A 230,686-nucleotide genomic window follows, 5' to 3' on the forward strand; every position below is an offset into this window, starting at 1 on the left:
CTCGTTGGCATAGCCCACCGCGCCGCACTGGCTCATGCCCACGCCGTGGCCATAGCCGTAGTAGTACATCACCGGGGTGCCGTTGGCATCGGTGCCGAAATCGAAGCAGTAGCGGGAGCTGACGAACTGGCCGAGATACCGGTAGCTGCTGCCATCGACCGTCAGGGTGTTGTACTGCACATAGCCGCCCAAATCCTTGTGGGTGGTGTCAGCGCTCTGGTAAGCCTGCCCCGTCTTGCTGTTGGTGTATTCGGTGTAGCGGTAATCCCGGCCGATGATGCGGCGCATCAGGTTATGATACTGCTCCTCATAGGGACTTTCCACGCTCTGCAAATAAGGAACATCGCTGCCCCAGGCATCCTGGCCGGAACAGGTGCCGTAGGTACCGGTCTGGGTGTTATAGCCTGCGCTGGCCGACCACACCGCGTCAATGACCGAACCATTGTAGGTCACGACCTCGTCTTTGACCGGCTCGATGGCCTTGCGCAGAGCCTCCCGCGTGGAGGACGGGATCTCATCCACCGGGGTGTAGATCAGGGCGTTGGCCGAAGAGCCGTACTGTTTATGGTACAGCAGATAGGAGTGGATGGCCACAGCCTGCGCCTTCCAGGCCTGCTGCGCCGCCGACGCGCTGACGAAGCTGCCAATGGAACCAAGTTCGGTGTAGGTGATGCCCACCAGGCAGTCCACCAGATCAAGCGTCACGTTCCGGCGCAGGCCCTTGCCCTTGATGTTCAGGTAAGGTAACGTGATCTTATTCCGCGAGCCGAACAGCCAGCTCAGGCAGTTTTCTTCCTCCGCCGGGATCAGAGTCGTGTCCGCGCCGCCCATGGTGGTGGGGTGGGCCGTCTCGCCCTCGGCAGATGCGGCGGGGGCCGCCGTGCACAGCAGCACCACGGCCAGTACCAGCGCCGCAATGCGGCTTGCAACCATCGAAATACGCTTCAAAGTCGGTTTCCTCCCAGAATGCACCTCATATGTGCAATTTTTTCTTCCAGTTTAACACACCCAGCGGGCATGAGCAAGGACCGGACTTTGTTTTTCACATTTGCCTTCTTCCCGCCCGGCCCTGAAAAAGTCTCCACAAAACAGAAAATCCAGTACCCGGTTCGGATACTGGATCTCTTGGTGGGCAAGGGTGGATATCGCGAGCCGCGCATCTAAAAAAGCCCCACTGGGCTGTTTTTGCGCTGTCTTCTGCGACAGCGCCGCAGCTGTTCGAATCCGCCCGCATTCGTGAGTTTCATGCACATACAAAACAAAAAGCTCCAACGTAGTAGTTACGTTGAAGCTTTTTTGGTGGGCGCGGGTGGATATCGCGAGCCGCGCTGCTAAAAACAGCCCACCGGGCTGTTTTTGCGCTGTCTTCTGCGACAGCGCCGCAGCTGTTCGAATCCGCCCGCTCAGCCCTGAAAAAGTTTCTACAAAACAGAAAATCCAGCACCCGGTTCGGATGCTGGATCTCTTGGTGGGCGCGGGTGGATTCGAACCACCGAAGCTGAAAAGCAGCAGATTTACAGTCTGTCCCCATTGGCCACTCGGGAACACGCCCAGATTCAATTTTTACAGCCACAGCTGACTGCCTGTATATCTTACCATCTCGCCTCGATTTTGTCAACCGATTTCTGAAAAAGATTTCTATAAAAGTACAACTTTTTCGCAAAACGCTGCGTTTGCATGGTTTTTGTTTTCTTCTCGCAGCCCCATTCCTCTGATCGTATGCCGTTTTTCTCCATGTGTGCGCTTTACCATCATGACCTCTTCAAATCGGTCGCATTTTCCGGGCATTTCACAACGCATACAAAAGCAAAAATCCCACGATACGCTCCGCCATTTCAACGGTATATCGCAGGATTTTTCTTGGAGCTAGTGACAGGAGTTGAACCTGCAACCCACTGATTACAAATCAGTTGCGCTGCCATTGCGCCACACTAGCGAAGACTACCAGAATAGTATACCACCAGCGGGCGGGTTTGGCAAGGCTGATTTTTTGATTTCCGGGTTTGTTTGCGAGCCGGTGTTGCCGCCGCAGGCAGACGGTCTGCTCACTGCGCCGCAAGGGCCTGCTGGATCTTGGCAAAATCCTCCAGCGTCAGAGCTTCGGGGCGGATGCGGGCATCGAACCCGGCCGCTTCAATGGCGGCGATGACCGACTCCTTGGAGCGGCCAAGTCCGCTGGCGATGGCGTTGGCGGCGGTCTTGCGGCGCTGCCCGAAGGCTGCGCGGATAAGGGCAAAGTAGCCGTCCTCATCTTCCACCTGCACTGCGGGGGTGGGGCGGATGTCCATCCGGACCACGGCGCTGGTCACCTTGGGGGCCGGGTAGAAGCTGCCCGGTGCGGCGGTGAACATCATCTTCGACTTTGCATAGTAGCTCACCGCGCAGCTGATGGCGCTGGAAGCGCGGGTACCGGGGGCTGCGGCCAGACGGTCGGCGGCCTCCTTCTGGACCATGACGGTCAGGCTTTCCACAGGCAGGCGGTCGCCCAGCAGCTTCATGACGATGGGGCTGGTGATGTAATAGGGCAGGTTGGCGCAGACAGCCACCGGCATTCCGGGGAACTCCTCCTCGATGAGGGCGCGGAGGTCCACCTTGAGCACATCGTTCATGACCAGCTTGAAGTTGTCCACACCGGCCATCGTCTCCTCCAGCAGGGGCGGCAGGCGCTCGTCCACCTCAATGGAGACGACCTTTGCGGCGCGCCGGGCCAGCTCGCGGGTCAGCACACCGATGCCGGGGCCGATCTCGATGACGCCATAGCGCCGATCCACGCCGCTGGCATCCACGATCTTGAGGGGCAGACCGGGGTTGATGATGAAGTTCTGGCCAAAGCCCTTGGACAGGGCAAAATCATATTTCTCGCACAGGGCGCGGACGTAAGACAGGTCGGTCAGCTCCGGCATAAGTTCCATCCTTTCTTCGGGCAAAAAGGCCTCCGGCAGGAGCGCCGGGGGCCTTTGCGGTATCTGGTTTCGTTTATTCTGCGGTGGAAGAGGCCGTTTCCTCGCTGGAAGCGGCACTTTCGGCAGCGGTCTCACTGGACGCAGCGGCCTCCGAAGAAGCTGCCTCGGCCGCCGCGCTGTCGGCTGCGGTGCTGTCGGAAGCAGCTTCGCTGGAAGCCGCCTCGTTGACACCGCTGACGGTGGTGGTGCCGCTCATCTGCTGCGCCGTGCTGACGGCACGCTGGATCTGCGGGTCGTTCTCAACGGTGTAGTCGTAATACGCGGTCTGCTCATCCGCCGTCAGCGGGCGGTCCACATCCACGCTCAGGCCGGTGCCGTCGAAGCAGCTGCCGTCGCCGCAGATGAGCTTTGCCACGGTGATGACCACGGCACTGCCATCGGAAAGGCGCTGAGGGCTGCTCTGGATGGTGCCCTTACCCATCGTGGTGGTACCCACCAGGCGGGCACCGTTCAGGGTGCGCAGACTGCTGGCGAACAGCTCGGCCGCGCTGGCGGTGTTGCCATTGACCAGGCAGACCATGGGTAGGCTGACATACGAGTCGCCGGTGCTGCTGCCCAGCACGGTGCGGGTGCCGTTCTGATCCTCGGCATAGGCCAGCGTCCCCTCCGGGGCCACGAGGTCGATGCAGCTGAGGGCATCGTCCAGCAGGCCGCCGCCGTTGTCGCGGAGGTCGAAGACCAGGCTCAGAGCATTGTTTGCGCTCAGGCTGCGGATGGCGTAGTCCAGCTCACTGGGAGTAGAGGCATCGAACTGACGGATCTTGATATAACCCACATTGCCCTGCAGCATCTGGAAATCCACCGTTGTGGTCGAGTAGCCGGAATGGGTCAGGTCTACGGTGTGCTCGGTCGCCTCGCTGTCCAGCCAGGTCACATTGACGCTCGTGCCGGACTCGCCGCGCAGGCGGGTCTGAATGACATCCACACTGCTCAGGCTCTTGACATCGGTGCCGTCCACGGCGGTGATGTAGCAGCCCACCGTGATGCCGGCTTCCTTGGCCGGGGATTCGTCGTAGACCTTGGTCACCTTGGCGTAGCCGGACTGGTCTACGGCCAGCTCCACGCCGATGCCCAGCAGGGTGCCGTTCTGGGCGTTCATCAGGTCCGTGTATGCGGAGGCCGTATAATACCGGGCGTATTTGTCGCCGGTGCCCAGCAGATAGCCTGCGGTCAGGCGGTCGTACAGGGTGGTCTCGTCGATCTGGTAATAATCGTTGCTGCGGACGTAGCGGTCCACCTCGGCGATCTTATTGTACATGCTCTCCTTTTCCTTCACGCTGGAAACGGTGCTGTCGAACAGGCGCATCGCCACCAGCATCGTGATGGAAAAGGTCACCGTCATGGCAAGGATCACGATGCTGACCGCCATGCCAACAGAGATTTTGCGATTCATTGTGTGGTTTCCTCCTCGGTCAGACCAGCAGCATCACGACCACGCTGCCCAGCAGAGAAAGGGTGAACACCCCTGCCAGGATCAGGCAGCCCCAGCGCAGGATGCGCTTGCGTTTTTCTTCGTTCATAGGACCGAACGGCCTCCTTTGATACCATCAGGAATTATCTTATAGGAATATAACTTCTAGGATTCACGGCATTGGCCTTGGAACCGCCCTTCCAGACTTCGAGGTGGAGGTGGTTACCGGTGGAGTTGCCGGTGCTGCCCACATAGCCGATGATCTCGCCCTGCTTGACATATTTGCCCGCAGAGGTCGCCACCGAGCGCATGTGGCCGTACAGCGTACTGTACTGGTTGCCATCCGACATCTTGCCGTGGTAGATGATGACATAGTTGCCGTAGCCGCCGCTGGACCAGCCCGCCACCTGCACATAGCCGCTGGCTGCGGCATAGATGGGCGTTCCGGCAGGGGCCGCAAAGTCGGTGCCGGCGTGGAGCTTGTTCACGCCCGTCACCGGGTTCTTGCGCCAGCCGTACTCGCTGGAGATGCGGGTATAGCTCTTGAGCGGGCAGATGAAGCCGGTGAAGCTCAGCTGCGGCTTGGCCGCAGCCGCCTGGGCGATGAGCTTCTGGATCTCCTTCTTGACCGCCTCATAGTTCATCTCATCCGACTCGATGGCCGCCTGTGCATCCTTCTGGGCCTGCTGAGCCTCGGCTGCGCTCATCTTGGCGGCAGCGACGCTGGAGTTCAGCTCCTTCTGCTTTGCGCTCATCTGGTTGTTTTGTGCATCCAGATCTGCCTTTTTGCTCTGCAGGTCTGCCTTCTGCGTCTTCAGCTCGGCTCGCTGCTCTTCGAGCTGGAGCTTGTCGTTTTCCAGCGCTTCCTTCGCGTTGCGCATATTGGTCAGGATCTCGGTATCCTTGACCGAGATGTCCTGCAATGCTTCATTGAAGGTCAACAGCTCATACAGGTTGGTGACCGAGGAGAGCATCGCCACGCTGCCGCCCTCCCGCAGCTCCTGCATGGCGGCCATGTGGCCCTTGAAGGCGCTCCACTGGGCGTCGATCTCGCCCTGCTTGGCGGCGATCTCCTCCTGCTTGGCGGCGATTTCCTGCTCCTTAGCGGCGATCTCCTGCTCCTTGAGGCCGATGCTGTTCTGCACCTGAGCGATCTGCGTTTTGAGCACACTGATCTGCCCCTGGACCACCGTGACCTTTTCCTTCAGTTCGGACTCCAGAGCCTTGGCGGCCTGTTCTTTCTTTTTGGCGTCGGACAGCTCTTTTTTATGCTGCTCGATGGATTGGCTCAGCTTGTTCAGCTTGTTCTGCAGGCTGGACATGCTGGTCGCTGCCGCGGCCGGGTAGACCGAAACGGTCAGCAGCAGGCAGGCCATGGCCAGAAACAGGCTGGCCGCCCGCATCGCGCGGCCGGGGTGGTGGCTGGGTCTTGCGTGGGCGGGGCGGTGATACAGCCGGAACCCGGCCGAATGTTTTGCTTTCATCGCGGTCTCCCCCTTCGCTTACACATTCAGGTGCTTGCGGATGGAGAACATGCTGCCCAGACCGCCGATGAGCGCACCCGCCGCCAGACTGTAGAGCAGGATCGTCTGCCAGACGTTCTCCACCGGAACGAGAGCCGCACCCATGAGCATCTCCCACAGGCCGCCGAATGTGCCGGATACCTGCACGATGTAGTAGTAACCGCCGATACTCGCCGCCGAGGTGATCGCGCCGGAGATAAGACCCATGGTCAAGCCCTCGATGAAGAAGGGCAGCGTGACCATGGCGTTGGTCGCGCCCACATACTTCATGATCTCGACTTCCCGCCGCCGGGCAAAGACGCTCAGGCGGATGGTACTTCCCACCGTGATGATGCTGACCGCCATCAGGACGAGGATGATGATCTGCCCGCCCTTGGTCACGGCCCGCTGGATCTCCACGAAGGTGTGCGTCATCTCCACCGGTGCCGAGACACTGTACACGCCGGGGATGGTCTGGAAGGTCTGGCTGATGGAAGCCATCTGGCTGAGGTCGCTCAGCGAGACCCGGTAGTTGGCTTTGAAGGGGTTGTCGTTTTCAAATTCGTCCAGCAGGGAGGCATAATCCGACAGGAAGCCTTTGTAGGCATTCAGGGTGTCCTGCTTGGACATGAACTGCACCCCGCTGACGCCGGGGGTAGAGGCGATGCGCTCCCCCACAGCGGCGGTGGCGGCATCGTCGGCCTCCGGGTCCACGAAAACGACCATCTCGTTCTGCTGGCCCAGATAGTTGACCATGCTGTCCACATTGACCTCGGCCAGGTTTGCAAAGGTATTCAGCGTCATGCAGACGCTCAGAGAGGCGATGCAGGCAATGGTCATGGCCCAGTGCTTGCCCAGGTTGCGCACACCGCGCCGGGTCAGGAATGCAAAGGTGGAAGGTTTCATACCAGTGCCTCCTTTCCGGTCTCCAGTGTAATCTCGCCGGTCTCCTCCAGGCTGTCCAGCGGCAGCGCCAGATCCGGCTCTGCCTCCCGGTCGGCCGGGATGTCGGAGACGATGCGGCCATCCTTCAGGGTCACGACCCGCCGGTGGAAGCGGTGGACCAGCTCGTGTTCGTGGGTGACGACCAGCACGGTGATGCCCATGCCGCTCACCCGCTCCAGAAGTTCCATCATCTCAAGGCTCAGTTCGGGGTCGATGTTGCCGGTAGGCTCGTCCGCGATGACGAGCTTGGGCGCATGCGCCAGTGCGCGGGCCACGGCCACGCGCTGCTGCTCACCGCCGGAGAGGAACTCCGGGTAGACGTTGGCCTTGTCTTCCAGATGGACCAGCTCCAGCATGTAAGGCACACGCTCCTTGATCTGCCTGCGGCCGATGTTGGTCACGTGCATGGCGAACGCGATGTTCTCATAGACCGTCATGGTGGGGATGAGGCGGAAGTCCTGGAAGATGATGCCCATCTGACGGCGCAGATAGGGGATCTTGTGGCGGCGGACCTTCGCAACATCCTTGCCGTTCACCAGGACACGGCCCTGGCTGGCCTTCTCTTCCCGGAGGATGAGCTTGAGCAGGGTGGATTTGCCTGCACCGGAGTGGCCCAGCAGGAAGACGAACTCGCCGTCGTCCACATGGAAGTTGATGTCCTCCAGCGCGGGCTTCGTGCCCTTTTTATATTGCTTGGAAACATGTTCAAAATCAATCATCAGTTTAGTTGCTCCTGACGTAGTTATTTGGTCAGTACCCAAAAAGAACCGGCCAGCATCGGTTGCGAGCGGCCGGTTCCAGCGCCGGCGGCTTTGTGCCGCACAGCGAACATCAATATTTGGCCGGGTTGTTGGACAGGTACTTCTTGACCATCAATGCTACCTTGAAGACGATAGCGTCGTCGAACTCACGCAGGTCCAGGCCGGTCAGCTTTTTGATCTTTTCCAGACGATACACCAGCGTATTGCGGTGGACGAACAGGCCGCGGCTGGTCTCAGAGACGTTCAGGTTGTTCTCGAAGAAGCGCTGGATGGTGAACAGCGTCTCCTGATCCAGGCTCTCGATGCTGCCCTGCTTGAACACCTCGCGCAGGAACATCTCGCACACGGTGGTGGGCAGCTGGTAGATCAGGCGGGCGATGCCGAGGTTGTCGTAGCGGATGATCTGCTTCTCGGTATCGAAGACCTTGCTCACCTCCATGGCGATCTGGGCTTCCTTAAAGGAGGTGGCCAGATCCTTCACATTGGAGATGGGAGTGCCGATGCCCACGACTGCCTTGATGTAATGCTCGCCGGACAGGGTATCCACGATGCTGGCCGCCAGCTTTTCCATATCGGTGCGGTCGATGCCCTTGCGGATCTCCTTGACCAGAACGGTGTCGGTCTCGCTGATGTTGAAGACGAAGTCCTTCTGCTTATCGGGGAACAGGCTGCTGACGACATCGTAAGCGGAGATATCGCCGCCGCTGGTCACGCGCACGATGAACACGACGCGGGAAACGTCGGTGGCAAAGTGCAGCTCTCTGGCCTTGGCGTAGATATCGCCGGGCAGGATGTTGTCCAGCACCACATTCTTGATGAAGTTGGACTTGTCGAACTTTTCATCGTGATACTGCTTGATGCTCTGCAGGCTGATGGACAGCACCGCCGCAAACTGACCGGCGGTCTCGTCCGCGCCCTCCACGAAGACAGCGTAGTCGTTGTGCTTGGCGCTGGAGAACTGCTGATAGGTGTAGCCATCCCGCACAAAACGGTCGCCCGCTGTCAGGCGCTCCGCCATAAAGCCTTCGCGCACTTCTCCGATCAGGTTCAGCTCCGAGCAGGAGATCACTGCACCGGTCTCATCCACCACGCCGACCACACGGTCGATTGCGTCTTTCATCTGGTAGATCACGCTCTGGAATACTCTATTGGCCATAAATGGATACCCCTTTTCCTCTTTTGTGCAAGCCGCAGGGGCGAGATTGTGATTTTTAACAATTTCGCCGCATTACATTATCTATTTTACACAAAAGAATTTACTTTTGCAACATATTTCACCAAAAAATTTTTATTTTTCTTGTTGAAATTATCTTTCAGGGGTCTGACACGGCCTAAAAAGCGCCTTTTTGCGTGGTTCTTATCTGTATTTTACCGGGAAATTGTGATGTTTTTTTGAAAATGGGGTGAAAAGCCGACCCCTTCAGCCGGTAATTTCTGCCACTTCAGCGTCCGAAAGCTCCCGCCACTGCCCCGGCGCAAGGGCCGCATCCAGCGCAAGGCCGCCGATGGCGTCCCGGTGCAGGGCGTTGACCCCCGCGCCGTAAACGCCGAACATCCGCTTGATCTGGTGGTAGACCCCCTGTTTGAGCAGCACCCGCACCGTCAGGCCGTCGGGCGTCATGGCCTCCACCTCGGCGGGGGAAAGCGCTGTGCCGTCCGCCAGGGTGACACCCGCCGCAAAGCCCGCTTTCATTTCAGCGGTCAGCGGCGTGTCCAGCGTGACGGTGTAGGTCTTGGAGACATGGCGCTTCGGGGCCAGGATGTCGTGGGCAAAGCCGCCGTCATCCGTCAGCAGCACGAAGCCGGTGCTGGTCTTGTCCAGCCGCCCGGCCGGGAACAGTTCCCGCCGGGGGTAGGCGTCGCCCAGCAGGTCCACAACGGTGGTATCCCGCTTATCGATGGAGGCACTGACCACACCTTCGGGCTTGTTCAGCATGATGTAGACGAACTTCTGGTACGCCAGCGGTCTCCCTTCCACGGCCACCACATCCGTCTCCCGGAGCTGGGTGTCCCCTTTTTTGCAGAGCGTGCCGTTCACGGTCACCTTTCCCTTTTGCAGCAGCGTTTTCGCCTCGCTCCGGGTGCACTGGGCCGTCTCGGCCAGATATTTATCCAATCGCATGGGTTCTCCTTGTGATAGCAAAGCTGCGCCCTGCCAAAACAGCAAGGCGCAGCAAATCTTATTCCACGCTTCTTCGCGCAGTCTTCCATTTTGCCGGAAGGCGGCAGAACAGCCCGCCTGCTTTTACACGCTCAACGAAGCATGCTGCTCGATCGCATCGGGGTTGGCGTCAAAGATGGGCTTGAGGATGTGGGCGATGAACTCCTCCACCTGCTGGGGAGCGCGGCCCACAAAGTTTTCGGGCACCAGACCGGCCACGATCTCCTCTTTGGTCAGGCCAAAGGCAGGGTCTGCGGCGATGCGGTCCACCATATCGTTGGGCAGGCCCTCTTCCTTGACCTGCTTGCCCGCGGCAATGGCATGCTGGCGCAGGCGCTCGTGCAGCTCCTGACGGTTTCCGCCCTTTTCCACGGCCTGCATCATGATGTTCTCGCTGGCCATGAAGGACAGCTCCGCCATCAGACGGCTGCGGACGACCTTGGGGTAGACCACGATGCCGTCGGTGACGTTCAGCATGATGTTCAGGATAGCGTCTGCCGCCAGGAAGCCCTCGGCCATGGCAACGCGCTTGTTGGCGCTGTCGTCGAGGGTGCGCTCGAACCACTGGGTGCCGGTAGTGAAGCTGGGGTTCAGCACGTCCACCATCAGATAGCGGCTCAGTGCGCAGATGCGCTCGCAGCGCATGGGGTTGCGCTTGTACGGCATGGCAGAGGAACCGATCTGGTTCTTCTCGAACGGCTCTTCCATCTCCTTGAAGTTGGCCAGCAGGCGCAGGTCGGTGGCGAACTTCATGCAGCTCTGGGCAATGCCGGCCAGCGCGTTGAGGATGAAGGAATCCACCTTGCGGCTGTAAGTCTGGCCGGAGACCGGGATGACGGCTTCGGAGTCGAAGCCCATCTCCTCGGCAATGGAAGCATCCACGGCACGGATCTTATCCGCGTCGCCCTTGAACAGCTCCATAAAGGAAGCCTGGGTGCCGGTGGTGCCCTTGACGCCGCGCAGCTGCAGCACAGCCAGACGATGGTCGATCTCCTGCAGGTCCATCACCAGCTCATTGGCCCACAGGGTCGCGCGCTTGCCCACGGTGGTGGGCTGAGCGGGCTGGCAGTGGGTGTAGGCCATGCAGGGCATGTCCTTGTACTCCTCGGCAAAACGGGCCAGCTTGGCCAGTACACCGATGAGCTTTTTGCGGATGAGCTCCAGACCCTGACGCATCACGATAATGTCGGTGTTGTCGCCGACGTAGCAGCTGGTCGCACCCAGATGGATGATGCCTGCCGCCTTGGGGCACTGCTGGCCGTAGGCGTAGACATGGCTCATGACGTCGTGGCGGACCAGCTTCTCGCGGGCAATGGCGACATCGTAGTTGATATCGTCCACATGGGCTTCCAGCTCCTCCACCATTTCGGGTGTGATGTTGGTCAGGCCCTGCTTCATCTCTGCGCGGGCCAGCGCCACCCACAGACGGCGCCAGGTGCGGAACTTGTTGTCATCCGAGAAGATGTACTGCATCTCATCGGAGGAGTAACGGGTGGAAAACGGGCTGATATAGCGGTCATGCTGAGACATTAAGGTTTCCTCCTGAAAACAACTCCCTCAGTCACGCTTCACGTGCCAGCTCCCTCAACGAGGGAGCCTTTTGGCCCCCTCCCAGAGGGGGCTGTCGCCGCAGGCGGCTGGGGGAGTTTTCTTATATCATACCATCAAATCTTGAAATAGTCTACGCCGCCCTCAAAGATCGGCTGGTACTTATCACCCGTGACGTTCTTGTACAGGTACTCGCCGCTGCGCTCGGAGTGGCCCATCTTGCCGAAGACACGGCCATCCGGGCTGGTGATGCCCTCGATGGCGAGGAGCGAGCCGTTGGGGTTGTAGCGCTGATCCATGGTGGGCTGGCCGTCCAGATCCACATACTGCGTGGCGACCTGGCCGTTCCGGACCAGCTCGTCCAGCACGTTCTGCGGAGCCACAAAGCGGCCCTCGCCGTGGCTGATGGCCACGGTGTGCTCATCGCCCACAGCACAGTTGCTCAGCCAGGGGCTGCCGGTGGAGGCAATGCGGGTGCGGACCAGCATGCTCTGATGGCGGCCGATGGTGTTGAAGGTCAGGGTCGGGTCATAGCTTGTGATGGGGCGGATATCGCCGTAGGGCACCAGACCCAGCTTGATGAGGGCCTGGAAGCCGTTGCAGATGCCCAGCATCAGGCCGTCGCGCTTCTGCAGCAGCTCACGCACTGCCTCGGTGACAGCGGGGTTGCGGAAGAAGGAGGCGATGAACTTGGCACTGCCGTCCGGCTCGTCGCCGCCGGAGAAGCCGCCCGGCAGCATGACGATCTGGCTCTCGCCGATGGCCTTGACCAGTGCTTCACAGCTGGCGGTGACGTCCGCCGGGGTCAGGTTGCGGATGACCAGGATCTCCGGGTCGGCACCGGCGCGCGCAAAGGCATGGGCGGTGTCGTACTCGCAGTTGGTGCCGGGGAAGACCGGGATGATGACCTTCGGCTTGGCCACGCCGATCTTGGGCGCAGCGGCGGGAGCTTCCAGTTGGCCGTTGATCTTGTCCACATTGGCACCGGCCTTGCGGTAGGGGTAGACCGGCTCCAGCTTGGACTCCCAGATCTCCTGCAGCTCGGCCATATCCAGCGTTTCGCCGCAGCACTCGAAGGTGTAGTCCTTGGTGGTCTCGCCCAGCAGCTCACCGGCAGGCGAATCGGACACCATTTCCAGCACGATGGAGCCATACATGGGCGCAAACATCTCCGCCGTGGTCTTGTCGGCCATCATCTTGAAGCCGATGCGGTTGCCCAGACCCATCTTGAACAGAGCCTCAGCCAGACCGCCGTAGCCCACCGAGCAGGCAGCTGCGACCATGCCCTCTTCGATGAGCTGCTCGACCATCTTGTAGTTGGCCTTCAGCGAGAAGAAGTTGGGGCAGCCGGTCTCCGGGTCCAGAATGGGCCGCACCAGCACGACGGTGCTTTCCGGCTTCTTGAACTCGGTCGAGATCACCCGGCCGGCCTTGCCGATGGCCGTCGCGAAGGAGACGAGCGTGGGCGGCACATCCAGCTGCTCAAAAGAGCCGGACATGCTGTCCTTGCCGCCGATGGAGGCGATGCCAAGGCCCATCTGGGCATCCAGTGCGCCCAGCAGAGCGGCCAGCGGCTTGCCCCAGCGCTCCGGCTTGGAGCCCAGGCGCTCGAAGTATTCCTGGAAGGTCAGGTAGGCATCCTCATAGCGGAAGCCGGAGGCGACCAGCTTGGTCACGCTCTCGACCACCGCCATCCGGGCACCCACATACTGGTTGGCGCTCATCAGGTAGGGGTTGTAGCCCCATGCCATACCGGAGCAGGTGGTGGTCTCGCCGTCCACGGGCAGCTTTGCCACCATGGCGTTCTGCGGGGTCAGCTGGTGTGCGCCGCCGAAGGGCATCAGGACGGTGGCGGCACCGATGGTGGAGTCGAACCGCTCGGACAGGCCCTTCTTGCTGCACACGTTCAGGTCGCCCACCATGTTCTTCATCTTCTGGGCGAAGGTGATGCCGGACCACTGGGGCTGCCAAACGGTGCCCTGCTCCACATGGACGTTCTGGTGCTTCTCTGCACCGTTGGAGTTCAGGAACTCGCGGCTGATGTTGACGATGGACACCCCGTTCCACACCATGTTCAGGCGCTTTTCCTCGGTGACTTTGGCCACGGGAGTTGCTTCGAGGTTCTCCTCGGTGGCGATGGCGATAAACTTATCCACATCCTCCGGGGCAAGGGCCACGGCCATGCGCTCCTGGCTCTCGCTGATGGCCAGCTCGGTGCCGTCCAGACCGTCATACTTCTTGGTGACCTTGTTCAGGTCGATGTACAGGCCGTCGGCCAGCTCGCCGATGGCAACGGAAACGCCGCCCGCACCAAAGTCGTTGCAGCGCTTGATCATCTTGCAGGCGTCCTCGCGGCGGAACAGACGCTGGAGCTTGCGCTCGATGGGGGCATTGCCCTTCTGGACCTCGGCACCGCAGTGGTCGAGGCTGCCCAGATTGTGGGCCTTGGAAGAGCCGGTGGCACCGCCGATGCCGTCGCGGCCGGTGCGGCCGCCCAGCAGGACGATGACGTCGCCGGGAGCCGGGCACTCGCGGCGGACGTGGGAAGCGGGGGTCGCGCCCACGACGGCGCCGATCTCCATCCGCTTGGCCACATAGCCGGGGTGGTAGATCTCATCGACCTGGCCGGTGGCAAGGCCGATCTGGTTGCCGTAGGAAGAGTAACCGGCGGCAGCGGTCGTCACCAGCTTGCGCTGGGGCAGCTTGCCGGGCAGCGTCTCGCTGACGGGCTTGAGCGGGTCGCCCGCACCGGTCACGCGCATGGCCTGATAGACGTAGCTGCGGCCGGACAGCGGGTCGCGGATGGCACCGCCGATGCAGGTGGCTGCGCCGCCGAACGGCTCGATCTCAGTGGGGTGGTTGTGGGTCTCGTTCTTGAAGAGGAACAGCCAGTCCTCATCTTTGCCGTTGACGTCGCACTTGATCTTGACGGTGCAGGCGTTGATCTCCTCGGACTCGTCGAGGTTCTTCAGGATGCCCTGCTTCTTCAGCTCCTTGGCACCGATGGTGGCCAGGTCCATCATGCAGCGGGGCTTCTTGGTGCGGCCCAGATCCTCGCGCATGGCCATGTAGCGGTCAAAGGCCTCCTGCACCACAGCATCGTCGATCTGCACATCGTCCAGAATGGTGCCGAAGGTGGTGTGGCGGCAGTGGTCAGACCAGTAGGTGTCGATCATCCGGATCTCGGTGATGGTGGGGTCCCGATGCTCACCACGGAAATAGTCCTGGCAGAACCGGATATCGCCCAGGTCCATGGCCAGACCCTTTTCCTCGATGAACTTCTTCAGGCCCTCTTCGTCCAACTCGTTGAAGCCGTCCAGCACCGCCACGGAGCTGGGGATGGGGTACTCCATCTTCAGGGTATCCTTCTTTTCCAGGCTTGCCTCGCGGGCCTCCACCGGGTTGATGACATACTTCTTGATCTCCTCCACCTGCTCCTCGGTCAGGCTGCCCTGCAGCAGATAGACGCGGGCCGAGCGGACGAGCGGGCGCTCGCCCTGGCTGATGAGCTGGATGCACTCAGCAGCCGAGTCGGCGCGCTGGTCGAACTGGCCGGGCAGATACTCCACAGCAAAGGACACACCCTCAAACTGAGGCAGCGCGTCGTAGGTGTCATCCACCGGCGGCTCGCTGAACACGGTGGATGCACACTGCTGGAACAGTGCCTCGTCGATGCCCTCCACGTCGTAGCGGTTGAGCAGGCGCAGACCGGTCAGGTCGGACACGCCCAGCAGCGACACCAGTTCATTCTTCAGGCCCTCGGCTTCCACGTCGAAGCCGGGTTTCTTTTCCACATAGATACGATATACCATAGGAATTTATCCTCTCTTTCAGTGACTCACCCTCTCCGTCAGCGCTGACGCGCTGCCACCTCTCCCAAAGGGCGAGGCATTGGCAGGACGGTCTTGAAACTGCTGGATGAATCACGCTTTATTTAACCCAAACGTTCGGGCTCCGCGACAGAGGTCAGCAACTGCTGCCAATCGGGACAGGGCCCCGCTGCATGAGAGCCACCGGCGACAACGCGCAGACCTGCCCGATATGCCAATGGCTCTCCCTCCGGGAGAGCTGGCGCGCAAGCGCCTGAGAGGGCTTACCCTTCTGCGATCGCCTTCAGGGCCCGCAGACCGATATCCGTCCGCTTGTGCAGCTTTTCGAAGGAGATCTTCTCGGCTGCCGCATAAGCCTGGGTGACGGCGGCGGTCAGCCGGGGTGCCGTAGCGGTGACGCCCAGCACACGGCCTCCGTTGGTGACGAGGGTGCCATCCTCGGTGATGGCCGTGCCGGAGTGGTAGACGGTGATGTTCTCCTCCCCTGCCAGCTGGCCGTTAGTCAGGCCGGAGATGGGCTTGCCCTTTTCATACTGGACGGGATAGCCGCCGGAAGCCAGGATGACACAGGCGGCGGCACCGTCGGAGAACCGGACCTCGGTGTCGGCCAGTGTACCATTGGTGCAGGCCGTCATGATCTGCAGCAGGTCGCTCTCCAGCAGCGGCAGCACGACCTGCGTTTCCGGATCGCCGAAGCGGCAGTTGTACTCGATGACCTTCGGGCCGTCCGGGGTGAGCATGAGGCCGAAGTAGAGGCAGCCCTTGAAGGGGCAGCCCTCGGCGTTCATGGCCCGGATGGTGGGCAGGAAAATCTTCTCCATGCACTCGGCAGCGATGGCCGGGGTGTAGTAGGGGTTCGGGGCCACGGTGCCCATGCCGCCGGTGTTCAGGCCGGTATCGTGGTCGTTGGCCCGCTTGTGGTCCATGCTGGACACCATGGGCTTGACCACCTTGCCGTCGGTGAAGCTCAGCACACTGACCTCCGGGCCGGTGAGAAACTCTTCGACCACGACATGGTTGCCGGAAGCGCCGAACTTCTTGTCCAGCATGATCTCCTTCACGCCGTCGGCGGCCTGCTGCTCGTTCTCACAAATGAGCACACCCTTGCCCAGAGCCAGACCATCTGCCTTGATGACGACGGGATACTTGCCCTCGGCCCGGATGTAGTCCATGACCTTAGCCGGGTCGTCAAACGTCTCATACCTGGCGGTGGGGATGCCGTATTTCTTCATCAGGTCTTTGGAGAAGACCTTGGAAGCCTCGATGCGGGCCGCTGCCTTGTCCGGGCCAAAGGCCGGGATGCCGACCGCCGCCAGCGCATCGACCATGCCCAAAGCCAGCGGGTCGTCCTGCGCGACGACGACGTAATCGAACTGTTCCTCCGCTGCAAACGCGACCATGGTGTTCACATCGGTGGCCTTGATGTTCTTGCACTTGGCGTCATAGCTGATGCCGCCGTTGCCGGGTGCGCACCAGATCTCGCCGCAGTCCGGGCTCTTCTTCAATGCCTTGATGATGGCGTGCTCACGTCCGCCGCCGCCAACGACTAATATTTTTTTAGCCATATTCTATCTCCTAAACTCTCGTGTTCCATCCACATCCTCCCCTCTCCGTCATCGCTCACGCGATGCCACCTCCCCCAAAGTGTGAGGCACTGGCGAGTCGGTTCTGGCCCTGCTGACTGCCTGGGTTCGACCCGCCATAAAGATGTGGGTCTTGCCGCTCAGGCAAGCTGCTGCTTTTCGAAGCAGCGGAGCCCAATAGCTTCCGGAACATCGGGCCTTATCTGTCCAGCATTCTCTCTATCGTCCTGCCAAAGGCTCCCACTTTGGGGGAGCTGGCGCGAAGCGCCTGAGAGGGTCAGTGATGGAACAGCCGGATGCCGCAGAAGGCCATCGCGATGTCGTACTTGTTGCAGGTGTCGATGACCTGCTGGTCGCGGATGGAGCCGCCGGGCTGGACGATGGCGGTCACGCCGGAACGGCGGGCGCGCTCGATGTTGTCGCCAAACGGGAAGAACGCATCCGAGCCCAGCGAAACGCCGGTGACATGGCGCAGATACTCCTTCTTTTCCTCGGCGGTCAGCGGAGCAGGCTGCTCGGTGAAGGTCTCGGCCCAGACATCGTCGCCGATGACATCTTCGGGCGTATCGCCGATGTAGACATCAATGGCATTGTCGCGGTTGGGCTTGGAGACATCATCACGGAAGGGCAGGTTCAGCACCTTGTCCATGTGGCGCAGCTGCCAGTTGTCGGCCTTCTGGCCCGCCAGACGGGTGCAGTGGATGCGGCTCTGCTGGCCGGCACCCACGCCGATGGTCTGGCCGTTGTAGGTATAGCAGACGCTGTTGGACTGGGTGTATTTCAGGGTGATGAGAGCGATGACGAGGTCGCGCTTCTGCTCCTCCGAGACGGTCTTGTTCTCGGTGACCCAGTTGGTCAACATGGTGTCGGCGTTGATGACAAGCTCGTTGCGGCCCTGCTCGAAGGTGATGCCGTACACCTGCTTGTGCTCCACCGGGGCGGGCTTATACTCCGGGTCGATGGCGACCACGTTGTAGTTGCCCTTCTTCTTGCCGGACAGGATGGCCAGAGCCTCCGGCTCGTAGCCCGGTGCGATGATGCCGTCGGACACTTCGTGCTGGATGAGCTTTGCGGTGGGCACGTCGCAGACATCCGACAGGGCGATCCAGTCACCGAAGGAGGACATCCGGTCCGCACCGCGGGCGCGGGCATAGGCGCAGGCCAGCGGAGACAGCTCAAGATCCGGGGCGATGTGGTACATCTTCCGCTCCACCTCGGTCAGGGGCAGGCCCAGGGCCGCACCGGCCGGGGAAACATGCTTGAAGGATGCCGCTGCGGGCTGGCCGCAGGCCGCTTTCAGCTCCTGGACCAGCTGGATGGAGTTGAGCGCATCCAGAAAATTGATGTAGCCGGGCTTGCCGTTCAGAACGGTCACGGGCAGGTCGGAGCCATCTTCCATATAAATGCGGCTGGGCTTCTGGTTGGGGTTGCAGCCGTACTTCAGTGCCAGTTCGTTCATCCGTACTTCCTCCTTATTCTGCGCTTTCTGCGGCCAGAGCTTCCAGCTCTTCGGGCAGCAGGGCGGGTTCTTCGGGGTCTTCCTCGTCGTCGTACACGGCGTCGTATTTGTTGAAGATCATGTCGCCGGTCTCGCCGGTATCCAGGTCGATGACGCGGGCAAACAGGCTGACCTTATTGTCGGGGTTCAGGTTCTGCCACAGGCCGTGGGCAAAATCGCCGATGGTGCGGGGGCAGGCAAAGCGGAGCGGCTCGCCCTCAAAGCTGGGGATGGGGGCACCGTTGTGCTTGTAGGTGCTGATGAAGTGGCCCTCGCCTGCAACGGGCTGCGGATAATCGAAGAAATAGCGCTGGACGCTCTCGCCGTTGCCGTCGGCAGACTTCAAAATGCTCATCTGATAGCTGCCGTCCTCATACACCACAGCGGAGATGCGGGGGGTGTAGTTGGGGCCGTCCGGCTCAAAGGTGCGGGTGCGCAGGGCATCTGCAAAGCTCTTTCCCCGGCTCATGAGGTCGTAGATGGTATCGGTCTGGTCGCCGTTGGTCACGATCTGGGTCTTGCCCAGGGTCAGCACGGGGTTGTAGATGATGAGGCTGGGGTCTTCCAGCTTATCGGGGTCTGCGGCCACGGTGCAGATGCCGCCCCGCTCCGGGATGGGGTCAAACACGCGGTTGCGGCTGTTCTCGCTGCGGCCCATGATAAAATAGCCGATGAACATCTGGCGGCCATCCGGAGCCATGGCCACTGCGATGCCGCGGCCGGGATACTCGTTGGAGGCCAGATATTCGTTCAGGTCGATCTTTTCCATACTGTTCTCCTTTATTGAGACCCTCTCCGTCTCGCTTCGCTCGCCAGCTCCCCCGATGGGGGAGCTTTTAGCAGTTCTTGCAAACTTCATCTTTCTGCCAAGACCTCGCCCTTCGGGAGAGGTGGCATTGCGCCAGCAAGGACGGAGAGGGTTCTTTTACTGAATCTCTCCGCTGCACACCATGGCCACAGCCCTGGGCAGCAGCTTCCACTCGGCCTGCTCCATCACCCGCTTCTGCAGCACTTCGGGGGTGTCGCCGGGCAGGATGTCCACGGCCTTCTGCAACAGGATGGGCCCGCCGTCGCACTCCTCATTGACGAAGTGGACGGTCGCACCGGTCACCTTGCAGCCGCGGGCCAGCGCCGCCTCGTGGGGGCGCAGGCCATACATGCCGGGCCCGCAGAAGGACGGAATGAGGGCCGGGTGGACGTTCAGGATGCGGCGCGGGTAGGCCGCAATGACGCTGGGCCCCAGCACGGACAGGAATCCGGCCAGCACCACGAGGTCGATGTGGTGGCTTTTCAATGTATCCAGCAGAGCGGCGTCGAACTCTTCGCTGTTCGGGTAATCCTTGCGGCGGACGACGCAGCCCTCCACCCCAGCTTTCGCGGCCCGTTCCAGCGCATAGACGCCGGGCTTGGAGGCCACGACGAGGGTGATTTTGCCGTTGGGGTTCTCTCCACGGGCTTCGCTGTCCAGCAGGGCCTGCAGATTGGTGCCGCCGCCGGACACTAACACGGCGATGTTCAGCACAGTTCGACCCCCTCGCCCTCTGCGATGACGCCCAGCCGATAGGCTTCCGGCTCACCGTTTGCGTGGAGGATGGCCAGCGCCTTGTCAGCCTGCTCCGCGGGGACGGTCAGCACCATGCCGACGCCCATGTTGAAGGTGTTGAACATATCGTGCTCGGAGATGCTGCCCACCTTCTCCATCAGGTGGAAGAGCGCCGGGGTGCGGACGTCCGCCTTGCGGATGCGGGCGCAGCAGCCCTTCTTCAGGCTGCGGGGGATATTCTCATAGAAGCCGCCGCCGGTGATGTGGGAGATGCCCTTGACATCCACCTCTTCCAGCACCTTGAGCACCGGCTTGACGTAGATCTTAGTGGGGGCCAGCAGTGCCTCGCCCAGCGTCTTGCCGCCCAGCTCTGCGGGAGCCGTCTTCAGGACATCGGGGTCGTTGTCGATATCAAAGATCTTGCGCACCAGCGAGAAACCGTTGGAGTGCACACCCGTGGAGGGCAGGGCCAGGATGACATCGCCGGGCTTCATGGTCTCGTTGCTCAGGATCTTCTCCTTGTCCACGACGCCCACGGTGAAACCGGCCAGGTCGTACTCGTCCTCCGGCATCATGCCCGGATGCTCGGCCGTCTCGCCGCCCACCAGAGAGCAGTCGGCCTGGACGCAGCCCTCGGCCACGCCCTTGACGATCTCTGCGATCTTCTCCGGGATGTTGCGGCCGCAGGCGATGTAGTCCAGAAAGACCAGCGGCTTGGCACCGGCGCAGATGACGTCGTTGACGCACATGGCCACGCAGTCGATGCCGATGGTGTCATGCTTGTTCAGGAGCATGGCCAGCTTCAGCTTGGTGCCGACGCCGTCGGTGCCGGAGATGAGGACCGGGTGCTTGTAACCGGTGCAGTCCAGCTCAAACAGGCCGCCGAATCCGCCCAGACCGCCGATGCAGTGCTCGTTCATGGTGCGGGCGACATACTGCTTCATCAGTTCAACGGAACGATAACCGGCGGTGATATCCACACCGGCTGCTGCGTAGCTTTCCGAATAGCTCTTTTCCATGGTCTTACTCTCCTAACTTTTTTGCGTCCTTGGGACGGTCGTTCAGGTGGCGTTCATGAATATCGGTCGAAAGCACCTCGTCGGGCTTGACGGCATATTCTCCGGTGAAGCAGGCGGTGCAGAAGCCGCATGAAGCGTTCTTTGCCAGCCGGACCACATGGTCTGTGGACAGGTAGCCCAGCGTATCCGCGCCGATGACCTCATTGATCTGCTCCACGGTGCGGCCGGTGGCAACCAGCAGCTTCTGGTCCGGAATGTCGGTGCCGAAATAGCAGGGATATTTGAAGGGCGGGGCCGATACGCGGAAGTGGACCTCCGCTGCACCGGCGTCCCGCAGCAGCTTGATGATGCGGGCAGAGGTGGTGCCGCGCACGATGGAGTCATCCACCAGCACGACCCGCTTGCCCTTGACGGTGCTGGACACGACGTTCAGCTTGATGCGCACACTGTTCTCGCGCTGCTTCTGGCTGCCCTGGATAAAGGTGCGGCCAATGTATTTGTTCTTGATGAAGCCGATGCCGTAGGGGATGCCGCTCTCCTCGGAGTAGCCGAGGGCGGCGTCGAGGCCGGAGTCCGGCACACCGATGACCACATCGGCCTCCACGGGGTGCTCCTGCGCCAGGAAGCGGCCTGCCTGCTTGCGGGCCTCGTGGACCGAGCTGCCCTCGATGATGCTGTCCGGGCGGGAGAAGTAGATGTACTCGAAGACGCACATCTGGGTGTCCTTCCGGCCGCAGTGATCCTTGATGCTGCGCAGCTCGCCGGTGCGGGTGTCGGCCACGACGATCTCGCCGGGCTCCACATCCCGCAGAAGCGAAGCACCGGCCGCATCCAGCGCACAGCTCTCGCTGGCGAAGACGTAGCCGCCGCCGGGCAGCGTACCGATGCACAGAGGCCGGTAGCCGCGCGGGTCACGCACCGCGATGAGCTTGGTGGCCGACATTATGACGAGGCTGTAAGCTCCTTCCAGCACATCCATCGTCTTGCTGATGGCCGTCTCGATGCTGCCCATCCGCAGCCGGTTGCGGGTGACGAGGTAGCAGATGACCTCGGTATCGGAGGAGCCGTGGAAGATGGCACCCTCGTTTTCCAGCTGGCGGCGAAGCTCCAGCGCGTTGGTCAGGTTGCCGTTGTGGCACAGGGCCATCGTGCCCCGGCCATGCCGGACGATCATGGGCTGGGCGTTGGCCCGCACCCGGCTCCCGGCGGTGGCATAGCGGACATGGCCGGTGGCCATGTGGGCCGTGGGGCTGGACACCGACGCCAGCACCGCCGGGGTGAACACCTCGTTCACCAGGCCGAGATCCCGGTGGCCGGTGATGACGCCATCGTCGTTGACGGCGATGCCGCAGCTCTCCTGGCCGCGGTGCTGCAAAGCGTACAGAGCCGAGTAGGCTGCGGCTGCCACATCCTCGGTCCCAGCACGGTCATAGATGCCGAACACACCGCACTCTTCATGCAGCGGATATGCAAAATCAGACATTAAAGTTCCTCAATTTCTTTCTGAAGTTTCTGTTCCTTGGCCGCGATCTGCTGCGCCATGGCAGCGCGCTCAGCGTCCAGCTTCCCGGCCAGCGCATCGTCGCTGAGGGCCAGGATCTCCGCCGCCAGCCAGGCGGCGTTCTTGGCACCGTTCAGCGCCACGGTGGCCACCGGGATGCCGCTGGGCATCTGCACCGTGGCCAGCAGTGCGTCCATGCCATCCATTGCGCCGCCCTTCATCGGGATGCCGATGACCGGCAGCGTGGTGTTGGCCGCAAAGGCACCGGCCAGATGGGCCGCCATGCCGGCGGCGCACAGGATGACGCCGAAGCCGTTGGCCTTCGCGTTCCGGGCAAACTCTGCCGCCTCCGCCGGGGTGCGGTGCGCCGACAGGATATGCGCCTCGAACGGGATGTCCAGCGCCTTGAGCTGGGCGCAGGCCCCCTTCACCACCGGCCAATCGCTGTCCGAACCCATGATCACAGCAACTTTACGAATCATATTTCCGAGCCTCTCTTTCTCTCTTTCCAGACTCCGTGCAAACAAAAAAGGCTGTGATGCAGCTACACCACGGCCTTTTGATCCTACGGTCTGTGCAGAACACGCCCGCATGAGGTTACACGGATGCCCTGGTATCCAGTCGCACACAGACGGCGAATGGTTCCAAGCAGCAGTTCCAGCATTCCGTATTCCTCCAAATTCTCTGCGGGGATTCCCTGTTCCATCCTCTGGAACGGTGCGCTCTGCGCCGCACCGTCCTTCTGATACATACAGTTTACGGCAAAAAATCCGCTTTGCAAAGGGTGTTTGGGCAAATTCTCCCTTGTGTTCTCTTGCTCCAAAAAACTTTCAAAAGTTTTGTGCAGTTTCGACACTCATTTTCTTTTTAAGTATGACTTATTTGTGGAATATATTTTAGGGGGGGGACAAACCCTCTCAGTCTCGCTTGCGCTCGACAGCTCTCCCAAAGGGAGAGCCACTGGCGAGCCGGTTTTGGCTCTACTGACCGCGCAGGCTCATCCTGCCGGAAGGCGACGGGCCTCGCTGTTCAGGCTGGCAGCTGCTGCCAATGAGAACAAGGCCCTGCTGCGTGGGAGCCGTAAGGCGACAACGTGCAAACCTGCCCGGTCTGCCAATGGCTCCCCCTATGGGGGAGCTGCCGCCACAGGCGGCTGAGAGGGTTTCTTAAAAAATAATCCGCGCCGTCGTGGCCCGTGCCGCCTTGATGAGGTCGGCCGGTGCGCAGCAGACCTGCGTACCGATGCGGCCGCCGGAGACATAGACCTTCTCCTGCGCGAGAACGCTCTCGTCGAACACGGTGGTGTACTGCTTTTTCATGCCCACCGGGCTGCAGCCGCCGCGCACATAGCCGGTGACTTTGTTGATGTCGGCCACATGGATCATGGCGACGCTCTTTTCGCCCACGCTACGGGCCGCTGCCTTCAGGTCCAGCTCCGCCGCCACCGGGATGACAAAGACGAAATAATTCCGGCTGGCCCCCTGCGTCACCAGTGTCTTGTACACGCAGGCCGGGTCCTCGCCCAGGCTCTGGGCCACATGGATGCCGTCCACGGCCACGCCCTCCTCGTGGGGATACTCATGCGCCGTATAGGCCACCTTGGCCCGCTCCAAAATCCGCATCGCGTTGGTTTTTGCTTCTTTTCCCATACTCTATCGTCCTTTTTGTTTTCTGTACTCTATCATTCAGAGGAACCCCGTTTTTGTACAGCCTCTCCGTCTCGCTTGCGCTCGACAGCTCTCCTGGTAGGAGAGGTGGCAATGCGTAGCATGGACGGAGAGGTTGTACGAAGGATTCCTTCCCGTCTATTCTACCACTTTTCCCAAAAAATATCAAAAAGCCTCTTGACTTCAGGAAACTGAAGTGATATGATAAGCTCACGCTTCAGGAAACTGAAGTTTGATAAAACAAGCCGCGGCAACGGAGCCGGTCTCCTGTGCCGTTCCCAAAACCGTGTGAGAAGGTAAAGGAGATACCACCATGATCATCGTACTGAAACAGAACGCCCCCGACGCACAGGTCCACGAATTCTGCCGCGAGCTGGAGGGCATGGGCCTGCAGATCAACGACTCCAAGGGCAGCGACACCCACATCCTCGGCCTCATCGGCGACACCAAAGCCATTGCCGAGAGCTGGGTGCTGGCCAACCCCGTCGTCGAGACCTGCCGCCGCGTATCCGAGCCCTACAAGAAGGCCAACCGCAAGTTCCACCCGGACGACAGCATCATCGACGTGAACGGCGTGAAGATCGGCGGCGGCAATTTCGCGGTCATCGCAGGCCCGTGCAGCATTGAGAGCGAAGAGCAGATCACCTACTGCGCCCAGCGCGTGAAGGACGCCGGTGCTTCCCTGCTGCGCGGCGGCGCGTTCAAGCCCCGCACCTCTCCGTACTCCTTCCAGGGGATGCGGAGCGAAGGTCTGGACCTGCTCAAGCTGGCCCGCCGCGCCACCGGTGCCCCCATCGTCACCGAGATCATGAACACCGAGCATCTGCCCCTGTTCGAGAACGTGGACCTCATTCAGGTCGGTGCCCGCAACATGCAGAACTTTGAGCTGCTCAAGGCCGTGGGCCGCCAGAAAAAGCCCGTCCTGCTCAAGCGCGGTCTTGCCAACACGCTGGAAGAGTTCGTGATGAGCGCCGAGTACATCATGGCCGAGGGCAACGAGAACGTCATTCTCTGCGAGCGCGGCATCCGCACCTTTGAGACCAGTATGCGCAACACGCTGGATCTGGCCGGTGTGGTCATGCTCCACAAGATGACCCACCTGCCGGTCATCGTAGACCCCAGCCACGCCTGCGGCCACGCCTGGATGGTGCCGGAGCTGGCCAAGGCTGCCGTAGCAGCCGGGGCCGACGGCCTGATGATCGAGGTCCACAACAACCCCGCCAAGGCCAAGTGCGACGGTGCCCAGAGCCTGACCCCCGACCAGTTCGATGAGCTGATGCAGTTCATCAACAAAGAGGTCGAGTTCTTCGGCAAAAAAATGAACTGAACGGTTTGAAAAAGCGCTCTTTTCGCAAGGGCGCTTTTTCTTTGCCCGGAATTGTGGTATACTAAGGTATCTTTTTGAAAGAGGTTTCTATATGAAAGCACATATCGCACGCAACCAGAACGCTGGCATCCCGCTGGCACTGGGCTGGAATCTGTCCGCCGCCGACCGCGGCATCCTGGAGGGCATGGCCCCTGCCTTTGGCATGAAGCTCCTCCTCGTCTCCCCCGCCGATGCAGGCAAGACCGTCGCCCAGCTGCTGGGTGAAGTAGAGACCAAAGCGCCCCGCACTCTGGTGCTGGACCCGAACGCCTACCCGTCGGCCCTTGTCCTCGCCAACTTCAAGGACAAAGACGTGGACACCCTGCTCGATCTCATGAAGCAGGCTCAGGTGAATATCCCGCTCAAAGCCCTCGTGACCCCCTCCAACAAGAACTGGGTCTTCGGCAACCTGCTGGCCCATCTGCAGGAGGAGCACACCGCCTTCACCGCTGCAAAGGAGACCGCCCACGCATGAAACGCATCCTGTCTGTTTTCCTGTCTGCCGCGCTCTGCCTGAGCCTGCTGGCCGGCTGCGGCCGTGCCGCTTCGTCCGGCGCTTCCAGCAGCATCGCCGACGGCCCGCAGCGCTACTCCACCGTGTTCTATGACGCCTTTGACACCGTGACCCAGGTCATCGCCTACTGCGACAGCGAGGAGGAGTTCGCCGCTCAGATGGACGCTCTCCACACCGACCTGCTGGAATATCACAAGCTCTACGACATCTACAACGACTACGACGGCGTCACCAACGTCAAGACCATCAACGACAACGCCGGCCTCGCCCCCGTGACCGTGGACGACAAGATCCTGGGGATGCTGGAGCTGGCCCAGACCATGTACGACACCACCGACGGCAAGCTGAACATCGCCATGGGCAGTGTGCTCAACATCTGGCACAATTACCGTGAAGCTGCCCTCGCCGACACCGACGACAGCAACAACCAGCTGCCCACGCAGGACGAGCTGGATGCTGCCGCCCAGCACTGCGACATCCACGACCTCGTCATCGACGACGCCGCCCGAACGGTCTACCTGACCGACCCGGAGATGTCTCTGGATGTGGGCAGCGTGGGCAAAGGCTACGCCGTGGAGATGGTCGCCCAGGCTGCCGAGGCCCGCGGCCTGACCAGCGCTCTCATCAGCGTAGGCGGCAATCTGCGGGCCATCGGCACCAAGCCCGGCGGCTCCCAGTGGGTCGGCGGTGTGGAAGACCCGTGGAACGCTTCGGACGTCTACACCGGCAGCTCCTCCTCGGTGGCCGCTGTCAAAATGAGTGACCTCTCCCTCGTCACCAGCGGCGACTATCAGCGCTACTATCTTGTCGATGGTGTGCGCTACCACCACCTCATCGACCCCGCCACCCTCTGGCCCGCCGCTTACTTTGACGGCGTGAGTGTGCTGGCCCCCGATTCCGGCGTCGCCGACTGCCTGACCACCGGCCTGTTCTGCATGCCGCTGGAAGAAGGCCAGGCCATCGTCGAGAGCCTCGACGGCGTCGAGGCTCTCTGGTGCACCACCGATGGGCAGATCGTCAAATCCAGCGGATGGGATGAAAAGGCCAACGGATGAGGCTTTGGTCTGCTGAGATTTTCGAAAAATGAACAACACCCCCGGCCTGAGACGTTTGCCGCGTCCCGGACCGGGGGTGTTGTTCTCTCATTCGGTTTTGGTGCTTACCCTGCCGCGCTCTGCGATGCTGCTTCACTGGCGGCAGCGCTGTCAGCATCGGCTGCGTTGCTCTCGGCGGCGGTGCTGTCGGCAGGCTCCGAAGCGGGGGCTGCTTCCCCGGAAGCTGCTTCGCTGGCAGCAGCGGAGTCGCCCGCTGTGGCGAGGATGGCGTCCTGCACCTCGCTGTCCGCCAGCGGCATCGGCTCAGCGGCAGCCGACGACGCGGTGCTTTCGGGCTTGGTCTCGCTGTCGGTCAGGCCGGTCAGATACCAGCTGCCGCTCTGGCGGCTGAACAGATAGTCCATATACTTGGTGGGCGTATCGGAGGCTGCGTTCAGGATGCTGTCATCCGCGCTCTGGGTGGGGATATAGCCCACCGTGACATGGAGCAGGCCGTCCTTCTTGAACAGCCGGGTGACGGTGGCGCGGTAGATGCCCACGCTGCCCGTGACCGGGATCTTGTAGCACTGGGTCGTCTCGTCAAATTCGACGGTCATATCATCCATCTCAAAGCTCTTGTGGGTCATCTTGAAGCTGGGGCCCACGAGCTTGGCCAGATAGGCGTCCACATCCACCGAGGGAAGCAGCAGCTGCTCGGTGTCGGGGTCGGTGTTGTAGTTGTCGAAGCCGCCCTGGGTCTCCTGGATGCTGTACACGCAGCCCCAGACCGCCGCTTCGCGCAGGGTCAGGTCGTCGATGTTCTCGATGCCGTCAAAGGGAACGGGGTCGAACAGGACCAGGCCTTCGATCTTGTCCTCATATTCCTGCCGTTGCTGGGTATCGTCGAACAGGTTTGCCACGGTGCGCACACCGGCGCGCACCACGGTCACAGCACCCACCAGCACCAGCACCGCCACCAGCAGGCCCAGTGCCTGCCGGGCGCGGCGGCGGTGGAGCCGGGCGTGTTCTTCCGGGGTCATATAGGTTTTCATATTCTATTCGTCTCCTAATTGGATATCGTAGGGGCCACACTGTGTTTTAGTATACCACGATTCGCCCCAAAGTGCAAAATCCGGCGCGTGGATTTTTTGTGAAAGCGCGTGTTATTCCCAGCTCTTCCAGACATCGGGCTGATAGCCCACAGTGGCCTGCCGCCCGTTGCGGACGATGGGCGTTTTGAACAGCTGCTGGTTCTCGAACAGCTTGTCCTCCTTCTGCCAGTCCACCAGAGCGTCCAGCAGCGCAAGGGTCTGTTTGTCCTTCGCCGCCGGGTCCACCAGCTTTTCCCAGCCGCCCAGCGCGCGGGCCACGTTCTCAAATTCGCCTCGGCTCATGCCTTTTTCCTTCAGGTCGATCATCTGGAACCGGACGCCCCGCTCCTTGAAATAGCGCTGGGCCTTTTTGGTATCAAAGCACTTGTTCGTGCCGAAGATCTGAATGTTCATCGTTTCATCCTCCCGGAAAGTCTCAGCCTATTGTACCATACTTGCACCGAAAAGCATAGGGATATTTCCACGCCCCGGCGGGAAAACTAGCAGCATCCCAAATTGGAAGGAGGAGCATTCCATGAAAGCATTCGTTGACCCGGACCTCTGCATTGGCTGCACCCAGTGTGCAGGGCTCTGCCCGGAGGTATTCACGATGGAGGGCACCCTGGCCGTGGCCCTTCTGGGTGAGATCCCCGCCGAGGCAGTGCCCCAGGCGGTGGACGCTGCCCAGACCTGCCCGGTGAGCGCGATCCAGATCGAGGCGTGACCCTCTCCGGCATCTTCGGTGCTGCCTCTCCTAATCGGAGAGGCCTTGGCAGGACCGAACGCCTTCCCTCTTCGCCAGAGGCTCCCCTACCAGGGGAGCTGGCGAGCCGCAGGCTCGACTGAGAGGTTGTACGAAGAGGGGCTACATCAAAAATTTTCAAAAAATCCTCCGATATCCTCCGCTTTGTGCTATACTATAAGATGTGAAATTATGTTACGGAGGATCAAAGCCTATGCGTTTACTGGTCATTGACGGCAACAGCATCGCGAACCGTGCCTTTTTCGGCATCAAGCTGCTGACCACCAAGGACGGCCGCTATACCAACGCCATTTATGGTTTTCTGAATATTCTGCTCTCCCTGCTCAAGGAGTGCGACCCGGACGAGGTCGCCGTCGCGTTCGACCTCAAAGCCCCCACCTTCCGCCACAAGATGTACGATGGCTACAAAGCCACCCGCCATGGGATGCCCGAAGAGCTGGCGCAGCAGATGCCGGTGCTGAAGGAGCTGCTGGCCGACCTGGGCTACCGGGAAGTGACGGCCGAGGGCTGGGAGGCCGACGACATCCTGGGCACCCTGGCCGCAGCCTGCGATGCCCGCAAGGACGACTGCTTCCTGGCCACGGGAGACCGCGACAGCCTGCAGCTGGTGAGCGAGAGCACCACGGTCCTGCTGGCCACCACCGCCATGGGCCGCAGCAAGACTGTGGCCATGGATGTGGCCGCCATTGAGGAAAAATACGGCATCCAGCCCCGGCAGCTCATCGAGGTGAAGAGCCTGATGGGCGACACGTCCGACAATATCCCCGGTGTGCGGGGCATCGGCGAAAAGACCGCTCTCGCGCTGGTGCAGAAGTTCGGCACACTGGAAAACGTGTATGCCAATATCGACGACAAGGTCATCAAGCCCAAGCAGCGGGAGCACCTGCTGGAATGCAAGGCCGATGCCGAGCTGAGCCATCTGCTGGGCACCATCCGCACCGATGCGCCCATCGACACCGCCGAGGGCGCTTACAAGGTGGGCGAGGGCAACAAGGCCGCTGCCGTGAAGCTCCTGCAGGAGTTGGAGATCCACTCCCTCATCCCCCGGTTCGGGCTGGATGGCGTCGCCCCGGCGGCCGACCCGGAAACGCTGCCCGCCGTGGAGGGCACCATGGACGTCCTGCCCCTGACGCCGTCCGGGCATTACCTGCTGGCCGCGCGGCCTGCAGTGACCGGCAAGCAGGGCACCAAAAACGTCGTGCTTCAACCGGAAGCCTGGTATGCCGTGCAGGACACCACCGTCTATCCCCTGTCGGACGACGCGCTGGTCCGCCTGCTGGATGACCCCGCCGTGACGCTGGACGTCTTCGACTCCGCCCCGCTCTACGCGCTGGCCATGGCCCACGGCGGCTGGGGCAGCAGCATCGTGTGGGACGGCAAGCTGGCCGCCTACCTGCTGGACGCCTCGGCTTCGAAATATCAGGTCTCCGAGCTGCTGACAAGCTACAAGGCACAGGCCGCATTCACCTGTGAGGCCTGGCCCGATGCCGGTTCGCTGGCCGACCTTTTTGCCCGGATGAAGGCCGAGATCACCGCGCGGGACGAGGATGCGCTGTACAATGACATCGAGTTCCCGCTGGCCCAGGTGCTGGCCGACATGACCCGCACCGGCATCCTGGTGGACCGGGACGGCATTGAGGCGTTCGGCCTGCGGATGCGCAGCGAACTTTCGGAGGTGCTGGCCCGCATCCAGATGGAGACCGACAGCACCAGCTTCAACCCCAACAGCCCCAAGCAGCTGGGCGAGATGCTCTTCGATACCATGGGTCTGCCCCACGGCAAAAAGACCCAGCGCGGCTGGTCTACCGACGCCGAGACGCTGGAGTCCCTGCGGGATTACCCGCTGGTCGAGGACATTTTACAGTACCGTGCCTACCAGAAGCTGAACTCCACCTATGTGGAGGGCCTGCTGAAGGTCATCGCGGAGGATGGCCGCATCCACACCCGCTTCAACCAGACCGAAGCCCGCACCGGCCGTCTCTCCTCCGACAACCCCAACCTGCAGAACATCCCCATCCGCACGGAGCTGGGCAGCCAGCTGCGGGCCTACTTCATCGCCAAGCCCGGCTGTGTGCTGGTGGATGCCGATTACAGCCAGATCGAGCTGCGCATCCTCGCCCACATCACCGGCGACGAACACATGCAGCAGGCCTTCCGCAGCGGAGAGGACATCCACCGCTCCACCGCCGCCAAGATCTACAACCTGCCGTTGGAGGCCGTCACGCCCCGCATCCGCTCTTCGGCCAAGGCCATCAACTTCGGCATCATGTACGGCAAGGGCGCGTACAGCCTCTCGAAGGACATCGGCGTCTCCGTCAAAGAAGCGGACGCCTTCCTCAAAAATTATCTGGCCGCGTTCCCCAAGGTGAGCGGCTACATGGATAAGACCATCGCCGACGCGCGGGCGTGCGGCTACGTCTCCACCCTGTTCGGACGCCGCCGCGCCCTGCCGGAGCTGACCAGTGCCAACCGGAACATCCGGGCCAGCGGCGAGCGGATGGCCCGCAACACCCCCATCCAGGGCACGGCTGCCGACGTCATAAAGCTGGCCATGGTGCGGGTCTGGCGGCGTCTGCGGGACGAGAAAATGGAGAGCCGTCTCATTCTGACCGTCCACGATGAACTCATCGTGGAGGCACCGGAGGCCGAGGCCGAAAAGGCCGCCGCCATCCTGCGGGAAGAGATGGAAGGCTGTGTGCAGTACGCCGTACCCCTGAGCACCGACGTGCACACCGGCAAAAACTGGCTGGAGGCCCATTGATACTATGATCGTTTTAGGAATCGAATCCACCTGCGACGAGACTGCCGCAGCCCTGGTGGAGGATGGCCGACATCTGCTGAGCAACGTCATCTCCACCAGCGTAAAAGAACAGGCGCTGTATGGCGGCGTCGTACCGGAGATTGCCAGCCGCCGCCACTGCGAGTTCATCAGCGCCACCGTGAAAAAGGCCCTGCTGGATGCCGGCAAGACCATCGACGACGTGGACGCCGTGGCCGTCACCTTTGCGCCCGGCCTCATCGGGGCCGTGCTCGTGGGCGTGAACTTCGCCAAAGGGCTGGCCTACTCGGCCAACAAGCCGCTGGTGCCGGTGCATCATCTGCGCGGCCACATCGCGGCGCTCTACCTCACCCATCCAGAGCTCAAGCCGCCCTTCCTCTGCCTGGTGGCCTCCGGCGGCCACAGCCACATCGTGGAAGTGCAGGACTACACCCATTACCACATCCTCGGCCACACCGTGGACGATGCGGCGGGCGAAGCCTTTGACAAAGTGGCGCGGACGCTGGGTCTGCCCTACCCCGGCGGGCCGAGCGTTGCCAACGCTGCCAAGACCGGCGACCCCAAGGCCTACCGCCTGCCGGTGCCCCATGTGGACGGCAAATACAACGTCAGCTTCTCCGGCCTGAAGACCGCCGTGCTGAACGAAGTGAACAAGGCCCAGATGAAGGGCGAGGAAGTCAACGTGCCCGACCTTGCCGCCAGCTTTCAGGAGCGCATCGCAGGCATCCTGGCCGAAAAACTGCTCCTGGCCGCAGCCGACACCGGAGCGAAGCAAGTCTGCCTGGCGGGCGGCGTCGCAGCCAATGGCCGACTGCGCCAGCTCGTCAACGACGGCGCACAGAAGCTGGGTGCCAAAGTCTACCTGCCGGAGCTCAAGTTCTGCGGCGACAACGGCGCAATGATTGCCGCCCAGGGCTACTACCAGTACATCGCCGGGCACACCGCCGGGCTGGAGCTCAACGGCCTGCCCACCCTGCCCATTGACTACGAATAAGATCGTTCAAAAACGAAAAGAGAGGCGTTTCCGTCTGTGCTGTACCCAGATGAAGATGCCTCTCTTTTGTTGCTGTAAGCTGTTTTTTGAACCTATTCCGGCCCTGAGAATGTTTCGATGATATTTGTCGATGACTTCTTATTGTCTGCGAACGGCAGCCTGTTATCAGGCAGGCTTCTTGGCGTCCAAGGATTTAACTTCGTCAACCGTCAACCCAGAGAACAAAGCAATATCTTCGTAGCTCAATTTCTTAGAAGCCAACATTGTCTTTGCAATTTCAATATTCCGTTCTCGAACCGTTTCATTCCGCATTTCTTCCATTGCTCTGCACATAGTTGCCACTCCTTTCGCATCTTGCTTAAAGTATTGTACTCGCTCTGCAAGCACCGGATAGAACATATCCTTTGCATCGGTACAGAAAAAATCGTGCATCAGTTTTCCAAGCGCAGATTCATCCTTGATCTGCGAGTTCACATAGATGATATGTGACTGGTCATTGAAAACAGCACCTGTTTCTTCCACCATGCGATGAATGTGGTAGATTGGCAATCCAGCCTTTAACACATCGTTTTCGGTGATGAAGATAATATATGCCTCGTTCAAATCATCATAGCTGCTGCCTGAATACGTGAGGTTTGCATCCAGCAAGCTGCTGTTGTATCGGTTCACCCGCTTTCTTCTTTAAGAATATCCTACCATAAATCATGATTTTTTACAAGCCGCCGTTCCATAGAAGAGCAGATTGCTCCATCGCGCGGAATCGCGGGGGCGTAACTCGACCGCCTGCAAAAGCCTGAAAATGGTGCAAGCGAAGCAATGCAGCCCCAAAAAATCGGCTTCAGCAAAAAGAAAAGCACCATACTTCCTACGAAGTACAGTGCTTTTTTGGTGGAGAATAGCGGGATCGAACCGCTGACCTCTTGCATGCCATGCAAGCGCTCTCCCAGCTGAGCTAATCCCCCACATGTTTGGTTTCGTGTCTTGCGACGTGAGTTATTATACCAGCAATGGAGAGATTTGTCAACTTCTTTTTTCAAGTTTTTTTATTTTTTGTGTTTCCGGCCGAAGCGGTACTCCTGCCCTGCGCGGATGCGCTGGATGTTGGCACGGTGCATATAGATGACCATGCCGCCCATGATGGCCGCACCGGCCACGCAGACGGCGAGGTCGCCCACGGCCAGCCCCTTGAGCAGACCGTAGAGGAGGGTCAGCACCGGGTACGACGCGGCCATGACGATGCTGCCCAGTGAGACCATGCCGGTGGGCAGCAGGCAGAGCAGGAAGATCGCCGCCAGAAAGGGCAGCAGAATGGGCTGGATGGCCAGAATGGCACCGCCCGCCACCAGCACACCCTTGCCGCCCTTGAAGCCAAAGTAGAGGGGCTTCAGGTGGCCGACCACGGCCAGGATGGCGGTCAGATAAACGCCGAGGTAGGGCGAAACGGCTGCGTGTTCGGGCAGGAAGCCAAACAGCCACCGGCCGATGCAGACCGCCGCCACGCCCTTGAGCACATCTCCCGCAGCGGTCAGGGCTGCGGCTTTTTTGCCAAAGGTGCGCAGCATATTGGTCATGCCGGCGGCACCGCTGCCGTAGTTGCGGACATCATCGTGGTAGAGATACTTACTGACCAGGATGCCGGTGTCGATGCTGCCCAGCAGGTATGCCTGCGCCGCGGCAGCGAGGACGATCAGGATCGTCATCATCAACAGTCTGCCCCCTTACACATCCTTTGCACCGACCGAACCGGTGCCGCGCTCGCGGATGACCAGCCGGATGGGCGTGTGCTCCAAGCCGAAGTTCTCGCGGATCTGGTTGATGAGGTAGCGCTGATAGCTGAAGTGGAACAGCTGCTTGGAGTTGACGAAGGCCACGAACGTCGGCGGACGGGTGGAGGCCTGGGTCAGATAGAAGATCTTCAGGCGGCGGCCCTTGTCGCTGGGCGGCTGCATCCGGGCGGTGGCGCGGGCCAACATCTCGTTCAACACGCCGGTGGGCACACGGGCACCGTTCTGGGCGTCCACATCGCGGATGAGCTGCATCAGCTTGTTGACGTTATAGCCCGTCTGTGCGGAGATGAAGATGATCGGAGCATAGCCCATGAAACTGAAGCACTCGGCATAGCCGCGGCGCTGGAGCTCCATGGTGTTGGTCTCCTTGCCCTCCACGGCGTCCCACTTGTTGACGACGATGATACAGGCCTTGCCCTGATCGTGGGCATAACCGGCTACCTTGCTGTCCTGCTCGGTGAAGCCGACGGTGGCGTCCACGAGGATGAGAGCCACGCGGCTGCGCTCAACGGCTGCCAGCGCGCGCACGACCATATACCGTTCCAGTCCGTCGGTGATGTTGCTGCGCTTGCGCAGACCGGCGGTGTCGGTGAAGATGAACTTGCCGTAGGCGTTGTCCACAGGGGTGTCGATGGCGTCGCGGGTGGTGCCGGCCTCGTTGGCCACGATCATCCGGTTCTCGCCCAGGATGCGGTTGGTCAGGCTGGACTTGCCCACGTTGGGGCGGCCAATGATGGCGACCGGGATGCGGTCCTCCTCCACCACGGTCTCGCTGAAATCCAGATGGGCGCAGACGGCATCCAGCAGGTCGCCGGTGCCGTGGCCGTGGACGGACGAGATGGGCATGACTTCCTCAAAGCCCAGGTTGTAGAACTCGTACAGCTCCATGGGGGCCTCGCCGACATTGTCGCACTTGTTGACGGCCAGGATGACCGGCTTGTGGCTGCGGCGGAGCATGTGGGCCACGTCCTCGTCGGCAGCGGTCAGGCCGTTGCGGACATCCACCACCATGATGATGCAGTCGGCGGTGTCGATGGCGATCTGTGCCTGCTCCCGCATGTGGGCCAGGATGCCCTCGGTGGCCTTCGGCTCGATGCCGCCGGTGTCCACCAGCAGGAAATCGTGGCCGTTCCACTCGCAGTTGGCAAAGATGCGGTCGCGGGTGATGCCGGGGGTATCCTCGACGATGGCCAGACGCTGGCCGCACAGTTTATTGAACAGGGTGGATTTGCCCACGTTGGGGCGGCCCACGACTGCTACGATCGGTTTGCTCATGGGGGTTCCTCCTTTCAGAGTAGTCTCTTATCTCTTATCTCAATGTCTTCTTCTCGAAATATGCAGGCCGCTGCGGAGCAGGGCGCGGGCTTCGTCGCCGCCGCTGACGGGCAGCACCTCTACCTTGACGCCCAGCCGCTCGCCCAGCTGCGCAATGGTCACATCGTCCAGGAAGGTATCCTTCTCTTCCCGCAGCATGACGGCCGGGATGCCCAGCGTCCCGCTCTTCAGGCGGCCCTCGCACTGGGCGATGATGTCGGTGGCCGTCACAAGACCGGCCACGCCGACATTGCCGCCAAAGAACTTATTCTGGATGGTGTGGACCGTGACCTCGATCATCGGGTACTGGCGGTGAAGCTCGTCCATCATCTCACAGATGAGGGGGGATGCCATGGTGCCCGTGACCACATCCAGCTGCTTGGTGCCGTAGATGCGGTGAGGCTTTTCCAGCTCGGCCAGAAACTCTTCGCGGAACAGGCTCATCATGCCCACGCCGTTTTCCAGCTGGTCGTAGTCCTCATAGAACTCCGGCGGCGGGATGGGCCGCCCTGCCTTGAGATACCACTCGTCGCTGGGGTAGATGATCCGCTTGCCGTGGCGACGCTTGCACTCATCGCCGAACGCTTCCAGAATGTCGATGACAGCAGCACTCGTCTCGGCGTCGTAGGGCACCTGCGGGTAGAGGTTCTTGCGGTAGTCCGTCACGCCGCAGGGCACGGCGGCTATGCTCTGCACCATAGGGGTCAGTTCCAACAAGTCGGTCAGAGTGCGGCGCAGCTCATCGCCGTCGTTGATGCCCCGGCAGAGCACCAGCTGGCAGTTGATGGCGATGCCGCCCTGCACCAGGCGGGGCAGGTATTGAAGCACCTCGCCGCCGCGCCGGTTGGCCAGCATCCGGACGCGGAGCTGGGGGTTGGTGGTGTGGACCGAAATGTTGATCGGCGAGATGTGCATCTTGATGATGCGGTCGATCTCATGGTCCTGCATGTTCGTCATGGTGATATAGTTGCCGAACAGAAAGGACAGGCGCTCGTCGTCGTCCTTGAAGTAAAGGCTCTCGCGCATACCGGGGGGCATCTGGTCGATGAAGCAGAACATGCAGTGGTTGGAGCAGGTGTGCTTCTCGTCGCCGAGGTAGGTGTGGAAATCGCAGCCAAAGGGGCCGCGCTCCTCCCGGCTGACATCCCATTCCCGGATGCCGTCCGCCACCTTTGCCTTCAGGTGAAAGCTCCTGCTGTCGGTATAAAAATCGTAGTCCAGCGTATCGTTCAGTTCATTGTCGTCCACGCTCAGCAGCTCGTCGCCGGGCTGCAGGCCCAGCGCCTGGGCCTCGCTCCCCTCTTCAACGCGCTCGATCTTGATCGCCACTCTGCTTCACCTGCCGTTTCTGCTTCCGGCCAAACGACCGAATCACAAATTTTCCGTACGTTCGTCTCAATTCAGTTCCATCAGACTTCATCCGACTGCCAATGGCTCCCACTTTGGGGGAGCTGGCGCGAAGCGCCTGAGAGGGTTGGACAAAAGAAGAAGGGGAAGGCATTGCGCCATCCCCTTCTCAACATAACACCAATGTGCCACCAATTTTGCGCAAATTAGGCCTTCTTGATGACTTCCTCGCCCTTGTAGTAACCGCAGTTGCCACATGCCTGGTGGGGGAGCTTCAGAGAGCCACAGTTGCTGCACTTGACCAGTGCAGGGGCCTCCAGCTTCCAAACATTGCTGCGACGCTTGTCGCGGCGGGCCTTGGAAAGATGTCTCTTAGGTACTGCCATATTTTTGCACCTCCTTGATGGGTTTCTCAGTTCAGCAGTGATTTGAGGATCGCGAGCCTTGCGTCAGCGGGAGCAGTCTCCTCTTCCTCTGGCGGGCAGACACACTCTGCCTTCTTCTTGCCGCAGCGAGGGCATAACCCCGCGCAGTCCGGGCTGCACAGCAGCACCGTCGGGATCTGGAACAGGAACTCCTGGGCCAGCCATTCGTCCACATCCAGATGGCCTTTTTCGTCCAGCGGAAGATCGAAATCCGGGTCGTCCAGATCTCGCTCCTTTGCCGTCCACTCCGCTTCGACCGCCTCTTCCCGTTCGACCGGGTCCAGGCAGCGGGCGCACTCTCCGTGCACCAATGCTTTTGCCCGCAGTGTCATCCGGACTTCGTCGCCGTCCGTTTCTGCATCAAAGCAGGCGGTCACAGGCTGTTCGATCCTTGCGCCGGCAAAATCCCTGGCAGACAAATCACAGGGAAACTCTGCATGGTAGGGCTTCGTGCCGGTCGCGATAAACTTTCTCAGGTCAAATTGCATAGTACACCTCATAAAAGGCTGCTTTGTTAGTATAGCGCCAAAGCGTTCCTTTGTCAACACCAAAACAGGCAGAAAACCGAAAAAATTTCAAATTTTCCGGTTTCCTGCCCGCTTGGATGGTTTCCGTTCAGAAAATCACAGGTACTTCTTGACGTTGTGGGGCAGCTCGGCCTCGTCTGCGCTGACGGTGACGACGACGCGGACGGAATCACCGGCGATGGCAGCGATCTCGTCCAGCACCACGCCCAGGCGGTTGATGTCGTGGTTCAGCACCTTCAGGATGCCGTCGATGTACAGATCAGTGATGTCGTAGTTGCTTGCCATCAGGCCTGCGATAAAACCATACAGCATCTCGCCGCCGGAGATCTTGTACTCGTCCAGATCGATCAGGCGAGCAGCAGGAGCGATGTCATAGGTGAGCTTCATGCCCTTTTCGACAACGACGACGTTGCCCTTGGAGGTCTTGACCGAATCATTGATCATGTCGATCATTGCTTTGGTCTTACCGGAGCCCTTTGCACCAACAATCAGTTTAATCATAGTTCTGTCCTCCTGTATTTTCCACGCCTTGCGGCGGGAGATCATTTATTTTCCAGCTTACTTCAGCTTTGCTTCCAGCTCGGCGGTCAGGTTCTCGTAACCCGGCTTGCCCAGCAGTGCGAACATGTTCTTCTTGTAGCTCTCAACACCCGGCTGGTTGAAGGGGTTGACGCTCAGCAGGTAGCCGCTGCAGGCGCAGGCACGCCAGAAGAAGTAGATCAGATACCCCACATTATAAGCAGTCAGGTCGTCCACCTCGATCACGACCTCCGGCACACCGCCGTCGGTGTGGGCCAGGATGGTGCCTTCCATCGCCTTGCGGTTGACCACGCTCATGTTCTGGTCAGCCAGGAAGTTCAGGCCGTCGAAGTTGCCCTCCAGCTTCTCGATGAAGAGATCCTGTGCAGGCTTTTTGACATCGACGATGGTCTCAAACATGAGGCGGGCACCCTCCTGGATGAACTGACCCATGGAGTGCAGGTCGGTGGAGAAGATGCAGCTTGCGGGGAACAGACCCTTGTTGTCCTTGCCTTCGCTCTCGCCGAACAGCTGCTTGTACCACTCGTTCATCAGGGTAAAGTTCGGCTCATAGCACTCCAGGATCTCCACAGCCTTGCCCTTGCGGTACAGGATGTTGCGGATGGCGGCGTACTTATAAGCGTCGTTGTCCTCGCTCAGGACGGAGAAGCGCTCCATGGCGCCGGCAGCGCCCTTCATCAGTTCGTCGATGTCGATCCCGGCAGCGGCGATGGGCAGCAGGCCCACAGCGGAAAGGACGGAGTAGCGGCCGCCGACGTCGTCGGGAACGACGAAGGTGGGCCAGCCCTGTGCGTCCGCCAGCTGCTTCAGGGTGCCCTTGGCGCGGTCGGTGGTGGCATAGATGCGCTTGTTGGCCTCTTCCACGCCCATCTCATCTTCCAGCAGCTTGCGCAGCACACGGAAGGCCAGGCTGGTCTCGGTGGTGGTGCCGGACTTGGAGATGACGTTAATGGAGAACTTCTTCCCCTTGCACAGAGCGATGATATCGTTCAGGTAGGTGGGGCTGATGCTGTTGCCGCAGAAGTAGATCTTCAGGCCGTTCTCGATCTCGTTGTGGTACAGGCCCTTGACGGCCTCGATCACAGCGCGGGCACCCAGATAGCTGCCGCCGATGCCGGCCACGACCAGCACTTCGGAGTCCTCACGGATCTTCTGCGCTGCTTCCTTGATGCGGGCGAACTCTTCCTTGTCGTAATCGCGGGGCAGATACATCCAGCCCAGGAAGTCATTGCCGGGGCCATTCTTGGCTTCCAGCTGCCGGTGTGCGGCCTCCACCTGGGGATAGATGGCCTTATATTCCTCTTCGTTGATAAAACCGGAGAGGTGCTTTGTATTCAGAACGACACTCATTCTCTCAGAACCTCCAAACATTTTGCCGGGCACGTTGCCCTGCGAGGGTTTATCTTGGTATAAGTGTACCGTTCCAACGCCGCAAAGTCAAGGCCAAAATCCCAGGATTTCATACAATTTTAATAGTGTTCTTTTGGTCGTCCCGACATCTTTTGTTCAGCCCCGCCAAAGCCGATTTGCCGAAGCGAACCGCTTTTGGGCGCTGTTGTGTTTCTTTTGCGCTTCACGCGCCCAGCAGGCTCTGCCACAGCAGCTCCATTGCGCCGCCAAAGGTCAGCCGCGGCGCATCCGCAGCAGACTTCACCTCGGCCTCGGCCAGCAGTGTTTCGCCCGCATAAACTGCGGCCGTGCCCACCGTCTGCCCCCGCTCCACGGGCGCTTCCAGTGTTTCGGGCAGGGTCAGCTCGGTGCGCAGGTCGGCCCCGGCCCCCTTTTCCAGCAGCACGGTCTGGGGCAGGGCGCTGTAATCCAGCGGCACCGTCTGTTCCGTGCTTCCCTTTACGGTCAGCTCCAGCGGGCGGTCCGGCAGCTGCGGCACCGGAACGGCCGCATAGGCTGCGAACCCATAGTCCAGCAGGGCCGTCGCGGCCTGGAACCGCTCGGCGCTGGACGGCGCACCCAGGATGACCGCGATGAGGGTCAGCCCATCCCGCGTGGCGCTGGCCGAGATGCAGACCCCTGCCCCACCGGTGGTGCCGGTCTTGAGCCCTGTGATGCCGCTGTATCGCTTGAGCAGCTTGTTCGTGTTCACAAGCTGGGTCTGGCCGTTGCGCAGGCTGTCGGTCCAGATCCCCGTATAATGCAGGATCTCCGGGCAGGTGTTCAGGATGTAGCAGCTCAGCGCCGCCACATCCCGCGCGGTGGAAAGATGCCCCTCGGCGTCCAGCCCGCAGGCGTTCCGGAACGAGGTATTTTGCAGCCCCAGTTCGGCGGCGCGGGCGTTCATCTGTTCCACAAAGACCGGTTCGCTCCCGCCCACCAGTTCCGCCACGGCCACCGCAGCGTCGTTGGCAGAGGAAACGCAGATGGCCCGCAGCATCTCATCCAGCGTGAACTGCTCCCCCGGTTCGAGCCAGATCTGGCTCCCGCCCATGTGGTAGGCATGTTCGCTGACCGGCACCGGCGTGTCCAGCGTGAGTTTTCCACCGTGGACGGCTTCAAAGGTGAGAAGCAGAGTCATCAGCTTGGTGATGGACGCGATGGGCACCCGCTCGTCGGCGTTCTTCTCATAGAGCACCCGGCCGCTCGCCGGTTCGATGAGGACGGCAGCGCGGCAGGGCAGCGACAGGCTGTCTGCCGGGGCGGCGGTCTGTGCAGCCGGGGCATCCGCCGCAGCGGCCTGTGCCGGGGCTTCCGTTTTCACCGCCCGCAATCCCGCGCCCTGCGCCGACCCGAACGCCAGCGCAAACAGCCAGAAACAGAGCACCCCCGCACAGAGCAGGGCCAGATTTTTCCGTTCCATTCCTCGTACCTCCCCGCAGTAAACTCTCTGGTTGCATTCTATGCAAAAAATTCGGGTGGGATGCCCTTTTCTCACGGGGAAAAATCTGCTATAATTAGATGGTTTCTGTTATTTGCAAATGAACTCGCCCTCTCAGTCAAAGCCTGTCGGCTTTGACAGCTCTCCCGAAGGGAGATCCATTGGCAGGCCGGTTTTGAAACTGCTGAACGAACAGGGCTTTTATTGGATCGAACATGTCCGGGCTCCGCGACAGAGGCCAGCATCTGCTGGCAATGAGGACAGGGCCCACTGCGTTCTGACAAATCAGGCCCATGCGAACAGCACAGGTTTCCCGGTGTGCCAAAGGCTCCCACTTTGGGGGAGCTGGCGAGCGAAGCGAGACTGAGAGGGTTTTGTTCCCCATAGAAAGGATATCCCCTCATGCGAGTTTGTTTTTATACCCTTGGCTGCAAGGTCAACCTGAACGAGACCGGGGCCCTGGAACAGATGTTCCGGGGGGCCGGCTTCACCATCGTGCCGGAAGGCGAAGAGGCCGACGTCTTTGTGGTCAACAGCTGCACCGTGACCAACTTCGGCGACCAGAAGAGCCGCAAGTGGCTCCGCCGGGCCAAGCGCGAGAACCCCGGCGCCGTGACGGTGCTTACCGGCTGCTACCCCCAGGCCTTCCCCGAAGAGGCCGCGAATTTTCTGGAAGCAGACCTCGTCTGCGGCAACGGCGACCGCAAGGCCATCCTCGACAATGTGCTCAAGCTGCTGGACGGCCACGAGCGGATCGTCGCCGTCACCCCCCACAAGCGCGGCGAGCGGTTCGAGGAGCTGCCCGTGGAGCGGTTCGAGACGCACACGCGCGCGTTCATTAAAGTAGAGGACGGCTGCAACCGCCAGTGCGCCTACTGCGTCATCCCCCGCGCCCGCGGCCCGGTGCGCAGCCGCGCCGAGGCCAGCATCCTGAACGAGCTGCGCCAGCTGGCCGCTTCCGGCTACCGGGAGGTCGTGCTCAGTGCCATCTCCCTGCCCAGCTACGGCCTCGACACCGGCACCAACCTTGTGGAACTGGTGGAAAAGTGCGCCCAGGTCGAGGGCATCGAGCGCATCCGCCTGGGCAGCCTGGACCCCGACATGCTCACGCCGGAGTTCATCGCCCGGCTTGCCGCAGTGGACAAGCTCTGCCCCCAGTTCCACCTGAGCCTGCAGAGCGGCTGCACGGCCACCCTGCGCCGGATGCGCCGCGTCTACACCGCCGAGCAGTACGCCCAGGTCGTGGCCGACATCCGCGCCGCCTACGGCGACCGGCCCGTCAGCTTCACCACCGACTGCATCTGCGGCTTCCCCGGCGAGACGGTGGAAGACTTTGAGGAGAGCTGCGCCTTCCTGAAGCAGATCGGTTTCCTCAAGGTGCATGTCTTCCCCTACTCCCGCCGCAGCGGCACCCCCGCCTACGATTTCCCCGATCAGGTCCACGAGCGGGAAAAGCAGGAGCGCAGCCGCACCATGAACGCCCTTGCCGAAGAACTCCGCCGGGACGTGCTCACGACGTATGAGGGCATGGAGGACGAGGTGCTGCTCGAAACGGCCCTCAGCGAGACGCTCTTCACCGGCTACACCCGGCTGTATGTGCCGGTGGTGGTCTCGGCCCCCGGCCACAAAAGCGGCGAGATCGTCCGCGTCCGGCTGGGCAACTACGACGGCGAGCGGGTGCGGGCAGTACTTTGCTGAATCTCACCGTTGAAGATCCTTCACCTTTGCCATTTGAGAATTCTTTAACATATTTTGGCGTTTGCTCTTTTCAGGCAGACGTCTTTGTGTTAAAATGAGGATGGAATCCTGGGGCCGGTGCGCCGATTGCAGCGGCGCAGTACCAGCAGGCCCGCAGGAAAGAAAGCCGCAGGGTGCGTTGCAAAGCCGCGCCGCTGCGGGATGTTTTGTATCTGTACAAGGAGAGTTTGGAATGAGCTTTAGAGGAATCAACACGACGGTCATCCAGATCCGCCGCCAGGTGTTCACCGAGGTGGCCCGGATGGCTTATGCCAACGTCAAGGGCGAGCAGGCCAACCACCTGATGCGCAAGATCCCTTACACCATCATCCCCGGTGAGGAGGGCAAGCTGCGCAAGGACATCTTCCTGGAGCGCGCCATCGTTGAGGAGCGCGTCCGCCTGGCCATGGGCCTGCCCACCCGCCGCATGGACGAGCACAACAGCGTCGTTTCCGGTCTGGAAGATGCTTCCATCGCCGATAAGTATTACGATCCCCCGCTGGTGAACGTCATCAAGTTCGCCTGCAACCGCTGCCCCGAAAAGCTGGTCAAGGTCTCCGACCTGTGCCAGGGCTGTCTGGCACACCCCTGCATGGAGGTCTGCCCCAAGAAGGCCATCACCTGGGAGAGCGGCCGTTCCATCATCGATCAGGACAAGTGCATCAAGTGCGGCCGCTGCGTCGGCGTCTGCCCCTACAACGCCATCGTCAAGACCGAGCGTCCCTGCGCTGCGGCCTGCGGCATGGGTGCCATCCACTCCGACGAGCTGGGCCGTGCTGAGATCGACTACAGCAAGTGCGTTTCCTGCGGCCAGTGCCTGGTCAACTGCCCGTTCGGTGCCATTGCCGACAAGGGCCAGATCTATCAGCTGATCCAGGGCTTCAACCGCGGCGACCGCATCTACGCTCTGGTGGCTCCCGCCTTCATCAACCAGTTCCCCAGCCTGGCCTCCACCGGCAAGCTCAAGGCGGCCCTGAAGGCCATCGGCTTCTACGACGTGGTCGAAGTTGCCATTGGTGCCGACCTGTGCACCGTGGACGAGGCCCACGACTTCCTCAAAGAAGTGCCTGCCGAGTTGAACTTCATGGCGACCTCCTGCTGCCCGGCCTGGAGCATGATGGCTAAGACTGCCTTCCCCGATCTGGCCAAGAACATCTCCATGACCATGACCCCCATGGTCTTCACCGCCCGTATGATGAAGCAGAAGGACCCCACCGCCCGCATGTGCTTCATCGGACCCTGCGCCGCCAAGAAGCTGGAGGCTTCCCGCCGCACCGTCCGCAGCGATGTGGACTTCGTGCTGACCTTTGAGGAGCTGGCCGGCATCATCGAGGCCAAGGACATCGACACCAGCCTGCTGGAGGTCGATGAGAACGAAGCAGCCCTCTGCTCCGCTTCTTCCGCTGGCCGCGGCTTTGCACAGTCCGGCGGCGTGGCCAAGGCCGTTGCCGACAAGATCAAGGAGTGGAACCCCGACATGGAGGTCAAGATCGCATCTGCACAGGGCCTGGCCGAGTGCAAGAAGCTGCTGATGATGGCCAAGGCCGGCAAGTACAACGGCTACCTGCTCGAAGGCATGGGCTGCCCCGGCGGCTGCATCGGCGGCGCCGGCACCATTGCCGACCCGGCCCGTACTGCCATCCAGCTGAACAAGTACGTCAAGGAAGCGCCCTTCACGGACCCGGAGCAGAGCCCCTACATGGACGAGATCCATGTCCTGAAGGACGACCCCAACTTTGAGATTTAAGCATTGAACCTCTCCGTCATCGCTGCGCGATGCCAAAGGCTCTCCGATCAGGCGGGCTGTCGAGCGCATGCGAGACGGAGAAGTCGTGCAGAGCAGCCGCTTATCGTGACCGATAGGCGGTTGTTTTGTTTGGGTTGACATTTTGCTTCGTCTATGATATTTTAGCGGTGACAAACCGGTGAAAAAATTTTTTGTACCGGTCCATGGGCCGCCTCTGCGGCGAAAGAAAGGCGATTTGTAGTATGACGACATTCCTGAAACGTTCCGGCGCAGCGCTGCTCTCGCTGGTGCTGCTGTGTGTGCTGGCCATGGGTGCCGGTGCTGCGTCCAGCCAGACGGTGGGCGTCAAATTCTGGAAGGAACGATCCGATAAGGAATCCATGGCGAACAGCGGCATCGACGCCGACCGCACCGCCACCCTCACCCGGCAGGCCAACGGCACCTATACCCTGACCCTGCCGCTCAAGCAGGTCTCCAAGATGGGCGTCACCGGTTCTCTCTCCGGCCTGACCATCGGCGATGTGACCTATGACGGCACCCTGACCGGCGACTTTGAAAAGAGTACCGCCTCCCTCACCATCAAGAACCTGCCCGCCTCGGTGCTGACCGGCAGCGATGTGAACAAGTCCATCACCGTGACCTGCAACATCCAGATGGATATGGCCCTCCTCGGCGAGATCAACACCACCGCCCGGATGTGCATCTGGAACAAAAAGTGACCGTCTGCCCGACCCAAAAGGTGCTGCCGCACATCGAACCGTGCGGCAGCACCTTTTTGTTGTTGTTACAGGTCCATCTTCCGTTCCACGAAACCGCTGACCATCTCATCCAGCTGAGTCACGGCGTGTTCTGCGCCTTTGGCCAGCTTGCGGGCGGTCCGCTTGACCTGACGCGGGTTCTGATTCATGGCCACGACGCTGGCGGCTCCCAGCGCCGCGCCTGCCGCCATGCCCAGCAGCAGGCCGCTGCCTGCGCTCTGTCTGTGTTCATTTCTCATAAAAATTTCTCCTTTCGTTCCCTGCATTTTTGGCCGCCGAGGGTAGTATTTCCGCCAAAAGAACACACTATACGCTTTTTTTGTCCCGCAAAATGTGGTATACTGTATCATACGCTGATACACCGGGTTTGATACAGGCCCGCTCGATGGCGCGAAGGAGGCCACATTTTTGTTGAAACCAACTGAACCAAAAAAAGTTCTCTGCATCCACGACCTGTCCGGCGTGGGGCGCTGCAGCCTGGCGGTGATCCTGCCGGTGCTGTCGGTCATGGGCGTACAGCCGGTGGCGCTGCCCACCGTGGTGCTCTCCACCCACACCGGGGGCTTCGGCACCCCGGCCCGGATGGACGGTGCCGCCTACGGCATGGCTGCGCTGGAGCATTACCACGACCTGGGGCTGGACTTTGCGTGCATCTACACCGGCTACCTCGGCGGCGAGGAGCAGATCGCACTGGCCGAAAAGGCCTTTGACCTCTGGCCTGCGGCCCGCAAGATTGTGGACCCTGTGATGGGCGACAACGGCCATGCCTATTCCACCGTGACCCCGGCCTTCATCGACCGGATGCGGGAGCTGGCCCGCCGGGCTGACCTCATCCTGCCCAACGCCACCGAGGCTGCGCTGCTGCTGCAAAAGGATGCCGCAGCCGGGCCGCTGGACGACACCGCGGCCCAGGCGCTGGCCGATGAACTGGATGCACTGGCCCCCAATGCCGTCGTCACCGGGCTGCCCATGGGCAAATACATCGGCTGTGCCGGTTCCGGCCAGGACCGCTTTGTCATCCGGAAGCTGCACATCGACCGCAGTTTCCCCGGCACGGGCGACCTGTACGGAGCCGTTCTCATCGGCTCGCTCATCCAGGGCAACGCCCTGAGCGCTGCCGCCGACAACGCCGCTGAGTTCGTCTCGCTGGCCATCCAGAAGACCCCCGCCGACCAGGACACCCGCTTCGGCGTCTGGTTCGAGCCGCTGCTGCCCCGGCTCTGCCCGCAGCGCGAGTTCTGAGGAGGCCGGACGATGAACGAAAAACCGACCCTGAACATCGTGCTGGTGGAGCCGCGCATCCCGCAGAACACGGGCAACGTGGCCCGTACCTGCGCCTGCACCGCCTGCCGCCTGCATCTGGTTGGCCCCATGGGCTTTGCCATTGACGACAAAAAGCTCAAGCATGCCGGGCTGGATTACTGGCACTATCTGGACATCACCTATTACGACGGGCTGGAAGATTTCTTCGCCAAAAACAGCGGCCCGTTCTACTACTTCACCACCAAAGCGCCCCAGCGCTACACCGACGTCGCCTACCCGGACGGGGCCTACCTCGTCTTCGGGCGGGAGGATGCCGGACTGCCGGAGGCCCTGCTGGCCGCCAATCAGGACCACTGCATCCGGATGCCCATGCGGGACACCTGCCGCAGCCTGAACCTGTCCAACAGCGTCGCCGTGGGCGTTTACGAGGTCCTGCGCCAGTGGGATTTCCCGGAGCTGCTGGACCACGGCCACTTACGAGATTATGAATGGAAATGAGGGACATTATGAGCAAGATCGCGATCCTGACCGATTCCTCCTGCGACATCCCGCAGGAGCTGGCCGAGAAATACGGCATTGACATTATGGGCTTCCACATCCTGCTGGATGATGTGGACTACGTGGAGCGGGAGAGCTGCACCAACGCAGAGTTTTACGAGAAAATGCGCGCGGCAAAGGGCATCCCTTCCACCGCCGCCATCACCCCGCTGCAGTTTTGCGAAAAATACTGCCAGTACGTGGACGAAGGCTATACGGACGTCATCCATGTGCCCATCAACCGCTCCGGCTCCTCCACCTACAACAACGCCGTCATGGCGCAGGGGATGCTGCGCGAAGAGCGCCCGGAGCACCACCTGAAGATCCACCTGCTGGACCCTCACACCTATTCCATGCCCTTCGGCTGGTATGTGTGCGAGATGGCCCGCAAGCTGAAGAACGGCGCGGAGATCAGCCACGTCATCCACGAGTTTGAGGCGCAGATGGACAAGATCGAGATCGTCCTCGGCCCCTTCAGCCTCAAGCAGATGAAGAAGAGCGGCCGCATCTCCGCCGCTGCCGCCGTCATGGGTGAGCTGATGGGCATCCGCCCCATCATCACCCTCATCGACGGCAAGACCAAGGTGGAGGCCAAGGTGCGCGGCGACGACAAGGTCGTGCCCGCCATGGTCGAGCTGGCCAAAAAGCGCAGCGAGGGCGTGGAGGACTTCGATTATATGATCGGTCACACCAACATCCCCCAGAAGGACGACCTCATCCGGGCCTGCCGCAAAGCCTTCGGCAAAGACCCGCTCATCGTCTTCTCGCTGGGCGGCGTCGTCTCCGCCAACACCGGCCCCGACACCATCGCGCTGGTCTACGTTGGCCACCCCAGAGGCTGATGTTCCCCCGAAGCTGCCGCATCCCGGCAGCTTCTTTTTTGCAGTTCCGGAAGAAAGGTGCAGGCTTGCCGCTGATTTTCCGCATTTTCCGTTGCAATCCGTCCCAATTTATGCTATACTGCATTTCGTTGTGCGTCCCTGCGCACGGCATCCTTAAAGAGCAACTTAGGATTTTAGGCTCCCCGGCATAACCTCGAAACCATGCTGGGCCAAACCACCGGGGCTGGCGGTCCCCGGATGGTCAAAATTCCATCCGCCGGAGTATTGTATTATGAATCAGAATTCGTCTGTCCGCAAGCTGGCCCGCTGCGCTGTGGTCGCAGCCATTTACGTGGTGCTCTGCATGGCATTGCAGCCGTTCTCCTACGGCGCAGTGCAGGTGCGCGTGGCCGAGGCTCTCTGCCTGCTGCCCGTGTTCGGCCCGGAGTACATCGCCGGTGTCGTGCTGGGCTGCTTCCTGGCCAACCTGCTGGGTTCCACCATCGTGGACGTCATCTTCGGCACATTGGCCACCCTGCTGGCCTGCCTTGTTACCTACAAGCTGCGGGATCTCCGCTTCAAGGGTCTGGCTCTGGCAGCTTCGCTGCCGCCGGTGCTCTTCAACGCCGTCATCATTGGCATTGAGATTGCCGTCCTCTTCCCCGACCCGTCTTCTTCGGCCCCGCTGTGGCTGGCCTGCATCACCAACGGCATCTCCGTCGGCATCGGCGAGCTCATCAGCTGCACCGTGCTGGGCGTCCTGCTGGTCAAGATCATCGAGACCAACGCCGCCCTGCGCAAGGTCTTCGTCTCCGAATAAGCGAAAAAAGCATCCGCCTGCTGATCGAGCAGCAGGCCCGGCATTGCTTCGAAAAAGGCTTCGTTTTGTTGCTCGGCCTTTACCAAAAAGAACCTCATGTCTCCACCGGATGGTGTTGGCATGGGGTTCTTTTTGTATTGGGGGTGTTTTTTTAATTGAAAGTATGCTATACTCAGTTCAACAAATCGGAATTTATATATAAAAGGAGAATATTGATGAAACTGTTTTTATGTTCGCACTTTTCAAGTGTAGGAAGTCTGATAAAGGAAGAAATTGAAAATAAAAAAGTCGCATTTATTCCAACAGCTTCGCTGCGTGAAGGCTACACCGGTTATGTCGGCTCGGCTCGAAAATTATTCAAAAAGTTGGGAGCAATCGTAACTGAAATTGATATTTCAACGGAGGCTTATTCAACGATACAGTCTGTTTTTGAAGATGCGGATGTGATATATTTTACCGGCGGAAATTCTTTTTTCCTTATAGACCAGCTCCGTAAAACGGGAACGGATGAGCTGTTGAAGAAAGAATTGGCAAAGGGAAAACTGATGATTGGTGAATCGGCAGGTGCGATTATATGCGCTCCAAGCATCCAATATATCGAGCAAATGGATGAAAAGCCGGAGGACTACTCACAAGAAGATGATGCAGGGCTTGATTTGATTGATTTCTATGTTCTTCCGCATTATCTTACAGCACCATTTAAGAAAGTTACCGAGAAAATAATGACTGAGTTTTCGGATTTGAATCTATGCCCAATTAACAACCGTCAGGGAATTGTAATTGATGGTGAAGGTTCAAAGGTTATTTGCAAAGACTAATTTGAAAATTCCAGTTTGCCGCACTCGCTCACAAAAAGAATTTAGCGCAACATGCTCCAATAAGAAAACCAGAGTTGTTTGGCAGGTCTGCCTTGCAACTCTGGTTTTCGTTTTTTTGTGAGATAATGAGTTACTTGTGCTCGCTCAGCCAGCGCAGAGCGAACCAGCTGTAGGCCGCGCTGCCCTCATAGAGGATGCTGTCATCGAACTTGACCTTCGGGTGATGCTGGCCGTAGGCGTAGCCCTCCTTGGCGTTGCCCGCCGACAGGAACATGCTGACGGTGGGCACCTCGTGGCTGACGAAGGCGAAGTCCTCGCTGCCGCCGCCCGGCTTGCCGCCCGTGAGCTTGGACATATCCATTGCGCCCTGGCCCACAAGCTCGGTCATATAGGTCATTGCATTCCCGGCGAGGGCGTGGTCCACCACCATGCAGGGGCAGTAGTCGCTGAAGCCGACCTCGGCGGTGCAGCGGTAGGCCGCCGCCACGCCCTGTGCGATCTCTGTCATCCGCTTGTGGATCAGCTCACCGACCTTGTTTTCGGAGTCGATGGTGCGGATGGTGCCCCACATCTCCGCCGTGTCGGGGATGACGTTGGAGGCGGCACCTGCCTGGAAGCGGCCGGTCGTAAAGACGCCGAAGCTGTGCGGGTCCATCTCCCGGCTGTTGATTTCCTGCAGCGCGATGTGGATGTGCGCCGCCGCCGTGACGGGGTCGATGCAGGCTTCGGGCATGGAGCCGTGGCCGCCCTTGCCATGGACGGTGATGTGGTACTGCTCGCAGCTGGCCATCGTGATGCCGCCGCCCGGCACCAGCACCATGCCGGAGGGCAGAGGCATACCAGCCAACACATGGAACATGACCGCCGCATCCACCTTCGGGTTTTCCAGCAGGCCGTTGGCGATCATATCCGGGGAGCCCTGAAAGATCTCCTCCGCCGGCTGGAACTCCAGCTTGACGGTGCCTTCCAGCTCCTCTTCGTGGGCTTTGAGCAGCTTGGCCGCACCCAGCATCATGGCCGTGTGCATGTCGTGGCCGCAGCCGTGCATCCGGCCGGGCACCTCAGAGGCAAAGTCCACACCGGACTCCTCCTGAATGGGCAGAGCGTCCATGTCGCCGCGCAGCAGAATGGTCTTGCCCGGCTTTTTGCCGCCCGCCAGCACAAGGATGCCCGCCTTGCCGCAGTCCTGCGGGGTGTACCCCATCTCGGTGAGTGCCTGCTTGACCAGCGCTCTGGTCTGGGGCAGGTCGAAGCCTACCTCCGGGTGCCGGTGCAGGGTGCGCCGCCAGTTTTGCAGCTGGGGTTCCAGCACGGCGGCTTCTGCCATCAGTTCCTTCGGGTCCATCATTTCAAATCAGCTCCCTTTTTTATCTTGTGTGCACAGCCTGTTGAATGGAATTTTCCACAAAGCTGTTCAGGCTCATATTGTGTGCCGCAGCAAAGATCACGGCCTGCTTGTGCAGCTCCGGCGAGATGCGGACATTGAAGCTGCCCTTATACGCCCGCTCCGGTTCCTTGTGGGTCTCTTCGCACAGAGTCAGGTAATCATCGACGGCATTGTGGAAATCGCAGACCAGCTCCGCCGCTGTGGTCCCCTCATAGGAGAGCAGCGCACGGATGCCCATGACTTTTCCGTAAAAGAGGCCGTCTTCTTCCGAGAATTCCACGCTTCCCACATAGCCTTTGTATTCCATCGTGTTATTCATAGAAGTCCCTCCTGTTCCAAAATCTGGATGAGCTGCTTCACCTGATATTCCAGCAGCTCTTTTCTGGGGTGGGGTCGGTGCATCATGATGGGCGGATGTTCCTCAGATACGAACATGATCCGGGACCCGCTGGTCCGGCCTTTGTTGGAGCGCTCATAGGCGAAATACCGCAGCAGGCTTTCCGCATCATCAAATGTGAATGTCTTCGGTTTCGATTTCAGGCGTTCGATCAGCTTTTCCTTCTGACCCATTGTACATTCACTCCCTGCTTATAGTATACCACGATCGGAGAGAAATGCAACTAAAAGCAGTTGCATTCTTCTACAGATCACTGCTCCCCGCCGTCGGAACCATTGGGGTGGTACTGGGCGCAGGTGCACTTCTTCCATTTAAGGCCGCTGCCGCAGGGGCAGGGGTCGTTGCGGCCGATCTTGATGACGCGGACGGGCTGGCCCTTGGGGGCACCCTTGGCACCGGGTGCGCCGTTGCCGGGCACAAAGCCTTCGCCGGTGGGCTTGGCCACCTGCTCCCGCTTGGGGGCCGCAGTGCCCGCACCGCGCACCTCGATGGTCAGCAGCATCTTGATGCTGGACTCGCGGATGGAATCGACCATCTGGTCGAACATGTCAAAGCCCTCGATGCGGTACTCAACGACGGGGTCTTTCTGGCCGTAGCCGCGCAGCGCGATGCCCTGACGCAGCTGGTCCATGTTGTCAATATGGTCCATCCACTGGCGGTCTACACACTTGAGCAGGCAGATGCGTTCCAGCTCCCGCATCAGCTGCGGGCCGTAGCGCTGTTCCTTGTCGTTCAGGATGTCCATCCCGCGGTCGTACAGCAGATCGGCGATGCCCTGGACCGAGAGGCTGTCGTAATCTGCCACAGTATAGTGGAAGTCGGCGTCGGTCGTCAGCCAGCCCTGATAGTGGCGGCGGAGCGCACCAAAGTCCCACTCGTCCTTGACGTCACCGGCCAGGAACTGCTTGCAGCTGGAGTCAATGTTCTCCCGCAGCATGTTGTGCATCTCGGTGCTGATGTCCTCACCGTCGAGCACCTTGCGGCGCTGGCCGTAGATGATCTCGCGCTGCTGGTTCATGACATCGTCGTACTTCAGCACGTTCTTGCGGATCTCAAAGTTCCGGCCTTCCAGCTTCTTCTGGGCGCTTTCGAGGGTGCTGGTGATCATGCGGTTCTCGATGGGGGTGTTCTCGTCCAGCTTGAGGGTATCCATCAGACTGGAAACGCGGTCGCCGCCGAACAGACGCATCAGGTCATCTTCCAGGCTCAGGTAGAAGCGGGATGCGCCGGGGTCGCCCTGACGGCCGGCACGGCCGCGCAGCTGGTTGTCGATGCGGCGGCTCTCGTGGCGCTCGGTGCCGATGATGAACAGGCCGCCCGCCTTGCGCACCTCGTCCGCTTCGGCTTCGATGGCGGGCTTGTACTGGGCGTACAGCTCCTCGAACCGTCTGCGGGCCGCGAGGATGTTCTCATCGGTGGTGTCTCCGTGGCCGTCGGCCTCGGTCAGCAGCAGTTCCACGGCGTTCGGGTCGGCATCTTCTGGCTTTTCGGGGTTGAGCAGGTTCTCGCAGAAGTGCTCCTTGCGCATCTGGGCCTTGGCCATGAACTCTGCGTTGCCGCCCAGCATGATATCGGTGCCGCGGCCTGCCATGTTGGTGGCGATGGTGATGGCACCCTTTTTACCGGCCTGCGCCACGATCTCGGCCTCGCGCTCGTGGTTCTTCGCGTTCAGCACGTTGAAATCGCGGGTGTGTTTTTGCAGCATCTTCGCCAGCGTCTCGCTCTTTTCCACACTGACGGTGCCCACCAGAACGGGCTGGCCGTTTTTGTGGCACTCCATCACCTGCTCGATGACGGCGCGGTATTTGCCGTTGACGGTCTTGTAGACCGCATCGGGATAGTCCTTGCGGATGTTGGGGCGGTTGGTGGGCACGGTGACGATGTTCAGGCCGTAGATCTCAGTGAACTCGGTGGCCTCGGTCTTGGCCGTACCGGTCATACCGGCCAGCTTCTTGTACATGCGGAAATAGTTCTGGAAGGTGATGGTCGCCAGCGTCTTGCTCTCGGCTGCGATCTTCACGCCCTCCTTGGCCTCGATGGCCTGATGCAGGCCCTCGTTGTAGCGGCGGCCGATCATCAGGCGGCCCGTGAACTCATCGACGATGATGACCTCGCCGTTCTTGACCACATAGTCGATGTCCTTTTTCATGACACCGTAGGCCTTGATGGCCTGGTCGATGTGGTGGGCCAGCGTCATGTTCTCGGCAGCGGCCAGGTTCTCGATCTTGAAGTATTCCTCGGCCTTTTTGATGCCTTTGGCGGTCAGGGTGCAGGTCTTGTGCTTTTCGTCCACAACGTAATCGCCGTCGGTCTGCTCGTCGGTCTCCACCTTGTCTTCCAGCTCGACCACCACGCTCTTGCGCAGGGTGCGGACGAAGCGGTCCACCTGCGTGTACAGGCTGGACGAATCCTCGCCGCGGCCGGAGATGATGAGCGGGGTGCGGGCTTCGTCGATGAGGATGGAGTCCACCTCATCGACGATGGCGTAGGTGTGGCCGCGCTGGACCATGTTGTCCTTATAGGTCACCATGTTGTCGCGCAGGTAGTCGAAGCCGAACTCGTTGTTGGTGCCGTAGGTGATATCGGCATTGTAGGCACGGCGGCGGCTGTCGCCGTCGATGCCCTGCACGATGAGGCCGACGGACAGGCCCAGCCAGCGGTAGAGCTTGCCCATCCACTCGCTGTCGCGCTTGGCCAGATAGTCGTTGACGGTGACAATGTGGACGCCTTCGCCGGTCAGGGCGTTCAGGTAGGCGGGCAGAGTGGCCACAAGGGTCTTGCCTTCACCGGTCTGCATCTCAGCGATGGCACCGCGATGCAGGGCGATGCCGCCGGTGACCTGCACCGGGAAGTGCTTCATGCCCAGCACACGCCAGGCAGCCTCGCGGCAGACGGCAAAGGCATCGGGCAGGATATCGTCCAGCGTCTCGCCGCCGGCCAGACGCGCCTTCAGTGCGGGGGTCTGGGCCTGCAGGTCGGCATCGGACAGTGTCTGGTATTTGGGTTCCAGGGCCAGCACCTTTTTGGTGATCGGGTTGATCTTTTTCAGCTCCCGGTCCGAGAAGGTACCGAAGATCTTTTCAGCTAGGGACATTCTTACACCTCATCTATTGAAATCTGGGCGGAGACCGCCCGGCAGGGGGAGTTCATCATACAGTTATATGATACACCAAAGCAGAAAACCCGTCAAACCCACAGGCTCCGTTTTGGGCCATTTTCCAATGAATTTTCTGTAAAATCAACAAAAAGGCCGCTGAAAACTCCCTTCGTCATCGCTGGCGCGATGCCACCTCCCTCAACGAGGGAGGCTTTCACAGCGTTCCGGCACGTCAAGGCTCCCTCTTGGAGGGAGCTGGCACGGCGAAGCCGTGACTGAAGGAGTATCCAGCAGCCTTTTATTACAACAGCACAGCCCCCGAATGCGGCAGGCCGTTGGCCCAGAGGGAGCGCAGGCGCTGGGGCAGCGCGTAGAAGTTGCCGCCTGTGTACACCCATGCCCCGACGGTGCAGAGCGCGGCCAGCACGGCCAGCACCAGCAAAACCACCAGCACCCGCCGGGCGCGGCGGGGCCTGCGGGCAGGCGGGGCCGCTTCCGGCTGGGCCGTTCGGGCGGCCTTGCGGGCAGGCAGAAAGCCGGTGCCTGCGGCCTGCGGCAGGTCGCAGGCTGCGCGGCGGATCATGTCCAGCAGCCAGAGGGCAGGCCTGTCCGCCAGCGGGACCGTGCGCAGCCAGCAGCCTTTTTTGCAGCTGAGCACCAGCACGCAGTCCCCTTCCCGCTCGGCGCACCCGGCGGCAAGGTCACAGCCCACCACCCGGCGGGCCGCCTGCGCTTTTGCCAGCGCACGGCGCACCGGGTCGGTGGTGTCGGCGGGCAGATGCGCTGCCGCCTGCTGCTCGATCTTTGCACCGGTCTTGGGGTGGGCATAGCTCAGCGCCCCAAAGTCAAAGACCCGTTCCGCCCCGGCGATGGTCTCCAGTCGGGCCTCCAGAAGGGTCCCGGCGGCAGCATCCGAACAGATGAGGAGTCGGTCATGCCGTTCCAGTTCCTGCACGGCGGCCTCGGCCAGCGTGGTCTCCCCGGCCCCGTACAGGTCGGCGGAAAACTTCTCCCGCAGCGCCTGCGCGGCCTTTTTCAGGCCCGCCGGGTTCTGGGCCGAAAGTGCCACCAGAGTCTCCGCGCCCCGGCTCTTCCAGCGGGCCTCCGCCTTCCACTGGGGCGAAAACCCGCCCGCAGCCTCTTTCACGGCGTCGTCCGGCACTCCGAACAGCCGCAGCACACATTCGGCCTTCTTCTCCTCTGTCAATGCTACTCACCCCTGCGTGTTATTCGCTCAAGAATGCCGCGTCCAGCGCATCGAGCACGGCCGTGTCGTGCTGCTGGGCTGCGGTCAGGGGCTTTGTGCCTGCGGGGGTCCTGCCCTGCGCCAGACGCAGCACCAGTTCCAGTGCAGCCTGCGCAGCGCGGGCGCGGACCAGCGCACGGTCCGGGCGGGAGACGAAGAGCTTCTTCACATACACGGTCCCGCCGCGGGCCGCACCCAGATAGACGGTGCCCACCGGGCGGACGGCATCGCCGCCGGTGGGGCCTGCTACGCCGGTCACGCTGACGGCGATGTCCGAGCCGGACGCCTTCGCCGCGCCCAGCGCCATCTGCGCGGCCACCGGGGCCGACACCACATTGTATCGTGCGATGACGTCCGGGTCCACGCCGACGAGCTTCGCCTTCGCCTGCTCCCAATAGGTCACAAAGCCGTAGCCGAACACCTCGCTGGAGCCTGACACTGCGGTGACGCGCTCTGCGATCATGCCGCCGGTGCAGCTCTCGGCGGTGGAGACGGTGAGCCCCTTTTCCTTCAGGGTGCGCACCACCGTTTCTTCCAGCCCGGCCACATCCTCATCATACACCGCATCGCCCAGCAGATCGTAGAACTTCCTGGCGTATGCGCGGCACATTTTTTCGCCGTCCTCGTCGGAGGCGGCACGGGCCGTGATGCGGATCTCGCATTCGCCGGTCTTGCAGTAGATGGCGGCGGTGGGGTTGGCATGATCCAGCAGGTCCCGCACCTGATATTCCAGATTGCTCTCGCCGCCCAGCACCCGCAGGGTGATGGAGTGCAGGGTGCAGTTCTGGCGTTCCAGCAGCAGCGGGCGGATGCTCTCCGTCCACATCGCCTTCATCTCACTGGGGACGCCCGGCATCAGAACGGCGCAGCGGCCGTCCTGCTCGAACCAGGCGCCGGGGGCGGTGCCGTGGTGGTTGACGATCTTCCGCCCGTGCACGGGCACCATGGCCTGCTTGCGGTTGTTGGGAGTCGTCTCGCGGCCGGAGCGGGCAAAGTAGCGAGTGATCTTCGCCCACTCTTCTTCGTCAAAGGCCAGCGTATCGCCGTAGCAGGCCGCCACCGTCTCTTTGGTCAGGTCGTCTGCTGTGGGGCCTAAGCCTCCGGTGAAGACCAGCAGGTCACACCGGGCCTTGGCCTCGTTGACGAAGTCCGCCAGACGGCCCTGGTTGTCGCCGATGGTACTCTCCCGCTGCACGGTGATGCCCAGGTCGGCCAGTTCCCGGCTCAGATACTGGGCGTTGGTATTCAGGATGTTGCCGAGCAGCAGCTCGGTGCCCACACTGATGATCTCTGCGGTCATGCAGCATCACCCCTCAAACTCGATCTCGTCGGTGATCCGGATGCGGATGCGCTCGGTGTTCTCTGCCGCTTCGGCTTCCAGTGCAGCCAGACCCGGCATAGCGGCTTCGGCGGTCAGGATCTCGTCCAGCTCCGGACGGATCTTCGGGTGCGGCGGAGTGAAGATGGTGCAGCAGTCCTCATAGGGCAGGATGCTAGTTTCAAACGTGCCGATGTGGCGGGAGGTCTCGATGATCTCGGTCTTGTCCATGCCGATGAGGGGGCGGAGGATGGGCAGGTCCTGGGCCGCATCGGTGCATTGCAGCGCCTTGACGGTCTGGCTGGCCACCTGCGCCAGGCTCTCGCCGGTGATGAGGGCCTCGCTGCCCTGCTTTTGGGCGATGCTGTTGGCGATGCGCATCATGCTGCGGCGCATCAGCACCGTGAACAGCACATCGGGGGCGTTGTCCCGGATGTACTCCTGCGGCCGGGTGTAGGGCACCACGAAGAGGTTGGTGCTGCCGGTGTAGGGCGTGATCTTCTGGGCCAGTGCCTTAACTTTGAGTTTTGCACGCTCCGAAGTATACGGAGGGGACGCAAAATGGATGTGGTCCAGCGCCAGACCGCGCTTTGCCATCCGGTACGCAGCCACCGGGCTGTCGATGCCGCCGGAGAGCATGTTCAGGGCGCGGCCGGAAGTCCCCACGGGCAGACCGCCCTCGCCGGGGATCTTCGGGCCGTGGATGTAGGCACCATAATCGCGGATCTCCACGATGACCTTGAACTGCGGGTTGCGGACATCCACCTTGAGGTAGTTGTGTTTGCCCAGCAGATACGCGCCCAACTCCCGCATCAGTTCGGGGCTGGTCATGGGGTAGGTCTTATCCGAGCGGCGGGCCTCTACCTTGAAGGTCCTGATGCCGTGCAGGCTGCCGCCGAGATAGTCCTCAGCGGTCTGGCAGATGGTGTCAAAGTCCTTCTCGCAGACCACCGCGCGGCTCAGTGCGGCCAGACCAAAGACGGTGCGCACCCGGTCGAAGGCGAGGTCCATGTCGATGTCCTCTTCCTCCGGCTCCATATAAAAGGTAGACTGGGTGCAGTAGACCTTGAATCTGCCCACGGTCTTGAGCCGGTACCGCAGGATCTTCATCATGGCCGACTCGAACTGGTTGCGGTTGAGGCCCTTCAGGGACATCTCGCCCTGATAGCCCATAATGATCTCTCTCATATATTATCTCCTTATTCTCTGCAAATGCTTCATGCCATCCTCAAAGCGGTTCAGGAAGGCATCCACATCTTCGGGGGTGTTGTCTGCACAGAAGGACACTCGGATGGCCGTGTCGATGGCCAGCGGGCTGCAGCCCATGGCCGCCAGCGTATGGCTGGGCTGGCCCCGCCCGCAGGCACTGGCCGACGAGACATAGATCTGCTCCTCCGCCAGAAACGCCAGCATCGTCTCGCTCTTGATGCAGTTCTCGCTGAAGTTCAGTACCTCCGGCACGGCGCTGTCCGGGCTGTTGATCTCCACTTCGGGGAAGGCTTTCAGCCCCTCGCGCAGCTGCTGGTTCAAGGCGCGGACGGCGGCGTCCCGGCTCTTCATGTTCTTCGAAAGGCGGCTGACCGCAGCGGCCAGCCCCACCGCGTAGGGCAGGTTCTCGGTGCCGGGGCGCTTCTCACGCTCCTGCTCGCCGCCAAGGTAGGGCGGCTGGAACGCCTGTGCCAGACTGTCGCTGAGGTAGAGCGCCCCCACGCCCTTGGGCGCGTGGATCTTGTGGCCGCTCACCGCCAGCGTGTCGATGTTGGCCAGCTTGATGGGGACCCGCATCCACGCCTGCACCGCGTCCACATGGACGAGGGTGCGGCTGTTCTTCCGCTTGACCTCGGCGGCCAGACGCTCGACCTCGTTCCGGGTGCCGATTTCGTTGTTGACCATCATGCAGGCCACAAGGATGGTATTCCTGTCCACATGCGACAGCATCTCGTCGATGTCCAGCGTACCGTCCGGGCGGGGGGCCACGACCGTGACGTCATAGCCCATCGCGGCCAGACGTTCCAGCGGCTTTTGCACACTGGGGTGTTCAAAACCGGACACCACGATGCCCTTGCCAAACTTCCGGGTCAGCGCCGCGCCAAGCAGGGCCATGTTGTTGCCCTCGCTGCCGCAGGAGGTGAAGTACAGCTCCCGCGATTTGCAGCCCAGGCTCCGGGCCACCACGGCGCGGGCCGCGTTCAGGGCTTCTTCGCTCCGGGCACCGGGGGCGTACAGGGACGACGGATTCGCCCAGTGCTCCCGCATGGCCCTGTCGATGACATCCGCCACGTCCGGGGCCACGATGGTGGTGGCGGCGTTGTCCAGATAATGCAATTTAGGATTTTGCAGCATACGATTCGATTCCTGCTTTCTTTGCTTGCCGTCGGCAGAGCGTTCCGCCCTGAACCGACGTTTTCTCATAATAAACCAGAATAATTATAGCACAAACCCTGTCCTAACGCAAAGGATTTGCGGCATGGCTTGCGCCGGGGCCTGCCATGCTGTATAATGAAGAAAATGAGCTACAGAAAGCAGGGTGTTTTATGGCCGATTATCAGGAATACCGCCGCCGGATCCTCCGCAAGCGCTGGTTCCGGACCTTCTCCGTTGCAGGGCTGCTCTTCCTGCTGGTGCTGGTGAGCGTCGTGGGCACACTGTGGAAACGGCTCCACCGGGAGCACTCCCCCGCCGCCGTGCAGGGGCCGACCATCTTCCAGCAGGAGCTGCAAGGCAGCGAGTGGAACACCGTCCACTACACGCCCGCCCGGCGGCTGGCGGTACAGCTCAGCGCCGACGGCACCACCGCCATGGATTTCCGTCTGGCCGCGCTGGCCGAAAGCCCGGCCGTGGACCGCAGCTATTTCAATAACGCCTGTTTTCTGGGCGACAGCCTGACGCAGGGGATGCAGATCTACAGCACCGGCCTGCCGGAAGCCTCCTTCTACGCCTATAAAGGCATCGGCCCCAACGCCGTGGTCAACAGCACCACCTGCACCCGCCGGGACGGCGTCAAGGAGATCCCGATGGAGGTGCTGACGGCCCAGCAGCCAAAGGTGCTCTACATCCTGCTCGGCACCAACGTGCTCAACCGGGACGGCGATTATTCCAGCTTCCTCACCTACTACCGCCTCATGCTGGACATGATCGCACAGGCCCTGCCCAACACGCAGATCTACGTCCAATCCATCACGCCGGTGCGGCCGGAAGTCCGGGCCTCTCACCCTGGCCTCTACAAAGAGCGCTTGTGCGAGATCAACGACGAGCTTTCCGCCATCGCGCTCGAAAAAGGCTGCGTCTTCCTCAACCTGTGGGAGGCCCTGGCCGACGAGAACGGCGACCTGAAGGCCGAATACGCCCAGAGCGACGGCTACCACGTCAAGCCCGAAGGCTACACCGCCTGGGTCGATTACCTCCGCACCCACACCATCAACCCCGGCGTGACCTCCGCTGCGGCATGATCCACGAAAAAAGCTGCTGTGCCATTGTTCAGAGCAATGACACAGCAGCTTTCATTTTGTCTGAAAACAGGAACGGGGAACGGCATCGGAACCGTTCCCCATCGATTGGTATTTGGCAGGCGTGGCGTTCTCCTGCATCTCTCAGGGCAGTTGCCCTTGTCGTTACCATCGGCGTGTGGCTGCCACGAAATTGACCACCTCAAATACCACTCTTATCCTATGTATAGGATACCACATTTACTCTTTTTTGTAAAGTATTTCGCTCTGACGCAAAAGTCGTCGAAAGCGCTTCGGACTGATGTTCCACATCGTAATAATGGAATTCTTATATTCCTCCGGGTCTCCGGAAACCTTCAATCGCAAAATGATCTCCGCTGTCAGTTCCGGTGTCAGGATCTCCTTGAGCACCAATGCCGTGTGCGGACGATTTCCCCGCAGAATATAATCCGGTTCCTGCAAGACCTGCGGAAGATACTGGAACAGCCGGTCATAATCGCCCGGATGCCCTTCTTCAATATGGAGGATCTGCTGTTCTGTAATGACAACATCTTCCGTTAAAATCTCTTCGTCTACAACACTGTATAACTGCCGACTAATTTTGCAGATGAAATCCACGTCCTGCTTCACACCAATCCTGTTTGATGGTTTCAGTATAACATGCAGTGACGGTTTTGTATACAGCAGATCACAACAAACGGGGAACGGCATCCGAACCGTTCCCCGTTTGCTGTGATTTTTATTCGATCAGAACAGCCCTGTGATCTTGCCATCGGCATCGACGTCGATGTTGACGGCGGCGGGCTTCTTGGGCAGGCCGGGCATGGTCATGATGTTGCCGCAGATGACCACCACGAATCCGGCACCGGCAGCAAGGCGGACCTCGCGCACCTCCATCGTGAAGCCGGTGGGCGCAGCCAGGAGCTTGGCGTTATCGCTGAAGCTGTACTGGGTCTTGGCGATGCAGACGGGCAGGTTGCCATAGCCCAGCTCGGTCAGCTCGGCCAGCGTCTTGCTGGCGGCGGCGCTGAAGTTCACATCGTCCGCACGGTAGATTTTCTTGGCGATGGCCTTCACCTTGTCCTTGAGGGGCATATCCAGCGGGTAGACATACTGGATGGGGCGGTCTTCCAGGATCTCCAGCACCTTCTCGGCCAGTGCCTTGCCGCCCTCGCCGCCCTTGGCGAAGACCTCGCTCAGCACGCAGGGCACGCCCTGCTCAGCGCAAACCTGCTCCACATACGCCTGCTCTTCGGGGGTGTCGGTCGGGAACGCATTGATGGCGACCACCACCGGCAGGCCAAAACCGTTCTTCAGGTTGTCGATGTGGCGGACGAGGTTGGCCGCACCGGCCTTGACGGCTTCGAGGTTGGGCTGGTTCAGGTCAGCCTTGGCAACGCCGCCGTGGCTCTTGAGGGCGCGGACGGTCGCCACCAGCACACAGGCGCTGGGTGCGATGCCCGCATAGCGGCACTTGATGTCCAGGAACTTTTCTGCGCCCAGGTCGGCACCGAAACCGGCCTCGGTGATGACATAATCGGCCAGCGAGAGGCTGAGCTTGGTGGCCATGACGCTGTTGCAGCCGTGGGCGATGTTGGCAAAGGGGCCGCCGTGGATGATGGCGGGGTTGTTTTCCAGCGTCTGAACGAGGTTCGGGTCCAGCGCATCCTTCAGCAGGGCGGTCATGGCACCGGCGGCGCCAATCTCGCCCGCCGTGACGGGCTTGCCGTCGTAGGTGTAGGCGCAGACGATCTTGGCCAGCCGCTCCTTCAGGTCGGAGATGCTGGTGGCCAGGCAGAAGATGGCCATGACCTCGCTGGCGACGGTGATATCAAAGCCGTCCTCACGCGGGGTGCCGTTGACCTTGCCGCCCAGGCCGTCCACGATGAAGCGGAGCTGGCGGTCGTTCATGTCCATGCAGCGCTTCCAGGTGATGCGGCGGGGGTCGATGTTCAGGGGGTTGCCCTGCTGGATGCTGTTGTCGATCATGGCGGCCAGCAGGTTGTTGGCCGCGCCGATGGCGTGGAGGTCGCCGGTGAAGTGGAGGTTGATGTCCTCCATCGGGACCACCTGTGCATAGCCGCCGCCGGCTGCGCCGCCCTTGACGCCGAACACGGGGCCGAGCGAAGGCTCACGCAGGCAGAGCATGGTCTTTTTGCCCAGCGCGTTCATGGCGTCGGCCAGGCCCACGCTGGTGGTGGTCTTGCCCTCGCCCGCCGGGGTGGGGCTGATGGCCGTGACCAGGACCAACTTGCCCTGCTTGCCAGCCTTGTGGATGAGGCGGTGGTTGATCTTGGCCTTGTAGCGGCCGTAGGGGATCACATCCTCGTCGGCAAGGCCGAGCGAGGCAGCGATCTCGGCAATGGGCTTCATGCGGGCTTCCTGTGCGATCTCGATATCAGACTTCATGGAACATCCTCCTTCAAAACAAAAAGGGCAGCTTTGCGCAGCAATTGCGCAAGGCTGCCCAGACGGTCGGCATTGACATCAAACCCGGTCTCTGCTGCACTGTGGTGCTCCACAACGTTCCGTCAGCAGCAAAAACCTCTTCTGACCGAATGATAACACACCCGAACGCCCTTTGTCAAGGAAAAACTTCCCGCGCCAAAAAAGTGCGGGCGAAGTGCCCATCCGGCTTGCATCCACCCCCGGATGTGTGATATACTAAAGTGAATCTAAACGATAGGGAGGCTTTCACGATGCCATTTACACCCAAACTGACTTATAAAGGCAAGCCCCTCGTCCGCAAGGACAACGAGCTGTATTACGGCCGTATGACCGACCCTTATGTACTGCGTATGCAGATCTTGAGCACCAAGCCCGTGGGCGGGATGGAGGTGGCCGATAAGGTCCACATCCAGGTGTTCTCCACCAACGACAGCCTCGCTCCCGAAGCCCGCGTATTCCGCCAGACCACCAAGAACGGCCTGTACAACGCGCTGGACATCGGCAGCATCTGGCTCCAGAAAGCAAACGAGAGCCGCTGATCGTTCGGCGGCCGTCAAAAAAGGGCCTGTCTCCCGTGGGAGACAGGCCCTTTTTGCATCGGATTTACTCTTCGGTCACTTCAAAGTCCAGCGGTTTGCCGCAGTTGGGGCAGGTGGGCTCGCCGTCCAGCAGGTCGGCTTCCTCAAACACTGCGGTGGCACCGCAGGCCGGGCAGGTCACCTCGTACTGCACGGGGCCGTCGTCCCCTTCGGGCTCCTCGTCGTCGGCCAGAGCCACCTCAAAGGCGACCTTGCAGCTGGGGCAGATGGCCTCGCCTGCATCCAGGTCGTCCTCACTGACGTACACGGTCTCGCCGCAGGCCGGGCAGGCCACTTCATAGTAGGGCTCGCTGGCCACATCGGCGTTGTCGTCGGCGTCGTCCTCTGCTTCAGGCTCGTCGTCTTCCTCGTCGGCATCGTCGTCTTCGTAGAGATCGGCTTCGAGGTCTTCCAGCTCCTCGCTCAGGTCGTTGATCTGATCGTAAGCCTGGGTCACATCCTCGTCAATGCCGTCCACGGCCTGTGCCATCTCGCACAGCAGCTCGCTCATGGCCTTGATGACTTTGCCTTCCTTGGTGGTCTCGTCGATGCCGAGGCCCTCCACCAAGCCTTTCAGGTATGCAGCCTTTTCCTTCAGTTCCATACGAATGCCTCCTAGTCTATAAAATTTCTAAGCCGGTCAACGGGCTCACCCTCTCCGTCATCGCTGTGCGATGCCACCTCCCCCGAAGTGGGAGGTTTTGGCGGTCCATGCAACGGACGCGAAGCGGCCTGAGAAGGCAAAGCCGTTTTCCTGAACAAAAAACCGGGCAAACGGTCGCCCGCTGCCCGGTCTTGTCGATAAAATCAGACGCGCTCCATATACTCGCCGGTGCGGGTATCGATGCGGATGTGGTCGCCCTCGTTGATGAACAGGGGGACGCGGATCTCAGCACCGGTCTCGACGGTAGCGGGCTTCAGGGTGTTGGTGGCAGTGTTGCCCTTGACACCCGGCTCGGTCTGGGTCACTTCCAGCTCGATGAAGTTGGGGATCTCAACGCTGAAGACCTTGCCCTTGTAGCTCAGCAGCTTGCACAGCTCGTTCTCCTTGCAGAACTTGAAGTTATCAGGGACATCGGATGCGTTGACGGGGATATCGTCATAGGTCTCGTTGTCCATGAAGTGGTACAGATCGCCATCCTCGTAGCTGTAGGTGACATCCTTGCGCTCGATGAAAGCCTGCGGGAACTTTGCGGTCGGGTTGTAGCTGGTCTCGACCACAGAGCCGGTGATGACGTTCTTGGTCTTGGTGCGGACAAAGGCAGCGCCCTTGCCGGGCTTGACGTGCTGGAACTCAACGACCTGAAGAACCTGGCCGTCCTGCTCAAAGGTCACGCCGTTGCGAAACTCGCCTGCAGAAATCATAGGAATTCCTCCATTAGTAAAATCTCATTGATGCTTGACGCATATCTCTATTTATTTTACTCAATCCCGCACGATTTGGCAAGGGGTTTGAGCAAAAAAGACGGTGAAAACAGAAAAAAACCCTCTCAGTCACCTGCGGTGACAGCTCCCCCAGTGTGGGAGCCTTTGGCAGACCGGGAAAGTCCGTGCATTGTCGCCTTGCGGCTCTCCTGCTGCCGGGCCCTGTTCTCCTTGCCAGCAGCAGCTTGCCGTTGCTGCAAGGCCCGCAGGTTTCCCATTGCATTGACCCAGGCAGCCAGCAGGGCCAACACCGGCCTGCCAATGCCTCTCCCCTTGGGAGAGGTGGCAGCGCGTCAGCGCTGACGGAGAGGGTTCGCCCTTCCATACATCTCCGCCATCGTCCGCGCATCCTCCGCCTGTGTCCCGGCGCTTTCGCAGATGATGACAGGTTCGAGCCTGCGCTCCGCCAGCAGCTCCATCAGCGGCTGCGGCTCCGGGCCGAACTGGGTCTCGGCAAAGGTCCAGTGGCGCTTTTCGCCGCCCGCCGTATACTCGATGCGGGAGAAATGGACCTGGAACCGCCTGGCCCGCGCGTCGCCGAGGGTCTCTTCCATCCGGTCGAGGATCGCGGCATAATCGGCCTTGGAAGCGATGCCGCCCAGCGTCCGGGCATTGAGGTGGCCAAAGTCGATGCAGGGGGTAATGCGCCTGTCCACACGGCACAGAGCCAGCACTTCGTCCAGTGTGCCCAGCTGGCCGATCTTGCCCATCGTCTCCGGGCAGAGGGTGATGTCCGAAAAGCCTGCTTCGTCCAGCGCGGCCTGTGCTCGGCGCAGGGTGTCCAGCGCCTTTTCCAGGGCAGCCTCCCGGCTCTGCCTGCCGCAGCTGCCGGAGTGGAAGATGACCCGCTGCCCGCCCAGCGCCTTGCAGACCGCCGCGCTTTGCAGCAGATAGTTCACGCTGTTCAGCCGCTTGTCCTCTTCCAGGCTGGACATGCTGATATAATACGGCGCGTGGACGCTGAACAGGATGTCCTGCGCCGCCGCATCGGCGGCCATCTGCCGGGCCTTGTCCAGCCCCAGCCGGACGCCGCGCCCGCACTGGTACTCAAAGGCGTTCAGCCCCATCCGGGCCGTGTAGGCCGGGATATCCAGGCTGGTTTTGTAGCCCTGCGCTGCAAAGCTGTCGCTCGTGCCCGCCGTGCCGAACCGGATCTTCCACTCCCTCACAGGGTCTTCCCTCCCCGGTCGTAGTACGCCTGCCAGTGTTTTTTCTCCCACTTGCGCTTCAGGATGACCTGTGCGCCGAGGTCCGGCCCGCGCGGAATGACCATCAGGCCAGGGATGCCGTAGAGGGCTGCGGCCATCCGGTCGGCATAGAGCTGGTCGCCCACCATGGCCATCTCACGGCGTTTGACGCCCATCCGGCGGCGGGCCACCATCAGCGCAAAGGGCAGCGGCTTTGCCGAGCGGTACAGATACGCCAGCCCCAGCTTTTCGGCAAAGGGGCGCACCCGCTTTTCGGCACCGTTGGAAACGATGGTCAGCCCGATGCCCGCCGCGCGCAGATCGGCCAGCCATTGGGCCACCTCGTCCGGCAGTTCCTGGCTGCGGTCAGCCGTCAGGGTGTTGTCGATATCCAGCACCAGCGCCCGGATGCCCTTTTCCGCCAGCCATTCCGGCGTGATGTGGGTCACATCCTGAAAAACATATTCGGGGGTTATCAGCATAGCTTTGACCTCATTTCAACCATTTGCTGCTCTTTCTCAGATAAACTCCTGCTTCGTACAGCCTCTCCGTCATTGCTTCGCATTGCCGCTCCTGGTAGGAGAGGCTTTGGCAGTCCTTGCAACGTTTCTGGTCTCGCCAGCGAGACGGAGAGGTCGTACGAAGGGAATCACAAAATGAAAATAGGAGAGCCTGAAACTCTCAGGCTCTCCTACATCAGCGTTAGCAACACGTTTGAAATCTGAACAACCAGCGATTTCAAGCAGTTAATTACTTGAACTTACGCTTGCGGGCTGCTTCAGACTTCTTCTTGCGCTTAACAGACGGCTTCTCGTAAGCCTCGCGCTTACGGACCTCTGCGAGCACACCGCTGCGAGCAGTGCTCCGCTTGAAGCGACGCAGTGCGCTTTCCAGCGACTCGCCCTCTTTAACACGAATTTCCGACATCTTATTCCCTCCCTTGGACCGTGAGGCAGGAATTTCGTTGTTACATGGTAACTAACAGTAGACAGTATAGCGCATTTTCATGCGTTCGTCAACCTTTTTTTGAAAGTTTTTTCGAAAACCTCTCCGTCAGTGCTTCGCACTGCCACCTCCCCTGCGGAGGGGAGGCCTTGGCAGCCGGGCACAGCTTGATGTATACGCCAGAGGCTCTCCTATTAGGAGAGCTGTCGAGCGCAAGCGAGACTGAGAGGTTATCAGCCCTTGACGGCCAGGTTGACCAGACGGCCCTTGACGTAGATCTCCTTGGCGATGGTCTTGCCGGCCAGAGCTTCGGCCACAGCAGGCTCAGCCTTTGCGGCTGCAATGGCGTCCTCGCTGGTGATGTCGGCTGCGACCTTCAGGCGGGCCTTGACCTTGCCGTTGACCTGCACTGCGATCTCGACCATGGCCTCCACGCACTTGGCCTCCTCGTACTGGGGCCAGGGGTAATAGGCCAGCTGCTCGTCGTGGCTGTGGCCCAGCTTCTCCCACAGCTCCTCGGTCATGTGGGGAGCAAACGGATTCAGCAGCTGAACGACGGTCTCATACTCGGCCTTGGTGGCACCGCCGTTGTCGTACAGGGTGTTGACCAGCGTCATCAGCTGTGCAATGGCGGTGTTCATCTTCAGACCCTCGATGTCCGCGCCGACCTTCTTGATGGTCTGGTGCATCAGGGTCTCGACCTGCGGGCGATAGCCCTCACCCTCGACCAGCTTGTCGGACAGTGCCCACACGCGGTCCAGGAAGCGGTTGCAGCCTGCAATGGCAGAGGTCTGCCAGGGAGCTGCCTGCTCGAAGTCGCCCATGAACATCTCATACAGACGCATGGTGTCGGCACCGTAGGTATCCACGACCTCGTCCGGGTTGATGACGTTGCCCAGGCTCTTGGACATCTTGACGATGGGGTGGCGGGCCATCTCGCCGTATTTCTCTTCCAGCGCCTTTTCCGCGGCCTTCTGGCTGCCGTATTCCTTCAGCAGCTTTTCCTGCTCCTCCGCAGGCAGGTTGACGAAGCTGTGGGGGTTCAGGCCCAGGATCATGCCGTGGGCGGTGCGCTTCTGGTAGGGTTCCGGAGAGGGCACGACGCCGATGTCGTACAGGAACTTATGCCAGAACCGGCTGTACAGCAGATGCAGGGTGGTATGCTCCATGCCGCCGTTGTACCAGTCGACCGGGGACCAGTACTCCAGCGCCTCCTTGGAAGCGAGGGCGTCCTTGCAGTGCGGGTCCATGTAGCGCAGGAAGTACCAGGAGGAACCGGCCCACTGGGGCATGGTGTCGGTCTCGCGGGTCGCGGGGCCGCCGCAGCAGGGGCAGGTGGTCTTGACCCAGTCGGTGTGGCGGGCCAGCGGGGACTCGCCGTCGGGGCCCGGCTCAAAGTCGGTGATGTCGGGCAGCGTCAGGGGCAGGCTGCTTTCGGGCAGGGGCTGCCAGCCGCACTTCTCGCACTTGACCATGGGGATGGGTTCGCCCCAGTAGCGCTGACGGCTGAACACCCAGTCGCGCAGCTTGTAGTTGACCTTATCCTTGCCCTTGCCGCTGCTCTCCAGCCACTCGACCATCTTTTTCTTGGCGTCGGCGACGGACAGGCCGTCCAGGAAGCCGGAGTTGACGAGGGTGCCGGTGGCCACATCGGTAAAGGCGGCCTCGTCCAGATTCGACGGGGTATTGCCCTTGACGACTTCAAGGATGGGCAGACCGAACTTCTTTGCGAACTCCCAGTCGCGGGTATCGTGGGCAGGCACGGCCATGATGGCACCGGTGCCGTAGGTGGCCAGAACGTAGTCGGAGATGAAGATGGGGATCTCCTTGTCGTTCACGGGGTTGATGCCCATGACGCCCTCCAGCTTCACGCCAGTCTTCTCCTTATTCAGCTCGCTGCGCTCAAAGTCGCTCTTGCGGGCAGCTTCGGCCTGATATGCCTTGACGGCCTCTGCATTCTGAATGGTGCCGTTGTCCAGCCACTGCTTGACCATGGCATGCTCCGGAGAGACGACCATGTAGGTAGCACCGAACAGGGTATCGCAGCGGGTGGTGTAAACAGTCAGGGTATCGCCTGCGGTGGTGCCGAAGTTGACCTCTGCGCCGTGGCTGCGGCCGATCCAGTTCTTCTGCTGGGTGGCGACGCGCTCGATGTAATCCAGCCCGTCCAGACCGTCGATGAGCTTGTCGGCATAGGCCGTGATCTTCAGCATCCACTGGCTCTTGACGCGGTGGACGACCTCGCTGCCGCAGCGCTCGCACACGCCGTTGACCACTTCCTCGTTGGCCAGAACGCACTTGCAGCCGGTGCACCAGTTGACGTTCATTTCCTTCTTATAGGCCAGGCCGTGCTTGTACAGCTGCAAGAAGATCCACTGGGTCCACTTATAGTATTCGGGGTCGGTGGTGTTGATCTCGCGGTCCCAGTCGAAGGAGAAGCCCAGAGCCTTGAGCTGCTCACGGAAGTGATCCACGTTCTTCTTGGTGACGATGGCCGGGTGGATGTGGTTCTTCATGGCGAAGTTCTCGGTGGGCAGGCCAAAGGCATCCCAGCCCATCGGGTAGAGCACGTTGTAGCCGTTCTGGCGGCGCTTCCGGCTCACCACGTCCAGTGCCGTATAGCTGCGGGGGTGGCCCACATGCAGGCCCGCACCCGAAGGATACGGGAACTCGACGAGGGCGTAGAACTTGGGCTTGCTGTGGTCGATCTCGGCGTGGAAGGTCTTTTCGTCCTCCCACACCTTCTGCCACTTGGCCTCAACGGCCTTGTAATCATACTTCATTGTTGTAATCAGCTCCAGACTTTTCTTCACTACCAAAGATTCTTTTATGACAATCCCGGTCATTGTCCGGTGTTTCTCGATACAACCTCTCCGTCATTGCTTCGCAATGCCACCTCTCCTTGTAGGAGAGGCCTTGGCAGTCCTTGCAACGTTTCCGTTTTCGCCAGAGGTTCCCCTGCCGGGGGGCTGGTGAGCGGATGCGAGACGGAGAGGGCATCCGAAAAAACATCGGGCCGGGATATGTTCCCTTACAGGCTGTGATCCGGCGTCAGATACTCCGAGATGTCGATGGGCTCGCCGTCGGCCCACAGGTGCTCCAGATCGTAATAGGTGCGGGTGTTGGGCACAAACACATGCACGATGACGTTCGAGTAGTCCAGCAGGACCCAGTTCTTGGAGTCGAAGCCCTCGGTGCTGATGGGCTCGATGCCCTTCTGGGAGAGCGCGAACTCCACCTCGTCGGCCAGCGACCCCACCTGCGTGGTGGAGGTGCCGGAGGCGATGACAAAGTAGTCGGTGAGGACGGTCAGGCTCTCGACCTTGAGCACCCGGACGTCCTGTGCCTTTTTCTGATCCAGGATCTTTGCGATCTCAATGGCAAGAGACTTGCTGTCGATGTTGTTCTCCATCTGATTTCTCCTATCTGTTGTTTGCGTTACTGCCCGGCCGCCTGGCCGTCGGTCGTGGTGGCACCCGCCACGTCGGTGTCGCCGCTGAGGATGGCATCATCCGACTCTTTGTCGAGCTGGCCCACGAACTGGACGTTGGCGCTGGTGGAAGCCGTGCCGTGGGGCCAGTCGTTGGTCACAAGGTTGAGCTCCTCGGCGCTGACGGGGCCGGTATAATTGCGGAAGTAGGTGTTGAGCAGCTCTGCGATGGAACCGGCATCCGGCACCACGCAGGAGTAGCCGTCAAAGCTGTCGGTCTTGCCGACATTGGGTACGCCCATGAACACCGGCGTCTGGGCCAGCATGATGTTGGCGCTGTCGATCCGGGTAAAGGAGACCAGCATCTTGGCGATAGTGGTCAGGTCCATGTCGGTGTGGATATAATTGTTGAAGATCAGGGGCAGCTGGTTGATGACGTCGGTCACGCCCATGCTGCGCACCCGCTTGAACAGGCCGGCATAGAAATAGCGCTGCATGTTCAGGCGGTCGATATCGGAGTTGGAGTAGCCCTTGCCGTGGCGGCAGCGGACGAAGAACTCGGCCGATGCGCCGTCCAGATTGCGGTAGCCCTGCTTCAGGGCACTGCCTGCAAAGGACATGTCGTGGGGGATATAGACCTCGATGCCGCCGAAGTTATCCACCATTTCCACCAGCGCCTGCATGTCGATGGTGACATAGTAGTCGATGGGGAGCTTGTACTGGTCGTAGATGACCTCTGCCAGAGCCGCCACATTGCCGCCGTTGGAGAGAGCCACCGAGTTGATCTGGTAGTTCGAGGCGGAATAGGTCTTGCCGTTGGAGAGGGTGATCTTCCGGCTTTTGGTCGCCACCAGACTGTTGCGGGGGATCTGCAGCATCCGGAGTGCACCGCCCTTGATGTCGAACTGGCAGTACAGGATCATATCCGTCATGCCGTCGTTGGTGCCATCGGAAGAATATCCGCGGCCGTCCTCGTAGTCGATGCCGCAGACGAGGATGTTGACCACGTCGCCCTTGTACTCCTCCAGCGTCTGGATCTCCTCCACCAGCGAAGCAGCGTTCTCCTCCGGCTTCAGGTTCTCCTCCACCCGGTTTATCATGCCGGCCGCATAGACCACGACGCCCGAAATGACGGCCAGCACCGCCAGCGTCACGGCCAGCGGGAGCCACATGGGGGCTCTTTTTTTCTTCTTTCTGGGCTTGGCGCTGCGGCGGCGGGGCGGCTCACTGGGGGCCGCATGGGCACCGCCCCGGCGGGGCGGCGGGGTTCTGCCGCCGTTTCCACCGGTGCCTGCTGCCGGGGCCGGATGCGCCGGGGCAGCCGGACGGGGCCTCTGCTCCGGATGCGGCACAGACGGCTCTTCGAAGAAATCCGGCTGGCCCTGCAGCGGAGCCGGGCGGGAGGCAGGAGCCTCCGTCGGCCGCTGTTCCGTCGGGCGGTTCAGCGAGCGTTGGGTGTTGATGCGGCGCGGAGCTTGACTCATTCCTAGATTTCCTCCAGCTTTTTCATTCGGGGTCGGTTCACATTCATGATACCTTTTAGTATAGCATCCTTCCCCACAATCTGCAATCGGTTTTCATTTCCGGTCAGTCGGACGAACCGCAAGCCGTTCTGGCGCGGGCCTCCACCTGCGCCTGAATGTCCTCGTACGCGGCCTTGGACATGGGGTCGAGCGGCTTGCCCTGAGACAGCACGAAGTCGTTCGTCTGCTTGAGGGCCACCAGCATGGCCGCATCCAGATCGTTCCGTTCCAGCCTGCGCAGCTTGTCCACGCCCGACCAGTCCCGCTCGGCGCTGGTCATATCGGCCAGATAGAGGATCTTATCCAGCCTGCTCATGCCCGGCTTGCCCGCCGTGTGGCAGGCAATGGCCGAGAGGACGGCCTCATCCTCCACGCCCCACTCGGTGCGGGCCAGAATGGCGGCACAGATACCGTGCCACACCGGGGTCGGGCGCGCTTCGCCGCCCTCAGCGTATTTGGGGTACGCCCGCATGATGGCCCGCATCTCGTCCTTGGAGATCTCCTTGGCCGCGTCGTGCAGCAGCGCCGCCAGCGCGGCCTGCTCTTCGTCGGCCCCATAGCGCTTCGCCAGCTTGACGGCCATTTTCTTCACGTTCAGAGTGTGCTCATAGCGCTGATCGCTCAGGCGGCTGCGCACAAGCTCTTTTGCCTGTTTCAGAGTCATTCCGATCTTCGTCTCCTTTTGTTTCCCGGTACAGCCCCTCGCGCTGGATGACACGGCGCACCAGGGGCGGGAGTTCGTTTTCACAGCGTTCCCCGGCGGCAAGGCGGGCGCGCAGGGCGCTGCTCGCCATGGGGAGCGCTTCCACCGGCGCGAACAGGATGCGGGCCCCGGTGGCGTCCAGCTGCTTTGCCTTTTCGTGGAGGAGCGGGTCGTCGCCGACATTCCGGCTCGTGACCACGAGGCGGGCCAGTCTGAGGATGTCCTGCCAGCGATACCAGCCGTCAAAGCTCAGCAGCATATCGCTGCCGATGGCGAGATAAAGCTCTGCGCCGGGGGATCCTGCCGCCAGCATCTCCAGCGTGAGGACGGTGTAGTTCCGTCTCCCCTGCGCAGCCTGCTGCACCTCCCAGCCGCTCACGGTCAGAGCCGGGAAGCCGCCTTCCTCCGCCAGCGCGGAAAAACAGCCGCACATCTCCAGCCGCAGCGCACCGGAAGCGCTCGTTCCCCGCTTGAACGGAGACGAGCCGGCGGGCATGACCACGATCCGGTCCGGCCGGACCCGCGCCGCCGCCGCCCGCAGATTGTTCAGGTGGCCGTTGTGGGGCGGGTCGAAGCTGCCGCCGTACAGCAGGACTTTCATTTCAGCAGGTCAGCGTAGGCGCTGTCCTTCTTCTTTTGCAGATAGAGCACGAACTTGGAGCCGATGACCTGCACGCAGTCTGCGCCGGTGGCCTCGGCCAGCTTGACGGAAGCCTCGCGGGCATTGTACATGCTGCTTTCCAGCACCTTCAGCTTAATGAGTTCGCGGGCGTCGAGGCAGTCCTTCACGCCCTGGATCATGGTCTCGTCGATCTCGCCCTTGCCCACAATGAAAACGGGGTCCATGGTGTTTGCCTTGCCGCGCAGGATCGCGCGCTGTTTGCTCGTCAGCATAGTTAGTTTCTCCTTCGATCTTGATGTTGATACGGTCTTCTCCGTACAGAATCATTGGTTCATCGTTCTGCCAGAAATCCCGGCAGTTTCTGTTCCATCTCGGCCAGCGCGTTGCCGCGGTGGCTGATGGCGTCCTTTTCGTCGGGGGTCAGCTGCGCATAGCTGCGGCCCTCGGTGTTGGGGCGTCTGCCCGTTTTGCCCACGCCGCAGTCGGTGGGGATGAACAGCGGGTCGTAGCCGAAGCCGTAGTCCCCTGCCAGCCGCGCAAATGCCACGCTGCCGGGGCACTCGCCCACGCAGGTCAGGTGCCGGCCATCGGGCAGGATGAAGCAGACCGCCGCCACGAACTTTGCGCCGCGCTGCCCCGCCGGGATGTCCTTCATCGCTTCCAGCAGTTTATCGTTGTTGGCCTCGTCGTCGCCGTGGCGGCCGCAGTAGCGGGCGCTGTAGACGCCGGGGGCACCGTTCAGTGCATCCACGCACAGGCCGGAGTCATCGGCGATGGTGGGCAGGCCGCTGGCCTTGCAGATGGTCTCGGCCTTGATGAGGGCATTTTCTGCAAAGGTGGTGCCGGTCTCGTCCGGCTCGATGGTGATGCCCAGCTCTTTCTGGCTGACCACTTCGTGGCCCTGGGCTTCGAGGATGCGCCGCAGTTCGCGGAGCTTTCCGGCGTTGCCGGTCGCTGCACAAATTTTCATGAGTGTACCTCCTCAGTGCTTCCAGCCGGTGCGGGGGATGAGCTCCTCCACAAAGCCTTCCGGGGTGAAGGGAATGAGGTCGTCGATGCCCTCGCCCACGCCGATGAACCGCACCGGCAGGCCGAGCCGCTGCTTGACCGCCACGACGCAGCCGCCCTTGGCGGTGCCGTCGAGCTTGGTCAGGATGATGCCGGTGGCGCTGGCCGCCTTGCAGAACTCTTTGGCCTGGCTGATGGCGTTCTGGCCCGTGATGGCATCCAGCACCAGCAGGGTCTCCAGGCTGGCATCTGGGGCCGCTTTTTTGACGCTGCGGCTGATCTTGGCCAGCTCGCCCATCAGGTTCGCCTTGTTGTGCAGGCGCCCGGCGGTGTCGGCAATGACCATGTCATAGCCGCGGGCGGTGGCAGACTTCACCGTGTCAAAAATGACGGCGGCGGGGTCGGCTCCCTCACCGGCCTTGACCAGCGGGACCCCGGCGCGGTCGGCCCAGATCTCCAGCTGCTCGCTGGCGGCGGCACGGAAGGTGTCGCCTGCGGCCAGCATGACCCTGCGGCCCTGACGGGTGTAATAGTCGGCCAGCTTTGCGATGCTCGTGGTCTTGCCCACGCCGTTGACGCCGATGACCAGGATGACGGCGGGGTGGCCGTCCAGCTGCATCTCTGCTTCAGGGCGCATCTCGTCCGCGATGAGCTCGCGCAGCTCGTCCGCCGCCTGCTCACCGGTCTTCAGGCCCTTTTCGTTCACGCGGTCGCGGAGCTTGTCCACCAGTTTGATGGCCACTTCGCCGCCGACATCGGCCAGGATGAGCTGTTCTTCCAGCTCATCGTAAAGGTCATCGTCGATCTTGCTGCCGGTGAGTGTGTTCAGGATATTGCCCCAAAAGCCCGTGCGGGTCTTTTCGAGGCCGTCTTTCATCTTGTCTTTTTCTTTTTTACCAAATCCAAAAAGTCCCATATCGGCTTTTCTCCTACGTTTTACTCCGTGCGGCCTCTTCCAAGGGCAGGGGTTCCTTCGTACAACCTCTCCGTCACCTTCGGTGACACCTCTCCTGGTAGGAGAGGCCTTGGCATTCCGCAGACTTCGCCTCTTCGCCAGTGGCTCCCCTATCAGGGGAGCTGGCATCGCGAAGCGATGACTGAGAGGTTTTTCCCTTTTACTGAGAGTTCCCTCTTTTTATTATACCTACGAAACCAGTGTCGCGTCAACCTGTTCGAGGTCAAGTTTGAGCAGCTTTGACACGCCATCCTCCTGCATGGTGACACCGTAGAGGACATTTGCGGCCTCCATGGTGCCCCGGCGGTGGGTGATGACGATGAACTGCGTCCGGTCGCTCACGCGGCGGAGGTACTGTGCAAAGCGGCTGACGTTGGCGTCGTCCAGCGCGGCTTCGATCTCATCGAGGATGCAGAAGGGCGCGGGGTTGACGGCCAGGATCGCAAAATAGATGCTGATGGCCACCAGTGCCTGCTCGCCGCCCGAAAGGGCTTCCAGATTCTTGATGACCTTGCCCGGCGGTGCGACCCGGATGCCAATGCCGCAGCCCAGCACGTCCGATTCATCTTCCAGCACCAGGCTGGCTTCGCCGCCGCCGAACAGCTCGGCAAAGATGCGGCCAAAGTTTTCGTTGATGGCGCGGAAGCTGTCGGTGAAGATCTCCCGCATCTGGCTCGACAGCTGCGAGATCATCCGGCTCAGCTCGTTCCGGCTGCCCTCCACATCCGCCACCTGCACCCGCAGGGTGTCGTACCGGGCCTTGACTTCCCGGTATTCCTCAATGGCGCGGACGTTCACGCTGCCCAGCGCACGGATCTTGTTCCGCACCTCGGCCGCCTGCGCCCGCAGGGCAGTCAGGCTGTCGAAGTCCACACAGAGCGCTTCGGCCTGCGAGACGGTCAGCTGGTATTCATCCCAGAGCTTGGCGGCGGTGGCATCGTACTCGCTCTCCGCTGCCGCTTTCCGCTCGGCCAGACGGGCCATCTCCCGGCTCATCTCCTCCCGCTCATCGGCGGCGGTGCGAGCCCTGGCCAGCGCTTCGGTCTCAGCCTTCTGGCGGGTCAGGCGCTCCTCGGTGGCCCGGCGGATCTCTGCTTCCTTCGCAGCGATCTGCTCTGCGCTCTCGCTCTTGGCCTTCCGGATGGCTTCGATCTCCGCCCGGCAGACCGCGCTGCGATCGGCCAGCGCAGTCAGGCTCTCTTCCAGCGATGCTTTGCGGGCAGCGGCGTCTCTGGTGCGCTGTTCCAGCGCGGCGATCTGCGCCTGCGCCAGCTCGGCGTCCTTCTGGCGGGTGATCTGCTCCAGCCGCTTGGCGCTGAGCTGGTCGGCCAGCTCCCGCTGGCGGGTCAGGAAGGCATCGTCGCCCTTGGCGATGCGCTGGAGTTCCGCCGACTTTTCCGCAAGGGCCGCAGCGCACTCCGCCTCCTGCCCCTCGGCCTCGGCCGCTCTGGTGCGGCTTTCGGTCCGCTGGGCGTTGAGGGTGTCGATCTCCTTCCGGCGGGCAGCGAGGGCCGTTTCGGCCTGCTCCACGGCGGCTTCCAGCCGCTTCTGCTCTGCTTCGGCCCGGACCCGGTCGTTCGCAGCCGTGATCTGTTCGCTGTTCGCGGCGGTCAGCTCGGCGGAAACGGCATCCATCTGCGCCTTGCACTGGTCGGTCTTCTCCTGCGCGGCAAGGCAGTCCTTTTGCAGCTTTGCAGCCTTCACCCGCAGCTCTTCCAGCTCCTGTTTGCGGGTGAACAGACCCGCACTGCGCTGGACGCTGCCGCCCGTGAAGCTGCCGCCCGCGTTGACGACCTGACCGTCCAGCGTGACGACCTTATTGTGGTAGCCGAGGTCCCGCGCCACGCGGGAAGCCTCGTTGATGTCGTCCACCACCACGATCCGGCCCAGCAGATTGGAAACGATATTGGCATACCGTGCATCGGCCTGCACCAGGCTGGAAGCCAGCCGGGCCGAACCGGTCAGCCGCCCCCGGAACACGCCGGGCTGGACGGTATCCAGCGGCAGGAAGGTGGCGCGGCCCGCGTTCTCGCTGCGCAGCAGGGCGATGCCCGCCTTGGCAGCGGCTTCGTTCTCCACCACGATGTTCTGCAAGGCACCGCCCAGTGCGGTCTCGATGGCGACTTCCCGGCCCGGTTCCACGCGCAGGATGGAGGACACCGGCCCGATGATGCCCCGCAGCCGCCGGGCCGATGCGGCCCGCATAACGGTCTTGACGGAGTTCTGGTAGCCGTCCATGTTCTTTTCCAGCTCCCGCAGCACCGAGAGCCGCTGGCGGGCCGCATCCAGTGCACGGCTGAGCTTCTGCTCGTCGTCGTCGGCGGCATCCAGCGCGGCGCGGCGGGCCTTGTGCTTCAGTTCCAGGCCCGCGCGGACATTGGCCAGCTGTGTTTCGTTCTCCGCCAGCATCGCGCGGTACTTCACGGTATCCGCAAGGTCCTGCTTGGCGTCGTCCCGCTGGGCCGTCAGCGCCCCGGCGGCTTCTTCCAGCGCAGGCAGGCGGCTCTTCGCCGTTTCAGCAGCGGCCTCGGCGGCGGCTCTGGCCACCTGTGCTTCGGTGCGCCGGGCCGTCAGCGCCGTGATCTCCGTCCGCAGGCTGTCCTTCCGTGCCCCGCTGCGGTCGTTGTCGTGGGTCAGGCGGTCCAGTGCTTCGTTCAGTGCCGCCAGTTCTGCGGCCAGCTGCTGCCCGGCGGCTTCCATGGAGGCGGCCACTGCGCGGTGGCGCTCCAATGCGGCGGCTGCTTCGGTGCTGTCCTGCTGACCGGCGGCAAGCTCGGCCCGCAGTTCTTCGGCGCTCTCCTCGTTGCGGGCGATGTCATTTTCCAGCACGGCGATCCGGCTCTCGCTGCCGCTGATCTGCTCGGTGATGCTGCGGATATCCCCATTCAGGCGCTCGACCGCAATGGTCAGCTGTTGTGCCTGCATCCGGATCTCCTCAGCCTCGCTCTCAGCGGCTTTGACCTGCCGATCGAAGCGTTCATAGTCGGCCTGGGCCGTCTCGTGATCCCGCACCTGGCGGCGGACGGCCTCTCTGGCGCGGTGGACGCCGTCGGTCCAGAGCGTGACTTCCAGCGTCTTGCGCTGCGCGCTCAGGGCAAGAAAGGTCTCGGCCCTGGCGCTCTCTTTTTCCAGCGGTCCGACGCGGGCTTCCAGCTCGCCCAGGATGTCCCGCAGGCGCTCCAGATTTTCTGCGGCTGCCGCCAGACGGCGTTCGGCCTCGTTTTTGCGGTAGCGGTACTTGGCGATGCCGCAGGCTTCCTCAAAGATCTCCCGGCGCTCGGTGCTCTTGGCAGCCACGATCTCGGCGATGCGGCCCTGCCCGATGACCGAATAGCCGTCCCGCCCAATGCCGGTGTCCAGCAGCAGCTCATAGACATCCTTCAACCGGCAGACCTGGCCGTTGATGCTGTACTCGCTCTCGCCGGAGCGGTAATACCTGCGGCCGATGACAGCTTCGTCGGCGTCCAGATCCAGCGTGTGGGCGCTGTTGTCCAGCGTCAGGCGCACCTGAGCAAAGCCCATGGCCCCCCGGCGGCGGGTGCCGCCGAAGATGACATCCTCCATCTTGCCCGCCGCGCGCAGCTGGCGGGCGCTGGTCTCACCCAGCACCCACCGCACCGCGTCCGACAGATTCGACTTGCCGGAGCCGTTTGGCCCGACGACGCCGGTGACGCCCTCGCCAAAGGTGATCTTGACTTTATCGGGAAAGCTCTTGAAGCCCTGGATCTCCAGTTCCTTAAATACCATCCGCTTACTTTTCCTTTATGACTCCCAGCAGCTTGAGCGCCTCACGGGCGGCATGCTGCTCTGCCACTTTTTTGCTGCGGCCCTCGCCGCGGGCCACCTTGTCGGAGTTGAAGCGCACGGCCACCACGAAATGTTTGTCGTGGTCGGGGCCGGACTCCTGCTCGACCACGTAGCTGAGCTTTTCCTCCGGGTTCTGCTGGACGATCTCCTGCAAACGGGTCTTGTAGTCGGCCTCGGCATGTTTGCCCTCGGTGATGAAGGGCAGGATGAAATTGCGGGCCACCTCCATGCCGCCGTCCAGATACAGCGCCGCGATGACGGCTTCGAACGCATCGGACACGACGCTGGGGCGGGTGCGGCCGCCGCAGCGCTCCTCGCCGCGGCCCAGGCGCAGATAGTCGCCCAGGTTGATCTCCTGTGCGAACTGGAACAGCGCCCCCTCGCTGACGAGGCTGGAGCGGATGCGGGTCAGATCGCCCTCCGGGCGGTCGGCGTAGGCGTGGAACAGGTAATCAGCCGACACGATCTGCAGCACACTGTCGCCCAGAAATTCCAGTCGCTCATTGTGCTGCACCGGGGCACGGCTCTCGTTGGCGTAGCTGGTGTGGGTGAGCGCCGTTTCCAGCAGCCTGGGGTTCTTGAATTTGTAGCCAATGATCGTTTCGAGTGGATGACTCATAGATGCTCTATCTCCCTTATGTCATTGCGGCCGGATGCGGTCTTCCGCAGGTCAGACGCAATGCCGTTCTATAATCCTCAAAACCGTTTTTATTCCGCAGCCGGGGCGTTCAGGTCATCCAGCGCCTTCTGCATGGTGCCGCACAGGTCGTTCTCCACGCAGATCTTCGCCTGACGGATGGCGTTCTTGATGCCCTTGGCCTTGGAGGAGCCGTGGGCCTTGATGACCGGCTGCCTTGCCCCCAGGAAGGGTGCGCCGCCGTACTCCTCGCTGTCCATCTGGTGCTTGAGGTCGGACACGCCGCTCTTGAGCAGCAGATAGGCCACCTTGCCGCCAAGGTTCCGGAGGAACATCTCCTTGAGCATCCCCAGCAGCATTTTGGCCACGCCCTCGGTCAGCTTGAGAATGACGTTGCCGGTGAAGCCGTCGCAGACCACGACATCCACCTCACCATTCGGCACGTCGCGAGGCTCGATGTTGCCCACGAAACGGATGCCGGGGGTGGTCTTGAGCAGCTGGTGGGCCTCTCTGAGCATCGGAGTGCCCTTCGACTCCTCTGCGCCGTTGTTCGCCAGCGCCACGCTGGGCGAGGTGCGGCCCTCGACCCTGTTCACGTAGCAGCTGCCCATGACGGCGAATGCGGCCAGCATTTCAGGGCGGCACTCAACGTTCGCGCCGCAGTCCAGCAGCAGGTAGGCCTGCTTTTTGGCGGGCACCATGGTGGCCAGCGCCGGACGCTTGACACCCTTCAGGGTGCGGACGATGAGGCTGGCGCCCACATGCAGTGCGCCGGTGCTGCCGGCAGAGACAAAGGCGTCGCCCCGGCCCTCCTTGAGCAGGTTCAGGCCCACGACGATGGAGGAATCCTTCTTGCTGCGGATGGCACGGGCAGGCTCATCGCACATCTCGATGGTCTCGGTGCAGTTCACCAGCTCGATGCCGTCCAGCGGGATATTGTGCTCTGCGGCGGTCTTGCGGACCAGCTCCTCATTGCCCACGCCGATGAGCGAGACGCCATACTCCTTGACAGCTGCGGCTGCGCCTTCCAGCACAGCCAGCGGGGCGTTGTCGCCGCCCATCATGTCCACGATGATCTTCATAGTAGTTCTCCCTTCTGTTTCTGGGATGTTCAGCCTCTCCGTCATCGCTGCGCGATGCCACCTCTCCTAACAGAGGAGGCCTTGGCATTTCGCAAAAGTTTTTCTTTTCGCCAGAGGCTCCCCTATCAGGGGAGCTGTCTGCGAAGCAGACTGAGAGGTTCTTTCTTACAGAGACGTTTCGTCCAGCCACTGCTGGAAGCTGGCCACGGCACGTTCGGCCACAGCCATGTAGCGCAGGCGCTTGTCGCGCGGGCGGGTCTCGGCGGGCAGCGGGGGCAGGATGCCCATATTCGCGCCCATCGGCTGGAAGTGCTTGTTCTCGGTGGTCAGATACTGGAGCAGCGCACCGCACATGGTGTCCGCCGGGGGCGGGGGCAGCTGCCTGCCGGTCAGGCGGGCATACAGGCTGCGGGCCGCCAGCAGACCACAGGCAGCGCTTTCCATATAGCCCTCAAAGCCGGTGATCTGGCCCGCAAAGAAGACGTTGGGGTGCTCGTTCAGGAAAAGGCCCGCGTTCAGCACACGGGGCGCATCGAGGAAGGTGTTCCGGTGCATGACGCCGTACCGCACGAACTCGGCGTTTTCGAGGCCGGGGATCATGCGGAACACCCGCTTCTGCTCGCCCCACTTCAGATTCGTCTGGAAGCCGACGATGTTGTACAGCGTCCGCTCCTTGTTCTCGGCGCGGAGCTGGACGTTCGCCCAGGGGCGGTGGCCGGTGTTGGGGTCCACCAGACCCACCGGGCGCAGCGGGCCGAACCGCATGGTGTCGGCACCGCGGGCCGCCATGATCTCGATGGGCATACAGCCCTCATAGACCGTGACGGTGTCGGCCTTTTTGCCGTGGGCATCCGGGTCGGGCGCGGCTCCCTGCTCGGCACCGGCGTCAAAATCGTGGAGCGGGGCGCGCTCGGCAGACGCCAGCGCTGCATGGAATGCCTCGTACTCGGCCTTGTTGAACGGACAGTTCAGGTAATCCGCCTCGCCCCGGTCGTAGCGGGACGCGGCGAAGACCCGGTCGTAGTCCAGGCTTTCGGCCGTGACGATGGGGGCCACAGCATCGTAGAAATGCAGCCGCTCGTCGCCGGTCAGGCGGCCGATCTCGTCGGCCAGCGCACCGTCGGTCAGCGGGCCGGTGGCCACCAGGATGGGAGCGCTCTCGTCGATCTGCTCCACCCGCTCCCGCCGGACGGTGATGTTCGGGCACTGCTCCACCCGGCGGGTGACGGCAGCGCTGAAGGCGTCGCGGTCCACAGCCAACGCGCCGCCGGCGGCCACGCGGGCCTCCTCGGCGGCAGACAGCAGCTGGCTGCCCATCCGGCGCATCTCCTCTTTCAGCAGGCCGGAAGCGGAATCCAGCCGCTCAGCTTTCAGGCTGTTGGAGCAGATCAACTCTGCAAAACCTTCGCTCTTGTGGGCCGGGGAAAAGTGGGTAGGCTTCTGCTCATAGAGCGTGACGTCCACGCCCTTGCCCGCCAGCCAGAGCGCCGCCTCGCAGCCCGCCAGACCGGCACCTAAAACTGTTACATGATATCGACTCATTGATGTTTCCTTTCATCAAGCACTCTCCGTCATTGCCTTTTGGCAAAGAGGAAAACTTTATCGTACTCGCTGAAAAAGCCCGCCCTTTGGAAGAGCTGGACGCGAAGCGGCCTGAGCGGGTCTTACTCCTTCTTCGGCACCGGCATCTCGAACCCGCAGCCCTCCTTGGCGCAGTAGAGCTTGGAGCCCTTGCGGAAGAGGGTGGAGCCGCACTTTTCGCACTTGGTGGGGACGGGGGTATCCCAGGTCATGAAATCGCAGTCGGGGTAGCGCTCGCAGCCGTAGTAGATGCGGCCCTTGGCGCTCTTGCGCTCCAGCATACGGCCCTTGCCGCACTTGGGGCAGATGCCGCCGGTGTCCTTGACCAGGCGCTTGGTGCCCCGGCACTCCGGGAAGCCGCTGCAGGCCAGGAACTTGCCGTACTTGCCCACCTTGATGACCATGGGGCGGCCGCACAGGTCGCAGACCTCGCTGGACGGCTCGTCCGGCACCTTGACCTTCTTGCCTTCCATGTTCTTTTCCGCCTGTTCGAGGCTGGCTGCAAAGCCCTGATAGAAGTCGTCCACGGTCTTGTGCCAGTCGGCCTTGCCGCTCTCGACCTTGTCGAGGTTCTTTTCCATCTCGGCGGAGAAGTCCACATCCACGATGTGGGGGAACTGCTCCAGCATCAGGCCGTCCACGGCGCGGCCCAGCAGGGTCGGCTTGAGCTTTTTCTGGTCGCGCTCCACATAGCCGCGGTCGATGATGGTGGTGATGATGGGCGCATAGGTGGAGGGGCGGCCGATGCCGTTTTCTTCCAGCGCCTTGATGAGGGTGGCTTCGGTGTAGCGGGCGGGGGGCTGGGTGAACTTCTGTTCGCTCTTCAGCTCCCGCAGCTTGAGCACCTGGCCCTGCTCCAGCGGGGGCAGGCTGGTCTCCTTCTTTTCCTTCTCGTCCGTGGCCTCCTCATACAGGGCGGTGAAGCCATCAAAGGTGACGGTGTAGCCGCTGGCCTTGAATCGGTAGCCGCCCGCATACACGGTCACGGACACGGTGTCCTGCTGGCAGTCGGCCATCTGGCTGGCCATGAAGCGGCTCCAGATCATCCGGTAGAGCTTGGCGGTGTCGCCGCTGATGCTCTTGTCCACCTCGTCGGGCGTCAGGCACGGCACCGAGGGACGGATGGCTTCGTGGGCGTCTTGCGCAGCGGTCGCGCTCTTGGTCTTCCAGGTGCGCTTATAGGGGCAGATATACGATTCGCCGTAAGCGCCCGCAATATACTCCTTGGCTGCGTTTACCGCTTCGTCGGAGATGCGCAGGCTGTCGGTACGCATATAGGTGATCAGACCCATGGTGCCGTGGCCCGCGATATCCACGCCTTCGTACAGCGTCTGGGCCGCGCGCATGGTGCGGGTGGCCGTAAAGCCCAGGCGGCGGGACGCCTCCTGCTGCAAGGTACTGGTGATGAACGCCGGGGTGGGCTGCTTGGCGCGCTTGCCTTTTTTCAGCTCACCCACCGTGTACTCGGCCCCTTCCAGCCCCTTTTCGATGGCGCGGGCCTCGGCCTCGGTGTGCGGCAGCAGCTTTTTGCCCTTGTCGTCGGAGGCCAGGCGGGCCGTGAAGCTCTTGTGCCCCACGCCGAGGGTGGCATCCACGTTCCAGTATTCTTCGGGCTTGAAGCCCTCGATCTCCTTTTCGCGGTCGTCGATGAGGCGGACGGCCACGCTCTGGACACGGCCGGCCGACAGGCCCCGGCGGACCTTCCGCCAGAGGAACGGGCTGAGCTTATAGCCCACCAGACGGTCCAGCACACGGCGGGCCTGCTGGGCATTGAACAGGTCTTCGTCGATGGCGCGGGGGTGGGCCATGCCCTCCTGCACGCCCTTTTTCGTGATCTCGTCGAAGGTCACGCGGTTGGGCTCATGGGGGTCCAGACCCAGGATATTGGCCAGATGCCAGCTGATGGCTTCGCCCTCACGGTCCGGGTCGGTCGCGAGAAGGACGCCGTCGGAGTGCTTGGCCTTGCTCTTGAGCTCCTTGATGAGCTTTTCCTTGCCCTTGATGCTGATGTACTGCGGCGTATAGCCGTGTTCGACATCAATGCCCAGCTGGGAGGCGGGCAGGTCGCGGATGTGGCCCATGCTGGCCGTCACCTCGTAGTCGCTGCCCAGATATTTGCCGATGGTTTTCGCCTTTGCAGGCGACTCCACGATCACCAGTTTTGACATAGTTTCTCTCCTATATAAAAAACCTTGCCATCTGCTGCCCGGCCTGCCAAAGGCTCCCCGCTCCGGGGCGCCCGGCACCGCGCAGCGATGACTGAGAGGTTTGAATGCTCAACTTAACATGTGCGCACCTAGCGCAGAATATACCGTTTGCCCGGCAGGCAGGCCACCCGGCCGGTCAGCTCCAGTTTCATGAGCGTGCCCAGCAGCAGCGCGGTGGGCAGGCCGCTTTGCAGGCCCAGTTCCTCCACGCCCTTCGCTTTGGCCCCGATGCAGGCCAGCACCTTCCGCTCGGTCTCGCTCATCGCGGCAGGTGCCGGGCGGGGCACCGCCGGGCGAAGCGCAGCCGGGGTCAGGTGGAGCGTCTCAAACAGATCTTCCGCCTTGCAGACGGCCTTTGCCCGCCCTTCCCGCAGCAGGCCGTTGGTGCCTGCGGAGTTGGGCGAATAGATGCTGCCCGGCACCGCAAACACCGGCTTGCCATACCGCTCCGCATGGCCCACCGTGGACATGGTGCCGCTTTTTTCCTGGGCTTCCACCACCACCAGCGCCATCGACAGCGCCGCAATGAGCCGGTTGCGCTGCAAAAAGCCCACACGGCCAATGGCTGCGCTCTCCGGCGGATACTCGCTGATAACGCAGCCGTTGGCCTCGATCTTCCGGCGCAGTTCCCGGTTGGTGGCGGGATAGGTCTTGTCGATCGGGACGCCCAGCACCCCGATGGTGGGGCGGTCTTCCCGCACGGCGGCACGGTGCCCGGCGCTGTCGAGGCCGTCGGCCAGGCCGCTCACCACGATGGCACCGGCTCTGGCCAGCCCCCGCCCGATGTCCTCTGCGGCCTGCAGGCCGTACTCGGTGGGCTTGCGGCTGCCCACCATCCCCACGGTGCCGGGCTGGTTGAGCCAGGCCGGGTCCCCGGTGCAGTAGAGCACCAGCGGCATATCCGGGATGCGGGTCAGCGCCAGCGGATAGTCCGGGTCTTCATAGGTCAGGATGCGGATATTCCGGGCCGCACACCGCCGCGCAAAGGCGCGGTAATGCTCCGGCGTGTGGTCGGGCAGGAGCGCCCGCTGCGCTGCCCCCGGCCCTGCCGCGCAGCGGAACGCATCGCTCCCCCGCTGCTCCCACGCCTCCTGCGCCCCGCCAAACGCATCCAGAACGCTGCCGTTGTGGCTGCTGCCCACGCCCAGCGTCCCGGCCAGCCAGAGCCAGCAGAGCAGCGGGTCGGGGGCCGGTTCGGGCGGGAAGAAGCTGGTCTGACCCCAGGCAGGGTCCGGCCCGCTCACAGGCTCTCCTCCCGGAAATGCCACAGCAGGATGCTGCCCGCGATGCCCGCATTCAGGCTCTCGACCCGGTCGGTCATCGGGATGCGGACGGTGCCGTCGCAGGCGGCGATGGCCGCATCGGTCAGGCCCTGGCCCTCGCTGCCGATGACGACGCAGACGCCGCCCGGATAGCGGGACGCCGCCGCGCTCAGCGGCTGGGACTGGTACAGCGCCGCCGCGAGGCAGGTGATGCCCTTTTCCCGCAGGGCTGCGATGGCCTCCGGCAGGGCACCGGCCTCAATGACCGGCACCCGCACCGCCGCGCCCATGGAGGCCCGCAGGGTCTTGGGGGCAAACGGAGACGCACAGCCATCACTCAGGAGGACGGCATCAAAGCCGAATGCCGCCGCCGAGCGCAGCAGGGTGCCCACATTGCCGGGGTCCTGCACCCGCTCCAGCGCCAGATATCGCCCGCCGGTGCGCACTTCATTCAGTGTATGCACCGGAGTGCGGAACACGCCGAACACTCCCTGATGGGTGCCCACATCGGCGAGCTTGTCCGCCACATGGTCCTCCACCAGATAATGTTCGCCGGGCAGCGTGAGCAGCTCCGGGCATTTTTCGGCAGCGGCCCCGGTGTAGAACAGCGTTTCCAGCTCAGCCCCGCGGCAGAGCTCCGGGCAGAGCTTGCGCCCCTCGGCCAGAAAACGCCCCTCGCTGCGGCGGAAGGCCGCACTGGAAGAAAGGCGGCAGGCGTATTTGATCTTCGCGTTGTCCCGGCTGGTGATTTTTTCGTCCATGCAGGCTCCTCCCGAATCCAGAAAGATACAAAAAGGACGCCCGCGTAATCATACGCGCGGGCGTCTTTGTCAAGTTCTATTAGGCGTTCTTGACGGTCTCGACCAGAGCTGCAAAGCTCTGAGGATCGTTGATGGCCATCTCGCTCAGCATCTTGCGGTTCAGCTCGATGCCTGCCTTCTTCAGGCCAGCCATGAAGGTAGAGTAGTTCATGCCCAGAGGACGGACCGCATTGTTGATGCGGGTGATCCACAGGTTGCGGAACTGACGCTTCTTCATGCGGCGGCCAGCCAGAGCGTAGTTGCCGCTCTTCATGACCTGCTGCTTGGCCATCTTGAAGTGCTTGCTCTTGCAGCCGTAGAAGCCCTTTGCCAGCTTCAGCATCTTCTTGCGACGTTTGTGAGTCATCGTAGCGCCCTTAATACGTGCCATTTTATATATCTCCTTTAGTTTCTGTCAATGTCTTGGTTGTGCGTGCGGCTCGCTTACTCAGGCGTAGGGCAGCATGCTCTTGATGGTAGCTGCGTTGGTCTTATCAACGTAGCTGGGCTGACGATAACCACGGGTCAGCTTGGTGGTCTTCTTGGTCAGGATGTGGCTGCGGAATGCGTGGCCGCGCTTGATCTTGCCGTTCTTGGTCAGCTTAAAGCGCTTCTTAGCGCCGGAGTGCGTCTTCAGTTTCATCTTAGCCATTTTAGTTTCCTCCTAAAATTAGTCCTTATTGGGTTTCGGGATCAGCAGAATGGACATCGTGCGGCCCTCAAGCACCGGCGGCTTATCCATGCTTGCCTGGGGCAGAGTCTCGGCAAAGCGTTTCAGCACGTCAGCACCCAGAGCGCTGTGCGCCATCTCACGGCCGCGGAAGCGGATCGAAGCCTTCACCTTGTGGCCGGCTGCCAGGAACTTGGCGGTCTGGTTCACTTTGGTGTTGAAGTCGTTGGTGTCAATGTTGAGCGAGAGGCGGGTCTCCTTGACTTCGACCACCTTCTGGTTCTTCTTGGCTTCCTTCTCCTTCTTCTGCTGTTCAAAACGGTATTTGCCGTAGTCCAGCACCTTGCACACAGGCGGTACAGCCTGCGGTGCGATCTTGACCAGATCGAGGCCGGCCTCCTCAGCAGCGCGCATGGCCACCTGAATGGTGACAACGCCCTTCTGCTCGCCGTCTGCTCCGATCAGGCGAACTTCACGATCACGGATCTGGCCGTTGATCTCCAGTTCCTTCGACTTTCCAGCGGTAGCGATAATGAATGCACCTCCAAACAATAATCCATAGTGTTGCAATATTTGGCATAGAAAACGCGGCCGCCCATGTTTCAGGACAGCCGCGCAAAATTCACTCAAAAGCGCAGTTCGCACAAAACGAACCGGTTTTTCGTATAGCCCGGAGGATGTTGTCCCTCACAAGGCGAGCGCGGCCAGGCCGTAGCTGCTTTCTTTACCGGAACAGTTTACCACACACGGCAGAGCCTGTCAAGCATTTTTATGTGATTTTGCAGAAAATTATCCCAACCTCTCAGTCTGCTTCGCAGACAGCTCCCCTGATAGGGGAGCCCTTGGCAGGCCGGGCAAGCCCTGCTATCCGCATAGGCCCAATCGGGCGCAAGGCGCCGGGCCCTGTTCTCCTTGGCAGCAGTTGCGGGACTGCGCTCTAACAGGGATGCTGGGCCAGCAACCGTGAATCTCGGCAGCGGAGCCCGGCCGTTTACGAATACGAAAAACTTTGCTCGTCCAGTACGACCATCACCGACTCGCCAGTGGCTCCCCTACCAGGGGAGCTGGCGAGCCGTAGGCGAGACTGAGAGGTTTATACCTCGATCAGCTTTCCCAGTTCCAGCGAATAGATGCCCTTATAGGTCACCTTCTTCGGCGCAAAGCGCTTGTCGATGGCGAGGGCGTACAGGTTGAGCTGGGCGCGGTAGGCGGCGAGGAAGTCGGCCTCGGTCTTGCGGCGGTCGGTCTTATAATCCAGCAGTTCGAGATGGTCCGGGAAGACGAGCACGATGTCCGCAATGCCCTGCACGAGGACGCTGGCCTTCGCCGCTTCGCCCTCCGGGGCCGCGCTGCCCTGTGCAGCCAGCACCGCCGAGGCGGGCAGGGCCGTGATGAAGGCCAGCTCCCGCAGCACGGCATCTGCCGCACAGATGCGGGCAAAGGCATCGCTCTCGGCAAAGCGGCGGATGCGGCGGACGTCCAGCTTTTCCGCGATCTCCGGCGGGGTCAGCTGCACGGCCACCTGACGGTCCCGTTCGGCGCAGATGGCCTCATCGAGGGTGCCGGATGTCTTTGCAGCGGCAAGGGCGGCAAAGTCGGCGTGTTCGAGGAAGGCATGCAGCGCCGTGCCCATCTCTGCGGCCGTCAGGCCATCCTTGGAGAGGAAGCCGGGGCGCTCCAGCGCCGTCTGCTCCCGCTTGTGCACGATGCTCGTGACGCTGACCTTGGCGGGCACTGCCGCCAGCGAAGCCGCCGGGTACTGCCAGGCAAAGCCCTGCCGCAGCTGTTCCGTCAACACCGGGTCGGCGGCGGGGGCTTCCGGGGCCGGGGCTTCTTCCGCTGCGGGCTGGAGCTCTTCCGGAGCCTCTTCAAAGGAAAAGTCGATGGTGCTGCGGGTGTCCGCAAACGGCAGTTCGAGGTTCTCGGCCAGGCGGCGCAGCGGCCCGCCGTTGGGATGGACGAGCAGGGCCGTGCGCAGCCAGTCGGCGAAGCTGTTGGCCTGCCGGTTCAGCGTCTCCCCTGCGCCCGCCGCGAGGAAGGCCGCCGCTTTCGCCAGCGGGTTGGTCGTTTTGGTCATGCCCAGCGGGATGGTCAGGATCAATTTGTCCTGTGCGCGGGTGAGCGCCACATACAGCAGGCGCATCTGCTCGCTGCGCAGTTCGGCGGCATGGACATTGGCCAGCGCCGCGTAGGCCGCCGTTTTATAGGAGCCTTCGCCGTCTTCGGGGCGTAGGCGCAGCCCGGCCCCGTACACCCGGTGGAGCAGCACCGGCTGGCGGGTATCGGCGGCATTGAACCGCCGGGCCGTATCCGCCACAAAGACCACCGGGAACTGCAGGCCCTTGGAACGGTGGATGGTCATGATGGTCACACAGCCGGGGCGGGAGCCGCCGGGCACGGTCTCCTGCCCGGTGGAGCCTGCCTGCGCGGCGGCGTCGATGGCGCGGATGAGGCCGGAGATGCCGTTTGCCCCGGCCCCGGCACAGAAGGACGCGAACCGCCGGGCATCTTCCCGGCGCTTGGTGCCGTTCTCCATCACGCCCAGCGCGGCCAGATAGCCCGTGGACACAAAGATCTCTTCGAGCAGTTGTTCCACCGGCACGCTCCGGGCCATCCGGCGCAGCTCGGTCAGCCGGGCATAGAACGCCCGGACCTTCTGTTCAAAGGGGCTTTCTTCGGCGCTGTTCACGGTCAACAGCAGTGCCCCGTACAGGCTCATCCGCTGGCGGTGCTGCGGTGCAGGCGTCTCCCCTGCCGCCTCCTGTGCGGCACGGCGGGCCTCGTCCTGCTGTTTCTGCAATTCCTCCGCGCGGGCACGGAGGCGGACCAGGTCGTCGTCCGTAAAGCCGAACAGCGGGCCCAGCATGGCGGCGGCAAGATAGATATCCTGCGCCGGGTTGTCGATGACCTTCAGCAGCGCGATCAGGGGCCGGATGTGGGGCGCATCCAGCAGATTTTCGCGGGCGTCCGCATAGACAGGGATGCCGTGGGCGGTCAGGGCTTCCACATAGGCCGGGAAGTCACCGCGTGCCGCCAGCAGGATGCAGCAATCCTCGTACTGCACCGGGCGGGTGGAGCCGCCGTCCCGCACCTGCTCCCCGGAGGCCATCAGGGCTTCGATCTTCCGGGCGATGCACTCTGCGTCCGTCTCGGCGGTGTCGTCGGGCAGGAAGCAGGCCTCCACGCTGCCCGCATATTCGCCCGGTGCGCCGCAGACCAGCCGCTGACCGTCGCCGTAGGCCGTATCGCCCAGGGCGGGGGTCATGAGCTGCTCAAACAGGAAGTTGATGCCCCGCACCACTTCCGGCGCACTGCGGAAGTTCGCATCCAGCGCCAGCAGCGCGTTCTGGCCGGGCGTCCCTTCCGCCGGGCGGGGGCGGGCCGCGCCGCCGGGCAGGAGCGGCCAGGCATCCAGCTTTTCCCGGAAGATGCTGGGGTCTGCCTGCCGGAAGCGGTAGATGCTCTGTTTCAAATCGCCCACAAGGAAGAGGTCGTCCCCGGCGGGCGAAGCCAGACAGCGGTAGAGTGCGTCCTGTAAGGCGTTGGTGTCCTGATACTCGTCCACCATGACGGCCGCATAGTTCTGCCGGATGGTCTCGCACAGCGGGGTGGGGGTGCCGTCCGGGCTGCGGAGGAGCCGGAGCGCCTGATGCTCGAAGTCACTGAACTCCAGCAGCTTCCGCTCCTGCTTTTTGGCCGCAAAGCGGGCATCGAACGCCCGCACGGCGGCAAACAGGGCCCGCAGGCGGGGCAGGGCGGCGGCGCGGTCGGCTTCGGCCTCGTCTTCACTGCAAGAGATCAGTTCCAGGATCTGCCCGAACAGCGCAGCCGCTTCGTCGGCGCGGGTCTTGACGGCGGCTTTGTGCTCTCCGGTCAGCCGCTTCTTCATCCCCTTCAGGCCGGGCATCGGCTCCATGCCGAGCACATAGGGGGTGAGCCGGTCGTAGAGCGGGGTCCACTCCCCTGCTTCGGCCAGCCGTTCCACCTCGCCCAGCAGCGCAGCGGCCGCTTCGAGCCGTTCCAGCGGTTCGGCGAATTTATCGTTGACGCCTGCCACGGCCTTGGCGCGGGCGGCATCGGTCTTTGCTTTATTCTCGGCCTCGATGCGGGCCAGGACGAGGTCTTCTTTGCAGTCGTTCCAGGCGGCGCAGAACAGCTCCCGCCCGGCTCTGGCAGCGCGGGCTGCCTCGGCCAGCAGCAGGTCGTGCCAGCAGGTCGCATCGAATCCATGTCCAGCCTGCCACGGTTCCAGAAATTCATCCAGCTTGCGGTCGTAGTCAGGCAGGGCACGGAGAAAATCGTAGACGTGCAGGATGGTATCCCCGGCGGCTTTGTCGCTGCGGCCCTTGCCGTAGAGATCTGCAAAAGCGCAGAAATCCGGGTCGGCATAGGCCTGTTCCAGCGTTTCGGCCAGCGCCGCCGCGCGCAGGGCCGCCACACTGCCGGGGTCGGCGGGGGAAAAGTCCGGCGGGATATCGAGCGCCTGGAAGTGCTTGCGCAGAAGGTCCAGGCAGAACGCATCAATGGTGCAGATGGGGGCGCGCTGCAGCAGCATCCGCTGGCGGCGCAGGGCCGTGTTGCCGGGTTCAGCCTGGCTGCGGCGGAGCAGTGCCTGCCCGATGCGGGCCCGCAGCTCGGCTGCGGCCGCGTTCGTAAAGGTGACGATGAGCAGTTTGTCGGCGTCGATGGGGCATTCCGGGTCGGTGATGAGCCGGACGGCGCGTTCGGTCAGCACCGCCGTCTTGCCGCTGCCCGCAGCCGCACTGACCAGCAGCGCACCGCCCCGGTCGTCGATGGCGGCCTGCTGGGCGGCTGTCCATTTGGTTTCGCTCACGGCTGTTCCTCCTTTCCTTCTTCCGGCGGGGTCTCAGGGGCTTCAAAGGGTTTGGCCGGAGCATCCAGTGCCCGCTCGCCGATGCCGTTCTCGTGGCAGCAGATAAAGCTGTAATCGCACCACAGGCAGGGGCTTCGGCCCGTGACCAGCGGTTCGGCGGCGATCTGCCCGCCGTAGAGCTGCTCGCCCATCCGGGTCACGAGGTCGTCCAGGTGCAGCCGGATGCGGTCGAGCTTGGCGCTGTCGGCGCGTTTGTCCTTCTGGTAGGGGCTGGGCACACCGCGCAGATACGAGAAAGGCAGATACCGCCCAGTCTCGTCGGCGTCCATGGCGCGGAACAGCTTCTGCTCATCCCGCACCAGACCGTCCAGCTTGTATTCCACACTGCGGGCTGCGTTGGCGCGGGTGGTGTTCTCCGGGGCCGGGTCGGCCAGCAGATACAGAACGCCCGCCGGTTCCGCCCCGGTAAAGCGGCCGCTGCCGTCCCGCGTCAGGCTGAACAGATAGAGCAGCATCTGGCAGTCGAGGCCGCAGTAGACCTCCTTCAGGTCCAGTTTTTTGCTGCCGGTCTTGTAGTCCACGACCCGCACCCAGCGGGTGCCGTCCTCCTCGACCCACTCGTCGGCGCGGTCTACCGTGCCCACCAGCTGGACGGTCCGCCCATCTGAGAGGTGATAGGTCTGGGCGCGGACGCCGTCCCCGCCGCTGCCGATCTTCAGCTCGCAGGCCACAGGCCGGAAGCTGGACTGGCGCTGTTCATCCCGCAGGTAGCACAGCAGGCTCGCCATGCTCTTTTTCAGGCGGGAGAGCAGGTAGGCAAAACGGGCCGTGTCTTCGGGCAGATAGCGGCGGGCGTATTCGTCCACCAGAAGCCCCGCCAGCTCCGCCATGGCGTCGTCATCCAGCTCGATGAAGGGGGCCAGCATGTCGGCGCAGGGGTTGTCCGGCGCAGGGTCCGGGTCCAGCGCCATCTGCAGCACCCAGTGCATCAGGCTGCCGCTCTGGTCAGCCGAAAGCTCGGCCCGGCGGCGGGGGCGCAGGCCCAGCACGTACTGCAAAAAGTAGCCGTACCGGCAGGTATAATATTTTTCCAGCTGGCTCGGCGAGATGCGCAGCCGCCGGCCCAGCAGTTCTTCCAGTGCATCCAGGTCGCTGACCTGCCGGGGCGAAGCGTCCGCCATCCGGCGCAGCAGCTTCAGGCCCTCCGGCTCCTCGCCGCCGGGGGTGCGCAGGGCCTCGGTCAGGCTGGCGCGTTCCGTTCCGGTCAGGAGCCAGCCGCCGCCCAGGCAGTCGAGGCCATCGGCAGGGGTCGCGGCCAGGTCGGGCAGAGCCAGCTCCGGCGGAGCCGGTTCCAGCGCCTCCACGATCGGCTCCAATGCCGCGCAGAGGGTCTGCCCCTGCCCCTTGGGCCAGCTCAGCCACAGCCCTCTGGCCGGGGCGGTGAGCGCCTTATAGAAGCAGACCTGCTCGCGGACCACCCGGTTCTCAAAGCAGTCGGGCAGGTCGATCTTCTGCGCCATCAGGGCGTCGCGGTCGGCGTGGGTCAGCAGGCCCGTCTCGCCGGGGGCCGTGGGGAACTCGCCCTCGGCAAGGCCCAGCACGAAGACATAATCCGGCTCGTCCAGCCGCATCTTGCCCGCGCTGGCCAGCACCACGGCGTCCAGCGTCTGCGGGATATGCCCCAGGTCGGACGAGCGCAGCAGCAGCCCGAACAGGTCTTCGTATTCGGCCACCGTCACGGTCTGCTCGCCCAGCAGGCGGGCCATCTCGTCCAGCAGTTCCATGACCACGTTCCACTCGCGGGCGGCCTCTTCCGCCGCCGGGATGCCCCGTGCCGCGCGGATGGCTTCCACCTGCGCCGCCTGCTGTTCCTCTGCTCCCAGCTCTCTGAGGCAGAAGTAGAGCGCACGGCTGATGGCCTCGGCGTTGGCGTTCCGCACCTTGCCGCGCAGGGCATCGGCGGCGTTCACCAGCAGGGCGCGGGCCTTTTCGGCATCGGACAGATTCCGGGCGTCCTCTTCGGTCAGCTCCCGATCGCCGAAGCCTTTGGGGTCGTTCCGGAACGCTGCCCGCCATGCCACCGCATTGGGCGACCAGGTATAGGCGTAGTTTTCGAGGGCGCAGACCTCTTCTTCGGTCAGGGCGCACAGGCCCGTTTTGGCCAGCGTGGTCAGATTCTCGGTCAGGTCGGCCCCGCGGGCCAGCGCCAACAGTGCCCGGACCGCCGTGGCCGGGGCGCTGAACTCCGGGGTGGTCGGTTCATCGCAGTAGAGCGGGATGCCCGCCATCCGGAACTCATACCGCACGGCGGCGCGGTACTTGCCGATGTCGCGGCAGACCACCGCGATCCTGCCGCACCGCACCCCCTGCCGCATCAGGCGGCGGATGGCACCGGCGGCGGCGCGGGCCTCCTCTTCCCGGCTGGGCGCAGCAAACAGCCGCACCTCGTCCGCCGGCGCTTCCAGCGGTGCACAGGTGCCGGTCTCCAGCAGTGCGGTCACTGCCGCAAGGCCGGGGGCCTCGGTGTGCCGCAGGTCCCGCCGGAGCAGCTGGGGCGCAGCCACCTCGGCCCCATTTTTGCGGGCCAGCTGGCGCAGCTGCACGGCCACCTGCTTGGCCCCCGAAAACAGGCTCACATCGCCGGGCACGAGCGGTGCCCCATCGTCGCACAGGGCCACCGTCACCCTGGGCAGAGCGGCCAGCAGCGCCCCCAGCAGCCGCTTTTTGGGCGCATTAAAGGTATCGAACTCGTCGATGAAGACCTCCCGCTCCTTCAAAAATCCCGGCACTGCGCCGCAGGCCAGCGCCTCTTCGAGCCGCGCTCCGGCCAGCTCCAGCCGGTCGGCGGGGTCCATGCCACTGCGGGCGAGCAGGGTCTCGTAGCCCTGAAAGATCAGGGCCAGCTCCCCCAGCTTGCCGCTCTCGGCCCCGCAGCCTTTGGCAAGGTCGGCCAGCTGCTGGCCGGACAGGCCCGCGCTCTTGAGCTCGTCGATGGTCTCGGCGGCCATCTGGCAGAACGCTGCGCTCCGCCGGTTGCGGTAGTAGTAATGGACGTTTTCCTGCAATTCCTCCAGTGCGCGGCGCACCAGCACAGCGCGGCCTGCGTCCGAAAGGGTCTGCACGGCTGCGCCACCCTCCACGGACAGGATCTTCTCGGCCAGGCTCGTGAATGAAAAACTCTCCACCATGCCGGAAAGCGCATCACCCAGTTCGCGGTAGATGCGCCCCTCGGTGGAGGAGGTGAACTGTTCCGGCACCAGCAGGATGCTCTTCTGACCCGCCTCGGCGCGGGCACGGATGCGGTGATACAGCAGCGTCGTCTTGCCGCTGCCCGACCCGCCTAAGACCAGTTGTAACATAAAAACCTCTCTTTGCATGCCTGCCCTCTCCGTCATCGCTGCGCGATGCCACCTCTCCCGGAGGGAGAGGCATTGGCAGGCCGGTTTTGGCTGTGCTGTATGAGCAAAGCCCGTTCCTGCACAGCCTGCCGGGCTCCGCTCTCGCGGTCAGCGGCTGACTGCCCATGAGAACAGGGCCCGGCTGTGCGGGAGCCGCAAGGCGACAGCGCACAGACCTGCCCGGCCCGCCAGTGGCTCCCCCTTTGGGGGAGCTGGCGCGAAGCGCCTGAGAGGGCGTGACCTGCTCTTATTGTAACACAAAATTGCAAGAACATCTATTCTGTGATACACTGGGGAAAACCGAACGGGAAAGGATGCCATTATGAAGATATTAGCCGTTGACTACGGAGCCAGCCGCACCGGCCTTGCCACCTGCGACGCCTCCGAATTTCTCACCACCGCCATCACGCCGCAGATCACCCTGAAAGCCCGCCCGAAGGTGGCGGCGCGGGTGTGCGAGATTGCCGCCGAGATCCATGCCGAGCTCATCGTGGTGGGCCTGCCGCTGAACATGGACGGCACCGAGGGCGAACGCGCCGAAAAGAGCCGGAAACTGGCCAAGACGCTGCAGATCTGGAGCGGCCTGCCCGTCCGGATGTGGGACGAGCGGCAGTCCACCTGCGAAGCCGCCGATATCCTCTCCGAGACCGGCACCTTCGGCGCCCGGCGGAAAGAGATCCTCGACTCCGTCAGCGCCACCGTCATCCTCGAAGATTACCTTGCCTGGCGCAAAGAGCATCCCGGCGAGATCTGAGCAGCAAAAAAGGCTCCCACTGCCACGGGAGCCTTTTTGCATTGCGCAGTTGTTATTGATACGTCTCGATGCTGACACTGTGGATGGTGATGGCCTCGGTGGGCTTCTGGTTCTCATCCACCGCCGTCTGGGCAATGTTGTCCACGATGTCCATCCCCTCGTACACCTGGCCGAAGACGGTGTCGGTGTAATCGAGGTAGGGTGCGCCGCCCGCCGTCTGGTAGGCGGCCACGACCTCGGCGCGGTAGGAGGCCGCATTCATCTGGTCCACAAGCTCCTGCGTCACGGAATCGCCGCCGGGCAGCGACTCCATCACATAGAAGACGCTGGCGCACTGGCCGGATGCATCCGTGGCCGCACACAGCGCCCCGGCGTAGTGATGGAGCCGGTCGGTGGCCTCAATGGGGTAGCGGCTGCCGTTCCAGATGGTAGTGCCTTTTCCATCAGCCCCCTGCCCGGCCTCGACGAGAAATTCGTTCTCGACGCGGGAAACGGTCAGGCCGTTGTAGTACCCCGCCTGCGCAAGGCCGATGAAGTTGTCGCAGGCCTGCGGGGCCAGCGTGGGGAAAAGCACGGCCTTGAACACGCCCGCCGAGGTATCGAACACCGCGATGGGGTCGCCCGCCGCCGGGTGGGTGAACTGCACCTCGGCGGACTCCACCGCCGGGCGGGAGATAGCTTTCGGCCCAGAAGTGCCGCTGAGCTTGTCCTTGAGCGAACAGCCCGTCAGCGCCACACAGCCCAGGAGCGCCAGCACCGCCAGCGCTTTTTTATAAAAACGATTCATAACTCTGACCTCTCGGTGAATAACATAGTAACAGCTTCCCGCTCGCCCGGAACCGAGCAGGCGGTACACAGAGTTCAGTATAGCATATTTCTGCGCCGGATGCGAGAGGGAAATGCGTGAAAATTTGTCCGCAGATTTCTGTGCGAAAAACATCTTGACGAGCGGGCAAAAAAACGCTACACTATAAGCACAGCAAGGGCCTGTGGGAGCACAGAAAGCCCCGGCTGCCCCAACTTTATTTTTCGTTTGTAACAGGAGAACGTATCTTATGGCAGAAGAGATCAAGAACCCGAACGCCGAAGAGGAATATCAGCCCGATCTGATGACCCTTGAGGACGAGGACGGCAACGAAGTCACCTTTGAGGTGATCGACGCGCTGGACCATAAGGGCGTGCATTATATGGCCGTCGTGGAATACGCCGAGGACGAGGAAGACGTGAACGAGGATGCTCAGCTCGTCATCCTGAGCGTCGGCGAGGACAGCGAGGGCGAATATCTGGATGTCGTGGAAGACGACGAGACCCTGCTGGAAGTCAGCAAGCTGTTCGAGAAGCGGCTGAGCGACCAGTTCGAGATCGAGTAAGTTTTTCAGACGATTGACCCGTGCAAAACTTCCTGCCCGGCTCGATTTGTTGCGGTTTATATGATCCTACTAATCATTCAACGGGAGCCCGGCGTTCGCCGGTGGATTGCAGACCTCCCCGCTGTGGGCTCGACCCCAGAGGTTCGATGAGGAAGCGTGAATCCGGAGACAGGGCACCCACCTGTCCGCAAGGGTAGGTTTGATTGCCGCAGACGACCGGGCGGGATCTTTTTATAGGGACTTCATCCACCGCTGTCCTCTGCCAGGAGGAACAGTGTGTGGATTTTTTTATACCCTCTCAGTCTCGCTGCGCTCGCCAGCTTATCCCCTTCTGGCACAAATGTGCCACCTCCCCCGGCCGGGGGAGTCTTTCGAAAGGGAGAGCCCTTGGCAAGCCAGTTTTGGCTATTGGTTTTCGCCCTGCGGGCTCTTTTGCAGCAGGGCTTCGCGGATTTGTCAGCGTGTTTGAAAGGATGTGCAATTGCGGCATGAAGTCTGAGCATCTGGTGGGGACGAACATCCCCCGATTCACCTACGACACCCCCACGGTACCGGAAAACGATTTTTATGCCCTGTGCGAGGGCAGCCGGCCCCTGTGCATGATCTTCCTGCCGGGGTTCGACCATCCCGTCAGCCGCGAGTACATCACCCGCTACCTCAAGACCCTGCCCGCCCTCAAGGGCGCACGGCTGGCCTGCGTGGTGCGGTCCAGCGCCAAGGCGGTGGCCACGGCCACCCGCGGGTCGGAGTTTCCCTTCCCGGTCATCTGCGACGGGCCGGGCGTGCTGTACGGCTATCTGGGCGTGGAGCAGACCCGCGGCCTGCTGAGCTGGAGCTTCGCGGCCCAGAAGATCTATAAGGCCGCCAAAGATGCCGGTTATCACTACGACAAGTCTGCCCCGCAGATCCTGCCGCTGACGCTGGTGGTGGGCCCTATGGGCAGGATCCTGTTCACCCATTCCGGCCGCAGCCAGACCGACCTGCCCGAAGACTGCGCCGCCATCCACGAGGTCGTCCGGGCCGTGGAGGCAGCTACCGTTCAGGCCCGCACCGACGCGAACCCCCACTGCTCCGACGAGACCCTTACCCTGCCCGACCTGATGGGCTGGGATGACGGGACCTGACCCAGCAAAAGAGCCACGGCTGCGGCCGTGGCCCTTTTTTGTTCGTCTCACTCGATGTCGTCGTCCGTGAACAAGCCCGGAATGCCGCAGACTGCGGCGATGCCGACCACGGTGAAGACGATGCGGGACCAGATGGAGCTGCTGCCACCCAGCAGCCACCCCACAAAATCGAACTGGAACAGCCCGACCAGGCCCCAGTTGATGCCGCCGATGATCATCAAGATCAGGCACACTTTATAAAAGGTCTGCACAAAAAGACCCCCTTTCCTTTGGGAATAGCATTTCCCAGGAAAGAGGGTCTTATTCCGTTTTGCGTTACAGCATCCACTTCGGGGCGGTGACCCGTGCACCGCCCTTGTCGGGCTGGGCCACATAGACCTGCGGCCAGCGGGTCTTCAGGGCCGCAGCCGCCGTGCGGGCTTCGGCCTCGCTGGCAAAGATGCCGAACACCGCTGCGCCGCTGCCGGTCATCAGGGCCGTGAGCGCACCGTGTTCGCAGAGCGCAGCCTTGATGGCCTCATTGTCCTTGGCACCGCTGCACTCTTCCAGCGCGTTGCCTGCGGCAGCACAGACGGCGGCCAGATCTTCGGCGCGGATCGCGGCTTCCTGCGCCTCGCAGTCGGGGTGGCGGCTGCTGCCCACCCGGTCATAGGCCGCAAAGGCCTCCGGGGTCGAGACACCGTAGTCCGGCATGACCACCGTAAACCAGCAGTCCGGGCAGGGCGGCAGAGCTTTCATCACATCGCCAACGCCCTGCACCCGGCAGGTGCCGCCCATGAGGGCAAACGGCACATCGGCACCGATTTTGGCACCCAGCGCGCAGAGCTCGCTCATGGACAGATGTGCCCCATACAGAGCATTCAAGCCCACGAGGACGGCGGCGGCATCCGCACTGCCGCCCGCCATACCGGCCCGCACGGGCACGTTCTTATAGATGGTGATGTCCACGCCCGCCAGCAGGCCGGTGTAGCGGAAGAACGCGATGGCCGCCTTGATGGCGGTGTTGCTGTCGTTGGCGGCGACCGGGCTTCCGGGCAGAGAGAGGTTCAGGCTGCTGCTGCGGGCCAGCACCACCTTTTCATACAGAGTGATGGCCTGCATGGTCATGTCAAGGTCGTGGTATCCGTTGGGCAGAGTACCCACCACGTCCAGCGCCAGATTCAGCTTGGCAGGGGCCAGAACGGTCACGCGGTTCAGTTTTGCCATTTTCAACTCTCCTCACTGCGGCATTGCGATGCCGTTTTCCTCCAAAAAGGCGCGGATGCGCTTCATGGCTTCGGTCAGATGCTCCACCGAGTACGCATACGACACGCGGCAGTACCCCTCGCCGGAAGCGCCGAAGGCATCGCCGGGCACCAGCGCCACGTGCTTCTGCTCCAGCAGCCGGGTGCAGAACTCCTGGCTGGTCATCCCGGTGGACTTGATGCAGGGGAAGGCGTAGAACGCGCCCCGCGGCTCAAAACAGGTCAGGCCCATGGCGTTGAAGCCCTTCACCACCAGACGGCGGCGCATGTTGTACTCATCCCGCATCCGGTCGATCTCGCCGTCGCAGTCCTTCAGGGCCGTGATGGCGGCGTACTGGCTGGTGGTGGGAGCGCTCATGATGGCGCTCTGGTGGATCTTGGTCATGATCTTGATGATGGGAGCCGGGCCGCAGGCATAGCCCAGACGCCAGCCGGTCATCGCATAGCTCTTGGAGAAGCCGTTCACCACGATGGTCCGCTCGGCCATGCCGGGCAGGGTGGCAATAGAGACGTGCGGCCGCAGGCCGTAGTTCAGTTCGGCGTAGATCTCATCCGACAGCACCAGAACGTTCGTGTCCCGCAGAACGTCGGCGATGGCTTCGAGGTCTTCCTTCTCCATCACGGCACCGGTGGGGTTGTTCGGGAACGGCATGATGAGCAGCTTGGTCCTGGGGGTGATGGCCGCTTTCAGGGCCTCCGGGCGGAGGCGGAACTCATCCTCCTGGCGGCAGGCCACATGGACCGGCACACCGCCTGACAGGGTAGTGATGGGCTCATAGCAGACGAAGCACGGCTCCGGGATGACGACCTCATCCCCCGGCTGCACCACGGTGCGGATGCACATATCAATGGCCTCACTGCCGCCCACGGTGACCAGCACCTGGCTCAGCGGGTCGTAGTGCAGGTTCATCCGGCGCTCCAGATAGCGGCAGATCTCTGCGCGCAGCTCCTTCAGGCCCGCATTGGCGGTATAGCGGGTGCGGCCGTGTTCCAGGCTCTCGATACCGGCCTCTCGCACGGCCCAGGGCGTTTTGAAATCCGGTTCGCCGACGCCCAGGCTGATGCACTCCGGCATATCGGCGGCAAGGTCGAAGAATTTGCGGATGCCGGAGGGGCGCATGGCCGCAGCGGCAGGCGCGATCAGTTTATCGTAATCCATCACAGCACGGTGCACTCTCTTTCATCGATTTCGTCGTCCTGGTAGAAGCGGCCCTCTTTCTTATAGGTACGCAGGACAAAATGGGTGGCCGTGGACAGCACGTCGTCCAGCGGGCTCAGGCGCTTGGCCACAAACAGGGCGATCTCCTGGAAGGTCTGCCCCTTGATGATCAGCTGCAGATCGTAGCCGCCGCTCATCAGCAGCACACTCTCCACCTCGTCAAAGGCGGCGATGGTGGCTGCGATCTCGTCAAAGCCGCGGCTCTTCTTGGGGCTGACGTTCAGTTCGATGACAGCCTCCACCCGGTTCACCCCGGCCTTTTCCCAGTCCACAAGGGTCTTGTAGCCCTTGATGATGCCCTGCGCACGGGCCAGGTCGATCATCGCCGCCACCTCAGCGGGGGATTTATTCAGCATCGTGGCAATGTCCTCGATCGGCAGCCGCGCGTTGTCTTCCAGAAGTTTCAAAAGCTGTTCCATCGTCGTTACTCCTTTGTATCCGCGGCGTACCGCGTCGATTTGTATCTTTCAGTATAGCACAAGCGCGCCGTATTTGCATCTTGTTTTTTAGATAGACCGTCTTTTCCGCTCAGTTCTTGTTCTTTTTTCCAAAAAGTGTGTTCAAAAACCGGTAAATCTGCTATACTGGAAAGGAAGTCTTGCCCTCTCAGGCGCTTCGCGCCAGCTCTCCCAGAGGGAGAGCCCTTGGCAGGCCGGGCAGGTCGGTGTGATCGCCTTGCGGCTCCCGCACAGCCGGGCCCTGTCCTCATTGGCAGCATCTGCCGACTTGACGCGCAAGGCAAGCTTCTGCTGACCGTTGCAGCGGAGCCCGGCAGCCTGTGCAAAATGAGGCTTCTTCATCCAGCACATCCAAAACCGACACGCCAGCGGCTCCCCCTTTGGGGGAGCTGTCAAACCCATAGGGTTTGACTGAGAGGGTTTTCCATCAACTATTGGGGGTAAGGAATATGAAAGCATTCATCACGGTCATCGGCCACGACACCGTCGGCGTCGTCGCAAAAGTTGCTGCCCTGTGCAGTGAGCTCAACATCAACATCGAAGACGTGACCCAGAGCATCCTGCAGGGCATGTTCGCCATGATCATGCTGGTGGACATCAGCCATTGCAGCGTCAGCCACGAGGAACTGCACAACCGCACAGACGCCCTGGCCAAGGAGATGGGGATGCAGATCAACGTCACCCGTCAGGAAGTGTTCGACGCGATGCACACGATCTAACCTCTCCGTCATCGCTGACGCGATGCCGCCTCCCCTATTGAGGGGAGGCCTTGGCAAGCCGGTTTTGAACGTGCTGATCGCCTGCGGCTCCAAAGCAGCCGGGCTTCGCGTTTTTGTCAGCGACAGAGGAATCTAAGAGAGAAGGGAATCTATTATGAGCATGATGAATACCGGTGACATCCTCGAAACCATCGAGATGTTCACCCAGGACAATCTGGACGTGCGGACCGTGACCATGGGCATCAGCCTGCTGGACTGCATCGACCCGGACCCGAAAAAGGCCTGTGAGAAGGTCTACAACAAGATCGTGACCAAGGCGGCCAATCTGGTGCCCGCCGTGGAGCACATCAGCGCCGAATACGGCATCCCCATCATCAACAAGCGCATCAGCGTGACGCCCATCGCCATGCTGCTGGGTGCCTGCCCGGATGCCGACCCGGTGGACTTTGCCAAAGCACTGGATGCCGCCGGCAAGAAGGTGGGCGTCAACTTTGTGGGCGGCTACACGGCCCTTGTGCACAAGGGCTTTTCGGCGGGCGACCTCCGGCTCATCGAGTCCATCCCCCGCGCACTGGCGGAGACCGACATCGTGTGCAGCTCGGTGAACATCGGCGCCACCAAGGCGGGCCTGAACATGGACGCCATCAAGCTGATGGGCGAAGCCGTCAAGAAGGCCAGCGAGCTGACGGCAGACCGCCAGTGCATCGGTGCGGCCAAGCTGGTCGTCTTCTGCAATGCGCCGGAGGACAACCCCTTCATGGCCGGTGCATTCCACGGCCCCGGCGAGCCTGACTGCGAGATCCACGTCGGTGTCTCCGGCCCCGGTGCAGTGCGCGCCGCGCTGGCCAAACTGCCCAAGGATGCCCCCATCGATGAGGTGGCCGAGCTGGTCAAGCGCACGGCGTTCAAGATCACCCGCGTGGGCCAGCTGGTGGCAAACCTCGCCTCCAAGGCGCTGGGCGTACCCGCCGGCATCATCGACCTGTCGCTGGCCCCCACCCCGGCCGTGGGCGACAGCGTGGCCAACATCCTCGAAGAGATGGGCCTTGAGACCTGCGGCTGCTGCGGCACCACAGCCTGCCTGGCCCTGCTGAACGATGCCGTCAAGAAGGGCGGCGTCATGGCCTCCAACCACGTGGGCGGCCTGTCCGGTGCCTTCATCCCCGTCAGCGAGGACGACGGCATGATCCACGCAGCGGAGTGCGGATGCCTGACCATCGAAAAGCTCGAAGCTATGACCGCCGTCTGCTCGGTGGGCATCGACATGGTCATCATCCCCGGCGACACCACCCCTGCCGTCATCAGCGCCCTCATCGCCGACGAAGCCGCCATCGGCATGGTCAACAGCAAGACCACCGCCGTCCGCGTCATCCCGGCCATCGGCCGCAAGGCAGGCGAGATCCTGGACTTCGGCGGGCTGCTGGGCTATGGCCCCATCATGCCGGTCAACCAGCGCGACCCGTCGGTCTTCATCAACCGCGGCGGCCGCCTGCCCGCCCCGATGCAGTCGCTGAAGAACTGACCCTCTCAGTCAATGCTTCGCATTGCCAGCTCCCCCGAAGGGGGAGCTTCAGCAGTGACGTGTGCACGCTCTATTCATTATGAAACTTGATATTGTTCCCAAAAATCATGGTATGCTCCCGCAGGCTCGTGCGTTGCGCCGCAATATGACTCCACAGGAAGCAAAGTTGTGGTATCAATTTTTACGAAACTATCCTGTTAAAATCTACAAGCAGCGTATCATTGAATCCTTTATCGTCGATTTTTATTGTTCAAAGGCTCAATTGGTCATCGAAGTGGATGGCGCACAGCATTTTTCTGAACAGAGACAGACTTATGACCGCGAACGAAGCGCTATTTTAGCGCAATACCATTTACAAGTCCTGCGTTTTTCGAATGCGGAAGTGGATTTTCATTTTGACTCTGTCTGCGAAAAGATTCATCAAACGATCCAATCTCGTTTATGATGTTTCCCTTTTCCATTCAAGCTCCCCCTTCGGGGGAGCTGTCGCCGCAGGCGACTGAGAGGGTTTCCGCTGTATAATCACACCCAAACAGACCCAGACTCTGGATAGTATTTCCAGAGAAAGGGTCTGTTTTTTATGTACAGCCGCATTTTATCCCGCCGCCAGATGACCGTCTGGTGCATTACACTCAGCGGTGCGCTCGCGCTCTGCATCGGTCTGCAGGGCCTGCTGGGCTGGGGCCGCACCCAGCTCGACACCGGAGCCGCGCTTGCCGCCGACACTCTGCGGCTCCACATCCGCGCTGCCAGCGACACCACCGCCGACCAGACCGACAAGCTGGCTGTGCGGGACGCCGTGCTCGCGTATCTGGACACGGCCTGCCCGGCGGCAGACCAGCCCGCCGCCCTCCGCTGGGCTGCAGCCCATCTGTCTGAGCTGCAGCGGGTCGCCCGCACCGTGCTGGCCAGACGGGGCAGTTTTGCACCGGTGCGGGTGTATCTGGTGGAAATGTACTTCGGCACCACCCGCTACTCTGCCTCGGCCCTGCCCGCCGGGCGGTATCAGGCCCTGCGCATCGACATCGGCGCAGCCCCCTATGGCCGGAACTGGTGGTGTGTGCTCTACCCCGGCCTCTGCCGCACCGCCTGCGGCGGCTATGCCGCCCCCGCCGAGAACGACCTCGTCTGCGGGCGGTATCTCCTGCGGTTCAAATGCGTGGAGTGGTGGCAGAAGCACACCGCCCGCCGGGACGATGTCATCCTGCTGGGATGACCTCTCCGTTCCCGCATCCGCGATGCCGCCTCTCCCGGCAGGAGAGGCCCTGGCCGTCGGGTATTGCCTGCCAGATCTGACAAAGGTTCCCACGAACACTTCCACCTTCCGCCGCATAAGCTCCTGGTGGAAGGAGTGTGAGTTTGACCATGGCAATTCCGGCCTATTATTCCCTCATCCAGCGCGGCTCCACCGGCCCCGACGTAGCACTGGTGCAGACCTGGCTCAACGGCCTGCGCGACACCTGCACCTGGTACCACGAGCTGACCACGGATGGGCGGTTCGGCACCAAGAGCGTGAACGCGGTGAAGGAGTTCCAGCTCAAAAACGACATGAATGTGGACGGCAAGGTGGGCGCGAACACCTGGAACGTGCTCTACACCAAGTACACCGCCAAACACGGCCTGCACGTCCCCTACCCCGGCATCGTGCTGCGGCAGGGCAGTTCCGGCGGCACGGTCCGGCTGGTGCAGCAGAAGCTGAACGCGCTGGGTGAAAAGCTCTCCACCGACGGCAAATACGGTGCTTCCACCGCAGCCGCCGTGGAGCGCTACCAGCGCCGCAACGGCCTCACTGCCGACGGCGCAGTCGGCAAAGCCACCTGGGAGAAGATGTTCTGACGACGGCCCACCCTCTCCGTCTGCTTCGCAGACAGCTCCCCCGAAGGGGGAGCCACTGGCGAGACGGTTTTGGGCGTACTGGATGAGCAAAGTTTCTTGAAACCATAAAATGGAGTGCTCCGTTGTTTCGTTCGACCGCATCTACCCAAACGCTCTTTGTCAGAGCGCAGTACAGATGTTGTTGGCCCTGACAGCGGAGCACTTCCGTTTACGATACGAAATACGTTCAGCGTCCAGCAGGGGCTGCCCGGCATGCCAATGGCTCGCCCTTCGGGAGAGCTGGCAAACCCGCAGGGTTTGACTGAGAGGGTAAGGCCGTTTATAATAAAAGCATTCCAACTGAAAGGCGGTGCTCCCATGCGTTTTCTTCACCTCTCCGACCTGCACCTCGGCAAGCGGGTCTGCGAGTTCTCCATGCTGGACGACCAGCGGTATATTCTGGAGGAGATCTTATCGCTCCTCGACACCCACCCCGTGGATGCTGTTCTGCTGGCGGGCGACCTCTACGACAAGCCTGTGCCCCCCGCCGAAGCCGTCCGTCTGCTGGACTGGTTCCTCACCGAACTGGCCGACCGGAAGCTGCCGGTCTTCGCCATCAGCGGCAACCACGACTCCGCCGAACGGATCGCGTTCGGTGCCCATCTGCTGGCGGGGAGCCAGGTCTACGTCAGCCCGGTGTTTGAAGGGGCCCCGGCCCCCATCCCCCTCACCGACGCATACGGCCCGGTGGATATTTACTTACTGCCCTTCCTGAAACCCGCCACGGTGCGCCACATCTACCCGGACGAGCCCATCGAGAGCTACAGCGACGCCCTGGGCTGTGTGCTGCGCCGCTGCGCCCCCGACCCGGCCCGCCGCAGCGTACTGGTGGCCCACCAGTTCGTGGCCGGTGCCGCCGCCTGCGAGAGCGAGGAGCCATCGGTGGGCGGGCTGGACTGTGTGGATGCCGCCCTCTTTGACGGCTTCGACTATGTGGCCCTCGGCCACCTGCACAGCCCCCAGAAGGTGGGCCGCGATACCCTGCGCTACTGCGGCACCCCGCTGAAGTATTCCTTCTCGGAGGCGCACCAGCACAAGAGCGCAACGTTTGTGGAGCTGGGGCCGAAGGGAGAAGTCACGCTTTCCACCGAGCCGCTGACCCCGAAGCACGACCTGCGGGAGCTGCGCGGCAGCTACATGGAGCTGACCGACCGCCGCAGCTATGCAGGCACGGCCACCGACGACTATCTGCACATCACCCTGACCGACGAGCAGGATGTGCCCGATGCGCTGGCCCGGCTGCGGGTCATCTACCCGAACCTGATGCGGCTGGACTACGACAACCTCCGCACCCGCACCCAGGCCGACCTCGACGCCCCGGCCCAGACCGAGCAGAAAACGCCGCTGGAACACTTCGCGGCCTTTTATGCGCTGCAAAACAATCAGCCCCTGAGCGCCGAGCAGGCTGCCTTCTGCCAGCAGCTCATTGAAACGCTCTGGAAGGAGGAGGACGCATGAGACCCCTGAAGCTGACCATTTCGGCCTTCGGGCCATACGCCAGCGCCGTCACGCTGGAGCTGGAGCGCCTGGGCAAAGGCGGCCTGTATCTCGTCACCGGTGACACCGGCGCGGGCAAGACCACCCTTTTCGACGCCATCACCTATGCCCTGTACGACCATTCCAGCGGCGGCGTGCGGGACGGCGCCATGCTGCGCAGCAAGTACGCTGACCCCGGCACCCCCACCTTTGTCGAGCTGGAATTTGAGGTGCGCGGCCAGCGGTACACCGTCCGCCGCAACCCGGACTACCTCCGCCCCAAAGCGCGGGGCGAGGGCACGACCACCGAAAAGGCAGACGCCGTCCTCACCTACCCGGACGGCCGCCCGCCAGTGACCCGGTCGAAGGATGTCACCGCCGCCGTCACCGCCCTCATCGGGCTGGACTACGACCAGTTCTGCCAGATCGCCATGATCGCGCAGGGGCAGTTCACCCGCCTGCTCAATGCCACGACCGAGGAGCGGAGCAAGATCTTCCGCAAACTGTTCCGCACCCAGCGCTACCAGAAATTGCAGGACGCACTGCAAGAGGAGAACGCCCGCCTCACGGCCCAGCGCACGGCCCAGAACGTCCAGCTGGACGCGTTGCTCTCCGGCATCCGCTATCCGGAGACCGACCCCGACGCCGAAGCGCTGGGCGGGCTTTCGGCGCAGCGCCCCGCCGAGGAAGTCACCGCCCTGCTGGACGGGCTCCTCACCCGGCAGGAGGCGGAACTCTCCGCTGCTGCCGCCGCCCACACCGCCGCGCAGACGCAGCTGGACGCGCTGCAGCAGACGCTGGGCCGGGCCGAGCAGGCCGAAGCGCTCCGCCGCCAGCGGGTCGAAAAGCAGGCCGAGCTTGCCGCCCTGCTCCCCCGCCGGGACGCAGCCCGCGCCGATGCGGCCCGCCATGCAGGCGATGCCGCCGCACTGGACGCTTTGACCGCCCAGCTGGAGCGGGCCAGAGCGGGCCTTGACGCCTGCGACGCGCTGGACAAGCTCTGCCGCGCACAGACCGCCGCCCGCAGCGAGGCCGACTTCGAACAGGCCAAAGCCCGCAAGGCGCGGGCCCAGCTGACCGCACTGGATGCAGAACTCGCCGCGCTGGACGCCGAAGCAGCCGCCCTCGGCGACCCGGAGACCCGGAACGTGGCCCTGACCGCTCAGGCCGAGCAGCTCACCCGCCGGGAGACCGCCCTCACCGCGCTGGCCCAGAGCCTGACCGAAGACCAGCGCCGCACCCACGCAGCCCGACAGGCACAGGACGCCTACCGCACCGCAGCCGCCGCGCAGGAAGCCGCCCACGCGGAGCGGGACGCCTGCGAGCGGGCGTTTCTGGACGCACAGGCCGGACTTCTGGCGCAGGGCCTTGCCGAAGGCACCCCCTGTCCCGTCTGCGGCAGTGTCCACCACCCGGCCAAAGCAGCGCTGCCTCACACCGCCCCCACCCAGGCGCAGGTGACCGCCGCCAAGCAGGCGGCCGAAGCGGCAGACCGCGAAGCGCAGGACCGCGCGGCCGCCGCCCGCGAAGCCCTCGCCGCCCAGCGGGAGGGCAAAGCCACCCTCCGCCGGGACGCCGAAAGCCTTCTGCCTGAACGCTTCACCTCGCCGGAGGGGCCGGTCGCTCTGACCGTGGCCCTGCTGAAAACGGCCCTTGCCGAGGAGACCGCCGCGCTCCAGACCGCACAGGCCGAGAACCGCGCAGCCCGGCAAAAGGCCGCCGCCGACTGTGCCCGCCGCACCCGGCTGGATACCACCCGCAAGACCAAAACGGCCCAGCGCACTGCGCTGGAAGCAGCAGCGGCCTCTGCCGAACAGACTGCCGCTGCCCGCGAAGCCACGGCTGCGGCGCTGGAACAGCAGATCACCGAAGCCCGGCAGACCGCACCGGCCAGCCGCGCCGAGGCCCAGCAGACGGTCGCCGACCTGACGGCCCAGCGCACTGCCTTGCGCACCGGCATGGAGCAGGCCGAAGCCGCCCGCCGCGCTGCGGAAAACGCCGTCGCTGCCGCCGAAGCTGCCGTGCAGGCCCTGCAAGACCAGCAGGCCCCGGAGACCGAGGCTACAGACCTCGACGCTTTGCGCACCCGGCTCACTGCGCTGCAAACGGCCCGCCAGCAGGCCGCCGAACAGGAAAAAGCCCTGACGGCCCAACTGGTGCCCAACCGCCGCGCCGCCGCCGACTACCGCCGCCTGGCCGCCGCCCGGCAGGTGCTGGAGACCCGCTGGCAGTGGGTCAACGCGCTGGCCTCCACAGCGGGCGGCACCCTGAGCAGCAAGCAGAAGATCAAGCTGGAAGCCTACATCCAGATGCACTATCTCGACCGCATCCTCGTCCACGCCAACACCCGCCTGATGCAGATGACCGCCGGGCAGTACGAGCTGGAGCGGGTCGGGGCCGAGAACCAGCGCAGCCAGTCCGGCCTGGACCTCGGCGTCATCGACCACTACAACGGCACCCGCCGCAGTGTGAAGACCCTTTCCGGCGGCGAGAGCTTCAAGGCCTCGCTGGCGCTGGCGCTGGGCCTTTCGGACGAAGTCCAGAGCACGGCCGGCGGCATCCGGCTGGATACCCTCTTCCTCGACGAGGGCTTCGGTTCCCTCGACGACGAAAGTCTGGAACAGGCCATCCGGGTCCTCTCCGGCCTGACCGAGGGCGACCGGCTCGTGGGCATCATCTCCCACGTCGCCGCCCTCAAAGACCGCATCGACCATCAGGTCCTCGTCAAAAAGGCCCGCAGCGGGGGGAGCACGGTGGAGCTGATCGTGTAAACATGTCCGTTTTTCCACCCTCTGTTTCGGCCCTGCCGACAAAAAAATCTCCGCGCAGCTGCGCGGAGATTTTTTGTTTGCCTTCTTATTGTTCTTCCTGTTCTTCGCTCGTGTAGAGCATCATCAGGTGGTTGGCCGAAGCTTCCAGCTGCTCTTTGGCCTGCCGGAGGTTTGCTTCCTCGGTCTCGTTCATCTTTTCGGGTTTGTCCTTCCGCAGGCAGCGGCGGAGGTTGGCCACATCGGCCTTGATGCGGTTCTTTTCGTCCTTGTCCAGCTCCTTTTTGCACTTGGACAGGGCCTCATCCACCTTGTAGGCCAGCACTTCGGCCTGATTGTGAAGTTCCAGCCGCTCTTTCCGGCGGCTGTCTTCAGCCTCATACGCGGCGGCATCCGCCATGGCGCGCTGGATCTCGTGTTCCGACAGGTTCGTGCTGCCGGTGATGGTGATGTTCTGCTCCCGCCCGGTGCCGAGGTCTTTGGCGGAGACCTTCACGACGCCGTTGACGTCGATATCAAAAGTCACTTCGATCTGCGGCTTGGACGAGAAGCTGGCACGGATGCCGTTCAGCTTGAACTTGCCCAGGCTCTTGTTGTCCCGCGCAAAATGGCGTTCTCCCTGCAGGACGTTGATCTCCACGCTGGTCTGCATCGGGCGCGCCGTCGTGAAGATCTGGCTCTTCCGGGTGGGGATCATGCTGTTGCGGGTGATGAGCGGGGTCGCCACGCCGCCCAGCGTCTCAATGGACAAGGTCAGCGGAGTGACATCCATCAGCACAAGGCCCTGCGCAGCGGCACCGGCAGCACCGGCCAGCTTGCCGCCGCCCTGCAGCAGAGCGCCCTGGACCGCTGCGCCCATGGCGACACATTCGTCCGGGTTCAGGCTGTGGCTGGGCTCGCAGCCCAGCAGCTCTTTGACCTGACGTTCTACGGCCGGCATCCGGGTGCTGCCGCCCACCAGAAGCACCTTGCCCAGCTGGCTGGCGGCGATGCCTGCATCCCGCAGGGCATTCTGCACCGGCTGCACGGTGCGGGCCAGCAGGTCGCCGGTCATCATCTCGAACTGCGGGCGGGTGAGCGTCAGGTCCAGATGGTGGGGGCCGTCTTTGCCCACCGCAATGAAGGGCAGGTTCAGCTGTGCGCTCAGCGCGCTGGATAGCTCCTTCTTGGCCTTTTCGGCCTCCTCTTTCAGACGGCCCATGGCGGCGGGGTCGCGGCTCAGGTCGATGCGGTCGGATTTCTTGAACTCCGCCACCGCATACTCCACGATCCGCTCATCGAAATCATCGCCGCCCAGATGGGTGTCGCCGCCGGTAGCCAGCACCGTGAAGGTGCCATCCTCGATCTCGATGATGGAGACATCGAAGGTGCCGCCGCCCAGGTCATAGACCAAAATCTTCTGCGGCGCTTCGTTGTCCAGACCGTAGGCCACCGCTGCGGCTGTAGGCTCGTTGATGATGCGCAGAACGTTCAGCCCCGCGATGCGGCCTGCATCCTGCGTAGCCTTGCGCTGGCTGTCGTCAAAGTAGGCAGGCACCGTGATGACGGCCTCGGTCACCGGCTCGCCGAGGTAGCTCTCAGCGTCGCGGCGGATCTTCGTCAGGATCATGGCGCTGATCTCCTGTGGGGTCAGGTCTTTGCCGTCGATGTGGACCCGGTGGTCGGAACCCATGTAGCGCTTGATGCTGGAGATGGTGCGGCCGGAGTTGGTCGCGATCTGGCGCTTGGCCGCACCGCCCACCAGACGCTCACCGTCTCTGGTAAAGGCGACCACGCTGGGGGTGGTGCGTTCGCCCTCGGCATTGGCGATGACCACGGGCTTGCCGCCCTCGACCACTGCCACACAGGAGTTGGTCGTTCCAAGGTCGATTCCGATCACGTTGCTCATAGTGCTTGTCCTCTTTTCTTGCGGCACAGATTTTTTTCCAGAATCATCTTACCGATTTCCTATGACGATTTCATAGAACAAATGTAAAGAATTTGTGTTCCTGCCGATCTCATCGGTTCTCCAGCCCTTCGTTCATCAGCTCCGCCACGGTCTTCCGGGTCTCGTCCAGCCAGATCTCCGCGTCCGGTGCCCCCTCTTCCAGCTGGATGCAGAAGCCCTGCTCGGCCTCCGCCAGCTCCATCAGCGCCTTTTTGCGGGAGACATACCGCGTTTCGCACTGGGCGATGCGGAGCCGGATCTGCGGCGTATAGGAGACATCCGGCATCCCGCGGGCGGCACTCTGGGCGCGGCGGTAGTATTGCAGCGCGGCGGCGGCTTCCTGCCCGGAGGCCGCTGCGTCATCGCCAAGGGCGATCATGGCCTGCACTTCCCCGGCCTCGGCGGCTTTTTTCCACATCCGCCGGGCCTGTACCTTGCTGCGCCGGGCACCCCGGCCCTGATACAGGCAGTCGCCCAACAGCGCCAGCGCTTCGGCGCTGCCCGCCTCGGCGGCTTTTTCATAGTGCTGCACCGCCTCGGCCCAGCTGCCCTGCCGCGCGGCATCGTAGCCCGCATCCAGTTCTTCCAGACCGGGGCCTTCGCTGCCCCGCTCCGACTTGAGCAGCCCGTTCAGGATGGAGCCATCCAGCGTAGCGGAATTGGTCCACGGGTCGATGACCACACCGTCGATGCCGTCGGTGTTCAGGGCATATTCCATGGCCTCCCGCATCCCGCGCTCGGCCATGGGCCGGGTGGCCGTGGCGCGCTCGGCTTCCGCCGTCTTCACCGAAGTGAACAGGGGTAGGTAGCTGCGCTCCTTCCGGGTGTGGAGCAGCCAGGGGTCCAGCCCTTCTGCCTTTTCCGCCGGGATGGGCATGGAAGCCCACGGAGCCGGGCCGCTCTGCGGGTCGGCTGCGGCATCCAGCGGCACCAGCACCCGCGTTTTCAGCTCCAGTGCATAGTTCAGGGCGTTCATCAGGTTCCAGAAATGCGTCTCGTTCTGCTCCCGGTAGAGCCGCTCCACGGCCTGCTCCACCACCGGGCAGCCCGTGCCCGCCGGGCTGTATTGGGGGGCAGCCTTTTTCTTCCGGCTGCCCACCGGGCGGAACCGCCGTGCGCTTTTCTCGTATTCCATTTGCATCACCCTTCTTTTTCCATCCGTCATAATAATTTATTATAGCAGGATTTCCCAAGTTTCACAATGGGGAAGACGCACCGCATTTTTCCGCAAAACAATAGCATTCCGACTCCGGTTGTATTATAATATGCGATGGGAAAGTTTCCCCCGATTTACATTTCAGAAAAGGAGTCTTTCGCCTTGAACAAAATGCTTACCCACCTGAACGGCTACAAGCGCGAGGCCGTCCTCGCGCCGCTGTTCAAGATGCTGGAAGCCACGTTCGACCTGTTTGTCCCTCTGGTCATGGCAGACATCGTCAACGTCGGCATTGCGGCGCACGACCTGCAGTATATCCTTGCGCGGTGCGGCATCCTGCTGCTGCTCGCCGTCATCGGCCTGACCTGCAGCCTGACGGCCCAGTATTTCTCCGCCAAGGCCGCTGTGGGCTACTCCACCTCGCTGCGCCATGCGCTGTTTGAGCACATCCAGAAGCTCGGCTTCACCGAGATGGATACGCTGGGCACCAGCACCCTCATCACCCGCATGACCAGCGACATCAATCAGGTGCAGAGCGGCCTGAACCTCTTCCTCCGCCTGTTCCTGCGCAGCCCGTTCGTGGTGGTCGGGGCCATGGTCATGGCCTTCACGGTCAATGCGCGGGCCGCATGGATCTTCGTGGTGGCCATCCCGCTGCTGTCCATCGTGGTCTTCGGCATCATGGTCCTGACCAACCCGCTGTATAAGACCGCCCAGACCCGTCTGGACCGGGTGCTGGGCCTGACCCGCGAGAACCTGACCGGCGTTCGCGTCGTCCGCGCCTTTGACAAGGAGAAGAGCGAGATCGACCGCTTCGAGTCCGCCAACGACCTGCTGACCAAAATGCAGCTCCACGTCGGCCATCTCTCCTCCCTGATGAGCCCGCTGACCTACGTGATCATCAACCTGGCCATCGTGGCTCTGCTGTATGTGGGCAGCATCGAGATCAACATCGGCGGCATGGCAGCCGGTGATGTCATCGCGCTGGTCAACTACATGAACCAGATCCTGGTCGAGCTGGTCAAGCTGGCCAACCTCATCGTGCAGATCAGCAAGGCGCTGGCCTGCGCCAGCCGTGTGCAGGCCGTGCTGGACACGGAACCGGGGATGGCGTTCCCCGCTGCCCTTCCGGATGCCGTGGAGGCCGACAAGGCCGATGACGCCGTTCGGTTCGACCATGTCAGCCTGACCTACGCCGGTGCCGGTGCCCCCAGCCTGTCGGACATCAGCTTCACGGCCAAATGCGGCCAGACCATCGGCGTCATCGGCGGCACGGGCAGCGGCAAATCCAGCCTCATCAACCTCATCCCCCGCTTCTACGATGCCACCGAGGGTTCGGTTGAGATCCTGGGCCGTCCGGTGCAGGCATACCCGCGGGACGTTCTGCGCGGCAGTGTCAGCGTCGTCATGCAGAAAGCGCAGCTCTTCGGCGGCACCATCCGCTCGAACCTGCTCTGGGGCAACAAGAACGCCTCGGATGCCGACCTGTGGGCCGCACTGGAAACGGCACAGGCTGCGGAATTCGTCAAGACGAAGCCCCTTGGGCTGGACGAGCCGGTGGAGCAGGGCGGCCGGAACCTCTCCGGCGGCCAGAAGCAGCGCCTGACCATTGCCCGCGCACTGGTGGGCAAGCCCGACATCCTCATTCTGGACGACAGCGCCAGCGCTCTGGACTACGCCACCGATGCCGCCCTGCGCAAGGCACTGGCGGCTCTGCCCGGCAGCCTGACCGTCTTCATCGTCAGCCAGCGCGCCGCCAGCCTGCAGCACGCCGACCAGATCCTCGTTCTGGACGACGGCAAACTCGTCGGCCTCGGCAAACACGCCGACCTGCTGGCCTCCTGCCCGGTCTATGAGGAGATCTATGCCAGCCAGTTCAAGAAAGGGGATGCGCAGAAATGAGTGCAAAAGCAAAGAGCAGCCTGACCCCGGAACAGCGCAAGGCAACGCTCCGCCGGGTGCTGAAAAAGATCCGCCCCTACTACTTTTTCGTGGGGTGCAGCCTCATCGTGGCCGCCGTGAGCGTGGCCGCCCAGCTGTATATCCCCATCCTCTGCGGCAGCGCCATCGACCTGATGCTCGGCAAGGGCCGCGTGGACTTTGCCGGTGTGATGCAGATCATCGTGCAGATCGTGGCCGTGGCCATCCTCGCAGCCTTTGCGCAGTGGCTGCTGAGCGTCTGCAACAACCGCATCACCTTCTCCGTCAGCCGCGACCTGCGCAATGCCGCCCTGCGGAAGATTCAGACCCTCCCCCTCTCCTATCTCGACAGCCACCCCTCCGGCGACATCGTCAGCCGGATGATCGCCGATGTGGACACCTTCGCTGACGGCCTGCTGATGGGCTTCACCCAGCTGTTCTCCGGCCTGCTGACCATCTTCGGCACCCTGTTGTTCATGCTGTGGGAGAATGTCCCCATCACGCTGGTGGTCGTCTGCATCACCCCGCTGAGCCTGGTGGTTGCCAGCTTTCTGGCCAAGCGCAGCTACAAGTATTTTCAGGGGCAGAGCACCGTGCGCGGTGAGCAGACTGCTCTGGTCAATGAGATGATCGAAGGCCAGAAGGTCGTGCAGGCCTTCGGCCACGAGGCCGAGAGCCTTGCCGCCTTTGACGAGGTGAACACGCGGCTGCAGGATGTCAGCCTGAAGGCCATCTTCTTCTCCAGCATGACCAACCCCGCCACCCGCTTCGTCAACAACATCGTCTATGCAGGCGTCGGTCTGGTGGGTGCGATCTATGCTGTGGCGGGCGGCATCACCATCGGTCAGCTGAGCATCTTCCTCAACTACGCCAACCAGTACACCAAGCCCTTCAACGAGATCTCCGGCGTCGTCACCGAGCTGCAGAACGCACTGGCCTGCGCGGCCCGCGTCTTTGAGCTGCTGGACGCCGACGACCAGGTGCCCGAAGCCGAACACGCCAGGGTGCTGCAGCCGGACGGCCATGTGGAGCTGAAGGACGTCTCCTTCCGCTACCTGCCGGACCGCCCCCTCATCGAGGGCCTGAACCTGGACGTCAAGCCCGGCCAGCGCATCGCCATCGTCGGCCCCACCGGCTGCGGCAAGACCACCCTCATCAACCTGCTCATGCGGTTCTATGACGTCAACGGCGGCTCCATTACCGTCTCCGGCGACGACATCCGGAACGTGACCCGCGCTTCCCTGCGCGGCAGCTACGGCATGGTGCTGCAGGACACCTGGCTGCGCGCCGGCACCGTCCGCGAGAACATCGCCTACGGCAAGCCCGATGCCACCGACGAAGAGATCGTTGCCGCGGCCAGAGCAGCCCACGCCGACAGCTTCATCCGCCGCCTGCCGGACGGTTACGATACCGTCATCGCGGAGGACGGCGGCAACATCAGCCAGGGCCAGAAGCAGCTGCTCTGCATCGCCCGCGTCATGCTCTGCCTGCCGCCCATGCTGATCCTGGACGAGGCCACCTCCTCCATCGACACCCGCACCGAGGTGCGCATCCAGGCCGCGTTCGCCCGGATGATGCAGGGCCGCACGAGCTTCATCGTGGCCCACCGCCTGTCCACCATCCGCGAGGCCGACGTCATCCTTGTGATGAAGGACGGCCACATCGTGGAGCAGGGCAATCACGACGAACTGCTGGCCCAGGGCGGCTTCTACGCCAAGCTCTACAACAGCCAGTTCGAGGGCGTGGAGACCTGACCGGCACAAACAAAAAATGGGATGCTCGTTTCGAGCATCCCATTTTTGTTTGCCAGAATCCTGCCGCCCGTCGTTTCAGACCGTCTCGACCACCACCGGCTCCTCCGGCGGCGGGGTCAGCGTGGAGTGCGCCCGCACAAAGGCAGCTGCGCGCTGGCTGGCAATGCCCTGCCGCAGCTTTCGCTTGTCGTTGGACGGGAAGGTCCGCTCCCCGTTCCAGCTCTCCAGCGCAGCCTGCACCTCGGCCTCCGTGGGCCAGAGATGTTCCGCTTCGGCCACCAGCAGAAGCCCCAGACGCCCCCGCAGTTTCTGTTCCGCCTGAGCGTGAAGCTCCGCCCGGAACTGTTCCACCGTCTGGCCCTGCACCTTCAGGTATTGGTCAAAGTTGATGTTGTTTGCCTGCATCCGCAGGTTGAACTCCCGCTGCTCGGCAAAGTAGTTGCCCGCCACCAATTGCTTCGGCAGCGCGCCCTTCACCTCGCCGCCGAGCTGGTAGACCAGCTCCCGCTCGGCCAGCGTCTCGGCCTGGGCGCAGCGGGTCTTGTAGATCTCCCGCGCCACACGGTCCCGCAGAGCTTTTTTGCCCGCCTCGTCGGCGGCGCGGTCCTCGTCGCCGTGGTGGCGGTTGATCTCCAGTTCAAGGGTCAGTTTCCGGATAGGCCGGGGCCGGATGGGCTGCACAAAGCCGGTGTACCGCCCCAGCTCCAACGGCGGCAGGCAGAAAAACTCCGCTCCCGCCCGGAACCCTTCGGCCCGGTTGACGGCCAGCAGCTCAAAGTCCGGGTCGGTCACCGGGACGAGCCGGTGCTCTTCCATCAGCTGCGCGAACAGCGGCGAAAAGCCTTCCAGAATGGCGCGGTTCACCGCTGCCGTCAGCAGGTCTTCTTCCTCTTTGGGCGCATCCGGTGCCGCCTGCTCGGCCTGCACCGCTGCTTCCAGCTCCTCGGCACTGGCCGAAAAGACCACCCGGCAGTCGCCCGGTTCCGGCATCCCAAAATGTTCCAATTTCATAGCATTTCCTCCTCACCGCACAAATCCGGCCATCAGCAGCACCAGCACCACCGCCAGCGCAAAGTACAGCACTTCGGCCCCCAGCACGGCGCGGTCGCCTTCCACATACATCTTCTCCGGATCTTCCGGGTCATAATATAAGGTAACGGTCTCCCCGGCCGCAAAGCCCTTGCCCTTGGCCGCTTTCGGGTAATGGAGGCGGTGGCTGCCGCCTGCCGTCTCAAATTCCAGCACATAGGCCTGACCGTCCCGGCCCTGCGCGGTGCCCGCAACGCGGGCGGTGACCTTTTCGCCTTTTGTCTGCAAACGCCGCCGCGCAAGCACACTGCGCACCCCCATGCCGAACATGAGCGCCGCCCCGATGATAAAGATCAGAAAGTTGAACATGTGTGGTTCCCTCATTCCATCGTATTTTGCCGCAGGGCCCCCGGCCCCGGACAGCTCAGGTCTTATTGTATCATATTTCACCGAAAATTTCGCCCCATCGTCCTCATTCCGGTGCCAAAATTTCATCCGGAATTTTTGTCAGAAAAATTCGAAAAAAGCGCTTGACATTTCCGGTTTCCATGGTATAATTACTATCGTTCCGAGCGACACAGCTCACGAACGAAAACAAAATATGCGGATATGGCGGAATTGGCAGACGCGTTAGATTCAGGTTCTAATCGGGGCAACTCGGTGGAGGTTCAAGTCCTCTTATCCGCACTCTCAAACGACAGCTTTCAAAAAGGCTGTCGTTTTTCTTTTGCGTCCCTCCTTTTGGAAACGCTCTGCTATGCGGACAAGAGGACTTGAACAGCACGGCCCTGCCGCAGGCGGGGCAACAAAAGCCCCAGTGGGGCTTTTGTTCGTGCGCGGTTCCTGGACCCGTAGGAATGTCTACCGGGAAGACTGCCGTTAAAATAGAAAATCCGAACCTTTTCTCGATAGGAGAGGGGTTCGGATTTTTTGTTTTCTTCGGAAAGCAGAATGCCGCGGTTGCGCAGCAATGAAAGCCCCAGTGCACTGGATGTGACCATGGCGCAGAGGTTAGAACTGAATTATCTCATCTATAATGACCCGCTGGGCTATGCGGATTTGATTTTGAACGGTGACCCAGAGGAATATTTGAAGAATGTGGCCGGGAGCCATGGACTAGAAATCCGAATGAATGCTGGACATTACCGCTTTTTTGCGCTGGTGATGTCAGGCATTTTTTAGTGTTAGCCGATCAATTTTAATGGAATCTTTATACTTCTACAATTTTCTTTACGGCTCTTTTATCTATTCCGTGCTAATCTTTATGCACACGGATAGGTAAAGGAGCTTTTATGATTCAATATCCTCATTATAGGCAGCACCGTTTTTCTTCTTTTCAGGTCATTATTGCAGGGTTTGCGGCAGTTGGTCTGGTGGGCGCATTGCTTCTGATGCTCCCGATTGCTACACAACAGCGGTGCGTCACACCGTTCCATGAGGCACTGTTTACCTCCACCTCTGCCCTTTGCGTGACCGGCCTTGTGGTACAGGATACCGGCAGCTACTGGTCGGCATTCGGGCAGAGTGTGATTCTTCTTCTGATCCAGATCGGAGGACTGGGCGTCATTACAGTGGGCGCTGCCTTTGCGCTGCTTTCCGGGCGAAAGATCTCCCTCAAGCAGCGCAGCACGATGCAGGAAGCCACCGCTGCCCCACAGATGGGCGGCATCGTGCGGCTGACAGGCTTTATTCTGCGGATCACCGCTCTGTTTGAACTGGCCGGTGCTGCACTGTTGCTGCCGACATTTTGCGCCGATTATGGCTTGCGCGGGATCTGGTATGCACTGTTTCATTCCATTTCGGCGTTCTGCAATGCCGGTTTTGATCTGCTGGGAACAGAGGGTGCAAAATTTGTTTCGCTGACACGGTATGCAGGTGACCCATTGCTTACCACAGTGATCGCGGCCCTGATCGTCTTTGGCGGCCTTGGCTTTCTGACATGGGAGGACATTTGTACATACCGCCTTGACTTTCACCGCTATCGGATGCAGAGCAAGGTGATCCTTGTCACAACGGCGTTTCTTCTGGTACTGCCGACGCTGTACTTTTATTGCTTCGAGTTCACGGCAGGCTCTGCCCGACAGCGCATTTTATTGTCGATGTTCCAATCCGTTACCCCTCGTACTGCCGGTTTTAACACCGCCGATCTTGCTGCGATGGGCAGCACTTCACAGGCATTGATGGTGGTTCTGATGCTGTTGGGCGGTTCGCCTGGCTCCACGGCAGGCGGCATGAAAACCACAACATTTGCTGTTCTGCTGGCCAATATGTGGGCGACCTTTCGCCGCAGAGAAGATGCGGAATTTTTCGGGCGGCGCATAGATAGTTCTGCGGTCAAGAATGCTGCTACGATCGCAGGGATGTATTTGACGCTGTTCTTCCTCGGAGCCTTTGTCATTGCTGCGGCAGAGCAATTGCCGATGGCAGTTTGTTTGTATGAGACTGCTTCGGCTGTGGCAACGGTAGGTCTGACATTGGGCATCACGCCGCAGCTGGGGGTCCTTTCGCAGGGGGTGCTGATCGCACTGATGTTTTTGGGGCGTGTTGGCGGATTGACGTTGATCTATGCGGCATTTGGCAGCAGCCCTGCCCACTCTCGTCTGCCGCAGGAGAAAATCGCAATCGGATAAAGGAGACAAGTATGAAATCGATTCTTTTGATCGGGCTTGGCCGTTTTGGCCGCCATATTGCGCAGGAACTGAATGAGCTGGGTCATCAGGTCATGGCGATTGACAGCAACGAAGACCGTGTGAACGCCGTGCTTTCCTATGTGACGAATGCACAGATCGGTGACAGCACCAGCGAATACTTTCTGCGTTCCCTTGGTGTCGGCAATTTTGATGTGTGTATCGTAACCATCGGCGGCAATTTTCAGAGTTCGTTGGAAACAACATCGCTGCTCAAAGAATTGGGAGCAAAGCTTGTGGTCTCGCGTGCAGAGCGGGATGTACAAGCCAAGTTTCTGCTGCGCAACGGTGCGGATGAAGTGGTCTACCCGGAAAAGCAGCTGGCAAAGTGGGCAGCGATCCGATACAGCTCCGAACACATTCTGGATTATATCGAGCTGCAGGACGACCACGCCATCATGGAAGTGACCATTCCGCCGGAATGGATGGATCGCACGATCGGCGAGATCAATATCCGAAAAAAGTATAACATCAATATTCTTGCGCTGAAAAAAGACGGAAAGCTCGATATGAACATCACGCCGGATACGCAGCTGTGCCGGGATGAAAGCATGCTGGTTTTGGGGAAATACGCATCGATCCAAAAGTGTTTCCGGCTCTGAAAAGATAGGACGGATCATATGGATGTCGTTTTGTTGTTGATGGTTCTTGGAGTCATGTTGAGTGGATTTTGGGCAGCAGATGCGCTGGATCACATACGAAAGGAAATCATTCGACAAGAAGGAAAAAGACGCGGCTGGTGGTCGTGACCATCAAATTGTGCTATACTGTGGGCAAGGCAGGTGATCTTTATGAATCAGAACGACCCACCCACTGAACATATTCTGGCGTGTCTGTCGTCCTCTCCCTCCAATGCAAAGATCGTGCGGACGGCAGCAACGATGGCAAAAGCGTTCGGCGGGACCTTTACAGCTCTGTATGTCCGGACTCCGGATTCGGATCAGATGGGAAAAGAAGACTGTCGGCGCTTGCAGCAGCACATTCGTATGGCAGAGCAGGCAGGTGCCGACATTTCTACGATCTACGGGGATGACATTCCACAGCAGATCGCAGAGTTTGCCCGCATCTCCGGCATTACAAAAATCGTGCTGGGGCGCTCCAGCGTACATCGCCGCCATTTCTGGAGTGGACCGTCACTGACTGAAAAATTGACGATGACTGCGCCTAATCTGGATATTTACATCATCCCGGATGCTTCTGCAGAGAACGGCTACGATTCAGGACGGAGGCTGTTCATCCGTCCGTTTCTGCCGTCTGTCCGTGATCTGCTGATCACCGCAGGCATTTTGAGCTGCATCACGCTCATCGGCTTTCTTTTTTTACAATTGGACTTTGCGCGCTATAACATTATTACGTTCTATATGCTGGGGGTGCTGTTCACCGCATTGTGTACCAGCGGTTACACCTGCGGTGTGCTGGGCTCTATTGCCAGTGTTGCGCTATACAATTTTTTCTTGACGGAACCGCGCCTGACATTCCATGCGTATGATCCCGGTTATCAGGTTACATTTGCCCTGATGCTGACCTCTGCAATCATTACCTGCACCCTGACAACGCGGCTGAAGGATCATGCAAAAATGTCTGCGCAGGCAGCGTTCCGTACAAAAATACTGTTTGATACAAATCAGCTTTTACAGAGAGCAAAAAGCGAGGAAGAAATCCTCTCTCAGACAGCGTCCCAGTTGATGAAGCTGCTGAACCGGAGTTTGATCGTTTACCCGGAACAAAACGGAGATCTTGGGTCAGAACAGGTTTTTGAGATTGATGGGGAAGTGCCGTGTAACATCTTTTCTGCACCGGAAGAACGGGATGCAGCAAACTGGACGTTTGCCAACAAAAAGCGTTCCGGCGCAGGCACGGATAGCTACCCGGATGCAAAGGGGCTTTATCTTGCGCTTCGGACCGGAGGCGGCGTGTTTGGGGTGATCGGGATCGATCTGTCCGAAAAACCGCTGGATGCCTTTGAAAACAGTGTGCTGCTTTCCATTCTGGGCGAAGGTGCGCTGGCCATCGAAAACCGCAGAAACGCGCTGGAAAAAGAGCAAGCTGCATTGCAGGCAAGGAATGAAGAGCTGCGGGCAAATCTGCTGCGCACGATCTCCCATGACCTGCGCACCCCGCTGACCTCCATTTCCGGCAATGCCAGCAATCTGCTTTCCAACGGAGAAACGCTGGATACAGAGACCCGGAACAAGATCTGCACCGATATTTTTGACGATGCGCAATGGCTGATCGGTCTGGTGGAAAATCTGCTTTCCATCACCCGCATTGAAGATGGGCGGATGAATCTGCAGATCTCGCCGCAGCTGATGGACGAAATGATCGAAGAAGCACTGCATCATGTCAACCGGAAAAGCTGCGAACACACCATCACAACACAGTATGGGGACGAGATCCTCTTGGTCAATGTGGATGCACGGCTGATCATGCAGGTCGTTGTCAATCTGGTGGATAATGCCATCAAATACACCCCCGTGGGCTCGGTCATTCAGATTTCGGCTTACCGGAAAGACCATCAGGTCGTAGTGGACGTTGCAGATAACGGTTCCGGCATTCCGGATCGCGCAAAAGCACAGGTGTTCGAGATGTTTTATACCGGGCAGAGCCGCATCGCAGACAGCCACCGCAGCCTTGGACTGGGCTTGCCCCTCTGCCGTGCGATCCTGACGGCTCACGGCGGAACATTGACCCTGCGTGACAACATTCCCAATGGCAGTGTCTTTTCCTTTGCACTGCCGCAAAGTGAGGTGAATATTCATGAATAAGCCGTCCATTCTGGTTGTAGAGGATGATGTTCCTGTACGGTGTCTGATCACAACGACCCTGAAAACCCACGGCTATAAATATCTGACTGCTTCCAATGGGGAAACGGCGATCATGATGACTACCAGCCACAATCCGGACATCATGCTGCTGGATCTTGGGCTGCCCGATATAGACGGCATCGAGGTCATCCGCAGCGTCCGCACATGGTCGAACCTGCCCATCATCGTCCTGAGTGCCCGGAGCGAAGATTCTGATAAGATCGAGGCACTGGACAACGGCGCAGACGATTATCTGACAAAGCCGTTTTCCGTGGATGAGCTGCTGGCAAGACTGCGTGTAACGCAGCGCCGATTGAATCTGCTGGCTTCTGACGGCATAAACAGTCCGGTTTTTGTCAATGGTCCTTTGAAGATTGACTTCTCGGCAGGCTGCGTCTGGCTGAGCGAGAATGAATTGCATTTGACCCCCATCGAGTACAAGCTGCTGTGTGTGCTGGCGCATAATGTGGGCAAAGTGCTGACGCATACCTCCCTCACGCAGAAAGTATGGGGCAGTACGCAGGAAAATGACATTGCCTCCTTGCGAGTTTACATGGCATCCCTGCGCAAAAAATTGGAACGATACCCGGATGCGCCGCATCTGATTCAGACCCATGTCGGTGTCGGATACCGGATGCTGCGCGCAGAAAATGATGAAGCATAGTAAAAAAACAGGGCGCGTCCACCCGGACGCACCCTGCCAAAAGCCACGGACGATAGCGATATGTACAACAGGGCGTTCCCCGTCGGGAACGCTCTGTTTCTCTTTGTTGGCGGTGTGATGAGTCCTGTTCCGCCTGCCATAGGCAAGCTCGCGTTTGCGCAGCGCAGCGCAGCAATGAAAGCCCCAGTGGGGCTTTTAAGCGGCAGCGCGGTCTGCGACAGCAGATGAAGGGGCGTTGCCCCGACAAGCTCGGTGGGATTTGCGATAGAGAGTATCATGGATTGCAGAGCACGTCAAGATGATTTTGCAAATTTTATTGCAGTAAAGCGGCGATAGTAGGACTTATATTTAACACGCGGCAAGAAACAATTTCCGTTTCGCACATTGTAATGTTCGCAGAAAAAACTTATAATGCTTTTGAACCTGTAGGATACACAAAACGCAGAAAAGAGAGGGAATCATGAGAAAACTGTTCCTTTTGGAAGATGATCTGAGCCTGATCAGTGGGCTGACCTTTGCATTCAAGAAACAGGGCTTTGCACTGGATACAGCCCGGACGCTGGCAGAAGCCGAGGTGCTGTGGTCGGACAGAAAATATGACCTGCTGGTGCTGGATGTTTCCCTGCCGGATGGCTCTGGCTTCGATTTCTGCCAGAAGGTGCGGCGCACATCCAACGTGCCGATTCTGTTCCTGACTGCTTCGGATGAGGAAATGAATATCATCATGGGACTGGAACTGGGCGGGGATGATTACCTGACCAAGCCGTTCAAGCTGGGTGTCCTGTTGTCGCGGGTCAATGCACTGCTTCGCCGTGCAAATGCGTCCAGCGCAGGAGAACCCGTACTGGAATCGGGCGGCATCACCGTCCGGCTGCTGCAGGGGCAGGCATACAAAAACGGAATCTTGCTGGAACTGACCGGCGCAGAGTACAAGCTGCTCTGCTTCTTTCTGCAGCATCCGAATGCCGTGCTATCCAAGGAACAAATTCTGGATGCACTGTGGGACTGCGATGGGGATTACATTGACAGCAGTGCCTTAACAGTGTACATCCGGCGGCTGCGGATGAAGATTGAGGACGACCCCGGAAAACCGCAGATGCTGCTGACTGTCCGCGGCATGGGCTATAAATGGAATGGGTAAAGGTGCCGTATGAAAGTATTCGCAAACCGGGAGATCCGAAATTTGTTCCGGACAGTGCTGGCGGTCTGGGCGGTGGCATTGGCTCTCACGCAGGGTATCGTATGGCATACGACGCATGTATTTTCTTTCGGGTTACTATTGGTTTTTCTGCTTCTGGGCGGCTGTCTCTGGGGCGTGCTTTTTCGCTATTTCCAAAGGCAGAGCGCGCTTCTGGAACAGGCAGTCCAGCAAATCCAAAGCTGTCTGGATGGCAACCCGGATGCACGACTGGACTGCGACCGGGAGGGAGAACTTTACCGTCTGTTTCACTCCGTTAATGCATTGGCAACAGTTCTGAGCGCACACGCAGACAACGAGCAGCGGGAGAAGCGTTTTTTGAAAAATACCATTGCAGATATTTCGCACCAGCTCAAAACACCGCTGGCGGCGTTGAATATCTACAACGGTCTGCTTCAGGACGAAGCTGTTTCGCCGTCGGAGGTCAAAGAGTTTGCAGACCTGTCCGAACAGGAGTTGGACCGCATCGAAACGCTGGTGCAGAATCTGCTCAAAATCACCCGGCTGGATGCCGGCTCGGTCATCTTGGAGAAGAAAAACGAAAATGTTGCTGAAATGGTGCAGGACATCGCGCGGCAGTATCACTATCGTGCAGAGCAGGAACAGAAAAAGCTTGTTCTGTCCGGCTCAGAGGCGGTTACACTTTGGTGCGACCGTGACTGGATGCAGGAAGCTGTGGACAATCTTGTAAAGAATGCCCTTGACCACACAAAGAGCGGAGATACGATTCAAGTAGAGTGGAATGCACTGCCGTCCATGGTTCAGATCAAAGTGCGCGACAACGGCAGCGGCATCCACCCGGAGGATCTATACCATATCTTCAAGCGGTTTTATCGCAGCCGCTTCTCACAGGATACACAGGGCATCGGGCTGGGTCTGCCGCTGGCAAAAGCCGTTGTGGAAGCCCATCACGGCACCATTGAAGTAGACAGCGAGCTGGGAAAGGGCACGACCTTTACTCTGAATTTTCCGATTCCTACAAAATTGTAGGCTGGGTGTAGGCTTGCAGTAAGGTTGACGCGTTATCCTTTTCTACACAGACAGAGATAATCCGTCTGAATCGAAGGAACCTGCAAAGTGAGGGATACACTATGGAACTATTAGAAGTCAACCACCTCTGTAAGACCTACGGCAGCGGAGAAACCGCTGTCCATGCGCTGAAAGATGTCAGCTTTTCCGTGCCGAAAGGCGAATATGTGGCGGTCGTTGGCGAATCCGGCTCCGGAAAAAGCACCCTGCTCAATCTGATCGGCGGACTGGATACGCCGACTTCCGGCAAGGTGCTGATTGATGGCAAGGATGTTTTTGCCATGAAAGACCGGGAGCTGACGGTTTTCCGCCGCCGCAATATCGGCTTTATCTTTCAGGCATTCAACCTCATCCCGGAGCTGACCGTGGAGCAGAACATCCTGTTCCCGGTGCTGCTGGACTACCAAAAGCCGGACAGGGCATATCTGGAAGAACTGCTGACCGTGCTGAATCTGAAAGACCGTCGGAAGCATCTGCCAAGTCAGCTTTCCGGTGGGCAGCAGCAACGGGTAGCCATTGGCCGCGCCCTGATGACCCGCCCTTCCCTGATTTTGGCGGATGAGCCGACCGGCAATCTGGACACCCAGAACACCAGCGAGGTCATTGCCCTGTTGAAAGAAACGTCCCGGAAATACGAGCAGACCATCCTGATGATCACCCACAACCGCAGCATTGCGCAGACGGCAGACCGGGTGTTGCAGGTATCGGACGGCTGCCTGACCGATTTTGGGAGGTGCCGGGAATGAGCAGCACAGAAATGAAAAGCTATCTGAGCCTGATCCCGATTTCTGCCAAGGTACGCAGACGGCAGAACCGCATGACGATTTTGTGCATCGTCCTTGCGGTGTTTCTGGTCACGGCGGTGTTCAGTATGGCAGATATGGCGATTCGGATGGAAACCTCAAACCAGCTGAACAAAAACGGAAACTGGCATATCATGGTAAAGGACATCTCCCCTGAAACAGCCGCAGAGCTTGCCACACAGGAGAATGTTGCTGCATTTTCGGCGTATAGCGACATCAACGCTTCCCTTACGGAAAACTACTTTGCCGGAGATAAACGTGCCGCACTGGTAGGAGCAGATGATGCGATCCTTCAAATCTTTCCGGGAATGCAGTGTAGCACTGCCCCGGCGGATGGCGAAGTGCTCGTGACAGCAAACATCCGGGATTGGCTGGATGTTACGGTCGGTACAGCGATTCCGCTGACGCTCCCGGATGGAAAGACCATTTCGCTTACTGTCGCAGGTTTCAATGAGGATACCTCCGATGCGAACCAGTATGATGCTGTTGTGCTGGTGATGAACCGCAGTACATTTTCTCAGATTGCCGCACAGGTAGAAGAATCCTTTGAAACACAGTATTACATCCAGTTCAAGCCACGCACCAATTTGCGGCAGTCCATTGAAAATGTCGAAAAAGAGTACGGCATTTCAGAAGAAAAAATCTCCGAAAATACTTACCTGATGGCGTTGAACGCAAGCAGCAACAACGATTATATTGTAGGCTTATATACGGTAGCGGCTGTGTTGGCTGGCATGGTCGTCCTTGCCGGAATTTTTATGATCACAGGCAGCATCAACAGCAATGTAGCTCAGCGTACCAGCTATTATGGAATGCTGCGTTGTCTTGGGGCGGGAAAAAATCAGGTTCGGATGCTTGTCCGGTTGGAAGCTCTTTTCTGGTGTAAAACTGCTATTCCAGCAGGGTGTGTGCTGGGAATCGTTTCCACATGGGGATTGTGTTCCTTTCTGCGTGGATTTGTCGGCGATGAGTTCAGCTCTTTGCCGGCGTTCGGAATAAGCCCGGTCGGCATTGTTTGCGGAATGGTATTGGGACTAGTCACGGTTTGGTTCGCGGCATCTTCTCCGGCACGGCGGGCGGCAAAAGCTTCTCCAATCACAGCAGCAACCGGGAATGCGGTGGAAAATGCAGCGGCTTCTCCGTGTCATGCTCGGTTGTTTGGAAGTTGTGCAGAGCTTTCTTTGGGCGTGAGCCATGCAACCTCGTCCAAAAAGAATCTGCTTTTGATGACAGGTTCCTTTGCGTTGAGCATTCTCCTGTTTTTGAGCTTTTCGGTTTTGCTTCGATGGGTTGGATTTGCGCTGAATCCGTTGCAGCCCTACGCACCGGACTTATCGGTGGCTGAAACATCCGGGCAAAATGTCCTTGACCCGGTGCTGGTGGAGCAGCTGGAAGCTCTGCCGGAAGTCAAACACGCATTCGGGCGGATGTATTGCCCGCTCCCGGCGGAATATCAGGGAAAACAGAGGGCCATCGACCTGATTTCATACGATACGATACAGTTTGGCTGGGCGAAAAAAGACCTGATTGGCGGAACCCTTCCGCAGGAGCCGGAGGATGGCACATACCCTGTGCTGACGGTATTCGACAAAAGCAACTCCCTGACCGTGGGTGATACCATTCAGCTGGAGGATGCAAAGCTCACAGTCGTGGGTGTATTGAACGACAGCCCGTTCAGTAGTACCGATTCCCCGATTGTTATCTGCACCGAAGAAACCTTCCATCAGCTGACCGGGCAAAACCGCTATGCGGTGATCGATATTCAACTAAAAGATACCACAGCAGACGCAGCCATTGCACAAATACACACCCTGCTGAGCGACACGTTAAACAAGCAGGTTGTTTTTTCCAACCGAATCGAAGGAAATCGGATGATACAAAGCACCTACTGGGCGTTCCATCTGGTGGTCTATGCGTTTCTCATCGTGATTGCAGGAATCACCATTCTGAACATCGTCAACAGCATTTCCATGAGCGTGTCGGCACGAATGAAGCAGTATGGCATCCTGCGTGCCATCGGGATGGATGATGCACAGCTGAAACGCATGATCTCTGCCGAAGCTGGCACCTATGCGGTGTCCGGTCTTGTGGTGGGCATTGCGCTGGGTCTTGTGCTGAATCGGAAGCTGTATATCCTGCTCATCACCCATTATTTCGGTGCAGCGTGGCAGGTGCCGTGGGGCTGTCTTGCCGTGATTGTCATAGTCGTGCTGGCGGCTGTGGTGCTGGCAGTATATAACCCGGTCAGGCGAATCCTCATGCAGCCCATTACTGCAACCATCAGTGAATTATAAGCCAGAACAACAGATGCCCACCAGCTTATGGCGAAAACCATAGGTCGGTGGGCATCATTCTGGAATCGGTGCTGGAAGGTTATGCTGAGTATTATTCCGCTGACCTTGCAGAAAAGGTCATTCGTGGCCTGACCGAAAACGCACGGAAGGGAAAGTTCACTGGCGGTGCCATTCCCTTTGGCTACATCATCAACGCAGACCACCGCGGTTCCTAGACCCATAGGAATGTCTACCGGGAGGACTGCCGTTAAAAAGCAAAAGACCAGAGTTGTAAAGCCTTTTGGCTGAATCACTCTGGTCTTTTTGTTGGGACTTGTGCAACAGCCCCTACATATCAGATGCCGGAAGCTCTTTTTTGTGTTCACATCTTGATTTTCTGCGCCGCTCTGGCGATCTCTGCCAGAAGGTCCACGAGGTGTTTCTCGTCCATCCGGCTGCTGTTGTTGGTAAAGGCATAGAAACAGCCCTGCACACAGAACGACAGCAGGATGCCGCGCTTGGGGTCGTTGGCGAAGGTGGGGTCCTGCGCGGTCAGGCTCTCCCGCAGGCCCTTTTCGATGCGGTTGGCAAAGATGCCCTGACGGGAATCGGCAAAGAGGATGTTCACCGCCGTTTTGTTCTGGACAAAGGCCCGGAACAGCTCACGGGTCAGCACCTCCGTCCGGACCGGGTGCAGCTCCACCGCCGAAACGCTGGCCAGAATGTCGGCAATGAGCTTGTCCTCCAATCGGCTGGACAGTGCATAGATATCCTCATAATGGGCATAGAACGTCGATTTGTTCACGCAGGCCAGTGCGCACAGGTCTTTGATCTTGATCTTTTCCAGCGGCATTTTGCTGCGCAGTTCCAGAAACGCTTTTTCGATGGCGCGGTCGGTCTTTTCGATGCGGATGTCCAAAAATAATCCACCTCTTTCGGTATTTTGTCGGATACCCAACCCTTTTCGGATTTTGTTGATAGACAGAATCTGCGGGTTTTGTTACTCTTTTTTATACAGGACACCCGCGTTTTCCAACGCTGCCTCAATGCGGTGGAACGTTTTCTCGTCCGGGCAGCAGAGGGTGTGCAGATGCACCCCGCCGGTCATCCGGCTGAGCAGGCATTCGGGGGTATCCGCCGCCTGCTGGATGAAGTTGTCCACGTCATACCGGCTGGACAGGTTCAGGTTGCCGCGCAGCTCGCCGTACAGCGGGTTCTCCACAGCCACGTCCACCACGGTGCCGCCCTGGTCCACCACCGCATACAGTTCGGTGCGCATCTCCTCCGCCGTGCGGTGGACGCAGGCCAGGATGCCGGTGTAGCCGCCGGGGGCCGGGTGGAACTGATATCCCCGCGGCGTGGCTTCGATGGCCGCACCGCCGGCCCGCAGCAGGGCTACATCGCCCACCACGATCTGGCGGGAGACGCCCAGCTCCGCCGCCATCACACTGGCACTGACCGGTGCGTCGGCGTTGCTCAGCCGCTCCAATATCACTTCTCTGCGCTGTACAGCATTCATCCGAATGCCCCCCTGTTTTCTGATTTTACCTTATAATAACAGACCCCGCAGGAATGTGCAAGTTTATTTCAGGCGGAGGAGCGTAGCGTAATTGGAAGGCAGCTGCACCTTCATCCGGCCCCACTCGATCTCCGTCAGGATCGGCTGGCTGCCCACGCAGTCGGCCAGCAGGTCTTCGGCACCGGTGGCCTCCACCGGCAGCTGGAACTCCAGCTGCGCGGGGCTGTCGCCGTTGTTGAAGACAGCCACGACGGCCTTGCCGTCCAGCACACGGGCAAACGCATAGCACTGGGTGGTCAGCTGCAACTCTTTCACCTCGCCCCAGGTCAGCTCCGGGCACGCGGCCTTCAGCCGGCCCAGCGCTGCGTATACGCTGGTGACCGGGTTGGTGGTCAGCGCATCCTGGAAGTCCTCCAATTCCAGGCAGGGGCGGAGCGGCCAGTCGCTCCCCCACTCTTTTTTGCCCTCAATTGCAAATTCCGAGCCATAATAGATGGACGGAATGCCCCAAAGCGTATATACTAGAAGAGCAATGTGGCGGATGTGGGCCCGGTTGCGCAGCTTGTTGGGCAGGCGCTCCACATCGTGGTTGTCCGAGAAGAGATAGAGCCGGGTGTCGTGGCACAGGCCCTGCAGACGGCGCATGGTGTGCGCGATCTCGAAATAATTGTGGTCGTTGTGGCCACTCCACAGGCCCTTGTGCAGCTCGTAGTTGGTCACCGAGTGGAGCATTTCGGGGTTGGCCCACCGGCTGTAATCGCCGTGGATGACCTCGCCCATCAGCCAGAACTCCGGCTTGACCTCGTTGGCCAGGCGGCGCAGGCCCTTCATGAACTCGAAGTCCAGCACGTCGGCTGCATCCAGACGGATGCCGTCGATGTCGAACTCACGGACCCAGAAGCGGATCGTATCGTAGTGGTAATTCTGGACCTCCGGGTTGCGCTGGTTCAGCTTGACCAGCAGGTTGAAGCCGCCCCAGTTGCCGTAGGAGAAGCCGTCGTTGTACTCGTTGTTGCCCCAGAAATTCACATCGCAGAACCAGTCCTTATACCGGGCGTTCTCGCGGTCCGTTTTCAGGTTCTGGAAGGCGAAGAAGTCGCGGCCCACATGGTTGAACACGCCGTCCACGATGACTTTCTGGCCGCGGGCGTGGCAGTTGGCCACAAACTCCCGGAACTCTTCATTCGTGCCCAGGCGGCGGTCCACCTGACGGTAGTCGATGGTATCGTAGCCGTGGGAGCCGCTCTCAAACAGCGGGCCGATATAAATGGCCGTGCAGCCAAGGTCCTCATAAGCGTGTTCGGCCCAGGCGTTCAGTTTTGCAAAGGCACCGGGTGTGGGCTGGCCGTCGTTCTCATGTGCGCAGCCGCACAGCCCCAGCGGATAGATGTGATAAAATACAGCGTTGTCATACCAAGCCATCGTTACAGTTTCTCCCATTCTAGCAGTTTTTCCTGCGCCCGCCGCATACGGGCGACAGAGATAGTATAGCATAGTTCCGGACCAAAGTGTGGAACTTTGCTAATTTTCATACAAAGTCTCCTGCAAAATCAGCAGGTTTGACGATTTCGATTTGGTTTTCTTAGTAACAATGACAAAAAGGAAAGGTGCCTCGCCCTCTCAGGCCGCTTCGCGTCTGCATAAACTGCCAAACCCTCCCACTTGGGGGAGGCGGCATTGCGAAGCAAGGGCGGAGAGGGCAGGGCTGTTAATAAAAAAGGAGTTTTTGGCATGGAATTTCCTTCGATCGATCGTTCGTTCTTTCTGGGTGACTGCTTTGACGCCTACCGCACGCTGGGTGCGCATCCCTTCCGGGACGGCTGGCGGTTCGCGGTGTGGACCCCCAGCGCCGTGGCCGTGGAGATCTGCGGCGGCTTTGACGGCTGGGGCCCCGGTGTGCCCATGCAGCGGGCCGAGACCGGCATCTGGAACGGCTTCGTCCCCGGTCTGCAGGAGGGCGAGATGTACAAGTTCCGCATCCACGGGCGGGACGGCAGCACCGTGATGCGGGCCGACCCCTACGCCTTTGCCACCGAGCTGCGCCCCGGCACGGCCAGCATCCTGACCAAGCTGGACTTTCCGTTCGACGACCACACCTGGATGGAGCGGCGGGACAAGTGCCGCAACCTGCCCCTGAACATCTACGAGCTCCACGCGGGCAGCTGGAAGCACAAGCCCAACGCCACCTGCGAGGACGGCTCGGACGGCTGGTACAACTACCGCGAGCTGGCGCGGGAGCTGATCCCCTGGCTGCTGGACCACCGCTTCACCCATGTGGAGCTGCTGCCTCTGGCCGAGCATCCTTTCGACGGCAGCTGGGGCTACCAGACCACCGGCTATTTCTCCGTGACCAGCCGCTACGGCTCCCCGGCCGATTTTGCAGCCTTCGTCAACGCCTGCCACCGGATGGGCATCGGCGTCATCATGGACTTTGTGCCGGTCCACTTTGCCGCCAACGGCGACGCGCTGGCCAACTTTGACGGCACCCATCTGTATGAGTACGACAGCGATGTGGGCCACAGCGAGTGGGGCACCTGCAACTTCAACTACTACCGCCGGGAGGTGTGCAGCTTCCTGAACAGCGCCGCCGCCCTGTGGATGGACGTCTACCACTGCGACGGCATCCGGATGGACGCCATCTCCCGTGCGCTCTATTGGCAGGGCGACCCCAACCGCGGCGTGAACGAGGGTGCGGTCACCTTCCTGCGGAATCTGAACCACGGCCTGAACACGCGGTTCCCCACCGGCATCTACACTGCCGAGGACTCCACCAACTTCCTCAAGGTCACGGCCCCCACCCGCTACGACGGCATCGGCTTCGACTACAAGTGGGACATGGGCTGGATGCACGACACGCTGGACTATTTCGCCACCCCCTTCGGTGAGCGCCCGGATGCCTACAACAAGCTCACCTTCAGTATGCAGTATTTCTACAATGAGCTGTATCTGCTGGCGCTGAGCCACGACGAGGTGGTCCACGGCAAAAAGACCATCATCGACAAACTCTGGGGCACCTACGAGGAAAAGTGTGCCCAGCTGCGCACCCTGTACTTTTACATGTACACCCACCCCGGCAAGAAGCTGAACTTCATGGGCAACGAGCTGGGGCATTTCCGCGAGTGGGACGAGAAGAAAGAGCTGGACTGGGGCTTGATGAAATACCCCTTCCACGACAGCTTCCAGAAATACTTCGCCGAACTCGGCCGCCTTTACGCCACCGAGCCCGCCCTCTACAACGGCGAATACAACCCCGGCTGTTTTGAGTGGGTGGCCAGCGAGAGCCGGGACGAGGGCGTGTACGCCTGGCTGCGCAAGGGCGCGGGCCAGACTCTGCTCTGTGTGATGAACACCCAGAACACCGCCCACAAAAAGTTCCCGCTCTACCTCAAGTTCCCCTGCGGGGCCGAAGAGCTGCTGAACAGCGAGGCCTCCCGCTGGAACGGTGCCGATAAGAGCCAGACCCGGAGCTTCCACACCACGGACGGCGGCGTCTATGGGCGGGACTACACCCTGACCCTCGACCTGCCCGCCATGGGCAGCCGACTGCTCCGTCTGACGCCGGAGGCTCCCCATGCCGAGGCCGCACAGGCTTCGGCCCGGAAGGCTGCTGCTGCCCGGCGCAAGGCCGCTGCAAAGCCCACTATCAATTCCAAAAAGTAAATTTTCATTCAAAATATCCCGTCTGCTGAAAATGCAGCGGGATATTTTCCGTTTTGCCGCCGCTGCGGCCTTGCCAGCGCCGGGCAGAACCGTTATACTGTAACATGAACTATCAGGTTTTGTGAGAGGTTTTGTGTTATGGAACAAACACGTTCGGCCCTGCTGAAACGCGGCCTCACCCCCTGGGGCAAAGCGGGGGCCGCGCTCGGCATCGGGGTACTGGTCCTGGCAGCCATCGGGCTGCTCTTCCCCACCGGGGCGGCATTCTTCCCGCTGGTGAGCCTGTGGTGCAGCTGTGCGCTGTTCTACGGGGCGCTGTGGGTGCTGCGGGTGTCCGGCGTTACGCTGGACTTCTTCCACCGGGCCGTCCTTGTGGGCTGCTGGGCGGCGGCGGTGCTCTATTTCTACTGGGCGCTGGGGCGGCGCGATTTCGTCTACGCCTGGGACTACGCCAACTACCTCGTCAAGCAATACAGCGCCGAGGCGGCCTTTGCTGCAGGCCCGGCGGCGGGCTTCGCGTACATCTTCGGCTCCTTCGCAGAGGACTACACCAATTTCATCACCCTGTTCACCGAGTTCCCCTTCTGCCTGACGGCCCGCACCGGCGACAGCTATGCGTTCAGTCAGGTGTTCTGCGTCCTGCCCAGCCTGATGGTGCTGCTGGCGGGCGTGGTCATCAAGGTGGGGCAGATGCTCCGGGTGAAGAACCGGTTCTATTACTTCCTCATCGGCTTTTCGTGGCTGCTCACCTTCCCGTTTCTGCGGATGAGCGCGATGCTGGCCCAGCCGGACTGGTTCGGCCTCATCTTCGCCTTCGCCATTCTGGTGCTGACGCTGGACTACCGCTTTGAACAGCTGGAGCCGGGCCGGTTCGCCCTCCTCTTTCTGGCCACAGCAGCGGTCATTCTGACCCGCCGGTGGTATCTCTACTTCGTGGTCGGCTACTACTTTTCCTACGCACTGCTGCTTCTGGTCAGCAGCGCAAAGCTCGCCAGGACCGACAAGGCGCTGGCCGTCCGCCGGGTGCGCAACCTCATCGCCTTCGGCCTTTGCGCCATGATTGCAATGGTCGCCCTGCTCTGGCCCATGGTCCGCAAGATCCTGGCCTTTGACTACTCCGACCGCTATTCTTACTACAACGTCGGCGGCATGGCCACCGAGCTTTATTACCACGCCCTCCGCATCGGCCTGCTGAACTTCATCCTCATCGGGCTGGGCGTCGCAGATGCCTTCCGCCGCAGGCGGTTCGCCCTGCCCGCGCTGGGTGCCTGTGAGCTGGCGGTCAGCCTCGTGCTCTTCACGCGGGTGCAGAACACCGGCTCCCACCAGATGCTCCTCTTCCTCCCCGCCTACTTCCTGCTCTTTCTGGCAGGCGCTGCGGCGCTGGCGGAGGGCATCGAGCACCGCAAGGCCCTCAAGCTGGGCTACTGGGCGTTCACGCTGGTGTTTGCCGTATCGGTGCGCTGCTCGCCGCTGACGGTGGTGGCCCTGCCCGATCTTCTCATCGACCACTTCCCGCTCAAGAGCACCGCTGAATTTGTCCGGCTCGACGGCCTGACCTGCGACCGCAGGGACCTGAGCCAGCTGCAGGCTGTGACCGAATGGCTCAGCGTCCACCTCGGCGACGGCGAGACCGCGTACATGATCACCGACGACATGCTCTACAACCCCGGCCATCTGCGCAACTGCCTGCTGCCGGAGCAGCCGCTGGACGGCAAGCTGCCGGACAGCTTCTCGGTGCCGGGCACCCACAACTTCCCCATGAGCTTCTTTGAGGCAAAGTATGTCGTCACCGTTGACCCCTACCCCCTCTCCTACGCATCGGACACGGAGCTGGGCCACAAGCTGAACGCCAAATTCGCCGAGCTGCGGGACGGCACCCACACCCTTGCCGCCACATTCGATATGGGCAACGGCTACACCTTCACCATCTGGGAGCGGGTCGCCGCCCCCACCCGTGCGGAAGTGGAGACCTACCTCCACGTCTTCGACGCCGAAAATGCCCAATACCCCGAAATGTTCTCGCAGGTCGCCGAGAGCTGGCTTGCCGCCCACGGGTTATAACACCGCACCCTCCCATTTTTTGAATCAACGTTCTATCGTCAGAAGGAGTATTGCAAAATGGAAAATCAGCAGAATAATTTCCCCGAAGTAAAGCTCGGACAGTATAAAGGGCTGGCCGTCATCCGCCATGTGCGCGGCATTTCCGAGAAGACGCTGGACATCGAGATGGTCCACCAGACCCGGATGCGCGCCACCTACCACAACTCCACCGAGGCCGCGAAGCGCGGCAGCCGGGTGCTGCTGGATTTCGCCGGTTTCATGGACGGCAAGGAGATCCCCGACAGCCGGATGGAGAAGGTCATGGTCGTGCTGGGCGACGGCAAGCTGATGCCTGCCGCCGAGCAGGCCATCTATGGCCACAAGGCCGGTGAGACCTTCCGGTTCGACTTCACCTATCCGGCCGCGTTCCGTGTACCGGAGCTTTCCGGCAAGACGGCGCAGTTCGAGATCACGCTCCACTCTGTGGCCGAGAAGACCACCCCGGAGCTGACCGAGGAGTTCGCACAGTCTGCCGGTTATGCGTCCCTCGCCGCCATGCGGGAGGCCGTCCGCGCCAAAAAGCAGAAGATCCACGAAGACGGTGCCGACCGCGCCGCCGGGCAGAAGCTGCTGGAGATGGCCGGTGCCAACCTGACCGTCACCGTGCCGGAGGCCGTGCTCGACCGCACCGCCGACAACGAGATGAAGCTGCTGAGCCAGCGCCTGAGCCGCAGCGGCATCAGCATGGAGCAGCACTGCAAGAACAGCCGCACCACCGCCGAGGCTCTGCGGGCAGGCTACCGCGCCGATGCTGAGCGGAAGATCCGCACCATGTATGCAGCCCGCGCCATCGCAGAGGCCGAGAACATCACCGTCCAGCCCGAAGAGGTCAACGCCGAATACCGCCGCCTCTCCGTGCAGCAGGACACCCCCGAAGCCGACATCCGCCGTGTGCTGGCCCCGGAGACCGTGGCCGCTGCTCTGGCTGCCCAGAAGGTCCAGCGCTTTTTGCTGGACAACGCCGTCGTGACTTCGGTCATGGACCCGGATAAGGAGTGATTCGATGAGTTTCTTTACGCGCTACGCCATGGATGCGCTGATGAAGACCACCCACCCGGAGATCAACCGCAGACAGTGCTGGAACCTGCACCCGCACCGCACCCCCTGCACGGCCTGCAAGGACATCTGCCCCTTTGGGGATGCGATCTTCACCCGCCCGAATCTCGTCAAGGACTGGGACCCCTGCACCGACTGCGGCCTCTGCGTTTCTGCCTGCCGCAGCGGCTGCATCGCCCCCTCGCCGGAGCAGGTCCAGCGGGATACGGCCCCCGCCGACAGCGACAACGACACCGTCTGGATCGGCTGCGAGAAAAGCACCCGCAAGAACACCCTCGTCCGGGCCTGCGTATCGGCCCTCTCGTGGGAGGCGCTGGCCTACCTGGCCCTGAACAAAAAGGTCGTGCTGGACCTGACCCCCTGCGGCGAGTGCGAGAACGACGTCTGCGCCGAACATCTGCGCAACGAGCTTACCCGTCTGGTGGAATTTTTCGGCCAGCCCCTCTTCGAGGCCCGGTTCACCCTGGCCTACGAGCAGGATGCGGCCCCCTTCCACAGCAAGGAATACTCCCGCCGCGAGATGATGGAGCAGGTGACGGCCGGCTCCAAGGCGGGCACGAAGCAGCTGCTCCGGATGCTGCCCGGCCTGCGGGACGATGACCAGAGCGCGGTGGACTTCCGCCTGTTGCTGCACCAGCGCACCAAGCAGCTGAAAGCCGCCAGCGAAACGCCCCTCAAATACGGCTACCACCTGCCCAATTTCACCCAGAAGTGCTTTGCCTGCGGCCGGTGCGAAAAGGCCTGCCGCGCCGGGGCCATCCGCTTCGAGGATCTGCCCGACGGCCAGACCCGCGCGGTCATCACGCCGTGGAAGTGCAGTGAATGCGGCGTCTGCGTTGCCACCTGCTCCAACGGCGGTCTGGACGGGCTGAAGCTCCGCCAGCTGACCACGCTGGGCCCGGTGAGCGTTTACAAATGCACCAAGAGCCTCTGCAAGGAGTGCGGCAAGCCCATCGCCCCCACCTGCAAGGACGGCATCTGCTCGGTCTGCCGCATCAAGATCCGCACCAAAAAGCGGCAGGAAGAAGCCGTGGCCAAGGCCAAGGAGCGCCAGGCCGAGCGCGAGGCCAAGCGCGCCGCCGAGGAAGCCGCCAAGGCACTGGCGGCGGAAGTCCAGGCCGAGTCGGCTGCTGCAGCTGCAGAAACGGCCCCCGCCGCCGCTGTGCCGGAAGCGCCCGCTGCCGAAACCGAAATGAATTAAAGAATTGACGTCCGCCCGAAAGGATGCTATACTTTCTGTAACCACACGGCTGTGGTCGGGAGGGACTGTTACAAAGGCGTAACGGAAGGATTCCGTTGCGCCTTTTTTGCAATTCCCCGCTGATGGGAAACAGCGCACCCCAGCCGCTGGCGCACACAAAAACACGAAATACGAAGAAAGAGGGATTTTATCATGGATCATTCGATTTCTCGCCGCCAGTTCCTCAAAGCCAGCGGTCTGGCAGCCGCAGGCGCATGTGCAGCCGGTCTGCTGACCAGCTGCGGCGGCAGCTCCTCTGCCGGCAGCACCGGCAGCGCGGCTTCCGGTACGGTGGACACCTCCAAGTACACCATCCTGTACTCCAGCCAGCCCGCCACCCTGAACTACCTGACCACCGCCACCGATCTGGAAATGGTCGTGGGTGCCAACTGCGTGGATACGCTGGTCGAGTACGACAACAAGGGCGTCATGCGCGAAGGTCTGGCCACCAGCTGGGACTGGGATGCGGACACCCTGACCTGGACCTTCCATCTGCGGGAGGAGAACTGGGTGGACAACAACGGCGAAGTCGTGGCCCCCGTCACCGCGCAGGACTTTGTGGACGCCCTGAAGTATGTTCTGACCCCGGACTACGCCTCCTCCAACGTCGGTCTGGTCACCGCCTACATCGCCGGTGCCGATGACTACTACAACTACTACGTCTACCTGAACAACGCCAACACCGGCGTTGTGGACGACGACGGTACCACCTACACCGCCGACGCCAGCGGTCTGGTCACCGTGACCGCTCCGGACGGCACCGCCAGCACCTATGAGCCGCTGGACTTCGACACCGTGGGCGTCACGGCCGTGGATGACCACACCCTGACCTACACCCTGACCTACGACTTCCCCGGCTTCCTGAGCCTGCTGTGCTACCTGCCCTATGAGCCTGCCTACGGCCCCCTGCTGGATGAGATGGGCGACCAGTACGCCACCTCTGCCGAGACCATGTACAGCTGCGGTGCGTTCTATCTGGCGGATTACGAGTCTCTGGAGACCTGGATCATGAAGAAGAACCCGGAGAACTACGACGCCGACAACGTCTTCATCGAGACCATCAGCCGCATCTACAATGCCGAAGCCGCCGTCAACGGCCCGGAGATGATCAAGCGCGGCGAGATCGACGAAGCCACCATCGGTTCCGATATTCTGGACAGCTGGCTGAGCGACGACACCACCAAGAGCATGGTCTCCATGGACCGCCCCAACACCAACTACACCTACTTCTACATGTTCAACTTCATGCCCTACGCCCACGAGTTCTCCAACTGGAGCGTCGAGGGCGTGGACGCCGAGTATGAGCCGGACAACTGGGCCAAGGCCATCAACAACACCAACTTCCGCAAGGCCTTCCTGTACGGCATCAACAACGCCGTCACGCTGGCTGTTTCTGCCCCGGAAGGCTATGACGGCTACAAGCTGAACACCATCACGCCCCCGAACTTCTGCGCCACCACTGCCGGTGTGGACTATACCCAGTGCGGCGACCTGGCCAACATCACCGAGTTCTTCGATGAGGCCAAGGCCAAGGAATTCCGCGATGCTGCCATCGAGGAGCTGACCGCTGCCGGTGCCACCTTCCCCATCAAGGTGCAGCTGCCCTACAACCCCTCTTCCACCGACTGGGACAAGCAGTGCCAGGTCTTCAAGCAGCAGCTGGAGGGTGTGCTGAACGACGGCTTCGACTTTATTGATGTCATCATCACCGAAGGCCCTGCGGACAGCTTCCTGTCCGCCGTCCGCCGCAACGGCAAGTTCGAGTTCCTGCTCTGCAACTGGGGCGCCGACTACTCCGACCCGGAGACCGAGACCGACCCGTTCTATCAGGCCGAGGATTCCCGCGGGATGCGCTATGCATATCTGCGCACCGGCGTGGAAGACGGCTTCATCACCGGCGACACTGCGGACGCCATCATGCAGTACATGACCGCCATCGAGGCTGCCAAGCAGATCACCGATGACATCGACGCCCGCTACAAGGCCTTCGCCGATGCCGAGGCCCTGCTCATCAACAACGCGCTGGTCATCCCGCGCGGCATGAGCGTGCCCGCCTATCTGGCCACCCGCCTGAACTACTGGGAGGGCCAGTACGCTTCCACCGGCTTCTCCAACAAGCGCCTGAAGGGCATCCATGTGCTGGACCACTACATCTCCATGGAGGAGTACGAGGCCAATCGCGACGCCCGCTGATCTTTAACACCTGACAAAAAATGGCTTCCGGCAACTGCCGGAAGCCATTTTTCTGTTGTTCAGCTTCTTTTCTTATTCGAGATTCAGTTTATGCTTCATCAGCCAGCGGGTCAGGCAGAAGTAGGCCGCCGCGAAGGCCGAGGTCACAACAAAGCAGAACAGGTAGCCGGAGACGGCCCCGAACGCTGTGGTCATGGTCTGCATCGGGGTCATTCCATAGGTCACACCGGTCACGTTCACATCGGCCACCCGATAGGTAATGTCCATGAACAGGTTCACGTGGTTCGTGCCCAGCAGCTTGTCGATCTGGTTCTCCACAACGTTCAGGCCGATAAAGGCGAGGATGCCGGAGACCATCCCATACTTCCGGAATGGATGGGCGATCATGCAGGCGGCGTAAACGCAGAGGATGAGGTCGGCCAGCCGGGCCAGATTGATGAGGATGGTCCAGAACGTCACCAGCCAGAACCTCGCGCCCAGTTCCCCATACAGCATCCCCCACAGCTGCTTCCAGCTGTCCCAGTTCACCGTGCCGAGGACTTCCGCGTCCAGCACACCGATGCTGACCATCCCTGTGATGCAGACGATGCCCACCAGACCGCTGCACAGCACCCAGACCATGCTGGTGATGAGCTTGGAGAGGATGAGCTGGGTCTCGGTCACGGGCAGGGTGTGCATCAGGTAGCCTTCACGTCCCAGCAGATTTTTATAAAAGCGCTGGACCGTGCTGACAAAACAGAGCACCGCAATGGCGAAGATGACAGAGAGATAGAGGACCATCAGAATGACTTCGAGCCGCCCGAAATTCGTATGGTCGGCCCCTGCATTTTCCTGCCGGAACGAAACGCCCAGCACCACGCTCAGCAGCGCCAGCGCCAGATACAGCCCGAAGTACAGGCTTTTGGTGGCCTTGAACTCATATTTCAACAATTGCTTCAGCATTTGAATACCTCCCGGAAATACGCATCGACACTCTTGCCCTCAGTCTCGCGGATGTCGTCCACAGCGCGGTGGGCGAAGATTTTGCCGTCCTTCAGGAACACGGCCTCGTCCAGCACCGGCTCGATGTCCTCAATGAGATGGGTGGAGATGACGACCGTTGCGTCCTTGCTGTAGTTGGAAATGATCGTGTTCAGGATATAGTCCCGCGCGGCGGGGTCCACACCGCCGATGGGCTCATCCAGCAGGTAGAGCTTGGCGGCGCGGCTCATAGCCAGCACCAGCTGAACTTTTTCCTTGGTGCCCTTGGAAAGCGTCTTGAGCCGGGCCTTGGGGTCGATGTTCAGCCGGGCCAGCATCTCGTTGGCTTTGGCGGCATCGAACCCGATGTACGCTTTGGCTTCGCAGGGCGTCCCGTAGAAATCCCGGAACATGTTCACCAGCTCTTCCACCCGCATCCAGTCGGGGAGCCAATCGGCATCCGGCAGGTAGGAGACGATCTCCTTCGTCTCCGGGCCGGGGATCATGCCCGCGATCTTCACCACGCCCTCGGTGGGCTGCAGCAGACCGTTTGCCAGTTTGAGCAGCGTGGTCTTGCCGCTGCCGTTCGGGCCCAGCAGGCCGACGATGCGGCCAAAATCAAGGTTCAGGTCGATGCCGTTCAGGGCGGTCTTCTCTTTCCCATAGGCCTTGGTCAGATGTTCACAGGTCAGGATCTTACTCATGCTGTTTTCCCTCCGTTTCGTTCCAGCTGCGCAGCAGCTCTGCCGCCTGCTGGGGCGTATAGCCGATGCTGCGCATTTTTTCCAGAAAATCTGCTGCGATGTTCCGGGCCGCAGACGCCCGCAGTTGTTCGATCAAATCGGTATCCTCCGTTACAAACCGGCCGCTCGTCCGCTCGGTGCGGACCAGGCCCTCGGCTTCCAGCTGGGCCAGCGCCCGCTGCATCGTGTTGGGGTTGACCCCTGCCGCTGCGGCAAGGTCCCGCACCGAGTCGAGGTGCCCGCCGGGCTGGTAGGTGCCCGCCAGAATCCTGGCTTTGAGCCGTTCCACCAGCTGGGCATAGATTGGCCGGCTGGAATCAAACTGTTCGCTCATGGTCTTCTCTCCTTGTGTTACTGTGTTAAGCGCTTAATACAATAATATACGATTTTGGTTTTTTGTCAAGGGGGTTTCTGCATTTTCTTCATTCAAAACGCAAAAAAACCCCCGAAGAGGCCGAACGCTTTTGCGTTCGATTCCCTTCGGGGGCTTTGATTCTTTACGATTCAGCGCGAATCAGCCCTGCTCCTGTGCGGCGCGCTTGGCTTCCAGAGCCAGGATGGCGTCGCGGCGGCTCAGGTTGATGCGGCCCTGCTGGTCGATGTCCGTGACCTTGACCACGATGGCGTCGCCCACGGCCACCACATCTTCCACCCGCTCGACACGCTTGGTGTCCAGCTTGGAGATGTGGACGAGGCCCTCTTTGCCCGGTGCGATCTCGACGAAGGCACCGAAGTTCATCAGGCGGGTGACCTTGCCCTTGTAGATGGCACCGATCTCCGGGTCCTCCACGATGGTCTTGATGGTGAAGATGGCGCGCTTTGCATCCTCCTGATCGACCGCAGAGACGAAGACGTGGCCGTCCTCCTGCACATCGATCTTGCAGTTGCAGGTCGCGCAGATGTCCTGAATGACCTTGCCGCCCTTGCCGATGACGTCCTTGATCTTATCGGTGGGGATCATCATGCTGAACATCTTGGGGGCCCAGCGGCTCAGCTCGTGGCGCGGCTCAGCGATGACAGGCTTGATGATCTCGTCCAGGATGTACAGACGGCCCTTGCGGCACTTCTCAAAGGCCTCGGCGATGATGTCGTAGGTCAGGCCGTCGATCTTGATGTCCATCTGGATGGCGGTGATGCCCTTGCGGGTGCCGCCGACCTTGAAGTCCATGTCGCCGTGGAAGTCCTCGACGCCCTGAATGTCCAGCATGGTCATCCAGCGGTCGCCCTCGGTGATGAGGCCGCAGGAGATGCCGGCGACCGGAGCCTTGATGGGCACACCGGCGTCCATCAGCGCCAGCGTGGAACCGCAGATGGAAGCCTGCGAGGTGGAGCCGTTGGAGCTCAGGACTTCGGACACGCAGCGGATGGTGTAGGGGAACTCCTCCAGAGAGGGCAGCACCGGCACAAGGGCGCGCTCGGCCAGTGCGCCGTGGCCGATCTCGCGGCGGCCGGGGCTGCGGGGTGCGCGGGCCTCGCCGACCGAGTACGGCGGGAAGTTGTAGTGGTGGATGTAGCGCTTGGTCTGCTCATCGGTCAGGTCATCCATGAGCTGGTTGTCCTTGGTGCCGCCCAGGGTGCAGGTGGTCAGCACCTGGGTCTGGCCGCGGGTGAACATGCCGGAGCCATGGACGCGGGGCAGGATGCCCACTTCTGCGGCCAGCGGGCGGATCTCGTTGATGCCGCGGCCATCCACGCGCTTGCCCTCATCGAGCAGCCAGCGGCGGACGACGTACTTCTGCATCTTGTAGCTGACGAGGTCGAGGTCTGCATCGCTCAGGTCGGGGTACTCTGCGGCGATCTTGTCCAGGATGGGCAGCAGCGCGGCATCGCGGACGTTCTTGTCGTCGGTGTCCATCGCAGCCTTGAAGTCGTCCAGATACTTCTCCTTGATGGCATGGAAGACGTCCATATCCAGGCCCACGACCTGGAAGTCGATCTTCGGCTTGCCGCGCTCGGCCACGATCTCGTTGATGAACGCGATGGTCTTCTTGATCTCCACATGCGCCGCCTTGATGGCGTTCAGCATGGTGTCCTCATCGACCTCGTTGGCACCGGCTTCGATCATGACGATCTTGTCCATGGTGGCAGCCACGGTCAGGGCCAGGTCGCTCTTTTTGCGCTGCTCCTGGGTCGGGTTCAGGACGATCTCACCGTCCACCAGGCCGACCTGAACGCCGCCGATGGGGCCGTTCCAGGGGATCTCCGACACAGCGGTGACGAGGGATGCGCCGATCATACCGGCGATCTCCGGGCTGCAGTCCGGGTCCAGGCTCATGACGGTCATGGTGATGCAGACATCGTTGCGCATCTCCTTGGGGAACAGCGGGCGCATGGGGCGGTCCACAACACGGCTGGTGAGGATGGCGCGCTCACCGGGGCGGCCCTCGCGGCGCATGAAGCTGCCGGGGATGCGGCCTGCGGCGTAGAGCTTCTCCTCATACTCGACATTCAGGGGGAAGAAATCCACACCTTCGCGAGGCTTGGGGCTCATGACCACGTTGCACATCACGCAGGTCTCGCCGTAGCGGATGAGGGCGCTTGCGTTGGACAGGCCGCACATCTTGCCCATCTCGACCTTGAAGGGCCGGCCAGCCAGCGTCGTCTCGTAGACCTTGAAGTTCTCAAAGGTCTCTTTGCGGGAACCAAATTCAATTGCCATTTGGTTTGCCTCCTTTGTCCTTTTAGCGGTTTTTATCTTCCAAAAGGCTGCCCGCCGCGCATCATAGCAATAAATCCAGCGCCCGTGCAGACCGCCCCAACGGGCGGGCACAGGCGTTCGATTTACTGCTGCAACACGCAGCAGCGGCCGTTTGTTCCACAAAAAAGCAAAGGGCAGGCACCACAGCTGCGGTACCTGCCCTCTGTTTTCTATTACTTACGCAGACCCAGGGTTGCGATCAGAGCACGGTAACGCTCGATGTCCTTCTTCTGGAGGTAGGCCAGCAGATTGCGGCGGCGGCCAACCATCTTCATCAGACCACGGCGGCTGTGGTGATCGTTCGGGTTCTTCTTCAGATGCTCGTTCAGCTCATTGATGTGAGCGGTCAGCAGAGCGACCTGAACTTCGGGGGAGCCAGTGTCCTTCTCGGTCAGAGCGACTTTGGCCATAACTTCCTGCTTGTTCATAGTAACAGTACCTCTTTATAAAATTTTATTTGCCGTCAGCACAGAATGCGGGAAAAACGGTACTCCCAAAAAATGGGCATACTCCCAGCCCCGTGCTGCGGTAACAAAGCTAGTATAACAGAAACCAACGTAAAAAGCAAGAAAAAATTCTCCATTCTGTGCTTTCTTCTCCGGCTCACGCTCAGGCCTCTGCCCGGAAATACGCCTGCGCCCGCTCGGCTGCATGGTTGATGCAGGCTTTCAGCTCGTCCAGCGTATCGAATTTTTTGCTGGGGCTGAGGTACGCGTGGAACTCCACCACCGGGTCGGTGCCGTAAAGGTCGCCGGAAAAGCCGGGGATGAAGGTCTCGCAGGTCACCTTGGAGGGGTCATCGTTGACGGTAGGCCGGGTGCCAAGCCCGGTGGCCGAGGGATACCAGACATCACCGATCTTCGTGCGGGTGATGTAGATGCCGAAGCGCGGCAGCTGGAAACCCTGCGGGTAGAGCTGGTTGATGGTGGGCACCCCCAGCGTATGGCCGAGGCCCGCCCCATGCTGCACCGCAAAGCGGATGGCGTAGGGCATCCCCAGCATGGCGTTGGCCGCCGGGATGTCGCCGCCCTCCAGCGCCGTGCGGATGCGGGTGGAGGACACCGGCTTTTCCTCAAACTGGGCCATCGGCACCACCACGACCTCCACGCCCAGCGGGGCGCAGAGCCTGCGCAGCAGATCCGGGTCGCCCGCTGCCTTTGCCCCGAAGGTAAAGTTCTCGCCGCAGAACAGTGCCCTTGCATGGCAGTCCTGCACGATGCCGTACACGAACTGTTCCGGCGTCATCGCGCGGATCTCTTCAAAGTCCGGGCAGAGGTAATATTCCACCCCAAGGCTTTCGATCAGGGCGTGCTTGTCCTCGGTGGAGAGCAGGCGCTTGCCCTTCATCTTATTGTCGGCCGGCAGCCGGAAGGTGAACACCGCCGGGGCCGCACCGTGTTCTCTGGCCCACTGGACGGCCCCGTTGATCACGGCACGGTGGCCGATGTGGATGCCGTCAAAAAAGCCCATGGCGACGGCAGTGCCGCCCTCGTGTTCCAGCGCCAGCGGCGAAAGAGAGGATAAGATCTGCATCAAATTTTGTTCCTTTTTGTGTTAGTTTCGCTCCACAAAGAGCTTTTCGACTCGGAGCACTCCGCCCACGATGTTGGCAAGGCCCAGAAACTGCCCGGCCTCGTTCCGGACGCGGTAGCGCCCGTCGGCGGCGGGGTAGCGGCTGGTGGGGCAGCCGTTGTAGAGGTGCTGTTCCACCTTAGGGGCCACCGTCAGCAGCGGCAGCGAGGCAAAGACGCTCTCCACCGGCAGCATCAGCGCTTCCAGCGCCGCAGGGCCTGCGTCCTTTGCCGCCTGGATCTCCTCCAGCGTGTGGGCGTCGGCCTCGGTGTAAACACCGGCGGCCACCCGGCGCAGGGCGCTCATGGTGCCCTTCTGGCCCATGGCGGCGGCGATGTCCTCCAGCAGAACGCGGATATACGTGCCCTTGGAGCAGCGCACCGTCAGGGTGTATTCGTTCTCTGCCGGGCTGCCCTCGTACTCGATGTGCAGGATCTCGATGGGGCGGGCCTTCCGCTCCACCTCGATGCCCTGCCGCGCCATTTTATAGAGCGGCTGGCCGTTGATCTTGACGGCCGAGTACATGGGCGGCGTCTGCATCTGGGGGCCGATGAACTGCGGGAGCACATCCAGCAGCTCCTTCTCCCCTGCCGTGACCGGGGCCGTTTCCAGCACCGTACCGGTGCTGTCGCCAGTATCGGTGCGGGCCCCCAGCCGCAGCACGGCGCGGTAGGCCTTGGTGTGGTCCAGCTGCAGGTCTACGGCCTTGCTGGCCCCGCCGCAGAACACCGGCAGCACCCCGGTGGCCATGGGGTCCAGCGTACCGCTGTGGCCCAGCTTCCGGGTGCCCAGGATGCCCCGCAGCTTTGCGATGACGTCAAAGCTGGTCCAGTCGGTGGGCTTGTCAACGATGAGGATGCCCTGCATTTATTCGCCCTCCTGCGGCTGTTTTTCTGCGTCCAGCACGGCTTCCACCTCAGCCAGGATCGCGCTCTTGGCGTTGTCCAGGTTGCCCAGCAGCTCACAGCCCGCAGCGCGGGTGTGGCCGCCGCCGCCCAGACGCCGCGCGATGGCGCAGGCGTCCACACCCCTGGCGGTGCGCACACTGATGCGGTAGCTGCCGCCGGGCTGCTGACGCAGGGTCAGGCCGACCTTGACGCCCTCGATGCTGATGGGCAGGCTGGTCAGCTCTTCGAGGTCGGCGGGGTCTACGCCGCTCTGCTCGATCTCATCGCGTGTGAGGTAGATGAGGGCGCAGCGACCGTCCAGATGATATTCCAGATGGTTGCGCGCGATCCGCTCCGCCTCCATCCGCTCGCGGGGCTTGGTGTCGAAGAGCAGCGTGTTCAGCTCTTCCACCCGCGCCCCTGCTTCCATCAGTTTGGCCGCCACGATGTGGGTGCGGGCCGTGGTGGAAGAGAACCGGAAGCAGCCGGTGTCCGTGGACAGACCGGTATAAAGGCAGTTGGCGATGTGCGGGGTCAGGTCCACGCCCATGGCGCAGAGCACCTCGTACAGCAGCTCTGCCGCTGCCGCTGCCGTGCCGTCCAGCAGGGTGAACTCGGCATAGCCGCTGTTGCCCGCATGGTGGTCGATGCAGAGATCGACGTGGCGGCTGAACTGCGGCATCCCGTTGTTCTCGCCGAAGAGCTGGAGGCTTGCCACGTCCACGGCCACGACGATCTGAGGTTCGAACTCGCCTTTGTACAGACGCGGGTTGGTAAACGCATACCGGCTGGGAATGGGGTCGGAGCAGAGCACCGCCGCTGTTTTGTCCAGCGCACTGAGCGCGTAGTACAGGGCGCTGCCGCAGCCAACGGTATCCCCATCCGGGTTTTTGTGGCACAGAATCAAAATGTCGTCCGCAGTCAGGAGCTTTTCGGCCATCTGCTGCACATTCAACTGTTCTGTCATCCCATGATCCATCCTTTCCGCAGGCTGTTTATTCCTCGGTCTGCGACGGCTGTTCGCTGTCGCCGTTGACGTTCAGCTCACGGAGCAGCTCATTGATGTGGGCTGCATAGGCTGCGCCGTCATCCTCCACGAAGATGAAGCGCGGAGCTTTGCGGATGTGCATCTTCTTGCTCACTTCGGTGCGCACATGGCCGGAAGCGCGGTTCAGCGCCTCGATGGCGGGCTTGGGGCCGTCGGCACGGCCCATCACGCTCACATAGACCTTGGCGACATCCAGGTCGGGCGTCACATCCAGACGGGTGACGGTCAGCAGACCGCCCTCCAGGCGCGGGTCCTTCAGCCGCCCGATGATGGCGATGAGCTCACGCTTCATATCCTGGGCAAGACGCCCCATATTTTTCTGAGACATTCGGTTTCTCCTTATTTAGTCGCGGTACTCTTCCATCTTGAAGGCCTCGTACACGTCGCCTTCCTTGACGTCCGCAAACTTTGCCAGCGTGACGCCGCACTCGTAGCCCTCGGCCACTTCCTTGGCGTCATCCTTGAAGCGCTTCAGGGATGCGATCTCGTCCTCGGTGATGACGATGCCGTCACGGACGACACGCACCTTGCTGTCGCGGGTGATCTTGCCGCTGGTGACGCGGCAGCCTGCAACGGTGCCGACATTGCTGATCTTGTAGACCTGACGGACCTGCAGCTCGCCCAGCGAGACTTCGCGGAACTTAGGTGCCAGCATACCCTTCATAGCGTCGGTGACATCGTTGATGGCATCGTAGATGACGCGGTACATCCGCATCTCGACCTTGGTGGCAGCGGCTTCTTCCTTGGCCACGTTGTCGGGGCGGACGTTGAAGCCGATGATGATGGCGTTGGACGCATCGGCCAGGTCCACGTCGGACTTGCTGATGGCACCGACACCGGCGTGGATGACACGGACGCGGACCTCGTCGTTGGAGATCTTTTCGAGGCTCTGCTTGACGGCCTCGGCGGAACCCTGTACATCGGCCTTGACGACGATGGCCAGCTCCTTCATATCGTTCTGGGCCATCTGGCTGAACAGATTATCCAGCGTGACCTTCTGGAAGGCAGAGAACTGCTTCTCCTTGGCGGCAGCGATGCGCTGCTCGGCCAGCTCACGGGCCAGGCGCTCGTCGGCAACGGCCTCGAACAGGTCGCCTGCTTCGGGCACGGCGGTCAGGCCGGTGATCTCGACCGGGGTCGAGGGGCCGGCATCGTTCAGCAGCTTGCCCTTGTCGCTGCGCATGGTGCGCACACGGCCCACGGCGGTACCGGCGATGATGACGTCACCGGCATGCAGGGTGCCGTTCTGGACCAGAATGGTGGCGATGGGGCCCTGGCCCTTATCCAGGCGGGCTTCAACGACAGCACCCTTGGCGCGGCGGTTGGGGTTGGCCTTCAGTTCCATGACCTCGGCTTCCAGCGCGATGCGCTCCAGCAGGTCGTTGATGCCCATGCCGGTCAGCGCAGAAACGGGGATGCAGGCGACGTCGCCGCCCCAGTCTTCGGTGATGATGCCGTACTTGGTCAGGCCTTCCATCACGCGCTCCGGGTTTGCGGTGGGCTTATCCATCTTGTTCATGGCCACGATCAGCTTGACGTTGGCGGCCTTGGCGTGGTTGATGGACTCCACGGTCTGGGGCATGATGCCGTCATCGGCTGCAACGACCAGGACCGCGATATCGGTCATGTTGGCACCGCGGGCACGCATGGAGGTGAACGCCTCGTGGCCCGGCGTATCCAGGAAGGTGATGACGCTGTCATTGACCTTGACCTGATAAGCACCGATGGCCTGGGTGATGCCGCCCGCCTCACCGGCGGTGACGTTGGTCTTGCGGATGGCGTCCAGGATACTGGTCTTGCCGTGGTCAACGTGGCCCATGACGCAGACGACCGGCGGACGCTCGACGAGGTCTTCCTGTGCATCCTCTTCCTGCGTGAACAGGCGCTCCTCGATGGTCACATGCACCTCGTGCTCGACCTTGGCGTGGAACTCCTCGGCCAGCAGGGAGGCGGTATCGAAGTCGATGACATCGTTGATGGCGTGCATCTCGCCCATCTGCATGAACTTGGCGATGACCTTGCCGGCCTGCTGCTTGAGGCGGGCAGCCAGCTCACCGACGGTGATCTCGTCGGGGATGGAGACCTTCAGCTGTGCGTTGCGGGCCTTCTCCAGCTGGATGCGCTGCAGCCGCTCGAACTCGGTCTCGCGCTTGCCCTTCTGGAACTGCTGGCGCTGGCGCTGGCCGCGCTGGGTGAACTTCTGCTTGTTGCCCTGCGGGGTCGGCTTGCGGCGGTTCTCGGTGTTCTTGGTGGAGGCCAGATCGTCGTAACGGGCATCAAAGCGGTCCACGTTCACATCCACCGTGCGGGTATCGACGGTGACCTGGCTGTCCTCACGGCGGACAGAGACCGACTGTGCCGGGGCGGTGGCCGCCTTGGCACCGGTCTCACGGGCCAGTTCGCTCAGAGAAACGGTCTTCTCTTCGCGCTTCTTGTGCTGCTCGTTCTTCTTGTTCTTCTGGTTCTGGTTGTTCTGGGGCTCTGCCTTCTTTGCAGGCTGAGCGGGCTGGGCTGCGGGCTTTTCAGCCTTGGGCTCTGCCTTCTTTTCGGCCTTTCTGGGCTGCTCGGCCTTCTTCTCCGGGGCCGGCTGCCGGGCGCTGTTCAGGTAGGCAGACAGGTCTGCCTCGCTGTTGTCCTTGCTGAATTTCTCCAGCAGGTAGTTCAGCTCGTTCTCCTCCAGAGTGGAGCTGTTCTTCTTGCCGGTGCTGCCCATCGCGGCCAGCTCATCCAGGACCTTCTTTGCGGAAATGTTCAGGTCCTTTGCAAAATCGCTCACTTTATATTTTACGGTCATTCGCTCATATCCTCCTCATTTTTGATTGCCCCGCAGTCCGACAGACGGTCAAAGCAGAGCTTTGCGAGGTTGCGGTCGGTCACGGCATACACCGCCACCGGTTTGCGGCTGATATCGGCCAGCCGGTCCTGTGTCAGCGGCATGGTGATCACATCCACGAGGTCACCCACCGCATAATTCAAACGCTGCACGGTTTTGGCGCTGGCGTCGGATGCGGTCATCACGAGCCAGGCCTTGCCCTTGACGCAGGCGTCTTCCACGGCGTCAAAGCCCATGGTCAGCGCGCCCGCCTTGCGGCAGAGGCTGATGGCCTGATACAGGGCTTCCTGCGGGGGCAGGGTGGGCTTTTCGGTCTTTTTAGTCTGCTTTGCCATTCTGCTCCGCCTCCTTTGCGGCACCGGCCAGCTGTTCGGCCAGTGCATCGTACACTTCGGCGGGAACCGGCTGCTCAAAGCAGCGCTCCAGCGCCTTTTTCTTCTTTGCCTTTGCCAGGCAGGCCGGGTCCGGGCAGAGGTATGCGCCGCGGCCGGGCTTTTTGCCCACGAGGTCGATGCTGATCTCGCCGCTGGGCGCGCGCACCACCCGCACCAGCTCCTTTTTGGGGCGGCTGGTCATGCAGCCGATGCACTGGCGGGCAGGGATCTTCTTCTGTGCCATCCGATTTCCCTCCTTCGGCATGGGGCGGCTGCTTATTCTGCAGTCTCCTCGGTCTTGGTCTCTTCGGCCTTGGGCTCTTCCTCACCATAATAACCGCTTTCAGGGCGGATATCAATGTTGTAACCGGTCAGGCGGGCGCACAGGCGGGCGTTCTGGCCCTTGTTGCCGATGGCCAGGCTCAGCTGCTGGTCAGGCACGGTCACGCGGCAGGAGCGGGTCTCGCCGGGCAGCAGCTCGACCTTGAGCACCTTGGCGGGGCTGAGGGCTGCGGAGATGAACTCGGAGACATCCTCGCTCCACTTCACGATGTCGATCTTCTCGCCGCCCAGCTTCTCGACGACAGCGGCCACACGGTCGCCGTGGGGGCCGATGCAGGCAGAAACGGGGTTGACGTTGGGGTCCTTGGACCAGACGGCCATCTTGGTGCGGGCACCGGCCTCGCGGCTGATGGCCTTGACCTCGACGGTGCCGTCGTAGATCTCCGGCACTTCCAGCTCGAACAGACGCTTGACCAGGCCCGGATGGGTGCGGCTGATCATAACGCGGGCACCGCGCTCACCGCTGACGACGTCCACAACGTAGACCTGCAGGGTCTCGCCCTCGGTGTAGGTCTCGCCGGGCACCTGCTCGTTGCGGGGCAGGATGGCCTCGCCGCCCTTGCCCAGGTCCAGGGCCACGATGCCCTTCTCGTTGTCCACACGGGTCACGGTGGCCTGGATGATGTCATGGGCGCGGCTCTGGATCTCGCTCAGCTGCTGGCTGCGCTCGGCCTCGCGGATGCCCTGACGGATGACGTGCTTTGCGGTCTGGGCTGCGATGCGGCCGAAGTCCCTGGTCTTGAGCGGGGTGACGACACGGTCGCCGATCTCGTAGCTCTTGCGCAGCTTCTGGGCCTCGGTCAGGCCGATCTCAGCGTGCTCATCGTACCAATCCTCATCGGCGACGACGTTCTGCAGCAGGGCCACATTGAACTTGCCGGTGGCGGGGTCGATCTCGACCATGACGTTGTCGTCCTCGACCTCGTAGTTCTTCTTGACAGCGATCACGATGGCTGCCTTGATCTTCTCGATCAGGTACTCCGCGGTGATGCCGCGCTCGTGCTCCAGCATGGAGAGAGCTTCAAAAAATTCATTATTAGCAGCTGCCATTTTTCGGGTTCCTCCTAATTCTTTCTCTTTTTCAGTCAAACAGATCCTCGTCGTCGCACAGACGCACGGTGCTGGCGGCCGACGCTTCAAAGTTCACGGTGCCATTCTCCGTCTCGACCGTGATGGTGCTGCCCTCGCGGCCGGTCAGGATGCCGGAAAACTCCTTGGTGCCGTTCTCGTTGGCGCGGAACAGCTTGACGCTGACCTTCTGCCCCTTGACGGCCTCGTAATGTTCCGGGCGGGTCAGCTTGCGGCCCAGGCCGGGGCTGCCCACTTCCAGATAATAGCTCTGCTCAATGGGGTCTGCCTCATCCAGGATGGGGTCCAGCGCATGGGAGACATCGGCACAGGTGTCGGTGTCCATGGTGGTGCCGTCCGTCTTGTCGATGAGGACGCGAAGATACCAGTCCGGCCCTTCCTTTTCAAACACAACGTCCCACAGGCGCAGCCCCATGCCCTCCACGGTGGGGCGGACAAGCGCTTCGACTCTCTGGGCGGTATTGCCGCCAGACTGCTTCGCCATAAAAAACCTCCAAACAAACAAGAAACGCGGACCTTGCGGCCCACGTTCCATAAAAGTTATATCGTACAAATAGAATATACCATACTCCGGCAAAATATGCAAGAGATTTCGTTGAAAAATCTCTTACAGCGCCCAGACACCGTTTTGGAAGAGGGTCACGGTGCGGCCGTCGCGGCATTTGCCGGTGATCTCGCTGTCCTCCGCACCGATCATGACGTCCTCGTGGATGGCCGACTGGTTCATGCCGCGCTCCAACAGTTCCTCCTTGGAAAGGCGGGTGCCGTCGGCCGTGGTGCCGGGATAGCTGGCGCCGAAGGCGATGTGGCAGGCGGCGTTCTCATCGAACAGGGTGCTGTAGAACAGGGCACCGCTGCTGTTGATGGGGCTGGAAGCGGGCACGAGCGCCACTTCGCCGATGCTGCGGGCACCCTCATCGGTGTCCAGCAGCTGACCCAGCAGGTCAGCGCCCTCCTCAGCGCCATGCTCCACGACCTTGCCGTCTTTGAAAGTAACATGGAAGCCCTTGATGAGCTGGCCGTTGAAGACGTAGGGCTTGGTGCCGTAGACAACGCCGTTCACCTTGTCCTTGTGGGGCGCGGTGAAGACCTCTTCGGTGGGGATGTTGGGCAGGAACTCCACGCCCTTCTCGTTCCTGCTGCCGGCGCTCTCCCAGCTGGCCTTGTCGGCCAGACCGACGGTCAGATCGGTGCCGTTGCTGCTCTTGAAGTGGACGCTTTCGAGGTCGAAGGCGTTCATCTTGTCGCGCAGGGTCATCAGGCGGTCGAGGTGTGCTCTCCACTCGCCCACCGGGTCGCCGCCGGTCACACGGCAGACATCGAAGATGAGCTGCCACAGCTTCTCGATGGCCGCATCGGTGTCGAGGTCGGGGAACATCTTCTTCGCCCACGGCGCGCTCGGCATGGCAGCGATGGACCACTGGACCCGGTCGTTCATGGTATACTCCCGCCACGGGGCCATGAATTTCCGGTTGGCGGCGTTCACCCGGCTGATCTTGGCGCTGTCCAGCCCGGCGTAGACCTCCGGATCATCGGCGATGAGGTGCAACACACAGACGCTGCCTTCGCTTTCGGCGTAATCCAGATAGCGGCGCAGCTGGTAAGGCTTGAAGTCCGTCAGGGCCTCCTCGCTGCCCAGTTCCATGCGGCTGCGGGAAACGGCATTGTCGTTCCAGTCCACCTGCACATCCCGCGCCCCGGCCTCAAAGGCGCTGCGGACGCACAGCCGGGCCAGCGGAGCCGCCTCCAGCGAGCAGCGGATGATCAGAGTCTGGCCCGGCTGGGGGTTCACTCCCACCCGGACAACAAAGTCGGCATATTTTTTCAGCAGTTCGTTGAAGTTTTCCACAAAAGTTCCTTTCCGCCGTGTAAAAACGGCACACAGTTGATCTTGTGTCCAGTATACCCTTTTTCCGAGGGGATGTCCACAGCCGAAACAGAAAAAGTGACCGCCCAGCTCCCAACTCGTGCGGTCACTTTTTATAGTTGACATGCCGGAAAGGTGCTGACCGTTTGCCGGGCAGCATTCTCTTCGTCTATTTATACTATACCACAGCCCCGCCGAAATTGCAACGGCGGGGCTGATTTTATCGCTCTGAAATCAAAAAAACTCAGAACTCGATCTTGCTCTCGATGTAGCTCTTCAGCTCAGAGATGGGCATACGGACCTGCTCCATGGTGTCGCGGTCGCGGACGGTGACGCAGTTATCTGCTGCGATGCCCTTGGCCTCGTCGCCGACGGTGTCAAAGTCCACGGTGATGCAGTACGGGGTGCCGATCTCATCCTCACGGCGGTAACGCTTGCCGATGGAACCGGTATCGTCGTAATCGACCATAAAGTACTTGCTCAGCTCGTTGCGGATCTCCATTGCCTTGTCGCCCAGCTTCTTGCTCAGGGGCAGGACAGCGCACTTGTAGGGAGCCAGCGCCGGATGCAGGTGCAGGACGGTGCGGACGTCCTCCTTGCCCTTGGCATCCACGAGGTGCTCTTCGTCGTAGGCCTCGCACAGGAAGGCCAGCGCCACACGGTCACAGCCCAGAGACGGCTCGATGACGTAGGGGATGTAGTGCTCGTTGGTCTCGCTGTCGAAGTACTCCAGGCTCTTGCCGGAAGCCTCCTGATGGCGGCTCAGGTCGTAGTTGGTGCGGTCGGCAATGCCCCACAGCTCGCCCCAGTCGGTGAACGGGAAGGCATATTCGATATCGGTGGTGGCACGGCTGTAGAAAGCCAGCTCTGCGGGCTCGTGGTCACGCAGGCGCAGGTGCTCCTTCTGGATGCCCAGGCTCAGCAGCCAGTTCTCGCAGTAATCCTTCCAGTAAGCGAACCACTCCAGGTCGGTGCCCGGCTTGCAGAAGAACTCGCACTCCATCTGCTCGAACTCACGGGTGCGGAAGGTGAAGTTGCCCGGCGTGATCTCGTTGCGGAAAGCCTTGCCGACCTGGCAGACGCCGAAGGGCAGCTTGCGGCGGGTGGTGCGCTGGATGTTGGCAAAGTTGACGAAGATGCCCTGTGCGGTCTCCGGGCGGAGGTAGCAGGTCGAAGAGCTGTCCTCGGTGACGCCGATGGCCGTCTTGAACATCAGGTTGAACTTGCGGATGGGGGTGAAGTCATGCTTGCCGCAGACGGGGCAGACGATATCCTCGTGCTCGGCGATGAACTGGTCCATCTCGTCAAAGCTCATGGCATCGACGTTCACTTCGGGGTGCTCGTCGCCGATGAGCTTGTCGGCGCGGTGGCGCGCCTTGCAGGCGCGGCAGTCCAGCAGCGGGTCCGAGAAACCCGCCACGTGACCGGTGGTGATCCAGGTCTGCGGATTCATGATGATGGCTGCATCCAGGCCCACGTTGTAGGGGCTCTCCTGCACGAACTTCTTCAGCCATGCTTTCTTGACGTTGTTCTTGAACTCGACGCCCAGCGGGCCGTAATCCCAGCTGTTGGCAAGACCGCCATAGATCTCCGAACCGGGGAACACGTAACCACGGTTCTTGCAGAGGTTGACGATCATATCAAGGGTCTTTTCGCTCTGTTCCATTGTAATAACATCCTTTCCGTCCGCGGCTGGCTTGCCGTGTCGTGTGTTGTATTGCGGCAGCCTTCCCAACTGCCGTATATCTTTATGCTACCATGTTTTGCCCGCTCCGTCAATGCTTTGCGCCCCCAAACATGGGGGCCGGGCGCTGCGGGCCGTTACTTGTGGTATTTCATGCCCGCATTGATGGTGCAGGCGCGGTAGAGCTGTTCCGTCAGCACCAGACGGGCCAGCTGGTGGGGCATCGTGATGCGGCCCATACTGAATTTGAGCGCCGCCGCCCGCTTGACCTCCTCGGCCAGCCCGTGGGACGAGCCGATGACGAAGGCCACATCCCCTGCCCCGCTGCCTGCGCGGTCGGCCAGAAAGCGGGCCAGCTCCTCCGAGGAGATCTGTCTGCCCTCAATGCACAGGGCCACGATGGCTGCGCCTTTGCGGACGTTCGAGAGGATGGCTTTTCCTTCCTTTTCCAGCGCCTTTTTCACCACCGCATCGGAGGCGTTCTTCTCCTCGATCTTTTCTTCCGGCAGCTCGATGATCCGGAAAGACGCAAAGGCCGCCAGACGCTTCTGGTACTCGGCCACGCCCTCTGCAAAGTATTTTGCATTGAGCTTGCCCACACAGATCAGGTCGATATTTTGCATAGCGTCGTCTCCTTTACAGAAGCGTCAGCTGCTCGCCTTCGTCCTCGGCGCGGATGAGGGCACCGGTGGCGGGCAGGCTGCGGACGCGGTAGCGGTGGGGGTTGGCCAGTTCCAGCGTCTCCGCCGGGACGACCGACGCGATGTGCTGGTTCTTCTTCAGGGTGACGACCGCCACGCCCTGACTGTCGCGGGTGGCCTTGGCGCTGATCTGCGCTGTGCCCACCAGCAGCATCCGGCCCGCGCTGGTGCGGATGGCAAGTTCCGTCTCTTCGGGCAGGAAGACCATCTTCGCCAGCGTTTCCTTGTCGCAGTAGGCCTTGAGCAGCTTGCGGCGGTTCAGCTTGGTGGCGTAGGAATTCAGCGGGATCTTGGCGCACTTGCCGCTCGCAAAGAAGAAGAGCATGAAGCCGGAATAATCGCTCGTGATGACCATGGCCAGAACGTTCTCGCCCTCGTCCATGCCCAGACGGCCCGGAATAAAAATGCCCATCTGCGCCACTTTTCCGTCTTCCAGCTCGTTCAGACGCACCTTGTACACCTGCTGCCGGTCGGTGAAGAAGAGCGCTTCCACGTTGTTGCGGGTCTCCACCTGCTGGATGATCTCGTCGCCCTCCTTGAGCTTGTGGGCACCGGCGGTGCGCAGGCTCTGGGGCGGGATCTTTTTCAGATAGCCCTCGCGGGTGAAGAAGACCGTGACCGGATAATCCGGGATGACCTCTTCCTCGGTGCCGCTCTCCTCCTCCGGCAGGTCGTACAAAATCTCGCTGCGGCGGGGCTGGGCGTACTTTTTGGCAACATCCGTCAGCTCTTTGATGATGATCTTCCGGATGCGGGCGGGCTTTGCCAGAATGTCGTTCAGGTCGGCGATGTCCTTCTCCAGCTGCTCGATCTCCCCGGTGCGCTTGAGGATGTACTCCCGGTTCAGGTGGCGCAGCTTGATCTCGGCCACATAGTCGGCCTGCACCTCGTCGATGCCGAAGCCGATCATCAGGTTGGGCACGACCTCGGTCTCCTCCTCGGTGGTGCGGATGATGTGGATGGCCTTGTCGATGTCCAGCAGGATGGCGGCCAGACCCTGAAGCAGGTGCAGGCGCTTTTCCTTGCCGTGAAGGTCGAAGAAGGTACGGCGGCGGACGCATTCCATCCGGAACGCCGTCCACTCGTTCAAGATTTCCCGCACACCCATGACCTTCGGCTGGCCGGAGACCAGAACGTTGAAGTTGGCGCTGAAGCTGTCTTCCAGCGGGGTGGTCTTGAACAGCTTGGCCATCAGCTTCTCGGCGTCCACGCCGCGCTTGAGGTCGAGGGTCAGCTTGAGGCCGTTCAGGTCGGTCTCATCGCGCATGTCGCTGATCTCTTTGATCTTTCCGGCCTTGACCAGCTCGGCGATCTTGTCCATGATAGCTTCCACCGTCGTGGTGGGCGGGATCTGGGTGATCTCCAGCATGTTCTCGCCGGGCACCACATTATAACGGGCACGGACCCGGACGCTGCCGCGGCCGTTCTCGTAGATCTCCCGCATCTGGGCTTCGTCGTACAGGATCTGGCCGCCGCCCACGAAATCCGGGGCCGGCATCGTGGTGGAGATGTCATGCCGGGGGTCCTTCATCAGGGCGATGGTGGTGTTGCACAGCTCCGCCAGATTGAACGAGCAGATATTGCAGGCCATGCCGACGGCGATGCCCAGTGTGTTGTTGGCCAGGATGGTGGGGAACGTGACCGGCAGAAGGGTCGGCTCGGTGGTGGTGCCGTCGTAGTTGGGGACGAAATCGACCGTCTCCCGGTCGATGTCCCGGAACAGCTCCTCGCAGACGCCTTCGAGCTTGGCCTCGGTGTAACGGGCCGCTGCACAGGACATATCCCGGCTGTAGGCCTTGCCGAAGTTGCCCTTGCTGTCCACATAGGGCACCAGCAGGCTCTCGTTGCCCCGGCCCATGCGGACCATGGTGTCGTAGATGGCAGCATCGCCGTGGGGGTTCAGGTGCATGGTGCTGCCCACGATGTTGGCGGATTTGGTGCGGGCCCCCTTGAGCAGGCCCATGCCGTACATCGTGTACAGCAGTTTGCGGTGGGCGGGTTTGAAGCCGTCGATCTCCGGCAGAGCGCGGGAGACGATGACGCTCATCGCATAGGGCATATAGTTGGTCTCCAGCGTGCGGGTGATGGGGTCTTCCAGCACACTGCCCGCATTCAGGATCTCAACGCCGTCGCCCAGCTGCGGGCGGACCGGCTTGAGTGCTTTCTTTGTTGTTCGTTTTGCCATTCTTCTTTTATCCTCTAAATAAACCTCTCAGCCTCGCTCACGCTCGACAGCTCTCCTGTCAGGAGCAGCGGCACTGCGCAGCATGGACGGAGCGGTCAAGACACATCCAGATCGTCCAGATACTCTGCGCCGTGCTCTGCGATATGCTCCTTGCGTCCGGCGAGGTTGTCGCCCAGCAGCAGGTCGAACACGCGGGCGGTCTCCTCCACATCGGTGGGCAGCACCTTGATGAGGCGGCGGCTCTCCGGGTTCATGGTGGTCAGCCACATCATCTCCGGGTCGTTCTCACCCAGACCTTTCGAACGCTGGATGGTATATTTCTTCTCGCCGATCTCCTTCAGGAACGCCGCCTTCTCCGGCTCGGTGTAGGCGAAATAGGTGCGGTCTTTGGTGGTGATCTCGTACAGCGGCGACTCCGCGATGTAGACATAGCCCTCGTTGATGAGGGTGGGCGTCAGGCGGTAGAGCATGGTCAGCACCAGGGTGCGGATCTGGTAGCCGTCCACATCGGCATCGGTACAGATGACGATCTTGTTGTACCGCAGGTTGTCCAGATTGAAGGTCGCCAGCTCCTTGTTGTGCTTGCCGCCCAGCTCGACGCCGCAGCCCATCACCTTGATGAGGTCCACGATGATGTCCGACTTGAAGATGCGGGCATAGTCGGCCTTAAGGCAGTTCAGGATCTTGCCGCGGATGGGCATGATGGCCTGATACTCGCTGTCGCGGCTCTGCTTGACGGCACCCATAGCCGAATCGCCCTCGACGATATACAGCTCGCGGCGGGAAGCATCCTTAGTGCGGCAGTCCACGAACTTCTGCACCCGGTTGGCGAGGTCGATCTGGGTGGAGAGCGTCTTTTTGATGCTCTGGCGCGTCTTTTCGGCATGTTCCCGGCTCTGCTTGTTGACCAGGACCTGCTGGCAGATCTTCTGGGCTTCCTCCGGCTTTTCGAGGAAGTAGACTTCCAGATAGTGCTTCAGGAAATCCGTCATCGCCTGCGAGACGAATTTGTTGGTGATGGCCTTCTTGGTCTGGTTCTCGTAGCTGGTGCGGGTGGAGAAGCTGGACGAGACATAGACCAGGCAGTCCTGCACATCCTGAAAGCTGATGGCGCTCTCGCCCTTCTTATAAAGATTCTTGTCCTTCAGGTACTTGTTGATCTGGTAGACGAAGGCCGTGCGCACCGCGTGTTCGGGGCTGCCGCCGTGCTCCAGCCAGGAGGAGTTGTGGTAGTATTCCAGCAGCTGCACCTTATTGGAGAAGCAGAAGGCCGCGCTCATCTTTACCTTATATTCCGGCTGGTCCTCGCGGTCGCGGCCGGTGGCCTCGCTCTCGCAGCTGAACACCGGGGTCAGGGTGTCCTCGCCCGCCGTCTCGGCCACGTAGTCGGCGATGCCGTGCTCGTAGCACCAGCTCTCCTTCCAGGCCTTGCCGGTGGCGGGGTCCTTCTCCTTTTCGTCGGTGAAGTTCAGGGTCAACCCCGCGTTGACGACGGCCTGACGGCGCAGCACATCCTTGTAATAGCTGCCGGGCACGTCGATGTCGGTGAAGACCTCGTCGTCCGGCTTCCAGTGGATGATGCTTCCGGTGCGGCGGCCCTTATAAGGTTCTTTTTGCAGGCCGCCGACGTTCTCGCCCTTTTTGAAGTCCAGATGATAATGATAGCCGTCGCGGTAGATGTCGGCTGTCATCCAGGCAGACGAATACTGGGTGGCGCACAGGCCCAGACCGTTCAGGCCCAGGCTGAACTCGTAGTTGTCCTCGCCCTCGCCGTATTTGCCGCCTGCATACATCTCGCAGAACAGCAGCTCCCAGTTGTAGCGGCCCTCGCCGTTGTTCCAGTCCACGGGCATGCCGCGGCCAAAGTCCTCGACGATGACGCTGCCGTCCTTGCAGCGGGTCACGTTGATGGTGTCGCCGTGGCCGTCGCGGGCCTCGTCGATGGAGTTGGAGACGATCTCAAAGATCGAATGGGCGCAGCCCTCCACACCGTCCGAGCCAAAGATGACCGCCGGGCGCTTGCGGACGCGGTCCGCACCCTTTAATGAAGTAATGCTCTCGTTACCGTATTCCTGTTTTCTTGCCATGTTCACCCTCCCGGTCTGCACGGATACGCCCCGTACCCTTTGCCGGCCGAATCGTTTTCTAGTTTTCTATTAAACCATAGGTTGTTGTCAATGTCAATTTTGCGTTTCATCCCCCGCCGTCGGCCCGGCCCGGCCGGAGAGCATCAAAAATCCACTTCTATTATTTATCGTCCGGACGCATTTTTCAAGAAAAGTCTGATTTTTTTCGAAAAAATTTGCATTTTCCTCTTTACAAATCCAGAATTTCGGGTATAATAATCATCGTCCGGTGCGCCTCTGTAGCTCAGTCGGTAGAGCAGGGGACTGAAAATCCCCGTGTCATTGGTTCGATTCCGATCGGAGGCACCACCTTTCAGAAGAACAGAGATCTGTTCTTCCGAATATGCGGCCGTAGCTCATCTGGTAGAGCGCCACCTTGCCAAGGTGGAGGTAGCGAGTTCGAGCCTCGTCGGCCGCTCCATAACGGAGTGGAAATATCCGCTCCAATATGGCCCGGTAGCTCAGTTGGTTAGAGCACCAGCCTGTCACGCTGGGGGTCGTCGGTTCGAGCCCGATCCGGGTCGCTCATCCTAATGGTGCAGGGACAAATGCACCGAATATGCGGCCGTAGCTCATCTGGTAGAGCGCCACCTTGCCAAGGTGGAGGTAGCGAGTTCGAGCCTCGTCGGCCGCTCCAAATGGAGTGGAAATATTCACTCCAATATGGTGACGTGGCCAAGTGGTAAGGCAAGGGTCTGCAAAACCCTCATCCACCAGTTCAAATCTGGTCGTCACCTCCAAAAGATTCCCGAACGTGAAAGCGTTCGGGATTTTTTTGTTTTGTTGCATCCTCCCCTTCCCCGTGTTACAATAGCGGTATCCTGTGCAGAAAGGAGCGTATGCCATGCCCGCTCAAACCACCGAGACCCACACCACCCTGACCCCCGATACGCCGGTGCGGTATCTGAAAGGCGTCGGCCCCAAGACCGCCGAGCGGTTCGAGAAGCTGGGCATCGTGACGCTGGCGGACCTGCTCTGCCACTATCCGCGCAGATATATGGATTTTTCAAAGCCCTACTCCATTGCCGAGGCACCTTGCGACACCGAGTGCGTCGTGAAGGCCGAGGTGTTCGCCAAGCCCGGCGGACGCATCCTGCCCGGCGGGCGGCGGATGGAGCGGATCACGGCGGGGGACGATGTTTCCAGCCTGGAGATCACCTGGTTCAACAACCCCTACGCCGCCCAGAAGCTGGAACTGGGGCAGGCATATTATTTTCAGGGCATCGTGACCGGCGGGATGCTCCGCCGCCAGATGGTCAACCCGCAGGTGCGCACCGAGGCGCAGATCACCGCCGCCCCCTTCGAGGCCGTCTACCCCCAGACCGATGGGCTTTCGAGCAGCGTCATCGCCCGGTGTGTCCGCCAGCTGCTCCCCCATGCCGAGCTTCTGCCCGACCCGCTGCCGCCGGAGATGCGCCAGAAATACCGCCTGCTCTCCAAGGCAGAGGCCGTGCGGGCCATCCACTGCCCGGAGAGCGAGGAGGCCGCCTTTGCGGCCCGGCGGCGGCTCATCTACGAAGAACTGCTCATTTTGCAGCTGGGCATCGGCCGGATGAAGAACCGGGACAGCGCCGCCACCGGGGCACCGATGCAGCTTCTCGACCCGCAGCCGTTCTGGGACGCGCTGCCCTTCGCCCCCACCGGGGCCCAGCGGCGGGCTGTGACGGAGATCCTGACCGACATGGCGGGCGGGCAGTCCATGAACCGCCTGCTGCAGGGCGATGTGGGCAGCGGCAAAACGCTGGTGGCGGCAGCCGCCATCTGGGCCTGCATCCGCAGCGGCTATCAGGCAGCACTGCTGGCCCCCACTGAGATTCTGGCTTCCCAGCATGCCGAGAACCTGAACCGGATGCTGGCCCCGTTCGGGATGCGGGTCGCTCTGCTGACCGGCGGCATGAAAGCCGCCGCCCGCCGCACCACGCTGGCCGCCATCCGGAACGACGAAGCCGACCTCGTGGTGGGCACCCACGCCATCCTCAGCGAGGGAGTCGCCTTTGCCCGGCTGGGTCTGGCCGTGGTGGACGAACAGCACCGCTTCGGGGTGCGGCAGCGGGGCCTGCTGGCCGAAAAAGCCGAGAACCCCCACCTGCTGGTCATGAGCGCCACGCCCATCCCCCGCACGCTGGGGCTGCTCCTCTACGGCGACCTCGACATCTCGATCCTCGACGAACTGCCGCCGGGCCGCAAGCCGGTCAAGACCCGGTGCATCACCGGGAAGAAACGGCGGGACCTCTACGGCTTTCTGGACCGGGAGATCAACGCCGGGCGGCAGGTGTATATCGTCTGCCCCGCCATTGAGGACACCCCCGACGGCGGGCTGAACGCCGTGAAGACCTACTACGAAGACATCGCCAAGGCGCTGCTGCCCGACCGCCGGGTCGGCCTGATGCACGGCAAGCTCAAGCCAAAAGAAAAAGCCGCCGTCATGGAGGACTTCAAGGCCGGGCAGTTGGACGCGCTGGTCTCCACCACCGTCATCGAAGTCGGTGTGGACGTGCCGAACGCAACGGTCATGGTCATCGAGAACGCCGAGCGCTACGGCCTGAGCGCTTTGCACCAGCTGCGCGGCCGGGTGGGCCGCGGTGCGGCGGAGAGCTGGTGCTTCCTCGTCAGCGACAACACGAGCGAGCCAGTCCAGAAGCGGCTCAAATTCCTCTGCTCCACGGCAGACGGCTTCGCCGTGGCGCAGTACGATCTGGAAACGCGCGGCCCCGGCGACTTTTTCGGGAGCCGCCAGCACGGCCTGCCCACCCTCCAGATCGCCGACCTGATGAACGACACCCGCACCCTCCACGCCGCGCAGAGCGAAGCCGCCACCCTGCTGGCCGAAGACCCGCTCCTCACCGCACCAGACCACGCACTTCTGGCCGCGCAGGTCGAGCAGATGTTCGAAAAAGCCGGTGCGATGAACTGAATCAGCAGCGAGGGGCAGGCCAAAAGCGGCCTGCCCCTCGTTTTCTATATTCTATTATTTCATGGGAATGATCTCGCAGAAAACGCACCGGCTCTTGGTGGAAAGGGCCACATCCTTGTGGTAGCAGCCAAAGAACCATTTTTCGTAGTGCAGCTTCAGCAGGATCTTATCGAGGAAGAGGTGCAGCCGGTTCGACTCGCCCAGCGCCAGCGCAGTAAAATCCAGGAACCTGCTTGGGGCGTCGTGGGTCAGCACATAATCTACCTGCCAGCCGTTTTCTTCCAGCGTCTTTTCGCAGCGGGCATATTCCTCATCCGAGGGCATCTCCTGCGGCCACCAGTTGACCCCAGGCTCCCGTTCCTCTTTGTCCTGACTTTCGGCCCCGCCGAAGCAGAGATATTTTTTGTCCTCCAGCGTCAGCACACTGCCCCGGCAGACATGATAGACATTGCCGCCCAGCGCCTGGACCGTTCCACCGAACCGCTCCTCGGTCGGGTACTGGGCCAGCAGGTCGTAGTTCTCATGGCAGCCATCCAGAAACAGCAGCGTGTAGGGGCGTTTGCGCAGCCAATCCAGCTTTTTCTGTTCCTCCTTGCTGCCGTCCCACACGAACCCGAAATCGCCCAGCACCACCACGGTATCCCGCCTGCTCAGCCAGCGGAGCCTGCCGTGCCTGAACCGGTCGATGTCGCCGTGGGTGTCTCCCGTCAGATATACCATTCGTTTCCTCCCGCCCTGTGTGAAAGCTGTAAAAGCCCTTGTCTCCGCAGGGCAAACCTGTTATTATAAAAGAATGAAGCTCCGGCTTCTTCCTGTTGTCCTATCCGGCCGCATCCTGCGCTCCGGTCTCTCTATTTTATCGCTTTTTGAAGGAATTGTCCACATGAAACGTATTTTTGCCCTCTTTTTGTCTCTGGCGGTCCTGTTCAGCTGTTTGGCTGTGACGGCAGGCGCCATGTTCGACCCCAGCCCCGTCTACGAGGTGCAGGCCAGGAGCGCCTACATCGTGAACACCGACACCAACATCATCGTCTACGACAAGGACAGCCAGAAGCAGGTGCCGGCCGGCGGCCTGACGAAATACATGACCATCGCTCTGGTGATGACCAACTACGCCGACCAGCTCGACAACACCTTTACCATGCCGTTCGCCATCTCGGATTACGTCCACAACTCCGACAACGCAGACATGCGCTCCGGCGAGACCTTCACCTACCGGGAAGCGCTCTACGCCATGGTGACACGGAACGCCAACGAGGCCGCGATGGGCCTGGCGTACGAGCTTTCCGGCGGAGACCTGACCGGGTGGGTGAGCCAGATGAACACCCTGTCCCAGCGCATCGGCACGACGGGCAGCACCTGGACCGATGCCTGCGGCCTGGACAGCGGCAATACCACCACCGCCGTGGACATGTACCTCATCCTGCGCTACCTGATGAGCTTTGATGCCTTCCGGGAGATCTCCAGCGCCCCGACCTTCACGATGCCCGCCAAGGAAAAACACGCCAAGAGCTTCGTTCTGGTCAGCCAGAACGTGGCCCTGAACAAAACGAGCGGCGGCAAGTTCTACCGCAGCGCGATGCAGGGCGGCATCTGCGACGTGATGGCCTACAAGAACGACAACGGCGACCAGAGCTATGTCTCCTGGGCCAACAAGAACGGCGCGACCTATATCTTCTGCATCATGCAGAGCCCCGACACCTGCGACGATTACGGCTACGCGAACCGCCGCCCGGCCCTGTGTGAGACGACCAAGCTCATCGACTGGGTGTTCGACAGCTTCTCCATCCAGGCCGCGCTGGACACCGACCAGGCTCTGGCCGAGATCCCGGTGAAGTATTCATCCGACACTGACACGCTGCAGCTTTACCCCGACGACAACATGATGACCCTGCTGCCCTCTTCCGGCGACGGCACCGTCACCCAGAAATACTTCCATCTGCCCGATTACGCCGCCGCCCCCATCCATCAGGGCGACGTCATCGGCACGGTGGAGCTCAAGCTGGCCGGTGAGACCATCGGTGTGGTCAACCTCATCGCCGGGCAGGATGTCCGCCAGAACGCCCTGCTCTTCACCGTCTCGAAGGTGCAGGACTTTTTCCACAGCCTCTACCTGAAGGTCGTGATCGTCATGAGCCTGCTCGCCCTCGCCATCTATGGCCTGTGGTGGCTGCTCAATGTCTGGCATGGCCGCAGACCGACCAAAAAGATCCACCGCCGCTGACAGACGAGGGCAGGAACCAGACCGGTTCCTGCCCTCGTTTTCGTTCAGTCGATCGTCGTTTTGGTCCGGCCCACGCCGATGACGGCTGTGGTGATCTTTTTCCAGGTATTGCAGCCGCAGACGCCGTCCACCGCGAGGCTGGTGCGGCGCTGATAGCCCCGGAGCGCCTCTTCCGTCCGGGTGCCGAACAGGCCGTCGATGCGGTTCCCGGTCTGGTAGCCCAGCGTCGAGAGGGCGTCCTGCAGGATCATCACATAGCAGCCCCGGCTCCCCCGCCGCAGGGTGGGGAAGCCCGCTGTGGTACCGCGGCACGCGGGAGTGCCGTAGCGGCGGTCGAAGTGGACCCAGGTGGGCGTCTGGCTCAGCGGCTCCACGTAGCCCCACGCCCCGGTCGCGCGGGCGGCCCTGTAGATGGCCGTGCGCTGGGTCCGGCTGAGGCTCTGGCCCACATCAAAGGCCACCCCCGCATAGTGCTGGCTGCGGGTGCCGTGGCCGCCCTCCCAGATGCGGCGGAACGCATACCCCACCGGGATGCCGCGGCCGTACGTGCGGCGGGTCAGGTTCCAGGCCTCCATCGCCGCGATGGTGGTCCAGAGCACCGGGCTGTTCGATCTGCCCCGGAACTCCCGCAGGGTCAGGGTCCGGCCGGTGCTGTAGGGCATGGGGTCGTTCTCGCTCAGGCTGTTATAGGTGTAGACCTTGTTTTCGTAGGCATCGTAAATAAGCAGCCGTGCCATGGGGTCATCCCTCCTCCAAATCACATGCGCAGCTCTGCGCCCGCAGTGCCGCCCAGGTCTCGCGGCCAACGGTGCCGGTCTGCTGCAGGCCCGCCCGCGCCTGCGCGGCCTTCACAGCCACCGTCTCCGCCGGGCCGAAGGACGCATTATCCCGCACGAAGCCCTCCCCGCAGCAGAGGTTCGCCCGGCCGTTGATCCACTGTTCGATTTGCATCACATCCGGGCCGACGCTCCCTTCCTTCATGGCACGGCCCGGATATGCCATCTCCCGTGCCGCATCCCGGTCGGGGTTGGGCATCCCGGTCGCTAATTGCAGGCTCAGCGCCTCCACCGCCGTCCAGGTCTCAGCGTCCGCGATGCCGGTCTCCGGCAGGCCGAGCAGCGCCTGGGCACTGCGGGTCGCAGCGGCAGTCTCCCCGGTGTAGCCGGTGGCCAGCGGCGGTGCCTCCACGCTCTCGAAGTAATAGGCGATCCGCCGCAGCAGGATGGTGTAATACAGCACGTCGCTGCCCTCGCTGCCCACCGTCAGCGGCTTACCGGGGTAGGGCAGCCGTTTCAGCGTGACCACCGGGCCGCTGCTGCGCAGAGCCGATGCCTTGCCGTAGAGCGACTCCCAGGTCGCCCGCCCCACGATGCCGTCCACCGTCAGCCCTGCAAACCGCTGGTAGGCCCGCACAGCGTTCTCGGTGGCTGCACCAAAACTGCCGTCGATGCCCACCGCCGGGATGCTGGATTCATAGGCGCTCAGGAGGTAGAGGTAGAATTGCAGTTCCCGCACCGCCGTGCCGCTGCTGCCCCGCCGGAGGATGCCCGGATACTCGCCGGGCCGCAGGCTGGACGACAGCAGTTTGTTGGCGATGTCGTTGTAGACCTCGTACAGCTTGTTCCAGGTGGTGCGGCCCACCACGCCGTCACTGGTCAATCCGAAGTAGGTCTGGAACCGCTTTACCGCCGCCGTGGTCGCCGCACCGAACTTTCCATCCACGGTGAGGTCGTTCAGTCTGGAATAGACGGTGTGGGCGATCTTGAGCCAGAACTGCACGAGCCGCACGTTCTGGCCGCTGGCCCCCTCCCGCAGAGCCGTGCCGGGGTAGGCGTTGGGGGTGCCGTTGTCCGACTGGATGCTCCGGAACTCGTTGTAGATGGCATTCCAGGTCTCGCGGCCCACCACACCGTCCACGGTCAGGCCGTACCGCCGCTGGAAGGCCCGCACCGCGCTGGCCGTGGACGCGCCGTAGCGGCCGTCCACCGCAAGGGACGGGATAGCAGATTCGTACTGCGCCAGCGTATTCAGCCAGAACTGCACCTGCTCCACCGCGCTGCCGGTGGAACCGGTGCGCAGGGCCGTGCCGCCCCAGCTGCCGTCCGACAGGGTGCCGCTGGAGGTCTCGCCCTCGCTGGTCAGTTCGGCAAGGTCCTTGACCGACACGTAGATATAGCTGATCTTATACCAGGTCTGCCGCCCCACCACGCCGTCGGCGGTCAGGTTGAACTGCCGCTGGAACGTCTTGACTGTGGACGCCATGCGGGGGCCGAAGACACCGTCCACGGTCAGCTTGCCGAAGAAGGGGTAATCCTTCGCGATGCGGTTCAGCTGCCGCTGCAGCGTGAACACCGCCGTGCCGGAATCGCCCTGCCGCAGCGGCGAGCCGGGGTAGCTCTGCGGGATGGCCTGGATGTTGTTGGTCCGGACGATCTCGATGTCGCTGCCGTAGTAGTATTTCAGGATCTGAAGCGGTGTTTTGCCCTGTTTTGCCAGCGTGACCGTGCCCCACTGCTTCAGGCCCGGACAGGTGACGGACTTGCCGTCGCAGTATTCGGAGTAGTAGGGATTGACCGTTCCGGTCTTCCGGAGATAGGTATTGAAGATGTCGTCCGTCAGCCGGACCATGACATCGAACACGGTCCGCCCGTGGACGTAATACTGGTCGTAGCTGGTGGAGTTGGTGATGTTGAAGCTGTAGCCCCGGCTGGGGTACCACTCGGTATAGATGCGGTTCAGCGCCAGCGAGATCTGGCAGTGGATGTTCGCCCGCAAGGCGCTCTCCGGCCAGGTCGGGTAGACTTCGCTGGACGCCACGTTGGCGATATACCTGCGGAACGAGACGGTCACGTTCCGGGCCGAAGCCGCCGGTTTGCCCAGATGGACCGTGATGTTCTTCGGGATGATGACCCGGTCCAGCACACGGGGCGCACACGGATCGGTGGGTGCTCTGCCGCTGCCCCCGCCGCCCGCAAACAGCGGGTGGGGCGGGATGACGATGGGCGGGTTCTCCACGTCCCGGTCCTCCTCCGTTTCGGGGATCATCTCCGGCTGGGCCAGCGTCACCTGCCCCGCAAAGACCTGGATGCCCTGGATGCGGACGGTGCGGTACCCCGCCTTCGAAGCCGTCAGGCTGCACACCGCATAGGGCAGACGGGTGGTATTGTCCTCCTCCAGTGAGAGGGCACAGTCCGGGGCGGTCAGGGTCACGTCCGCGGCATTGCCCTCGGCGTCGGTCATCCGGGCCGCGGTGAAGCCGTCGCCGACGATGTTCACCGTGACCCCCTCCACCGGTGCCGACTGCCGGGCCGCAAATGCCTGAATGCGCAGAATTCCAGTCGCCATAAACAAAAACTCCTTTGCCGAAATGTTCGCTTGGTTCACTCACAGCGTATTCGGCAAGGAGTCGGAAGGTGCATGAAACAAACGCCCCCTGCCCGTCCGGAGGCATAGGCTCCGGAACCGGGCAGGGGGCGTTCATTGTTTGTTGTATCTTGGAAGGGAAAAACGGAATGGCCTGATTTACCGCTTGTACTTTGCGGCGGTCTGCAGGCGCTGCATGGCACGGTCAAGAGCGATCTTGCTCTGGTAATACTCGTGCATGCTCTGCTTGTGCTGTAAGCGCTCTTCGGCGCGGATGCGGGCGGCCTCGGCGCGGTTGCGGTCGATGTCCTCCGGACGCTCGGCGCTGTCCACCAGCAGCAGAACGAAGGTGGGGGTCACTTCGGCAATGCCGTCGCCCACCAGTACATCACGGGTCTCCCCGTTCACGGTGAATTGCAGCATCCCCATGTGCAGGGCCACCAGCACCGGGCTGTGGCCGGCCTGCACACCATACACACCGTCGCCGGTGGGCAGGGTCAGGCTCTCACAATCGCCCTGATAAAACTCGCCGCTGGAAGCGGTGATGTTCAGCATGAACTTCTGCATCAGACGGCACCGCCCTTTTCCTCCGCGAGCTTCTCGGCGGCCTTCTGGCGGGCATCGTCCAGGGTGCCCACGTTGAAGAAGGCCCACTCCGGCAGATCATCGCACTGACCGTCCACGATGGCGGCAAAGCCCTTGACGGTCTCGGCCAGAGGCACATACTTGCCCTGCAGGCCGGTGAAGTTCTCGGCCACCGAGAACGGCTGGGACAGGAACTTCTGCAATTTACGGGCACGGGTGACGGTGAGCTTGTCTTCCTCGCTCAGTTCGTCCATGCCCAGGATGGCGATGATGTCCTGCAGCTCCTGATAGCGCTGCAGCGTTGCCTGCACCTTGCGGGCCACACGGTAATGCTCTTCGCCCACGATGTCGGCTTCGAGGATGCGGCTGGTGGAAGCCAGCGGGTCCACGGCGGGGTAGATGCCCTGCTCGACGATCTTACGGCTCAGAACGGTGGTGGCGTCCAGATGGGCGAAGGTGGTGGCGGGGGCCGGGTCGGTCAGGTCGTCGGCGGGGACGTAGACGGCCTGCACCGAGGTGATGGAGCCGTCGCGGGTGGAGGTGATGCGCTCCTGCAGAGCGCCCAGCTCGTTGGCCAGCGTGGGCTGATAGCCGACGGCCGAAGGCATACGGCCCATCAGAGCGGAGACCTCCGAACCTGCCTGCACGAAACGGAAGATGTTGTCAATGAACAGCAGGACGTCCTTGTGGGTCTCCTCACGGAAATACTCGGCCATGGTCAGGCCGGTCTCGGCCACACGCATACGGGCTCCTGGGGGCTCGTTCATCTGGCCGAAGACCAGTGCGGTCTTGTTCAAAACACCGGAGGCGTTCATCTCGCCCCAGAGGTCGCAGCCCTCGCGGGAGCGCTCGCCGACGCCGGTGAAGATGGAGTAACCGCCGTGCTCGGTGGCAACATTGTGGATCAGCTCCTGGATCAGAACGGTCTTGCCGACACCGGCACCGCCGAACAGGCCGATCTTGCCGCCCTTGGCGTAGGGAGCCAGCAGGTCGATGACCTTGATGCCGGTCTCCAGGATCTCGGTTGCAGGTTTCTGCTCAGCAAAGCTGGGAGCCTTGCGGTGGATGGGCCAATGGGGCAGCTCGTCCACCGGGCCCTTGCCGTCGATGGGACGGCCCAGCGGGTCGAACATGCGTCCCAGGGTGCCCTCGCCCACCGGGGCGTTCAGGCCGTGGCCGGTGGCGGTGACCACCATCCCCTTGCCAAGACCCTCGCTGGCAGAAAGCATGATGCAGCGCACAGTCGTCTCGTTGACATGCTGCGCCACTTCCATCGTGCGCTCGGTGCCCTCAGCGGTCACCGTCAGCGCTTCCTGCAGGGCAGGCAGCTTGCCCTCGGTGAACTTGACGTCCACCACGGGGCCAGCTACGCGAATAATAGTTCCCTGTATCATACGATTGCCTCTTACTTACTGATTGTATAAACCCTCTCAGTCTCGCTTCGCTCGCCAGCTCCCCCAAAGGGGGAGCTTTTTCAAGTGATACGATTCTGCTCAAAACCTCGCCCTTCGGGAGAGGTGGCCGTGCGCCAGCACGGACGGAGAGGGTTCCTGGTTATTCGTTACTTTGCACCGCCGCAGCGCCGCCGATGATCTCGGTAATCTCCTGGGTGATGGAGCCCTGACGGGTGCGGTTGTATTCGAGCTGAAGCTCGTGGATCATATCATTGGCGCTCTTGGTGGCCGAATCCATGGCGGTCATGCGGGCGCTCTGCTCCGCGCAGAAGCTCTCGGTCATGGCGCCAAAGATCATGCCGTGCATGTAGATGGGGGCCGTCTGCTCGAACACCGTTTTGGCGTCCGGGAACATCTCCACCTCGCCGCGGGGGTCACCCAGACCTTTCGGGGCGGGCTTCAGATGCTCGCGGTCCAGCGGAAGCAGACGCTCCATCACCGGCTCACTGGTCAGCGCGTTCTGGATCTTGGTGTAGATGAGGTAGATCTCATCCAGCTTGCCGGACTTGAAATCGTCGATGGCGTCCACCGTGATGTCGCGGGCGCGCTGCAGTGTGGGGGCCGTGGCACCATAGTGGAACTCTTCCACCAGGCGCGGGTCCTTGTGGAGCAGGGCGCGGTAGCCGGTCTGACCAATGACGTAGAAGCGGGCATTGGGGTCGCTGCCGCACTGCTCTTTCAGGAACTTGAGCAGGTTCTGGTTGTAGGCACCCGCCATGCCCTTGTCGGCCGTCAGCACGACATAGGCACGGATGGGGTTTTCCTTTTCCCGCTCATGGAAGAACGGGTGGACCGGCTCGTCCGGCAGATGCGGCACGACGCGGGAGATGGTGTCCCGCATCCGGGTGAAATACGGCAGAACGTTCTGGTAATTCTGCCGCGCCTTGCGGAGCTTGGAGGAGGAGATCAGGTACATGGCATTCGTGATCTTCATGGTATCCTGAATGCTCTCGATCCGCTCCTTGAGCAGCTTACTGGACGGCATGGCTCTCCCCTCCCGCATAGGTCTTCCACGCGGTCAGGATGGCGTCCACCTGCTCCGGCGTGATCTTGCCGGTGGAAGCGATGGCATCCATCGCGCCGGAAACATCGGCGTGGAAGGACCGCACAAAGGCGTTGACCTTTGCGCGCTGCTCAGCCAGCGGGAGCGTGTCCAGCATCCCGTGGGAGGCCAGCGTCAGGATGACGACCTGCTCGGCATCGGACTTGGGCTGATAGAGCGGCTGCTTGAGCATCTCGGTCAGGGCCTTGCCGTGTTCCAGCTGACGGCGGGTCTCGGCGTCCAGGTCTGAGCTGAACTGCGCGAAAGACTCCATATCCTTGTACTGGGCCAGCTCGATGCGCAGGTTGGAGTTGGCCTTCTTCATGGCCTTGGTCTGGGCTGCGCCGCCGACACGGGACACCGACAGGCCGACGTTGACGGCCGGGCGGTTGCCTGCGTTGAACAGGGCGCTCTCCAGGAAGATCTGACCATCGGTGATGGAAATGACGTTGGTGGGGATGTAAGCGGAAACGTCGCCCGCCTGGGTCTCGACGATGGGCAGGGCGGTGATGGAGCCGCCGCCCAGGTCGTCGCGCATCCGGCAGGAGCGCTCCAACAGACGGGAGTGCAGATAGAAGACGTCGCCGGGGTATGCCTCACGGCCCGGAGAACGGCGCAGCAGCAGCGAGATGGCGCGGTACGCCACAGCGTGCTTGGACAGGTCGTCGTAGACGATCAGCACGCTCTTGCCTTTGTCCATGAAATACTCGGCCAGTGCGGTGCCCGCATAGGGCGCGATATACTGCAAAGGAGCGCTGTCGGATGCCGTTGCGGCCACGATGGTGGTGTAGCTCATGGCACCGTGCTTCTTCAGATCCTCGGCCACGCGGGCGATGGAGGAAGCCTTCTGGCCGATGGCGACATAGATGCACAGCACCCCGGTGTCCTTCTGGTTCAGGATGGCATCGGTGGCGATGGAGGTCTTGCCGGTCTGGCGGTCGCCGATGATCAGCTCACGCTGACCGCGGCCGATGGGGAACATGGAGTCGATGGCGAGGATGCCGGTGTGAAGCGGGGTGTCCACGCTCTGGCGCTCCAGAATGCCGGGGGCCTGTTTCTCGATGGGGTTGTAGCCCTCTGCCTCGATGGGGCCCTTGCCGTCGATGGGCTCGCCCAGCGGGTCGATGACACGGCCCAGGAACTTTTCGCCCACCGGGATGCCCGCGCGCTTGCCGCTGCGGGTGACCAGGGTGCCGACGCCGACCGACTCAGCCCCGTCAAACAGCATGATGCCCAGACGGCCCGGTTCCACGCTCTCGACCATGCCCTTGGCACCGTTCTCGAAGGTGACGATCTCGCCGTAAACGGCGCGGTCCATCCCCTCGACCTGCACGATGCCGTCGGCGGAGGCGATGACCACGCCTCCCTCTTCCGAGGTCTGAGCGGGCTTATAATCCTCCACGCGGGTCTTCAGGGTAGCCAGAGAGGGCTTGCCGGCCATCATCTGGTCCAGCTGGTGGCGGCCGGAGTTGTCGAACATCCGGTCACCGACCTGCAGCACATAGCCGGAGAGCAGGCTCTCATCGACGGCCACGTTCAGGATGACCTCGGTGGCGTCGTAGAGCTTCTTTACCTCGTTCTTGATGCGGGCGATGTCCTCTTCGCGCAGCTGGTGGGCAGCGCGCAGGTCGGCCTTGACGATCCGGTTCTCCTCAAAGAACGCACGGCTGAATTCAGTTGCCATTGCCTGCACCTGCTTTCTCCAACAGATCGTCCAGCAGACGGGCGTCGTCCTGTGCGGTCAGGTGCCGTGCCAGCAGCTTTTCGCACATCGCACGGGCCAGAGCCGTGGTCTGGGCGTCGGCCTCGCGCAGCTTGTGCTGGCGCTCTGCCTCGGCTGCGGTCTTGCCCTCGGCAAGGATGGCGTCAGCCTGCTTCTGGGCGTCCAGCAGCAGCTGCTGCTTTTCCTTCTCCGCCTGCTGCTCGTAAGCCTTGCGGCGGGCAGCGGCCTCATCGTCCACATTGCGCAGCTTATCCTGCGCAGCATTCAGTGCCGCAGCGGCTTCGCTCTTGGAAGTCTCGGCAGCAGCAAGGGCGTCGTCCACCTGCTTCTGGCGCTCTGCGATGATGTTCATGACAGGCCTGTACAGGAACTTGCGCAGCAGCAAAAACAGGACCAGAACGTTGACGACCGTCCACAAAAGGTTCAGATTCAGTGTCAGCATTCGTCATGCCTCCGTTATCAACCCAGGAACAGGATGATCAGCAGTGCAACGACGAAGCCGAAAATTGCAGTACCTTCTGCCAGAGCAGCGCCCAGCAGCAGGTTGGTCTGGATCTTGCCGGATGCTTCGGGCTGGCGGCTGATGGCCTCCGTTGCCTTACCGGTCGCAATGCCGATGCCGATGCCGCCGCCAATACCAGTCAGCGCTGCGATGCCAGCGCCCAGAGCTACGAGTCCGTTCATAATAAAATCTCCTATCTTTTTATCGTTTTTCTTTTGTACGACTTCTCCGTCCCTGCTCCGCAATGCCAGGAGAGCTGTCTGCGCAGCAGACTGAGAGGTTACTCTTCGTCTCCCAGGCTCTCCTTCATAAAGAGGGAGGTCAGGAACACAAACACATACGTCTGGATCAGACCATCGAACAGGTCAAAATACAGGCTGAACACTGCGGGGACGAACACCGGCACCACGAGCTTGATCAGCTCCATGATGACGAACGCGCCCAGCACATTGCCGAACAGTCGCATACACAGGCTGGTGGGCCGGATGGCGATCTCCAGGATATTCATGGGCGTCATGATCGGCGTAGGAGCCGCCAGACTCTTGAGGAAGCCTTTCCCGCCGCGCGCGTGGATGCCGGAGTATTCGATGAGCACGATGCTCATCAGGGCCAGAGCTGCGGTGACGTTCAGATCCTTCGTGGGAGGCTTGATGCCGAACACACCAATGAGGTTGGAGCACGCGATATACAGCGCCACACTCATCAGATACGGCACATACCGTTTGCCGTTCTCACCCAGCAGCCCGACGAAGAAATCGTTGAGAAGAGTCACGACCGTTTCCAGGATGGCCTGGCGCCTGGTGATGTGATCGACCCGCAGATTCCGCGTCAGCAGGATCGAACCGAGCACCAGAAACACCATGATGCCCCAGCTGACGACCACGGATTCCGGGATCTGCAGCCCGAACACCGAGACCATCTCCACGTTCAGCTCTTCTTTCAAAGCAGCAGTCAACGCATTCATTCTTTTGCTCTATCTCCTTTCCTTGTTATCGTTTTTCCAAAAAAGTGCTGCAATGCGCGAAAAAAAGCAGGAGGCCGAGACGTCCTCGTCCCACATCCTCCTTCGCTCACGCCTTGCCCGGCGCTTTTTACGTGACGTATCATAGCACGATTGTGCCGAATTTTGTAGCCCCCGGCCTAACATTCTACGTTTTGTTATACTCCATTTCACAACGGCCGAAGAAGTGTTGTGTATTTTGTGCAAATTTCCGGTCTTGTCTTATGCCAATTGCACAATTTCCGAGTGGATTCTCTTCCTTTCGCTTCGTTTTCCGCGTCAAAAACGGGGCAAAATCGGCACATTATTCACTATTTGTATATCCGGTATATCAAATTTATATAGGCAGACCGGCTGCGATGCAGCCCCCCCAAACGCGGCTGTGATACGGATCTTATATAATTGTAATACAGATTTAATATAGCCGTTCACTGCTTTTCGCCCCGGCGGAACAGCAGGCGGAAGATGGCACGGCTCAGCAGGCCGCAGTAGAACATCTGCCAGCACAGCGCCATGGGGAAGGCAGCGTTGGTCACGCCGCCCGTGTTCAGCGCCACATTTTGGTGCAGTTGATGTATCCCAGTTTTTTGGATTTTTGGTGCAAAAATACGCCTCATTTGTTGTACACTCTGCGAATAGACAACTCCGCCTTTGTCGTGTATAATAAAGCCAGAAACCAGAGAAGTACAGCAGAAGCTCAAACGAGAGCTAACCCCGCTGACTTGAAGCAGAAAGGAGCGAGACCGATGGTCGATATGGAACCCGCACAGTTCGGACAGACTGTCGGGATTCGCTGAGAGGCAAAACAGAGGCTCACCACAAATGGGATGTTTCCCCCGTATAAAAACACAACAACGAGCCGGTCTTGAGCATCAATCACGCGAAAACAGAACAGTCTGTCGAGTATAAATCCCCTGGCGATTCAAATAGATCCGCATGAGGTGATCCCCATGATGAAAGCTTTTGCGCGGACGAGAATATTTGAATGACCAAAAAGGAGCAACTCCAATGTACTAAGCAATGGAATCCCCGGCAAATCTAACTCGAAAGAATGTGGTAATATGAAATTCATCTTCATGATCTCACTACCGCAATCCAACAGTTAAGAGAAGGGTCAGTCCAATGTACACGAGTAACCAGGTCCCCTTGAACCAGATTCCCAGTTTCTGATCGTTTCTAAGGAGAGTCACCCTATGAAGCGTTTACTCCGAAAATGAGGAAATCCAAGGAGAAGAGGCTTATGACTCCGAAGAAGTAAGTATCCAGCCGGACGAGGGCTTGCAACCGCCTCGTCCGGCTGGTTTTTTATTTGTTCCTTCGCACATTTTCCGGGCAGAATGTTCCGTTCCGGGTTGAATCCCGTCCTTGCTTTTTCACCCCCCTATGTTATACTTGTGGAAAAAGATGGAGGTGTATCGTATGGATTCGTTCTTCTCGTCTTCCACCCTGTTCAACATTGTGCTGGCCGTGATCTGGTTCATCTCCGGCATCCGGGATTTTCAGGGCAAGGACCCGCTCATCAAACTCCCCTTCAACCAGTACGTCCGCGACCCTGAGTACCGCGCGTTCTGGCAGAAAAAGAACGGCGTATTCTACATGCTCAATGCTCTCGCCTTTCTGATCCTGGCCTTCACACCTGTCACATCGCTGGTCTACCGCATCCTCTTCGGTGTTGCCATCGGGGGCGATCTTCTTTATCTCGTTGCCTATGAGAGTTGGAACCATAGCGCCGATTGAATCGTTCTGCTCTGGTTCCATTCCAAAATTTTTCTTGCTCCTTCTGCCGTTCTCTGCTACAATGGAGAAAAACGCAGGAGGATTTTTCTTATGGTCAAGCATGTGATTCTGTGGCAGCTCAAGGATGAGCTTTCCGACACCGAAAAAGCCGCCGTCAAGGCAGGCATCAAAGAGGGACTGGAAGGGCTGGCCGGTCAGATCCCCGGTCTGGTGGACATCCGCGTCAACATCGACGCGCTCCCCTCTTCCAACGCCGATCTGATGCTGGACACCACCTTCGAGACCGCCGAGGCACTCAAGGGCTACTCCACCCATCCGGCCCATGTCGCCGTGGCTAACAGCAAAGTGCGGCCTTATTACAAGAACCGAGTTTGCCTGGATTACGAGGTCTAACATGCTTACACCAGCTGCATCCTCCCGGAGATGCGGCCATAGCACGAAATGAGGATGGCATTATGAATAAAGCACTTCGGAATGTTACAGCTCTTTTCCTTGCAATGCTCCTTTGTCTTTGTCCGCTTTCGGTTCAGGCCGCTGGTGTCACCGGCGATACGGTCCTGGCCAGCTACCGGACACTGATCGACGCTTACAACAACTTCGCCGACCTGCACGAGTCCTATCTGGTCATGCTGGGTACACAGAATGTTTCAGATTCTGTCCGCGCCTACTACGACGGTGTTGACCTTGTGTTGGATAACCTCTACGCCACCGGCTCCGCAAAGGGGAATCTTGCCACGCTGGATGCCGGCACGCTGACCGAGATCAACAACATCCTCACCGAGGACATCGCTTTTATGAATGCGGCCAGCGCCACGGTACAGGCCCAGATGGGCAATGGTTACCCTGCCGGGAACTATACACCGGGAACGGTCTACGGCCCCAAGCTGAACCAGACTGAACTTGATCAGGTGGCCGGTGTCGTCAGCCGCTTTGCTTCCAGCCTGCCGCTTTCTTCCATGAGCGACATTGATAAGGTCATGGCTGCGCGGGACTACCTCATCCAGTTCTGCTCCTATGCCCCCGACTGGTCGAAGAACCGTGCCAACACGGCGTGGGGTGCGCTGGTCTACCGGCAGGCGCAGTGTTCCGGCTATGCCCGCGCCATGAAAGCTCTCTGCGACTCCATCGGAGTGGAATGCTGCTACGTTCATGCGGACGCGGCGGCTTCCAATCCAAGCCACCAGTGGAACACCGTAAAGATCGACGGCCAGTGGTACATTCTGGATGTGCAGGGCGATGACTCTTCCGGCTTCGAGGCATTCTTCCTGCTGTCGGATAACAGTTATGCCGCATCCACCGGCCTGTCATGGGATCGTTCCGCCGTTCCCGCCTGCCCCGCCGACTATACCGGCACGCATTACCACTACGTTTTCTTCCAGCGCATGGATCAAAGCCTGTTCGCCGCGCGGATGATTTGAGCGTTTCTCATTGACAAACCCGCCTTTTTTGCGTATTATAATGTCAAAGGGGATTTTATGCCCCTTTGACACACACAAACTGGCTTTGACGAGAAGAGTATGCACAGCAGGCACCTGACAGAAAGCCCGAAGGATGGAAACGGGCAGGCAGCGCTGGGCAGAAGATGGCCTCCGAGCCGCGCAGGTGAAGATTGAGCCTGCGACGGGTGCGCCCGTTACTGCGCGTGGGCTGGTCAGGCACCAGCCCACAAGGCCCCGCTCGCAAGAGCGCGGCGAAGCAAGGTGGTACCACGGAAGTTCAGCTCCCGTCCTTGTCCGGCATATCCGGCAGGGCGGGAGCTTTTTTGTGACACAGCCACGATAGAAAGGAAGAGCATATCCCCATGAGTGAGCACAAGACATTTTACATCACCACCCCCATCTACTACCCCAGCGATAAGCTGCACATCGGCCACAGCTACACCACCGTGGCCTGCGATGCGCTGGCGCGCTTCAAGCGGATGCAGGGCTATGACGTCATGTTCCTGACCGGCACCGACGAGCACGGCCAGAAGATCCAGGATAAGGCCGCAGATGCCGGCGTGACCCCCAAGGAGTACGTTGACAAGATCGTCGCCACCGTCAAAGACCTGTGGAAGCTGCTGGATGTCAGCTACGACCGCTTCATCCGCACCACCGACGACTACCACATGGAGTCCTGCCAGAAGATCTTCACCAAACTGTATGAGCAGGGCGACATCTACAAGGGCGAGTACATCGGCCACTACTGCAAGCCCTGCGAGAGCTTCTGGACCGACAGTCAGCTCGTGGACGGCAAGTGCCCCGACTGCGGCCGTGAGGTCTACGATGCCCACGAGGAAGCCTATTTCTTCAAGACCAGCAAGTATGCCGACCGCTTGCTGAAGCTCTACGAGGAGAACCCCCAGTTCATCCAGCCGGAGAGCCGCAAGAACGAGATGATCGCCTTCATCAAGCAGGGCCTGCAGGATACCTGCGTCTCCCGCACCTCCGTCAAGTGGGGCATCCCTGTCCCCTTCGACCCCAAGCACACCATGTACGTCTGGGTCGATGCACTGAGCAACTATATCTCCGCGCTGGGCTACGGCAACGAGACCTACCACGATTACGACAAGTTCTGGCCGGCTGACCTGCACATGGTCGGCAAGGAGATCTTGCGCTTCCACACCATCCTGTGGCCCGCCATGCTGATGGCTCTGGATCTGCCGCTGCCCAAACGCGTCTTCGGCCACGGCTGGCTGCTGATGAACGGCGGCAAGATGTCCAAGTCGGTGGGCAATGTCGTGGACCCCGTCATCCTCTGCAACCGCTACGGCGTGGACGCCATCCGCTACTTCCTGCTGCGTGAAATCCCGTTCGGCAACGACGGCATGTTCACCAACGAGGCCCTCATCAACCGCATCAACAGCGACCTGGCCAACGACCTGGGCAACCTGCTCAGCCGCACCGTCGCCATGTGCGAAAAGTATTTCGGCGGCACCGTCCGCAATGTGGCGGGCACCGAGGCCATCGATGTGGAGCTGGAAGGCCTGATCAACGGCCTGACCGCCAAAGTCACCGCCGACATGGACAACCTGACCATCCCGCAGGCGCTGATGGAGATTTTCGCCGTCATCCAGCGCGCCAACAAATACATCGACGAGACTGCGCCCTGGGCATTGGCCAAGGACGAGGCCAACAAGGAGCGCCTGGAGAGTGTGCTCTATCACCTGTGCGAGGCACTGCGCGTGACCGGCATCCTGCTGAACGCTTACCTGCCTTCCACTGCCCCCAAGATGATGGATCAGCTGGGTCTGGACGCTTCTGCGCTCGACCTGAGCAAGACCGTCTACGGCGCACAGGAGACCTACACCGTCCACAAGGGCGACGCGCTCTTCCCCCGCATCGACGTGGCCAAGGAGATCGCCCACCTAAAGGAAGAGGACGAGAAGCGCAAGGCCGCTGCCGAGGCTGCCAACAAGGCCAAAGCCGAGGCCGAAGCCGCCAAGAACGCCCCCGCTGCTGCGGAGGAGAGCGGCGTGGACTTCACCCACGAGCCGGAGATCGCATTCGATGACTTCTGCAAGGTGGAGTTGCGCGTGGCCGAGGTCCGCGCCTGCGAGAACCTGAAGGAGAGCAAGAAGCTGCTCCATCTGACCGTCTTTGACGGCGAGCGCGAGCGCTGCATCCTGTCCGGCATTGCCAAGTGGTTCAAGCCGGAAGACCTCATCGGCAAGAAGATCGGCATCGTGGCCAACCTGGCCCCCCGCCCGATGATGAAGAACAAGTATGTCAGCGAGGGCATGATCTTTGCTGCCGACACCGCTGACGGCGGTTGCTCCATCGCCTTCTACGGCGAGGACACCCCCGTGGGTTCCCGCATCCACTAAGAAAGGAAGATCATGTCTATCAATTCTGCTGTCCGCGCCACAAAGCTGGATAAGATCTTTGGCACGCCCGTGTGCGCTGTGCTGCTGGCGATCCTCTGCAATGTCCTGTGGGGCTCGGCCTTTCCGTTCATAAAACTGGGCTACCGGCTGTTCTCCATCGACCCCGCTAACACGGCTTCCATCTTCTGCTTTGCGGGAGTGCGGTTCATGCTGGGCAGTGTGCTGGTGCTGCTGGGCAGCATCCTGCTGCAGGGACATGCGCCGCATTTCCCCCGGGGCAAGGTGGCAGCAGAGTGTTGTGCGTTGGGTCTGTGGCAGACCACCGCGCAGTATGCGTTCTACTACATCGCCGTGGCTATGCTCACCGGTGCCTTTGGCGGCATCCTGAACAGCACCCAGAGTTTTTTAGGCGTCATCTTTGCCCACTTTATTTACGGCAATGCGGACCGCATGACCCCCGCCAAGACCCTGGGCTGCGCCATCGGATTTGCAGGTGTGCTCATCGGCACCATCGGCAACCATGGCAGCGGCAGCGGCTGGGGCGTGTTCTGCATGATGGCAGCCACCGTCATCTTTACCCTGTCCGGCCCGTGGAACAAGTCGGTCACCAAAAAGGCTGATAGCTTTGCCGTCTGCTTTCTGAACCTGTTTGTGGGCGGTCTGGCGCTGTTTGTGCTGGGCACCGTTATGGGCGGTCGGCTGCATGTACAAAGTGCGCTGGCGGTGCTGGTCATGCTGTATCTTGCCTTCATCTGCGGCGCAGGCTATATCCTGTGGGCGCTGCTGATGAAAAACAACCCGGTCAGCCGCATCGCGATCTTTGGTTTCGTCAATCCGGTGGTCAATGTGCTGCTCAGTGCGGTGCTCAACGGCGAACCGCTGTTCCGCTGGCAGTATCTGGCGGCGCTGCTGTTCGTGTGCGTGGGCATCTGGCTGGTAAACAAGGCCCCTGCCCAGAAGGAGAAGCTATGACCGGCCCCATCTTTGACACCCACGCCCATTACAGCGCCCATGCCTTCGATGCCGACCGCTTCGCCCTGCTGGACAGCCTGCCCGCAAAGGGCGTGGTCGGCGTCTGCGAGCAGGCCACCCACTCCGGGGATGCCCCCCGTGTGCTGGAGCTGGCCCACCGGTATCCGTGGGTCGTGGCCGCCATCGGCATCCATCCGGAAAGCCTGCTGGCCCCGGAGGACTGCGGCGCGGACGGCCCGGCCCCCACGGTGTCGGTCTACGGCGGCGACTGGGCCGCAGAGATGCGGGCGCTGGCCCCTTACTACGACGACCCGAAGGTGGTGGCCGTGGGCGAATGCGGGCTGGACTATCACTGGCCGGTGCCAAAGGACGCTCAGCTGGCCCTGTTTGAGGCCGAGATCCGGCTGGCGCTGGAGCTGGACAAGCCCATCATCGTACACGATCGCAACGCCCACGCCGACGTCTACGCTCTGCTGAAACGCTACCAGCCCAAGGGCATCGTGCACTGCTATTCCGGCAGTGCCGACGATGCGCTCTGGCTGGCAAAGCAGGGACTCTATTTCGGCTTCGGCGGGGCCTGCACCTTCAAGGGGGCCAAACGGGCTGCCAAAGCCATCGCGGCCCTGCCGCTGGAACAGCTCGTTCTGGAAACGGACTGCCCCTACATGGCCCCGGAGCCTGTGCGTGGCACCCGCTGCGACAGCTCGCTCATCCGCTATGTGGGCGAATCCATCGCACAGGTCAAGGGAGTTTCCACTGAGGAAGTGTTCCGGCAGACCACTGAGAATGCAAGGCGGGTCTACCAGTTGTAAAGTTTAACGTCGTATAACCTCTCAGTCATTGCGAAGAGATGAAGTTTTCGCAATGCCAAGGCCTCTCCTACCAGGAGAGGTGTCACCGAAGGTGACGGAGAGGTTGCACCCCATCATTTCACCTGCAAAAGCTGAAGTTTACATCAGCTTCTGTATAGATCAACTTTGAAAATCCAAACTGTTATAAGGAGATATCACTTATGAAAGCTCGTATTCCGCAGCACCGCGAATTTATCATCAACTTCCCCGACACCGTCGATCAGGCCAAGGCCAACGAGGGCTGGGCAAAGCTGCAGCAGATCGTCGAGGACTACAAGAAGGACCACAACGGTGCTTCCGTCTATGCACCCAGCTTCATCGAGGACTGCGAGCCTGCCGTCAAGAAGCTGCAGGAAGAGTATGGCTTCGAGTACACCGTTGAGTATGTGAAGTAAGTTCTGAGTTTTCAGTATATTGCATTAATAAAAAGAGCAGAGCGTTCCAGCCAGCTGGCTGGAACGCTCTGCTCTTTTTGTTGCTTATTTCAGTTCCATATTGATGGACTTTTCCGTAAAGCCGTAGTTCCGGTACATCTCATACGCCTTTTTATTTCTGGCGTTCACCTGCAGCTCGATGGTGTCACATCCCTTTTCCGCCTTGAGCTGCTTCACTTTTTCAAAGAACTGGTGGCCGATGCCTTTGCCCCTGTACGCTTCCTCCACCGCCATGGTACTGACGAACAAAACATCCTTTGTTACCTGCGCCGGGCCTTCCACATGGCGCTTGAAGACTTCCAGAACACCAACAACGATGCCGTCCGTCTCGGCAATATACCAGCTGTCCCCTTTCAGGAGCTCAGCAAACAACCCTTTTGTAATCAACGGACTAGCCGGTTTGTAGACATCCGGCCGCCACTCGACATGCATCTGCTGCACCTGATCCATAATAGCAGAAAATCGGTCATAATCCTGCATTTGCGGGGTACGGATCGTTATTTTCATCTCGTTTTCTCCTTGTTGTATCAAAAACACCCTGTCTGACACGGTTTCGGGTCCAGACAAGGCATTTTGAGTTTCTTTTCAGTTGTTCGCTTCCACCTTGCTGAGCAGGATGCGGTCATTGTCGAGGGCCTTGCCCGCGTTTTCACGGAACTTTTCGAGCAGGTCGTCCACGGTCATCCGGCTGCGCTCCTCGCCCTTGACGTCGAAGACGACGCGGCCCGCATCCATCATCAGGGTGCGGTTGCCCAGTTCCAGTGCCTGGTGCATGTTGTGGGTGACCATCAGGCAGGTGATCTTCTTTTCCGCCACGATGCTCTGGGTCAGTTCCAGCACCTTTTCGGCGGTGGCGGGGTCCAGCGCGGCGGTGTGCTCATCGAGCAGGAGCAGTTTCGGGGTGACGAGGGTCGCCATCAGCAGCGTCAGCGCCTGACGCTGTCCGCCGGAGAGCAGGCCCACCGGCTGCTTCATCCGGTCTTCCAGCCCCATATCCAGCAGAGCCAGCTTTTCGCGGAACAGGGCCTTATCCTTCCGGGAGATGCGGGAGAAGATGGCGTGGGGGGCCGTGCCAGCGCGGAGGTAGGCCAGCGCCAGATTCTCTTCGATGGTCATGTTCGGGGCGGTGCCCTTGAGCGGGTCCTGGAAGAGGTGTCCGATGACCCGGCTGCGCTCAAATTCCGGGGTGAAGGTGATGTCCTGCCCGCCCAGCGTGATGCTGCCCTCGTCGGCGATGAAGCCGCCCGTAATGGCGTTGAACAGGGTGGATTTGCCTGCACCGTTCGAGCCGACGATGGTGGCGAAGTCGCCTGCTTCCATCCGGAGGCTGACGCCGTTCAGGGCCACCTTTTCATTGACCGTGCCGGGGTTGAAGGTCTTGTGCAGGTCGTTCAGTTCCAGCATTTCCATCTCAGACCACCTCCTTCTTCTGGGCTGCGTGCTTCCGCTTTTCAAAGGCCAGGCGGTTCTGGATGGCCGGCATCGAGATGGCAATGGCCACGATGAGGGCCGACACCAGCTTCATGGCGGCCGCCGGGACATTGAAGCGCAGGGCCACCGCCACAATGAAGCGGTACAGACAGCTGCCGAACACGACGCCCAGCACCCGGCGCACCATGGTGCGCTTGCCCACCAGTGTTTCCCCGATGATGAGGGAGGCCAGTGCGATGGTCACCATGCCGGTGCCCACGTTGATATCGCAGCTCTTCTGGTACTGGGCCAGCAGACCGCCGGACAGGGCCGTCAGCGCACCGGAGATGCACAGGCCCACCGTGATGGTAAAGGCCGGATTGATGCTGGACGCCCGCACCATGGCGGCGTTGTCGCCGGTCGCCCGGATGGACAGGCCCAGCCGGGTGCCCAGAAATCCCACCATCCCGGCACCGGCCAGCGCGATGACCACCACGGCCAGCACCAGCTTATACCAGCCGCCCGTAAAGGCCAGCGCTGTTTTGGCCAGCGAGAAGACTGTGTCCGTCTTGACCAGCGACAGCGTGGACGAAAAGCCCATGACCGCCAGATTGATGGTATAAAGGCCGGTGTTCACGATGATGCCCGCCATGATGCTCTCGACGCCGAGGCGGGTCTGCAAAAAGGCTGTGATGAAACCGGAGCACACGCCAGCCGCCATCGCCGCCAGCAGGGCCAGAAAAGGGTGGCCGGTCAGTGCGACCTGGCAGGCCACCGCGCAGCCCAGCGTGAAGCAGCCGTCGGTGGACAGGTCTGCAATGTTCAGGATGGAATAGCTCAAGAACAGAGCCAGCGCAACGAGGGCGTAGATGCAGCCCAATTCCAGCGCGGTCTGGATCACGTTGAGCGAAAAGATACTCGCCAGCATGGTGTGTACTCCTTTAGTTAGAATGTATGTATCCTCCCAAAGGGCAGGCTCTCCTTCCTACAACCTCTCCGTCTCACTTCGTTCGACAGCTCCCCTGGTAGGGGAGCCCTTGGCAAAGCGAAAAACGTTCTCTCTTCGCCAGGGCCTCTCCTACAAGGAGAGGTGGCATTGCAAAGCAATGACGGAGAGGTTGCACAAACGGATAACCTACCCTTTGTGTCCGGCTGTTACCGATTTATCATTTCAGAAGTTCTCCTGCGTGGTCACTTGCACGATCTCGGTGCAGTAGGGCTTGAAGGCTTCCTTGATCATGTCCAAAGTCTTATCATCCATGCCCAATGCTGCGGCCGTCTCTGTATTGATGGTCACAATGCCGTTGTCAAAGGTCTGGTAAGGCAGGTCGGCGGTGGTCTTGCCCTCGCAGAGCAGCTCGACCACCATGTCTGCGGTGGCCTCGCCCAGCTGGACGTAATCGACGCCGTAGCCCACGAATGCACCGTTCAGCGCGAAGCTGTCGGCACCAGTGAAGTGCAGGATCCCGGCATCGGTAAAGGTCTCGTAGATGGCCAGCTCCGCGGTCATCACGGTGTTGTCGGTCGGGGTGAACACGGCCTTGACCCCGGCTGCAACGAGGGCTTCGGCCGCCATCTGAACTTCGGCGGTGGTGGTGCCGTTCTTTTCAATGTACTGGATGCCCTTGCTGTCGCAGAATGCCTTGGCATCTGCGATGGCCTGGGTGGAAGCATCCTGGCTCATGTCGTACAGCAGGCCGATGGTGTCAATATCCGGGTCGACGGCCAGGATGAGGTTCATGATGGCGTCGGTGTTCAGGGCATCGGAAGTGCCGGTGATGTTCTCCTCGCCGTCAAAACCGGCAGAGACCGGGTCGGTGACCGCAGAGTAGACAACAGGGATGCCGGTATCCTCGACCGAAGCCAGCATGGTGGCGGCGGTGGGGGTAGCCACGGCCACGATGACGTCCACGTCATCGGCCACAAGGTCGGCACCGATCTGGTTCAGGTTGGTCTGGTCGGCCTGCGCGTTGGCGTAGTAGTCGGCATAATCAAAGGTCACGCCCTTTTCCCTGCCCACCTCATCCAGACGGCTCTCAACGGAGGCGACGATCTGGTTCAGAGAGGCATGGTCCACATAGTTGACGATGCCCACCTTGAAGGTCTGGCCCGCTTCTGCCGACGACGCGGCAGCGCTGGAGGCGGTGCCGGAGGCAGCGGACGAGGCCGAGCCGCCGCAGCCGGTCAGGCTGAATGCAGAGACAGCGGCAGCGCCCAGAGCGGCCTTGAGGAAATTGCGGCGGGAGATCCTGTTCATGGTTTTCATAGCGGTTGCTCCTTCCCTGGAGCGGGCGGCAGTAAAAAAGACCCGCTCCACTTGCGGAACGGGCCTTTTCATGGTAACAAAAGATCCCGTCCCTGTGTGTTCATCCACAAGGACAGGATCGAAAATACGATTCTGCGGTGCCACCTTGTTTGCTCTGCCCAAGCCAGCTTCTGGCTGCAGAGCCCCTCACGGAGAGCCAACACTCCCCTGCCCTGTAACGGAGGCTTCCGTCCCAAGCTACTGAAAAGCACTGGCTCTCGTTTGCCCGGCCCTCGGCGGCCCACGAAGTCCTGCCCCGCTCTCGCCCGTTTCCATCCTCCGGGCTCTCTAGCAGATGCGCTGTGCAGGTTCTCTTCCGCCTCATCGGTTTGATTGCATTATACACTTTATTCGTGTAAAGTCAAGAGGGAATTTTTCATCTGTGCAATGATTCAGATGAATCCGGTTTTCGTTTCCTTGACTTTTCTTGACTTCTTTTGTGAAACAACGTACACTGTGTACATTATAATTTTCCGAAAGAAGGTGTTCTTCACGAATCCGACCGAAAATACCCTGCTGCATGGGCCGGTGCGTCCGGCGCTGCTGCGGTATGCCCTGCCCATCATCCTGAGCATGGTGGCCACCCAGTTCTATTCGGTGGCCGATACTATGATCATCGGTCTGCGGCTGGATGCCGACGCGCTGGCGGCGGTCTCCAATGCTTCCACCATCCTGATGCTCTTTCTGTTCATCTCCGGCGGCATGGAGCTTGGCGGCGGCCTGCTGGTGGCAGCAGGCCGGCCCACGGCCACCCGGCAGGAGATGGCCGAGCTGCTCTACAACCTGCTGTTCGTCGATCTTGTGCTGGCGCTGGGCCTGACCGCACTGGGCTTTTTCACCCTGCCCGCCCTGCTCCGGCTCATCCGGACGCCGGAGGAGATCCTGGCTGAGGCGGTGCTCTATGGGCGGGTGTATCTGGTCGGCCTCCCCTTTCTGATGCTCTATGACCTGACCAAAGAGTGCATCATGGGCTGCGGAGACTCGAAAACACCGCTCCGGGCCGTAGTCGCCACCAGCGTGATGAACATCGTGCTGGACCTGGCGCTCGTTGGCCCCTTCGGGGTCGCCGGTGCGGCCGGTGCTACCGCTGCCGCGCAGATCGCCGGAGCGGGGTACATGCTGGCCCACCTGCGCAAGACCGAACTGAGCCTGCCCTTCCGCCGGGAGATGCTCAAGGCAAGCTACGCGAAGGACATCTTCCGCCTTTCCGCCCCCAACTCCCTGCAGCAGGCCAGCGGCACCATCATCACGACGGTCAAACAGGGGCTTCTGGGCGGGCTGGGCGTCGCGGCCATCGCGGGTTTTTCCTGCGCGGGCAAGCTCTCCAGCCTGCTGATGATGCCGGTGTACGGTTTCGTGCAGTCCATCGTCTTTTTCATCGCCCAGAACACCACTGCCCAGCAGCCGGGCCGGGTGCATACCGGCCTGCGGGAGGGGCGGCGCATCCTGTTTTTCTACTCGCTGCTGGTGGCAGCGCTCTGCATCGGGCTGAACGGCCCGCTGCTTCGGCTCTTCACCACCGACGCTTCTGCCGCCGCCTACGGCTCCACCATGCTGGCCTTTGAGGGCATCTCGTATGTGTTCACCGCGCAGAAGCATCTGTGCGAGGCCCGGCTGCGCGGTGCCCAGAAGATGGGGCTGTATCTGGCCTCGAACCTGGGGCAGATCGGGCTGAATCTGGCCGCCTGCGTTCTGCTGGTGCCCCGCATCGGCTTTTCGGGCTTCTGGCTGTCCACCTGGATCAGCGCCCCCGCCGGCCTTGCGCTGGCCGCGCTGCTGGCAAGGATCGGCGCAAAACAACAGAGCTAAAACAAAAAGCACAGTGCTTGTACTGTGCTTTCATTTATGATATACTGTTTTTGCAGCCATCTGGCTGACAGGCGCTGTCTGCAAATGCAGGTGGTCACGCTCTTCTCCCCGGCGAAGCGTTGGGGGGAACGCGTTCTTCTTTGCTTCCCCTGACGCAAACGCGGAAGGGGGGATGTTCTATGACGCTGAGTGAAGTGCTTCAGCTGCTCGCCGTGATTGGCGGTGCAGTTTTTGTGACGTTTCAGATTACATGGACGATTTCCAACAGCAAAAAGAAATGACCGCCTCTGCCCTCACAAAGCAAGCGGTCATTCTTTTTGACACCTGAGCCGAGGAGGAGCTGACCATTTTGCAGCCAGCGTCTTTCTCTATTTGTAGTATAGTAATTTTTTATCGTTTTGTCAAGCAGAAGAGGAGCACAATGGAACCTTTGAAGATCCAACACATCCCCCTGCCCCACCGGGCCGTGTTCGGCCCCATGGCAGGCTTCACCGATGCGCCCTGCCGCCGCCTGATGGCGCAGCACGGGGCCGGTTTCACAGTCAGTGAGATGGTATCCAGCCGGGCGCTGGTCTACCACGACCACAAAACCGTCAGCCTGCTCAAGGCCGAACCCAACGGCGCCCCCTACGGCGTCCAGATCTTCGGCGAAGTGCCCCAGATCATGGGCGAAGCAGCCGCTGCCATCGAGGAATACGCTTTCGACTTTCTGGACATCAACATGGGCTGCCCAGCCCCGAAGATCGTCTCCGGCGGTGCCGGCAGCAAACTGATGCTGGACCCCGACCTCTGCGGCAGGATCGTCGAGCAGGTAGTGGCGCACACCTCCCGGCCCGTCACGGTCAAGATGCGCAAAGGCTGGGACGCCGATCACGTCACCGCAGTCGAGTGCGCCAAGGCATGCGAACAGGCCGGTGCGGCCCTCATCGCAGTACACGCCCGGACGCGGGAGCAGATGTACACCCCCGGCATCGACCCGGAGATCATCGCCCGCGTAAAATCTGCCGTGCATGTGCCGGTGCTGGGCAACGGCGACATCCATTCGGCTGAAGACGCCGTCGCTCTGGTCAAAGAGACCGGCTGCGACGGTGTGATGATCGCCCGCGCAGCCCTGGGCGACCCGTGGCTGTTCGAGCGGGTGAACGCCGCACTGGAGGGCACCCCGGCCCCCAAAGAGCCGAATCTGCAGGCCCGGATGAACGCCCTCCGCCGTCAGGTGGAGGAAATGGTGGAGCAGAAGGGCGAATTCGTCGCTATGCCCCAAGCCCGCGCCCAGACCATGCACTACATGAAAGGGCTGAAGGGCGCGGCCTCCCTGCGGCGGTACTGCTGCGAGCTGACTCATCTGGAAGACATCGACCGCCTCATCGAGGCCGTGTTCGACCAGCAGCGCAAAGCGGGGCTTGACCCGGACGACGAACGCGAGGTCCCATTCCCCTGATTTTCCCGGACGATCCGGATTTTTTTGAAACAAGAGGTTCTCTGCCATGACTTCATCTCACAGCCCCCGGCTTCTGGGGCAAAAACAGAACAAATTCCTGCTCACGGTCTGCCTGTGTGCGCTGACGGCGGCGCTGATCTTCCTGCCGTTCTATCTTCTGGACGGCGGCTTTTTCCACTACGCCGGTGATTTCAACAGCCAGCAGATCAGTTTTTACCGCTACATGAACGGCTTCCTCAAGGGGCTGGGCTACCCGGACGGCGCAGGCAGTGTCCGCAACACCTTCTCCTGGGCCACCGACCTGGGCAGCGGGGCGCTGAACGCCTATTCCTTCTACCTGTACGGCTCGCCGTTCTTCTGGTTCTCGCTGCTCTTCCCCCAGCGGTGGCTCCCCTATCTCATGGTCCCGCTGCTGGTGCTCAAGTTCGCCGTGGCGGGCGGCGGCGCGTATCTGTATCTGCGCCGCTACGTGAAAGACCAGAACTATGCCGTGCTGGGCGCGGTGCTCTATGCCTTTTCCGGCTGGGGGCTCTACAACATCTTCTTCAACCACTTCATTGATGTGCTGGCCCTCTTCCCGTGGATGCTCTGGGCGCTGGACGAGGCCGTCTACCATGGGCGGCACGGGCTGTTCGCGTTCTGGGTCGGCGTCAACCTGCTGAACAACTACTTCTTCTTTGTGGGGCAAGTGCTCTTCCTGCTCCTCTACTTCATCTGTAAAGTCAGCGCGGGGGATTTCAAGCTCACGCCCCGGCTGTTCGTCCATCTGGCCTTTGAAAGCCTCCTCGGTGTGGGGCTGGGGGCCGTCATCCTCTGGCCTGCGGTCCTCTCGCTGTTGCAGAACCCACGCACCATCGACCTGTCCTCCGGCTGGGGCTTTCTGACCTACGCAAAGCCCCAGCAGTACCTTGCCATCCTGCTGAGCTGGATCCTGCCGCCCGACTCACCCTATATGACCTCCATCTGGTCTGAGGGCGTCATCAAGTGGACGAGCATGACCGCCTATCTGCCCCTGTGCAGTCTGGCCGGTGCTCTGGCTTACTGGCGCGCCCGGCAAGGCGACAGCAAAAAGCGGATCGTTGCCACCTGCGCTGTCTTTGCGCTGGTGCCGGTGCTGAACAGCGCCTTCTACGCCCTCAATTCCAGCTACTACGCCCGGTGGTTCTATATGCCGGTGCTCATCCTGGCCGCCATGACCGTCAACGCACTGGAAGACCCCGCCGTCGAGCTGGACCGCCCGGCCCGGAACATCAGTGGGCTCGTCATTGCCACGCTGGCCTTTGCGCTGGTGCCGGTGCAGGATGCCAGCACCAAAGAATGGTCGCTGGGCGTCCTGCAAAATCCCGGCCAGTACGCCGCCGTGTTCGGCTTTGCCCTCATCGGGCTGCTGGTCTACCGCTGGGTCGCGCAGCGGTGGCGGGCCGACAAGCGCCTGCCCCAGCGGATGCTGGCGGCAGTGCTGGCATTCAGCTGCCTGTTCGGCATCACCCACATCGGCATCGGCAAGTTCGGCCAGTGGAACACCGACAGCGACCTGGTGGAAGAGTACACCAGCGCCCTGGCCCTGAAGGAAGACCTGCCGGAGGGCGACTGGCGCATCGACACTTACAAGACCCACGACAACCTCGGCCTCTGGCTGGACAAGAGCTGCCTGCAATACTTCGGCAGCACCGCCGCCCCCAGCATCCTCAGCTTTTACCCGGCGCTGGGCGTCAAGCGGGACGTCCGCAGCCAGCCGGAGCTTTCCAACTATGCGCTGCGGGGCCTGCTGAGCGTGAAGTACCTCATCACCAAGCCCGACCGGCAGGCCGACTTCCTCGAAGAGGCCGATGAGGGCTGGGCCTATTACGACACGCTGGATGGCTACACCCTCTATGAAAACACCAACTACGTCCCCATGGGCTTCACCTACGACTACTATCTCACCGAGGACGATTACGAGTCCACCGTGACGGTCACCCGCTCCAATCTGCTGATGCGGGCGCTGGTGCTCTCCGATGCGGATGCCGCCGCATACAGCCAGTATTTGCAGCCGCTGCCCGCCGCTGAGCTGAACGACCTGACCTACGACCGCTACGTGCAGGATTGCGCCGACCGCCGGGCCTCGGCCTGTTCGGTGTTCCAGATGACCAATTCCGGCTTCCACGCTGAGATCACGCTGGACGCCCCGAACCTCGTCTTCTTCTCGGTGCCTTACGACGACGGCTTCACGGCCACGGTCAACGGCAAGGAGACCGACATCCTGCGGGTGGACGAGGGCCTGATGGCGGTGCTCTGCCCCGCCGGGGAAAACACCCTTGATTTTGTCTACCAGCCGGACGGCATCCAGCTGGGCAAGCCTGTCACGCTGCTTTCGCTCGTGGTCTTCGTATCCTACACCAGCTATTTTGCCTGGGACGATCGGAAAAAGCGGAAGCACTGAAGAAAAGGAGAGCGTTCGATGGAACAGCGTCATTGGAAGAAAGCCGACATCACCACCTCCCTGCTGGGCTACGGCTGCATGCGCCTGCCCACCCTGCCGGACGGCCGCATCGACGAAGTGCGGGCCGAAGCCCTGCTGAACACCGCGCGGGACGCGGGCGTCAACTACTTTGACACCGCCTACCCCTACCACGGCGGCGAGAGCGAGCCGTTTGTGGGGCGGGTCCTCGCAAAATGGCCCCGCGAGAGCTTTTATCTGGCCACCAAACTGCCCCTGTGGCAGTGCGATTCGCTGGAAAAAGCCCAGCAGATCTACCGCAGTCAGTTCGAGCGGCTGGGTGTGGACACCATTGATTTCTACCTGCTCCACTCCCTGCACCGGGCACGGTACGACAAGGCCAAGGCGCTGGGCATCGTGGACTGGCTCTGGGAGGAGAAGAAGGCCGGGCGCATCCGGAACTTCGGCTTCTCCTGCCACGACAACGCGGACGGGCTGGAACATATCCTGCGGGACCAGCCCTGGGATTTCTGCCAGCTGCAATACAACTACCTTGACACCGACGACCGCGCCGAGGAGATCGCGGGCGACCGCGGCTATGCGCTGACCGAAGAACTGGGCATCCCGCTCATCATCATGGAGCCCATCAAGGGCGGCACACTGGCCAGCCTTCCGCCGGACGCCGCGGCGCCGCTGACCGCCCTCGACCCCGCCGCCAGTGCGGCTTCCTGGGCGCTGCGCTGGGTGGGCAGCCACAAAAACGTCCACCTGATCCTCTCCGGCATGAGCGCCGAGGAGCAGCTGGCCGACAACCTTTCCACCTTTGCACCCTTCCGCCCCCTGAACACAGCGGAAAATGCCGCTGTGGCCGAGACGGCCCGCATCCTGCACAGCCGCATCAAGATCGGCTGCACGGGCTGCCGGTACTGTATGCCCTGCCCCATGGGCGTGGACATCCCGGACAACTTCAGCATCTGGAACCGGCTGGGGATGTTCGGCCAGCCGGACGCCGTCCGGCACCAGTGGACCGCCCGCTTCCCGGATGCCGAAAAGGCCAGCCACTGCGTCCGCTGTGGCAAGTGCGAGGCCGTCTGCCCCCAGCACCTGCCCATCCGCACTGCGCTGGCCCAGCTGCAAACGGAACTGGATGCACTCTGATCTTCCCGCAAGCAAAAATACCGTGTCCCCGGCGTGGGGACACGGTATTTTTGCTTTGATGGTTTACCACTTCATGCCGATGGCATCCAGACGGCGGATGCGGTCCTCGGTCAGCTTCGGGTCATTTTCCGCGCGGGCCGTGCGCATCCGGCGGACCCAGTCGCCCAGACCGAAGCCGTCTTCGCTGCGGTAGGTGGCCGACGGCAGCAGGTCGCCGTTGGCCTTGGCATAGGCCGCTGCATGTTCATAGGCCAGGTCCCACTTGGCTATGCGGGCGTCCCACTCCATGCCGATGCCGTCCAGCCGTTTCACATGCTCCGGCGTTACCTGGAAGGAGTCGGGCCGGGTCTTGCGGGCCGCGCGGAGGTTCGACATCCAGACGCCCAGCCGGAACCCACCGGCCGTGACGTAATTGGAGGGCACCAGCAGGTTGCCGTGCTCCTCGGCGTACCGGGCGGCTTCCTCAAAGTTGTGCTCCCAGTTCTTCTCCCGCAGGCTCTCCTTGCCGGAGGGTGCCGCACTCTGCTTGTGGGGCTTTTCGTCCTTGAGCAGCTCGTCCAGCTCGCGGCGATGCACCTCACCCAGGCGCGGGTCGCCAGTGCGGCGGTACTGGCGCTGGCGGTAGAGCCAGCTGCCCAGCCAGATGCCGTTCTCGGTCTTATAATTCAGCGGGATCTCCAGATCTCCGTGCTCTGCCCGATACTTCTGGGCCAGCTCGAAGCGCTCCCGCCAGGGGTCGTATTTGTCCCAGACCATCCCGATCTCGTCCAGCTGGGCCTTGCGTTCCGGCGTGACGCGGGCGCTGGAATTGTCCGGGTTCTGCCAGGCGTAGCGCTGGCGGGCGATCCATTTGCCCAGCAGGATGCCGTCCGGTGTGACATAATTGGAGGGCACTTCCAGATCCCCGAACTGCTCAGCGTACCGCTTAGCGGCCTCGAAGTTCTCCTGCCACTTGCGGACATTCCGGTTGACCCAGTTGATGCCGATGGCTTCCAGCCGCTCGACCTGCTCCGGGGTCAGCTCGCCGTTCTTATAGGCGCTGCGCTGGCTGCTGAGCCAGACGCCCAGCGCGAAGCCATCCGGCGTAACGTACTTGATGGGTGCTTCGAGGTCTTTGTGTTCGAGATAATAGCGGGCGGCTGCGGCGTAGCTCTGCTCCCACAGGTCGGTGGAAGCGTTCCACACCATACCGATGCTCTCCAGCCGCTCGATGCGGGCGCGGCTCAGGTTGCCGCTGACGTAGCGCTGACGGTTATAGACGATCCACTCACCCAGGGCAAAGCCGCTGCGGTCGCGGTAGCGCACCGGCACCAGCAGGTCGCCGTGGTCGTCGCGGTACTTCTGCGCCGAGGCAAAGGCCTTTTCCCAGGCCAGCTCCGAGCGCTGCTTCCAGCCGATGTTCAGCTTGTCCAGCCGGGCGATGCGGTCTGCATCCAGACGGCCCGGCTTCTGCCCGGCCCGGACCTGGCGCTGCGTTTCCAGCCAGCGGCCCAGAGGCAGGCCGTCCTCGGTCAGATAGTTATAGGGCAGTTGTAAATCACCCCGCTCTGCGGCCACAGCCGCCGCCGCTGCATAAAAAGCCTCCCACCGGGCTTCCAGTTCCTTTTTCAGGCGGCAATACAGGTGGTAGCTCTGGCGCATGGGCTTCTGCTGCTGGAAGCCGGGGTGCTCGCTGCCTGCGCGGAGCATGGCGGTGGTGCATTCCTTTTGCAACACACGGCCATTGCCCAGACCGTCGAACCGGGCGGTCAAGTCGAACACCGGGATGGGCTTGCGGCCGCAGGCCACCAACGCCCGGCAGAGCATCTGGCGGAACCGGCCTGCCTCGCCGGTCTCGCGGACCAGAATGGCACCCGCCAGCCCCTCAATGGGCTGCTGGACGCCCGGCGAGTTGACGCAGAACAGCACCTTCGGCCCCGTTTCGGTGGAGGTGCAGAACCGTTTCACCGCCTCGGCGTCGCGCAGGCAGTCGCACTCGGCACGGTAGAAATGAGCATTCGAATCCACGGTGCGGAGGAACTCTTCCAGCTGCTCCTGCACCTCGTCGAGGTAGTCCTCCGACTCAAAGATGGCCAGATAGCGGCCCTGAGTGTCGGTCAGGACGCGGGGCATCAGGGCGATGGGGTTCTCGGCCTGCCGCACCGACCAGTTGATCTCATCGTATTGTGCGCTCAGCGCGTTGGTCTGCGCGGGCAGGTGCAGGTTCTTGATCCGGGCACGGAGCAGGTTCATCTGCCCTTCCTGCGGCCAGAGCATCGCGGCGTAGTTCGACGGCACCGGCAGGGTGCCCAGCGCCATTCCCTCGCCGACCGTCATCCGGGAGACGACCGTCCCCTCGAAGAGTTCCGCAGCCGCCTGGCATTTCTGGTCGGTGCTGTTGGGCACTGTCAGGCCCAGCAGCTTTGCCTCCGGGCACAGACGGAGCAGCCGCTGGGCCGATTTTGCCCAGCAGGCCGCCGTCACTTCATGGTAGCAGTCGAAGATCAGGTAATCCGGCTTGCGTGAGGCCAGCCGGACCCACTCCTCGGCCGACGCCTCGGCCAGCACACCGCAGTCGCAGAAGATGAGGTTCTCCGGCAGCACACCGTCGTTGTAGCGGCGGACATCCTCCCTGCGCAGGGTCAGCCGCGCCGCACCGTACACCAGCCAGATGAACGACGCCTGCGGATGGTCCGCGATGAGCTGCCATGCAATGCAGCTCTTGCCCGTGCCGGTGGCATGTTCCACTGCTGCTTTTCCGTTTTGTTCCAACGCAGCGGCAACCTTTGCATACGCCTCCGCGTTGACCTTGTTCAAACTGATCGGCATCGTTTTTCTACCTCCAGGATTGATCTTCTTGCAAAGAATTTTTCTTATAAATCTATTATGGCAAAAAGCACTTTCTTGTCAAGCATTCCCGGAAAAAAAGAAGATTTCGGATAAAAAATACGATATTTTTCCCATTATTTTTGGGTCATCCCAACCAACTTCCAGCATAGCTTCGGCCATCCTCAAAACGAAACACCGCACAAACACCGAGCGCAGCCCTCCCGCAATGCCCTGTTTTTCCGCAGCACAGCGCCTCTGCCTGCAAAATGTTCCGCCGCCCCGGAAGCAGCTGCAAACACAAAGACCGCCTGCCGAACGTTTCCTTCAGCAGACGGTCTTCAGTTGCGCCAGCAGGAGTCGAACCTACGATGGGGGAGTCAAAGTCCCCTGCCTTACCGCTTGGCGATGGCGCATTGTCGTGAGTATAAGTATAGTAGAATGTTCCCCATTTGTCAAGCAAAAACATCGTTGACAAAACCGGCCCGGTCCCTTATGATAAAAGAAAAATGAAAGGGGGATGGTCTATGGGCCCCTGGTATTATGAGGTCGTCAGCTTTGACGGCGATTACGTCAACCTGCGCCGCACCGACATCGCCAGCGACGAGCTGAACCCCGTTGCGCTGGCGCTCCTGCCGCCGGAGATCGAGGTCGGCAGCAAGATCAAGTGCGAATACTTCCAATACGAGATCATCGGCTGAACGCAGAAGAACGCCCGGAGTGCAGATCGTGCGCTCCGGGCGTCCGTTTTTGCTCTTCAGTTGCGGTAGCAGCGGTCCTGCCCGACGAGCCAGTCCTCGCACAGGCGCTGGGCCTCCTCCACGCTGCGGCTGACACAGTGGAACAATGCACCGTGGAGCGAGCAGTAGGAGTAGCGGACTTTGGGCACCCCATTGGGATCTCGGAATTTTTCACAGCGTTCCTGTCCGGGCATCAGATAAAGTTGTTCCATAAAGCCGCAGCTCTCCTTTGTTTCATCTTGGGTGTGCCGTGCACACGCTGTGTCCTATTGTAGCACTTCCCGCCGCCGGGCGCTATTCGCTGTTTCCACAAAAAACCGGACGGAACTTCGGGGCTTCTTCCCTCTTGACAATTCCAGATCTTGTGATAAGAAGCAGGCCGCAACTGCTTTCCCTCTTGTAAAATCCGGCCAAAACGGTTATGATAGAATCAAATAAAAAACAAAGGAGCATCAACCTATGCGTGCTTACGAGCGACTGTTAAAATACGCCCGCGTTTACACCACCTCTGACCCCAATTCCGGCACCCATCCCTCTGCCGAGCGGGAATTCGACCTGGCCCATATCCTTGTGGAGGATATGAAGGCCATCGGCATCGAGGACGCCTTTGTAGATGAGCACTGCTACGTCTACGGCACCCTCCCCGCCACCCCCGGCTGTGAGGACAAGCCCGCGCTGGGCCTCATCGCCCACATGGACACCGCACCGGACGCTTCCGGTGAGAACGTGAACCCCATCCTGCACGAGAACTACGATGGCCGTGACGTCACCCTGCCCGCCACCGGCATGGTCATGAAGGTCTCCACCTTCCCCTTCCTGAAAGAGCTGAAGGGCGAGACCCTCATCACCACCGACGGCACCACGCTGCTGGGTGCCGACGACAAGGCCGGTGTGGCGGAGATCCTGACCGCCGCCGAGACCCTCATCGCCGAGGGCCGCCCCCACGGCAAGCTCTGCATCGCCTTTACCCCCGATGAGGAGATCGGCGAGGGCGCTTCCCTGTTCGACATCCCCGGCTTTGGGGCCGACTTTGCCTATACCGTCGATGGCGGCGATGTGGGCGGCATCGAGTACGAGAACTTCAACGCCGCCAGCGCCACCGTCACGGTCCACGGCTTCTCGGTCCACCCCGGCTCCGCGAAGGACGCGATGATCAACGCCTCCAACGTGGCCATGGAGTTCCACCAGGCCCTGCCCGTCATGGCCCGCCCGGAGACCACCGAGGGCCGTCAGGGCTTCTACCACCTGTGCCAGATGTACGGCGATGTGACCGAGGCCAAGCTCGGCTACATCCTGCGTGACCACGACGCAGGCAAGCTCCAGTTCAAGAAGGACAACCTTCTGCACATTGCCGACTACCTGAACGGCAAGTACGGCGACGGCACCGTGGAAGTGGAGATCAAGGACAGCTACCGCAACATGATCGAGAAGATCAAGCCGCACTTCCACCTGGTCGAGAACGCTCGCAAGGCCATCGAAAAGGCCGGTCTGACCCCGGAGGAAGTCCCCGTCCGCGGCGGCACCGACGGTGCCGTCCTGAGCTGGAAGGGCCTCCCCTGCCCGAATCTTGGCACCGGCGGCTTCAACTTCCACGGCGTGTGCGAGTGCACCACCGTCGAGCGGATGGACAAGGCGGCCGAAGTCCTGCTGAATATCGTGGAGATCTACAGCAAGTAAATACAGAGACAACAAAAAAGGAAGAGCGGCGATGTCGCTCTTCCTTTTTTGTTTGTCAGCCCACGTTGATATGCCCCACCGGCAGGATCTTGCGCTTGTTGTCACCGGGCTTGACCGTCAGGCTGATGGCCAGCGAGACCGGGCCCACGCGGCCCATGAACATGACCAGCATGTACAGCAGCTTGGCCCCGACATTCAGCTGGCTGGTAACACCCACCGACAGGCCCACCGTGCCGAATGCCGAGCAGGACTCAAAGATGGCGTCGATGACGGACACGGCATCCGAGGTGTTGTAATAGACCACCACCGCCGAGCCCAGCGATGCCACGATGCCCAGCATGATGATGGTCAGTGCGCGGTAAACGGTCTTGGACTCGATGTGGTGCTCGGCGATCACACAGTCGTCGCGGCCCTCCGCCACGCTGCGGATGGTCAGGATCAGCACAGCAAATGTTGTCACCTTGACGCCGCCGCCCGTCGAACCCGGTGCCGCACCGATGAACTGCAACACGCTCATCAGGAGCTTGGTGACCGGCCCGCAGGCCGCCAGGTCGATGGTGTTCATGCCCGCCGTACGGGTCGAGACCGACTGAAAGAGCGACGCCATCACCTTGCCCGGAACCGACAGCCCGCCCATGGTGGCCGGGTTCGACCACTCCATCAGACAAATGAGCGCCGCGCCGCCGACCCACAGAATGGCCGAGAACGCCAGCACGACCTTCGCGTGGAGGGACAGGCGGCGTTTTTTGCGAAATTCGCCCAGCTCCACCCAGACCATGAAGCCCAGACCGCCTGCCATGATGAGGAACACGACAACGGCCTGCACGTAATAGTTGTTGACATACGGCGCCAGCGACGAATACGGCCCGAACCGGCCAAACAGGTCAAAGCCTGCATTGCAGAACGCCGAGATGGCCGTGAAGATGCTGATCCAGACCCCTTCCAGCCCGAACTGCGGCACAAAGGCACACGCCAGCAGCACAATGCCAATGGCCTCGAACAGGAATGCCAGCCGGATGACGATCTTCAGCACCTCGGTCGCCTGCGAATAGCCGCTGGCCGAAACGCTCTCGCCCAGCAGCCGCAGGTCCCGGAAGCCCATCCGCCGCTTGGCCGCCAGCGCAAAAAAGCTGGTCAGCGTGACCAGGCCCAGGCCGCCGACCTGGATGAGCAGCAGGATCACCACCTGCCCGAACATCGTGAACTGCGTCCACGTATCCCGCACGACGAGGCCCGTCACGCAGGTCGCACTCGTTGCGGTGAACATCGCATCCACCACGCCCAGCCGCCCGCTGCGGCTGGCGATCGGCAACGTCAGCAGCAGCGTCCCCAGCGCGATCACCAGCACAAAGCTCCCGCAGATGATCTGTGTCGCATTGCTGCCCACCAGCCAACCTTTGGGGTGGTTCTTCTTTTTTCTGGTTTTTCCCATGAAGTGCTCCTTCTCCCGCACCGGCAGCCACTGCGCTCCCGATGCAGCATCGTTCTTGCCTTCCCCGTTCCGGGGTCAGCATCTCCCTTATAGGATACACCTTTTTTCTTTTTCGTTCAACTTGATTTTCTCTCCAACTTGCGGTATTATAATGAGGTATGGTTCTGTCTCTATACCTCAGCTGGATAGAGGGTTCGCCTCCTAAGAATTCGGTCAACCTGATACCTTGGGTGAAGAAGTGATTGCTCTAATCAAAAGCAAGACTGGGGATCGAGATTTTCCCAACAAATTTTGATGCAACAACTTTACCATCGTCCCGGTTGCAAAGCAGTCGGTCACTTCGTTGTGAAAAGCATTCCACACATTTGTTTCCAAGTGCGTTGAATTTCAAAAAATCAACGATAATACATAATATGCCTCAGTAGCTTAGCTGGATAAAGCGCCTCCCTCCTAAGGAGGAGACCGCAGGTTCGAATCCTGTCTGGGGTATCCCTTTATGAAAATGCGAAGGTCATTTTTCCATGTGAAAGACGATCTTCGCATTTTTCATTTTGAACCTATCACCAAAATTAGCCAGCTAATGCCATTAGCAGAATTTTCAGTTCCAGCTAATAAAATCAGGCTTCCAGCTAATGAAGCCCCATAAAGCACCTTTTGAGCTCTGTTTTCCCGCTCTCTGCTAAAATTGGTAGCCGCTTTCCTGTAAATCCATGTAAATACAAGATAATTTGTGTAAATCTATTTTCCACATTCCCGCCCAAAACCGTGCAAAACACTTTTCTCCATACATAGCGCGTTCACTCGCTGTTCTCTCGGAACAGAAAGAGGAACGCGCTTTTTTGTTTTCGGGCTGAACTTCCCGAATCCATCAAAGGAGGGTTTACCAATGAAAAAAGTTCTGACCGTCACGATGGACGGTATCCGCTACCACGCTTCCCGCCCGGCAGATTGCCGGCACTGCTTCTTCTGGAAGAACCGAAAGAAGGGCTGCGTTCTCGGTAAAGAGAACTGCTACTATTTGATTGAGCCGCTCAAAGGCCCCAGCAAGTGCGAAGGGTGCCCCTACAAGCGGGCAAAGCCCTGTGTGCTGGTTCCCTGATACAAGGACCTGATACTGATCCTATCTCTTCCGATGAAAACGACTGGATGAGCGAACGTGAACAACTGGAGGAATATTTTTCTCAATCTTTGGAGGTAGACCTTCTGCTCCGGCTTTGCCCGGACGATGAGGATGGAAAGAATCTGCTTTTCGTATTGGTCGATTTTTGTATATTTTCTGGACATAGCAAAGCCTCCTCATGTAGTTTTATTATCCTACATGGGGAGGTCTTTTGTCTATTGTCTACTTTTTACGGACCAGTTCAGTTTTGTTTTTTCTCTGTCTACTCTAGGGGTAGCATATCAGTTTCCAGCATGGTGAGCGGCTTTTTACTACAAGTATGAGGAATCAAAGAAGTCTTTTAAGGTGATTTCCAAGACCAGACAGATTCTTTCGATGGTTTCTAGAAAAGAATGGTCAAATTGGAGGAACGATCAATCCTGATGGGAACAGTCTTTATTCTCCTTGTCTATGCCATCGTCTATATCGGGAAGATATTGATAGAACACCTTTTTCTCAAGGACCCACCGGGCAAACAGCGCATATCCGGCAGGTGCCAGAAGGATCAGCGGCGGGCAGAATGCTGTCAGCAGGCCGAACGCAGCCAGCACCACCAAAAGCAGCAGACTTTTGTCAAAATGGAGCAATGCCATGGCACCGGACTGCAACACCGTCTTTTTGACCGGGTCGTCGAATCTTGCCGCATAGGCTGCGTTGTAGATCATCCAGGCCAGCCCACAGGTACTCAGCACCGTAAAAATGATCCAGAGATTACCCGTCGCTGCCTGTTGCCCCTTGAGGTAATGGGTCATAAAGCAGTCAGCCAGCAGAATGCTCTCCGGCACTGCCAGAGCAAGAAAGCTCAAAGTTGCCTGTTGGAAGCTCCGGCGGTAGGCCCGGAAAAATTCCTCGCTGACCGTTCCCCGGTCCTCAATTAGGGATTTGTTCACTGCATAATAGAGGGCTGTGCTGGAAATGCCCAAGGTAAACAGCGGCAGGCTTCCTATTAGCCACAGCAGGCTGAGAATCACCATATCCGCAACCCGGGTTAAGAAACGGAACAGAGGGGCATCCAGGTCGAAAAAGTCATTCATAGGGTATCACCTGGTTTACTTCTGGAGCACAAAGGCCTCATAGGGGCGCAGGGTCACAGCGCCGGTGGGAGCGGTGTCAGGATAATTGCTGATCAGGCGCCGGGCCACCGCAAAATCAGCGGGAATTGTGAAGGCCGCGTCCTTGTCTGAGAAGTTGCAAGCGATCAGGTAGTTCTCGCCGGTCTCGGCCAGGGTGCGCCGGTAGGCAAAGACCTGGGGGTTCTCCTCGGCCAGAAGCTGGAAGGAGCCGTAAATCAGCCCCAAATGGCTCTTGCGCAGGGTGATCATCTGCTTGTAGTAGTTGAGTACCGAGTCCGGGTCTTTTTCCTCGGCGGCGGCGTTGATGGCGGTATAGTTGGGGTTGACCTCAATCCAGGGGGTGCCGGTGGTAAAACCGGCGTTCGGGGAGTCGTCCCACTGAACCGGGGTGCGGGCGTTGTCCCGGCTGCGGAGGGCCAGGCACTCCATCATTTCGTCTGCAGAAATCAAGCCTGCGCCGGTCAGCTCCTTGAAGGCGTTGAGACTTTCGATATCCCGGTACTGGCTGAGATCTTTGAAATAGGCGTTGGTCATCCCCAGTTCATCGCCCTCATAGATGTAGGGAGTACCCTGCAGGCTCAGCAGGCAGGTGGCCAGCATCTTGGCGGAGAGGGGCGAGTCATCGCCCCAGCGGGATGCAGCCCGGGGCTGATCGTGGTTGTCCCAGAACAGGCTATTCCAGGCTTTGCCGTCCAGGCCGGTCTGCCAGTGACTGAGAATTTTCTTGAGCTGCATAAAATCGTAGCGCTGGGTGGTCCACTTGCCCAGGGGTCCGTCCCCAATGCCGACGTGATCAAATGGGAAGACCATGTTCAGCTCCTTGCCGTCCAGCCCCGCATACTGGGGGGCGTTTTCCACCGTGGCGCCGGGGGTCTCGCCCACCGTCATAATGTCGTATTTCGAGAGGACCCGCCGGTTCATCTCCTGCAAAAATTCATGGATGCGGGGCCCATTGACATAGTAGGGACCGCCATTGCCATACAGTCCGTGTTTCTCGCCATCCGGAAAGCGCTGGTCCTTGGAAATCATACTGATGACGTCCATCCGGAACCCGTCGATGCCCTTGTCAAACCACCAGGTCATCATGTTGAACACTTTGTCCCGGACTTTGGGGTTCTCCCAGTTCAGGTCGGGCTGCTTGGGGGAGAACAGGTGCAGGTAATACATATCGGTCTGGGGGTCGTATTTCCAGGCCGAGCCGCCGAAGCTGGCGCCCCAGTTGTTGGGCTCGTGGCCGTCTTTGCCCGGCTTCCAGATATAGTAGTCTCGGTAGGGGTTATCCACCGACTTGCGGCTCTCGATGAACCAGGGGTGCTCGTCCGAGGTGTGGTTGACCACCAGGTCCATCACAATGCGGATGCCCCGCTGATGGGCCTCGGCCAGCAGGGCGTCGAAGTCCTCCATGGTGCCAAACCGGGGGTTGATGGCCCGGTAGTTGGAGATGTCGTAGCCGTTGTCATCCATGGGGGAGTCCATGATGGGGCACAGCCACAGCACATTGACCCCCAGATCCTTCAGGTAATCCAGCCGGGAACGGATGCCGTTCAGGTCCCCGATGCCGTCCCCGTCCGAGTCCTGGAAGCTGCTGGGGTAGATTTGGTATACGATGCTTTCTTTCCACCATTTGCGGTCCATGGCAATTCCTCCTTATTCTGCGGGGATGGTAACCCCGTCGTCGTCGTAGCGGTCATAGCTGGCTCCGGGCCAGCCGATCATCCGGATGGTGGCGGGGTCGCTGTCGGCCACCGTCTGGGCGGGGTCTGCCACCGGGATGCAGGCGCCTTTGCGGATGAACAGGGGTACCTCGTTGAGGGCCACCTTCACAAAGTGGGTGCCGGCGGGGAGGACTTCCTGTGTGATGCGGCCCTCAGGGCCGAACTTGACAAACAGCATCTCCTCGGGCAGATACACCATCCGTCCGGTGGCATTCTGGGTGTAGACCGGGGCAATCATCACCTCATTGCCCAGCATCAGCTGGTCCTCGGTCTGAAGGGCGATCTCGTCTTCGGGGTAGACGAAGGCCAGGGGCTTGAACAGCATATCGCCGTTCAGTGCTGCCTTCATGTATTCGCTGTAGAGGTAGGGGATCAGCCGGTAGCGGGTCTCGATGACGCTGCGGAAGTCCTCGGGGCCCTCAAACTGGTAGAACTCCTGCCGGCGGGTGTCGTTGCCAGAGTGGTTGCGCATCAGGGGGGTGAACACCCCCAGCGCCAGCCACCGCAGCAGCAGATCCCGGCTGGTGTCGGCGTTGAAGCCACCCAGGTCGGCTCCCACATACAAGAAACCGCACATATTGAGGGAGGGCAGCATCTTGAGGTTCAGCAGCAGGTGGCTCCACCAGGAGTGGTTGTCGCCGGTCCAGACGCCGCCGTACCGGTGCATCCCGATGCAGGAAGACCGGGAGAACAGCAGAAACCGTTTGCCCGGGGCAATGCTGGCCAGCCCCTCCGAGGCGGCCCGGGTCATGTTGTAGCCGTAGAGGTTGTGGACCTGGTCGTGGCGGACCATTTTGCCGTCCACCTTGTGATAAAAGCGGGCGTAGTCTTCCGGCGCATTGGACAGATTGAGCCAGCCGATGGCCTGGCCAAAATGATCGATGGTGCCGTCTTCATGGGGAACCGGCGGATGCTCCAGCCGCTCGGCCAGCCCCTCCCGGGAGTAGAAGATGGCGGGCTCGTTCATGTCGTTCCAGAAGCCCTCGATGCCGCAGTCGGTCAGAGCCTTGTACTGGCTGCCGAACCAGGCCCGCGCCTCGGGGTTCAGCACGTCGGGGAAGTGGCTCCACCCCGGCCAGACGGTTCCCTCAAAATCGGTTCCGTCGGCCCGCTTGCAGAAGTAGCCCTTTTCCTTGCCCTCGTCGCAGACCGAATAGCCTGCTTCCTCCTTGACGCCGGCGTCGATGATGGGCACCAGCCGGACGCCCTGCTCTTTCATCTTGGATACAAAGCCGGAAAAATCGGGGAAATTCTCCGGGTTGACGGTGAAGTCCTTGTAGTGGTCCATGTAGTCGATGTCCATGTACACCATGTCCAGGGGAATGTGGGCCTGGCGGTGTTTGGCCACCACTTCTTCAAAGTCGGCCTGGGTCTTGTAGCCGTAGCGGCTCTGGCCAAAGCCAAAGGCAAATTTGGGCGGGATGTAGCTGCGGCCGATGATGGCCCGGAACTGCTTGACCACATCGCAGGCGCTGTCGCCGGTGATGACGTAAAGGGCCAGGTCGGCCCGCTCACAGGTGACTTTCAGCCAATCCCTGCGGGTGAAGCCGATGTCAAACCGAATCCGGGCGGGATAGTCGAAGAACAGCCCCAGATTCTGCTGGCCAGAGATCACGATGAAGTTGTGGGCGGCGTACATTCGCTGCTTGTTTTCGGTGTGGAGGCCGTCGTCCACATTGTCGCTGACGTAGACAAAGCCCCGCTTGTTGATGCCGCGGTTGGCTTCGCCCAGGCCGTAGACCCGATCGCCCTCCGCCAGGGGGCAGGCAAAGCAGAAGCCGGACTCGCTGGTTTTGACCGTTCCCACAGGGGGTTCGCCTTGGCTTGCAGGGATTGGTGCGACCACCGATTCGGTGTCAAAGGGGACACCATAGAGATACTTTTGAATCATACCGTTCTCCCAAATAAAAGTGACTGAGTGGTTGTTTTGTCAGACAGAGCGCCCCGTCTCCGGAGCGCTCTGAAAGAATATAAATTAGCAAGAATATAAATTAGCCCTTAACCGAGCCCACCACAATGCCGGAAACGAAGTACCGCTGCAGCAGGGGATAGATCAGCAGCAGCGGGATAACTGCAATAACGATCTTGGCTGCATTGAGGTTGGTGTTGCCCAGGGAGGCAGAATCCACCACGGCAGACAGATTGCCCTGCTTGATCAGATCTTCCACGTTGATCTGCAGACTCTGGATATAGGTCATCAGAGGATAATAGGCGGCTTTGGACATGTAGATCAGGCCGCTGTAGAAGTCGTTCCAGCTGCCCACAATGCTGAACAGGGATACGGTGGCCAGAACCGGCTTGGAAATGGGGATGAAGATTTTGGTCAGAACCTGGAGCGGGTTGGCGCCGTCAATGAAGGCGGCTTCCTCAAGCTCTTTGGGAACGGCAGCAAAGAAGTTCATCACCAGGATGACATTGAAGATGGGCACGGCTCCCGGCAAAACCAGGGCCCAGACGGTATTGAGCAGGCCGTAGGATTTGACAACCAGGAAGGTGGGGATCATGCCGCCGTTGAAAAGCATGGCAAAAATCATCAGGTTTGCATAGATGTTGCGGCCACGGAACTGTGCGTTGGTTTTGGAGAGGGGATAAGCCATCAGTACGATCAGCACAAAGTTGATGATCAGGGCCAGCACAACCCGCTCCACCGAGATCAGGAAGGAGTGCCAGAACTGGGAGTCCTCCAGGATCTTCTTATAGGCTGCGGTGCTGAATCCCACCGGGATCAGCCCTACCATGTTGCCTTCCACTGCTGCAGAGGAGGAGAAGGAGATGGCAACAATGTTCAGCAGCGGCAGCAGACAGACTAGGCCCAGCAGAATAATAATGATGTAGATGATGACAGTGCGGAATTTATCAACTTTCATTGCCAGACGGACCTCCTTAGAAAATTTTGCTGTCGGTGTACTTCTGAGCCAGCTTGTTGGCGCCGATCATCAGAACAAAGGCGATCACGGACTTCAAAAGGCCCACGGCGGTACCGAAGCTGTACTGCAGGCCCTGCAGGCCGACGCGGTACACATAGGTGTCCAGAATATCACCGGTGGCATAGACCGATGCGCTGTACAGGTTATAGACCTGGTCGAAACCGGCGTTCAGGATGTTGCCCAAATTCATGACGGCCATCAGGACGATGGTGGTGCGGATGCCGGGCAGGGTGACATGCCAGACCTTTTTCCACCAGGTGGCGCCATCGATGGAAGCAGCCTCGTAAAGGGTCGAGTCGATGGAAGTGATGGCTGCCAGATAGACGATGGAGCCATAACCGAACTCTTTCCAGGTGTCGGTCAGGATCAGCAGGGGCTGGAACAGGGAGTTGCTGCCCAGCCAGTTCAGCGAGGTGCCCAGCATTGCGTTGACGGAGCCGTCCAGGTTGAACAGATTCTTGACGACCAGAGCCAGCACAACCCAGGACAGGAAGTGAGGCAGGTAAACCACCGTCTGAACCGACTTTTTCAGGGTCCTGTTCTTGACCTCATTGAGCAGAATCGCAAAGGCGATGGACATGATGGTGGTAATGACGATTTTGCCCAGGGCGATGATCAGGGTGTTGCGGAACAGCTCAAAGCTGTCTGGCATTTCGAACAGGTATTTGAAATGTTTGAGGCCCACAAAGTCAGAACCGAAAAAACCTTTGGCGGGTCTGTAGTCCTGAAAGGCCATGATGGCGCCGAACATCGGAACAAAGTTGAACAGAATCAGGAAGATGAAACCAGGGAGCATCATGCCGTGGTAATACAGTTGATAGGCCTGGTTTGCGTGGCTCTTTTTGACCTGATTTTTCATCCGTTTCCACCCCCTTTGTTACTGTGCAAAGTATTCCTGGACTTCCTGGGCGATTGCGTCGCCGCCCAGACGCTTCCATTCACTGACAAAGGTATCGAAATAATCGATGGGCTGTGCGCCGGTCACGATTGCCACATAGGCCTCCAGCTCGGTCTTGTCCAGGGTTGCCTTTTTCTGCTCGCTGGTGGGGGTGGTGGGGGGATACTTGGGGGTGATCCATTCGGCGTTGCCGTTCTTTTCCAGCGCATCGATGGATGCGCCCAGGCCGATGATGCGGGACTCATAGAAGTGCCAACCGCCCAGGGTTTCCTCAGTGACGTTCTGGGGATCCTTCAGGTAGTCCAGAATGGCCTGGGAAGAGCCTCTGTTCTCGGCAATGGTGGTTTCCTCAGGGGTCATCTCGCCGTTGATGACGGCCATGTGCTCGGTGTAGTAAATGGAGGGATTGTTGGAGGGCAGGACTTCCATGTAATAGGGACGGCCCTCGTTGTGTCCGCCGGCGTTGATGTAGGCGATGACCTCCGGCGCGGTTTCTGCGGTGGCGCGGGCCAGATCGTCATAGAGGATGTTCAGCATTTCCACTGCCACCTGGGGATACTTGCAGTCCTTGCTGACCACCAGGAACCGCTCGGCGGCGTTTTCGTGGTAGGCGTGGACGATGCCGTTGTCATCGGCCACCGTATAGGCGATGTACTCGGCCTCCGGCACCAGGGCCTTGACGCTGCTCAGACGCCAGTCGGGGATATGCCATGCGCCAAAGACGATGCCCAGCTCGTTGTTGATCATCATGGCGTTGATGTCATCGGTGGTGCGGGTGCCGAACTGGGGATCCAGGATGCCCTCCTCGTACCACTCGTTCATCTTGGCCCAGGCAGCTTTGACTTCGGGCGCCAGGGTGGACCAGCTCATGGTGCCGTCGGGGTTTTCGATCCATCGGTCGATGTAGCCGCCCATGGCGTTGGCGATGCACATGGCATCGCCGATATCATTGCCGGAAAAAGCCATGCCCACGGTGCTGTTGCCGCCGCCTACATTGGCGTCCACAAAGGCCTTGGCCACAGCGGCGATGTCATCCAGCGTGATGCACAGGTCGCCGTCGGGGTCGGGGTTGATGCCCAGCTTGTCCAGCCAGTCCTTGCGCATCCAGCACAGGACAGGGACGCTGTTGTCGGGGTTCGTACCGGGAATACCCATCAGCCGGCCGTCAAAGGTTGCCATGCTCAGGCAGCGGCCGTCGTAGGAATCGTAGAGGCTCTTGATGTAGTCAGAGGCGTACTCCTCGTACACATCGGTCATGTCATAGGTCAGGCCGTTGTTCACCATCTCGACAAAGGTGTCGTAGCTGATGACGGTCATGATGTCGGGCAGTTCGCCCGAGGCGACGCAGGTGGCCAGCTGGTTGGTGAAAGCGTCACCGCCTGCTTCAAAGCTGTCCACCAGATCCACGTTGAGCTTGGATTCAATGTAACGGGTGTAGGCGTTGTCTTCAAAAGTCTGGCCTTCCGGGAACAGGGCAGCGGCAGAAGGCTCCGCAAAACGGCCCAGGGTGATGGTCAGGGTGTCCACATAGGCTCCGTTTTCGTCCTTAGCCACAGAAACGGCGGCAGATTCATCGCCGCCTCCGCAGGCGGTCAGTGCGGTGAGTGCGCAGGCAACGGTGGCAGCCTTCAAAAATGATCTGCGCGAAATCTTTCTCATGATAAAATCCTCCACGATGTTCAGTCAGATTTTCCGGAATTCGTTTTTTGTCTGCTCCATCTAGGATACAAAAAACAAATCCTCTTCCAGTTTGTATATGTCTCGTTCTGACAGGCTGCGCAGCGTGTCTTTTTGACGAGCTCATTGTACAATACCGAAGAGGATTTGAAAAGGGTTTTGCGTAACGTTTCCTACGAAACTGATAAATACCACAAAAATTATTTGTGGGTTTTGCGCAACGTTTCCTACGAAACTGATAAATACCACAAGAATTATTTGTGGGTTTTGTGCAGATCTTGTGACCAGGGCGCAGCGTTGGGGGTTGATTCGCGCACCGAGTTGCGGCGGATCAGTTCAACAGGCTGAACGTAATTTTTACACTCCACCGGTTCCTGCCGAATCAGACGCACCAGCAGTTCCACGGCGGCCTCTGCTTTGGCCGGGACGTTCTGACGCACTGTCGTCAGAGGGGGATGCATGAGTTCTGCATAGATGCAGTCGTCAAACCCGGTGACGGAGACCTGCTCCGGCACCTGTATGCCGTGGTCCTGCAGATAATTCATCACTTCCGCCGCATCATAGTCAGAGGCCAGGGCCACAGCCTTGGCCTGGACAAAGCGATCCAAATAGTGGCCGTACATGACACGGCGCAGAGAAAGATCCTCAGGGAGAAGAATATGGCGCTCTTCTCCGCAGTCAATCCCGGCAGAGCGCATCTGATGCTGAAATCCTTTCCAGCGGTAATGGTCTGCGCCGGTATCACACTCGGCGGCAAAGATGGCCTGGGTGTACCCGTTGTCCAGCAGATACTTTGCAATCATGGCGCCGCCGCCGAAATCATCAGTTCCCACGTTGACGTAGTGGTACTCCGCCTCGGGATAGGTGTCAATCAGGACCATATATTTGTTGAGTTGCCTGCGCAGCTCCTTGTATTTCTTTTCGTCCAGTCCCAGGACGACAAGACCATCCACATTCCATCGGGAGGCAATCTCTGCCACCTGGTCCGTATTTTTGTCCTGGCCATTGATCAGCATGACATAATATCCGTTTCGATGGGCTGTCTCTTCTACACCAGACAGAAATTCTGCCACAAAGGTATCGCGCAGCGAAGGGATGCCGTGGACACAGCTGTAGCCCAGCACCAGTCCAATGATGCAGGACCCTTTGCGGGTCAGCTCACGGGAAGATGTATTCGGGACATAGCCCTCCTGGTTCAGAATTTCCGAAATTTTCCGGATCATTTCCTTGGAAACCTTTTTGGTGTTGCCGTGCAGCACATTGGACACGGTTGTCCGGCTTACACCAACTTGATCTGCAATATCCTGCAAACGCTTCATGGCTGTTCATACGCTCCCTATTTGATCAGTTGAAACACAAACGGTTTTCAACGTAATCATATCATATTTATACAGTAATTGCAATCCGAATGATCCTTTGATCTTCAACAAGAAACGCTCCTGCCAGTTTTACACCGGCAAGAGCGTTTCTTGTGTTATTCAAAAATATCGGCAAGGGTAAGCAGCTGTACTTCTCCGCGTTCCTGTGCCTGAAGTAGTCCGTCCGTAAATCCGCCTTTCGAGAAAATGTAGTAGTGGTAGTTTGTTCCTTTCCCAAAGACTGCTGCATATTCCCGAATCAGTTCCAGTTCGTCCAAACCGATTTTTTCATTGCGGTATTTGCAGGAGCCGATGATATAGTCATTGCCCTCAACCGGCGTACCGACAATATCGATCTGGATCTGCTTTTTCTTTTTGGGGTCGGTTCCCCACCACTGCCCAATCTCACTCAACTCGATCGGAAGATCATTCGCATAATAGAGCAAGTAGTCTTGGCACATCTTCTCAAAAATCAGACCCATATAGTCCGGAAAATACTGTTTCACTGCATGAGAGTAGGTCTTTGCGATCCGCCCCGAATCAATGGCACTTGCATTGACCGGCACAAAACGGTACCAAAAACGAAAAAAATTGTCTGCCAGAAGATAGATCGTTTTTTTGCCCGGTTTCTCTGTGATCGGCGTTTCCTTTTTGACGATTCCAAGGTCTATCAACGTTTTGAGGTACTTCGCCACCACAGAGTTTTCTTCACCAACCTTCGTGGTGATATCATTCAGGCGAGAAGCCCCCTCTGCAATTGCCTTGATGATTGCATTATAAATTGCCGGCTCACGCAGCTCCTGCTTTAACAGGTTGGCCGGTTCCTCATAGAGGTAGCTGGAACGGTCAAACAAGTTTTCCATCAGTGCTTCATCTACGCTGTCCCGAACATCCAATTTGTTGATATAATGCGGAACGCCGCCTGTAATGCCATAAATCAGGGCGTTATCTTCCTCGGACAGATTCGGATGGAATACCGCTGTTTCCTTGTAATCCAGCGGCATGATCTTGAATTGCGCTGTTCTGCGCCCATACAGAGGGCTTTCTTTGCCCAAGACCTGACTTTCCATAAAACTCATGGACGAGCCACACAGGATCAGGTACATTTGGGAATCCGTCCATTTATGATCGATGATGTGCTGAAGCATTGCAGAAATGGCTGGTTTAGCCTTTGCAAGATAAGGGTACTCATCAATCACAAATACGATTCGCTGCTCTTTAGAAAGAGCTGTCAGTTCGTCCAATGCTGCATCGTAGGTTGTAAATTCCGGGGATGATTCTGCATTGGGTCGTTCAAAACTCATGATTGCCTTGGACAGGGCTTCCAGATTTTCTTTTCCGGTCGTATTCAAGGCAGAGAAAAAAATGGTCGGTTTATCCTTGCAGAATTCATTGATCAGCGCAGTTTTTCCAACACGGCGTCTGCCGTAAATGACAACGCATTCAAACTTTCCATTCTCATATCGTTTGTTTAACTTCCGAAGTTCCTCATCGCGGCAGTAAAATCGGCTCATTTTGTTCCCTCCCCAAAGTGTATTTATCGAATTTATATACTCGTAAGTTAGTTTCTTACGAGTATAATACTTCATTTCTTACATAAAGTCAAGAAATATATTTTTGACGGCTCATCGAGAACGCAAGAAAAAGGGCTGCTGCACTGGCTTCTATCCTTGTGCAACAGCCCCATCTTTCGTTTTCTTCAAAAAGCAGGATCCTGCGAAACCGCAGAGCAGGCCGGTTCCATCACTTGCCCAGATGCCAGATGTCGCGGTCGTACTCGGCAATGGTGCGGTCGGAGGAGAACAGGCCCGCTTTGGCGATGTTCACCAGGCACTTGCGCCGCCAGCCCATGGGGTCGCAGGCGTAGTCGCTGAGGGCCTGCCCCTTGCGCACGACGTATGCATTGAAGTCCGGCAGGGTCTGGAACCAGTCCTTGTGGATCAGTTCGTCGTGCAGGCGGGTCAGGTTTTCGGCGTGACCCGCAGCCAGCATCTCCGGCCCGGTGAGGAACTCGATGGCGCGGCGGATGTTGGCATCGCCCTCCACCCACTGGGCCGGGTCGTAGTCGCCGACGGCATAGCGGTGGATGACCTGATCGGAGGTCTGGCCGAAGATATAGATGTTCTCTTCCCCGACCTGCTGGCTGATCTCCACGTTGGCACCGTCCATGGTGCCCAGGGTCAGCGCACCGTTCAGCATGAACTTCATGTTGCCGGTGCCGGAAGCCTCCTTGGAGGCAAGGCTGATCTGCTCGGACAGGTCGCAGGCCGGGATGAGTTTTTCGGCAGCGGTGACGTTGTAGTTTTCCACAAAGACCACCTGCAGCCACTGGGACACCTCCGGGTCTGCGGCGATGACCTTGGACAGGGTCAGCAGGGCGTGGATGATGTCCTTTGCGATGGTATAGGCCGGCGCTGCCTTGGCACCAAAGATGCTCACCAGCGGGACGGCAGGCAGATGCCCTGCCTTGATCTCGTGGTACTGATGGATGAGGTACAGCAGATTCAGCTGCTGGCGCTTATACTCGTGCAGGCGCTTGGACTGGATATCGAACACGGCATCGGGGTTCACCGTTACCTTCTGGGTGCGCAGCAGCCACTCCGCCAGTGCCGCCTTGTTGGTCTTTTTCACGGCGGTCAGTTCGTTCAGCACGGTCTCGTCGTCGGCAAAGGCCAGCAGCTTTTCCAACTCGGCGGCGTCCTTGCGGAAACCGGAGCCGATGTGCTGTTCCAGCGTAGCGGTCAGGCGCGGGTCGCACTCCAGCAGCCAGCGGCGGAAGGTGATGCCGTTGGTCTTGTTGTTGAACTTTTCCGGGTACAACTCATAGAAGCCGTGCAGCTCGGAGTTTTTCAGGATCTCAGTGTGCAGCGCTGCCACGCCGTTGGTGGAGTGGGTGAAGTGGATGTCCATGTGGGCCATGTGCACCCGGTCGTCCTTGTCGATGATGGCAAGGCTCTCATCCTCGGTGCGGGTGCGGGCCAGGGCGTCCAGCTTTTCGATGATGGGCATCAGCTGCGGCACCACGGCATCCAGATAGGCGCGGGGCCACTTTTCCAGCGCCTCGGCCAGAATGGTGTGGTTGGTGTAGGCGCAGGTCCTGGTCACGATCTCCACGGCTTCCTCAAATTCGATGCCCCGCTCCCCCAGCAGCCGGATCAGCTCCGGGATGACCATGCTGGGGTGGGTGTCGTTGATCTGGATGGCGGCGTAGTCGGCCAGATCGTGGTAATTGCAGCCGCGGGCCGCGCACTCGGCCAGAATGAGCTGGGCACCGGCAGAGACCATCAGATACTGCTGGTACACCCGCAGACGGCGGCCTGCCTCATCGGAATCGTCCGGGTAGAGGAAGAGGGTCAGGTTCTTGTCGATGGCGGTCTTGTCGAACGCGATGCCGTCATGGACGATGCTCTCGTCGATGGTGTCCAAATCGAACAGGTTCAGGGTGTTGGTGCGGCCCTCGTAGCCGGTGACGGCCAGCTTGTACAGCCGGGCGGTGTACGCCTTGCCTGCCAGCTCCACCGGGTAGGTGATGTCGGTCTTTTCGGCCCAGCTATGGGCAGTGAGCCATGGGTCGGGCTTTTCGTTCTGGACGCCGTCCTCAAAGGACTGATGGAACAGGCCAAAGTGATACCGCAGGCCCACGCCATCGCCGGGCAGATTCAGCGTTGCGAGCGAATCCAGGAAGCAGGCCGCCAGACGGCCCAGACCGCCGTTGCCGAGAGAGGGTTCCGGCTCGACCTCTTCAATGTCCGACAGGCGCTTTCCGGCTGCCGCCAGTGCATCGCGGGCTTCCTCGTACAGACCCAGATTGATGAGGTTGTTGGACAGCAGCTTGCCGATGAGAAATTCGGCGCTGATATAGTACAGCTTGCGTCCGGTGACCGGCTGCACGCGGTCGGCGCTCTTCTGCCGCACAAGCTCCAGCAGTGCCAGGTACAGCTCCTGATCGGTGCAGTCCGCCAGCAGCTTTCCGGTGAGGCTCTGTAACGTTTCGGTAAAGCTCATAAACGCATCCTCCTTTGATACAGAAAACAGGTTTGACATCTGTGATTCAAGATATACCACATAAAACAATCAAAATCTTGCCCAAAAGGTGCAGACTGTGGTACAATCCTATCATCAGGAGGTGAGACGATGCAAAATCAGGCTTCTTTGCAGGAGACGAAGCAGCACGGTGCCGTGCGGTTCCCTTTCAATCTGTATCCCTGCACCATTCCGGGAGACTTCCCGCAGGTGGCGCTCCACTGGCAGGAGAGCATGGAGCTGGTCTTCGTCAAGCGGGGCGCGGGGCTGGTGCAGGTGGGCGCTGCGTCCTGCCCGGCCTACCAGGGGGATATCTTTATTTTTACGCCCGGCACCCTCCACGCCCTGCGGCAGAGCGAGGGGCAGTGCATGGAATACGAAAACATCATCTTTGAGCTGGAGCTTCTGGGCGGCGCAGAGGACCTCTGCGCCGAGAAGTATCTGCTGCCGCTCCAAAGCGGGCGCTTGTCGCTGCCGACACGTCTGACCCCGAACGACCTGTGCTATCTTCCGGCTGCTGCCTGCCTGCGGGAGGTGGAGGAAGCCAACCGCGCCAAGCTCCCCGGCTACGAGCTGCTGGTCAAGGGGGCGCTGCTGCGCTTCCTTTCCCTGCTCATTGCGCAGGGGAAGCAGCAGCTCCCCGCAGAAACAGCCGACACCCAGCGGCTGAAAGCCGTTCTGCAATGGCTCTCGGCCCATTATGCCGAGGCGCTCCGGGTCGCCGATGCCGCCGGGGTCTGCTCCTTCAGCGCCAGCCATTTCATGCGCTGGTTCCGGCAGATGACCGGGCAGAGCTTTATCGCCTTTCTGAACGAATACCGGCTGAACGCTGCCGCCGAGGCACTGCAGACCACAGACGAGACCGTCCTGACCATCGCTTCCCGGTGCGGGTTCGAGAACCTCTCCTATTTCAACCGGGCGTTCAAGGCACACTTCGGCATGACCCCGCGGGAATACCGAAAAAAATAAGCAAACCGAGGCCGTTCCTTCTCTTTTCCAGAGAAGCGGAACGGCCTCGTTTTTTTGCGCATCAGACCTCCGGCGGCGGGCAGCAGCTCTCGCGCGGGATGAGCTTGTGCGGCACGATGATCTTGGTTGCCAGAAGGTTCGGGTTCTCGATGTGGTTGATGGTCTGGCTGGCGGCTTCCATGCCCAGCTGGTAGGGGTTGACGTCCACGGTGGTCAGCTGCGGGCTGGTGATGCGGGAGAACAGCGAGTTGTTGAAGGACACGATGGACAGGTCTTTCGGGACACGCAGCCCCAGCTTGCCGCAGAACTGCTCCAGCACCACAGCCAGAATGTCATCGCTGACCAGCATGGCGGTGGGGTGGTCCGGCGCGGTGAGCAGGGCCTTCAGCGGTTCCTCGTAGGCATCGTTCAGCGTGTTGACCTCCACGCAGTCCTCTTCGCGGGGGGTGATGCCGTGTTTGAGCAGGGACATCTGGTAGCCCCGCTTGCGCTCTGCCGAGAACAGCAGGGCGTTGCTGACCCCGAAATACGCAATGCGGCGGTGGCCCAGTTCATAGAGGTAATCGGCGGCTTCCTCTCCCGCAAGGGCGTTGTCGTTGTCGATGTAGATGGTCTGGTTGGCCGACTGCGCCGCCTTGCCCACAATGACATGGAGCAGCCCTTCGCTGCGCAGATACGCCGCCACCGGGCAGTCCTTTTTGGAATAGAGCAGGATGAATCCATCGGCCTGTGCGTTGGCGACCATGCTCTGGATGGCGTCCAGAACCTCGGCATCGTCCTGCCCGGTGATGACCGTGTTCACATACCGCCGCTGGTTGCAGAACTGCCCGATGCCGCGGATGATCTCCAGATGAAAAGCGTTCTCGTAGACGTCCCGCTGCGAGGAGGGCAGAATGATGCCGATGGTCTTGGAAAACGCCTCCACCGGTTCGGCCTCAACGTTCGGTTCATATCCCAGCTGTGCCATGATGCGGCGCACCCGCTCCTTGGTCTCCCGGCTGATGGAGGGGCTGTCCTTGCAGGTGCGGGACACGGTGGAAGGCGAGACCCCCGCCGCCGCTGCGACATCTTTGATGGTAACTGCCATAGTCTGTTCCTCCTGTATGATCTGCCTCTATTGTAAAGCGGCGCGCACACAATGTCAATGTTTGCGCAACGGATTGCGTAAGCTGCGCAAGATTCATCCGACGTGCTCTCGACAATTTTCACAAAGAAATCAGCAGCTCGTTGTGTAAAACGCAGAAAATATAGTTTTGTTCCAAAAAGCTCTTGTAAAAACTGTGTCATTGGATTATTCTTGTTGCGTAAAGCAGTGCAACCAGTGTGCAACAGTTGCATTAAATCACGCAATCAAAAAAATGAGGAGGAACATCATGGCAACAACAAAAGCGGCTCCGGGGAAAAAGGGGCTCATCAACTTCGACTTCTTGCAAAAGCTGGGCAAGGTGCTGATGACCGTCATCGCCGTCATGCCCGCTGCCGGCCTGATGATCAGTCTGGGCAAGCTGGTGCAGATGGGCGGCGGTGACATTGCGCCCGTCATGACTATCGGCACCACCATGGAGAACATCGGCTGGGCCGTCATCAACAACCTGCACATCCTGTTCGCCGTCGCCATCGGCGGCAGCTGGGCAAAGGAGCGCGCAGGCGGTGCCTTTGCGGCGGTGCTGGCATTTGCCCTCATCAACGTCATCACCGGCAACATCTTCGGTGTCACCAGCGCCATGCTGGAAGACCCCAATGCCGTGACCCACACCCTGTTCGGGCAGGAGATCGCAGTCAACGGCTACTTCACCTCTGTGCTGGGTGCTCCGGCGCTGAATATGGGCGTCTTCGTGGGCATCATCGCCGGTTTTGTGGGCGGTGTGGCTTACAATAAATACTATAACTTCCGCAAGCTGCCGGATGCGCTGGCCTTCTTCAACGGCAAGCGCTTCGTGCCCATGGTAGTCATCGCCTACTCGGTGGTCATTTCCATCGTGCTGTCGCTGTTCTGGCCTGTGGTCCAGACCGGCATCAACAACTTCGGCATCTGGATCGCCAACTCTTCCGAGACTTCCCCTGTCCTGGCACCGTTCATCTATGGTACGCTGGAGCGTCTGCTGCTGCCCTTCGGCCTGCACCACATGCTGACCATCCCCATGAACTACACCTCGTTCGGCGGCACCTACACCATCGCCACCGGCGTCAACGCTGGCAGCCAGGTATTTGGCCAGGACCCGCTGTGGCTGGCCTGGGCCAACGACCTCATCAACTTCAAGAAGGCCGGTGACATGGCCGCTTACAACAACCTGCTGGCCACCGTCACCCCTGCCCGCTTCAAGGTGGGCCAGATGATCGGTGCGACCGGTCTGCTGCTGGGCATCGCGCTGGCCATGTACCGCCGGGTGGACGCCGACAAGCGCGCAAACTACAAGTCCATGTTCATTTCCACCGCACTGGCCGTCTTCCTGACCGGCGTCACCGAGCCGCTGGAATTCATGTTCATGTTCTGCGCGATGCCGCTGTACATCGTGTACGCACTGCTGCAGGGCTGTGCTTTCGCGATGGCGGGCATCATCCATCTGCGCCTGCACTCCTTCGGCAATCTGGAGTTCATCACCCGCATCCCCATGTCCCTGCAGGCCGGTCTGGGCGGCGACATCATCAACTTTGTGATCTGCGTGGCCGCATTCTTTGTCATCGGCTACCTGGTGGCATACGTTATGATCGGCAAGCTCAACCTGGCAACGCCGGGCCGTCTGGGCAACTATACCGATGACAACGCGGACGATTCCGCCGCCGACGCCAAGACCGAGAAAAAAGCTGACAAGAAGGCCGATAACGGTCAGGCCGAGCGCATCATCGCCCTGCTGGGCGGCCGGGAGAACATCGTGCTGGTGGACGCCTGCATGACCCGTCTGCGTGTTACCGTGAAAGACCCTGCCAAGGTCGCTGACCTCGCCGCATGGAAGGCCGAGGGTGCCCTGAGCCTGCTGGTCAAGGGCGACGGCATTCAGGCTGTGTACGGCCCCAAGGCAGACGTTCTGAAATCTGACATCAACGATATTCTGTAAAACGCTATGAAACTGCTGACATTGAATACCCACAGCCTTATCATACCGGAGCATGAGGCAAAGCGGGAGATTTTTGTAGACTTCATCGCGAAGGAGCAGCCGGAGGTGTTCGCCTTGCAGGAGGTGAACCAGACGGCCTCGGCTCCGCTGCTGGGGGAGGTTCCGGCGGGGTACTACCCCTGCCCCGGCAATCACGTGCCGCTGAAAGCGGACAACCACGCCGCTGCGGTGGCAAAAATGCTGGCACAGCGAGGTGTGCATTATGATTGGAGCTGGCTCCCGGCAAAGATCGGCTACGACATTTACGATGAGGGCGCGGCGGTGTTCAGCCGTGCGCCCATCACCGCCGCCGAGAACCTGCTGCTGAGCAAGTCCGACGATTACAGCTGCTGGAAGACCCGCCGCACCCTGGGCATCTGTGCAGGAGATGTCTGGTATTACACCGTGCATCTGGGCTGGTGGAAGGACGAAGTGGAGCCTTTTGCCCTCCAGTGGGAAACGCTGTCGCGGGCGGCGGGCGCAAAAAAGACCGCTTTTCTGCTGGGCGACTTCAACAGCGAAGCCGATGTGCGGGGCGAGGGCTACGACCTCGTCCTCCGCAGCGGCTGGCAGGACACCTATCGTCTGGCGCAGGAGCGGGACGAGGGCTACACCGTCGTGCAGGCCATTGATGGCTGGCGGGATGCCCCGGACGCCGAGGCCAAAAAGCGCATCGACCAGATCTGGTGCTCCAAAGCGGTGCCCGTAAAAAGCAGCCGGGTCGTGTTCAACGGCCTGCGGGAGCCGCAGGTCTCCGACCATGCCGGCGTTCTGATCGAATTATAAAAGGAAGGTACACGAAGATGCAGAGAAGTGCAGGCATTTTGCTGCCCATCAGCAGTCTGCCGTCCCCTTACGGCATCGGCTGCTTCTCGCAGGAAGCATACGACTTTGTGGATTGGCTCAAGGAAGCCGGACAGACCTACTGGCAGATCCTGCCGCTGGGGGTGACCAGCTACGGCGACAGCCCCTACCAGAGCTTTTCCGCCTTTGCAGGCAACCCGTATTTCATCAGTCTGGACGCACTGGTGGAAGAAGGCGTGATGACCGCCGCCGAATGCAAAAAGGCAAACTTTGGCCGCAAGGCAGACGACATCAACTACAGCCGCCTGTACACCGAGCGCGGCCGTCTGCTGCGGCTGGCCTACTCCCGCAGCGACATCGGCCACAACGAAGCGTTTGCGGCATTCTGCGAGAAAAACAAGTGGTGGCTGGACGATTTTGCCCTGTTCATGGCGGTAAAAGACCGCTTTGAGGGCAAGCCGTGGATCGAGTGGGCGGAGGATATCCGCCTGCGCTGGCAGCCCGCCATGGACTACTACCGCCGGGAGCTGTACTTTGAGGTGGAGTATCACAAGTATCTCCAGTTCAAGTTCGACGAGCAGTGGCGCAGGCTGAAAGCCTATGCCAACAGCAAGGGCATCCGGATCATCGGCGATATCCCCATCTATGTGGCGCTGGATTCTGCCGACGCATGGGCAAACCCCGGTCTTTTTCAGCTGGACAAAGAGAACCTGCCCACGGCCGTGGCGGGCGTTCCCCCGGATGGCTTCTCCCCCACCGGCCAGCTCTGGGGCAACCCGCTCTACCGCTGGGAAGCCCACCGCGCGACCGGGTATCAGTGGTGGATCACCCGCCTGTGGTACTGCTTCGAGCTATACGACGTGGTGCGCATCGACCACTTCCGTGGGTTCGATGAGTATTTCTCCATCCCCTACGGCAGCGAGACTGCGGTGGAGGGCCACTGGGAGAAAGGCCCCGGCATCGAGCTGTTCCGTGCCGTGGAGCAAGCGCTGGGCAAGCGGGAGATCATTGCAGAGGATCTTGGCTACATGAGCGACACCGTGCGCCAGCTGGTGCGGGACAGCGGCTTCCCCGGCATGAAAGTGCTGGAATTTGCCTTTGACTCCCGCGATACCGGAAGTGCCAGCGACTACCTGCCCCACAACTACCCGGTGAACAGCGTGGCCTATACCGGCACCCACGACAACGAGACGCTGGTCTCGTGGTACCAGACCGTCACCGACGCCGAACGCGCCATGGTGCGGGATTATCTGTACGACTACGCCACCCCGGAGGAGCAGCTCTATCAGAGCATGATCGCGCTGATCTTACGCAGTGCGGCAGCGACCTGCATCATCCCCATGCAGGACTGGCTGGGGCTGGACAACTCCGCCCGCATCAACAAGCCCTCCACCGTGGGCCAGAACTGGCGCTGGCGGCTGAAAAAGACCCAGCTGACCAAAAAGCTCCAAAAGGAGATCTGCCAGCTGACCGCCCGCTACGGCCGGATGAACTGGGCGTAAGGGGAAAAGCCAACAGGCAGGCGACAAATCACGCCCCCAGCATATCTGCGGCGTGGCGGCTGCGGTTCAACGAACGCGTTCTGGAAGAGGCCGAGGACTCTCGCCTGCTGGATTTCGCGCACATGGAAGAAGAGAGCCGCGCGGAGGTTCCGCGCATATCTGCACCTCCAACGGGCACCCTACCGTTGGAGGTGTTTTTTATGGATTCTCTGACGCCCTTCATCCGGCACGAGCTGGAAGACAGGCCCGGCGTTTCGGCGGCCCCGGAGGCCGCGTGCAGCCGGTGTTCCCCGCCGCTGGGCAAAGAGCCGGGCCCGGTCCAGCCGCCCAGCCCGCCCGACGGCCCGGACGTGCAGCTCCCGCCGCCGGAGATCCCGCCCAACGAGCCGTCCGGAGTGCCCATGACCGACGGCACCCCCGTGGCCTGCCGCCAGAAGAATGCGGCGGCGTTTCTCAAAGGGCAGGTGCCCGGCGTGATGGCCCAATACGCGCCGGGGCTGTTCTCCACCGAGCAGCGGCTCCATAGCCGCCAGCCCGCCCCGGACGACTCCGAGGGCGTTCAGGACCTTGTCGACTGGCGGGAAGATGCCCCCTACGGTTAAGCGACTGTAAATTTTTCAAAGAATTTTCAATTAGTGGTTGAAATCTGCGCCGTGTTCTTTTATTATGGTAGCAAACAAAGCAAAGGCAGGTAAAGGAACTATGGCAGAAATCAAATACGAAGTCGTTCAGCGCATCGCGGTGCTTTCTCAGCGGCCCCGCGGCTGGGAGCGTCAGCTCAACCTCATCAGCTGGAACGACGGCGACCCCAAGTACGACATCCGCGACTGGTCCCCGGACGGCACCCGCATGGGCAAGGGCATTTCCCTGAGCCACGACGAGCTGGCCATCCTCAAGGGTATCCTGGACGATCTGGAGCTGTAAGATGGGCGACCGCGAAGAGTTTTTGGCCCTCTGGCACCAGCACGTCACGCGCCCCGGCAGCGAAAAACTGCTGGAATGGCTGGACAAGAAGACGGATTTCTTCACTGCACCGGCTTCCACTCGCTTCCACGGGGCCTGCGAGGGCGGGCTGTGCATGCACAGCCTCAACGTCTACCATGCGCTGCACGACACCTTTTTCACCGAGGGCGACAGCGAGGAGACCTTTGCCATTTGCGCACTCCTGCACGACCTGTGCAAGGCCAACTACTACAAGGTCGGCACCCGCAACGTGAAAAACGACGCCACCGGCCAGTGGGAGAAAGTCCCCTTCTACAGTGTCGAGGACCTGTTCCCCTACGGCCACGGCGAGAAGAGTGTCTTCCTCATTGAGCGGTTCATGAAGCTGAAGGTCGAGGAGGCCGTGGCCATCCGCTGGCACATGGGCGGCTTTGACGACGCGGCCAAGGGCGGCTGCTTCGCCATCTCGGAGGCCTACGACAAATATCCGCTGGCCGTCAAACTGCACATCGCAGACCTGGAGGCCACCTATCTCATGGAACACCGGACCAGCAGCGTAAGATAACAGACATGACAAAAGACGACCGGAAGCGCAATGCGTTTCCGGTCGTCTTTGTGTTTTGTATTATCCCATCAGTGCTTCCAGCTGATGCACGATGTCCACCGAAAGGTAGTCCAGCCGGGTGGTGGGTTTCCAGTCCTTCTGTGCAAAGGGGGATTCCCCCACTTCTTCCGGTTCGGGCACTTCGGCAGCTTTGGGAGCCGGTGCAGGCTCTGCCGTCTGCGGGGCGGGGGTGCTCTGCGGAGCAGCCTCCGGGAGCGCCGGTTCCTGCGCTGCCTGGCCGGGGAACACGATCACCGGCAGGCCGGGCTGGTCCAGCACCGGGGGCTGAGGCGTCTTGGGCGGCAGCAGCTCATTTTTGCGCGCCTGATCGCAGAGTGCTTCCAGTTCCGCATTCTCCTGCCGCAGCGCGACCACTTCACGCTCACAGGCAAAAAGGCGGGTCTGATAACGCCGGATCTCGGCATTTGCTGCCGACAGGCGGCGGTTCAAGGCTTCCACTTCACCCGACTGCAGCCGTGCAGCGGGCTGAGAGGCCGTGCCATGGGGCCCGGTCTCTGTTCCAACCTGCGCCATAGTTTCCTCCACTTCCTGCACCTTGCGCAGAGCGCGGCGGTATTCGCTGGCCGCAGCGGCACTGTACCGCTCCACACAGCGCAACACGCTGTTCCTGCGGCAGCTCAGCCATTCGGTGCGCAGCCATACGTCCTGCGGTAGCATCCTCCTGCCCTCCTCACACCTCCGTGCAAAGAGCTCACGCCATTTGCTGTTTTTACTTGCGCTTGTTCAGGATCGCCAGCAGCTCGTCGTAATAACGGTTGTCGCTGCTCTCCTCTTCCACGGGCTTTGCAGCACCGGCAGCGGGAGCCGAAGCGGCAGCTGCGCTGTTCTTGGCTGCCGCCACATCCGAGCTGAACACAGCCGACGGAGTAGAGCTGACGGAAGCGGCGGCACCGTTCAGGGTGCTGCGCAGGCCTTCGGGGATCTTGTTGTCGAAGCCGGTGGCAACGACGGTCACGCGCATCTCATCGGACAGGTTCTCGTCGAACGCAGTACCCCAGATGATGTTCGCATCGGGATGTGCGCTCTGGGTGATGAGACCGGCAGCAGTCTCGACATCCTCCAGGCCGATGTCCGGGCTGGAAGTGATGTTGATGATGACGCCGTGTGCACCGGCGATGCTGGTCTCCAGCAGCGGAGAGGAAATGGCAGCCTTGGCGGCGTTCTCTGCCTTGCCGGCACCCTTTGCGCTGCCCACGCCCATGTGTGCGTAGCCTGCATCCTTCATGATGGAGCGCACGTCGGCGAAGTCCAGGTTGATGAAAGCCGGCACGTTGATCAGGGCGGAGATGGATTCCACGCCCTGGCGCAGCACATTATCGGCGGCCTGGAAGGCATTCATCAGGGTGATCTTCTCCTGGCTGATCATCTTCAGGCGCTCATTGGGGATGACGATCAGGCTGTCCACGTGCATCAGCAGGTTTGCGATGCCCTGCTCGGCCAGACCCATCTTCCGCTTGCCCTCAAACGAGAAGGGCTTGGTGACGATGCCGACGGTCAGGATGCCCAGGTCATGGGCGACCTCCGCCACAACGGGAGCCGCACCGGTGCCGGTGCCGCCGCCCATACCGGCGGTGATGAAGACCATCTGCGAACCCTTGAGGGCATTTGCGATCTCGTCCTTGCTCTCCTCGGCCGCACGCTGGCCGATCTCCGGGTCTGCACCTGCGCCGCGGCCCTTGGTGAGCTTGGAGCCCAGCTGCACCTTGGTGGCAGCATGGTTCTTGGCCAGCGCCTGCTGGTCGGTGTTCATTGCGATGAATTCGACGCCCTGCAGGCCGTCGCTCACCATGCGGTTGACTGCGTTGCCGCCGCCGCCACCTACGCCGATGACTTTGATCGTCGTAACGTTTTCGTCCATTTCTTCGTCGAGCATGAGTGCCATAACTTTTGTCCTCCATTGCGGATGTTATCGTAGACCTGAGCATTTCGCACAGAATTATATCAAACCTACATTTATATAACTGTATCGTACCATCTTTTTGTTCCGATTGCAAGATGATTTTGCTTTTTTGAAGAGGTTTTTTTCGCAGATGGGTTTCGGGAACGCTCTTCGCGGCGAATTTGTGCCCCAAACGACGCCAAAATCTCCGTAAAAGCAGCATACCCCCGGTCGATATATTCCGGGTGGCCGATTACGCTGGTCCCGGACGCGGCCAGCGCCGCCACCACCAGTGCAGCCCCGCCCCGCAGATCCGGCGCAGCCAGCTCCGTGCCCCGCAACGTCCCGCCCGGCCGGATGCACAGCGTTCGTCCATTGACCTGAACCTTCGCGCCAAGACGTTCAAAACCGGCCGCGCAGCCGAACCGCCGCTCAAAGATGACGTCTTCGATGCTGCTCTCTCCCTCGGCGCAGAGCATAGCCGCCGCCAGCAGCGGGGCCGCATCCGTGGCAAGGGCCGGGTAAACGCCCGTGAACACCCGCCCGGCCCCATACAGCCGCCCGAAGCGGGAGAGCCGGACGCTGTCGCCGCCCTTCTCCACCCGGCACCCCATTTGTTCCAGAATTTCCAGCACCGGCGCATAGAGCGAAGCCGGGCAGCCGCTCAGTTCCGCGCGCCCGCCCGCTGCTGCCACCGCGCAAGCCAGCGTGGAGGCAAAAATGCGGTCCGGCAGCGGCGAAAACACGCAGCCAGAAAGGTTCCTCCGCCCCTCGATGCAGAGGGTGGAACTTCCCGCCCCCTGGATGTGTGCGCCGCAGCGGTTCAGAAATGCGGCCAGGTCTGCGATCTCCGGCTCCCGCGCCGCACCCCGCAGCACGGTGGTGCCTTTGGCGCAGGCCGCTGCCAGCACGAGCGTCTCCGTGGCCCCCACGCTGGGGAAGCGCAGGGTGATCTCTGCCCCGTGCAGGCCGGACGGAGCCGTCAGCACCAGCCGGCCGGGGCCTGCCTCCCACTCCACCGCCCCCATCTGGCGCAGCCCGGCCAGATGCAGGTCGATGGGCCGCGCCCCGATGTTGCACCCGCCGGGCAGGCTCGTCTCGGCACGGCCCAGCTTTGCCAGCAGCGGCGCACAGAAGAGGATGGACGCCCGCATTTGTTCGGCAGTTTGCCCCGGAAGGCTGCTGTTATGCGGGGTGCCGGAGACAAGGACATCTTCCCCTTCCCACCGGGCCGCACAGCCTGCGCCCCGCAAAAGTGCCAGACTCGCCGCCACATCCGAAAGGCGCGGCACGGCCCGCAGGCGCACATCGCTGCAGAGCATCGACGCCGCAAGCAGCGGCAACACGCTGTTTTTCGCCGCCGGGATGCGCACTGCACCGTTCAGCGGGCGGCCGCCCATCACCACGATCCGGTTTTCCATAAATGCAGCCCCCATTTCGCAAAAGATACCCCACGGTATGCGAAATGAGGGCTGCATGTGCATTGGAATTTGTCGTTTTGTTTGTCCTTCTCCGTCCTGCTTCGCGTACCAACGCCCCCCAAAGGGGGAGCCTTTGGCAGGCCGGAAGCGCAGCGTGGTTTCCGGAAACAGGCGGGTCCTGCACTCTTTTTACGTCTCGCCCCTCGAAACGGACAAAACAATGCCCATTTCGCCCAGAAGCATCATCAGGCTGGTGCCGCCGGAGGAAAAGAAGGGCAGGCTGATGCCGGTATTCGGGATGGTGTTGGTGACGACGGCTACATTCAGCACGGCCTGCAGCGCCACCTGCACCACGAAGCCCACCACCAGCAGCGCCCCGAATCGGTCGGGCGCTCTGGCTGCGATGGTGATGCCCCGCCACAGCAGCAGCACGAACAGCCCCACCACTGCACAGGCCCCGATGAAGCCCAGCTCCTCGCAGACGATGGAAAAGATGAAGTCGTTCTGCGGTTCGGGCACGAAAAGGTGCTTCTGGCGGCTGTTGCCCAGCCCCAGCCCGGCTGCCCCGCCCGACCCGATGGCATACAGGCTCTGGATGGTCTGGTGCCCGTCGCCCAGCGGGTCTGCAAAGGGGTCCTGCCAGGAGCGGAGGCGGTCCGCCGCGTAGGGCACCAGGTCCGGCATGATGACCACCGCCGCCGCGATGGCCCCGGCACCGCCCACGCCCGCCAGCACGAACCACCGCAGCCCGGTGCCGCCCACGAACATCAGCACGGCACCGATGCCCAGAATGAGCAGTGTGCCCGAAAGATGTGGCTCCAGCAGCATCAGCGCCGCCACCACGCCCAGCACCAGCGCAAAGGGCAGCACCCCCACGGCAAAGCTCTGCATCCGGTCGTGGTTGAGCGAGATGATGTGGGCAAACACCAGCACTACCGCAAATTTTGCGATCTCACTGGGCTGCAGGGTGCCCAGCCCCGGCAGCACCAGCCACCGCTTGCAGCCGTTGTACTCCGGCATAAACAGCACCGCCGTCAACAAGAGCAGCGAAACGCCCAGAAGCGGCCACGCCAGTTTGTGGAAGATGTGGTAATCCACCCGGCTGGCAAGGCCCATCCCGGCGATGCCCAGCGCCGCATAGAGCAGCTGCGGGCGGAGGTAGGCGAAGGCGTCGCCCCGTCGATAGAGCGCCACGGCCCCCGATGCGCTGCCCAGCATCACCAGCCCAAAGCCCACCAGCGTGAGCACCAGCACCAGAAAGGGCAGGTCCGGCGCAGGCAACGCCCGCAGCCCGACCCGGTGCCGCCCGCCGGGCCGGGCCGCAACAGTTTCTTTCATCCGTTCACCCCCTGTCCTCTTATTGTACGCCGGAGGCCGGGGCGTTAGTCTTTTTGGAGCCGCCGGTACATAAAATAGCGGCGAAGGGAGATGATGTCATGCCTCTCCGCACCCTCCCGGAGCAGGCTTTCCGCCGCCGGGCGCGGATGGTTGCCGTGGTATTCTGCGCCGTCTGCCTGGGGCTGGCGGCGCGGCTGTTTTATTTGCAGCTGCGCACCAGCCGCTGGTACGCCGACCGTGCCCTCGGCCAGCAATTGCGGGACACCGTCGTGCCCGCGGACCGGGGCAAAATCTACAGCGCCGACGGCGTTCTGCTGGCGGCGAACAGCAGCTGCTGGACGCTCCGCGCCTCGCCCCGCGAGATGCCAGACGACAAGCTCTCCCTCGCCGCCGAGGGCCTTGCAGACATCCTGGACCTCGACGCGGCCAGCCTGCTGGAATCGTTCCGCGACCGCCGCTCCAACGACTGCCTGCTCCGCTACCGGGTGGACCGCACCACCGCCGACCGGGTGCGGGCGTTCTGTGAGGCCAACGGCATCACCGGCATCCGCATCAATCAGGACTCCAAACGGTGGTATCCGCAGGGGCAGTTCCTCGCGTCGGTGCTGGGGTTCACCAATGTGGACAACGCCGGGGTCTCCGGGCTGGAGCTGCAGTACGACGGCCTGCTCACCGGTGAGAACGGCGTGGTGCTGACTGCGGTCAACGCCTGGGGCTACACGCTGGAACAGAGCTACGAGACCGAGCGTTTTCCCACCGAGGGCGACGGCCTGCGGCTGACCATCGACACCCAGATCCAGCACTATCTGGAAAACGCGCTGGGGTACGCGGTGCAGGAGCACCATGTGGCCGCGCGGGCCGTGGGCATCGTGATGGACGTGAACACCGGGGCCGTTCTGGCCATGTCCACCACCCCCTCCTACGACCCCAACGAGCCCCGCGTCATCGCAGACGAGGCTGTCCGGAACCAGGTGGAGAGCCTTTCCGGCGAGGCGCGCCGTGCCGCCCTGCAGCTGGCCCAGCAGACCCAGTGGCGGAACAAGGCCGTCAGCGATCTCTACGAGCCGGGCAGCGTCTTCAAGCTCATCA

193 protein-coding genes, 11 tRNA genes, 1 other RNA gene, 4 pseudogenes, 2 riboswitches and 1 other annotated feature (2 of these 212 cut by a window edge) are annotated in these 230,686 nt (G+C 60.9%); of the genes and pseudogenes, 76 read left to right on the forward strand and 133 right to left on the reverse strand.

Annotated elements, in window-relative coordinates:
- The 21 genes from I5P96_RS10135 to ybaK all read right to left on the reverse strand — a co-directional run.
- On the reverse strand, positions 1–948 hold the 5' portion of the coding sequence (locus I5P96_RS10135; RefSeq protein ID WP_223381935.1) for a SpoIID/LytB domain-containing protein. The gene continues 114 nt to the left of window position 1, outside the view; only the first 948 of its 1,062 coding nucleotides appear in the window; it begins with the start codon at positions 946–948; its stop codon lies beyond the left edge, outside the window.
- Positions 949–999: 51 nt separating this feature from the next.
- Complete coding sequence (locus tag I5P96_RS10140; RefSeq protein WP_223381938.1) at positions 1,000–1,257, reverse strand: hypothetical protein; 258 nt, start codon at positions 1,255–1,257, stop codon at positions 1,000–1,002.
- Between the two features lie 209 nt (positions 1,258–1,466).
- Positions 1,467–1,552: transfer RNA gene (locus tag I5P96_RS10145), tRNA-Tyr, on the reverse strand.
- 309 nt (positions 1,553–1,861) lie between these two features.
- Positions 1,862–1,936, reverse strand: a tRNA-Thr gene (locus I5P96_RS10150).
- A gap of 109 nt (positions 1,937–2,045) precedes the next feature.
- Positions 2,046–2,903, reverse strand: coding sequence for a 16S rRNA (adenine(1518)-N(6)/adenine(1519)-N(6))-dimethyltransferase RsmA (rsmA, locus tag I5P96_RS10155; RefSeq protein ID WP_097792659.1), 858 nt, complete (start codon positions 2,901–2,903; stop codon positions 2,046–2,048).
- A 73-nt stretch (positions 2,904–2,976) separates the two neighbouring features.
- Positions 2,977–4,356 carry a S41 family peptidase gene (locus I5P96_RS10160; protein ID WP_223381940.1) on the reverse strand — a complete coding sequence of 460 codons (1,380 nt, stop codon included), beginning with the start codon at positions 4,354–4,356 and terminating at the stop codon, positions 2,977–2,979.
- Between the two features lie 161 nt (positions 4,357–4,517).
- Entirely contained in the window at positions 4,518–5,858 is a 1,341-nt protein-coding gene (locus tag I5P96_RS10165) for a murein hydrolase activator EnvC family protein (protein WP_223381941.1), read from the reverse strand.
- Between the two features lie 18 nt (positions 5,859–5,876).
- Positions 5,877–6,782 carry a cell division protein FtsX gene (locus I5P96_RS10170; RefSeq protein WP_223381943.1) on the reverse strand — a complete coding sequence of 302 codons (906 nt, stop codon included), beginning with the start codon at positions 6,780–6,782 and terminating at the stop codon, positions 5,877–5,879.
- Positions 6,779–7,540 (reverse strand): cell division ATP-binding protein FtsE, encoded by a 762-nt coding sequence (ftsE, locus tag I5P96_RS10175; RefSeq protein ID WP_097792662.1) that lies wholly within the window; start codon positions 7,538–7,540, stop codon positions 6,779–6,781. Before ftsE ends, I5P96_RS10170 begins: the two co-directional genes overlap by 4 nt.
- A 112-nt stretch (positions 7,541–7,652) precedes the next feature.
- On the reverse strand, positions 7,653–8,738 hold the full coding sequence (locus I5P96_RS10180; RefSeq protein WP_055189472.1) for a PucR family transcriptional regulator: 1,086 nt from the start codon (positions 8,736–8,738) through the stop codon (positions 7,653–7,655).
- 264 nt (positions 8,739–9,002) lie between these two features.
- Positions 9,003–9,704: a pseudouridine synthase gene (locus I5P96_RS10185; RefSeq protein ID WP_223381945.1), complete on the reverse strand. Its 702-nt coding sequence runs from the start codon at positions 9,702–9,704 to the stop codon at positions 9,003–9,005.
- Between the two features lie 123 nt (positions 9,705–9,827).
- Complete coding sequence (gene purB, locus I5P96_RS10190; RefSeq protein ID WP_223381947.1) at positions 9,828–11,273, reverse strand: adenylosuccinate lyase; 1,446 nt, start codon at positions 11,271–11,273, stop codon at positions 9,828–9,830.
- Between the two features lie 134 nt (positions 11,274–11,407).
- Positions 11,408–15,103 carry a phosphoribosylformylglycinamidine synthase gene (locus I5P96_RS10195; protein WP_223381949.1) on the reverse strand — a complete coding sequence of 1,232 codons (3,696 nt, stop codon included), beginning with the start codon at positions 15,101–15,103 and terminating at the stop codon, positions 11,408–11,410.
- 281 nt (positions 15,104–15,384) lie between these two features.
- Complete coding sequence (purD, locus tag I5P96_RS10200) at positions 15,385–16,686, reverse strand: phosphoribosylamine--glycine ligase (RefSeq protein ID WP_223381951.1); 1,302 nt, start codon at positions 16,684–16,686, stop codon at positions 15,385–15,387.
- 295 nt (positions 16,687–16,981) lie between these two features.
- Positions 16,982–18,163: a phosphoribosylaminoimidazolecarboxamide formyltransferase gene (locus tag I5P96_RS10205; RefSeq protein ID WP_097792667.1), complete on the reverse strand. Its 1,182-nt coding sequence runs from the start codon at positions 18,161–18,163 to the stop codon at positions 16,982–16,984.
- Between the two features lie 13 nt (positions 18,164–18,176).
- Positions 18,177–18,971 carry an IMP cyclohydrolase gene (locus tag I5P96_RS10210; protein WP_097792668.1) on the reverse strand — a complete coding sequence of 265 codons (795 nt, stop codon included), beginning with the start codon at positions 18,969–18,971 and terminating at the stop codon, positions 18,177–18,179.
- Positions 18,972–19,127: 156 nt separating this feature from the next.
- Positions 19,128–19,724 carry a phosphoribosylglycinamide formyltransferase gene (gene purN / locus I5P96_RS10215; protein WP_097792669.1) on the reverse strand — a complete coding sequence of 199 codons (597 nt, stop codon included), beginning with the start codon at positions 19,722–19,724 and terminating at the stop codon, positions 19,128–19,130.
- Positions 19,718–20,764 carry a phosphoribosylformylglycinamidine cyclo-ligase gene (purM, locus tag I5P96_RS10220; protein ID WP_223381953.1) on the reverse strand — a complete coding sequence of 349 codons (1,047 nt, stop codon included), beginning with the start codon at positions 20,762–20,764 and terminating at the stop codon, positions 19,718–19,720. The genes purN and purM overlap by 7 nt, the downstream gene beginning before the upstream one ends.
- Positions 20,765–20,768: 4 nt before the next feature.
- Positions 20,769–22,247 (reverse strand): amidophosphoribosyltransferase, encoded by a 1,479-nt coding sequence (gene purF, locus I5P96_RS10225; protein WP_097792671.1) that lies wholly within the window; start codon positions 22,245–22,247, stop codon positions 20,769–20,771.
- Entirely contained in the window at positions 22,247–22,747 is a 501-nt protein-coding gene (gene purE / locus I5P96_RS10230) for a 5-(carboxyamino)imidazole ribonucleotide mutase (RefSeq protein ID WP_223381955.1), read from the reverse strand. Before purE ends, purF begins: the two co-directional genes overlap by 1 nt.
- Before the next feature lie 684 nt (positions 22,748–23,431).
- Positions 23,432–23,914: a Cys-tRNA(Pro) deacylase gene (gene ybaK / locus I5P96_RS10235; protein ID WP_118551669.1), complete on the reverse strand. Its 483-nt coding sequence runs from the start codon at positions 23,912–23,914 to the stop codon at positions 23,432–23,434.
- A 331-nt stretch (positions 23,915–24,245) separates the two neighbouring features.
- Between ybaK and aroF the strand changes: the two genes are divergently transcribed.
- The 3 genes from aroF to I5P96_RS10250 all read left to right on the forward strand — a co-directional run bounded on the left by aroF (position 24,246) and on the right by I5P96_RS10250 (position 26,867).
- Positions 24,246–25,259 (forward strand): 3-deoxy-7-phosphoheptulonate synthase, encoded by a 1,014-nt coding sequence (aroF, locus tag I5P96_RS10240; protein WP_097792675.1) that lies wholly within the window; start codon positions 24,246–24,248, stop codon positions 25,257–25,259.
- A 91-nt stretch (positions 25,260–25,350) separates the two neighbouring features.
- Positions 25,351–25,773 (forward strand): DUF3783 domain-containing protein, encoded by a 423-nt coding sequence (locus I5P96_RS10245; protein ID WP_223381957.1) that lies wholly within the window; start codon positions 25,351–25,353, stop codon positions 25,771–25,773.
- Positions 25,770–26,867: an FAD:protein FMN transferase gene (locus tag I5P96_RS10250; protein WP_223381959.1), complete on the forward strand. Its 1,098-nt coding sequence runs from the start codon at positions 25,770–25,772 to the stop codon at positions 26,865–26,867. The genes I5P96_RS10245 and I5P96_RS10250 overlap by 4 nt, the downstream gene beginning before the upstream one ends.
- A gap of 104 nt (positions 26,868–26,971) precedes the next feature.
- On the opposite strand, the gene I5P96_RS10255 is transcribed toward I5P96_RS10250, so the two are convergent.
- Positions 26,972–27,898 (reverse strand): Ice-structuring protein, encoded by a 927-nt coding sequence (locus I5P96_RS10255; RefSeq protein WP_223381961.1) that lies wholly within the window; start codon positions 27,896–27,898, stop codon positions 26,972–26,974.
- Between the two features lie 111 nt (positions 27,899–28,009).
- Positions 28,010–28,351, reverse strand: coding sequence for an arsenate reductase family protein (locus tag I5P96_RS10260; protein WP_207685532.1), 342 nt, complete (start codon positions 28,349–28,351; stop codon positions 28,010–28,012).
- 121 nt (positions 28,352–28,472) lie between these two features.
- Between I5P96_RS10260 and I5P96_RS10265 the strand changes: the two genes are divergently transcribed.
- The 3 genes from I5P96_RS10265 (at position 28,473) to tsaD (ending at position 32,473) form a co-directional block, all read left to right on the forward strand.
- Positions 28,473–28,661 (forward strand): ferredoxin, encoded by a 189-nt coding sequence (locus I5P96_RS10265; protein WP_223381963.1) that lies wholly within the window; start codon positions 28,473–28,475, stop codon positions 28,659–28,661.
- Positions 28,662–28,893: 232 nt separating this feature from the next.
- The gene (polA, locus tag I5P96_RS10270; protein WP_223381965.1) at positions 28,894–31,461 is read left to right on the forward strand and encodes a DNA polymerase I; all 2,568 of its coding nucleotides are present in this window, start codon (positions 28,894–28,896) and stop codon (positions 31,459–31,461) included.
- A gap of 4 nt (positions 31,462–31,465) precedes the next feature.
- Positions 31,466–32,473, forward strand: a complete 1,008-nt coding sequence (gene tsaD / locus I5P96_RS10275) for a tRNA (adenosine(37)-N6)-threonylcarbamoyltransferase complex transferase subunit TsaD (RefSeq protein WP_097792682.1) — start codon at positions 31,466–31,468, stop codon at positions 32,471–32,473.
- A gap of 165 nt (positions 32,474–32,638) precedes the next feature.
- On the opposite strand, the gene I5P96_RS10280 is transcribed toward tsaD, so the two are convergent.
- The 10 genes from I5P96_RS10280 to I5P96_RS10325 form a co-directional block, all read right to left on the reverse strand.
- Positions 32,639–33,142, reverse strand: coding sequence for a hypothetical protein (locus I5P96_RS10280; protein ID WP_223381966.1), 504 nt, complete (start codon positions 33,140–33,142; stop codon positions 32,639–32,641).
- A 217-nt stretch (positions 33,143–33,359) separates the two neighbouring features.
- Positions 33,360–33,435: transfer RNA gene (locus I5P96_RS10285), tRNA-Ala, on the reverse strand.
- Positions 33,436–33,516: 81 nt separating this feature from the next.
- On the reverse strand, positions 33,517–34,176 hold the full coding sequence (plsY, locus tag I5P96_RS10290) for a glycerol-3-phosphate 1-O-acyltransferase PlsY (protein ID WP_223383754.1): 660 nt from the start codon (positions 34,174–34,176) through the stop codon (positions 33,517–33,519).
- Between the two features lie 15 nt (positions 34,177–34,191).
- Entirely contained in the window at positions 34,192–35,535 is a 1,344-nt protein-coding gene (der, locus tag I5P96_RS10295) for a ribosome biogenesis GTPase Der (protein WP_097792690.1), read from the reverse strand.
- A 39-nt stretch (positions 35,536–35,574) separates the two neighbouring features.
- Positions 35,575–36,903, reverse strand: a complete 1,329-nt coding sequence (locus tag I5P96_RS10300; RefSeq protein WP_207685535.1) for a DUF512 domain-containing protein — start codon at positions 36,901–36,903, stop codon at positions 35,575–35,577.
- 224 nt (positions 36,904–37,127) lie between these two features.
- Positions 37,128–37,307, reverse strand: coding sequence for a 50S ribosomal protein L32 (gene rpmF, locus I5P96_RS10305; RefSeq protein ID WP_005920250.1), 180 nt, complete (start codon positions 37,305–37,307; stop codon positions 37,128–37,130).
- A 26-nt stretch (positions 37,308–37,333) separates the two neighbouring features.
- The gene (locus I5P96_RS10310; protein WP_118551645.1) at positions 37,334–37,834 is read right to left on the reverse strand and encodes a YceD family protein; all 501 of its coding nucleotides are present in this window, start codon (positions 37,832–37,834) and stop codon (positions 37,334–37,336) included.
- A 135-nt stretch (positions 37,835–37,969) separates the two neighbouring features.
- On the reverse strand, positions 37,970–38,374 hold the full coding sequence (locus I5P96_RS10315) for an ATP-binding protein (RefSeq protein WP_118551643.1): 405 nt from the start codon (positions 38,372–38,374) through the stop codon (positions 37,970–37,972).
- 57 nt (positions 38,375–38,431) lie between these two features.
- Positions 38,432–39,763 carry a glucose-6-phosphate isomerase gene (locus tag I5P96_RS10320; protein ID WP_223381967.1) on the reverse strand — a complete coding sequence of 444 codons (1,332 nt, stop codon included), beginning with the start codon at positions 39,761–39,763 and terminating at the stop codon, positions 38,432–38,434.
- 223 nt (positions 39,764–39,986) lie between these two features.
- Positions 39,987–41,225 (reverse strand): D-alanyl-D-alanine carboxypeptidase family protein, encoded by a 1,239-nt coding sequence (locus I5P96_RS10325; RefSeq protein WP_207685538.1) that lies wholly within the window; start codon positions 41,223–41,225, stop codon positions 39,987–39,989.
- A gap of 420 nt (positions 41,226–41,645) precedes the next feature.
- Between I5P96_RS10325 and mtaB the strand changes: the two genes are divergently transcribed.
- The 3 genes from mtaB to I5P96_RS10340 all read left to right on the forward strand — a co-directional run bounded on the left by mtaB (position 41,646) and on the right by I5P96_RS10340 (position 45,446).
- Positions 41,646–42,941: a tRNA (N(6)-L-threonylcarbamoyladenosine(37)-C(2))-methylthiotransferase MtaB gene (mtaB, locus tag I5P96_RS10330; protein WP_223381968.1), complete on the forward strand. Its 1,296-nt coding sequence runs from the start codon at positions 41,646–41,648 to the stop codon at positions 42,939–42,941.
- Between the two features lie 232 nt (positions 42,942–43,173).
- Positions 43,174–44,727: a 4Fe-4S dicluster domain-containing protein gene (locus tag I5P96_RS10335; protein WP_118551635.1), complete on the forward strand. Its 1,554-nt coding sequence runs from the start codon at positions 43,174–43,176 to the stop codon at positions 44,725–44,727.
- 242 nt (positions 44,728–44,969) lie between these two features.
- On the forward strand, positions 44,970–45,446 hold the full coding sequence (locus tag I5P96_RS10340) for a pilin (RefSeq protein WP_207685540.1): 477 nt from the start codon (positions 44,970–44,972) through the stop codon (positions 45,444–45,446).
- A gap of 65 nt (positions 45,447–45,511) precedes the next feature.
- On the opposite strand, the gene I5P96_RS10345 is transcribed toward I5P96_RS10340, so the two are convergent.
- Complete coding sequence (locus I5P96_RS10345; protein ID WP_097792699.1) at positions 45,512–45,724, reverse strand: hypothetical protein; 213 nt, start codon at positions 45,722–45,724, stop codon at positions 45,512–45,514.
- 169 nt (positions 45,725–45,893) lie between these two features.
- On the opposite strand from I5P96_RS10345, the gene I5P96_RS10350 reads away from it, so the two are divergent.
- From I5P96_RS10350 to I5P96_RS10370, 5 genes are all read left to right on the forward strand, one after another.
- Positions 45,894–46,727, forward strand: coding sequence for a bifunctional hydroxymethylpyrimidine kinase/phosphomethylpyrimidine kinase (locus tag I5P96_RS10350; protein ID WP_223381969.1), 834 nt, complete (start codon positions 45,894–45,896; stop codon positions 46,725–46,727).
- Between the two features lie 12 nt (positions 46,728–46,739).
- Entirely contained in the window at positions 46,740–47,246 is a 507-nt protein-coding gene (locus I5P96_RS10355; RefSeq protein WP_097792700.1) for a tRNA (cytidine(34)-2'-O)-methyltransferase, read from the forward strand.
- Complete coding sequence (locus I5P96_RS10360; protein ID WP_317850506.1) at positions 47,237–48,127, forward strand: DegV family protein; 891 nt, start codon at positions 47,237–47,239, stop codon at positions 48,125–48,127. The genes I5P96_RS10355 and I5P96_RS10360 overlap by 10 nt, the downstream gene beginning before the upstream one ends.
- Before the next feature lie 158 nt (positions 48,128–48,285).
- Positions 48,286–48,389, forward strand: a riboswitch (PreQ1-III riboswitch).
- Positions 48,390–48,398: 9 nt separating this feature from the next.
- A complete protein-coding gene (locus I5P96_RS10365) occupies positions 48,399–48,926 on the forward strand; it encodes a QueT transporter family protein (protein ID WP_097792702.1) in 528 nt (175 codons plus the stop codon).
- Between the two features lie 215 nt (positions 48,927–49,141).
- On the forward strand, positions 49,142–49,744 hold the full coding sequence (locus I5P96_RS10370; RefSeq protein ID WP_015563755.1) for a Type 1 glutamine amidotransferase-like domain-containing protein: 603 nt from the start codon (positions 49,142–49,144) through the stop codon (positions 49,742–49,744).
- Positions 49,745–49,874: 130 nt separating this feature from the next.
- Here the strand turns inward: I5P96_RS10370 and I5P96_RS10375 are convergent, their stop codons facing one another.
- The 8 genes from I5P96_RS10375 to I5P96_RS10410 form a co-directional block, all read right to left on the reverse strand.
- On the reverse strand, positions 49,875–51,089 hold the full coding sequence (locus I5P96_RS10375; RefSeq protein WP_411703518.1) for a M20 metallopeptidase family protein: 1,215 nt from the start codon (positions 51,087–51,089) through the stop codon (positions 49,875–49,877).
- Between the two features lie 22 nt (positions 51,090–51,111).
- Complete coding sequence (locus I5P96_RS10380; protein ID WP_097792707.1) at positions 51,112–51,450, reverse strand: type II toxin-antitoxin system HicB family antitoxin; 339 nt, start codon at positions 51,448–51,450, stop codon at positions 51,112–51,114.
- Complete coding sequence (locus I5P96_RS10385; protein ID WP_097792708.1) at positions 51,447–51,701, reverse strand: type II toxin-antitoxin system HicA family toxin; 255 nt, start codon at positions 51,699–51,701, stop codon at positions 51,447–51,449. The genes I5P96_RS10380 and I5P96_RS10385 overlap by 4 nt, the downstream gene beginning before the upstream one ends.
- A gap of 77 nt (positions 51,702–51,778) precedes the next feature.
- Positions 51,779–54,622, reverse strand: coding sequence for a preprotein translocase subunit SecA (gene secA / locus I5P96_RS10390; protein ID WP_223381973.1), 2,844 nt, complete (start codon positions 54,620–54,622; stop codon positions 51,779–51,781).
- 304 nt (positions 54,623–54,926) lie between these two features.
- Positions 54,927–55,832, reverse strand: a complete 906-nt coding sequence (locus I5P96_RS10395; protein ID WP_223381975.1) for a hypothetical protein — start codon at positions 55,830–55,832, stop codon at positions 54,927–54,929.
- 19 nt (positions 55,833–55,851) lie between these two features.
- On the reverse strand, positions 55,852–57,171 hold the full coding sequence (locus tag I5P96_RS10400) for a competence/damage-inducible protein A (protein WP_223381977.1): 1,320 nt from the start codon (positions 57,169–57,171) through the stop codon (positions 55,852–55,854).
- A 6-nt stretch (positions 57,172–57,177) separates the two neighbouring features.
- A complete protein-coding gene (gene thiI / locus I5P96_RS10405) occupies positions 57,178–58,377 on the reverse strand; it encodes a tRNA uracil 4-sulfurtransferase ThiI (RefSeq protein WP_223381979.1) in 1,200 nt (399 codons plus the stop codon).
- Positions 58,378–58,380: 3 nt separating this feature from the next.
- Positions 58,381–59,532: a cysteine desulfurase family protein gene (locus I5P96_RS10410; RefSeq protein WP_223381981.1), complete on the reverse strand. Its 1,152-nt coding sequence runs from the start codon at positions 59,530–59,532 to the stop codon at positions 58,381–58,383.
- Between the two features lie 191 nt (positions 59,533–59,723).
- Here I5P96_RS10410 and I5P96_RS10415 point away from each other — a divergent pair, with 191 nt between their 5' ends.
- Entirely contained in the window at positions 59,724–60,638 is a 915-nt protein-coding gene (locus I5P96_RS10415) for a GDSL-type esterase/lipase family protein (protein WP_223381983.1), read from the forward strand.
- A gap of 237 nt (positions 60,639–60,875) precedes the next feature.
- On the opposite strand, the gene I5P96_RS10420 is transcribed toward I5P96_RS10415, so the two are convergent.
- Together I5P96_RS10420 and I5P96_RS10425 are read right to left on the reverse strand one after the other, a co-directional pair.
- Positions 60,876–61,265 (reverse strand): PBECR2 nuclease fold domain-containing protein, encoded by a 390-nt coding sequence (locus tag I5P96_RS10420; RefSeq protein WP_207685551.1) that lies wholly within the window; start codon positions 61,263–61,265, stop codon positions 60,876–60,878.
- A 117-nt stretch (positions 61,266–61,382) separates the two neighbouring features.
- Positions 61,383–63,044: a formate--tetrahydrofolate ligase gene (locus I5P96_RS10425; RefSeq protein ID WP_223381985.1), complete on the reverse strand. Its 1,662-nt coding sequence runs from the start codon at positions 63,042–63,044 to the stop codon at positions 61,383–61,385.
- A gap of 49 nt (positions 63,045–63,093) precedes the next feature.
- A riboswitch (ZMP/ZTP riboswitch) is annotated at positions 63,094–63,184 on the reverse strand.
- Between the two features lie 150 nt (positions 63,185–63,334).
- Between I5P96_RS10425 and I5P96_RS10430 the strand changes: the two genes are divergently transcribed.
- Complete coding sequence (locus I5P96_RS10430; protein ID WP_097792716.1) at positions 63,335–63,622, forward strand: hypothetical protein; 288 nt, start codon at positions 63,335–63,337, stop codon at positions 63,620–63,622.
- Positions 63,623–63,686: 64 nt separating this feature from the next.
- On the opposite strand, the gene I5P96_RS10435 is transcribed toward I5P96_RS10430, so the two are convergent.
- The 25 genes from I5P96_RS10435 to I5P96_RS10555 all read right to left on the reverse strand — a co-directional run bounded on the left by I5P96_RS10435 (position 63,687) and on the right by I5P96_RS10555 (position 95,698).
- Entirely contained in the window at positions 63,687–64,265 is a 579-nt protein-coding gene (locus I5P96_RS10435) for a CD1247 N-terminal domain-containing protein (RefSeq protein ID WP_223381986.1), read from the reverse strand.
- Positions 64,266–64,468: 203 nt separating this feature from the next.
- Positions 64,469–65,026, reverse strand: coding sequence for an elongation factor P (gene efp / locus I5P96_RS10440; protein ID WP_015563681.1), 558 nt, complete (start codon positions 65,024–65,026; stop codon positions 64,469–64,471).
- 353 nt (positions 65,027–65,379) lie between these two features.
- The gene (locus tag I5P96_RS10445) at positions 65,380–66,255 is read right to left on the reverse strand and encodes a TIM barrel protein (RefSeq protein ID WP_223381987.1); all 876 of its coding nucleotides are present in this window, start codon (positions 66,253–66,255) and stop codon (positions 65,380–65,382) included.
- A complete protein-coding gene (locus tag I5P96_RS10450; RefSeq protein ID WP_223381988.1) occupies positions 66,252–66,755 on the reverse strand; it encodes a YqeG family HAD IIIA-type phosphatase in 504 nt (167 codons plus the stop codon). The genes I5P96_RS10445 and I5P96_RS10450 overlap by 4 nt, the downstream gene beginning before the upstream one ends.
- A 268-nt stretch (positions 66,756–67,023) precedes the next feature.
- Positions 67,024–67,200 carry a 30S ribosomal protein S21 gene (gene rpsU, locus I5P96_RS10455; RefSeq protein ID WP_005928271.1) on the reverse strand — a complete coding sequence of 59 codons (177 nt, stop codon included), beginning with the start codon at positions 67,198–67,200 and terminating at the stop codon, positions 67,024–67,026.
- Positions 67,201–67,451: 251 nt separating this feature from the next.
- On the reverse strand, positions 67,452–70,001 hold the full coding sequence (gene leuS, locus I5P96_RS10460) for a leucine--tRNA ligase (RefSeq protein WP_223381989.1): 2,550 nt from the start codon (positions 69,999–70,001) through the stop codon (positions 67,452–67,454).
- A 248-nt stretch (positions 70,002–70,249) separates the two neighbouring features.
- Positions 70,250–70,630: a ribosome silencing factor gene (rsfS, locus tag I5P96_RS10465; RefSeq protein ID WP_097792721.1), complete on the reverse strand. Its 381-nt coding sequence runs from the start codon at positions 70,628–70,630 to the stop codon at positions 70,250–70,252.
- A 26-nt stretch (positions 70,631–70,656) separates the two neighbouring features.
- A complete protein-coding gene (locus tag I5P96_RS10470; protein ID WP_223381990.1) occupies positions 70,657–72,132 on the reverse strand; it encodes an LCP family protein in 1,476 nt (491 codons plus the stop codon).
- Between the two features lie 103 nt (positions 72,133–72,235).
- Positions 72,236–72,835: a bis(5'-nucleosyl)-tetraphosphatase (symmetrical) YqeK gene (yqeK, locus tag I5P96_RS10475; RefSeq protein WP_223381991.1), complete on the reverse strand. Its 600-nt coding sequence runs from the start codon at positions 72,833–72,835 to the stop codon at positions 72,236–72,238.
- Complete coding sequence (gene nadD, locus I5P96_RS10480; protein ID WP_223381992.1) at positions 72,777–73,475, reverse strand: nicotinate (nicotinamide) nucleotide adenylyltransferase; 699 nt, start codon at positions 73,473–73,475, stop codon at positions 72,777–72,779. The genes yqeK and nadD overlap by 59 nt, the downstream gene beginning before the upstream one ends.
- Positions 73,472–73,768 (reverse strand): YhbY family RNA-binding protein, encoded by a 297-nt coding sequence (locus I5P96_RS10485; RefSeq protein WP_005932885.1) that lies wholly within the window; start codon positions 73,766–73,768, stop codon positions 73,472–73,474. The genes nadD and I5P96_RS10485 overlap by 4 nt, the downstream gene beginning before the upstream one ends.
- 59 nt (positions 73,769–73,827) lie before the next feature.
- Positions 73,828–74,466 (reverse strand): RdgB/HAM1 family non-canonical purine NTP pyrophosphatase, encoded by a 639-nt coding sequence (gene rdgB / locus I5P96_RS10490; RefSeq protein WP_223381993.1) that lies wholly within the window; start codon positions 74,464–74,466, stop codon positions 73,828–73,830.
- Positions 74,467–74,478: 12 nt separating this feature from the next.
- Positions 74,479–75,420, reverse strand: a complete 942-nt coding sequence (ftsY, locus tag I5P96_RS10495; RefSeq protein ID WP_097792726.1) for a signal recognition particle-docking protein FtsY — start codon at positions 75,418–75,420, stop codon at positions 74,479–74,481.
- 228 nt (positions 75,421–75,648) lie between these two features.
- Positions 75,649–79,206: a chromosome segregation protein SMC gene (gene smc, locus I5P96_RS10500; RefSeq protein WP_223381994.1), complete on the reverse strand. Its 3,558-nt coding sequence runs from the start codon at positions 79,204–79,206 to the stop codon at positions 75,649–75,651.
- A 4-nt stretch (positions 79,207–79,210) separates the two neighbouring features.
- The gene (rnc, locus tag I5P96_RS10505; RefSeq protein WP_097792728.1) at positions 79,211–79,885 is read right to left on the reverse strand and encodes a ribonuclease III; all 675 of its coding nucleotides are present in this window, start codon (positions 79,883–79,885) and stop codon (positions 79,211–79,213) included.
- Between the two features lie 89 nt (positions 79,886–79,974).
- Complete coding sequence (gene plsX, locus I5P96_RS10510) at positions 79,975–80,985, reverse strand: phosphate acyltransferase PlsX (protein WP_097792729.1); 1,011 nt, start codon at positions 80,983–80,985, stop codon at positions 79,975–79,977.
- 165 nt (positions 80,986–81,150) lie between these two features.
- Complete coding sequence (gene trmFO, locus I5P96_RS10515; protein ID WP_223381995.1) at positions 81,151–82,527, reverse strand: methylenetetrahydrofolate--tRNA-(uracil(54)-C(5))-methyltransferase (FADH(2)-oxidizing) TrmFO; 1,377 nt, start codon at positions 82,525–82,527, stop codon at positions 81,151–81,153.
- 122 nt (positions 82,528–82,649) lie between these two features.
- A complete protein-coding gene (gene topA, locus I5P96_RS10520; RefSeq protein ID WP_223381996.1) occupies positions 82,650–84,734 on the reverse strand; it encodes a type I DNA topoisomerase in 2,085 nt (694 codons plus the stop codon).
- A 128-nt stretch (positions 84,735–84,862) separates the two neighbouring features.
- Positions 84,863–86,017, reverse strand: coding sequence for a DNA-processing protein DprA (gene dprA / locus I5P96_RS10525; protein WP_223381997.1), 1,155 nt, complete (start codon positions 86,015–86,017; stop codon positions 84,863–84,865).
- Positions 86,014–86,796, reverse strand: coding sequence for a TrmH family RNA methyltransferase (locus I5P96_RS10530; RefSeq protein WP_223381999.1), 783 nt, complete (start codon positions 86,794–86,796; stop codon positions 86,014–86,016). Before I5P96_RS10530 ends, dprA begins: the two co-directional genes overlap by 4 nt.
- Positions 86,797–86,875: 79 nt before the next feature.
- Positions 86,876–87,226, reverse strand: coding sequence for a 50S ribosomal protein L20 (rplT, locus tag I5P96_RS10535; protein ID WP_097792734.1), 351 nt, complete (start codon positions 87,224–87,226; stop codon positions 86,876–86,878).
- A 57-nt stretch (positions 87,227–87,283) separates the two neighbouring features.
- Positions 87,284–87,487 (reverse strand): 50S ribosomal protein L35, encoded by a 204-nt coding sequence (gene rpmI / locus I5P96_RS10540; RefSeq protein ID WP_005928215.1) that lies wholly within the window; start codon positions 87,485–87,487, stop codon positions 87,284–87,286.
- 18 nt (positions 87,488–87,505) lie between these two features.
- Positions 87,506–88,057, reverse strand: a complete 552-nt coding sequence (gene infC / locus I5P96_RS10545) for a translation initiation factor IF-3 (protein WP_081027701.1) — start codon at positions 88,055–88,057, stop codon at positions 87,506–87,508.
- Between the two features lie 541 nt (positions 88,058–88,598).
- Complete coding sequence (locus I5P96_RS10550) at positions 88,599–92,339, reverse strand: UvrD-helicase domain-containing protein (RefSeq protein ID WP_223382001.1); 3,741 nt, start codon at positions 92,337–92,339, stop codon at positions 88,599–88,601.
- Positions 92,336–95,698, reverse strand: coding sequence for a PD-(D/E)XK nuclease family protein (locus tag I5P96_RS10555; RefSeq protein WP_223382003.1), 3,363 nt, complete (start codon positions 95,696–95,698; stop codon positions 92,336–92,338). Before I5P96_RS10555 ends, I5P96_RS10550 begins: the two co-directional genes overlap by 4 nt.
- 361 nt (positions 95,699–96,059) lie before the next feature.
- Here I5P96_RS10555 and ruvX point away from each other — a divergent pair, with 361 nt between their 5' ends.
- The gene (gene ruvX, locus I5P96_RS10560; protein ID WP_118552058.1) at positions 96,060–96,491 is read left to right on the forward strand and encodes a Holliday junction resolvase RuvX; all 432 of its coding nucleotides are present in this window, start codon (positions 96,060–96,062) and stop codon (positions 96,489–96,491) included.
- A gap of 52 nt (positions 96,492–96,543) precedes the next feature.
- On the opposite strand, the gene I5P96_RS10565 is transcribed toward ruvX, so the two are convergent.
- The gene (locus tag I5P96_RS10565) at positions 96,544–97,278 is read right to left on the reverse strand and encodes a peptidylprolyl isomerase (RefSeq protein WP_223382005.1); all 735 of its coding nucleotides are present in this window, start codon (positions 97,276–97,278) and stop codon (positions 96,544–96,546) included.
- A gap of 268 nt (positions 97,279–97,546) precedes the next feature.
- Here I5P96_RS10565 and I5P96_RS10570 point away from each other — a divergent pair, with 268 nt between their 5' ends.
- The 3 genes from I5P96_RS10570 to I5P96_RS10580 all read left to right on the forward strand — a co-directional run bounded on the left by I5P96_RS10570 (position 97,547) and on the right by I5P96_RS10580 (position 98,985).
- Positions 97,547–97,861, forward strand: a complete 315-nt coding sequence (locus I5P96_RS10570) for a DUF1292 domain-containing protein (protein ID WP_055190606.1) — start codon at positions 97,547–97,549, stop codon at positions 97,859–97,861.
- A 26-nt stretch (positions 97,862–97,887) separates the two neighbouring features.
- Positions 97,888–98,092, forward strand: a non-coding RNA gene (gene ssrS, locus I5P96_RS10575) — 6S RNA.
- A 257-nt stretch (positions 98,093–98,349) separates the two neighbouring features.
- Positions 98,350–98,985 carry a hypothetical protein gene (locus I5P96_RS10580; RefSeq protein ID WP_097792740.1) on the forward strand — a complete coding sequence of 212 codons (636 nt, stop codon included), beginning with the start codon at positions 98,350–98,352 and terminating at the stop codon, positions 98,983–98,985.
- 47 nt (positions 98,986–99,032) lie between these two features.
- Here I5P96_RS10580 and I5P96_RS10585 read toward each other — a convergent pair whose 3' ends face one another.
- The 4 genes from I5P96_RS10585 to I5P96_RS10600 all read right to left on the reverse strand — a co-directional run bounded on the left by I5P96_RS10585 (position 99,033) and on the right by I5P96_RS10600 (position 101,867).
- Complete coding sequence (locus tag I5P96_RS10585) at positions 99,033–99,236, reverse strand: DUF378 domain-containing protein (protein ID WP_097792741.1); 204 nt, start codon at positions 99,234–99,236, stop codon at positions 99,033–99,035.
- Between the two features lie 64 nt (positions 99,237–99,300).
- Positions 99,301–100,191 (reverse strand): 4-(cytidine 5'-diphospho)-2-C-methyl-D-erythritol kinase, encoded by an 891-nt coding sequence (ispE, locus tag I5P96_RS10590; protein ID WP_223382007.1) that lies wholly within the window; start codon positions 100,189–100,191, stop codon positions 99,301–99,303.
- 12 nt (positions 100,192–100,203) lie between these two features.
- Positions 100,204–101,388: a pyridoxal phosphate-dependent aminotransferase gene (locus I5P96_RS10595; RefSeq protein ID WP_207685568.1), complete on the reverse strand. Its 1,185-nt coding sequence runs from the start codon at positions 101,386–101,388 to the stop codon at positions 100,204–100,206.
- Complete coding sequence (locus I5P96_RS10600; RefSeq protein WP_207685569.1) at positions 101,388–101,867, reverse strand: Lrp/AsnC family transcriptional regulator; 480 nt, start codon at positions 101,865–101,867, stop codon at positions 101,388–101,390. Before I5P96_RS10600 ends, I5P96_RS10595 begins: the two co-directional genes overlap by 1 nt.
- A 488-nt stretch (positions 101,868–102,355) precedes the next feature.
- Here I5P96_RS10600 and I5P96_RS10605 point away from each other — a divergent pair, with 488 nt between their 5' ends.
- The 7 genes from I5P96_RS10605 to I5P96_RS10635 all read left to right on the forward strand — a co-directional run bounded on the left by I5P96_RS10605 (position 102,356) and on the right by I5P96_RS10635 (position 110,269).
- Positions 102,356–102,625 carry an ACT domain-containing protein gene (locus tag I5P96_RS10605; protein ID WP_097792745.1) on the forward strand — a complete coding sequence of 90 codons (270 nt, stop codon included), beginning with the start codon at positions 102,356–102,358 and terminating at the stop codon, positions 102,623–102,625.
- A gap of 154 nt (positions 102,626–102,779) precedes the next feature.
- A complete protein-coding gene (locus tag I5P96_RS10610; RefSeq protein ID WP_097792746.1) occupies positions 102,780–104,147 on the forward strand; it encodes a PFL family protein in 1,368 nt (455 codons plus the stop codon).
- 79 nt (positions 104,148–104,226) lie between these two features.
- A complete protein-coding gene (locus I5P96_RS10615; protein WP_223382009.1) occupies positions 104,227–104,592 on the forward strand; it encodes an endonuclease domain-containing protein in 366 nt (121 codons plus the stop codon).
- A 135-nt stretch (positions 104,593–104,727) separates the two neighbouring features.
- Positions 104,728–105,363: a stage II sporulation protein R gene (locus I5P96_RS10620; protein WP_223382011.1), complete on the forward strand. Its 636-nt coding sequence runs from the start codon at positions 104,728–104,730 to the stop codon at positions 105,361–105,363.
- Between the two features lie 149 nt (positions 105,364–105,512).
- Entirely contained in the window at positions 105,513–105,983 is a 471-nt protein-coding gene (locus tag I5P96_RS10625; protein WP_118552054.1) for a peptidoglycan-binding domain-containing protein, read from the forward strand.
- A 357-nt stretch (positions 105,984–106,340) separates the two neighbouring features.
- On the forward strand, positions 106,341–107,480 hold the full coding sequence (locus tag I5P96_RS10630) for an exonuclease SbcCD subunit D (protein ID WP_223382013.1): 1,140 nt from the start codon (positions 106,341–106,343) through the stop codon (positions 107,478–107,480).
- Positions 107,477–110,269, forward strand: coding sequence for an AAA family ATPase (locus I5P96_RS10635; RefSeq protein WP_223382015.1), 2,793 nt, complete (start codon positions 107,477–107,479; stop codon positions 110,267–110,269). The genes I5P96_RS10630 and I5P96_RS10635 overlap by 4 nt, the downstream gene beginning before the upstream one ends.
- Before the next feature lie 85 nt (positions 110,270–110,354).
- On the opposite strand, the gene dnaK is transcribed toward I5P96_RS10635, so the two are convergent.
- Positions 110,355–112,154 (reverse strand): molecular chaperone DnaK, encoded by a 1,800-nt coding sequence (dnaK, locus tag I5P96_RS10640; protein ID WP_223382017.1) that lies wholly within the window; start codon positions 112,152–112,154, stop codon positions 110,355–110,357.
- A 109-nt stretch (positions 112,155–112,263) separates the two neighbouring features.
- A complete protein-coding gene (locus tag I5P96_RS10645) occupies positions 112,264–113,328 on the reverse strand; it encodes an SseB family protein (RefSeq protein WP_223382018.1) in 1,065 nt (354 codons plus the stop codon).
- A 183-nt stretch (positions 113,329–113,511) separates the two neighbouring features.
- Here I5P96_RS10645 and I5P96_RS10650 point away from each other — a divergent pair, with 183 nt between their 5' ends.
- Positions 113,512–115,251: an ABC transporter ATP-binding protein gene (locus tag I5P96_RS10650; RefSeq protein ID WP_317850507.1), complete on the forward strand. Its 1,740-nt coding sequence runs from the start codon at positions 113,512–113,514 to the stop codon at positions 115,249–115,251.
- A complete protein-coding gene (locus I5P96_RS10655; protein ID WP_223382020.1) occupies positions 115,248–117,023 on the forward strand; it encodes an ABC transporter ATP-binding protein in 1,776 nt (591 codons plus the stop codon). The genes I5P96_RS10650 and I5P96_RS10655 overlap by 4 nt, the downstream gene beginning before the upstream one ends.
- A gap of 75 nt (positions 117,024–117,098) precedes the next feature.
- On the opposite strand, the gene I5P96_RS10660 is transcribed toward I5P96_RS10655, so the two are convergent.
- Entirely contained in the window at positions 117,099–118,034 is a 936-nt protein-coding gene (locus tag I5P96_RS10660; protein WP_223382022.1) for an FKBP-type peptidylprolyl isomerase, read from the reverse strand.
- 12 nt (positions 118,035–118,046) lie between these two features.
- Positions 118,047–118,421, reverse strand: a complete 375-nt coding sequence (locus I5P96_RS10665) for a DUF3592 domain-containing protein (protein ID WP_223382025.1) — start codon at positions 118,419–118,421, stop codon at positions 118,047–118,049.
- A 234-nt stretch (positions 118,422–118,655) separates the two neighbouring features.
- Here I5P96_RS10665 and I5P96_RS10670 point away from each other — a divergent pair.
- The 11 genes and pseudogenes from I5P96_RS10670 to I5P96_RS10720 form a co-directional block, all read left to right on the forward strand.
- Positions 118,656–118,739: transfer RNA gene (locus I5P96_RS10670), tRNA-Leu, on the forward strand.
- 297 nt (positions 118,740–119,036) lie between these two features.
- A pseudogene (locus tag I5P96_RS10675) lies at positions 119,037–119,234 on the forward strand (DUF6061 family protein); the annotation flags it as partial.
- A gap of 110 nt (positions 119,235–119,344) precedes the next feature.
- The gene (locus I5P96_RS10680) at positions 119,345–120,682 is read left to right on the forward strand and encodes a TrkH family potassium uptake protein (protein ID WP_223382026.1); all 1,338 of its coding nucleotides are present in this window, start codon (positions 119,345–119,347) and stop codon (positions 120,680–120,682) included.
- Between the two features lie 11 nt (positions 120,683–120,693).
- On the forward strand, positions 120,694–121,341 hold the full coding sequence (locus I5P96_RS10685) for a potassium channel family protein (RefSeq protein WP_015565003.1): 648 nt from the start codon (positions 120,694–120,696) through the stop codon (positions 121,339–121,341).
- 279 nt (positions 121,342–121,620) lie between these two features.
- Positions 121,621–123,504, forward strand: coding sequence for a DUF4118 domain-containing protein (locus tag I5P96_RS10690; RefSeq protein WP_411703519.1), 1,884 nt, complete (start codon positions 121,621–121,623; stop codon positions 123,502–123,504).
- A complete protein-coding gene (locus tag I5P96_RS10695) occupies positions 123,497–124,207 on the forward strand; it encodes a response regulator (RefSeq protein WP_005926942.1) in 711 nt (236 codons plus the stop codon). The genes I5P96_RS10690 and I5P96_RS10695 overlap by 8 nt, the downstream gene beginning before the upstream one ends.
- A gap of 460 nt (positions 124,208–124,667) precedes the next feature.
- The gene (locus I5P96_RS10700; RefSeq protein ID WP_223382030.1) at positions 124,668–125,348 is read left to right on the forward strand and encodes a response regulator transcription factor; all 681 of its coding nucleotides are present in this window, start codon (positions 124,668–124,670) and stop codon (positions 125,346–125,348) included.
- Between the two features lie 9 nt (positions 125,349–125,357).
- Complete coding sequence (locus tag I5P96_RS10705; RefSeq protein ID WP_223382032.1) at positions 125,358–126,395, forward strand: sensor histidine kinase; 1,038 nt, start codon at positions 125,358–125,360, stop codon at positions 126,393–126,395.
- A gap of 101 nt (positions 126,396–126,496) precedes the next feature.
- Positions 126,497–127,180 carry an ABC transporter ATP-binding protein gene (locus I5P96_RS10710; RefSeq protein WP_223382034.1) on the forward strand — a complete coding sequence of 228 codons (684 nt, stop codon included), beginning with the start codon at positions 126,497–126,499 and terminating at the stop codon, positions 127,178–127,180.
- A complete protein-coding gene (locus I5P96_RS10715) occupies positions 127,177–129,531 on the forward strand; it encodes an ABC transporter permease (RefSeq protein WP_223382036.1) in 2,355 nt (784 codons plus the stop codon). Before I5P96_RS10710 ends, I5P96_RS10715 begins: the two co-directional genes overlap by 4 nt.
- Positions 129,532–129,581: 50 nt before the next feature.
- Positions 129,582–129,731, forward strand: a pseudogene (locus I5P96_RS10720) (recombinase family protein); the annotation flags it as partial.
- Between the two features lie 161 nt (positions 129,732–129,892).
- On the opposite strand, the gene I5P96_RS10725 reads toward I5P96_RS10720, so the two are convergent.
- The 3 genes from I5P96_RS10725 to I5P96_RS10735 form a co-directional block, all read right to left on the reverse strand.
- The gene (locus I5P96_RS10725) at positions 129,893–130,429 is read right to left on the reverse strand and encodes a TetR/AcrR family transcriptional regulator (protein ID WP_223382039.1); all 537 of its coding nucleotides are present in this window, start codon (positions 130,427–130,429) and stop codon (positions 129,893–129,895) included.
- Positions 130,430–130,510: 81 nt separating this feature from the next.
- The gene (locus I5P96_RS10730) at positions 130,511–131,029 is read right to left on the reverse strand and encodes a transcription repressor NadR (protein WP_118551543.1); all 519 of its coding nucleotides are present in this window, start codon (positions 131,027–131,029) and stop codon (positions 130,511–130,513) included.
- 63 nt (positions 131,030–131,092) lie between these two features.
- The gene (locus I5P96_RS10735) at positions 131,093–132,451 is read right to left on the reverse strand and encodes an alpha-amylase family glycosyl hydrolase (protein ID WP_317850508.1); all 1,359 of its coding nucleotides are present in this window, start codon (positions 132,449–132,451) and stop codon (positions 131,093–131,095) included.
- Between the two features lie 309 nt (positions 132,452–132,760).
- Between I5P96_RS10735 and glgB the strand changes: the two genes are divergently transcribed.
- The 5 genes and pseudogenes from glgB (at position 132,761) to I5P96_RS10760 (ending at position 141,281) form a co-directional block, all read left to right on the forward strand.
- Positions 132,761–134,689 carry a 1,4-alpha-glucan branching protein GlgB gene (gene glgB / locus I5P96_RS10740; RefSeq protein ID WP_223382041.1) on the forward strand — a complete coding sequence of 643 codons (1,929 nt, stop codon included), beginning with the start codon at positions 132,761–132,763 and terminating at the stop codon, positions 134,687–134,689.
- 138 nt (positions 134,690–134,827) lie between these two features.
- Complete coding sequence (locus I5P96_RS10745; protein ID WP_223382043.1) at positions 134,828–136,753, forward strand: hypothetical protein; 1,926 nt, start codon at positions 134,828–134,830, stop codon at positions 136,751–136,753.
- Positions 136,754–136,801: 48 nt separating this feature from the next.
- A pseudogene (tig, locus tag I5P96_RS10750) lies at positions 136,802–137,791 on the forward strand (trigger factor); the annotation flags it as partial.
- Positions 137,792–137,795: 4 nt separating this feature from the next.
- The gene (locus I5P96_RS10755) at positions 137,796–139,049 is read left to right on the forward strand and encodes a 4Fe-4S dicluster domain-containing protein (protein WP_223382047.1); all 1,254 of its coding nucleotides are present in this window, start codon (positions 137,796–137,798) and stop codon (positions 139,047–139,049) included.
- A gap of 192 nt (positions 139,050–139,241) precedes the next feature.
- On the forward strand, positions 139,242–141,281 hold the full coding sequence (locus I5P96_RS10760; RefSeq protein WP_223382050.1) for an ABC transporter substrate-binding protein: 2,040 nt from the start codon (positions 139,242–139,244) through the stop codon (positions 141,279–141,281).
- A 72-nt stretch (positions 141,282–141,353) separates the two neighbouring features.
- Here I5P96_RS10760 and I5P96_RS10765 read toward each other — a convergent pair whose 3' ends face one another.
- From I5P96_RS10765 to I5P96_RS10855, 19 genes are all read right to left on the reverse strand, one after another.
- Positions 141,354–142,223: a hypothetical protein gene (locus I5P96_RS10765; RefSeq protein ID WP_223382052.1), complete on the reverse strand. Its 870-nt coding sequence runs from the start codon at positions 142,221–142,223 to the stop codon at positions 141,354–141,356.
- Positions 142,217–142,945: an ABC transporter ATP-binding protein gene (locus I5P96_RS10770; RefSeq protein ID WP_097792771.1), complete on the reverse strand. Its 729-nt coding sequence runs from the start codon at positions 142,943–142,945 to the stop codon at positions 142,217–142,219. Before I5P96_RS10770 ends, I5P96_RS10765 begins: the two co-directional genes overlap by 7 nt.
- Positions 142,938–143,318, reverse strand: a complete 381-nt coding sequence (locus I5P96_RS10775) for a GntR family transcriptional regulator (RefSeq protein WP_097792772.1) — start codon at positions 143,316–143,318, stop codon at positions 142,938–142,940. The genes I5P96_RS10770 and I5P96_RS10775 overlap by 8 nt, the downstream gene beginning before the upstream one ends.
- 180 nt (positions 143,319–143,498) lie before the next feature.
- Positions 143,499–145,643 carry a polyribonucleotide nucleotidyltransferase gene (locus I5P96_RS10780; RefSeq protein ID WP_097792773.1) on the reverse strand — a complete coding sequence of 715 codons (2,145 nt, stop codon included), beginning with the start codon at positions 145,641–145,643 and terminating at the stop codon, positions 143,499–143,501.
- A 212-nt stretch (positions 145,644–145,855) separates the two neighbouring features.
- On the reverse strand, positions 145,856–146,110 hold the full coding sequence (gene rpsO / locus I5P96_RS10785) for a 30S ribosomal protein S15 (RefSeq protein ID WP_005933138.1): 255 nt from the start codon (positions 146,108–146,110) through the stop codon (positions 145,856–145,858).
- A 181-nt stretch (positions 146,111–146,291) separates the two neighbouring features.
- Positions 146,292–147,215 carry a riboflavin biosynthesis protein RibF gene (gene ribF, locus I5P96_RS10790; RefSeq protein ID WP_223382054.1) on the reverse strand — a complete coding sequence of 308 codons (924 nt, stop codon included), beginning with the start codon at positions 147,213–147,215 and terminating at the stop codon, positions 146,292–146,294.
- A gap of 21 nt (positions 147,216–147,236) precedes the next feature.
- Positions 147,237–148,121: a tRNA pseudouridine(55) synthase TruB gene (gene truB, locus I5P96_RS10795; RefSeq protein ID WP_223382056.1), complete on the reverse strand. Its 885-nt coding sequence runs from the start codon at positions 148,119–148,121 to the stop codon at positions 147,237–147,239.
- Positions 148,122–149,108, reverse strand: coding sequence for a DHH family phosphoesterase (locus tag I5P96_RS10800; RefSeq protein WP_223382058.1), 987 nt, complete (start codon positions 149,106–149,108; stop codon positions 148,122–148,124).
- 28 nt (positions 149,109–149,136) lie between these two features.
- Entirely contained in the window at positions 149,137–149,517 is a 381-nt protein-coding gene (gene rbfA, locus I5P96_RS10805) for a 30S ribosome-binding factor RbfA (RefSeq protein WP_097792777.1), read from the reverse strand.
- 15 nt (positions 149,518–149,532) lie between these two features.
- Positions 149,533–151,983: a translation initiation factor IF-2 gene (gene infB, locus I5P96_RS10810; protein WP_223382060.1), complete on the reverse strand. Its 2,451-nt coding sequence runs from the start codon at positions 151,981–151,983 to the stop codon at positions 149,533–149,535.
- The gene (locus I5P96_RS10815) at positions 151,980–152,357 is read right to left on the reverse strand and encodes a L7Ae/L30e/S12e/Gadd45 family ribosomal protein (protein WP_097792779.1); all 378 of its coding nucleotides are present in this window, start codon (positions 152,355–152,357) and stop codon (positions 151,980–151,982) included. Before I5P96_RS10815 ends, infB begins: the two co-directional genes overlap by 4 nt.
- Positions 152,341–152,640, reverse strand: coding sequence for an RNase P modulator RnpM (rnpM, locus tag I5P96_RS10820; protein ID WP_097792780.1), 300 nt, complete (start codon positions 152,638–152,640; stop codon positions 152,341–152,343). Before rnpM ends, I5P96_RS10815 begins: the two co-directional genes overlap by 17 nt.
- A gap of 32 nt (positions 152,641–152,672) precedes the next feature.
- Positions 152,673–153,788: a transcription termination factor NusA gene (gene nusA, locus I5P96_RS10825; RefSeq protein WP_223382062.1), complete on the reverse strand. Its 1,116-nt coding sequence runs from the start codon at positions 153,786–153,788 to the stop codon at positions 152,673–152,675.
- Positions 153,789–153,819: 31 nt separating this feature from the next.
- Positions 153,820–154,311: a ribosome maturation factor RimP gene (gene rimP / locus I5P96_RS10830; protein ID WP_223382064.1), complete on the reverse strand. Its 492-nt coding sequence runs from the start codon at positions 154,309–154,311 to the stop codon at positions 153,820–153,822.
- Between the two features lie 123 nt (positions 154,312–154,434).
- Entirely contained in the window at positions 154,435–155,676 is a 1,242-nt protein-coding gene (locus I5P96_RS10835; protein WP_223382066.1) for an aminopeptidase, read from the reverse strand.
- A gap of 262 nt (positions 155,677–155,938) precedes the next feature.
- Positions 155,939–157,360, reverse strand: coding sequence for a glycine--tRNA ligase (locus I5P96_RS10840; protein ID WP_097792784.1), 1,422 nt, complete (start codon positions 157,358–157,360; stop codon positions 155,939–155,941).
- A gap of 155 nt (positions 157,361–157,515) precedes the next feature.
- Positions 157,516–158,001 (reverse strand): 23S rRNA (pseudouridine(1915)-N(3))-methyltransferase RlmH, encoded by a 486-nt coding sequence (gene rlmH / locus I5P96_RS10845; RefSeq protein ID WP_223382068.1) that lies wholly within the window; start codon positions 157,999–158,001, stop codon positions 157,516–157,518.
- Positions 158,002–158,014: 13 nt separating this feature from the next.
- Positions 158,015–160,264 carry a DNA gyrase subunit A gene (locus I5P96_RS10850; RefSeq protein WP_223382070.1) on the reverse strand — a complete coding sequence of 750 codons (2,250 nt, stop codon included), beginning with the start codon at positions 160,262–160,264 and terminating at the stop codon, positions 158,015–158,017.
- Between the two features lie 95 nt (positions 160,265–160,359).
- Positions 160,360–162,351, reverse strand: a complete 1,992-nt coding sequence (locus tag I5P96_RS10855; RefSeq protein ID WP_118551511.1) for a type IIA DNA topoisomerase subunit B — start codon at positions 162,349–162,351, stop codon at positions 160,360–160,362.
- 272 nt (positions 162,352–162,623) lie between these two features.
- Here I5P96_RS10855 and I5P96_RS10860 point away from each other — a divergent pair.
- The 6 genes from I5P96_RS10860 (at position 162,624) to recG (ending at position 165,304) form a co-directional block, all read left to right on the forward strand.
- A tRNA-Phe gene (locus I5P96_RS10860) sits at positions 162,624–162,699 on the forward strand.
- Positions 162,700–162,735: 36 nt separating this feature from the next.
- Positions 162,736–162,811 (forward strand) — tRNA-Gly (locus I5P96_RS10865).
- 29 nt (positions 162,812–162,840) lie between these two features.
- Positions 162,841–162,914, forward strand: a tRNA-Asp gene (locus I5P96_RS10870).
- Between the two features lie 37 nt (positions 162,915–162,951).
- A tRNA-Gly gene (locus I5P96_RS10875) sits at positions 162,952–163,027 on the forward strand.
- 28 nt (positions 163,028–163,055) lie between these two features.
- Positions 163,056–163,130, forward strand: a tRNA-Cys gene (locus I5P96_RS10880).
- A gap of 104 nt (positions 163,131–163,234) precedes the next feature.
- Complete coding sequence (gene recG / locus I5P96_RS10885; RefSeq protein ID WP_223382072.1) at positions 163,235–165,304, forward strand: ATP-dependent DNA helicase RecG; 2,070 nt, start codon at positions 163,235–163,237, stop codon at positions 165,302–165,304.
- A 54-nt stretch (positions 165,305–165,358) separates the two neighbouring features.
- On the opposite strand, the gene I5P96_RS10890 is transcribed toward recG, so the two are convergent.
- A complete protein-coding gene (locus I5P96_RS10890) occupies positions 165,359–166,024 on the reverse strand; it encodes a metallophosphoesterase (RefSeq protein WP_223382074.1) in 666 nt (221 codons plus the stop codon).
- Positions 166,025–166,187: 163 nt separating this feature from the next.
- On the opposite strand from I5P96_RS10890, the gene I5P96_RS10895 reads away from it, so the two are divergent.
- A complete protein-coding gene (locus tag I5P96_RS10895) occupies positions 166,188–167,528 on the forward strand; it encodes a D-alanyl-D-alanine carboxypeptidase family protein (RefSeq protein WP_223382076.1) in 1,341 nt (446 codons plus the stop codon).
- A 44-nt stretch (positions 167,529–167,572) separates the two neighbouring features.
- On the opposite strand, the gene I5P96_RS10900 is transcribed toward I5P96_RS10895, so the two are convergent.
- From I5P96_RS10900 to I5P96_RS14220, 10 genes are all read right to left on the reverse strand, one after another.
- On the reverse strand, positions 167,573–168,265 hold the full coding sequence (locus tag I5P96_RS10900) for a peptidoglycan-binding domain-containing protein (RefSeq protein ID WP_223382078.1): 693 nt from the start codon (positions 168,263–168,265) through the stop codon (positions 167,573–167,575).
- Positions 168,266–168,269: 4 nt separating this feature from the next.
- Positions 168,270–170,873, reverse strand: a complete 2,604-nt coding sequence (locus I5P96_RS10905) for a peptidoglycan-binding protein (protein ID WP_223382080.1) — start codon at positions 170,871–170,873, stop codon at positions 168,270–168,272.
- 177 nt (positions 170,874–171,050) lie between these two features.
- Complete coding sequence (atpC, locus tag I5P96_RS10910; protein ID WP_207685596.1) at positions 171,051–171,458, reverse strand: ATP synthase F1 subunit epsilon; 408 nt, start codon at positions 171,456–171,458, stop codon at positions 171,051–171,053.
- The gene (gene atpD, locus I5P96_RS10915) at positions 171,458–172,870 is read right to left on the reverse strand and encodes a F0F1 ATP synthase subunit beta (RefSeq protein ID WP_118551495.1); all 1,413 of its coding nucleotides are present in this window, start codon (positions 172,868–172,870) and stop codon (positions 171,458–171,460) included. The genes atpC and atpD overlap by 1 nt, the downstream gene beginning before the upstream one ends.
- A gap of 160 nt (positions 172,871–173,030) precedes the next feature.
- On the reverse strand, positions 173,031–173,915 hold the full coding sequence (atpG, locus tag I5P96_RS10920) for an ATP synthase F1 subunit gamma (RefSeq protein WP_207685597.1): 885 nt from the start codon (positions 173,913–173,915) through the stop codon (positions 173,031–173,033).
- Positions 173,902–175,656, reverse strand: a complete 1,755-nt coding sequence (gene atpA, locus I5P96_RS10925; protein WP_223382082.1) for a F0F1 ATP synthase subunit alpha — start codon at positions 175,654–175,656, stop codon at positions 173,902–173,904. The genes atpG and atpA overlap by 14 nt, the downstream gene beginning before the upstream one ends.
- Positions 175,646–176,137: an ATP synthase F0 subunit B gene (locus I5P96_RS10930; RefSeq protein WP_097792797.1), complete on the reverse strand. Its 492-nt coding sequence runs from the start codon at positions 176,135–176,137 to the stop codon at positions 175,646–175,648. Before I5P96_RS10930 ends, atpA begins: the two co-directional genes overlap by 11 nt.
- A 17-nt stretch (positions 176,138–176,154) precedes the next feature.
- The gene (gene atpE / locus I5P96_RS10935) at positions 176,155–176,379 is read right to left on the reverse strand and encodes an ATP synthase F0 subunit C (RefSeq protein WP_015563599.1); all 225 of its coding nucleotides are present in this window, start codon (positions 176,377–176,379) and stop codon (positions 176,155–176,157) included.
- Between the two features lie 98 nt (positions 176,380–176,477).
- Complete coding sequence (locus I5P96_RS10940) at positions 176,478–177,161, reverse strand: F0F1 ATP synthase subunit A (protein WP_187116947.1); 684 nt, start codon at positions 177,159–177,161, stop codon at positions 176,478–176,480.
- A gap of 464 nt (positions 177,162–177,625) precedes the next feature.
- Complete coding sequence (locus tag I5P96_RS14220) at positions 177,626–177,754, reverse strand: hypothetical protein (protein WP_263286843.1); 129 nt, start codon at positions 177,752–177,754, stop codon at positions 177,626–177,628.
- A gap of 862 nt (positions 177,755–178,616) precedes the next feature.
- On the opposite strand from I5P96_RS14220, the gene I5P96_RS10945 reads away from it, so the two are divergent.
- The 7 genes from I5P96_RS10945 (at position 178,617) to I5P96_RS10975 (ending at position 184,957) form a co-directional block, all read left to right on the forward strand.
- Positions 178,617–178,934, forward strand: coding sequence for a hypothetical protein (locus I5P96_RS10945; protein WP_055189828.1), 318 nt, complete (start codon positions 178,617–178,619; stop codon positions 178,932–178,934).
- Between the two features lie 90 nt (positions 178,935–179,024).
- On the forward strand, positions 179,025–179,327 hold the full coding sequence (locus tag I5P96_RS10950) for a Dabb family protein (protein ID WP_097792799.1): 303 nt from the start codon (positions 179,025–179,027) through the stop codon (positions 179,325–179,327).
- Positions 179,328–179,389: 62 nt separating this feature from the next.
- A complete protein-coding gene (locus I5P96_RS10955) occupies positions 179,390–180,352 on the forward strand; it encodes a transglutaminase domain-containing protein (RefSeq protein ID WP_223382084.1) in 963 nt (320 codons plus the stop codon).
- 76 nt (positions 180,353–180,428) lie between these two features.
- Positions 180,429–180,668 (forward strand) — a binding site (T-box leader).
- Between the two features lie 67 nt (positions 180,669–180,735).
- The gene (gene metG, locus I5P96_RS10960; RefSeq protein WP_263291102.1) at positions 180,736–182,739 is read left to right on the forward strand and encodes a methionine--tRNA ligase; all 2,004 of its coding nucleotides are present in this window, start codon (positions 180,736–180,738) and stop codon (positions 182,737–182,739) included.
- Between the two features lie 12 nt (positions 182,740–182,751).
- The gene (locus tag I5P96_RS10965; protein ID WP_223382085.1) at positions 182,752–183,711 is read left to right on the forward strand and encodes a DMT family transporter; all 960 of its coding nucleotides are present in this window, start codon (positions 182,752–182,754) and stop codon (positions 183,709–183,711) included.
- Positions 183,708–184,523 (forward strand): TatD family hydrolase, encoded by an 816-nt coding sequence (locus I5P96_RS10970; protein WP_223382086.1) that lies wholly within the window; start codon positions 183,708–183,710, stop codon positions 184,521–184,523. The genes I5P96_RS10965 and I5P96_RS10970 overlap by 4 nt, the downstream gene beginning before the upstream one ends.
- Positions 184,524–184,723: 200 nt before the next feature.
- Entirely contained in the window at positions 184,724–184,957 is a 234-nt protein-coding gene (locus tag I5P96_RS10975; RefSeq protein ID WP_097792803.1) for a methylenetetrahydrofolate dehydrogenase, read from the forward strand.
- Positions 184,958–185,041: 84 nt separating this feature from the next.
- Here the strand turns inward: I5P96_RS10975 and I5P96_RS10980 are convergent, their stop codons facing one another.
- From I5P96_RS10980 to I5P96_RS10995, 4 genes are all read right to left on the reverse strand, one after another.
- Positions 185,042–185,503 (reverse strand): GNAT family N-acetyltransferase, encoded by a 462-nt coding sequence (locus tag I5P96_RS10980; RefSeq protein ID WP_223382087.1) that lies wholly within the window; start codon positions 185,501–185,503, stop codon positions 185,042–185,044.
- Positions 185,504–185,581: 78 nt separating this feature from the next.
- Positions 185,582–186,400: an ABC transporter ATP-binding protein gene (locus I5P96_RS10985; protein WP_302277326.1), complete on the reverse strand. Its 819-nt coding sequence runs from the start codon at positions 186,398–186,400 to the stop codon at positions 185,582–185,584.
- A 7-nt stretch (positions 186,401–186,407) separates the two neighbouring features.
- The gene (locus I5P96_RS10990; RefSeq protein WP_223382088.1) at positions 186,408–187,334 is read right to left on the reverse strand and encodes an ABC transporter permease; all 927 of its coding nucleotides are present in this window, start codon (positions 187,332–187,334) and stop codon (positions 186,408–186,410) included.
- A gap of 243 nt (positions 187,335–187,577) precedes the next feature.
- A complete protein-coding gene (locus I5P96_RS10995) occupies positions 187,578–188,672 on the reverse strand; it encodes an ABC transporter substrate-binding protein (protein ID WP_223382089.1) in 1,095 nt (364 codons plus the stop codon).
- Positions 188,673–189,194: 522 nt separating this feature from the next.
- Between I5P96_RS10995 and I5P96_RS11000 the strand changes: the two genes are divergently transcribed.
- From I5P96_RS11000 to I5P96_RS11015, 4 genes are all read left to right on the forward strand, one after another.
- Positions 189,195–190,520: an MATE family efflux transporter gene (locus I5P96_RS11000; RefSeq protein WP_223382090.1), complete on the forward strand. Its 1,326-nt coding sequence runs from the start codon at positions 189,195–189,197 to the stop codon at positions 190,518–190,520.
- A 421-nt stretch (positions 190,521–190,941) separates the two neighbouring features.
- Positions 190,942–191,961: a tRNA dihydrouridine synthase DusB gene (gene dusB / locus I5P96_RS11005; RefSeq protein WP_223382092.1), complete on the forward strand. Its 1,020-nt coding sequence runs from the start codon at positions 190,942–190,944 to the stop codon at positions 191,959–191,961.
- Between the two features lie 46 nt (positions 191,962–192,007).
- Complete coding sequence (locus I5P96_RS11010) at positions 192,008–194,383, forward strand: YfhO family protein (protein ID WP_223382094.1); 2,376 nt, start codon at positions 192,008–192,010, stop codon at positions 194,381–194,383.
- Between the two features lie 18 nt (positions 194,384–194,401).
- Positions 194,402–195,538 (forward strand): aldo/keto reductase, encoded by a 1,137-nt coding sequence (locus I5P96_RS11015; protein WP_223382096.1) that lies wholly within the window; start codon positions 194,402–194,404, stop codon positions 195,536–195,538.
- Positions 195,539–195,601: 63 nt separating this feature from the next.
- On the opposite strand, the gene I5P96_RS11020 is transcribed toward I5P96_RS11015, so the two are convergent.
- Positions 195,602–198,346 (reverse strand): Helicase associated domain protein, encoded by a 2,745-nt coding sequence (locus I5P96_RS11020; RefSeq protein ID WP_223382098.1) that lies wholly within the window; start codon positions 198,344–198,346, stop codon positions 195,602–195,604.
- A gap of 342 nt (positions 198,347–198,688) precedes the next feature.
- Positions 198,689–198,759: transfer RNA gene (locus I5P96_RS11025), tRNA-Gln, on the reverse strand.
- 111 nt (positions 198,760–198,870) lie between these two features.
- On the opposite strand from I5P96_RS11025, the gene I5P96_RS11030 reads away from it, so the two are divergent.
- The gene (locus I5P96_RS11030) at positions 198,871–199,044 is read left to right on the forward strand and encodes a hypothetical protein (RefSeq protein ID WP_055189802.1); all 174 of its coding nucleotides are present in this window, start codon (positions 198,871–198,873) and stop codon (positions 199,042–199,044) included.
- A gap of 56 nt (positions 199,045–199,100) precedes the next feature.
- On the opposite strand, the gene I5P96_RS11035 is transcribed toward I5P96_RS11030, so the two are convergent.
- The gene (locus I5P96_RS11035; protein ID WP_097792867.1) at positions 199,101–199,295 is read right to left on the reverse strand and encodes a DUF3873 family protein; all 195 of its coding nucleotides are present in this window, start codon (positions 199,293–199,295) and stop codon (positions 199,101–199,103) included.
- 247 nt (positions 199,296–199,542) lie between these two features.
- Between I5P96_RS11035 and pepT the strand changes: the two genes are divergently transcribed.
- Positions 199,543–200,760 (forward strand): peptidase T, encoded by a 1,218-nt coding sequence (gene pepT / locus I5P96_RS11040; protein ID WP_223382100.1) that lies wholly within the window; start codon positions 199,543–199,545, stop codon positions 200,758–200,760.
- Positions 200,761–200,815: 55 nt separating this feature from the next.
- On the opposite strand, the gene I5P96_RS11045 is transcribed toward pepT, so the two are convergent.
- Positions 200,816–202,192 (reverse strand): TrkH family potassium uptake protein, encoded by a 1,377-nt coding sequence (locus tag I5P96_RS11045; protein WP_223382102.1) that lies wholly within the window; start codon positions 202,190–202,192, stop codon positions 200,816–200,818.
- Positions 202,193–202,607: 415 nt separating this feature from the next.
- On the opposite strand from I5P96_RS11045, the gene I5P96_RS11050 reads away from it, so the two are divergent.
- The 3 genes and pseudogenes from I5P96_RS11050 to I5P96_RS14305 all read left to right on the forward strand — a co-directional run.
- Positions 202,608–202,681 (forward strand) — tRNA-Arg (locus I5P96_RS11050).
- Between the two features lie 397 nt (positions 202,682–203,078).
- The gene (locus tag I5P96_RS11055; protein ID WP_223382104.1) at positions 203,079–203,291 is read left to right on the forward strand and encodes a hypothetical protein; all 213 of its coding nucleotides are present in this window, start codon (positions 203,079–203,081) and stop codon (positions 203,289–203,291) included.
- Between the two features lie 11 nt (positions 203,292–203,302).
- Positions 203,303–203,461: pseudogene (locus I5P96_RS14305) on the forward strand (replication initiator A domain-containing protein); the annotation flags it as partial.
- A gap of 264 nt (positions 203,462–203,725) precedes the next feature.
- Here the strand turns inward: I5P96_RS14305 and I5P96_RS11060 are convergent.
- The 9 genes from I5P96_RS11060 to glgP all read right to left on the reverse strand — a co-directional run bounded on the left by I5P96_RS11060 (position 203,726) and on the right by glgP (position 217,004).
- Positions 203,726–204,385, reverse strand: a complete 660-nt coding sequence (locus I5P96_RS11060) for a YesL family protein (protein ID WP_223382106.1) — start codon at positions 204,383–204,385, stop codon at positions 203,726–203,728.
- A 15-nt stretch (positions 204,386–204,400) separates the two neighbouring features.
- Positions 204,401–206,059, reverse strand: a complete 1,659-nt coding sequence (locus I5P96_RS11065) for a glycoside hydrolase family 13 protein (protein WP_223382108.1) — start codon at positions 206,057–206,059, stop codon at positions 204,401–204,403.
- A gap of 12 nt (positions 206,060–206,071) precedes the next feature.
- Positions 206,072–208,030 (reverse strand): TIM-barrel domain-containing protein, encoded by a 1,959-nt coding sequence (locus I5P96_RS11070; protein WP_223382110.1) that lies wholly within the window; start codon positions 208,028–208,030, stop codon positions 206,072–206,074.
- Between the two features lie 100 nt (positions 208,031–208,130).
- Positions 208,131–209,006 carry a carbohydrate ABC transporter permease gene (locus I5P96_RS11075; RefSeq protein WP_223382112.1) on the reverse strand — a complete coding sequence of 292 codons (876 nt, stop codon included), beginning with the start codon at positions 209,004–209,006 and terminating at the stop codon, positions 208,131–208,133.
- A 16-nt stretch (positions 209,007–209,022) separates the two neighbouring features.
- Entirely contained in the window at positions 209,023–209,925 is a 903-nt protein-coding gene (locus I5P96_RS11080) for an ABC transporter permease (protein WP_223382114.1), read from the reverse strand.
- An 18-nt stretch (positions 209,926–209,943) separates the two neighbouring features.
- A complete protein-coding gene (locus I5P96_RS11085) occupies positions 209,944–211,623 on the reverse strand; it encodes a substrate-binding domain-containing protein (protein ID WP_223382116.1) in 1,680 nt (559 codons plus the stop codon).
- 272 nt (positions 211,624–211,895) lie between these two features.
- Positions 211,896–212,960, reverse strand: coding sequence for a LacI family DNA-binding transcriptional regulator (locus tag I5P96_RS11090; RefSeq protein WP_223382118.1), 1,065 nt, complete (start codon positions 212,958–212,960; stop codon positions 211,896–211,898).
- A 155-nt stretch (positions 212,961–213,115) separates the two neighbouring features.
- Entirely contained in the window at positions 213,116–214,513 is a 1,398-nt protein-coding gene (locus I5P96_RS11095) for an ATP-binding protein (RefSeq protein WP_223382120.1), read from the reverse strand.
- A 229-nt stretch (positions 214,514–214,742) separates the two neighbouring features.
- Positions 214,743–217,004 carry a glycogen/starch/alpha-glucan family phosphorylase gene (glgP, locus tag I5P96_RS11100; protein ID WP_223382122.1) on the reverse strand — a complete coding sequence of 754 codons (2,262 nt, stop codon included), beginning with the start codon at positions 217,002–217,004 and terminating at the stop codon, positions 214,743–214,745.
- 129 nt (positions 217,005–217,133) lie between these two features.
- Here glgP and I5P96_RS11105 point away from each other — a divergent pair, with 129 nt between their 5' ends.
- Positions 217,134–217,991, forward strand: a complete 858-nt coding sequence (locus I5P96_RS11105; RefSeq protein ID WP_223382124.1) for an AraC family transcriptional regulator — start codon at positions 217,134–217,136, stop codon at positions 217,989–217,991.
- A gap of 61 nt (positions 217,992–218,052) precedes the next feature.
- Here the strand turns inward: I5P96_RS11105 and I5P96_RS11110 are convergent, their stop codons facing one another.
- Complete coding sequence (locus tag I5P96_RS11110; protein WP_223382126.1) at positions 218,053–219,078, reverse strand: LacI family DNA-binding transcriptional regulator; 1,026 nt, start codon at positions 219,076–219,078, stop codon at positions 218,053–218,055.
- Positions 219,079–219,364: 286 nt separating this feature from the next.
- Here I5P96_RS11110 and I5P96_RS11115 point away from each other — a divergent pair, with 286 nt between their 5' ends.
- The 6 genes from I5P96_RS11115 to I5P96_RS11140 all read left to right on the forward strand — a co-directional run bounded on the left by I5P96_RS11115 (position 219,365) and on the right by I5P96_RS11140 (position 224,899).
- Complete coding sequence (locus tag I5P96_RS11115) at positions 219,365–221,047, forward strand: PTS transporter subunit IIBC (RefSeq protein WP_411703319.1); 1,683 nt, start codon at positions 219,365–219,367, stop codon at positions 221,045–221,047.
- Between the two features lie 6 nt (positions 221,048–221,053).
- Complete coding sequence (locus tag I5P96_RS11120) at positions 221,054–221,872, forward strand: endonuclease/exonuclease/phosphatase family protein (RefSeq protein WP_223382128.1); 819 nt, start codon at positions 221,054–221,056, stop codon at positions 221,870–221,872.
- 17 nt (positions 221,873–221,889) lie between these two features.
- Positions 221,890–223,392 (forward strand): 4-alpha-glucanotransferase, encoded by a 1,503-nt coding sequence (malQ, locus tag I5P96_RS11125; protein WP_223382129.1) that lies wholly within the window; start codon positions 221,890–221,892, stop codon positions 223,390–223,392.
- A gap of 200 nt (positions 223,393–223,592) precedes the next feature.
- Positions 223,593–223,994, forward strand: coding sequence for a hypothetical protein (locus I5P96_RS11130; RefSeq protein WP_223382131.1), 402 nt, complete (start codon positions 223,593–223,595; stop codon positions 223,992–223,994).
- A 100-nt stretch (positions 223,995–224,094) separates the two neighbouring features.
- Positions 224,095–224,316 (forward strand): YdbC family protein, encoded by a 222-nt coding sequence (locus tag I5P96_RS11135; protein WP_055189971.1) that lies wholly within the window; start codon positions 224,095–224,097, stop codon positions 224,314–224,316.
- A 1-nt stretch (position 224,317) separates the two neighbouring features.
- Positions 224,318–224,899, forward strand: coding sequence for a hydrolase (locus tag I5P96_RS11140; protein WP_097793527.1), 582 nt, complete (start codon positions 224,318–224,320; stop codon positions 224,897–224,899).
- A gap of 60 nt (positions 224,900–224,959) precedes the next feature.
- On the opposite strand, the gene I5P96_RS11145 is transcribed toward I5P96_RS11140, so the two are convergent.
- The 4 genes from I5P96_RS11145 to I5P96_RS11160 all read right to left on the reverse strand — a co-directional run bounded on the left by I5P96_RS11145 (position 224,960) and on the right by I5P96_RS11160 (position 229,597).
- Entirely contained in the window at positions 224,960–225,616 is a 657-nt protein-coding gene (locus I5P96_RS11145) for a hypothetical protein (RefSeq protein ID WP_223382133.1), read from the reverse strand.
- 52 nt (positions 225,617–225,668) lie between these two features.
- Positions 225,669–226,841, reverse strand: a complete 1,173-nt coding sequence (gene ftsZ / locus I5P96_RS11150) for a cell division protein FtsZ (protein WP_097793529.1) — start codon at positions 226,839–226,841, stop codon at positions 225,669–225,671.
- Positions 226,842–226,912: 71 nt separating this feature from the next.
- Entirely contained in the window at positions 226,913–228,259 is a 1,347-nt protein-coding gene (locus I5P96_RS11155; RefSeq protein ID WP_223382135.1) for a UDP-N-acetylglucosamine 1-carboxyvinyltransferase, read from the reverse strand.
- A 189-nt stretch (positions 228,260–228,448) separates the two neighbouring features.
- Positions 228,449–229,597, reverse strand: coding sequence for an FtsW/RodA/SpoVE family cell cycle protein (locus tag I5P96_RS11160; protein WP_223382137.1), 1,149 nt, complete (start codon positions 229,595–229,597; stop codon positions 228,449–228,451).
- 98 nt (positions 229,598–229,695) lie between these two features.
- Here I5P96_RS11160 and I5P96_RS11165 point away from each other — a divergent pair, with 98 nt between their 5' ends.
- Positions 229,696–230,686, forward strand: partial view of a peptidoglycan D,D-transpeptidase FtsI family protein gene (locus tag I5P96_RS11165; RefSeq protein WP_223382139.1) — the 5' portion only. The gene runs 875 nt beyond the window's last position; only the first 991 of its 1,866 coding nucleotides appear in the window; the start codon lies at positions 229,696–229,698; its stop codon lies beyond the right edge, outside the window.

Source organism: Faecalibacterium prausnitzii, from assembly GCF_019967995.1.
In the GTDB taxonomy this organism is placed as follows: domain Bacteria; phylum Bacillota; class Clostridia; order Oscillospirales; family Ruminococcaceae; genus Faecalibacterium; species Faecalibacterium prausnitzii_E.

Coding starts and splice junctions, on each gene's coding strand:
- I5P96_RS10620 (WP_223382011.1), top strand. CDS start 104,728: ATGTACAGCCGCATTTTATCCCGCCGCCAGATGACCGTCTGGTGCATT.
- I5P96_RS10930 (WP_097792797.1), bottom strand. CDS start 176,137: ATGCTGACACTGAATCTGAACCTTTTGTGGACGGTCGTCAACGTTCTG.
- I5P96_RS10710 (WP_223382034.1), top strand. CDS start 126,497: ATGGAACTATTAGAAGTCAACCACCTCTGTAAGACCTACGGCAGCGGA.
- I5P96_RS10950 (WP_097792799.1), top strand. CDS start 179,025: ATGGTCAAGCATGTGATTCTGTGGCAGCTCAAGGATGAGCTTTCCGAC.
- I5P96_RS10315 (WP_118551643.1), bottom strand. CDS start 38,374: ATGATTAAACTGATTGTTGGTGCAAAGGGCTCCGGTAAGACCAAAGCA.
- I5P96_RS11055 (WP_223382104.1), top strand. CDS start 203,079: ATGAAAAAAGTTCTGACCGTCACGATGGACGGTATCCGCTACCACGCT.
- ybaK (WP_118551669.1), bottom strand. CDS start 23,914: ATGGGAAAAGAAGCAAAAACCAACGCGATGCGGATTTTGGAGCGGGCC.
- I5P96_RS10815 (WP_097792779.1), bottom strand. CDS start 152,357: ATGGCAAAGCAGACTAAAAAGACCGAAAAGCCCACCCTGCCCCCGCAG.
- trmFO (WP_223381995.1), bottom strand. CDS start 82,527: ATGAGTCGATATCATGTAACAGTTTTAGGTGCCGGTCTGGCGGGCTGC.
- I5P96_RS10760 (WP_223382050.1), top strand. CDS start 139,242: ATGGATCATTCGATTTCTCGCCGCCAGTTCCTCAAAGCCAGCGGTCTG.
- I5P96_RS10210 (WP_097792668.1), bottom strand. CDS start 18,971: ATGGAAAAGATCGACCTGAACGAATATCTGGCCTCCAACGAGTATCCC.
- thiI (WP_223381979.1), bottom strand. CDS start 58,377: ATGAGAGAGATCATTATGGGCTATCAGGGCGAGATGTCCCTGAAGGGC.
- I5P96_RS10615 (WP_223382009.1), top strand. CDS start 104,227: ATGAAACTTGATATTGTTCCCAAAAATCATGGTATGCTCCCGCAGGCT.
- I5P96_RS10765 (WP_223382052.1), bottom strand. CDS start 142,223: ATGCTGAAGCAATTGTTGAAATATGAGTTCAAGGCCACCAAAAGCCTG.
- rsfS (WP_097792721.1), bottom strand. CDS start 70,630: ATGGAGAACAACATCGACAGCAAGTCTCTTGCCATTGAGATCGCAAAG.
- rsmA (WP_097792659.1), bottom strand. CDS start 2,903: ATGCCGGAGCTGACCGACCTGTCTTACGTCCGCGCCCTGTGCGAGAAA.
- truB (WP_223382056.1), bottom strand. CDS start 148,121: ATGCAGGGCATCCTCATCGTTGACAAGCCCACCGACTGGACCAGCTTT.
- leuS (WP_223381989.1), bottom strand. CDS start 70,001: ATGAAGTATGATTACAAGGCCGTTGAGGCCAAGTGGCAGAAGGTGTGG.
- I5P96_RS10205 (WP_097792667.1), bottom strand. CDS start 18,163: ATGAACGAACTGGCACTGAAGTACGGCTGCAACCCCAACCAGAAGCCC.
- I5P96_RS10735 (WP_317850508.1), bottom strand. CDS start 132,451: ATGGCTTGGTATGACAACGCTGTATTTTATCACATCTATCCGCTGGGG.
- aroF (WP_097792675.1), top strand. CDS start 24,246: ATGATCATCGTACTGAAACAGAACGCCCCCGACGCACAGGTCCACGAA.
- secA (WP_223381973.1), bottom strand. CDS start 54,622: ATGTCCCTAGCTGAAAAGATCTTCGGTACCTTCTCGGACCGGGAGCTG.
- I5P96_RS11145 (WP_223382133.1), bottom strand. CDS start 225,616: ATGCTACCGCAGGACGTATGGCTGCGCACCGAATGGCTGAGCTGCCGC.
- I5P96_RS11070 (WP_223382110.1), bottom strand. CDS start 208,030: ATGATTCAAAAGTATCTCTATGGTGTCCCCTTTGACACCGAATCGGTG.
- I5P96_RS10385 (WP_097792708.1), bottom strand. CDS start 51,701: ATGGGTCAGAAGGAAAAGCTGATCGAACGCCTGAAATCGAAACCGAAG.
- I5P96_RS10685 (WP_015565003.1), top strand. CDS start 120,694: ATGAAATCGATTCTTTTGATCGGGCTTGGCCGTTTTGGCCGCCATATT.
- I5P96_RS11020 (WP_223382098.1), bottom strand. CDS start 198,346: ATGCCGATCAGTTTGAACAAGGTCAACGCGGAGGCGTATGCAAAGGTT.
- purD (WP_223381951.1), bottom strand. CDS start 16,686: ATGGCTAAAAAAATATTAGTCGTTGGCGGCGGCGGACGTGAGCACGCC.
- I5P96_RS11140 (WP_097793527.1), top strand. CDS start 224,318: ATGGGCGACCGCGAAGAGTTTTTGGCCCTCTGGCACCAGCACGTCACG.
- I5P96_RS10770 (WP_097792771.1), bottom strand. CDS start 142,945: ATGAGTAAGATCCTGACCTGTGAACATCTGACCAAGGCCTATGGGAAA.
- glgP (WP_223382122.1), bottom strand. CDS start 217,004: ATGAGCTTTACCGAAACGTTACAGAGCCTCACCGGAAAGCTGCTGGCG.
- I5P96_RS11010 (WP_223382094.1), top strand. CDS start 192,008: ATGACTTCATCTCACAGCCCCCGGCTTCTGGGGCAAAAACAGAACAAA.
- I5P96_RS10360 (WP_317850506.1), top strand. CDS start 47,237: ATGGAAATGAGGGACATTATGAGCAAGATCGCGATCCTGACCGATTCC.
- purE (WP_223381955.1), bottom strand. CDS start 22,747: ATGATTCGTAAAGTTGCTGTGATCATGGGTTCGGACAGCGATTGGCCG.
- I5P96_RS10995 (WP_223382089.1), bottom strand. CDS start 188,672: ATGAAAACCATGAACAGGATCTCCCGCCGCAATTTCCTCAAGGCCGCT.
- rimP (WP_223382064.1), bottom strand. CDS start 154,311: ATGGCGAAGCAGTCTGGCGGCAATACCGCCCAGAGAGTCGAAGCGCTT.
- I5P96_RS10255 (WP_223381961.1), bottom strand. CDS start 27,898: ATGAAAACCTATATGACCCCGGAAGAACACGCCCGGCTCCACCGCCGC.
- I5P96_RS11160 (WP_223382137.1), bottom strand. CDS start 229,597: ATGAAAGAAACTGTTGCGGCCCGGCCCGGCGGGCGGCACCGGGTCGGG.
- rdgB (WP_223381993.1), bottom strand. CDS start 74,466: ATGAAAATTTGTGCAGCGACCGGCAACGCCGGAAAGCTCCGCGAACTG.
- I5P96_RS10245 (WP_223381957.1), top strand. CDS start 25,351: ATGAAAGCACATATCGCACGCAACCAGAACGCTGGCATCCCGCTGGCA.
- I5P96_RS10940 (WP_187116947.1), bottom strand. CDS start 177,161: ATGAATGCGTTGACTGCTGCTTTGAAAGAAGAGCTGAACGTGGAGATG.
- atpG (WP_207685597.1), bottom strand. CDS start 173,915: ATGCCGTCCAGTAAGCTGCTCAAGGAGCGGATCGAGAGCATTCAGGAT.
- tsaD (WP_097792682.1), top strand. CDS start 31,466: ATGATCGTTTTAGGAATCGAATCCACCTGCGACGAGACTGCCGCAGCC.
- I5P96_RS10250 (WP_223381959.1), top strand. CDS start 25,770: ATGAAACGCATCCTGTCTGTTTTCCTGTCTGCCGCGCTCTGCCTGAGC.
- I5P96_RS10415 (WP_223381983.1), top strand. CDS start 59,724: ATGGCCGATTATCAGGAATACCGCCGCCGGATCCTCCGCAAGCGCTGG.
- I5P96_RS10345 (WP_097792699.1), bottom strand. CDS start 45,724: ATGAGAAATGAACACAGACAGAGCGCAGGCAGCGGCCTGCTGCTGGGC.
- I5P96_RS10890 (WP_223382074.1), bottom strand. CDS start 166,024: ATGGTATATCTGACGGGAGACACCCACGGCGACATCGACCGGTTCAGG.
- rpmF (WP_005920250.1), bottom strand. CDS start 37,307: ATGGCAGTACCTAAGAGACATCTTTCCAAGGCCCGCCGCGACAAGCGT.
- I5P96_RS10170 (WP_223381943.1), bottom strand. CDS start 6,782: ATGAAACCTTCCACCTTTGCATTCCTGACCCGGCGCGGTGTGCGCAAC.
- ftsY (WP_097792726.1), bottom strand. CDS start 75,420: ATGGGACTTTTTGGATTTGGTAAAAAAGAAAAAGACAAGATGAAAGAC.
- I5P96_RS10570 (WP_055190606.1), top strand. CDS start 97,547: ATGGCAGAAGAGATCAAGAACCCGAACGCCGAAGAGGAATATCAGCCC.
- I5P96_RS10775 (WP_097792772.1), bottom strand. CDS start 143,318: ATGAGCGAACAGTTTGATTCCAGCCGGCCAATCTATGCCCAGCTGGTG.
- I5P96_RS11065 (WP_223382108.1), bottom strand. CDS start 206,059: ATGGACCGCAAATGGTGGAAAGAAAGCATCGTATACCAAATCTACCCC.
- I5P96_RS11030 (WP_055189802.1), top strand. CDS start 198,871: ATGGGCCCCTGGTATTATGAGGTCGTCAGCTTTGACGGCGATTACGTC.
- I5P96_RS10850 (WP_223382070.1), bottom strand. CDS start 160,264: ATGGCAAAACGAACAACAAAGAAAGCACTCAAGCCGGTCCGCCCGCAG.
- nusA (WP_223382062.1), bottom strand. CDS start 153,788: ATGGCAGCTGCTAATAATGAATTTTTTGAAGCTCTCTCCATGCTGGAG.
- rnc (WP_097792728.1), bottom strand. CDS start 79,885: ATGAGTCATCCACTCGAAACGATCATTGGCTACAAATTCAAGAACCCC.
- I5P96_RS10370 (WP_015563755.1), top strand. CDS start 49,142: ATGAAACTGTTTTTATGTTCGCACTTTTCAAGTGTAGGAAGTCTGATA.
- I5P96_RS10430 (WP_097792716.1), top strand. CDS start 63,335: ATGCCATTTACACCCAAACTGACTTATAAAGGCAAGCCCCTCGTCCGC.
- rpsU (WP_005928271.1), bottom strand. CDS start 67,200: ATGTCGGAAATTCGTGTTAAAGAGGGCGAGTCGCTGGAAAGCGCACTG.
- I5P96_RS10565 (WP_223382005.1), bottom strand. CDS start 97,278: ATGAATCGTTTTTATAAAAAAGCGCTGGCGGTGCTGGCGCTCCTGGGC.
- I5P96_RS11120 (WP_223382128.1), top strand. CDS start 221,054: ATGAAACTGCTGACATTGAATACCCACAGCCTTATCATACCGGAGCAT.
- atpD (WP_118551495.1), bottom strand. CDS start 172,870: ATGATACAGGGAACTATTATTCGCGTAGCTGGCCCCGTGGTGGACGTC.
- I5P96_RS10340 (WP_207685540.1), top strand. CDS start 44,970: ATGACGACATTCCTGAAACGTTCCGGCGCAGCGCTGCTCTCGCTGGTG.
- I5P96_RS10990 (WP_223382088.1), bottom strand. CDS start 187,334: ATGCTGGCGAGTATCTTTTCGCTCAACGTGATCCAGACCGCGCTGGAA.
- I5P96_RS10975 (WP_097792803.1), top strand. CDS start 184,724: ATGAAAGCTCGTATTCCGCAGCACCGCGAATTTATCATCAACTTCCCC.
- I5P96_RS11115 (WP_411703319.1), top strand. CDS start 219,365: ATGGCAACAACAAAAGCGGCTCCGGGGAAAAAGGGGCTCATCAACTTC.
- I5P96_RS10470 (WP_223381990.1), bottom strand. CDS start 72,132: ATGAGTCAAGCTCCGCGCCGCATCAACACCCAACGCTCGCTGAACCGC.
- I5P96_RS10555 (WP_223382003.1), bottom strand. CDS start 95,698: ATGTTACAACTGGTCTTAGGCGGGTCGGGCAGCGGCAAGACGACGCTG.
- I5P96_RS10185 (WP_223381945.1), bottom strand. CDS start 9,704: ATGCGATTGGATAAATATCTGGCCGAGACGGCCCAGTGCACCCGGAGC.
- I5P96_RS10380 (WP_097792707.1), bottom strand. CDS start 51,450: ATGAATAACACGATGGAATACAAAGGCTATGTGGGAAGCGTGGAATTC.
- ruvX (WP_118552058.1), top strand. CDS start 96,060: ATGAAGATATTAGCCGTTGACTACGGAGCCAGCCGCACCGGCCTTGCC.
- I5P96_RS10595 (WP_207685568.1), bottom strand. CDS start 101,388: ATGGATTACGATAAACTGATCGCGCCTGCCGCTGCGGCCATGCGCCCC.
- I5P96_RS10665 (WP_223382025.1), bottom strand. CDS start 118,421: ATGTTCAACTTTCTGATCTTTATCATCGGGGCGGCGCTCATGTTCGGC.
- I5P96_RS10450 (WP_223381988.1), bottom strand. CDS start 66,755: ATGCTGATAACCCCCGAATATGTTTTTCAGGATGTGACCCACATCACG.
- I5P96_RS10705 (WP_223382032.1), top strand. CDS start 125,358: ATGAAAGTATTCGCAAACCGGGAGATCCGAAATTTGTTCCGGACAGTG.
- I5P96_RS10655 (WP_223382020.1), top strand. CDS start 115,248: ATGAGTGCAAAAGCAAAGAGCAGCCTGACCCCGGAACAGCGCAAGGCA.
- metG (WP_263291102.1), top strand. CDS start 180,736: ATGAGTGAGCACAAGACATTTTACATCACCACCCCCATCTACTACCCC.
- purB (WP_223381947.1), bottom strand. CDS start 11,273: ATGTCTCAGCATGACCGCTATATCAGCCCGTTTTCCACCCGTTACTCC.
- I5P96_RS10690 (WP_411703519.1), top strand. CDS start 121,621: ATGGCAAAAGCGTTCGGCGGGACCTTTACAGCTCTGTATGTCCGGACT.
- I5P96_RS10335 (WP_118551635.1), top strand. CDS start 43,174: ATGAGCTTTAGAGGAATCAACACGACGGTCATCCAGATCCGCCGCCAG.
- I5P96_RS10365 (WP_097792702.1), top strand. CDS start 48,399: ATGAATCAGAATTCGTCTGTCCGCAAGCTGGCCCGCTGCGCTGTGGTC.
- dnaK (WP_223382017.1), bottom strand. CDS start 112,154: ATGAGCAACGTGATCGGAATCGACCTTGGAACGACCAACTCCTGTGTG.
- I5P96_RS11085 (WP_223382116.1), bottom strand. CDS start 211,623: ATGAGAAAGATTTCGCGCAGATCATTTTTGAAGGCTGCCACCGTTGCC.
- I5P96_RS10310 (WP_118551645.1), bottom strand. CDS start 37,834: ATGCAATTTGACCTGAGAAAGTTTATCGCGACCGGCACGAAGCCCTAC.
- I5P96_RS11090 (WP_223382118.1), bottom strand. CDS start 212,960: ATGAAGCGTTTGCAGGATATTGCAGATCAAGTTGGTGTAAGCCGGACA.
- I5P96_RS11110 (WP_223382126.1), bottom strand. CDS start 219,078: ATGGCAGTTACCATCAAAGATGTCGCAGCGGCGGCGGGGGTCTCGCCT.
- I5P96_RS10955 (WP_223382084.1), top strand. CDS start 179,390: ATGAATAAAGCACTTCGGAATGTTACAGCTCTTTTCCTTGCAATGCTC.
- I5P96_RS10165 (WP_223381941.1), bottom strand. CDS start 5,858: ATGAAAGCAAAACATTCGGCCGGGTTCCGGCTGTATCACCGCCCCGCC.
- I5P96_RS11035 (WP_097792867.1), bottom strand. CDS start 199,295: ATGGAACAACTTTATCTGATGCCCGGACAGGAACGCTGTGAAAAATTC.
- I5P96_RS10980 (WP_223382087.1), bottom strand. CDS start 185,503: ATGAAAATAACGATCCGTACCCCGCAAATGCAGGATTATGACCGATTT.
- I5P96_RS10840 (WP_097792784.1), bottom strand. CDS start 157,360: ATGGAACAGAGCGAAAAGACCCTTGATATGATCGTCAACCTCTGCAAG.
- I5P96_RS10160 (WP_223381940.1), bottom strand. CDS start 4,356: ATGAATCGCAAAATCTCTGTTGGCATGGCGGTCAGCATCGTGATCCTT.
- I5P96_RS10320 (WP_223381967.1), bottom strand. CDS start 39,763: ATGAGTGTCGTTCTGAATACAAAGCACCTCTCCGGTTTTATCAACGAA.
- pepT (WP_223382100.1), top strand. CDS start 199,543: ATGCGTGCTTACGAGCGACTGTTAAAATACGCCCGCGTTTACACCACC.
- I5P96_RS10325 (WP_207685538.1), bottom strand. CDS start 41,225: ATGGAACGGAAAAATCTGGCCCTGCTCTGTGCGGGGGTGCTCTGTTTC.
- I5P96_RS10800 (WP_223382058.1), bottom strand. CDS start 149,108: ATGACAGAACAGTTGAATGTGCAGCAGATGGCCGAAAAGCTCCTGACT.
- ribF (WP_223382054.1), bottom strand. CDS start 147,215: ATGCAGATCTTATCCTCTCTTTCGCCGCTGGCGCTGGAACACGAGGGC.
- I5P96_RS10715 (WP_223382036.1), top strand. CDS start 127,177: ATGAGCAGCACAGAAATGAAAAGCTATCTGAGCCTGATCCCGATTTCT.
- I5P96_RS10695 (WP_005926942.1), top strand. CDS start 123,497: ATGAATAAGCCGTCCATTCTGGTTGTAGAGGATGATGTTCCTGTACGG.
- atpE (WP_015563599.1), bottom strand. CDS start 176,379: ATGAACGGACTCGTAGCTCTGGGCGCTGGCATCGCAGCGCTGACTGGT.
- topA (WP_223381996.1), bottom strand. CDS start 84,734: ATGTCAAAACTGGTGATCGTGGAGTCGCCTGCAAAGGCGAAAACCATC.
- I5P96_RS10700 (WP_223382030.1), top strand. CDS start 124,668: ATGAGAAAACTGTTCCTTTTGGAAGATGATCTGAGCCTGATCAGTGGG.
- I5P96_RS10755 (WP_223382047.1), top strand. CDS start 137,796: ATGAGTTTCTTTACGCGCTACGCCATGGATGCGCTGATGAAGACCACC.
- nadD (WP_223381992.1), bottom strand. CDS start 73,475: ATGAAAGTCCTGCTGTACGGCGGCAGCTTCGACCCGCCCCACAACGGC.
- I5P96_RS11080 (WP_223382114.1), bottom strand. CDS start 209,925: ATGAAAAATCAGGTCAAAAAGAGCCACGCAAACCAGGCCTATCAACTG.
- glgB (WP_223382041.1), top strand. CDS start 132,761: ATGGAATTTCCTTCGATCGATCGTTCGTTCTTTCTGGGTGACTGCTTT.
- rplT (WP_097792734.1), bottom strand. CDS start 87,226: ATGGCACGTATTAAGGGCGCTACGATGACTCACAAACGTCGCAAGAAG.
- I5P96_RS10180 (WP_055189472.1), bottom strand. CDS start 8,738: ATGGCCAATAGAGTATTCCAGAGCGTGATCTACCAGATGAAAGACGCA.
- I5P96_RS10605 (WP_097792745.1), top strand. CDS start 102,356: ATGAAAGCATTCATCACGGTCATCGGCCACGACACCGTCGGCGTCGTC.
- rnpM (WP_097792780.1), bottom strand. CDS start 152,640: ATGGCACAGAAGAAGATCCCTGCCCGCCAGTGCATCGGCTGCATGACC.
- der (WP_097792690.1), bottom strand. CDS start 35,535: ATGAGCAAACCGATCGTAGCAGTCGTGGGCCGCCCCAACGTGGGCAAA.
- I5P96_RS10410 (WP_223381981.1), bottom strand. CDS start 59,532: ATGCTGCAAAATCCTAAATTGCATTATCTGGACAACGCCGCCACCACC.
- atpA (WP_223382082.1), bottom strand. CDS start 175,656: ATGGCAACTGAATTCAGCCGTGCGTTCTTTGAGGAGAACCGGATCGTC.
- I5P96_RS10905 (WP_223382080.1), bottom strand. CDS start 170,873: ATGGCGACTGGAATTCTGCGCATTCAGGCATTTGCGGCCCGGCAGTCG.
- I5P96_RS10985 (WP_302277326.1), bottom strand. CDS start 186,400: ATGCTGGAACTGAACGACCTGCACAAGACCTTCAACCCCGGCACGGTC.
- I5P96_RS10855 (WP_118551511.1), bottom strand. CDS start 162,351: ATGGCAAGAAAACAGGAATACGGTAACGAGAGCATTACTTCATTAAAG.
- I5P96_RS10610 (WP_097792746.1), top strand. CDS start 102,780: ATGAGCATGATGAATACCGGTGACATCCTCGAAACCATCGAGATGTTC.
- I5P96_RS11130 (WP_223382131.1), top strand. CDS start 223,593: ATGGATTCTCTGACGCCCTTCATCCGGCACGAGCTGGAAGACAGGCCC.
- atpC (WP_207685596.1), bottom strand. CDS start 171,458: ATGCAGAAGTTCATGCTGAACATCACCGCTTCCAGCGGCGAGTTTTAT.
- yqeK (WP_223381991.1), bottom strand. CDS start 72,835: ATGACTCTGAAACAGGCAAAAGAGCTTGTGCGCAGCCGCCTGAGCGAT.
- malQ (WP_223382129.1), top strand. CDS start 221,890: ATGCAGAGAAGTGCAGGCATTTTGCTGCCCATCAGCAGTCTGCCGTCC.
- I5P96_RS11095 (WP_223382120.1), bottom strand. CDS start 214,513: ATGAGCCGATTTTACTGCCGCGATGAGGAACTTCGGAAGTTAAACAAA.
- I5P96_RS10635 (WP_223382015.1), top strand. CDS start 107,477: ATGAGACCCCTGAAGCTGACCATTTCGGCCTTCGGGCCATACGCCAGC.
- smc (WP_223381994.1), bottom strand. CDS start 79,206: ATGGTATTTAAGGAACTGGAGATCCAGGGCTTCAAGAGCTTTCCCGAT.
- I5P96_RS11045 (WP_223382102.1), bottom strand. CDS start 202,192: ATGGGAAAAACCAGAAAAAAGAAGAACCACCCCAAAGGTTGGCTGGTG.
- I5P96_RS10400 (WP_223381977.1), bottom strand. CDS start 57,171: ATGACCGCAGAGATCATCAGTGTGGGCACCGAGCTGCTGCTCGGCAAC.
- ftsE (WP_097792662.1), bottom strand. CDS start 7,540: ATGATTGATTTTGAACATGTTTCCAAGCAATATAAAAAGGGCACGAAG.
- I5P96_RS10680 (WP_223382026.1), top strand. CDS start 119,345: ATGATTCAATATCCTCATTATAGGCAGCACCGTTTTTCTTCTTTTCAG.
- I5P96_RS10580 (WP_097792740.1), top strand. CDS start 98,350: ATGAAGTCTGAGCATCTGGTGGGGACGAACATCCCCCGATTCACCTAC.
- I5P96_RS11060 (WP_223382106.1), bottom strand. CDS start 204,385: ATGAATGACTTTTTCGACCTGGATGCCCCTCTGTTCCGTTTCTTAACC.
- I5P96_RS10625 (WP_118552054.1), top strand. CDS start 105,513: ATGGCAATTCCGGCCTATTATTCCCTCATCCAGCGCGGCTCCACCGGC.
- ftsZ (WP_097793529.1), bottom strand. CDS start 226,841: ATGGCACTCATGCTCGACGAAGAAATGGACGAAAACGTTACGACGATC.
- rbfA (WP_097792777.1), bottom strand. CDS start 149,517: ATGTCTCAGAAAAATATGGGGCGTCTTGCCCAGGATATGAAGCGTGAG.
- I5P96_RS10945 (WP_055189828.1), top strand. CDS start 178,617: ATGGATTCGTTCTTCTCGTCTTCCACCCTGTTCAACATTGTGCTGGCC.
- ispE (WP_223382007.1), bottom strand. CDS start 100,191: ATGGCAAAACTGAACCGCGTGACCGTTCTGGCCCCTGCCAAGCTGAAT.
- I5P96_RS10895 (WP_223382076.1), top strand. CDS start 166,188: ATGAAACGTATTTTTGCCCTCTTTTTGTCTCTGGCGGTCCTGTTCAGC.
- plsX (WP_097792729.1), bottom strand. CDS start 80,985: ATGAAGATCATCGTGGACATGATGGGCGGCGACAACGCCCCGCTGGCT.
- I5P96_RS10195 (WP_223381949.1), bottom strand. CDS start 15,103: ATGGTATATCGTATCTATGTGGAAAAGAAACCCGGCTTCGACGTGGAA.
- dusB (WP_223382092.1), top strand. CDS start 190,942: ATGGAACCTTTGAAGATCCAACACATCCCCCTGCCCCACCGGGCCGTG.
- I5P96_RS10355 (WP_097792700.1), top strand. CDS start 46,740: ATGAACGAAAAACCGACCCTGAACATCGTGCTGGTGGAGCCGCGCATC.
- I5P96_RS10970 (WP_223382086.1), top strand. CDS start 183,708: ATGACCGGCCCCATCTTTGACACCCACGCCCATTACAGCGCCCATGCC.
- polA (WP_223381965.1), top strand. CDS start 28,894: ATGCGTTTACTGGTCATTGACGGCAACAGCATCGCGAACCGTGCCTTT.
- I5P96_RS11135 (WP_055189971.1), top strand. CDS start 224,095: ATGGCAGAAATCAAATACGAAGTCGTTCAGCGCATCGCGGTGCTTTCT.
- I5P96_RS10645 (WP_223382018.1), bottom strand. CDS start 113,328: ATGGAATACGAGAAAAGCGCACGGCGGTTCCGCCCGGTGGGCAGCCGG.
- purF (WP_097792671.1), bottom strand. CDS start 22,247: ATGTCTGATTTTGCATATCCGCTGCATGAAGAGTGCGGTGTGTTCGGC.
- efp (WP_015563681.1), bottom strand. CDS start 65,026: ATGATTTCTGCAGGCGAGTTTCGCAACGGCGTGACCTTTGAGCAGGAC.
- I5P96_RS11105 (WP_223382124.1), top strand. CDS start 217,134: ATGCAAAATCAGGCTTCTTTGCAGGAGACGAAGCAGCACGGTGCCGTG.
- purM (WP_223381953.1), bottom strand. CDS start 20,764: ATGGAAAAGAGCTATTCGGAAAGCTACGCAGCAGCCGGTGTGGATATC.
- I5P96_RS11075 (WP_223382112.1), bottom strand. CDS start 209,006: ATGAAAGTTGATAAATTCCGCACTGTCATCATCTACATCATTATTATT.
- I5P96_RS10965 (WP_223382085.1), top strand. CDS start 182,752: ATGTCTATCAATTCTGCTGTCCGCGCCACAAAGCTGGATAAGATCTTT.
- I5P96_RS10660 (WP_223382022.1), bottom strand. CDS start 118,034: ATGAAATTGGAACATTTTGGGATGCCGGAACCGGGCGACTGCCGGGTG.
- I5P96_RS10260 (WP_207685532.1), bottom strand. CDS start 28,351: ATGAACATTCAGATCTTCGGCACGAACAAGTGCTTTGATACCAAAAAG.
- I5P96_RS10600 (WP_207685569.1), bottom strand. CDS start 101,867: ATGGAACAGCTTTTGAAACTTCTGGAAGACAACGCGCGGCTGCCGATC.
- rpsO (WP_005933138.1), bottom strand. CDS start 146,110: ATGAACAAGCAGGAAGTTATGGCCAAAGTCGCTCTGACCGAGAAGGAC.
- I5P96_RS10780 (WP_097792773.1), bottom strand. CDS start 145,643: ATGGCAATTGAATTTGGTTCCCGCAAAGAGACCTTTGAGAACTTCAAG.
- recG (WP_223382072.1), top strand. CDS start 163,235: ATGCCCGCTCAAACCACCGAGACCCACACCACCCTGACCCCCGATACG.
- I5P96_RS10435 (WP_223381986.1), bottom strand. CDS start 64,265: ATGGAACTGAAGGAAAAGGCTGCATACCTGAAAGGCTTGGTGGAGGGC.
- I5P96_RS10485 (WP_005932885.1), bottom strand. CDS start 73,768: ATGCTGACGAGCAAACAGCGCGCGATCCTGCGCGGCAAGGCAAACACC.
- I5P96_RS10375 (WP_411703518.1), bottom strand. CDS start 51,089: ATGGACCCGAAGGAACTGATGGCAGAAGCCGCCGTGCTGGAACCCCAG.
- I5P96_RS10730 (WP_118551543.1), bottom strand. CDS start 131,029: ATGAATGCTGTACAGCGCAGAGAAGTGATATTGGAGCGGCTGAGCAAC.
- I5P96_RS10425 (WP_223381985.1), bottom strand. CDS start 63,044: ATGAAGTCTGATATCGAGATCGCACAGGAAGCCCGCATGAAGCCCATT.
- I5P96_RS10530 (WP_223381999.1), bottom strand. CDS start 86,796: ATGGACGAAAAAATCACCAGCCGGGACAACGCGAAGATCAAATACGCC.
- I5P96_RS10745 (WP_223382043.1), top strand. CDS start 134,828: ATGGAACAAACACGTTCGGCCCTGCTGAAACGCGGCCTCACCCCCTGG.
- I5P96_RS10265 (WP_223381963.1), top strand. CDS start 28,473: ATGAAAGCATTCGTTGACCCGGACCTCTGCATTGGCTGCACCCAGTGT.
- plsY (WP_223383754.1), bottom strand. CDS start 34,176: ATGATGACGATCCTGATCGTCCTCGCTGCCGCGGCGCAGGCATACCTG.
- rlmH (WP_223382068.1), bottom strand. CDS start 158,001: ATGCAAAATATCGACCTGATCTGTGTGGGCAAGCTCAATGCAAAATAC.
- I5P96_RS10630 (WP_223382013.1), top strand. CDS start 106,341: ATGCGTTTTCTTCACCTCTCCGACCTGCACCTCGGCAAGCGGGTCTGC.
- mtaB (WP_223381968.1), top strand. CDS start 41,646: ATGCGAGTTTGTTTTTATACCCTTGGCTGCAAGGTCAACCTGAACGAG.
- rpmI (WP_005928215.1), bottom strand. CDS start 87,487: ATGGCTAAGATGAAACTGAAGACGCACTCCGGCGCTAAGAAGCGCTTT.
- I5P96_RS11015 (WP_223382096.1), top strand. CDS start 194,402: ATGGAACAGCGTCATTGGAAGAAAGCCGACATCACCACCTCCCTGCTG.
- I5P96_RS10900 (WP_223382078.1), bottom strand. CDS start 168,265: ATGGCACGGCTGCTTATTTACGATGCCTACGAAAACAAGGTCTACACC.
- I5P96_RS11155 (WP_223382135.1), bottom strand. CDS start 228,259: ATGGAAAACCGGATCGTGGTGATGGGCGGCCGCCCGCTGAACGGTGCA.
- infB (WP_223382060.1), bottom strand. CDS start 151,983: ATGACCGTAAAATATAAAGTGAGCGATTTTGCAAAGGACCTGAACATT.